Here is a 224,176-nt window from a genome sequence, read left to right as displayed (position 1 = left end):
TGCTGCCGCTGCCCTACACCGAAGAAAGCCTGCAGCATGTGGCTGCCCGTGTGCGCCAGGTGCAGGATGTGCTGGAGCGGCCGCTGGTGTTGGAAAATGTCTCCAGTTACGTGCGCACCGCGAATTCGGATTTCAGTGAATGGCAGTTCCTCGCGGCCCTCAGCGAACTGAGCGGCTGCGAGCTGTTGCTGGACGTCAACAATGTCTACGTCAGTGCGCGCAACCACGGCTTCGAGCCCTGGGACTTCATCAGCGCGTTGCCGGTCGCACGGATTCGCCAGTTGCATCTGGCCGGGCACAGCGATTACGGCAGTTACCTGATCGACACCCACGATCAGCCGGTCAGCGATCCGGTCTGGGAGCTTTACCAGCGCACCTTGCGGCACCTCGGCCCGGTCGCCACGCTGCTGGAGCGCGACGATAACTTCCCACCCCTGGGCGTACTGCTCGATGAACTGAACCAGGCTCGCGCTTATGCGGCTGTGGCACTCGGCACGGAGGCCGCATGCGCCTGAACGACTGGCAACTGGAGGTCGAAGCTTACCTGTTGGGCGCGCAACCGCTACCCGGCGCGGCATTGCGCGAAAGCCTGCTGGGCAGTCCGACGCTGCCTGTCGAGCAAGGCCTGGCGATCTATCACAATGCCTACCGCGCACGCCTGCAGGAGGCCTTGCGTGGCGATTATCCCGCCGTGCACCACTGGCTGGGCGACGACGAGTTCGCGGCGTTGATGAATGCCTATGTGCAGGCTCATCCGTCGCGGCACTACAGCCTGCGCTGGCTGGGCGCGCGCTTGGCGGATTTTATCGAAGGCTACCTGGTCGCCGCGCAAAGCGCGCCGCTGGCGGAGTTGGCGCGCCTGGAGTGGGCGTTCACCCTGGCTTTCGATGCGCCCGATGCACCACTGCTGACGCTGCAAGACATGGCCGCGCTGCCGGCCGAAGACTGGCCCGGTTTGCAGGTGCGGCTGCTGCCCAACGTGCAATGGCAGGCCTGCCGCTACAACAGCCTGGCGCTCTGGCAGGCGGTGAAGGCGAGCGCCGAGTTTCCGGCCAGTGCTGTGCTGGCGCAGCCCGAGGTCTGCCTGATCTGGCGCCAGGGCCTGGTCAGCCGCTATCGCAGCCTGGGTACTGCCGAGGCCTCGGCGTTGGCCGGCATGAGTCAGCACGGCTGGAGTTTCGCCGAGCTATGCGGCGAGCTCAGCGCGCAGGGCGACGCCGCACCGGTGCAGGCGGCAACCTGGCTCAAGCAGTGGCTGAGCGACGGGCTGCTGCAACGGCAGTGCTCATAGACAAAATCTGTTGTGCCTATAGCCAGGTTGTTGAACCGGCCGCTGGGCCTGGGAGTCATTTGAACTACGCTTGCACTAATGAGTGTAAACGGGGGGCTTCCTATGCTGGCGCAACTTCCGCCGAGCCTGCGCGAACTTCAATTGCCCTTGCGGCTGCGCTTGTGGAACGGCCATGAGCTCGACCTCGGCCCTGCGCCGAGTGTCACCATGGTGCTCAGGGACCCGAGCCTGATCGCACAATTCAACCATCCCAGCCTGGATGCACTGGGCGGTGCTTACGTCGAGGGGCGGCTGGGCCTGGAGGGGCCTATCAGCGAAGTCATTCGCATCGGCGATGTGCTCAGCCAGGCACTGATCGGCGAGGATGACCCCAGCTTGCCGGCGCGCACCGAGCACGACAAGGCCACCGATGCCGCCGCGATTTCCTACCATTACGACCTTTCCAACGCGTTCTACGCGCTCTGGCTGGATCGCGAGATGGTTTATTCCTGCGCCTACTTCGAGACCGGCACGGAAGGTCTCGAGCAGGCCCAGCAGGCCAAACTGCGGCATCTGTGTCGCAAGCTGCGGCTGCAGCCGGGCGAGCGTCTGCTCGATGTCGGCTGTGGTTGGGGCGGCCTGGCACGTTTCGCTGCCCGTGAGTTCGGCGTGCAGGTGCTTGGCATCACCCTCAGCGAGGCCCAGTTGGAGCTGGCTCGCGAACGGGTTACGGCCGAAGGCCTGGACGCCAAGGTGCAACTGGAGCTGCTGGATTACCGCGACCTGCCGCAGGACGGCCGTTTCGACAAAGTCGTCAGCGTCGGCATGTTCGAGCATGTCGGCCACGCCAACCTGCCGATTTACTGCCAACGTCTGTTTGGCGCGGTGCGGGCCGGTGGTTTGGTGTTGAACCACGGCATCACCGCCAAGTGCACCGATGGTCGGCCGGTTGGGCGTGGCGCCGGTGAGTTCATCCACCGTTACGTGTTCCCTCACGGAGAACTGCCGCATTTGGCGAGCATGACGGCGCACCTCAGCGAGGCGGGCCTCGAAGTGGTGGACGTGGAAAGCCTGCGCCTGCATTACGCGCGCACCCTGGAGTTCTGGAGCGCCAATCTGGAAAGCACGCTGGCGCAAGCCGCCACCCTGGTGCCCGAGCAGGTGTTGCGGATCTGGCGTCTGTATCTGGCCGGTTGCGCCTATGGCTTTGCCCACGGCTGGATGAACCTGCATCAGATCCTGGCGGTCAAGCCGTCAAGCGATGGTTCCCACGGGCTGCCCTGGAGTCGGGCGGATCTGTATTGCTGAGATCGCGTGTGTTGCCCAATCTGGCGCCGATCTCGCCGCTACGGAGCTGGGACCGCTGGCTCGGCGTGTGTCGGCATCAGTAGCGGCCGGTTACATACGGAATAGAAAAGCCCCCCTCGGCGTTGCCGTTGGGGGTTTTGTTCGTTTAGCCTCGGCACACTCGCGAGCCGCCGTATGGGTCGTGAACCCATACGGTTATTGCTGGATGCGCCGAACATGACTGCTTGCTCTTACACCACCTACTACCTGGAAATGTGCAGCCCTGAGCACATTCGCGGCAAGCCGATGAGCGAGGATTTGCTGATCGTCGAGTGCCAGATCAAGCAGTTCCAGCTCAATCGCTTTCTCTACCAACTGATCGGCGAACCCTGGGCCTGGACCGACAAACTGTCCTGGTCCGATGCGCAATGGCGGGCACTGGTCAACCAGGCCCAGCACCGTACTTGGGTGGCCTATCACCAGGGCGCGATCGCCGGTTACTACGAGCTGCTCAGAAGCGATGACGGCGCTGTGGAGATTCTCTATTTTGGCTTGGCCGAAGCGTTTTTCGGCCGCGGCTTTGGTGGCCCGCTGCTCACCCATGCGCTGCAATCGGCCTGGGCGTGGCCAGGTACCCGCCGTGTCTGGGTACACACCTGCACCCTGGATCACCCCAGCGCCCTGGCCAACTATCAGGCACGCGGCCTGCAGCTTTACCACGAAGAGCTCACCGTCGAATCGGCTGATTGAGTCGGCGGGACTCAACCGTCGTCCTCGCGAATGCGGGGCTCGGGAAAGGCGGCAGACAAGGCGCCCCGACCGCTACAGAATCGGTGAAATCAGCCGCGCCACGCGCATGCCGAGCTGGCGCAGGCGATGGATATGCTGGTCGTCGCCCGCCGCCAGTTCGAGCGATTGGGCGAAATCGTTTTCCAGCATCCGCTCGACTTCCTGAGCGAAGCCGCGGTCGACGGTCAGCAGCATGATCTCGAAATTCAGGCGGAACGAGCGGTTGTCCAGGTTGGCGCTGCCGATGGCGGCGGCGCTCTGGTCGATCAGCACGACTTTCTGGTGCAGGAAGCCCGGCTGATAGCGGAACACGCGCACGCCGGCATGCAGCGCCTCGAAGGCGTACAGGCTGGAGGCGGCATATACCGCACGGTGATCGGGTCGCGCCGGCAGCATAATGCGCACGTCGACATTGCGCAGTACCGCCAGGCGCAAGGCCGCGAACACTGCTTCGTCGGGGATGAAATACGGGCTGGTGATCCACAGCCGTTCGCGTGCCGCATGGATCGCTTCGACGAAGAACAGCGAGCAGGTTTCCTGGGCATCCGCCGGGCCGCTGGCCAATACCTGGCAGAGCATGCCGCCGCTGGGGTAGGTGTCCGGCAGGATCAGTGGTGGCAGCTGTCGGGTGGCCCAGAACCAATCCTCGGCGAACGATTCCTGCAGGCAAGCCAGTACCGGCCCGCGCAGTTCGATATGGGTATCGCGCCAGGGTGCCAGCGGCGGCTGCAGGCCGAGGTATTCGTCGCCGACATTGTGCCCGCCGATAAAACCACATTCGCCGTCCACCACCACGATCTTGCGGTGGTTGCGAAAGTTGAGCTGAAAGCGATTGAGCATTCCGCTGCGGGTAGCGAAGGCTTTGACTTGTACGCCGCCGCTGCGCAGGCGCTCGGCATAGCTGCGCGGCAAGGCATGGCTGCCGATGCTGTCGTAGAGCAGATAGACCGCGACGCCGGCTGCGGCACGCTCCAGCAGCAAGGCTTGCAGGCGGCGACCCAGGGCATCGTCGTGGATGATGAAAAACTGGATGAGGATCACCTGCCGCGCGGCGCCGATGGCGGCGAAGATGGCGGAAAAGGTGGCTTCGCCATCGATCAGCAGACGCACTTGATTGTTCGTCAGGCATGGCATCCGACTCAGGCGCGGCATGGCCCGCAGATTGCCGTAAGCTTCGGATTCAAGTGCCGCCAGGGCTTTTTCCGCCCAGGGCCGCCAGTTCAAATGGGCCATTGCGCTGTGCATTTCACGGTCGGCGTGGCGGCGGGCGCGGATGTACGCATCGAAGGTGCTGCGGCCGAACACCAGGTATGGAAGCAGGGTCAGGTAGGGCATGAACAGCAAGGAGATGGCCCAGGCGATCGCACCTTGCGCGGTGCGCACGGTGAGCACGGCATGAACCGCAGCGGCGAGCCCGAGCAGATGCACCAGCGCAAGCAAGTAGCCGAGTAGCGGGGCGATGCTGTAATCCATCTGCGCGTACATTCCTTAAGTGGCGGGCACTAGGCCGGGCTGGGCGGATTTATCCGGCGCTGTCCGGTGGGCTGTTCACTCGCCGATCCGCTGCGTGCATGGCCTGTGCTGTCAGCCTACACGTATCGCCCAGGCCAGCGAATCGGCGCCGCCGCCCGCTGGTCTTAATCACGAGGGTGCCGCAATTGTGCTGCAACTGTCACCCCTCGCTGGCGTCTACTGCAGGGTGGCCCGTGACGGCAGGCCATTCGGTAGGCCACGCGGGCCGCATCAGCAACCTCAGCAAGGAATTCAGCGCATGAACATCCGCTTGCTCATCCTGGCTACGGCGATCGGCCTGCTGCCGCAACTGGCCCAGGCGCAAACGCTGCAACCCGGGCTCTGGGAAATGAGTTCCGACACGATGCAACTCAATGGCCAGGCGCTGCCGGACCTGGATCAATTGCTTGGCAATCTGCCGGCGGAGCAACGGCAAATGGCCGAGCAGGCGATGGCGAAGCAGGGCGTCGCCGTCGCCGGGCAGGGGGTGCGCGTTTGCCTGAGCCCTGAACAGATCAAGACCGACGATATTCCCCTGCAGGGCGCACAGGCCGGTTGTACCCAGCAGATTACCGAACGCAGCCCGCAACTCTTGAAGTTCCGCTTCAGCTGCCCGCAAGGTAAAGGCGAAGGGCAGACGCGGTTTGTCAGCGATCGTGAGTTCGTGACCACCCTCAACGGCGCCTTCAGCGCAGGTGGCCTGCCGCAGAGCGGCAGTCTGGAGTCCACGGGTCGCTGGCTGGCGGCCGACTGCGGCACGTTGCAGCCGCGGCAACCGTAGTTCGGCCGAGCGAGCCATTGCCAGGCGCGCGAGTGGATCACCCGAGCGCCCAGTTCCAGCGGCTCTCGGCCACGGCGTCATGGGCGTGCAGGCTTTCGGCATGCACCACCCGCAAGTGCAAGCCCTGCACTTCGGCGTGCTCGCGCAAGGCCAGGTGCAGGCGCCGCGCCGCGTCTTCGCAGAACATCAAGTTTTGCCCATTGGCGAGGGCGAAGGCCTGCTCGTCGGCGCGCTTCACGGCGGTGCCCGGTGCGGCTTCCGCGCGGTCGATCAGCGCTTGCAGCGGTAAGTCGCTGGCCGTCGGATCCAGGCGGATCTGCAGGTGAGCACTGCTGCGCTGGCTATGGGGCGTGGCGACAATCCCTTCCGACGATCCCAGCCAGGCGTGCACGGCAGCATTATCCAGGGGTGCGCCGCTGAAATCCTGGCTAAAGCGCTGCTGGATCAGTTGGCGCGCCAGTGCCGCCGAGCACGGGCAGGTCGATGAGTAGCTCAGCGTAAGGCTAAGTTCCACGTGAAACCCCCTTGGATCCTGGCGTGCAGCGATGCTGGCCGGATATGACTTCCATCCGGACAGGGGGCTGACCAGGGCTGGGCGTTGCAACAGAAGCGCGGTCTGCAGCCGTAATGAGGCGCTGGCAGCTAGCCCCTGGTGGCTGTCGAGAAAGCCTTGCAGCACCCGCCGCAGCAGCGCTGGCGAAAGCGGCTCATGCTCCAGGGTGGCCAGGGCGAGGTAGAGCCGCGACATGTGAATACCGCGGGCCGTACCGTCATCCAGGCTGACACCTGCGTCGGCCTGGGCATTCAGCCGTTGCCCAGCCAACCACACGGGCAGCGCGATGCCGCACATGCCGACCCAGTCCAGCGGCAGTGCGTGCCGGGATGCCTGTGCGGCGATGTCCGGCAGAGTTGAAGCATTCATTGTGAGCATCCGTCGTTGAAATTGATTGGCATGTTATATTGTACCAATTACCTCGATGACAGATTTCCCTGGAGAACGACCGATGCCAAACCGGCTCCCCGTAACCGTGCTGTCCGGCTTTCTCGGTGCCGGCAAAAGCACCTTGCTCAATCATGTGCTGAGGAACCGCGCCAACCTGCGGGTGGCGGTGATCGTCAACGATATGAGCGAGATCAATATCGATGGCAGCGAAGTCCAGCGCGATGTCAGCCTCAATCGTGGGCAAGAGAAGCTCGTCGAGATGAGCAACGGCTGCATCTGCTGCACCCTGCGCGAAGACCTGCTGGAAGAAGTCAGCCGCCTGGCCCGGGACGGTCGCTTCGACTACCTGTTGATCGAGTCCACTGGGATTTCCGAGCCGCTGCCGGTGGCGGAAACCTTCACCTTCCGTGGTGAAGACGGCCAAAGCCTGGCCGACCTGGCGCGCCTGGACACCATGGTCACGGTGGTCGATGGCTTGAACTTCCTGCGCGACTACCAGGCCGCGCAGAGTCTGGCCAGCCACGGCGAGGTACTGGGTGACGACGACGAACGCTCGATCAGCGACCTGCTGATCGAGCAGGTCGAGTTCGCCGACGTGTTGCTGCTGAGCAAGATCGACCTGATCTCCAGCCGCGAGCGCGAAGAGCTGATGGCGATCCTCGGTCGCCTGAACGCCACGGCGCAGATCATCCCGATGGTCATGGGCCAGGTGCCGTTGGCGAAGATCCTCGCCACCGGTCGCTTCGACTTCGAGCGCGCGGCCCGGGCGCCGGGCTGGCTCACGGAGTTGCGTGGCGAGCATGTGCCGGAAACCGCAGAGTACGGCATCGCTTCGAGCGCTTACCGCGCGCGGCGGCCCTTCCATCCGCAACGCTTTTTCGACTTCATCAACCGGGAGTGGAGCAATGGCCGCCTGCTGCGCTCCAAAGGCTTTTTCTGGCTCGCCAGCAAGCACCGGGACGCCGGCAGTTGGTCGCAGGCCGGGGGTATGCTGCGCCATGGTTTCGCCGGGCGCTGGTGGCGTTTCGTGGCCAAGAGCGAATGGCCGCAGGACGATGAAGACGTGCAGGCAATCCTGCGCAACTGGAGCGTGGAGGCCGGCGATTGCCGTCAGGAGCTGGTGTTTATCGGGCAGAACATCGACTTCGCCTTGCTGCATGACGAGTTGGATGCCTGCCAGTTGAGCGACAGCGAAATGGCCCAGGGCATGGCAGCCTGGCAACAGTTGCCGGACCCGTTCGGCCCCTGGCCGGCGGAGGTCGCCTGATGCTCGCCGAGCAATTCTTTGCCCGGCCGATAACGGCGCAAAGGTTAACACCGGTCGTGCGCCAGGTTACCGGCGATAACCCGCAGGTGCTGAGCGAGGCGCTGGAGGAGGGCGTCAACCTGGCGATCTGGCAGCGGCAATTGTCGGCGCCGCTCATGGCGTTCGTGCGCAGCCTGCTGGCGGCCGGTATGCCGCTGGCGGAGTCCATCGCCCTGGAGTTGCCTGGAGCGGCTGTGCAGCCGGACCTAGAGCGCTTGGCCGCCAGTTTCTCGGCCCTGGAGGGGTACGCCGAATTTGTTGCCGATGTCGCCTGGCTGCTGCAGGCCTACGCCTGCCTACTCGATGCCAGGCGGGTTGGTTTGCGCCTGCGCGTACTGGATAAGGCCATGTGCCCACGTTTTCACGTCGATCATGTGCCGCTGCGGTTGATCACCACCTATGCCGGGGCCGGCAGTCAGTGGTTGCGCGAGGGGGCGATCACGCGGGCGCGGCTTGGCGACCCGGCGGCCGAACCGCAGGATCCGGCACGGATTCAGCAGATGGCCAGTGGCGAGGTGGCGTTGTTCAAGGGTGAGAAGTGGCTGGGTAATGAAGGCTATGGAATTGTCCATCGCTCGCCGCAAGCGGCAGCGGGTGAGCGACGGCTGATCCTCACCCTGGATTGGCTGAGCTGAGCTGAGCGGCATGAGGCATTCAGCGACTGATCCATACGCCTTGGTTGTGTTTCTCGCAGGCCGGCTTGAGGTAGGCCGCGTCGCTGGCCACGCCGTAGTAATGGATGTCCTGCTGGTAGGGTGTGCCGGCGACGCGGGCCGCGCGGCAGACGCCGAAGGCGCCGATTGGGCACTGTTCGACGAATTCGACGGCGACCTTTTGCCCTTGCAGTTGTGGCTGGCAAAAGCCGCTGCGAAACAGGTTCGGCGGGATGCTGCGGTTCTGCTGGCAGACTTTGATGTCCAGCCGTGCGGCCTGGCTATGCACCACACAGGCTTCGGCCATGGCTTGAGCGGGCAGCAGAAGCAGCAAGGGCAACAACAATACGCGCATCGTCTCTCTCCATTCCGCGCAAAAACTGCCGGCGACTCTAGCATGCGGATTACCGTGCGCGGCTCTTGCGGGAGCGACTTCGAGGGCCGTGGCGACAAAAACTTCCTCCCCAGCCGGACAAGCCTCACCATGAGCCCATGCTGAAAAATATTCCCACCCATTTGATCGCCGGCCCCCTGGGCGCGGGCAAGACCAGCCTGATCCGCCACTTGCTGGCGCAGCGTCCGGCCGATGAGCGCTGGGCGGTGCTGATCAATGAGTTCGGCCAGATCGGCCTGGACGCCGCGCTGCTGGCCAGCAGCGACGACGGTATCGCCCTGGCTGAAGTGGCAGGCGGTTGCCTGTGCTGCGTCAACGGCGCGCCGTTCCAGATCGGCCTGGCGCGTTTGCTGCGCAAGGCCAAGCCGCAGCGTTTGCTGATCGAACCGTCCGGTCTTGGCCACCCGACGGAGCTCTTGCGTCAGTTGCGGGAAGCGCCATGGGCCGGCGTATTGGCCGTGCAGCCGAGCGTGCTGGTGTTGGATGCGCCGGCCTTGGCCGCTGGACAGGTGCTGCCGGAAATGCAGCAGGCGGCGCTCGCCGATGCCGGTTTGCTGGTGCTGAACAAGGCGGAAACCCTCGATGCTGCGCAACGGGCGCAGCTGTTGGCCGAGCTGCCGCCACGGCCGTCGTGCTGGACCATCCAGGGCGCTCTGCCGCTGGATCTATTACCCGGCGTGCGGGCCCTGGCTGAAGCGGCCCAGGCTGAGTTGGCGCTGCCCGCGAGCCCGGCGCCGAGCCTTGCCAGTGTCTGGCTCGATCCGCGCCAGCCGATCTGCCAAAGCCAGGGGCAGGCCGAAGGCTGGAGCATTGGTTGGCGCTGGCATCCGAGCCAGCGCTTCGAGCTGCTGCACGTGCAGCTGTGGCTGGCGAGCCTGCCCTGGCGGCGCGCCAAGCTGGTGCTGCGGACCAACGCCGGCTGGCTCTCCGGCAATGCCTTGAACGGCGAGCCGATCCATTGGCAGAACAGCGAGTGGCGCAAGGATTCACGCCTGGAGCTGATCTTCGCCGAAGCCCAGGACGAGAGCGCACTCAACGCCGGGTTGGCAGCCTGTCAGCTGGATTAGCGCGGCAGTCGACAGCTAAACTGCCGCGCTCACCTCGTCGCACAGTTATCCCATGACGTTACAACCTTGGTCACATGCCACATCCGCCGGTTTCACCCTGCGTGGCTGGCACAGCCCGCCCTCGGGCAAGCCGTTGCTGCATTTCCTGCATGGCAACGGCTTCTGCGGCCGCGCCTACGAGCCGATGCTCAAGCGCTTGGCGGCGGACTTCGACCTCTGGCTGTGCGATGCCCAGGGTCATGGCGACAGCGACCACGGCGGGCGTTTTCATGGCTGGAACCGCAGTGCCGAGCTGGCGCTGGAAGCCTTCGAGCAGGGCCGTGGGCGGTTCGGCGAGGTGCCGTGCTTTGCCGCCGGGCACAGCTTTGGCGGCGTGCTCAGCAGCCTGATCCTGGCCAAGCAGCCGCAGTTGTTCCAGCGCGCAGTGTTGCTCGACCCGGTGCTGTTTCCGCCGGCGCTGATCGGCGTGATGGCGCTGTCCGAGGTGCTCGGCCTGCACCGGCGCAGCACCCTGGCGCGCAAGTCGGCCAGCCGCCGGCGGCAGTGGCCGGACCGTGCCGCGGCCTATGCCGGCCTGTATGGCCGCGGGATCTTCAAGGGCTGGGACGATGCGGCGCTGTGGGCCTATGTCGAGCATGGGCTGAAGGTCGGGGACGGCGCTGTCGAACTTAAATGCCGGCCGAGCCGCGAAGTGGAAATCTTCAGCTCCTATCCGCGCCGACTCTGGTCGTCGCTGGGCAAAATCGTCACGCCGACGCAGATTTTGCATGGTCAGCAGAGCTACCCCTTTGTCGCCAAGGCGGTGGCGCGGGTGACGGCACTGAATGCCCACGTCAGCGCCCAGGTGGTGGCCGGTGGGCACTGCTTCATGCAGGAGCATCCAGAGGACAGTGCCGAACGCGTGAGCGGTTTTCTCTTGCAACACAATTGAGCCGGGCCAGGCTGGGACCGCTCGAACTAGACGCTAGTGGATTAGTAGATTAGTAGGGTGGAATCCCCGGAGGGGCTTCCACCGCTTGCCGCGAACCAGCTGGCCGTTAGGGCTTCGGATCGCTCGAGCGCCTCGCCTTGTGCTTGGCGTTGATTGTTTGCCCGCTTTGGTGGATTACGCCGCTGCGCGGCTAATCCACCCTACCTGCTGCTGTAGGTACCCTATTGCCATATAAGGGCGGGGAGCCCGCCCTACGCTGTCAGTGGTGCCACTTGTCGTGGGTGCGCCGCCACTCGCTGAGCTGAACCACTTCGGCGCCACGCTTGGCGGGCTCCGGGGTTATCTCGGCGATGGGGTCGGGAACGATGTCCGGCTGGGCCGGAGCGCTGCCGGGTTTTTCCACGAACGGGTGGGGCGCCAGCTCGATATGGCCGACATGCTGGCCGAACAGGGTGATGCTGCCGGTATGCCGCTGTTCGCCGGTGACGGTGAACTCGAAACCATAGACCCGCGCCAGGCGCTTGCGCCCGCGGGCGTCGGGCAGCAGGGCGATTTTGCGCAGGGCGACGTTTTCGTCGAGCAGTATCACTTCCATCTGCAGGCAATGCTGTTTGACCTGCGCCAGGGCGCGCTCGCGCAGGCCATGGGCATGCCACAGCCAGGCGCCGCCAGCGGCCAGCAGCATAAGCACGAACAGATTACCCAGGGTCAGCATGGTGGTTGCGCTCCGACAAGAGCACCCAGCTTAACCGTCGCAAGCCGGGCACTCCAGCTTGACTCGTCGCGACCTTGCGGCACTCGCTGCGGCCGCTGCCGATCAGCCCGACGCGCGGCTCTCGATGCCCAGGCGGGTGAACATCACTCGGGCGATTTCCCGCTCGCCCATCACCACCAGATCGGCGCCGTGGGCTTGCAGGTAGTCGACTTCAGCGTCGAAATGCGCGCGGGCGATGATGTCCAGATCGGCATTCGCCGCCCGTGCGTGGATGGCGATCTGCCCGGCTTCCAGGCCATTCGGTATGGCGATCAGCAGCCAGCGCGCGGCGGCCACGTTGGCCAGCTCCAGCGCCAGGCTGCTGGCGGCGTTGCCGTGCACCACGCTGAGACCCTCTTCGCGCAGTTCCTGGGCTCGGGTGCGATTGCCTTCGATGATCACCAGCGGAATGCCCTCGGCGCGCAGGCGTTGGCTGATCCGCCCGCCGACCCGACCATGGCCGATGAGGATGGCGTGGCCGGTTTCGGTGATCGGCAGGAACTCGTCCTCGTCCGGTGCCGGGCTGGTGATGCCGGCCGGCGCAGTGTTTTCGCGGCGGTCGAGCCAGGGTTGCAGGCGGTCGATCAGCTGGAACAGCAGCGGGTTGAGCACGATCGACAGGATCGCCCCGGCGAGGATCAGGTCGCGCCCGGCCTCGGGCATCAGGCCCAGGCCGATGCCCAGGCCGGCGAGGATGAAGGAGAACTCGCCGATCTGCGCCAGGCTGGCGGAGATGGTCAGTGCGGTGCTCAGCGGTTTGCCGAACGCCAGCACGATCAGCAGTGCGGCGAGCGACTTGCCGAGCACGATCACCAGCAGAGTGGCGAGCACCAGCAGCGGCTCGTTGAGCAGGATCGCCGGGTTGAACAGCATGCCGACCGCCACGAAGAACAGCACGGCGAAGGCATCGCGCAGCGGCAGCGAATCCTCGGCGGCCTTGTGGCTGTATTCCGACTCGTTGAGGATCATCCCGGCGAAGAACGCGCCGAGGGCGAAGGACACGCCGAACAGCTCCGCCGAGCCGTAGGCGATGCCCATGGCGATGGCCAGTACGGCGAGGGTGAACAACTCGCGCGAGCCGGTGCCGGCGCTGCGTTCCAGCAGCCAGGGGATCACCCGGCCGCCGACCACGATCATCAGGGTGACGAAGGCGCCGACCTTGGCCAGGGTGATGCCCAGTTGCAGCAGCACGCTGCCGTCGGGCGTCGTGCCCGGCGGCGTACTGCCGAGGACCCCGGCCAGGGCCGGGATCAGCACCAGGGCCATGACCATCACCAGGTCTTCGACGATCAGCCAGCCGACCGCGATCTTGCCTCGTCGGCTGTCGATCAACTGCCGCTCTTCCAGCGCCCGCAGCAGCACCACGGTGCTGGCCACCGAGAGCGCCAGGCCAAAGATCAGGCCGGCGCCCCAGGGCCAGTCCATCCACCAGGCCAGGCCCATGCCGAGCAGGGTAGCGACGCTGATCTGCACCAGGGCGCCGGGAATCGCGATGTTTTTCACCGACATCAGGTCTTTCAGGGAAAAGTGCAGGCCGACGCCGAACATCAGCAGGATGACGCCGATCTCGGACAGTTCGTGGGAGAGGTCCTTGTCGGCGACGAAGCCCGGCGTGAAGGGGCCGACCAGTACGCCGGCGAGCAGGTAGCCGATCAGGGGCGAGAGGCGCAGGCGGTTGGCCAGCGTGCCGAGGATAAAGGCCAGCACGAAGCCAGTGGCGATCGCGGCGATCAGTGGGGTGTGGTGCAACATGGCATCTCCCGAGTACAGCGAATAAGGGCTGGGCGCGCTCCCGCCAGGGGCCGGGAGTGATCATCGATCGTGTCTCAGTCAGGGCCGACAGCGGTGCTGCACTTGCGCTGGAGGGGAGGCAGCGCAAGGTGGCGGTGAGCGACCACCGCCGCAGGCCTGAACCAGGCCGTACGCGTCGGGGCGCCAGTTTAACGCAGTGACTGTGCCAGCTCTGGTACGGCGGGCTGCGCATAGTTAAACAAGATGTGTAGGTGGCACAGCAGGGCACGCCGGGCTACGGCGCCTCATCCGCCCATCACGCGTCTTCGCGGATTTCCTTGTAGCGGCGCTCCAGTTCCTGGCGCAGTTGGCGACGCTGCTGGGCTTGCTTGAAGCGCCGCAATGCATCGCCGCTTTGCGGCTGCAGGGCGGGTACGGCGGTGGGCTTGCCGGCATCGTCGACGGCGACCATGGTGAAGAAGCAGCTGTTGGTATGCCGCACCGATTTTTCGCGAATGTTCTCGGTAACCACTTTGACGCCGATTTCCATCGAACTGGTGCCGCTGTAGTTGACCGAGGCGAGAAAGGTCACCAGTTCGCCGACATGGATCGGCTCGCGAAAGATCACCTGGTCCACCGACAGAGTCACCACATAGCGCCCGGCGTAACGGCTGGCGCAGGCATAGGCGACTTCGTCGAGGTACTTCAACAAGGTGCCGCCATGCACGTTGCCGGAGAAATTGGCCATGTCCGGGGTCATCAACACGGTCATCGTCAGTTGGGCGTTTCCGGGTTCCATAGTGCGCTCTGAGCAAGGTTATCGGGCAACCTTAGCCGCTGCTGCAGGCCGTTGCCCGTGGGTTGTATCTATTTCGGCGATTGCGCAGCGAATCTGGCGTCTTCAAGGAGACTGTGCCGGGGCTGGCGCAGTCACGTCATCGACTGCCGCGCGTGGTTAAGATGGCGACTTTCCCCTACAAGGATGTTGCGATGACCGAGTATTTTCTGCGCCATGGCCTTCTGGCTCTGCTGCCACTCGGCGCTGCCTGCAACGCCACTGAGCCCGGCTGCGACAGCCCCACGGCCGCCTACCAGGGCGGCCGCTACAGCGATGCGACCGAGGCCTTCGAGCGCCAGTTGCGGCGTGTCGAGCAGAGCGATTCGGTGGGCCGTGAGCTGGCGTTGAACAACCTGATGCTGGCCAATCTGCGCACCGGGCATGCCGGTATGGCCCGCGCCTGGCTGGCACGGGCGCTGGAGGAGAGGATGAGCAGCCCAGCCACACCCGTCACACTGAGACGGCAGGCCGCGGGGCGCTTGGCGCTCAGGCCTGGGTCAGGTACCAGCGCCAATCCTGCTCGCCGACCTCGCCCATGAACTGGCGGTATTCCTCGTGCTTGATCGCCAGGTAGACCTTGAGAAACTCCGCACCGAAGACTTCCTTGGCCCAGCTGGAGGCTTCCAGCGCACGCAGGGCGGTGAGCCAGTCGGTCGGCAGGAACTCCGTGGCCTGGGCATAGCCGTTGCCGACGATCGGCGCGCCGGGGTCGAGCTGTTGGCGGATGCCATGGTGAATGCCGGCGAGAATGGCTGCCGCCGCCAGATACGGGTTGGCGTCGGCGCCGCAGATGCGGTGCTCGATATGCCGGCTCTTGGCCGGGCCACCCGGTACGCGCAGCGACACGGTGCGGTTGTTGATGCCCCAGGTCAGCGCCAGCGGTGCGTAGCTGTTGGCCTGGAAGCGGCGGAAGGAGTTGGCGTTGGGGCAGAACAGTGCCAGGGAGTCCAGCAGGGTGGCCATCATGCCGCCGATGGAGTGGCGTAGCAGCGGCGTACCGGCGGGGTCTTCGCTGGCGTAGAGGTTAGTGCCCTGTTCATCGGCCAGGCTGACGTGCATGTGCATGCCGGTGCCGGCCAGATCACCAAAGGGTTTGGCCATGAAGCAGGCTTGCAGCCCGTGCTTGTTCGCCACGCCTTTGACCAGGCGCTTGTAGCGGACGCCTTCGTCGATGGCTTGTAGCGCGTCGTAGCGGTGTTCGAGGGTGATCTCCACCTGCCCCGGGGCGTATTCGGAAATCGCCGTGCGTGCCGGCAGGCCCTGGGCGTCGCAAGCGTCGTAGAGGTCATTGAGGAACGACTGCAACTGCTCCAGTTCGTATACGCCATACACCTGGGTGGCGTGTGGGCGCGCGCCGTTGGCCTGGCGTGCCGGCAGCGGTCGACCGTTTTCGCCGCGTTCGCGGTCGAGCAGGTAGAACTCCAGCTCGACCGCCATCACCGGGTGATAGCCCTCGGCTTTCAGGTCGTCGATCACCTTGACCAGCACATGCCGCGGGTCGGCCACGGCGGCGGGTTGGCCCTGCTGCGGGTGCATGCTCACCTGCAGCTGGCCGGTCGGCTGCTGCCGCCAGGGTTGCAGGGTCAGGCTGCCGGGCAGCGGGTAGGTCCAGCAGTCGGCATCGCCGACCTCCCAGACCAGGCCGGTGTCCTCGACATCCTCGCCGTTGATGGTCAGGGCAAGAATGGTGCTCGGCAATGGCCGGCCGTTTTCATAGATCGCCAGCAGCTCTTCCCGGTGCAGCAACTTGCCGCGCGGCACGCCGTTGCTGTCGATGATGAACAGCTCGATGCTGCGCACCTCGGGATGGGCGGCGAGAAAGTCCTGGGCTTCTTTGATGTCGGCGAATTGCATGGGGGTGTCCTGTTGTCTGGTTTTCTCCCCTCCCACTGGCGGGAGAGGGGCTTATTGCCGAGCGCCGGGGATGGCCAGCAGCTCGCTCAGTGCCTCATCCAGCGTAGCCAACAGGCGATCGACATCGCTGACGCTGGTGTCGGGGCAGCACAGGGTCATGTTGTGGAACGGCGTGATCAGGATGCCGCGGTTGATCAGGTACAGGTGCAAGGTCATCTGCAGGCTGTCGTGGAAGGCCGCTTCGGCCTCGGCGCCGGTTTTCGGCGACTGCGGGCAGAACTGGAATTCGCTGCGGGCGCCGAGTTCGGTCACCGACCAGGCGAGGCCGTGCTTGTCGATCAGTTGGCGATAGCCGTCCGCCAGGCGCGCGGCCAGCGGCAGCATGTGCGCATAGGCGGCCTCGGTCATGACCTCGCTGAGGTTGGTGCGCATGCAGTGCATGGCCAGGGCGTTGGCCGACAGCGTGGTGCCCATGCCGCTGTGACCGTGGCCTTCGCCGTGCGCGCTGGCGTGGCTGCGGGCCTGTTGCATGGCCGTGGCCATCTCCGCGCTGCAACCGTAGACCGAGCAGGGCACGCCACCGGCGATCGGTTTGCCGAGGGTGATGAAGTCCGGCTCCAGGCTCCAGGCGCGGGTGCAGCCGCCGGGGCCGGTGGAGATGGTGTGGGTTTCGTCGATAATTAACAGGCTGCCGTACTGCCGAGTCAGTTCGCGCAACTTGGCGTGGTAACCGGGGTCGGGCAGGACCATGCCGATATTGGTCATCGCCGGCTCGCACAGCACCGCCGCCACGTCACCCTGGGCCAATGCCGCTTCGAGGGCGGCGAGGTCGTTGAAGGGTACGGCGCGGCTGTATTGGGTCAGGTCATAGGCCTGGCCGAGCAGGCCGGGGCGGTGCACGGTGCTGCCGTTCTGGTGGCGCACCATGACGTCGTCGACGGTGCCGTGGTAGCAGCCGTCGAACACCAGCAAGGTGTTGCGCCCGGTGATTGCACGCGCCCAGCGCAGGACGAAGCGGTTGGCGTCGGTGGCGGTGGTCGCGACTTGCCAATAGGGCAGGCCGAAGCGCTCGGCGAGCAGCTCGCCGGCGACGACCGCATCTTCGCCGGGGAGCATGGTGGTCAGGCCGTTGCCGCCTTGTTCGGCGAGGGCGCGGGCGATCGGTGCCGGCGAGTGGCCGAACATGCTGCCGGTGTCGCCGAGGCAGAAATCGACGTACTCGTGGCCATCGACGTCATAGAAGCGCGCGCCTTGGGCACGGCTGACAAACAGCGGCGAAGGCGTCGACCAGTCGCTCATCCAGTGCATCGGCACGCCACCGAACAGCGAGTGGCGGGCGCGCTCGGCGAGGGCGATGGACTTGGGGTTGTGTGCGAGGAAGCGAGCGCGCTCACGGGCGGCTAAGGTTTCCACGGCGCTTTCGCTGATACCGCTGGCGGTCATTTTGAACACCTCGTTCGAATTTTCGCACATGATGGTTTTGTGATCACAGAACTGTCAATAGCTGCCATTAAAAAGCCGATAAGCTACAATCTGCAAAATTTGTGATCACAAAGAGAATTTTATGTCGATCGGCTCATGGCAAGGACAGGTCGCATTGGTCAGCGGTGCCGGCAGCGCCGAGGGCATTGGTTTTGCCATCGCCCGGCGGCTGGCGCGTGAAGGCGTGCGCCTGCTGCTGACGGCCAGCAGCGAGCGCGTGCAGCAACGCGCGGCCGAATTGGCGGCGCAAGGTATCGAGGTGCGCGCGGCCAGTGCCGACCTCACCGACGAAGCGCAGGTGGCCGAGCTGGTGGCCTGGGCCGAGGCGCAATGGGGGCGGGTGGACATCCTGGTGAACAACGCCGGCATGGCGCAACTGGGCAGTGCCGAACCTTTCGCCGAGGTCGTCAGTATGGACCTGGCCACCTGGAACCTGTCGCTGACGCGCAACCTGACCAGCACCTTCCTGCTCACCCGCGCCCTGCTGCCGGGCATGCAGGCGCGTGGTTACGGGCGCATCGTCAATATCAGCTCGACCACCGGCACCCGCGGCAGCAACCTCGGCGAGGCGGCCTACAGCGCGGCGAAGGCCGGCATGGTCGGTCTGAGCATGGGCTTGGCGCTGGAAGTGGCGAAGCGGGGCATCACGGTCAACAGCATCGCGCCCGGCTGGATCGCCACCGCTTCCAGCCGTGAAGAAGAACAACGCGCCGCGCGCTACACGCCACTGGGGCGTGCCGGCCGTCCCGAGGAAGTCGCCGCCGCCGTGGCCTTTCTCGCCTCCCCTGAAGCCAGCTACATCACCGGCGAGTTGCTGGTGGTGGATGGCGGCAACTGTCTGATCGAAAACAAGGTACCCTGAAGATGACGCACGACTGCAGCCTGACCCTGAGCCAACTGCCGGCACCGCCGGCCTCTGCACGGTGACGCGCGGATGGCCGACAACCTGCAGGAACAGCTGTACCGACGTATTCGCGAGCGCTTGCTGGCCGGGCAGTTCCAACCCGGCGAGCGCCTGAAAATCCGCGATCTGGCCGCCGCCTGGGGCACCAGCCCGATGCCGGTGCGCGCCGCCTTGCAGCGCTTGGTGGCCGAGGGCGCGCTGGAGGCCGAGCCGCAGCGCTCGGTACGTGTTCCACCGATGACCCGCGAACGCTTTCAGCAGGTGTTCCAGGTGCGCCTGGCGCTCGAAGGCCTGGCGGTGGAAGCCGCCACGCCGCGCCTGACGGCCAGCGACCTGGCGAGCCTGCAAGGCTGTGTCGAGCGGATGGAAAGCGCGCTGGAACGCCGCGATGTACAGGGCTACCTGAACGACAACAGCCTGTTCCATCTGACGCTCTACCAGGCCTGCGCCAACCCAGTGCTGCTGCGCATGATTGAAACGCTGTGGTTGCAGGTCGGGCCGTTCTTCAACCGGCTGTTCACCGAGGCCGATTTGTCGCTGCGTCTCAATGACTTCCACGACGACACCTTCAAGGCGCTGCAGGCCGGCGATGGCAAAGCGGCGCGGGCGGCGATGGAGCAGGACCTGACCTATTTCGGCCAGTTCCTCCTCAACCTGCTGGAACTGGAAAACACCCAGGCCAAGAACGGCGGCTGAGATGAGCATCTCTGGATCCCCGCCCGCGCGGGCGGGAACCCAGTAAAGGCTCGACGCCAATAACTGTTTCAATCTATTGCGCTTGGCCGCCGCCAGGCTGCCTGGTGATAACCTGCCAACACGTCCCAGGCGCCCGCCGGGCCTCTGGGACGCCCCCATTTCCTACATGGGCTCCAACGGAGCCAAGCGAGAAACCTGAGCGCGGGCAGCTGCTTTGCGTGCTGAAAAGGAGCGAGTGGTCATGCATGCCATCAGTTTTATCCAGGATCTGGCTGTGATCATGCTGGTCGCCGGGATGGTGACCATCCTCTTTCATCGCTTCAAGCAGCCGGTAGTGCTCGGCTACATAGTCGCCGGCTTCATCATCGGCCCGCACACCCCGCCGTTCGCCCTGATCCACGATGAGCAGACGATCAAGACCCTCGCTGAGCTGGGGGTGATCTTCCTGATGTTCTGCCTCGGGCTCGAGTTCAGCCTGCGCAAACTGTTCAAGGTCGGCGCCACCGCCTTTATCGCGGCCTTTCTGGAAATCGTGCTGATGATCTGGATCGGTTACGGGATCGGCAGCTATTTCGGCTGGAACACCATGGATTCGCTGTTCCTCGGCGCCATTCTGGCGATTTCCTCGACCACCATCATCGTCAAGGCGCTGGGCGACCTGAAGATGAAGAACGAGCGCTTCGCCCAGCTGATTTTCGGCGTGCTGATCGTCGAAGACATCCTCGGCATCGGCATCATCGCCCTGCTTTCCGGGATCGCCCTGAGCGGCACGGTGGAAGCCGGGCAAGTGTTCGCCACGGTCGGCAAGCTCAGTTTGTTCATGATCGTCGCGCTGGTCATCGGCATCCTGCTGGTGCCGCGCCTGCTGGCTTACGTGGCGCAGTTCGAAAGCAACGAGGTGCTTTTGGTCACCGTGCTCGGCCTGTGTTTCGGCTTCTGCCTGCTGGTGGTCAAGCTGGAGTACAGCATGGTCCTCGGCGCCTTCCTGATCGGTGCGATCATGGCCGAGTCGCGCCAGTTGGTGCAGATCGAGCGCTTGATCGAGCCGGTACGCGACCTGTTCAGCGCAATCTTTTTCGTCGCCATCGGCCTGCTGATCGACCCCGCCGTGCTGATCGAATACGTCTGGCCGATCCTGGTGATTACCTTCGCGGTGGTGGTCGGCAAAGTGTTGTCCTGCAGCATCGGTGCCTTTATCGCCGGCAATGACGGGCGCACCTCGCTGCGGGTCGGTATGGGCCTGTCGCAGATCGGCGAGTTCTCGTTCATCATCGCCGCGCTCGGCATCAGCCTGCAGGTCACCAGCGACTTTCTCTACCCGGTGGCGGTGGCGGTTTCGGCCCTCACTACTCTGCTGACGCCGTACCTGATCCGCGCCGCCGACCCGCTGTCGCTCAAATTGGCCAGTCTCATGCCGCAACCGGTGGCGCGGGTATTCGGCATGTACGGCGAGTGGCTGCGCAGTATCCAGCCGCAGGGGCAGGGCGCGGTGCTGGCCGGGATGATTCGCAAGATCCTGCTGCAGGTCGGGGTGAACATCGCCCTGGTGGTGGCGATCTTCTTCAGCGGCGCTTATTTCGCCGGCACCCTGGCGACCTACCTGAGTGGCTGGGTGCAGCCGGAAAACCTGCAGAAAGGCCTGATCTGGGGCGCCGCGCTGCTGCTTTCACTGCCGTTCTTGATCGCCGCCTACCGCAAGCTCAAGGCGCTTTCCATGCTGCTGGCGGAAATGGGCGTGACGGCGGAGATGGCGGGGCGGCACACCGTGCGAGTGCGCAAGGTGATTGCCGAGCTGATCCCGCTGCTCTCGCTGGCAGTCATCATGTTGCTGCTGATGGCGCTATCAGCGAGCATCCTGCCGACCCTGGAGCTGCTGGTGGTGATCGCTCTGCTGGCCGCGGGCGTCAGCGCCTTGCTCTGGCGCTGGCTGATCCGCGTGCATACACGCATGCAGGTCGCCCTGCTGGAAACCCTGGAGCAGGGCGGGGACGACCCGCACCGCTGACGCGGATTTCGGCGCGCGGGCTGCTGCGCGGCGAGGCTGCTCTGGGGGAGTGCCGCCCGAAACCATGCACCCGATCGATCAGCTTTCCAGCCAGACCTCACGGGCCCACTTCCACACCGAGTCCCAGCTTTCGTCGGTGAGGTCTTCTTCGTCGCCGTCCCACAGCAGCACGGTGCCGTCCAGCTCGACGCAGTAGTAGTTGCCGTGGTCTTCGCAGAGCGGAATCAGCTCGCGCGGCACGCCGAGCGACCAGGCCACCGAGGCCACTTCCGGCAGGTAGGTGTGCGACTGCGGGTCGGTGACGGTCACCGGCTCCAGGCGGCCGTAAACCACATCGCTGACCTTGAGCAGAAATTCGCGGAACTCGAAGGGGATGTTGATCAACAACTGTTCTTCGATTTCCACCAGCAATTCTTCTTCCGGCAGCTCCAGGGGCACCGGGACTTTCTCGTTCAGTTCACGCAGCTCGTCGATCACTTCTTCCATGGCATAGAACCTCTCACGTGGGATGGCGCGTTTTATACAGTAGCTCGGCGCAAGCGCAATGCCTGCGATTCACTGAATAGAAAAACCCCAGCGTTGGCTGGGGTTCTTGTGCAGCGCAGAGGCCAGTCAGACTCAGCTGTTCTGACGAATACCCGCCACCAACCACGGCGAGTTGTCGCCGTTGACGCGTTCCATCCGCCAGCTTTCGCTGAAGGCTTCGCCCTGGTCGAAACGCGAGCTTTTTTCGATGCCGCGGAAGGTCAGGGTGGCAACAGTCTTGTCGGCCAGCTCATCGATGCCATCGAGCTGCGCCTGCAGGTCATCGACATAAGTGGACTGGAAGCCGTCACCGAGGCTGGCGCGTTCTTCCTTGAGGAAGCTGAGCATCTGCGGGGTGACGAATTCGGCGATCTTGTCCAGCTCGGCTGCGTCCCAGTGTTGTTGCAGGGACATGAAGTGCTCACGACCGGCTTCGATGAAGCGCTGCTCGTTGAACCAGCTCGGTGCATTGATCACTGGCGCGGCTGCGGCGCTGCTGCCACCGAAGATCGAGGGCGTTTGCGCTTGATCGGCACCCGGCATCTGCCGCTGCATCGGGGCATAGCCGGCAGTGGCCGGTTGACCTTGTGCCTGCTGGCGACGGCGAGCGGAGATGAAACGGAACGCCAGGAAGGCGATCAGGCCGATGATCAGGAAGTCGAAGATCTGCATGCCCTGGAAGCCATCGCCCATGAACATCGAGGCGAGCAGGCCACCGGCGGCGAGGCCGGCCAGCGGGCCGAGCCAGCGCGAGGCACCGCTGGCGGCGGCAGGGGCTGCACGGCCTGGGGCAGCGGCTTGGCTGGCCGGCGGCGTGGCTTGGCGAGTTTGATGAGTCGGCGCCGAGCCGAAGGATTTACCGCCGCCCATGCGTCTGGCATTGGCATCCAGGCTGAGCGTCAGGGCGACGCACAGCACCATGGCAAGGCTGAGGAAACGCTTCATTGTTGGAGCTCTCTCTTAATTGATTCAACGCGCGCCATGTTGCACAGGCTGGGTGCCTATGGCCAGCGCCAGAGTGTTTCGGGCTTTTGCCTAACTTCGCAGCAGCACGAGCAAGGGCGCGCAGCGCAGCTGGCGGCGCATGAAGGCGCGCAGATCGGCTTCTTCTTCCCATGGGCTGCGCAGCCAGTGGAGAAAGGTACACAGGTAGGCGCTGCTCAGCAGGCTTTCTTCGATTATTCGGCTGAGGGCGTATTTGTCACGGCGGGCCGCTTCACGCCACCACTGCACCGTGCGGCTGATGCGCAGCAGGCCCAGTACCTGCAGATGCAGGTGGCCAGGTTCGAATTTGTACAGCAGCATCTGCGCGGTGACCGTACGGTGCGCGGCCAGGCTCTGCAGCCAGGCGATCAGCAGTTCTTCCAGGCGCTTGCCGGGCTGCAGGGCCGCTAAGTCAGGCGCCTGGGCGCGGGCCAGCATGGCGCTGTCCGCCCGATCGAACCAGGCCTCGACGAGGTCGTCTTTCTGCCGGTAATGGCGGGCGATGGCATCCAGGCCGACTTCCAGGCGCTCGGCGACCGCGAACAGCTGCAGGCGCTCCCAGCCACAGGCATCGGCCAGTTCCAGGGCGCAGTCGAGGATTTGCTTGGCGGTGGGCGATCGATTCATCGGGCGTACCTCGCCTGCAAGTATGAATCCTCAGCCTGGGGTTGCTGCCGAAAACGACCAACGGAGTCTGCAGGCCCTGCCAGCCGGCGCGGTCGTCAGGGTTTGAGTGCCAGCAGGATCACGCCGGCAGTGACCAGGCTGATGCCGCACCACTGGCGCAGGTCTAGCTTCTCGCCCAGCAGGGTGACCCCGAGCAGCGCCACCAGCACCACGCTGAGCTTGTCGACCGGTGCGACCAGCGCAGCCTGGCCAAGCTTGAGTGCACGGAAATAGCAGATCCACGAAGCGCCGGTGGCCAGCCCGGAAAGCGTCAGGAACAGGTAGCTTTTGGCCGAGATCGAACCGAGCGGCTGGTATTGGCCGGTGGCATACAGGATCAGCGCCAGGCTGAAGAGGATCACCACGGTGCGCAACAGGGTGGCGAAATCGGAATTGACCTGCTCGATGCCGATTTTGGCGAAGATCGCCGTCAGCGCCGCGAACAAGGCCGAGAGCAGGGCCCAGAAGGTCCAGGAAGACAGCAGACCGTTGCCCATCGAGGGTGCTCCTCGCCAGGGTGCATTCCCCGGCCTGTCTTCACCAACGCATTGGAATAACACTACACCCGTGGGAGCGGGCCATGCCCGCACAAGCATCGCGGGCATGGCCCGCTCCTACGAAATGTTGTGTGCAACCCCGCCCGTAGCGGTCAGATTACGCCGGCTCCAGCTTGGCATAACCGAGCATCAGCCATTTGCTGCCTTCGTCGGCGAAATTCACCTGCACCCGCGCCTGGGCGCCGGCGCCTTCGAAGTTGAGGATCACCCCTTCGCCGAACAGCGCGTGTTTCACCGCCTGGCCGAGGCGGAACTCGGTTTCCGGCACCTCGGCATTGGCGAACATGCTGCTGGTGTTGGCGCCGCGGTTGCTGTTGCCATAGGGCCGGCTGACGCTGTTGGACAGCCGCACTTCCTGAATCAGCGCCGGCGGAATCTCACGCACGAAGCGCGAGACCTTGTTGTAGGTCTCGCTGCCATACAGCCGGCGGGTCTCGGCGTAGGTCATCACCAGTTGCTGCATGGCGCGGGTGATGCCGACATAGGCCAGACGGCGTTCTTCCTCGAGGCGGCCGGGCTCTTCCAGGCTCATCTTGTGCGGGAACAGGCCTTCTTCCATGCCGACCAGGAACACCTGCGGGAACTCCAGGCCCTTGGCGCTGTGCAGGGTCATCAGTTGTACGCTGTCTTCGTGCTCGTCGGCCTGGGTGTCGCCGGATTCCAGCGAGGCGTGGCCGAGGAAGGCCGCCAGCGGGGTCTGCTCGTCGTCCTCGTTGTTCTCGAAGTTGCGCGCCGCGCTGACCAGTTCCTCGAGGTTTTCCACCCGCGCCTGGCCTTTCTCGCCCTTTTCTTCCTTGTGGTAGGTGATCAGCCCGGATTGCTCGATGACGGTCTGGGTCATCAGGTGCAACGGCATCTGCAGGACTTTGGCGGCAAGGTTCTCGATCAGCTCGACAAAGGCGCCCAAGGCACCGGCGGCGCGCCCGGTCAGGCCCTTGTTGGCGATCAGCTGGCGCATCGCCTCCCACATCGACAGGTCGGCATGCCGGGCGTGATCGCGGATCGCTTCGACGGTCTTTTCGCCGATGCCACGCGCCGGCACGTTGATCACCCGCTCCAGCGCCGCATCGTTGCCGCGGCCGTCGAGCAGGCGCAGGTAGGCCATGGCGTTCTTGATTTCGGCGCGTTCGAAGAAGCGCTGGCCGCCGTAGATGCGATAGGGAATCTTCTCCCGCAGCAGCGCCTCTTCCAACACCCGCGACTGGGCGTTGGAGCGATAGAGAATGGCGATATCGCTGCGCGCCAGGCCGGTTTTCAGCGCACTTTCGATGCTTTCCACCACGTAACGCGCTTCATCGTGTTCGTTGAAGGCGGCGTACAGGTTGATCGGTTCGCCTTCGCCGCCATCGGTCCACAGCTCTTTGCCGAGGCGCCCGCTGTTGTTGACGATCAGCGCGTTGGCGGCCTTGAGGATGCCCGCCGTGGAGCGGTAGTTCTGCTCCAGGCGAATGGTTTCGGCGTCGGGGAAGTCGCTGGAGTACTGATGAATGTTCTCGATCTTCGCCCCACGCCAGCCGTAGATCGACTGATCGTCGTCGCCCACCACCATCAGGCTGTCGCCGCCCTTGCCGAGCAGCCGCAGCCAGGCGTACTGCACGGCGTTGGTATCCTGGAATTCGTCGACCAGGATGTGCCGGAAGCGCCGCTGGTAATGTTCGAGCAGGCCCGGATGGTCGCGCCACAGGTCCAGCGCGCGCAGCAGCAGCTCGGAGAAGTCGATCACCCCGGCGCGCAGGCAGGCCGCCTCATAGGCTTCGTAGATCTTGCGCATGGTGGCGAGGAACAGATCGCCGCTGGCCTGGATGTGTTGCGGGCGCAGGCCTTCGTCCTTTTGCCCGTTGATGAACCACTGGGCCTGGCGTACCGGCCAGCGCTGCTCGTCCAGGCCGAGGTCGCGGATCACCCGTTTGACCAGTCGCTGCTGGTCGTCGCTGTCGAGAATCTGGAAGCTCTGGCTCAGGCCGGCTTCCTGCCAGTGCGCGCGCAGCAGGCGGTGCGCCAGGCCGTGGAAGGTGCCGACCCACATGCCAGCGGGGTTGACGCCCATCAGCTGTTCGATGCGCTGGCGCATCTCGGCCGCGGCCTTGTTGGTGAAGGTCACCGACAGGATCGAGTGTGACGAGGCGTGCTCGACCTGGATCAGCCAGGCGATGCGATGCACCAGCACACGGGTTTTGCCGGAACCTGCGCCGGCCAGAACCAACTGACGTCCCACCGGGGCTGCTACAGCCTGGCGTTGGGCATCGTTGAGGGAATTCAGCAAAAGGGAGAGATCGTCGCGCATCGCGGCATTCTAGGGGGCTGGGATAGCCAGGGCAAACGCCAAGCGGCGGATGACCGCCTGGTCAGCCCGACGGGCGGGTACCGGCTATCGAAAGTACAGGCTGACGGGAGGGAAAATGCCGCACTTGAGCCTTGGGTGATGCGTCTGGCTCGGGTATGCTCCGGCGACGTTTAGGCACACCATTATAAGAAAATAGCCTATGACCGCTGACCCAAGGACTCCCCCGGTGTCGTCGTCTGTGGACGCCGACCGGGATATTCGCCAGCTCTTCGCCACCGACATGGCGGTTGAGCGCACCCGTCTGCTCTATGAGGGCTCACGGATTCCCACGCTGTTCATGCTGCTCAGCGGCCTGGCCTGCGCGTACCTGTTGTGGGCCCCGCAGGGCGGCCTGCTGCTTTCCTGCTGGTTGGTCGGGCTGGTGCTGTTGGCGGTACTGCAGCTGATCCAGGTGGCGGCCTTCAATGCCGCGCTGCCCTCGCGCCAGGCCAAGCCACACTGGCGGCGGATGTTCCAGCTCGGCGCTGCGGCCTCCGGGATGACCCTGGCCATCGGCGCGATCACCCTGGTGCCGCCGGATGCCTTTCACCAGCAGGTGCTGATGTTCGGCCTGATCGCCGCGGCGATCCTCTCCGCCAGTATCGCCTATGCGGTCAGCCTCCCGGCTTTCCTGGTCTTCGCCTTGCCGTGCCTGCTGCCGGCGGTGGGCTATCTGCTGCTCAGCAACCACCCATTGCAGCAAGGCTGGGGCCTGCTCGGGCTGATTCTGTTCGCCGCGCTGCTGGTGGTGGCCTGGCAGGTCAATCGCCTGGTGCAACGCAGTTTGCTCCAGCGTTTTCACAATCAAGCGCTGATCAGCCGCCTGGAATACGCCAAGGCCCAGGCCGAGGGGCTCAATGGCGAGTTGGCGCGTGAGGTGGAACAACGCCGGCGCGCCGAACGCGAATTGCGCCAGGCCCACAGCGAGTTGGAAATGCGCGTTGCCCAGCGCACCCTGGAACTGGACGAGGCCAGCCACGCCCTGAGCAAGAGCGAGGAGCGTCTGGCGCTGGCGCTGGAGGCCAGCGAGCTGGGCATGTGGGACTGGAACCTGGTGAGCGACGAGGTGCACCACTCGCACCTCAAGGAGATTTTCGGGGTCGAGCCGGATGAGGTGAAGGCCATGCTGCGCGACCTCAAGCCACGGCTGCACCCGGAAGACCTGCCCTTGCTGCGGCGTACCCTGGTCGAGCACATGAAGGGGCTGAGCGACGGCTACCAGATCGAATACCGCGTGCGCCACACCAATGGTCAGTGGGTGTGGATCGAGGATCGCGGCCGCGCGGTGGAGCGCGATACCCAGGGTCGGGTCACCCGCATGCTCGGCACCCGCCGCGATATCAGTGGCTGGAAGAGCCGCGAAGAAGAGCAACGCCTGGCCGCCACCGTGTTCGAGGCGGCGAGCGAGGGCATCATCATTCTTGACCCCGACTACCTGGTACTGGCGGTCAATCAGGCCTACAGCAAGGTCACCGGTTACACCCGCGACGAAGTGCATGGGCGCAGCGTCGCCCGCTTGATCGGCAGCCGGGCCACGCGCCGCCAGTACGAGCTGATCCGCCAGGAGCTGGAGCTGAGCGGCAAATGGCAGGGCGAGCTGATCGAAACCCGCAAGAATGGCGAACTTTACCCGCAATGGCTGCAACTCAATGTGGTGCACGACGCGCGGGGGCGGGTCAGCCATATCGTCGGCTTCTTCGCCGACCTGTCGTCGCGCCGCGATGCGGAGGAGCGCCTGCGTTACCTCTCGCACTACGACGAACTGACCGGGCTGGCCAACCGCACGCTGTTCAAGGCGCGCCTGCATGAGGCCAGCCAGCGTGCGCGGCAGAACGGCCGCAGCCTGGCCCTGCTGCATATCGACCTGGATCGTTTCAAAATGCTCAACGACAGCCTCGGCCACGAAGTCGCCGACCAACTGTTGCGGCAGATGAGCCGTCGCCTGACCCAGGCGGTACCGGAGGCCGACACCTTGGCGCGGCTCTCCGGCGATGAGTTCGCCGTGCTACTGGACTCCTACGGCAGCCTGTCGAGCCTGGCGCGGATGGCCAGCCGCCTGCTCACCAAGCTGCGCATGCCGATGACCGTCGGCGGCCAGGAACTGGTGGTCAGTGCTTCCGTTGGCATCAGCCTGCTGCCGGACAACGCGCGGGAAATCTCCGCCCTGATCAGCCAGGCCAACATGGCCATGCAGCACGCCAAGCACCTGGGCGGCAACACTTTCCAGTTCTTCACCGACAACCTGCAGGCCTGCACCCTCGAGCGCCTGCAGTTGGAAAACCAGCTGCGCAAAGGCATCGAGCTCGGCCAGTTGGAGGTCTTCTACCAGCCCAAGCTGTGCCTGGCCGACGACAGCATGAACGCTGCCGAAGCGCTGGTGCGCTGGCGCCATCCCGAGCTGGGCCTGGTGCCGCCGGGGGATTTCATCGGCCTGGCCGAGGAAACCGGGCTGATCGCCGCCATCGGCGAATTCGTCTTGCGCCAAGCCTGCTGGCAGGCGCGCGAATGGCAGCGCGAGGGCCTGGCGGATATCCGCGTTTCGGTGAACCTCTCGGTGCACCAGTTGCGCCAGGGCAACCTGACCAGCCTGGTGCGCCAGGTGCTCGACGAAACCGGCCTGGCGCCACGGTTCCTGGAGCTGGAGCTGACCGAAAGCCAGCTGCTCGACAATGTCGAGAATGTCATCGCCACCTTCCAGCAGCTGCGCGACATGGGCGTGAAACTGGCGATCGACGACTTCGGCACCGGCTACTCCTCGCTCAGTTACCTCAAGCGCTTCCCGGTGGACTACGTGAAGATCGACCAGACCTTCATCCGTGACCTTTCCGCCAACGGCGAAGACGCCGCCATCACCCGCGCCATCATCGCCATGGCCCACAGCCTGGAGCTGAAGGTGGTCGCCGAAGGCGTGGAAACCCAGGCGCAGATGGACTTCCTCAAGGCCCAGCACTGCGACGAGATCCAGGGCTTCCTGATCAGCCGGCCGGTTGAGGCGCTGGTGTTTGCGCAGCTGCTGCGCGAGCAAAGCCTGGCATCGTAGCGGGCGCGGGTGGGCGGCTTGCCCGGCGTTTGGCTGGTCGCAGGCATCGAGCGTCGATTGACGACTAGAGAGCTACTACTCCAGCCACTTGCGCCCTTGCAGTTCGAGCAGGCTCTGCGCCTGTTCGGGACCGTTGGAGCCGGCTGGGTAGGGGCGCGGGTTCTGGTAGTACTCGAGCCAGCCTTTGAGGATCGGGTCGACCCAGCTCCAGGCGGCTTCCACCTCGTCGCGGCGCATGAACAGGGTCGAGTCGCCTTCGATCACGTCCAGCAGCAGCCGCTCGTACGCATCCCAGCGGCGTTTCTGGCGGAAGGCCTGGGCCAGGTTGAGGTCCAGCTCCACCGGTGCCAGGCGCATGCCTTTGCCAGGGGTCTTGCCCATCAGTTGCAGGCTGATGCGTTCCTCCGGCTGCAGGCGGATCAGTAGGCGGTTGGGTTGGCTGCCGTCGAACAGGCGATGGGGCACCGGCTTGAACTGGATGACGATCTCCGACGCCTTCTTCGCCATGCGCTTGCCGGTGCGCAGGTAAAACGGTACGCCGGCCCAGCGCCAGTTGTCGATTTCAACCTGGAGGGCGACAAAGGTCTCGGTATCGCTGTCGTTGTCGACATTTTTCTCGAAGTAGTACGCCGGCACTTCCTGCCCGCCGATCTTCCCGGCGGCGTATTGGCCGCGCACGGTCTGGTCCTGCACATCAAGGCCGCTGATCGGTTTCAGTGCTTCGAGGATCTTCAGCTTTTCGTTGCGCACGGCTTCAGCGTCGAAGCGCACCGGTGCTTCCATGGCCACCAGGCAGAGCAGCTGCAGCAGATGGTTCTGGATCATGTCGCGCATGGCGCCGGAACGGTCGTAGTAGGCGCCGCGGTTTTCCACGCCGAGGGTTTCGCAGACGCTGATCTGCACATGGTCGATATGCCCAGCGCGCCACACCGGCTCGAACAGGGCATTGGCAAAGCGCAGGGCCATCAGGTTCTGGACTGTCTCTTTGCCCAGGTAGTGGTCGATGCGAAACACCCGCGACTCATCGAATACTGCGCCGATCGCGGCGTTGATGGCTTTGGCCGATTCCAGCGAATGGCCGATCGGTTTTTCCAGCACGATGCGCGCGTGGGGCCCGGCGAGGCCGGCGATGGCCAGGTGCGCGGCGATGTCTTCGAACAGGTCCGGCGCGGTGGCCAGGTAGTAGACCCGCACCCGTTGCTCGGCATGCCCGAGGTGCTTGGCCAAGCGGCCGAAATCGGCGCTTTGCGAGGCATCCATGGCGAAGTAGTCGAGGCGGGCGGCGAAGCTGCTCCAGGTCGCCGCATCGAAGTCGGCGCGGGCGATCTGGGCCCGGCAACGCCGTTCGGCCAGCGCCTGATACGCCTCGCGTGCCAATGCGCTGCGGGCCAGGGCGAGGATGCGCATGTCGGCATGCAGGCGGCCGTCGCGGTGCAGGTGATAGAGCGCCGGCAGCAGTTTGTGCAGCGCCAGATCACCGGTGCCGCCAAATACCAGCATGTCGCAAGGGATGGTTAACAAGGGGGCTCCAAGCGCGGTTTACCTGGGCGGGAGGCGGGTCATGTAGTATAACTACACGCACGCTACAACCCGGCGTAGAACCGCTCAATGCCTGCTGCGCTCGCGACGACATTGGAGCGATTCTCGCCGATCATAACCCATCAACAGAGCCAAACCCCTTGAACCTCTTGCAACACATCGCCCAGTCGCGTCACCTGTTACGAAAGTCGGAACTCAAGGTCGCCGATCACGTGCTGCTCGACCCCGCGGCGGTGATGCACAGTTCCATGGCTGACTTGGCCCATAGCGTTGGCATCAGCGAGCCGACCATCGTGCGTTTCTGTCGCGCCATCGGCTGCACCGGGTTCCAGGATCTGAAGCTGAAACTGGCCCAGAGCCTGGCGGCTGGCGCGAGTTTCGGCCAGTTCGCGATCCATGAAGACGATTCGGTCGCCGACTTCAGCCTGAAGATTTTCGACACCACCCTGCACACCCTCATCGAGGTGCGCGAAAAGCTCGACCCGAAGGCCCTGCAGCGCGCCATCGCCGCCTGCTCCCAGGCCCAGCGCGTGGAGTTCTATGGCTTCGGCGCCTCCGGTGCGGTGGCGGCGGATGCCCAGCACAAGTTCTTCCGCTTGCTGCTGACGGCGGCGGCCTATTCCGACCCGCACATGCAGGCGATGTCGGCGGTGACGTTGAAGCCGACCGATGTGGCCATCTGCATCTCGCAATCGGGGCGCTCCAAGGACTTGCTGATCACCGCCAATCTGGTGCGTGAGGCGGGCGCGACCTTGATCACCCTGTGCCCGAGCCAGACGCCGTTGGCCGAGTTGTCGACGGTCAACCTGGCCATCGACGTGCAGGAAGATACCGAGATCTACACCCCGCTGACCTCGCGCATCGCCCATCTGGTGGTGATTGATGTGTTGGCCATGGGCGTGGCCATGGCCCGCGGGCCAACCCTGGTCAATCACCTGAAAAGCGTCAAGCGCAGCTTGCGCAGCCTGCGTCTGTCGCCGAAGACGATCAAGGCCAGCGAAGACTGAAACCGCACGGTCACCGCAGTTTCATTGCGCTGCCGCTAAAACGTAATGCCTGTCGCCCATGCTGGTGCTCCCCGCACCTGTTCATGGGAGATCTGATATGGCTCGTTACCTGGACGACTCGCAACAGCACCTCGGCTCGGCGGCCAAAACCCGCCGTCAGCAGGAAGATCAGCGCCGTATGGCCTACCGCCGTGCCATCGAGGACTTCACCGAGCAGCGTCGGCTGCAGCAGGAGTTGGCGGACTTTCCCGAGCTGGTCGCCGCTAACTACCTGAATGCGGTGCGCTCGGCGTCCCGGCGAAGCGCGCCGCCAGCGCGCTGATCTGCGCGCGCTCGGCGCGGATAAAGGCGAAGAAGGTCTGCGCCACCGGCGACAGGTATTTGCCGCGTGGATGCACCAGGCACCAGCTGCGCATCAACGGTAATTCGCTGACCGGCAGTTCGTGCAACAGGCCGCCGTCCAGTTCGCGGCGCACCGCGTGGCGCGACAGCAGCGCCAGGCCGAGCCCGGCGATCACGCCTTCGCGCTGCGACTCCATCGAGCCCAGTTCGATGGTCTGGACGAAGTGCGCGCGTTTCTGGTGGCAGTAATCCTCGATGGCCTTGCGCGTGCCGGAGCCCTGCTCGCGCACCAGCAACGGCCAGTCGCAGAGGTCCTGCAGGCCGAGATTGCCGCGTTGGCATAACGGGTGCTCGGGCGGCGCCACGGCGATGATCGGGTTGTCGAGGAAGGGCAGGAACTCCAGTGACATATCCTGCGGTACCTGCGACATGATCAGCAGGTCGTCGCGGTTGGCGCTGAGCCGCCTGATCGTCTGCGCGTGATTGACCACCACCAGTTCCAGGTTGACCTCGGGATACTGGTGCTTGAAGGCGGCGAATAGGTGCGGCACGAAGTATTTGGCGCTGGACTCCACCGCCAGCTTGAGCTGGCCTTGTAGCGAGCCCTGCAAGTCCGAGAGCTGCATGTCGAGGCTTTCCAGGCGCCCGAAAATATCGCCACTGGCGCGTTGCAGTGCCTCGGCGGCGTCGGTCAGGTAGAGTTTTTTGCCGACATACTCGAACAATGGCTGGCCGACCAGCTCTTCCAGCTGGCGAATTTGCAGGCTGACCGCCGGTTGGGTCAGGGCCATTTCTTCGGCGGCGCGGCTGTAGGAAAGGCTTTCGCACACCGCCCGGAACACCTGCAGCTGACGTAACGTCATACGTAACAATGACTTACGCACGGGGCCCACCTGTCTATCAATGTCTGGTCGAGCAACTATAAGTCTTTGCTTATGGCTAACCCAATTATTATTGATTTTGGTTAATCGGCGCAGGGGGCTAGGGTGAATACGCGACAGGGCCTTGAATCCGCTTCAGGTGCTCGCGCATGGATCGACCGCGCATAAACGGTCGCCAGTTCACCAGGCCGAGGGAAACCTTCCGTGATCAAGAAAATCCTGATCGCTAACCGTGGCGAGATTGCCGTCCGTATCGTGCGCGCTTGCGCCGAGATGGGCATCCGCTCGGTGGCGATTTACGCCGATGCCGACCGCATGGCGCTGCATGTAAAGCGCGCCGACGAGGCCCACAGCATCGGTGCCGAGCCACTGGCCGGCTACTTGAACCCGCGCAAGCTGGTCAACCTGGCGGTCGAGACCGGGTGCGATGCGCTGCACCCCGGTTACGGCTTTCTCTCCGAGAACGCCGAACTGGCGGATATCTGCGCCGAGCGCGGAATCAAGTTCATTGGCCCGTCGGCCGAGGTGATCCGCCGCATGGGCGACAAGACCGAAGCCCGGCGCAGCATGATCAAGGCCGGCGTGCCGGTCACCCCAGGCACCGAAGGCAACGTCGCGGATATCCATGAAGCGCTGATCGAGGGCGACCGCATCGGTTACCCGGTCATGCTCAAGGCCACGTCCGGTGGCGGCGGCCGCGGCATTCGTCGTTGCAACAGCCGTGAAGAGCTGGAGCAAGCCTTCCCACGGGTGATCTCCGAAGCGACCAAGGCCTTTGGTTCGGCGGAAGTGTTCCTGGAAAAATGCATCGTCAATCCCAAGCACATCGAGGCGCAGATCCTCGGTGACAGCTTCGGCAACGTGGTGCACCTGTTCGAGCGCGACTGCTCGATCCAGCGCCGCAACCAGAAGCTGATCGAGATCGCCCCCAGCCCGCAACTGACCCCCGAGCAGCGCGCCTACATCGGCGACCTGGCGGTGCGAGCGGCGCAGGCGGTGGGTTACGAAAACGCCGGCACCGTGGAGTTCCTGCTCGCCGAGGGCGAGGTGTACTTCATGGAGATGAACACCCGGGTGCAGGTGGAACACACCATCACCGAGGAAATCACCGGCATCGACATCGTTCGCGAGCAGATCCGCATCGCCAGCGGCTTGCCGCTGTCGGTCAAGCAGGAAGACATCCAGTACCGCGGCTTCGCCCTGCAGTTCCGGATCAACGCCGAAGACCCGAAGAACAACTTCTTGCCCTCGTTCGGCAAGATCACCCGCTACTACGCGCCCGGCGGCCCCGGCGTGCGCACCGACACGGCGATCTACACCGGCTACACCATTCCGCCCTACTACGACTCCATGTGCCTGAAGCTGGTGGTCTGGGCCCTGACCTGGGAAGAGGCGATGGACCGTGGCCTGCGCGCGCTGGACGACATGCGCCTGCAAGGGGTGAAGACCACCGCCGCCTATTACCAGGAAATCCTGCGCAATCCGGAATTCCGCAGCGGTCAGTTCAACACCAGCTTCGTTGAGAGCCACCCGGAACTGACCAACTACTCGATCAAGCGCAAACCCGAAGAGCTGGCCCTGGCCATCGCCGCCGCCATCGCCGCCCACGCAGGCCTGTGAGGAATAGAACATGTCCAAGAAAATTTATGTAACCGACACCATCCTGCGTGACGCCCACCAGTCGCTGCTGGCGACCCGCATGCGCACCGAAGACATGCTGCCGATCTGCGACAAGCTCGACAAAGTCGGCTACTGGTCGCTGGAAGTCTGGGGCGGCGCGACCTTCGACGCCTGTGTGCGCTTCCTCAAGGAAGACCCGTGGGAGCGTCTGCGCCAACTGCGCGCGGCGTTGCCCAACACGCGCCTGCAAATGCTCCTGCGCGGGCAGAACCTGCTCGGCTACCGCCACTACAGCGATGACGTGGTGCGGGCGTTCGTCGCCAAGGCGGCGGTCAACGGTATCGACGTGTTCCGCATCTTCGACGCCATGAACGACGTGCGTAACCTGCGCGTGGCCGTCGAAGCGGTGAAAGCAGCCGGCAAGCACGCTCAAGGCACCATTGCCTATACCACCAGCCCGGTGCACACCATCGAAGCCTTCGTCGCCCAGGCCAAGCAGATGGAAGCCATGGGTTGCGACTCGGTCGCGATCAAGGACATGGCCGGCCTGCTGACCCCGTACGCCACCGGCGAACTGGTCAAGGCGCTGAAGGCCGAGCAATCGCTGCCGGTGTTCATTCACTCCCACGACACCGCCGGCCTGGCCGCCATGTGCCAGCTGAAGGCGATCGAAAACGGTGCCGACCATATCGACACCGCGATCTCCAGCTTCGCCTGGGGCACCAGCCATCCGGGTACCGAGTCGATGGTCGCCGCGCTCAAAGGCAGCGAGTTCGATACCGGCCTGAATCTGGAGCTGCTGCAGGAAATCGGCCTGTACTTCTACGCCGTGCGTAAGAAGTACCACCAGTTCGAAAGCGAATTCACCGCCGTCGACACCCGTGTGCAAGTCAATCAGGTGCCGGGCGGGATGATTTCCAACCTGGCCAACCAGCTCAAAGAGCAAGGCGCGCTGAGCCGCATGGGCGAAGTGCTGGCCGAGATCCCGCGGGTGCGCAAAGACCTTGGCTACCCGCCGCTGGTAACGCCGACCTCGCAGATCGTCGGCACCCAGGCGTTCTTCAACGTGCTGGCCGGCGAGCGCTACAAAACCATCACCAACGAAGTGAAGCTCTACCTGCAAGGCGGCTACGGCAAAGCGCCGGGCACTGTCGACGAGAAACTGCGGCGTCAGGCCATCGGCAGCGAGGACGTGATCGACGTGCGCCCGGCCGACCTGCTCAAGCCGGAGATGGACAAGCTGCGCGCCGAGGTCGGCGCCCTGGCCCAATCCGCCGAAGACGTGCTGACCTATGCGATGTTCCCGGACATCGGGCGCAAATTCCTCGAAGAGCGTGCGGCCGGCACCTTGGCCCCGGAAGTGCTGCTGCCGATTCCGGAAGCCGGCGGCGTGTCCGCTGCCGGCGGTGAAGGCGTGCCGACCGAGTTCGTCATCGACGTGCACGGCGAAAGCTACCGCGTCGACATCACCGGCGTTGGCGTGAAGACCGACGGCAAACGGCACTTCTACCTGTCGATCGACGGCATGCCGGAAGAGGTGGTGTTCGAGCCGCTCAACGAATTCGTCGGTGGCGGCGCCAGCGGCAAGCGCAAGCACGCCAGCGAGCCGGGCCACGTCAGCACCACCATGCCGGGCAATATCGTCGATGTGTTGGTCAAGGAAGGCGACACGGTGAAAGCCGGTCAGGCCGTGCTGATCAGCGAGGCGATGAAGATGGAAACCGAAGTCCAGGCGCCGATCGCCGGCAAGGTCACGGCCATCCATGTGGCCAAAGGCGACCGCGTCAATCCGGGCGAAGTGCTGGTCGAGATCGAGGCCTGATCGGTTAACGAACAAGTCCCTTTGGGGGAGCCGCGAGGCTCCCCTTTTTTATTCTCCGGCCTGTCAGGGCCTGCTGGGAGCGGCTTCAGTCGCGATTGGCTCGTGCAGGACATCGCGGCTAAAGCCTTCCCCGCAAACCGTAACCGGCGTTACTCCACGCGCTCGCCGCACAAATCCAACACAAACCACTGTTCCACTTCGGCCTGACCCAAGCCCGCGCCGAGCAGGCTGAACAGCTTGCCCAGCGCCGCTTCGCGGGTCATGCCGCCTGCCGAAATCAACCCGGTGCTGAGCAACTGGCTGCCAGCGGCATATACGCCGAACTCGACATGCCCTTGCGGACATTGACTGATCGCCGCCAACACCACGCCGCGGGCATGGGCGGCGCTCAACGCGGCCAGCAACTCGGCATTGTCGGAGGGGCCGGTGCCAACGCCATAGCACTCCAGCAGCAACGCCTGCACGCCGGTGTCGAGCAGGGCCTGCACATGGCAGGCCTGGATGCCGGGAAACAGCGGCAGCACGGCGAGGTTCACCGGCTGGCGCGGCTGGCGGAAATCGAGCGCGGCGGGCAGGGCATCCGCGCGCTCGCCAAGCCGTTGCCTGGGCAGCACGGTGAAGGCGTCGAAGGCATCGCTACGCAGTTTGCTCACCCGTGCGCCGTGCATCAGCTCGCCGTTGAAGTACAGCTGCACGCCCGGCGCAACGCCCGCTGCCAGCGTCTGCATGGCGCCGCACAGGTTGGGCCAGGCATCGCTGCCTTCGGCGCCGGCCGGCAGCATGGCGCCGGTCAGCACGACCGGCACACCGAGGCCGAGCAGCAGAAAGCTCAAGGCGGCGGCGCTGTAGGCCAGGGTGTCGGTGCCGTGCAGCAGCAGCACGGCATCGTGCCCGCCGTTTTCCACTGCATCGACGATGACGTCGCGCATGGCCAGCCAATTGGCCTGGCTCATGTTGGCGCTGTCGAGCAGGGGTAGCAGTTCATGGAACCGCCAACTGATTGCCGGCGCTGACGCCAGGCTGTTCAGGTGCTCGCGCATGCGCGCTTCGAAGCCGCCGCCGGGAGCCAGGCCCTGGGGCGTCTGCAGCATGCCGATGGTGCCGCCGGTATAGAGCACGAAAAGGTTTTTGACTGCGCTCATGCCATGGTCCTTGGGAAAGCGTGAAGGTAAAACGGGTGGGTCAGCATACAGCGGATTCCTGCCGCGCAAGCGCTCAGGGCCAGGGCGGATTGTTGCCTGATACGACGGTGCCGCTCCCCGCGCCAGGCGGAGAAGCGGCACCTTGTGCAGCGCGCTGGTGGGACTAGCGGTGGCTGCTCACCAGGCGTGTGGTCAACGCTGCGCTGGGCACTTCGCTGCGCGGCGCGGTCGGCCAGGCGTCGCGGTCGAGGTCCAGGTCGGCGAACTTCGAAGCGTCGAACACCGGTGTCTGGATGCCGGCACGGCGTTGCTCATCGTAGTCGCGCATCACCCGCAGGCCGACCTTGATCAGCATGGCCAGGGCGATCAGGTTGACGAAGGCCAGGCAGGTCATGGTGATGTCGGCGAAGGCGAACACGGTGGAGAGGTTCTGCATCGAGCCCCAGCAGATCAGCGCCAGCACCAGGCCGCGGTAGGTCAGCAGCGCCGCGCGGCTCTTGCCCAGCAGGAACTGCAGGGCGTTTTCGCCGAGGTAGTAGTTGTAGAGGATGCAGGTGAACACGAACAGGCTCAGCGCCACGCTGACGAAGATCCGGCCCCAGTCGCCCACCACCGCCGCCAGGGAGTTCTGGGTCAGGACAATGCCGTCGCCTTCGAAGCCCGGGGTGTAGAAACCCGACAGCAGGATCAGCAGCGCGGTGCAGGTGCAGATCACGAAGGTGTCGAGGAACACGCTGAACGCCTGCACCACACCCTGGGCGACCGGGTGCTCGACGCTGGCCACGGCGGCGACGTTGGGCGCGCTGCCGAGGCCGGCCTCGTTGGCGAACACGCCGCGCTTCACACCCATGACGATGGCGCTGCCCAGCAGGCCGGCGAAGGCCGGCTCCAGGCCGAAGGCGCTCTTGACGATGGTCACCAGCATGCCCGGCACCAGATCGATCTGGGTGAAGATCACGTACAGGGTCACGCCGATGTAGGCCAGGGTCTTGACCGGCACCAGCAGGTCGGAGACCGAGGCGATGCGCTTGATCCCGCCGATGAACACCAGGCCCAGCAACACGGCCAGGCCGATACCGGTGTACTGCACCGGGAAGCCGAAGGCGTTTTCCAGCGAGTGGGTCACGGTAAACGATTGCAGGCCGTTGAAGGCGAAGCCGTAGGTCACCAGCAGCAGCGTGGCGAAGACCATGGCCATCCAGCGCAGGCCGAGGCCGTGCTGGATGTAGTAGGCCGGGCCGCCACGGTACAGGCCGTCACCGTCGCTGCGTTTGTACAGCTGGGCCAGGGAGCATTCGAAGAAGCTGCTGGACATGCCGACCAGCGCGGTCACCCACATCCAGAACACCGCACCCGGGCCGCCCAGGGTCACGGCGATGCCGACCCCGGCGATATTGCCCGCGCCAACGCGGCCGGCGAGGCTGAGCATCAGTGCCTGGAACGAGCTGAGCTGGCCGCCGCTGCTGCGCAACGACTGCTTGAACACGCTGAACATATGGGTGAAGTGGCGGAATTGGACGAACCGCGAGCGCAGGGTGAAGTAGCTGCCCAAACCGACGATCAGCACGATCAGCAGTTTTCCGGACAGGAAGTCGTTAAGCACTTCGAGCATGGGGATTCCTCGATTCTTATTGTTCGAACGATGGATGGCACGACAGCAGGTCGTGAGCATGCCGCGCATGGTTGGCCAAGGGCGCCGATCAGGCAATTTCGCGGGTGTATTCTATGTGGTGCGAGTTGATGCTATATTCGCGCCGTTCGCATCAATGGAGGGTCGACGCATGTCGAACAATCTGGGCGTCAACCTCAGGCTGCTCTGCAGCCATTACCGCTCGATCGCCGAGGTTTGCCGCAAACTCGCGATCAATCGCGCGCAGTTCAATAAGTACCTCAGTGGTCAGAGCCAGCCGACCGCCTACAACCGCAAACGCATCGGCGATTTCTTCGGCGTCGAGGACTACGAACTGGGCCTGCCGGCCGAGCAGTTCGCCCGCCTGATCGGTGCGCGCAACGCCGACCCGGCGGCAGCGGCCTCCAGCGATCCGCTGTACAGCCTGTTGCAGCCATTGCGCGAGCACGCCACCAGCCTGACGCGCTACTGCGGCTACTACTTCGAATACTCCAATTGCATGTCGGTGCCCGGCAGCATCCTGCTGTCGCTGGTGCACCTGCGCGAGGAGCGCGGCACCTTCCTGTTCGAGCGCCAGGAACGCCAGGAGCGCTCCAGCAGCACCGACGTGCAGGCCGAGGACTGGGTGCGTTGCCGCTACCTCGGCGCCGCCTTCCATTTGCAGGACCGACTGTTCCTGCTCGACTACGAATCGCTGACCCTCAATGAGATGAGCCAGACCATCCTCATCCCCAGCTTCAAGAGCCGCATCACCCGCTTGAATGGCTTGAAGACCGGCGTTTCCAGCGGCGACCGGCGCACCCCGGCCTGCACCCGCGTGGTCTGGGAATACCTGGGGGCGGAGATCAACCGGGTCAGCGCCTACCGCCAGGTGATGCTCTATCGCCCGGACGATCCACGCATCGACGGAGACATCCGCCAGCGCCTGGCCGCCGCACCCGTGCGCAACGGCCTGTTCGATACCGATTAGGTTCGAGTAGGTCGGGCCAGCCGAGCGCTCCTAGAAGAAATCGATACACCTGTTCTTACGTTGTTACCCAGATCACCGTTAGCCGAGGGCGATACAGCGGGCGAGCGGCAACGGCGGGCAGTGCATGACGGCAACCTTGTCGGACGTGTTGGGGTTGGTCGTCGTTTATAGCGATGAAGTTTTAGCGTTTCATAAGGCTGGCGTCACAGGTACTAAGTAGTTCAGTCGTGCAGGGTCTCCAGACGCTGCCGCTGCTGGCCCTGGGCATCGAAGTTGTCCGCTGCCAGCCAGCGTTCGAATCGTGCGCCGATGGCCGGCCATTCCTGGTCGAGCATGGCGTACCAGGCGGTGTCGCGGTTGCGGCCTTTGATCACCATGTGCTGGCGGAACAGCCCTTCGTAGCTGAAGCCGAAGCGCTCGGCGGCGCGTTTGGAGCGGGCGTTCTGCGCGTTGCACTTCCATTCCAGGCGGCGATAACCCAGGCGGAAGGCGTAGTCGGCGAGCAGGTAGATCACCTCGGTGGCCTGCACACTGCGTTGCATCACGCGGCCATAGCAGATGTGCCCGATCTCGATGCTGCCATGCGCCGGGTGGATATTCAGGTAGCTGAGTAGACCTTGTACCTGGCCGCTGGCCGGCTCGATCACAGCGTAAAACAGCGGGTCTTTGCTCGCCGCGTTGGCACTGAGCCAGGCGTCGAAGGCGCTGCGTTCCGGGAACGGGCCATAGGGCAAATAGTCCCACAGCAATGGGTCGGAATCCGGGCCTTGCAAGGCCAGCCAAAGGTCGTCGCCATGGCGCGCCGGGTCGAGTCCTTCGAGGCGCACAGTGCGGCCTTGCAGGACTTCGCGAGTGGGCGTGCCAGCGGCTTGCCAGTTGAGTGGGGGGGCTTCGTTCATGAGTGAATTCCTGCTCAGAGCAATTTGCGGTATTGGAGGAAACCGGAGCGCTCGGCGATGCGCTCATACAGCTGCATGGCGTCGAGGTTGGTCTCGTGGGTCAGCCAGTGCACCCGCGAGGCGCCGGCGCTTTTCGCTTCACGGTAAACGTGTTCGATCAACTGCCGACCGACACCAGCGCCACGCAGGTTTTCGGCGACGAACAGGTCCTGCAGATAACAGTAATCGCCAACCGTCCAGCACGAGCGGTGGTAGATGAAATGCACCATGCCGATGGCCTTGCCGCCACGCCAGGCCAGCGCGGCATGCAGCGGCTCGGTCGGGTCGAGAAAGCGCTGCCAGGTGAGGGCGCTGGTCTGCTCGGGAAGTTCCGCTTTGTAGAAGCGCAGGTAGCCCTGCCAGAGCGGTAGCCAGGCGGCGTGGTCGTCCTGATTGATGGGGCGGATGGTCAGTGTGTGCATGGGGCTGTTCTCTCACAAAGGCTCAGGTTAATTGCGGTCTTCGTGCGTGCATTCGGCCATGCGGGCTGCCAGTTCAACCTCGCTGGGCAAGGCACTGCCGGCCAGTTGTTCACGCACGCCGGTGCGGTCGGCTTGGTCGCGGTTCTGGCTGAGCTTCCATTTACCCTCCAGGCGCTCGATGGGCAGGGAAAAGCCGACGATGGCGCGCAGCATGCTGTCGATGTAGGCCGCCGGGGCATCGTCAATGGCCCAGGGTTGCGGGCGCCCTTGTTCGTGCTGCTCGGTAAGCTGCCTCAGCAGTTTGCGCAGGCGCTGCGGATCGTCAAAGGTTTCGGCCTGGCCATGGGCGTGTATGGCGATGTAGTTCCAGGTCGGCACCGCTTTGCCGTGCTCGGCTTTGCTCGGGTAATAGCTGGGGCTGACATAGGCCTGCGCACCGGGGAAAATCACCATGACTTCGGCGCCAGCCGCAAGGCTTTGCCAGTGCGAATTGGCCCGCGCGAAGTGGCCTTTGAGGGTGCCGAAGCGACCCTCGCCAGGCGCCAGCAGCAAGGGCAGATGGCTGGCCTGCATGCCGTTGCGGTCATGGCTGACGAGAATCGCCAAGGGCGTTTGCCGCATCTGCGCATGCAGGGTGGGCAGGTCTTCTTCGCGAAATGCGGGCGGTAGGTACATGACGGTTCTCCAGCGGGATAGGACGATCCTAGGACAGCTATTGGTCCGTTGTAAGAGCCATTCATGGCAATTTTCATGGAGCCAATTTAGGCTGTGGCGACCCCTCCATGGTTGAGCGCCCATGTCCCGCAGCAACCCACCACCACCTTTGCCCTTCGACCCCTCGGGTATTCAGCTGGATCGACGCCAGGGCCTGGCGCGCCAGCTTTACCAGGCGCTGCGCGAGCGCATTCTCGGCGGGCAGTTGAGCCGTGTGCGCCTGCCGGCCAGCCGCGATCTGGCGGCGGCGTTGGGCGTTTCGCGCAATACCGTGGTGCGTGCTTACGACCAGTTGTATGCCGAGGGCTACCTCGAAGGGCGGATTGGCGATGGTACTTATGTCGTCGATCTGGCCGTTGCGGCAGCGGCGGGCAGCAAGCTGCAGAGCAAACCACTGGCCGCGCCACTGGATGCGCCGCAAAGCAGCCTGTTGCAGCGCTTGCGCGAGCACCATTTGCCGCCGCCGCGGCCTGGCGCGCCACGTGCGTTCCGGGTCGGCATCGCCGCGTTCGACTTGTTCCCCTTTGAAATCTGGGCGCGTCTGCAGGCCAACTTCTGGCGCCATCCGCCGTTGGAGAGCCTGGGTTATGCCGATGCGGCAGGCGACCCGCGCTTGCGCGAGTTGATTGCCGCTTACCTGCGCAATAGTCGCGGCCTGGTTTGCGATCCGGCGCAGGTGATCATCACCAGCGGCGCGCAGCAGGCCATCAGTCTGTGCGCCCAGGTCCTGCTCGAAGTGGGCGATGGCGTGGCGCTGGAAAACCCCGGCTATCGCGCCGCCGGCAACGCGTTTGCTGTCGCGGGTGCGCGCCTGCATGGCATCGCGGTCGATCAGGACGGCCTCGATACCGCGCAGCTGGCGGCGCTCAAGGATTGCCGCCTGGCCTATGTCACGCCGTCGCACCAATACCCGACCGGTGTGACCTTGTCCCTGCCGCGGCGCCTGGAGTTGCTGGAGTGGGCGGCGCGCGCGCAGGCCTGGATAGTCGAGGACGATTACGACGGCGAATACCGTTATCGCGGTACGCCGCTGTCGCCCTTGGCGGCGCTCGATCGGCATGGCCGTGTGCTGTATGTCGGCACCTTCTCGAAAATCGCTTTTCCCGGCCTGCGTCTGGGTTACTTGGTGGTGCCGCCGACGTTGGCCGAGGCATTTGCGCAACTGCGTGCGCTGGGTGTGCGCCATTCGGAAATCGGCACTCAGGCGGTGATGGCCGAATTCATTGCCGCCGGCCACTTCCAGCGGCATATCCGCCGTATGCGCCGGGCTGCGCAGGCGCGGCGGGATGCCGTGTTGCGCGGCTGGCCAACCACGCTTGCCGGTTGTCAGCCGCTGCCGCAGGTGGATGCCGGCCTGCACCTGAGCGTGCGGGTGGCGAGCCGCGCACGCGAGACCGAGCTGATCGAAAAAGCCGCGGCGGTCGGCGTTGAACTGAACGCCCTGAGCGATTACTGGCTGACGGACTCGCCCGGCACCGAGGATGGGCGCGCCGGTCTGGTGCTGGGCTTTGCCGGGGTCGATGAAGCGCGGATTGCCGAAGCGTTGCAGGCGTTGACGAAGGCCTGGCGGTGAGGGCTGTGCTCTGAGCCGGGTGCCCAGCGTCTAGCAACGGTAGCCCCGGTGCCGACCGGGGAGTGACTGCGAGCCTGAGCATGCAAGCGCTGTTGAACGAAATTCTCGACGAAGTTCGCCCCTTGATCGGTCAGGGCAAAGTAGCCGATTACATCCCGGCGCTGGCCGATGTGCCGGCCCGGCAATTGGGCATCGCCGTGTACGCCAATGACGGCGAGCTGTTCTGTGCCGGCGACGCGCAGACGCCGTTCTCGGTGCAGAGCATTTCCAAGGTGTTCAGCCTGGTGCAGGCCATCGAGCACTCCGGCGAAGCGATCTGGCAGCGCCTCGGCCATGAGCCTTCCGGGCAGCCGTTCAACTCGCTGGTGCAGCTGGAGTTCGAGCGTGGCCGGCCGCGCAACCCGTTCATCAATGCCGGCGCCCTGGTAATCTGCGACATCAACCAGTCGCGCTTCGCCGCGCCGGCGCTGTCGATGCGTGATTTCGTCCGGCGTCTTTGCGGCAATCAGGAAGTGCTGGTCGACCAGCGCGTCGCCGAGTCGGAATACCAGCACCGCGCGCGCAACGCGGCCATGGCCTATCTGATGCAGTCGTTCGGCAACTTCCACAACGATGTCGAGGCGGTGCTGCGCAGTTACTTCAGCCATTGTGCGCTGCGCATGAGCTGCGTCGACCTGGCGCGGGCCTTCTGTTTTCTGGCCAACGATGGGTTCTGCAAGCACAGCGGCGCGCAGATCCTCACAACGCGGCAGACCCAGCAGGTCAACTCGATCATGGCCACCAGCGGCTTGTATGACGAAGCTGGCAATTTTGCCTATCGCGTTGGTTTGCCGGGCAAGAGCGGCGTCGGCGGTGGGATTGTCGCGGTGGTGCCGGGGCGTTTCACCGTGTGCGTCTGGTCGCCCGAGCTGAACGCCGCCGGCAACTCGCTGGTTGGCATGGCCGCGCTGGAGCTGCTCAGTCAGCGCATTGGCTGGTCGGTTTTCTAGCGCATAAAAAAAGGAGATGAGGTGTTGACCTCATCTCCTGAAAGGCGAGGGAAGAGTGGCCCCTCAGCCTGGTGAGCGTATGCGTTGACTCAAGCCTTCAGCGGCACCAGTCGCGGTGCGATCATGTTTTCCGGGCGCAGGATGTCGGCCAGCATCAGCTCGTCGAGCAGGCCTTCTTCACGCACCAACTCCAGCACGCCGCGGCCGCTTTCCAGGGCGATGCGAGCGATGCGGGTGGCGTTCTCGTAGCCGATGTAAGGGTTCAGCGCGGTGATCAGGCCGATCGAGCTTTCCACCAGTTCGCGGCAGCGCGCTTCGTTGGCGGTGATGCCGACGATGCAATGCTCGCGCAGCATGTCCATGGCGCGCTGCAGCAGGCGGATCGAGTCGAAGATCTTGTAGGCGATCAGCGGTTCCATCACGTTCAGTTGCAGCTGGCCGCCTTCGGCCGCCATGGTCAGCGCCAGGTCGTTGCCGATCACTTCGAAGGCCACCTGGTTGACCGCCTCCGGGATCACCGGGTTGACCTTGCCGGGCATGATCGAGCTGCCTGGCTGGCGCGGCGGCAGGTTGATCTCGTTGATCCCGGTGCGCGGGCCGCTGGAGAGCAGGCGCAGGTCGTTGCAGATCTTCGACAGCTTCACCGCGGTGCGCTTGAGCATGCCGGAAAACAGCACGAAGGCGCCCATGTCCGAGGTCGCCTCGATCAGGTCGGCGGCCGGTACCAGTGGCTGGCCGCTGATCAGCGCCAGACGTTCTACCGCCAGGTGCTGGTAGCCGGGGTCGGCGTTGATGCCGGTGCCGATGGCGGTGCCGCCGAGGTTCACTTCGGTGAGCAACTCGGGCGCCAGGCTTTTCAGGCGTGCCAGGTCTTCGCCGAGGGTGGTGGCGAAGGCGCGGAATTCCTGGCCGAGGGTCATCGGCACGGCGTCTTGCAACTGGGTGCGGCCCATCTTCAGCACGTGGCTGAATTCGACGCCTTTGGCGGCGAAGGCCTGGATCAGGCTGTCGAGGCTGGCCAGCAGGGCGTCGTGGCCGAGCAGCAGACCGAGACGGATGGCGGTCGGGTAGGCGTCGTTGGTCGACTGCGCCATGTTCACGTCGTTGTTCGGGTGCAGGTACTGGTACTCGCCCTTGGCGTGGCCCATGGCCTCCAGTGCCAGGTTGGCGATCACCTCGTTGGCGTTCATGTTGGTCGAGGTGCCGGCGCCGCCCTGGATCATGTCGACCACGAACTGCTCGTGGAACTCACCGCGGATCAGCCGTGCGCAGGCTGCGCTGATCGCTGCATGCTTGGCGGTGTCGAGGTGGCCGAGTTCGTGGTTGGCGTCGGCGGCGGCCTGTTTCACCATCGCCAGGGCGACCACCAGTTTCGGGTAGTGCGACAGCGTCACGCCGGACAGGCGGAAGTTATGCACGGCACGCAGGGTCTGAATGCCGTAATAGGCTTCAGCCGGAACTTCGAGGCTGCCAAGCAGATCTTTTTCGACGCGGAAGGATGCAGCAGGGGACATGATGTGAGTCATCTCAGGGTAGGCACGGACTGAGCCGCGATGCCGATTAGACTAGGCCTGGGCGGGCCGGTCGGCCAATGCTGTTAAACACTGGGGTATGCACAATCGGCATAATGTTGCTGTGACTGCCGCCGACTGGCGAGCGTAGGGCGGACTCAGGCGGGCAGCGAACAGTCCGCCGCTCATCACGGCGTATAGCGATGCAACCAGGATAGGTGTGAGGTCGTATGAATCTGGAAAGCAAATGGCTGGATGACTTTGTCACCCTGGCGGCCACCCGTAGCTTCTCCCAGGCGGCGCAGAAGCGCTTCGTCACGCAGCCAGCCTTCAGCCGGCGGATTCGCAGCCTGGAGCAAGCCTTGGGGCTGACCCTGGTTAACCGTGCCCGCACGCCGGTGGAACTGACCGAGGCCGGGCAGTTGTTCCTGGTCACCGCGCGCAGCGTGATCGAGCAGCTCGGCGATGTGGTGCGCCATCTGCATCATCTGGAGGGCCAGCAGGGCGAGGTGTTGCAGTTCGCCGCCGCGCATTCGCTGGCGCTGGGGTTTTTCCCGCCGTGGATCGCGCGCTTGCGCAACGAGGGCCTGAATATCGCCAGCCGCCTGGTGGCGACCAACGTCGGCGAGGCGGTGCACGCCCTGCGCGAAGGCGCCTGCGACCTGATTCTGGCTTTCTATGACCCGGACGCGGCCTTGCAGATGGACCCGGAAATCTTCCCCTCGATGCACCTGGGGCGCACCGAGATGTTGCCGGTATGCGCCGCCGGGGCCGATGGTCGGGCCTTGTTCGATCTGGAGAGTGGCCTGAGCGTGCCGTTGCTGGCCTACAGCGCGGGCGCGTTCCTCGGTCGCTCGGTGAACCTGTTGCTGCGCCAGCGCGGTTTGCGTTCGACCACGGTGTACGAAACGGCGATGGCCGACAGCCTCAAAAGCATGGCGCTGCAGGGCTTGGGCGTGGCCTGGGTGCCGCGCCTGAGCATCACCGCCGAACTGGCGCGCGGTGAATTGCTGGAGTGCGGCGGGCCCCAGTGGCATGTGCCGCTGGAGATCCGCCTGTACCGCTGCGCGCTGGTGCGCAAGGCTTCGGTGCGTCTGCTCTGGCGCAAGCTGGAGGCGGGGGTTGGCGCGGTGGAGTAAGGCTCCCATGGGTCGGGTTGAGCCTACGAAGCTCAAGCTACCCTTGGCATGCGCTTAAACCGCCAGGTTTTCGCTGCATGCCAAGGTGCTGGACGGACGGTCATTGTGGGTACTCGCGGGCTCGGGCTTTGCGGTATACTGCGCGGCCTTTGGCCGGCCCCGCACCGGCCCTGGTCTTTCACACAGAAGCATTCGCACACAAGCCACGCCTGGTCTCCAGCGTGGCTTGTTAGTTTTTGCCGCGCCCATGGGCGCCAATGAAAATGAAGAAGAGGCACGACGATGAGCGCACTGGTTGGCGTGATCATGGGCTCCAAGTCCGATTGGTCCACCCTTAGCCACACCGCCGACATGCTGGACAAGCTGGGCATCCCCTACGAGGTCAAGGTGGTGTCCGCCCACCGCACCCCGGATTTGCTGTTCCAGTACGCTGAACAGGCCGAAGAACGTGGCATCCAGGTGATCATCGCCGGTGCCGGTGGCGCGGCCCATTTACCCGGTATGTGTGCGGCCAAGACGCACCTGCCGGTGCTCGGCGTGCCGGTGCAGTCGTCGATGCTCTCGGGGGTCGATTCACTGCTGTCGATCGTGCAGATGCCCGCCGGTATTCCGGTCGCCACCTTGGCCATCGGCAAGGCCGGCGCGGTCAACGCCGCCCTGCTGGCGGCGAGCATCCTCGGCCACCAGCACCCGCACTTCCATGCCGCGCTGAAACAGTTCCGCACTGAGCAGACGGACAGCGTGCTGGACAATCCAGACCCGCGTGAGGCCTGAGAGCCCCTTCCATCAGGGCTGCGACGCGGCGCAGTTGAGCGCCGTCCGCTGCTCGGAATGCTCATTTACTCGCGTGTAAACGCCGCTTTCTGCGCTGCGTGCGTCGCTTAACTGCTTGGTCTCGCCACCTACTGAAAGGGGCTCTACAAATGAAAATTGGTGTAATAGGTGGCGGCCAGCTGGGTCGCATGTTGGCGCTGGCGGGTACTCCGCTGGGAATGAATTTCGCCTTTCTCGACCCGGCGCCGGATGCCTGCGCGGCTGCCCTCGGCGAGCATATCCGCGCCGATTACAGCGACCAGGATCACCTGCGGCAGCTGGCCGACGAAGTCGACCTGGTGACCTTCGAATTCGAGAGCGTGCCGGCGGAAACCGTGGCCTTCCTTTCGCAGTTCGTGCCGGTCTACCCGAGCGCCGAAGCGCTGCGCATCGCCCGCGACCGCTGGTTCGAGAAGTCGATGTTCAAGGAGCTCGGCATTCCCACGCCGGCGTTCGCCGACATCCAGTCGCAAGCGGATCTGGACGCTGCGGCGGCCAGCATCGGCCTGCCGGCGGTACTGAAGACCCGTACCCTCGGCTACGACGGCAAAGGCCAGAAAGTTTTGCGCAAGGCCGCCGATGTGGCGGGCGCTTTCGCCGAGCTGGGCAGCGTGGCGTGCCTGCTCGAAGGTTTCGTGCCGTTCAGCGGTGAAGTCTCGCTGGTCGCCGTGCGCGCCCGCGATGGTGAAACGCGCTTCTACCCGCTGGTGCACAACACCCACGAGAGCGGCATCCTCTGCCTGTCCATCGCCAGCAGCGCGCATCCGTTGCAGAAATTGGCCGAAGACTATGTCGGCCGGGTGCTGAGCAAGCTCGACTATGTCGGCGTGCTGGCGTTCGAGTTCTTCGAAGTCGACGGCGGCCTCAAGGCCAACGAAATTGCCCCGCGGGTACACAACTCCGGGCACTGGACCATCGAAGGCGCCGAGTGCAGCCAGTTCGAGAATCATTTGCGCGCCGTCGCCGGCCTGCCGTTGGGCTCGACTGAGAAGATCGGCGAAAGCGCCATGCTCAATTTCATTGGCGAAGTACCGCCGGTGGACAAGGTGATCGCCATCGAGGATTGCCACCTGCATCACTACGGCAAGGCCTTCAAAATTGGCCGCAAAGTCGGTCACGCCACCCTGCGCTGCCCGGACCGGGCCACGCTGGACCGGCAGATCACCGCCGTCGAGACGCTGATCGGCAAAGCCTGAGCCCACGGACGCCCGCTTTCGCCCGCGAAATCCGGGTGTGGTGGGAACCTGTGCACGGTAAATCCGTCTCATTGCAGGGTATCTGGGTTGTGACTAGGCTCAGGCCCTATGACCTGTTGCGACGGCGCACGGCCACGTGCAGCCGCGAGTGAACAGGTTATTAGCCAATCTCACGGAGGGAATGTTTTATGGGCATCATTGGAACCATCTTCATCGGTCTGCTGGCCGGCCTGGTCGCACGCTTCCTGAAGCCGGGCGACGACAGCATGGGCTGGATCATGACCATCCTGCTCGGCATCGGCGGCTCGCTGGCAGCCACCTACGGCGGCCAGGCACTGGGTCTTTACCAGGCCGGCCAGGGGGCCGGGTTTATCGGTGCGGTAGTCGGCGCCGTGGTCCTGCTGGTGATCTACAGCCTGGTGAAAAAGAGCTGAGTTTGACTGGCTCGCCCCTCTCCCGCGAGGGGGAGGGTGCCGGCAGCGCTTCCCCCGTTTTCTCCTCGAGTCTTGTCATGCGCCGTTCGATCCTGATCCCGTTGTTGTTGCTCGGCAGCCTTGCCCATGCCGAACTGCCGGAAATCGACTGGCTCGAACTGATGCCAAAATCCGACCAGAAGGCCCTCGAGGCCATGCCGGAGATCAGCCACGACACACCCGAAGCGAATCGTACCTTCGATGGCAAGGGCGGGCTGAAGCAGGAAAAGGGTTTGCCGGCCGTCATGTACTCGGCCAAGACCGTGCCCGCCATGAACGGCAAACAGATCCGCCTCGGCGGCTACCCGGTGCCGTTGGAAACCGATGGCGAAGGCCGCAGCACGCTGTTCTTCCTCGTCCCGTACCCCGGCGCCTGCATCCACGTGCCGCCACCGCCGCCCAACCAGCTGGTGCTGGTGCGCTACCCCGAAGGCTTGCCGCTGGACGATATATATACCCCACTCTGGGTCAGCGGCACGCTCAAGGTCGAGCCGGTCAGCAACGAGTTGGCCGATGCCGCCTACGCGTTGGATGCGAGCAAGGTGCGGGTCGTGGTGGACGCCGATCTATAGCCCGCTCCGACAGCAAAGCTCGCGCTGTGCCTGATCGCTGGCACGGCACGCAGCCATAGATTTTTTCTAATATCTTAGTCAAATCAATAGCGCTTAGTCTTGAAGCCGGGAATTCAGCCGACCACTCGGTGACTCTATGCCAAGCACACAGACTCAATTCAGCTCGATGCGCAGCGCCTGGTTCGCCCAGGCGCAGGCCAACCCGTACACCGCGCTCGGCCTGGCAGTCGCCTGTCTGGCGATCACCTGGTTGCTGGCCGCCAGCACCATCACGGCCTTCCAGGGTGAGAGCCCGAGTAACCTGCGTTACGCGATGTTTGGTGGCCTGGCCGGCTTCGGCGCCAGCGCATTCGGCGCCCTGCTCGCCATAGGGCTGCGCGACATCAGCGCGCGTACCCAGGACACCATGCTCGGCTTCGCCGCCGGCATGATGCTCGCGGCCAGTTCGTTCTCCCTGATCCTGCCCGGCCTCAGCGCCGCCAAGGAGATCACCGGCAGCGGCCCACTGGCGGCCCTTACGGTGGTGATCGGCCTCGGGCTGGGCGTGTTATTGATGCTTGGGCTCGACCGCTTTACCCCGCACGAGCATGAGAGCAGCGGCCCCTGCGGCCCGGATTGCGAGCGTATCAACCGCGTCTGGCTATTCGTTCTGGCGATTACCCTGCATAACATCCCGGAAGGCATGGCCATCGGCGTGAGCTTCTCGAACGGCGACCTGAGCGTCGGCCTGCCGCTGACGACGGCGATCTCGATCCAGGACATTCCCGAAGGCCTGGCCGTGGCCCTGGCCCTGCGCGCCACGGGCCTGTCGGCGCTACGAGCGGCCCTGGTCGCCGTGGCCACTGGCCTGATGGAGCCGATCGGCGCACTGATCGGCGTGGGCATCTCCAGCGGTTTCGCGATTGCTTACCCGGTCAGTCTCGGCCTGGCTGCCGGCGCCATGATCTTCGTGGTCTCCCATGAAGTCATCCCGGAAACCCACCGCAACGGCCACCAGACGCCCGCCACCCTCGGCCTTATGGCGGGTTTTGCGGTGATGATGTTTCTGGATACGGCCCTGGGTTGAGGGCCTGTATTGCCTGCGGACGGATGGTTCTACTCGTCAACGCGCAGCCTGCGCTTGAAGAAGCTCTCAAGCACGGACCATGAAAGGATAAAGCCGACCAGGGCGATCACGCCGGCAACGATGGCGACCACCCGGCTTGAAACGCCCCAGAAGGTTTTGACCGAAATCGGCAGTGGGTAATAGCCTTTGTCAGTCGCCAGGCTTTGCTGGCCGTTGAGGGTCGCCGCCGTGACGGTCGTTGCGTGGAATGCAGCAAGCCCGCCCTTGAGTGGCTCCTCGGCAAGGCGAAAAAGCAGCGTTCGATTACCCGCTCCGACCGGGGTAATTGTCCAGGCTGCATGGATCGGCAAGCTGGAATCGGCGCCTTTTTCAATCGTCTCCGACGGCTCTATAGCGAAACCGGAAGACTTGAGCTCGAAGGTGACCTTCCTGTCGAGGCGGTCATGTGTCCAGTCGGTGGGTAATGAGTCTGATAAAGGGCTGCCGCTGGTGTCTCTTTTGTCGAACAGTGGCCCCGCATAGACAGCGTGCGTCGATACCGCGTAGCTGATCTCCAGCAGCTGGGTTTCGTTCTCCAACATGCTGGCTGGAAAGCTGATCTGCAGATTGGCGTTACGAAACAGGTAGGGGCCGGCAGTCGGCTTTTGGACCGATGTCGCGAGGGCGAGGGTGTTGGTCTGCGGCGCCATGGGCCGACTCAGAACCCTTGCTGCCTGCAGCGGAAAGTAAGCGCTCCAGGCCGCGAGTGCAGAACCCGCGATCAACACTCCCGCCAGACCGAGCTTGATGAGTGGATGCATCGGCTTCGCCACCCCGTGTTGTGCCTGACTCTAAGTAAACGACATTTCTGCCGTACAGCAATCCGTGGTGCGCCGTTGTGCCCTCTCGGTTCCGCTCTGGCGTGGAGGCGCTCGCCGTAGGTGCGCTGCCGGTCAGTCGCTCAACGACTCGGCCCACAACGTCACTGCCATGCTCTGCTGTTCGCCGGGAGCCAGTAGCAGCACATCGTCCAGCACGTTCGCGGTTTCGATGCAGAGCATGCGCTGCCAGGCGTCATCGGCGAATTGGCTGAGGCGATGGGCTTTGTCGGTCCATGGGTTCCACAGCACGGCCGAGCGTGAGCCGCTGGTGCGCAACTGGATCCGTCGCTGCCAGCCAGGATCGAGGATGCTGAGTTGGGGCGGGGTATTCAGGTAGATGCGATCCGTCTCGCCGCGAAAGTGCAGGGCGCCGCTCTGCTGGCACGGCGTCCAGCTTTCGAGTGTTTCGATGTAGTGGGTGCCGGTCAAGCCTTCGACGCTGGCCTGGCGGATGTCGCTGACGGCGAAGTAGGTGTGCAGCGCCTGACACAGGGCTGCCGGAGTGTCACCCAGGTTGTGGCTGGTCAAGCTCAGGCTCAGGCGGTCGTCGAGGTGGATGCTCAGTCGCAGTTCGACCGCATGCGACCAGCCCGGCAGGTTGTTATGCGTAGGACTGAAGGTGAACTCCAGGCGCACGGTTGAATCTTCGGTGTCGATGCCGAGCAATTGCCAGTCCAGCCCGCGTACCAAACCGTGGGCCGGTACGCCGACTCTACCGCCCTGGTGCATCGCCTGGACGCTGTGCGGGTTGCGCGACAGGTCGCCAAACCAGGGCCAGCACACCGGCACTCCGCCGCGCACCGATTGACCCTTCTTGTAGGCCGCTTGTTCGCTGAGCCAGATCAGCGGCGGTTGGCCATGCTCTTGGTAGCTCAATACCTGCGCGCCTTGCTGTGCCACCAGCAGCTCCGCCTTCGCGGTGCGTACCCGCCAGCAGACCAGTTCGTCCAGCTCCACGCGCTCGACTTGTGGGGTGGTTTGTTCACTGTTCATGGCTGGGCTCCGCGCAATGGCTAGGGGCAAAGCGTGACACAGTTTGCGGGAATATTTCGATGCCGTAGCGCTTCCGCGGCCAGGAATTTTGTTGCGCTGGCAACCGTTCGCAGAAGCACTTGCGACAGAAAGTAAATCTCATTCGTCATTAATCTGACGCTCGTCAGAAAGTAGTCAGATAAATGGCGTTTGCGTTGTTCTTTTGCCCCGCTGACCTAGGCTCAAGCCGTGTGGGGAGGAGATTCGGCACATGCGCAAATTGTTGATTGGCTCGTCGATACTGGCTTGTCTGGTGCTGTTGGGCGGCTGGCTGACTCGTCCTCAACCGCTGCCCGTCAGGCTGCTTGAGGTTGCGCGTGGGCCGGTGGAAACGCTGGTCGCCAATACCCGCGCGGGTACGCTGAAATCCTGTCGACGCTCGCATCTGTCGTTCAATGTCGGCGGCCAGGTTGCCGAGTTGCTGATCGGCGAGGGCCAGCGGGTTCAGCCGGGTCAGGTGCTCATGCGCCTGCGGCAAGACGAGCAGCAGGCGCGGTTGCAGGAGGCCGAGGCGCGCCTGGAGGCCCAAGGCAACGCCCGCGAACAGCGCTGCCAGCAGGCGCGTCTGGATCAGCGCGACCTCGATCGCCTGCGCCACCTGGCTGACCGCAAGCTGGTTGCCGCCGATCGCCTCGATCAGGCCGAAACCAAGGCCCAACTGGCAAAGTTGATCTGCAGTGCCAGCGCGGTGCTCATCCGCGAGGCCGACGCCAGCCTGCAGTTGCAGCGTTCGCTGCTGGATCAGGCGACCCTGCGGGCACCTTTCGCCGGCATAGTCGCAGAGATCAACGGCGAACTCGGTGAGTTCGTCACCCCTTCGCCGCCGGGTATTCCCACGCCGCCAGCGGTCGATCTGATCGATGACAGCTGTCTGTATGTAGAGGCACCGATCGATGAGGTGGACGCTGCCCGGGTTCGCCCTGGAACCGCCGTACGGATCAGCCTGGATGCCTTCCGTGGCCAGCATTTTGCCGGTCGCGTCAGCCGTATCGCGCCCTATGTGCGTGACTTGGAGAAGCAGGCGCGCACCGTCGATGTCGAGGTGCGCTTCGACCAGCCGCCGGCTGACCTGGCCTTGCTCACCGGCTATAGCGCCGATGTCGAGATCCTCTTGGAGCAGCGCGCCAATGCCGTGCGCATTCCCACCGAGACGCTGCTCGAGGGTCAGCACGTGTTGCGCTATGACCCGAGCGCCCGGGTGTTGCGCCAGGTGGCGGTGCAAACCGGGCTGAGCAACTGGCGCTGGACCGAGGTGCTCGCAGGGTTGGATGAGGACTCGCGTATCGTTGCCAGCCTCGATCAGGAAGGACTCAAGGATGCCGTGGCGGTGATCCCGGAGGATGCTGCGGAGCCTGAGCAATGATCCGCCTGCGCGGTGGGAGCCGCAGCTTCCAGTTGGGCGAGCAGCAGGTGATGGGGCTGGATGGCTTGGACCTGGATGTCGCCGCCGGTGACTATATGGCGGTGATGGGGCCGTCGGGTTCGGGTAAGTCGACCTTGCTGAATATCCTCGGTTTGCTCGATGCGCCGAGCGCCGGCGAGTACTGGCTGCAGGACGAAGCCACGGCGACGTTGAGTGAGGTTCGACGTGCCCAGTTGCGCAGCCAGCTGATCGGCTTCGTGTTCCAGTCCTACCACCTGATCGCGCGGCTGACGGTGCTGGAAAATATCGAGCTGCCGATGGTTCTCGCCGGCATCGACGCGGCACAACGGCGCACGCGCAGCAACGAACTGGTGGCGCGTCTGGGGTTGGGCGACCGCACGGCCCACCGCCCGGCCGAGTTGTCCGGTGGCCAGCGCCAGCGTGTCGCCATCGCCCGGGCAATGGTCATGCGCCCGGCGCTGCTGCTGGCCGACGAGCCCACCGGCAATCTCGACAGCCATGCCGGCGCCGAGGTCTTCAGCCTGCTCGAAGAGCTCAATGCCGAAGGGCTGACCCTGATCGTGGTGACCCACGACGACAGCCTGGGCGCCCGTGCGCAGCGGCAGGTGCACATGCGCGATGGGCAGATCGTCAGTGCTTCGCCGCCGCGGGCGTCGGCCTGATGCGCGCTGCCGATACCCTGGGCTTCTGGCTCGGCGCCTTGCGTGGGCACCGCTCGCGCAGCCTGATGCTGCTCCTGGCCGTCGCTATCGGGGTGGTGGCGGTCAACCTGCTTACCGGTCTTGGCGCAGGGGCGCGAGCCTTCGTCCTCAATGAGTTCTCGTTGCTCGGGCGCGACATCCTGATCGTGTTCCCGGGACGCAAGGAAACCACCGGGCGCATGCCGCCGCTCACCGGCCTGACGCCGCACGAGTTGACCCTGCAGGACGTGCAGGCCATCGCCCGGCTGCCGGGCATCCGCCGGGTCGCGCCGCTGCAGGCCGGGCAGATGGAGGTGATCGTCGGCAACCGCAACCGTGAGGTGCTGACCCTGGGCACCAGCCGGGAGTTCTTCGCCATTCGCCAGCTGACGGTCGCTCAGGGCCAACCCCTGCCGGTGCTGGACCCGGAGCAGGTCGAGGCCGTCTGCGTGATCGGCGGCAAACTCAAGCGTGAGCTGTTCGGTGCGCGGCCGGCCCTGGGCGAATGGCTGCGCGCGGGCGACCGGCGCTTCCGGGTGGTCGGCATCCTCAGCGAGCGCGGCGAATCCCTGGGGATGGATTTCGCTGAAATGTTGATCATCCCGGTGGCCAGTGCCCAGGCCTTGTTCAACCGTGAGGGGTTGTTGCGGGTGTTTGTCGAGGTTCATGGGCCGAGCTTTCTGGACCGCAGCAAGCGGCTGATACTCGCCACGCTCAAGGAGCGCCACGAGGGTAAGGAGGACATCACCCTGATCAGCCAGGACAGCGTGCTCAGCGCCTTCGACGAGATCCTCGCGGTGCTGACCCTGGCGGTGGCCGGAATTGCCGCGATCAGCCTGCTGGTGGCGGGCATCCTGATCATGAACGTGACCTGGATCGCAGTGAGCCAGCGTACCGCCGAGATTGGCGTGCTGAAAGCCATCGGCGTGACGGCGGCGCAGCTGCGCCTGCTGTTTCTCGGCGAGGCGGCGTTGCTCGCCCTGGCGGGGGCACTGGCAGGGCTACTGCTGGCCGAAACCTTGCTTTGGCTCGGGCGTCTGGCGTTCGATCTGCCGCTTTACGCACCCTGGTGGGCGCGGGCGAGCGCGGTGTTGCTGGCGCTCGGCACGGCGCTGCTGTTCGCCTGGCTGCCGGCCGGCCAGGCCGCGGCGCTGGAGCCGGTGGCGGCGCTGCGCCCGCCGGGAGCCCATTGATGCGTTGGCAAGATGGCTTGCGGCTGACCAGTACGGCGCTGACCAGCCGACCTTTGCGCAGCCTGTTGACCCTGCTCGGGGTGGCGATCGGGATTGCCGCCGTGGCGTTGCTCACGGCCATCGGCGAAGGGGTGCGCGGCTATGTGCTGGAGAATTTCTCGCAGTTCGGTACGCGGATCATTACCGTGCGCCCGGGCAAGACGCAGACCAGCGGCCTCGGCGGCCTGCTCGGCAGTGTGCGGCCGCTGACCATCAGTGATGCCGACGCACTGCGGCGCTTGCCGCATGTCGAGGCGGCGGTGCCGATCATTCAGGGCAGCGGGGATGTCCAGTTCGGTCAGCTGAGCCGGCGCAGCGATATTGTCGGTGGCGGCCACCAAATGGCAGCGGCCTGGCGCATGCGGCTGAGCCTGGGGGAGTTCCTGCCCGCGGCCCGTGACGGTCGTTCGCCGCCCTATGTGGTGCTCGGCCATCAGCTGCGCGTCGAGCTGTTCGGTGCCCGCAATCCGCTGGGCGAACTGATCCGTGTCGGCGGCGTCCGTTTCCGGGTGATCGGGGTAATGGAGAAGAAGGGCCAGTTGCTCGGCTTCAACCTCGACGATATCGCCTACATCCCGGTGGATTCGGCCGAAAGCCTGTTCAACCGAACCGGGGTGGTCAAAATCCATATGGTATTCAGCGCCGGCACCACTTCGCGGGTGCTGGGCAGGCAGATTCGCCAGGTGCTAAGCGAACGGCACGGCGAGGAGGACTTCAGCCTGACCACCCAGGACGACATGCTCCGCAGTTTCAACCGCGTCCTCGGCACCCTGACCTTGGCCATCGGGGCCTTGGGGGGGATTTCCCTGCTGGTCGGCGCCGTCGGCATTCTCACGATCATGACCACCACGGTGGGCGAGCGCACGGCGGAAATCGGTCTCTTGCGGGCGATTGGCGCCAGCCCGCGGCAGGTGCTCGGGCTGTTTCTCGCCGAGGCGACGTTGTTATCCCTGGCCGGCGGTCTGCTGGGTTTGCTGTTGGTGGGTCTGCTGCTCGGGCTGCTGCACCTGGCCGTGCCGGGCCTGCCCTTGTCGTTGCAGCCGCTGTTTTTGCTGCTGGCGCTGCTACTGGCGGCGCTGATCGGCATTCTCGCCGGCTTGGCTCCGGCACGACGGGCGGCCCGCTTGCATCCGGTGGTGGCGCTGCGCAGTGAGTAGCGCCCCGGGGCCGAGGGACTCGTTGCAGTGCGCGCAGATACTTGTCGTGCCGGGCTTCAGCGGCGCGGTGGAACCGGGCGGGTGCGGCCGCTGCCGTCGATGGCGACGAAGACGAACACCGCTTCGGTGACCTTGCGCCATTCGCTGGACAACGGGTCGTCGCTCCACACTTCGACCAGCATCTGGATCGAGCTGCGGCCGATCTCCAGGGTCTGGCTGTAGAAGGACAACTGCGCGCCTACGGCGACGGGCACCAGAAAGGCCATGCGGTCGATGGCAACCGTGGACACGCGACCGCCGGCGACCTTGCTGGCCATGGCCGTGCCGGCGAGATCCATCTGCGAGACCAGCCAGCCGCCATAAATGTCGCCAAAGCCATTGGTTTCGCGCGGTAACGCGGTGATTTGCAGGGCCAGGTCGCCCTGTGGGGTTGGGTCTTCTTGTTCGAGTTCGATCATGCCTGGTGCCTCTGACCTGTCATTCTTATTGAGTGGGCGTGGTGGTCGGGCAACTCCGCAATCCGACTGCATCAGCCGCGACCTGTGCGCAGAAGCTTCGGCCGCTCCAGCCGGGCTGGTGGCCTGGCGAGCGGTTAACAACGCGCAGTATATCGGGCGTTGCGTCGGGCGACGACTGCCCGGTTCCAGAATTGACTCGTCAGGTGACAGAACTGTGTCGGTTCGCGGCAATTTGTTATCGTGCGGCACCTGTCGGCGGGTCTGAGGCATCGCCGGCTGTCGTCTGCCCCACGAGAAGCCCAACGCCATGTCATCCGTGTCCACCCGTGCTGTGCTGCCGTCACGTTCGTTGACCCGCAGCGACTATAAAACCCTGTCGTTGTCCGCCCTGGGCGGCGCGTTGGAGTTCTACGACTTCATCATCTTCGTGTTCTTCGCCGCCGTGGTCGGCAAGCTGTTCTTCCCGGCTGAAATGCCCGAGTGGCTGCGGCAGCTGCAGACCTTCGGGATTTTCGCCGCTGGTTACCTGGCGCGCCCGCTCGGCGGCATCGTCATGGCGCATTTCGGCGATCTGCTGGGGCGCAAGAAAATGTTCACCTTGAGCATTTTCATGATGGCGGTGCCGACGCTGCTGATGGGCTTGCTGCCGACCTATGCGCAGATCGGCCTCTGGGCGCCGATCATTTTGCTCGTGCTGCGGCTGATCCAGGGTGCGGCGATTGGCGGTGAAGTGCCTGGCGCCTGGGTCTTCGTCGCCGAGCACGTGCCCGCCCGGCATGTTGGTTACGCCTGCGGCACCCTGACCTCGGGGCTGACCGCCGGTATCCTGCTCGGCTCGTTGGTGGCGACGTTGATCAACAGCATCTATAGCGCGGAAGAAGTGCTGGCCTATGGCTGGCGGATTCCGTTCCTGCTCGGCGGCGTGTTCGGGCTGTTCTCCGTCTACCTGCGCCGCTGGCTGCACGAGACGCCGGTGTTCGCCGAGTTGCAGCAACGCAAGGCGCTGGCCGCGGAGGTGCCGCTGAAGGCGGTGATGCGCGACCATCGTGCTGCGATCCTGTTGTCGATGCTGCTGACCTGGGTACTGTCAGCCGGGATTATCGTGGTGATCCTGATGACCCCGACTCTGCTGCAGACCCTGTATGGCTTCGATGCCGCCACCGCGTTGCAGGCCAATAGCCTGGCCATCGTCTTCCTCAGTGTTGGCTGTGTCGCGGCAGGCGCGCTGGCCGACCGTTTTGGCGCCGGGCGGGTGTTCGTGGTGGGCAGCCTGTTGCTGCTGGCGAGCTCCTGGACTTTCTATACCCGCCTTGGCGCGCACCCGGACTGGTTGTTCCCGCTGTATGCCCTGACCGGTTTGTGTGTCGGGGTGATCGGCGCGGTGCCCTATGTGATGGTCAGCGCCTTCCCGGCCGTGGTGCGGTTTTCCGGGTTGTCGTTTTCCTACAACCTGGCCTACGCCATCTTCGGTGGGCTGACGCCGATGGTGGTGACGTTGCTGCTCAAGGCCGACCCGCTGGGCCCGGCCTATTACGTTGCCGCCCTGTGCGGGCTGGGCCTGCTGATCGGTCTGTATCTGCTGCGCAAAGGGCGCGGGGCCTGGTAGCGCGGGCTTAAGGGTTACTCGCCCGGAATATCCTTGCGCAGTTTCACCGGCTCGCTTTGCTTCTGCTTCTTCGCCCGCGCTTCGCGCATGCGGATGTTGACGGCTTCGACCGCCAGCGAGAAGGCCATGGCGAAGTACACGTAGCCTTTGGGTATATGCATATCGAAGGCTTCGGCGATCAGCACGGTGCCGACCATGATCAGGAACGACAGCGCGAGCATCTTCAGCGACGGGTGCTTGTCGATAAAGGCGCTGATGGTGCCGGAGGCCAGCATCATCACCAATATGGCGACGACGATCGCGGCGATCATCACCGGCACGTGCGAGACCATGCCGACCGCGGTGATCACCGAGTCCAGCGAGAAGACGATGTCGATGATGGCGATCTGGATGATGGTGCCGATAAAGCCGCCGCCCATGCTTTTGGGTTCATCGAGGGTGTCGTCTTCGCCTTCCAGGCCGTGGTACATCTCGCTGCTGCTCTTCCACAGCAGAAACAGGCCGCCGAAGAACAGGATCAGATCGCGCCCGGAAATTCCCTGCCCGAATACCGTGAACAGATCGGTGGTCAGGCGCATGACCCAGGTGATCGACAGCAACAGCAGGATCCGCGTGATCATCGCCAGCGCCAGGCCGAAGATGCGGGTTTTCGGCTGCATGGCCTTGGGCATGCGGCTGACCAGGATCGAGATCATGATGATGTTGTCGATGCCGAGGACGATCTCCAGGGCGGTCAGGGTGAAAAACGCGATCCAGATTTCCGGGCTGGTCAGCCATTCCATGTAAAACCTTCCTCTTGGCGCAGGCGATTAAGTCAGTGGCTGCCGAACAGCGGGAATATCCCCATCAGCAGCGCGGCAAACAGGATACACAGACACACCAGCACTGCCCATTTCAGGGTGAAGCGCTGGTGGTCGCCAAACTCGATGCCGGCCAGGCCGACCAGCAGATACGTCGAGGGTACCAGCGGGCTGAGCAGATGTACCGGCTGGCCGACGATCGAGGCGCGGGCCATTTCCACCGCGCTGATCCCGTAATGGCTGGCGGCCTCGGCGAGCACCGGTAGCACGCCATAGTAAAAGGCGTCGTTGGACATGAAAAAGGTGAACGGCATGCTGACCACGGCGGTGATCACCGCCAGGTACGGGCCCATGGCGTCGGGGATCACCGCCAGCAGGCTTTTCGACATGGCCTCGACCATACCGGTTCCCGAGAGAATGCCGGTGAAAATACCCGCGGCGAAGATCAGCCCGACCACCGCCAGCACGTTGCCGGCATGGGCGGCGACGCGCTCCTTCTGCTGCTGCAGGCAGGGGTAGTTGACGATCATGGCGATGGCGAAGGCGAGCATGAACAGCACCGGCAGCGGCAGCAGGCCGCCAATCAGCGCTGCCATCAGGGCCGCGGTGAGGGCACCGTTGAACCAGATCAGCCCTGGGCGGCGGGCGTCCGGGTATTGCGAGACGCTGATCTCGCCGTGCTCGATGTGCTCGCCCGGCAGGTGCAGTTCGCCGAGGCGCGCGCGTTCGCGCTTGCCATACAGGTAGGCAATCACCAGGATCGCCACCACGCCGGCGAGCATGGCCGGAATCATCGGTACGAAGATGTCCGACGGGTCGACATGCAGGGCGCTGGCGGCGCGCGCCGTCGGCCCGCCCCAGGGCGTCATGTTCATCACCCCGCCGGCGAGGATGATCAGCCCGGCCATGATCCGCGGGCTCATGCCCAGGCGGCTGTAGAGCGGCAGCATGGCGGCCACGCAGATCATGTAGGTGGTCGCGCCGTCACCGTCCAGGGACACCACCAGCGCCAGCACCGCGGTGCCGACCGAGACTTTCAGCGGGTCGCCCTTGACCAGTTTGAGGATCTTGCGCACCGCCGGGTCGAATAGCCCGGAGTCGATCATCAGGGCGAAATAGAGGATGGCGAACATCAGCATCACGCCGGTTGGCGCGAGCTTGCTGATGCCTTCCAGCATCATCGGGCCGATCCCGGCGGCAAAGCCACCGAGCAGGGCGAACGCGATAGGGATGACGATCAGGGCGATCAGCGCCGAGAGGCGCTTGCTCATGATCAGGTACATAAAGGTGACGACCATGGCGAAGCCGAGGAGGGTCAGCATGGGGTTACTCCAGGCGAGTGATGGGTGTGCGGGTCAGCGGGCGCTGCAGAACGACAGCGGTCGGGGCGGACGGCCTGGAGGGGGGCTGGCTTTTACGCAGGACGGGGGACGAGCGCAGCGCAGCAGGACAGGGCAGAAGCTCAACATGACAAACCACCGATTATTTTTTTGTGGGTGCCCGCGTCTGGTGGCGGGATGCTGGATGCTAAGCGGCGAAGCTTTCAGCAGGCTTTCGTTGGCGCAGGGGTGTGCCTGGATGCAGGGCTTCCGACGGACGGGCTGGTTGGGGTTGTTTGCGCGCCGTCATTCCCGCGCAGTTGGGTAGGGCGGGAAAACCCGCGAAGCGGTTTTCCACCAGGGGAGTCCGGGTTGCCTCGTTGGTGGATAAGAAGAGCGTTATCCACCCTACGTCTGGATCCCCGTGAATGCGGGAATCCAGTCAGCTCTTCAACAATCCGCCATCGACGGGGATCAGCGCTCCGGTTACATAACTTGCCAGCGGGCTGGCGAGGAAGGCCGCGACTGCGCCGAACTCCTCGGTAGTGCCATAGCGTCCGAGGGGGATCGCCGCCTGCTCCTGGGCCAACAGTGCGGCTACCGGCGTTGTCGATTGCTCGGCGGCGCGGTTGATCAGGTGCTCGCTGCGTTCCGTCCAGAACATGCCCGGCATCAAGGTGTTGACGGTGACGCCCTCGGCCGCTACCTCGGCCGCGAGGGTCTTGCCCCAGTTCGCCAGGGCCGCACGCAAGGCACTGGAGAGCACCAAACCAGGTATGGGTTCGGTCACGCTGGTCGAGGAAATCATCAGAATGCGACCGAAGCGGCGCTGGCGCATGGCTGGTAGAAATGCGTGGGTCAGGCTCATGGCGCCGAGCAGTGTGGCGTCGAGTTGTTCGTGCCAGAGCTGCGGGTTGTAGTCCGTCGCATCGGCGGGGGGTGGGCCGGCATTGTTGGTGACGAGAATGTCGGGATCACCGATGGCCGCCCGCACCTGTTGGATCGCCGCATCGAGGGCGGCGATGTCGTTCAGGTCAGCGACTATGGCGTGGGCATCGCCGCCGGCTTGTCTGATGCGCTCGACGGCGAGTGCGAGCTTGGTCGGGTTGCGCGCCAGCAGACAGACCCGTACCCCCTCCTTTGCCAAGGCCAGCGCCACGCCGAAGCCCAGCCCGGAGCTGCCGCCGCAGACCAGCGCGGTGTGGTTTTCGAGTGAAAGGTGCATGGGTTCTCCATTGCCGTGGGTGCCAAGAACGCGGATTTGCAGACAGCCGCCGGCCCTCTGCAAACCCGCTGTTGCTCAGGCAGTCAGTACCCGGCAAGCATGCGCCGGGAAGGTCACCGACACCGGGTTGCCGATGGCCAGGCCGATACCCTGGCAGGGTGTGCTCAGCGCGGTCAGCGATACGCCGGAGCAATCGATGGTGGTTTCGATGGTCGCGCCGATGTCGCGCACGAAGGTCACCGTGCCCTGCAGGCGGTTGTCTGCGCTGGCCTGCGGTCGCGACAGCTCCAGGTCTTCCGGGCGTACCAGCATCTTGATGCGGGCGCCGGCCTGGATGCTCTTGCAGATCGGCACCTGGAGCGCCGCACCGCCCGGCAGGCCGACCCGACCATCGCCCAGCGCGGTGGCTGGGAAGATATTGCCGCTGCCGATGAAGTCGGCCACGAACTCGTTGGCCGGGTTGCGGTAGATATCGATCGGTGTGCCGACCTGCTGCACCCGATGCTCGCCGAGCACGACCACGATATCGGCCATGGTCATGGCTTCACGCTGGTCGTGGGTGACCATGATGGTGGTGATATTCAGCCGTTGCTGCAGTTGGCGGATCTCGACCTGCATGGATTCGCGCAGCTTGGCATCGAGTGCCGACAGGGGTTCGTCCAACAGCAGCAGCTTGGGGTGCGAGGCGATCGCGCGGGCAATCGCCACCCGCTGGCGTTGCCCGCCGGAGAGCTTGGCTACCGGGCGGTCGACCATCTCCTGCAACTGGATCAGTTGCAGCAGCTCGGTCACCCGCGCCTGCTGGTCGGCCTTGCTCACCCCGCGCAGGCGCAGCGGATAGGCGATGTTTTCACCGACGGTCATGTGCGGGAACAGTGCCAGCGATTGGAACACCATGCCGAAGTTGCGCTGGTGCGCCGGGGTGTGGCCGATGTCCTGGCCGTCCAGGCGGATTTCCCCGCCGCTGAGGGTTTCCAGGCCGGCGATCATGCGCAGCAGGGTGGTCTTGCCGCAACCCGAGGGGCCGAGGAAACACACCAGTTTGCCCTCTGGCAGGTGCAGGTTGACGCCCTTCACGGCGCAGGCCGAGCCGTAGTGCTTCTCGACGTTTTCCAGAATCAGTCCAGTCATGTTTCACCTCAAAATTAGAAGGCTATGTGCCCAACTGGGCGTAGGCGCGGGCCATGCCTGCGAATGCCCTTCAAGCAAAAGCATCGCAGGCATGGCCCGCGCTTACAGGGGTTGGTCGGTATAGCCAGTTAGAACGACACGCCACCTTCACCCACCAGCTTCTCCAGCGCCCAGATCAGGGCGAAGTCGATCAGCACGATCAGCACGGCGAAGGAGAAAACGGTCGGGTCGAGGGAAGACACGGTGCGGCTGTACATCCAGATCGGCACGGTCATCACATCGATGTTGTAAAGGAAATAGGTAACGGTGAACTCGTTGAACGAGACGATGAAGGCCAGCAGCATCCCCGCCAGAATGCCCGAACGCATCAGCGGTACGACCACGTCGACGATGGCGCGCGAGGGTGAAGCCCCCAACATCTGCGCGGCCTCCTCGACTTCGCTGCCGATGGACAGCATCGCCGCGGTGCAGTTCTTCACCACGAAAGGCAGCGCGAGGATGACGTGGGCGATGACCAGGCGCGGGGTGTTCATCTGAAACGGCAGGCTGTCGAACACCAGCAACAGTGCCAGGCCCAGCACCACCATCGGGAACACCAGCGGCAACGACATCAATTGCAGCGCCACTGCCTTGCCGCGGAATTCGCAGCGCACCAGTGCATAGGCCGCCGGCACCGCGATCAGCGTGGCGAGGATCATCGTCAGACAGGCCACCAGCAGGCTGGTGGTCATCGCTTGGCCGAGGCTCAGTACATCGCTGGAGTCTGGCGAGACGAAGGTGTTCCAGGCGGCCTTGTACCACTGCAGGCTATAACTGGCCGGTGGGAAGTCGAGGTTCGAGGCGCCGCTGAACGACATCACGATCATGGTCAGGATCGGCAGTACGGCCAGCAACAGGATGAACCCGGACAGGCCCATGGCGAAACGCCCGCTGTCACCCGGCAAGGTTGGGTTGCTACGAAATAGACGACTCATTGTGAAGCCTCCAGCATGCGTCGGCGCCGGCCGGTAACGTATTCGGAGAGGGTCATGATCGCCAGCGTGGTCACGATCAGTACGACCCCGGCAGCGGAGGCCGCGGGCCAGTTCATCAGCGGGGCGATCTGGTCATGCACCATCACCGCCAGCATCGGGACCCGGCGGCCGCCGAGCAGCAAGGGCACCACAAAGCTACTGGCGTTGTAGGCGAAGACCAGCGTGGCGCCGGTGATGATGCCCGGCAGGCTCATCGGCAGCACAACCTGGCGGAATACCTGCAAGCGGCTGGCGCCCAATGTCGCAGCGGCCTCCTCGTAGCTGCGCGAAACGCCGCGCATGGCGCTGGCGATGGGCAGAACGGCCAATGGAAAGGCGGTCTGCACCAGGCCCATTAGTACGCCGGTCTGGTTGTAGAGCATCATCACCGGTCGATTGATGAGGCCCAGGCCCATCAGTGCCTGGTTGAGCATCCCGCCTGGGCCGAGGATCACCAGCCAGCCGTAGCTTTGCAGCAGCAGGTTGACCAGCAACGGCAGGAGCACCGCGGCGAGGAACACCCGGCGCAGGAACGGCGACTGCAAGCGCGACATGCTGTAGCCGACCGGGATCGCCAGCAGCACCGCGATCAATGCGCTGACGAGGGCCAGGCGCAAGGTCAGCAGCAACGATTTCAGGTAATAGGGTTCGGCCAGTTGCGCATAGCTGGCGAGGCTGAAACCAGTCCATTCCGCGCCCTTGGTGCCGACACTCATGCGCAGCACCAGCAGGCTGGCGGCAATCAGTACGGCGAGAAACAGCATCGACGGCGTGAGGAAAAGCCAGGCCCGCGCCGTCGGGGAAATCGCCTTGGGCGGGCGCAGGGGCGCCGCGCCGACCGGGCGGGTCAGAGTTGATTGTTCCATTTCGGTTATCTCATCAGAGCAGAAGATTGCCGCGCATCGCGCAGGCGGTCAGGGGCCGTCTGCGCGGTGCCTTACATCAGGAAGAGAAGATTTCCGTGTAGCGGCGAATCCACTGGTCGTGAACGGTGGCGAGGAAGGCGTTGTCGTGCATGATCGCCTTCTCGGCGATCTGTTCCGGTGTGAGGATGTACGGGCTCTTGCGCGCTTCTGCCGAGATGATCGCCTTGGCGTTGACCGGCCCGTTGTAGATATCCTCGGCCATCTTGCCCTGCACCAGCGGGTCGAGCGAATGGTCGATGAAGGCATAGGCCAGATCGGTATCGCCGGGACGGTTCTTTGGCATCACCGAGAGCATCAGGTCGGTGTAGAAACCTTCCTTCATGCCGAAGGTGGCGCCCAGGCCGTAAGCGGGGTCGCGAATCTGCTTGGGGAAGAACGCCGGCGCATAGAGGCCGCCCAAATCCAGCGAACCGGTGCGGAACAGCTCGGCGATCTGGTTGGGGTTCTCACCCAGGGTAATGACCCGATCCTTGAGCTCTGCGAGCTTTTTGAAACCCGGCTCGATGTTGTGCTCGTCACCACCGGCCAGCTTGGCGGCGATGATGATCAGGTCCATGGCCTCGGTCCAGTTCGGTGGCGGCAGGAAAATGTTCGGCGCCATGTCCTTGTCCCACAGGGCGGCGTAGCTGTCCGGCGCTTCTTTCACGGTGCGCGTGCTGTAGACCAGGCTGTTGCACCACAGCAGGTAGCCGATGCCATGGCCGTTGGCGCCGGTCTGGTATTGCGCCGGCACATCCTTGAGGTTGGGGATGCGGTTGAGGTCGGGCTTTTCCAGCAGGCCGGCGCTGGCCAGGCCTTCTGCGCCCACACCGGCGAGGGTGATGATGTCGTACTGCGGACGGTCACCGCCGGCCTTGAGTTTGGCGACCATTTCCGAGGTGCTGCCGGTGCGGTCGGCGATGACCTTGGCGCCGGTTTTGGCTTCGAAGGTGGCGGCGATATTGCGCAGTGCGGCCAGGCCCGTGTCGTCGGACCAGGTGAGCAGACGCAGGGTCTTGCCATGAAACTTCATGTCGCTGCCGCTGGCCCGGATAAAGGGCATGGACAGGGCGGCGGCGGCCACCGAGGCGACGCCCACCGATTTGATGAATTTTCTTCTGTTCAGATCATATTCGCCCATCTCTGACTCCTTTTGTTCTTGTAAGTCGTTGGGTGGTCGCGCCTTTACCTCAGGCTGAATGCGCTCCCGGCAATCGATCCATCAACCAGCCGTAGCAGCCAAAATCGGGAGGGCGCGGCTTGGTCGACGCGGTCATCCTGCGACGCGGCCTAATGCGCAACAATCGAAAATTAGTCATTGAAGCCATGTGTGAAACGCATGCCTCGAAAGGAGGCATGCATGAACCGCGATAGGGTGTTGACGGGGGTTGATGCGTAGGTTGGCGCTGCACGCAGCGATGCCCAACATGGAGTCGCCCGCGACTCCCGCGTCCAGGCTGGCACATACACGCCGGGCCTTGCAGGCCGGGTTTTGGGCATCGCCTACGGCTCAGCACCAACCAACAGCTCTACTGGGTTCAGCGTCGGTTGAGTGCTCAGCGTTGCGCCATCCCGCTCATCCAGGTCTGCTGATCGATCTCGATCAGGGTCGGGCGCTGGCTGTCACGGGCTTTGCGCAGTGCCTCACGCAGGGGTTCGACGCCCTCGACCCGCTCGGCCGCACAGCCGAGCGCCTTGGCCACGCCGATGAAGTCGGGGGTATAGATGTCCACACCCACCGGCTCGATGGCGCGGTTCAGCATGTACTTCTTGATCTCTTCATAGCCCTGGTTATTCCACAGCAGGACGATGATCGGGGTATGCGCCTCCACCGCACTGGCCAGTTCCGAGAGGGTGAATTGCAGGCCTCCGTCGCCGATCAGGCACACCACCGGCCGCCGCGCCGATGGTTCGCGGTTGTCGCCCAGCAAGGCGCCAATCGCTGCCGGCAAGGCGTAACCCAGGGTCCCGTAACCCGTCGAGGAGTTGAACCAGCGGCGTGGCTGCTCCAGGTTCAGGGTCAGGTTACCGGTGTAGACCGGCTGGGTTGAATCGCCGACCAGAACCGCTTCTGGCAGTACCTCCAGCACGGTGTGCAGGAAACATGTCTGGGCCCGGGTCGGTTCATCCCAGGTGCTTTCCAGCTCAGCGCGCAACGCCGCGGCACGCACATGGCCCCAATCAGGGCGACGTACTACCAGTTTTTGCTCGATAAGGCTGGCCAGCAACGCCTGGGCGGCAGTTTCCGAATCGGACACCAGCGCGACCTGTGGCGGATAGTTGCGCACGGTCTGGTCCGGGTCGATGTCGATACGCAGCAGCGCACCGGGAATTTCGAAGCCGCCGGCGAAGGTCACGTCATAGTCGGTCTCGGCCAGTTCAGTGCCGATCGCCAGCACCACGTCGGCTTCACTCACCAGCTGGCGGGCAGCCACGGTGGACTGGGTCGAACCGATCAACAGTGGGTGGCGTGAAGGCAGCATGCCCTTGGCATTGATGGTCAGGGCCACCGGCGCGTCCAGCAGCTCGGCCAGTTGGGTCAGCGCCGGCGCTGCGTCGATAGCGCCACCGCCCGCCAGGATCAACGGCCGCTTGGCCGCTGCCAGCCAACGGCTCATCTCAGCGATTGCGCCTGGAGCGGCACCCGCCTTGAAGACGCTGACCGGCTCGCTGCTGAGCAAGTCGTCGGCCTCTTCTACCAATACGTCGAGAGGGATTTCGATATGCACAGGTCGCGGGCGACCGGCCCGGAACAGCGCAAAAGCACGGGCCAATACCGCGGGCAACTCGGCCGCCGACATCAGCGTGTGGGAGAAGGCGGAGAAATTGGCCACCAGGTTGCCTTGCGATGGCAGCTCATGCAGCTTGCCGCGCCCGCCACCCAACTGGCTGCGCGATTGCACGCTGGAGATCACCAGCATCGGGATCGAGTCGGCATAGGCCTGGGCCATGGCGGTGGCGATATTGGTCATGCCGGGGCCGGTGATGATGAAGCACACCCCCGGTTTGCCGCTGGTGCGCGCGTAACCGTCAGCCATGAAGCCGGCACCCTGCTCGTGACGCGGGGTGACATGCTTGATGCTCGATCGGGCAAGCCCGCGATACAGCTCGACTGTGTGTACGCCCGGTATGCCGAAAACCTGCTCAACACCATAGCGCTCAAGTAGTTGCACCAATACTTCGCCGCATGTCGCCATCTTGGTATGTCCTGTACGTGTCGTGAGGTTGTGCTCCACCCCGAGTTTCCGCAGGCTGCTATCCGAGACCGTTAGGCCACGGGCAGGCGCGGGAGAGGTGCGCAGAAGGGTCAATTGGAACCGTCGGCGAGCCGCTGTGACAACGCAAAATTTGTCATACTAGGCATGTCCTCACCTCATGCCTGAGCGCCCATGAAACGGCTACCCCCTCTGCCTGCTCTGCATACCTTCCTGGTCACGGCCCAGTGCTGCAACTTCACGCGGGCCGCCGATCTGTTGCACATCACCCAGGGTGCGGTGAGCCGGCAGATTGCGGGTCTCGAGAGCCATCTGGGGTATCCGCTGTTCCAGCGTCAGGCGCGTGGGCTGAGTCTGACCAGCCAAGGACGGGAGCTGTTTCCACGTATCCAGCAGGTGTTCGCCCTGATCGACGAGGCGGTCGAGCAGGTGGGTGCGAAACGCGAAGCGCTGCAACTCAAGGCCCCGACCTGTGTCATGCGTTGGCTGCTGCCGCGTCTGTTGCAATGGCAGGCGGTGCGCCCGGACGTGCCGGTCGAACTGACCACTACCGTGCAACATGCGGTCGATTTTCGCCGTGAGGAGTTCGACGCCGCCGTGGTTTATGGTGCGCGTCCGGTCAACTCGGTGGTTGTCCATCACCTGTTTGACGAGCAACTGACACCGGTCTGTGCCCAGCAATTGATTGCCGGCCCGGTTCCGCTCAAGACCTTGGCCGATCTGGAGCAGCACATGCTGTTGCACCCGACCCGCGATCAACGTGACTGGGAAACCTGGCTGAATGTTGCCGGCACCAAGGTCAGCAATATCGCCAAGGGCCAGCATTTCGACACGCTGGACCTGGCCATGACGGTCGCCTCGCAGGGGACTGGCGTCGCGATTGGCGACTGGGCGTTGATCGGCGAGGATCTCAGCGCCGGGCGGCTGGTCACGCCCTTCGACCTCAAGGTTCGTACGGGCGCCGCTTATTACCTGGTTTATCCAGAGCGCCCTGATCCTTCACCGCAGTTGCGCGAGTTGATCGACTGGCTGCTCGGGCAGGCGGCCGAACGCCCGGATCGGCCCGCCAGTTGAGTCCCGCAGGGCGTCGGGGTTAACCCGCGCTGCCCAGCACGTGCAGCACCAGCAACAGGCTACCGGCCGCCAGCAGCGTCTGCAGGGTGATGAGGCCGGCCATCAGGTGGCTGTCGCCGCCGAGCTGGCGCGTCAGCACATAGGCGGTGGGCGCCGTGGGCAGGGCGAAGAACAGCACCAGCACGGCGCTTTCCATGGCCGGCAGGCCGACCACGCGGGCGACCGCGAAGGCCAGCAGCGGCATCGCCAGCAGCCGCAGCGCACAGTTCCAGGCCAGCGTCGGTACTGCGCCGCTGAGTTCCTGCGGGCGCAGCGCGGCGCCGACGCAAAGCAAGCCGAGCGGCAAGCTGGCGGCGGCGAGCAGGCCGAGCAGGCGATCCGTGCCCCCGGGCAGGCCGAGGCCACTGAGGTTGAGCAGTGCCCCGGCGACGCAAGCGACGATCAGCGGGTTCTTCAGCACTGGCAGAAGTAACGCCCGCAGGCTGAGCCCGCGTTCGGCGGTCAAGGCCCAGACCGACAGCACATTCACCGTTGGCACCATCAACGCCAGCATCAAGGCGGCGAGGGTCAGCCCCTCCTGGCCGAACAGGCTGGCGACTGCCGCTAGGCCGAGGTAGGTGTTGAAGCGCAGGATGCCTTGGCTGATGGCGCCGAAGCGCGCGGCTGACCAGCCCCACAGACGCTTGCCGAGCAACAGCGCCAGCCAGGCCAGGCCCAGGCCGAGCATCACGGCCAAGGCCAGGCGCGGCAGTGCCGGGTTATCCAGCGGTGCGCTGGCCAGGCTGCTGAACAGCAAGGCGGGAAACAGAATGAAGTAATTGAGGCGTTCGGCCGCCGGCCAGAACGCCTCACCGGGAAAATCCCAGCGGCGCAGGGCGTAACCGCCGACTATCAAGGCAAACAATGGCCACAAGGCCAGCAACAGATCGATCACGCACACCCCCGCTGACAGGCGCCCATCTTGGTCAGCCACCTGCGGCGACGCAAGGGCGAGGTGCACCGTGATGCACGTCTGGAGTAGGCTGATGCGCGGCATGACGGAGGTGAATCATGAGCGACCTGCACAGCGGCGGCTGCCATTGCGGCGCCTTGCGTTACCAGTTCCGCGCACCATTGGCCGATATCGCCCACTGCCATTGCTCGATCTGCCGGCGAACCACTGGCGGCATCGTCACCACCTGGATCACCGTGCCGCTGTCGGCCTTCCAATGGATCGCCGGCACGCCCGCCGAATACGCCTCGTCGGCAACCTGCACGCGGCACTTCTGTGGCCATTGCGGCGCCCATCTGACGTTGTTCACTGCGCTGAGCGCGCAGACCCTGGACATCACCATCGCCACCCTCGATCACCCGGAACAGGCACCAGCGGACCGGCATATCTGGACCAACAGCCGCCTGCCCTGGCTGCATCTGGATGAGCAGTTGCCGGCGGAGGATGAGGAACGGATTCCGTAGGGCGTAGGTTGGGTAGAGCCGCTTTTAACCCAGCGGTGAGAAACGGCTAAACGCCGGCGGACATAATGGGTTATGTGGTCGTTACATGTTGAAAAGCGCGGCGGCTGTTTGTAGGCGCGGGCCATGCCCGCGAAAGCCTCCTAAGCAAAAGCCTCGCGGGCATGGCTCGCTCCTAGGGTTTTTGCGCTTCTCCAGTGCTTATGGTAACTCCAGCCCGCCACTGGCCTTGTGCAGGGCGCGCAGGTGCTCGCCGAGTTGTTTCAGGTTGGCTTCGCCGGCCTCCAGCTCGGCCAGGCGCTCGGGCTCCAGCAGGCTGCGCACTTCCTGGTCGAGGTCATCGCTGAGTTGCCGCAGCTGCTGCTGGCGGCTGTTGCTTTCCTGCTCCAGGTGCTGCCATTCGGCGGCTTGCGGCAACCCGTAACCGCCCTCCAGCAACTCGGCCGGGCGACTGAGGAAGCCGCTGTTGGCGAGAATTTTCTCCAGGGTGCCGCCGGCCTTGTCGACGCTGCCATCCTTCAACTCGCGGCCGCTCAGGTAGCGGCGCTTGAGTTCATCCTGGGCCAGCAGCAACTGGCGCCGCTGGGCCGCCTGCTCGAGCAGGAGCAGGGCGGCGCTGGTGCGCAGGTCGGCTTGGGCGAACCACGGCCGGCGCTCGCTGGTGTCCAGGGTCAGCCAGTCGTCGACGGTGTCCTGGGGGATGGGCAGGAGCTCTTTGAGCACCAGGAACATGGCCTGATAGCGGTCGCGGAAGGAGTCGAAACGGTAGCCCAGGCGCAGCGCTTCCTTGGGGTCGTCAAGTACGCTGCGGTCGGCCAGGCCGCGACCTTCGAGCACGTCCAGCAAGCCGTTGGGCATGATGCTGTCGAGGCTGTTCAACTCCGCGCGCGCGCTGCCACTGCGCAGCAGTTTGAGGGTTTCCACGGCGCAGTTATTGGAGACGAAATAGTAGTTGCCGTCGTAGCTCCAGTGCTGCTCGGCGGCATGCTCGACCAGCGCCTCCAGCTCCGCTCGCGTGAGTTTCAGCGGCACCGAGGCAAGGCCGCGCAGCTCGACTTTGGTGTACTCGTCGATGACCTGGCCGAGTGGCAGGACGAACAGCCGCGATGGATAGGCGCCGGTCAGCCCATCCCAACTGGACAGTTGCACGTCGCCGACGAACGCGCGGTAGGACAGCACCAGGTGCTGATCCAGGTCCAGCCGACAGTCCGGCCCACGCGGGCGGCCGGGCGCGCAGATGACCAGGCGCAACATGCTGTGACCCCAGCGACTGGCCCACTGCTGATTGGCCTCGGCGAGCAGGTAGTCGACGGCATAGACCCGCTCCGGGTCGAGCTTGCCGAGCGGTTGGCGGGCGAAATCACGTCCGGCGTTCAGGTAGGCCAAGCCGGGTGCGCAGGGCTGTGTCGTGCCCGGCGCCCAACCGAAATGCGCGCGGAAATAGCGGTACAGCGCCGGCCGCCGACAGGCGTAGGCGGGGTCGAGAAGGAAGTACTCCATGTTCACCGCGACGAACTCGCGCGGGTTGCTCAACTCGTAGCTGTCCGGGCTGCGTGCGACCTGGCGATTGCTCTGTTCGCGTTCGCCACGGCGGCCTACGTATTGCGCCCAGCCAGCCAGGTCGAGCAGGCGCGGGTCATCGCTGACGGTGAAGCGGCGTGCGGTCTGCCCGCGACAGTCATCCGCCAGGCCGACTTTGCCCTGGCTCGCCGCTTGTTGCTGGCAGCGGCGCAGCAGGGTTTTTTCCGCTGCCGGCCACAGCCGCGCACGGTCGTAGAGGTGAGTCAGCTCATGCAGGACGGTGGCCAGCAGCTCACGCCGCAGGGTGCCGTGGGGGCGACGGGTGGCTGCGCTGGCGGCGGAGCCATCGGCCAGGGCCGGCAGCAGCCTGGCATTCAGCACCAATGCATCGGGGCGGGTGGCGCGGCCAAAGGCGTTGGCCGGTAAGTCGTGGCTCCAACGGACGTCGACGCGCCGATCCAGTTGCGCGCTAACAACTGGCGGCAAGGCGCCGAGGGCTTCATCGAGCAGGGCTTGGCTGGCGTGCTGTTGTTTGGCGTCAAGCCCGGCGCGGTCCAGCACCAGGCGCAGTTCAGCTTGGGTGCTGGTACCTGTGAGCAGTAGTGCGGCAACCAGCAGCCCGGCGCTGACTGGCCTCACAGCGCGAGAATGGCTTCGGCCAGAACTTGATCGCTGGCGTCGCGGGCTTCGGGTACACGGCTGCGCAGGGTGCTGAACGCTGCTTCCAGTTGCACGCCACGGATGGCGCCCTGGCTGGCGACAAAGCTGGCGGCATCGTCGCGGGCTTCGAGGACTAGTTTGGAGTCGCGAATCGAGGTGGTGGTGTCCGAGGTGAAGTCGAAGGTGCGAGCAACGGCATTGATGATGACGTTGCTGGATGCGACCAAGGTCTGCGCCTGAGCGCTGCCGGCGGCGATAAGCAGGGCGAAGGCTGCGACGGTGAGCGGGCTACGCATGGGGTGATCTCCGGTTTGTAACTGTGCTGGTGATGATTGGACGAGTATGGCCGGCGCCAGTTCCACCCTGCGCGGGTTAATTCGGCGTGGCCGGGGCTGGTGCCGTGGCCGGCTTGGGGCGCCGAGACTCATGCAAGGTTGGCGGTTCAGTCGGAGAGGCGCTGCGCTGTCGAACGGGCAACGAAGGCCTGCGCCCGGCTACCGGCGATGGCTGAGCCGGATACAGGGCGCTGAGATGGGCGCGGTCGAGCCTGAGGCCGCCAGGCTTAGAGCGTGAGAATCGTCTGGGCCAGTTGCATGTCGCTGCTGGCTCGCAGTTGCGGGGCGTGTTGGCGGATATGGCGCAGAGCTGCCTCCAATTGCGCGCCGCGAATCTGGCCTTGGCTGGCGACGAAGCTGGCGGCGTCATCGCGGGCGGCGCGGACGATCTTGTCGTCGTTCAATGAAGATGAGATGTCGGAGGTCGCATCCGAGGTGGCCCCGATGGCCCCGACCACGGCGTCGGTGGTGACGACAAAACTGGTGGCCGAGGCGCTGGTGGCAACAGCCAGGAGGGCAGCGGCGCTAAGCAGGCGCAAACGGTACATGGCGGAACTCCTCTGAATAGCAAAAACGAGGCCGTTGGGCCTCTTGGGCATTGCTATTAGCCTAGCTCAGCCTGAGCCGCCCGCGCCAGATGGGTTCAGCGCCAGAACGGCTTGCTCAGTTCGGCCATCCGTTCGGATTGGGTAATGCCGGCATCGGCCAATTGCCGATCATCCAGTTGGGCGAGCTGCCGGCGGGTACGGGTGTGTTGGGCCCAACGACTCAAGCAGGCAAGCAGCCGCAGCGGCCAGGCGCTGCGTGGGCTCGCTGTGAGCGTGGGTGTGGCGAGGCGTGCTGTGCGTTCCATGGCACTGTCCTTCCCGCATCGGCGGCGGGGTTGGGGTATGGGGAACCATGGTCCCGTTTACCGAGCCAATCCGGCAGTCACAGTGCAGGAGAATTGTGCTGGAGCAATTTTTGTGTTTATGGAATTGTACTGGTAGCTTGCGGCTTGAGCTGTGCTGCTCGCCCAATGCGCCCGGGCCATAACGACAAAGCCCGCCAGCAGTGACCTGTGGCGGGCTTTGTTGTGTACTGTTCGGGTGGCTGATGCTGTGTCGCTAGCCCAGCCAGGTGCAGCTTAACGCCAGAACGGCTTGCTCAACTCGGCGTAGCGTTGTGCTTCGCTGATACCGGCATCGGCCAGCAGGCGTGAATCCAGGCGGGCCAACTGGTGGCGGCTGGAAATTCGACGCTGCCACAGCAGCAGGTTGGAGAGCGCGCGGAACGGCAGAGCGGCTTGAGCTTTGGACGAAGTGTTGCTGAAGAACATGTCGGAACTTAGGGTGCGTTCCATGGTGTACATCCTTCCGCTTGTGGCGGGATTGGTTATTTAACTGGTGCCCATGATCCTCCTGTAACACCTGACCCTGTAGTCACAGTTGTTTTAAATTGTGCTGGTCGGCATGCCCTTTTTTGGGGACTGTTTTGTTACTTATCGAAGCAACTGTACTGCTGTGCACCAAAAAGATGCATTTCTATCGATAAAAAGCTGACTAATTGCCCAGATTCGTAACCAATAGGAACGTCTGACCAGTACAGTTTTGCAAAGTTGAAAGGTGTTTTACCTGAAGAGTCCTGACAGCAGCAGAGTTTTTGCCGCAAAGCCTCGTCTGTACGGGTCAGATCATCGGCCTGACGCTGCTTCGACCGTCGCTCAATGCACCATGCTAGAGCCTCTGCGAACAGATGAGGGGGTGCGCGGTCCGGATGCCGTGCATGCCGACGTGCGTGCAGTTCTAGCCAGAGCGGCAACCTGATGCGCATTCTGTATCGGTCGGCCGGGGCCGTTGCGGCGAACAGTTGGCTGCGGCACATCGGTCTGCGCGATGTGCCCCAGGGTTGCGCCGGGCGGAAAAGAAAAAACCCCGGCACTGGGCCGGGGTTATGTCATGCGGGTTAGCGGTCTTAATCGACTGCTTTGACCATATCTTCGATGACTTTCTTGGCGTCGCCGAAGACCATCATGGTCTTGTCCAGGTAGAACAGTTCGTTATCCAGACCGGCATAGCCGCTGGCCATCGAGCGCTTGTTGACGATGATGGTCTTGGCTTTGTAAGCCTCGAGAATCGGCATACCGGCAATCGGCGAGGTGGGATCGGTCTTCGCCGCCGGGTTGACCACGTCGTTGGCGCCGAGCACCAGCACTACGTCGGTCTGACCGAATTCGGAGTTGATGTCTTCCATCTCGAACACCTGCTCGTAAGGCACTTCGGCCTCGGCCAGCAGGACGTTCATGTGCCCCGGCATCCGCCCGGCAACCGGGTGAATGGCGAACTTCACGGTGACGCCACGGTGCGTCAGCTTCTCCGCCAGTTCCATCAATGAGTGTTGGGCGCGTGCCACCGCCAGGCCGTAGCCCGGTACGATGATCACGGTGTCGGCGTTGGTCAGCAGGAACGCGGCGTCGTCGGACGAGCCGGACTTCACCGGGCGCGCTTCTTTGTCGCCAGCTGGGCCGGCTGCGTCAGTTGCACCGCCGAAACCACCAAGGATCACGTTGAAGAACGAGCGGTTCATCGCCTTGCACATGATGTACGAGAGGATCGCACCCGAGGAGCCGACCAGGGAGCCGGCGATGATCAGCATCGAGTTGTTCAGCGAGAAGCCGATACCGGCCGCTGCCCAACCCGAGTAGCTGTTGAGCATCGACACCACCACCGGCATGTCCGCGCCGCCGATCGGGATGATGATCAGCACGCCCATCACGAAGGCCAGCGCCAGCATCACCGCGAACGCCGTGAGGTTGCCGGTGAACATGAACACCAGGCCCAGGCCCAGCGTGGTCAGGCCGAGCACCAGGTTCAGCTTGTGCTGACCGGCGAACTGTACCGGTGCGCCCTGGAACAGGCGGAACTTGTACTTGCCCGACAGCTTGCCGAAGGCGATCACCGAACCGGAGAAGGTGATGGCGCCGATGGCCGCACCGAGGAACAGTTCCAGGCGGTTACCGGCTGGGATGGCGTCACCCAGTTGCTTGACGATACCCAGCGACTGCGGTTCAACCACGGCAGCGATGGCAATGAACACCGCAGCGAGGCCGATCATGCTGTGCATGAAGGCGACCAGCTCAGGCATCTTGGTCATTTCGACGCGTTTGGCCATGATCGAACCGGCGGTGCCGCCGACCAGCAGGCCGACGATCACATAGCCGATGCCTTGGGTGGCAATGTCCGCGCCGAGCTTGAACACCAGGCCGACAGTGGTGATGACGGCGAGCGCCATCCCGAGCATGCCGAACAGATTGCCGCGCCGCGAGGTAGTCGGGTGCGACAGGCCCTTGAGCGCCTGGATAAAGCAGATCGAGGCGATCAGATACAGGGTAGTTACCAGATTCATGCTCATTACTTGTCACCCTCCGCTTTCGCCTTGGGCGCTTTTTTCTTGAACATTTCCAGCATCCGGCGGGTCACCAGGAAGCCGCCGAATACGTTAACCGCGGCCAGCGCCACGGCCAGGGTGCCCATGGTCTTGCCCAGAGGGGTTACGGTCAGTGCCGCAGCCAGCATGGCGCCGACGATGACGATCGCGGAAATCGCGTTGGTCACCGCCATCAGCGGGGTGTGCAGTGCGGGGGTAACGTTCCAGACCACGTGGTAGCCGACATAAATGGCCAACACGAAGATGATCAGGTTGTAGATACCGGGGGAGATCAACTCTTCCATCGTCCTATCCCTTCTTATGCGTTCTTACGGATGACTTGGCCATCGCGGCACATCAGGCACGCGGCGACGATGTCGTCTTCGAGGTTGACGTGGAACTTGCCTTCGCCGTCGATCACCAGCTTGAGGAAGTCCAGCAGGTTGCGTGCGTACAGGGCCGAAGCGTCTGCGGCGACCATGGAGGCCAGGTTGGTGTGCCCGACGATGGTCACGCCATGCTTGATCACCACTTGGTCGGCCTCGGTCAGCGGGCAGTTGCCGCCTTGCGCTGCCGCCAGGTCGATGACTACCGAGCCTGGTTTCATCTGCGCCACGGTTTCGGCGCTGAGCAGTACTGGCGCCTTGCGGCCCGGAATCAGTGCGGTAGTGATGACGATGTCAGCCTGCTTGGCGCGCTCGTGCACGGCAACCGCCTGACGCTGCATCCACGAGGCCGGCATCGGCCGGGCATAACCGCCCACGCCTTCCGCGCACTCGCGTTCTTCGTCGGTTTCATAAGGCACATCGACGAACTTGGCGCCGAGCGACTCGATCTGCTCCTTCACCGCCGGACGTACGTCCGAGGCTTCGATCACCGCGCCCAGGCGCTTGGCCGTGGCGATGGCCTGCAGACCGGCTACACCGGCGCCGAGAATCAGCACGCGGGCGGCCTTCACGGTGCCGGCGGCGGTCATCAGCATCGGCATGAAGCGCGGATAGTGATGGGCCGCGAGCAACACGGCCTTGTAGCCGGCGATGTTGGCTTGCGAGGACAGCACGTCGAGGCTCTGCGCACGGGACGTCCGCGGCGCGGCTTCGAGGGCGAAAGCGGTGACGCCGCGTTCAGCCATCTGCGCGATGTTTTCGCTGTTGAAGGGGTTGAGCATACCGACCAGCACGGCGCCGGGCTTGAGCTGGGCCAGCTCGGCGGCGTTCGGGGCGACCACCTTGAGTACCAGATCGGCACCCAGGGCTGCGGCGGCATCGCCGATGGTCGCGCCAACGGCTTCATAGGCACTGTCCGGAACGCTGGCATTGATGCCGGCGCCGCTTTGGACGGTGACCTGATGGCCTTGGCCGATCAGTTTTTTCAGCGTTTCGGGCGTTGCGGCAACCCGCGTCTCGCCAGTAAAGGTCTCGAGAGGAACACCAATGTGCACTTAAAATCTCCTGCGTGATCGTTTTTAAAAAAACCAGAGCACTACGGATGGCGCACTGGGGGTGGCGGATCATCACAAACCCGCACGGACTGCCATGCAACCGGCGGGGCGCGGCATTTTGCAGGCGAACCGCGAGGCCTTCAAGAAGTTCTGAAGGTTGACCTACAGATAACTACAAGTCATTGGGTGACTATCGGTTTCTGTCGAGGGGCGGCAAGCGGCGTAATTGCAGGGCTACAGCCTAATACCGGGGCTGTGCGCGGGGAAATGACATCCCTGACGTGAATAACCGTTCATCAGGTCAAGGCTGCGTCCATTGGGCGCGGTAAATGTCCAGTATTATCTAGCTAAGTCTTTGTTAATAAATGACTTTAGTGACAAAAATCAGCCTCGGGCGGTGTGCCGGGCTGTAGCAGGCTATATTACTGACTACGGGGTCAGGTATGTTTTTTTGCAGCCATCCACGGGGGCACTCAGGCCAGCAGCCCCAAGCTCTTGGCGCGCATCAGCGCTTGCGTGCGACGCTTTACGCCGAGCTTGCTGTTGATCTTTTTCGTATGGGTTTTCACCGTATTGACCGAAATGAACAGGTAAGTGCCGATTTCCTGGTTGGAAAAGCCTTCGGCGAGGAGTTGCAAGACGGCCCGTTCGCGTTGGCTGAGCAGGGCGTTGCCCTCCGCTGGCGCATGGCTGGCGGGTTCGTCGGTTTTCAGCGCGCTGACGCCGATGGCGCTGGCTGTGCAGTTCGGCCAGTCTTGCAGCATGCCGTGCAGGCCGAGGTCATGGGCCTGCTGCCACGCGCTGTATTCCATGCCCGGCGCATCGGTGCGACCGAGGCGCTGCCCGGTTTCCGCCAGCGCCAGCTGAACCTCGCAGGCCATGGGTTTGAATTGCAGTGCCTCGCATTGCTCGAGCAGCGCCTGCAGCAGCCCTTCGGCCTGCGCCGAATGCCCGGCGACGTGCAGCGCACGGGCTTGCAGCAAGCGATTGCGCAGCGGCAGGGTGGGGTAGTCGAGTGGTGCCATCCACGTCGGTTCAGCGTTGAAGAAGTGCTGAATCCTTTCAGCGATCGCCGCGATACGCTCCCAGCGCCCCTGGCGGCTGAGTACGCGCATGCTTTGCAGCAGCTGCACGCCGCGGTAACACAGGCGCCAGACCTGGCCGCATTGCATCTGCCGTTCGGCTTCGCGCAAGTACAGGAAAGCCTGATCGAATAGACCCTGGCGCGAACTCAGCTCGGCCAGCCCGAGATAGCCGTGCAGTACGAAGGGGTCGGCGCACTCTTGCGCCTGGGCCACGCCAATCTGCAAGGACTGCTCGGCCTGGCTGTGCTCGCCGTGCAGCAGATGCAGCTCGGCCTGCAGCAGATGCAGGCGGCCGAGCAACAGGCTGTCGACGGTTTTGCGCGAACCGATCAGGGCAAAGCTCTGTTCGATCAGGCTCTGCGCCCGTGGCAACTCGCCACGCAGCAGCAGCAGGCGAACCCGGTCGAGGTTGATCAGCACTTCGAACAGCAGGCTGCCCCGCCGGCGTGCCAGTTCCAGCGCCGAGCGCAGGTAGTCGGGAGCGGCCTGTGGATTGTGGGTGGCCATGGCTACGCGCGCCAAGGTCGAATAACACAGCAGCTTGGGCATCCAGTCGGCTTCCGGCAGGTGCTCCAGGGCCTGCAGGCAATGGCGTTCGGCCTCCGCGGCGCCGATGTTGCAGCGCAAGGCGGCCAGCGCACCGCGCAAGGCTTGCCAGTTGGCGGTCAGGCGCTGCCCACGGCGCGCGCTGGGCTGTGGCTGGAAGCGCGCGAGCTGGTCGATACAGGCTTCGGCTTGCTCCAGGCGCCAGCTCAACAGCAGAGCCCAGGCGCTGAGCGTCAGCAGCCGCGGCGTGCTCTCCAGCAGTACGGCCGGCAGCCGCTCGCGCCAGGCCAGCAGGTGGGCCAGGTGTTGTTCGCCGGTCAGCCATTCCTGGCCGAGGCGTTCCAGGTAATTGGCGGCGACTTCCGGCTGGCCGGCACAGAGTGCTTGTTCGATGGCATCCTCGACCTGCCCGGCGGCAATGAACATGCGGCAAGCGCGCAGGTGCAGCTGTGTCGCAGCGGCTGGGCTGAGGCGGTTGCGCAGCACGCGGGCGACCACGGGCAGCACGCGATACCAGATACCGTCCTCATCCAGCGGCATGAAGAACGCCTGGCGTTGCAGCAGCCGTTGAAACAGCTGGGCGCCGTCGCTGTCTTCCCACAGGTGCTGGCAGAGTTCGGCGGAAATCTTCGGCAGGTGCACCAGGGCCAGCAGGCAGCGGGTTTCTTCCGCATCGAGGCGGTTGAGCAGTTCGTGGTCGAGGTATTCCTTCAGCCAGCAGTGGTGGAGGGTTTGGCCACTGGTACCGGCCGAACCACCCGGCTGCTGGGCTTTGCTCGACAGTTGCAGGCGCGTGCCGGCGCACCAGCCTTCGGTTTCCTGCCACAGTTCGCGGCGCATGGCCTGGCCGCTTTGGGGCGCGAGCAGGTCGATCAGTTGTTCCTGTTCGCTGCGGCTGAAGGCCAGTTGATCGGCCTCCAGTTCCAGCAATTCACCACCCAGCAACAGGCGTGGGAGGTTCCAGTCCGGTCGTTGCCGGGCACTGACCAGCAGGTAGAGGTTGGGTTGCGGCCGCGCCAGCAGTTGATCGATGCAGGCGTCCAGCTCGGCCGCCGGGTTGCTCGGGTAGTCGTCCAATACCAGCCACACCGGCTGGTTCTGGGGGCCGAGCAAGTGCAGCAGGTTGGGCATGCTGGCGGGCGTGGCGCGGTCGTCGAGGGCGCCGGCGATCTGGCTGAGCAGGTGCTCGGCACTCAGCGGCTGGCCGGCCAGGCTGAGCCAGATGACGCGACTGTGTGTCGGCAGCTGGCGCAGGTATTCATTGAACAGCACGCTTTTACCGAAGCCGGCGGGGGCCACCAGCAAGCGCAGGCGGACGTCCTCGGCGTGCAGCAGGTGCACCAGGCGCGGGCGTGGCAGGTGCGCGGGCGGCAGGCGCGGCACATTGGCAACAGACGCACCGGGTAGGGCGATACCGGAGCATGGGCGCGGCATGGGCGGTTCTCGCGGATTGTAGTTATGGATGAACCGAGGTTTTGCACCCTAGCCCGATCATCCTTTAGGGGGAAGCAGGATGATTACGGCTGATACTGCGCCATAAAGCTATACGTATTTAGGTGGATACGACAACGCCCCGCATGCGGGGCGTTGTCAGTGCTGGAACGCGGCGCCAGGCCGCGTGGGGGGGTAGGTTAGCGCACGCCGGCATTACGCAGCGCGGCTGGGGTGTAGTCAGCGCCGCTGGCCTTGAAGCCGAACTCGATGCCGTGCTTTTCCTCGTTTTTCATGCCCAGGGCGATGTAGCGCCCGGCGATGATGTCGTACAGCGCTTCCAGGGTGAAGGTCGCCACCTGCTGTTTGTAGTGGTAGCTGGCATGCCCCTCGCCAATGCGCCAGAGTTGGCCGCGGCCGTCGTAATGGTCGGCCAGGGCGACTTGCCAGCTGTCCTCGTCGACGAACAGGTGGCGTTTGGCATAGATATGTCGCTCGCCTGGCTTGACCGTGGCTTCCACTTCCCAGACCCGGTGCAGCTCGTAACGGGTCAGGTCCTGGTTGATATGCCCGGCCTTGAGCACGTCGTCGTATTTCAGGCTGGGCGAGTCGAGCTTGTAGCTGTTGTAGGGGATGTACATCTCCTTCTTGCCGATCAGTTTCCAGTCATAGCGGTCTGGGGCGCCGGAGAACATGTCGAAGTTGTCCGAGGTGCGCAGGCCGTCGGCGGCGGTGCCCGGGCCATCGTAGGCAACCTGCGGGGCGCGGCGTACGCGGCGCTGGCCGGCGTTGTAGATCCAGGCCAGGCGCGGTTCCTTGACCTGGTCGATGGTCTCGTGGACCAGCAGCACGTTCCCGGCCAGACGCGCGGGCGCTGTAACCCGTTGTTTGAAGTACAGCAGCACGTTGTCGGCTTTCTGCAGGTCGACATCCTTCATCTCGGTGGGGAAAGCCACTTCGTCTTCAAAGTGCACCATGCTGAAGGAGCCGCTGGTTTGCGGGGTGGCCTGGGTGACCAGACGCCGGGCATTGCCGCCGCGGTAGCGGGTGATGTGGTTCCACACCACTTCCACGCCGGTCTTCGGAATCGGGAAGGCGTAGTAGCGGCTGTCGCTGAAGTTGGACAGACCGTTACCGCCGTCCACCGGCTGAGTATTGACCGCGCTCTTCTTCGCCGCGTCGTAAATCGCCTGAGGGACGGCAGCCGTGCGGTGGGTCGCGTAGACCGGGATTTTGTATGTGGCGGCATAGCGCTTGAACATCGCCAGCTGGCCGGGCGACAGCTTGTCCTTGTACTGCTCGACGTTGGCCGCGGTGATGGTGAACAGCGGCTTCTCGTTGGCGAAGGGGTCGGCGAGGAAGCCGTTGGCGTCCATCGCGGCGGCGTTGGCCGGCAGGCCGCCGGTCCACTCCGGGATGCTGCCGTCGGCGTTTGCGGCTTTCTCCGCGCCCAGCGGCGTCAGGGTCGTGCCGAGCTTGGCCGCTTCCTCGGGGGAAACCGCGGCCATCACGCTGCTGGCCAGGAAGGAGAGGGCCATGGCGGCGCCAAATTGCATGAATCGTTTTGTTTTCATGGTTCGAATCCTTGTGCGAGGCGCGCTTAGAAGTTCACGCCGAAGCTGAGGGCAACGAAATCGCGGTCGGTGATCACGCTGTAGTCGCCACCGAAGAAATCGGTGTAACTCAGGCTGGCGGTGTAGAGGTTCTGGTATTCGGCGTTCAGGCCGAGGCTGATGGCTTTGGAACCTTCGATGAAGTTCGGCCCATAGCCATCGACGTCATGCGACCAGGCCACGCTCGGCGTCAGGTTGATCCCGGCGATCACGTTGCTGTAATCCAGGCTGGCGCGTGCGCGGTAGCCCCAGGAGCCGCTGGTGTAGAAGCCCTTGTCGTTGCATTCCTGCGGGTTGGCGGCGTTGAAGGCGCGGCAGGTGGGTTGCGAGGACAGCTCGCCCGGGCCAAAGATCGGGTCGCGGCCGAAGCGCAGCTCGCCGACATCGTCACTGATGCCGTTGATGTGGTTGTAACCCACCTCGCCCACCAAGGTCAGGCGGCTGGCGCCCAGCACCCGGTCAACGAATTGTGTCGCGGTGACCTGCGCCTGGGTGACCGCGCGGCGATCGTAGCCGTGCAGATCGCTGCCGGCGGTGTTCTGTGAATGACCGGATTGGAAGATCGGCGAGAGTGACAGGCCAAGAGCGCCGAAGGACAGGTCGGTGGAGTTGATCTGCAGCGGCATGTTCGGCCGGTAGCTGACCTCACCAGACAGTGCGGTGCCTTCGATGTTGGTCTGGAAGCTCAGGCCATAGAGGCGGATATCCTCGGGGTATTCGATAAAGTAGCGAGCGTTCGGTGCACCCGGAATGAAGGCCGCCGAGGGGGTGGTGGTCCGAATGGTGCTGAACACCGGGCCACGGCTGTGGTAGTTCATCGCGTAGGCGCCGAACTCGGTGTCGTTCAGCTCTTCGGCGAACCAGCGCAGGGCCAGGCCGAACTGGCCGCTGTCCCGCGCATCGCGGTCACCGGCGCGCGGGATATAGAGGTTGCCGCCCTGCGCTACGCCCGCGAGGGTGTTGTTGGAAACCCCTGGCGGCAGGTCCGGGCCGGCGACCACCAGGCGATCGGTGCAGCCATCGGCGACCACATCGGAGGTGGAGAAGAACGTGCCGCAGTTATCCACCACGGTCTGGTCCCACTCCAACTGATAGAAGGCCTCCATGCTCACGGTGTCGGTCAGGCTCTGGGACAGGTAGAGCATATTGACCGGGATCAGGCCTTCCTTGATTTCCGCGCCTGGACGGCGGAAGGCGGCCACATCGACCGGGTTGATCGAGTTGATGCTGTTACCGATGAAAGTGCTCTCGCCCCAGCTGACCACCTGCTTGCCGGCCCGCACGCTGCCGGGCAGATTGCCGATGGTGTAGTTGTGATAAACGAAGGCGTCGAGCAACTGCGAGCCGGCAGACTTCGCACCTTCCTTACGGTTGTGATCGTCGATGTCGTAAAACTCGCGGTGCTCGTCCTTCAGCTCGAAGTCGTACCAGTACTTGCCGCGCAGAAACACCCCGGTATCGCCGTATTTCAGCTCCAGGTCGTGGATGCCCTTGAAGATCTTCGAGAAGGTTTTGCCGTTCTCGAAGTTCAGCCGGCCGTCGTCGGAGGTCCGCGAAGAAGCCTTGCCCCCGCTGACTGGCGCGATGAAATCCGGGTCGGCGCTGCGAGTCGACCAGCTGGCGCCCACCGACAACTGCGAATCGAACTGCGCTTCGATCTCCCCGATATTGAAATTGATGGCGTGAGCCTGGGCGCTACAGCCCAGGGCAACGGCGGCGGCCAGCAGCTGCGGCCGGAAGATTCCGCGCATTGTTCTTGTTGTCATGCGGCTCTCCTGAGGAGGATTAAGTGAGCCGTCATCCTAATCAGCCGAAAGACTGGCCATAACTGCCTAAAGGGGCGATTTCATCTATCACCCAGGTGGGTGATAGCCGCTTGAAAATGCGCCTTTCACGGGTTTTGGCCAGCGTCCGGGTGCGGCGCTTTGGTCTGGGTGCGGGCTTTATGTTTCAAGGCTGATACCGAGGGTTACAGCCGGGTCGCCTGGGCGCGGGCAGAGCATCGGCCCGTGTTCAGGCGTGATTGGCGCCACCGGCTATGGTGGCCTGAGGTGGCCTGCGCAGGGGGGCATGGCAATGCCGACAGACAATTCCAATAGCCAAAGGCGCAGCGTATGCCCGAGTTTTTCTACACCGCGGCCAGCAATACCGGGCGGCTGACTGTCAGCATCTGCAGGTGATTCCGGCCGCCGGTTCGCTCGACGCGGATCTCACCGGCGCCCAGTCTCGCTGCGGTAGCGCCGTGCCTCTTCCACCAGCCAGTCGCGGAAGGCGCGCAGGGCCGCTGACTCGACTTTGCGCTCGGGGATGATCAGGTAATAGGCCTTGTCGCTCATGCAGGCGTGCTCCAGCGCCACTACCAGCCGCCCCTCGGCCAGCTCGCGCTGGATCAGGAAGGGCGGAATCAGCGCGACGCCCATCTCGTGCATGGCCGCCTGGGCCAGCATGGAAAACAGCTCGTAGCGCGGCCCGGTCATGTCACGCGGTACGCTCAGGCCCAGGGAGTTGAACCACTGGCGCCAGGCATAGGGGCGGGTGCTCTGTTGCAGCAGCGGCAAGGCGGCGATGGCCTCGCCGCTCAACCGCCCGCCTGCTGGGAGCAGCTGCGGGCTGCAGACCGGCAGCGGGTTTTCCGGCATCAGGAAATGCGATTCGGTACCCGACCAGTCGGCATCGCCAAAATACACCGCGGCATCGAACTCGGTGTCGGCGAACAGAAAGGGCCGGGTGCGGTTGGTCAGGTTGACCGTAACTTCCGGGTGTAGCGCCTGGAAGCCTTTGAGCCGGGGCAGCAGCCACTGCGTGCCGAAGGTTGGCACTATGGCCAGCTCCAGGTTGTTGGCGCCGTGCTGGCCCATCACCGACAGGGTGTCGCGCTCCACCGCATCCAGCTGTGCGGCCACCCGGCGGCTGTAGGAAAGTCCGGCCTCAGTCAGTTGTACCCCACGGCGCGAGCGGCGGAACAGGGCGATGCCGAGAAATTCCTCAAGGCCGGCGATTTGCCGACAGATGGCGCTCTGGGTTAGCGACAGTTCGTCGGCCGCCTTGGTGAAACTCTGATGCCGGGCGGCGGCCTCGAAGCTGATCAGGGCGCTGGTGCTGGGGATCTTGCGGCGCATCTATGCGATAGCCTCACTTAAAAGCGGAGTAAATGCCCCTTAAAGCTATCTCGAAGTGACTAAAGCGCACAACCGCTTGCGAAATCCTCGTTTGCCCAGCCCGCTATCAACGCCTAGGATCAATGCACGCATGCAGGTCGGGCCTGGCACCGTTCAGCCCCCACTCCTTCCTTTCATTTTCGAGGTTTTCGCGATGGCTAAGGCAAGCTTCAACTGGATCGACCCCCTGTTGCTCGATCAGCAACTGACCGCAGAGGAACGCATGGTGCGCGATAGCGCCCAGCAATTCGCCCAGGACAAGTTGGCTCCGCGCGTGCTCGAGGCTTTCCGTCACGAAAAAACCGACCCGGCGATTTTCCGCGAAATGGGCGAAATCGGCTTGCTCGGCGCGACCATTCCGGAAGCCTACGGCGGCAGCGGCCTGAACTATGTCAGCTACGGTCTGATCGCCCGCGAAGTGGAGCGGGTCGATTCCGGCTACCGCTCGATGATGAGCGTGCAGTCTTCCCTGGTGATGGTGCCGATCAACGAATTCGGCTCCGAGGCGACCAAGCAGAAATACCTGCCGAAACTGGCCAGCGGCGAGTGGATTGGTTGTTTCGGCCTGACCGAACCGGACCACGGCTCCGACCCGGGCTCGATGATCACCCGGGCCAAGAAAGTCGAAGGCGGCTATCGCATCAGCGGCGCCAAGATGTGGATCACCAACAGCCCGATCGCCGACGTGTTCGTGGTCTGGGGCAAGGACGACGAAGGCGACATCCGCGGCTTCGTCCTGGAAAAAGGCTGGGAAGGCCTGAGCGCCCCGGTGATCCACGGCAAGGTCGGCCTGCGCGCTTCGATCACCGGTGAGATCGTGATGGACAACGTGTTCGTCCCGGAAGAGAACATCTTCCCCGACGTGCGCGGCCTGAAAGGCCCTTTCACCTGCCTCAACTCCGCCCGTTATGGCATTTCCTGGGGCGCGCTGGGCGCTGCCGAGTTCTGCTGGCACACCGCGCGCCAGTATACCCTCGACCGCAAGCAGTTCGGCCGGCCGCTGGCGGCCAACCAGTTGATCCAGAAGAAGCTGGCGGACATGCAGACCGAAATCACCCTGGCCCTGCAAGGTTGCCTGCGCCTCGGCCGGATGAAGGACGAAGGTACCGCAGCGGTGGAAATCACCTCGATCATGAAGCGCAACTCCTGCGGCAAGTCCCTGGATATTGCCCGCATGGCCCGCGACATGCTCGGCGGTAACGGCATCTCCGACGAGTTCGGTGTGGCCCGTCACCTGGTCAACCTGGAAGTGGTCAACACCTACGAAGGCACCCATGACGTGCACGCGCTGATCCTCGGTCGCGCGCAGACCGGCATCCAGGCGTTTTTCTGATTTGCAGGTAGGTTGGGCCGCAAAGCCCAGCCTACGTCCAACGTAGGCGCCTGAATTTTCGCGGCTGAAGCCGCTCCCACACTGATCTCCCCATCAGAGGTTTTCATGCCCGGTGCTCTGTCCCACCTCCGCGTTCTCGACCTGTCCCGCGTGCTTGCCGGTCCCTGGGCTGGGCAGATCCTGGCCGACCTCGGTGCCGAGGTGATCAAGATCGAGCGCCCCGGCAATGGCGACGACACCCGTGCCTGGGGCCCGCCCTTCCTCAAGGATGCCGCCGGCGAAAACACCAGCGAGGCCGCCTACTACCTGTCGGCCAACCGCAACAAGCAGTCGGTCACCGTCGACTTCACCCAGCCGGAAGGCCAGCGCATCGTCCGTGAATTGGCGCTGCAGTCGGACATTCTGCTGGAGAACTTCAAGGTCGGCGGGCTGGCCGCTTATGGCCTCGACTATGCGTCGTTGAAAGCCATCAACCCGCGACTGATCTACTGCTCGATCACCGGCTTCGGTCAGTACGGGCCCTATGCCAAGCGGGCCGGCTACGACTTCATGATTCAGGGCCTCGGTGGCCTGATGAGCCTGACCGGGCGGCCGGACGATGAAGTCGGCGGCGGGCCGGTCAAAGTTGGTGTGGCGCTGACCGATATTCTTACCGGGCTCTACTCGACCGTCGCCGTGCTCGCCGCCCTGGCGCACCGCGAGCAAGGCGGCAGCGGTCAGCATATCGACATGGCGCTGCTCGACGTGCAGGTCGCCTGCCTGGCCAACCAGGCGATGAATTACCTGACCACCGGTGTGGCGCCCAAGCGCCTGGGTAACGCGCACCCGAATATCGTGCCGTACCAGGACTTCCCGACCGCGGATGGCGATTTCATTCTCACCGTGGGTAACGACGGGCAATTCCGCAAATTCTGCGAAGTCGCCGCGCACCCGGAGTGGGCGGACGATCCGCGTTTTGCCACCAACAAGCAGCGGGTGGCGAACCGCACGCTGCTGATCCCGCTGATCCGCCAGGCCACGGTGTTCAAAACCACCGGCGAATGGGTGACGGCGTTGGAGCAGGCGGGTGTGCCGTGCGGGCCGATCAACGACCTGGCGCAGATGTTCGCCGACCCGCAAGTGCTGGCCCGTGGCCTGCGCGTCGAGTTGCCCCACGCTTTAGGCGGCACGGTGCCACAGGTGGCCAGCCCGATCCGCCTGTCCGAGACCCCGGTGGAGTACCGCAACGCTCCGCCGTTGCTGGGCGAGCACACCCTCGACGTGCTGCAGCGGCTACTGGGGCTCGACGTCGCACAGGTCGAGGCGTTGCGCCAGGCGGGCGTGGTTTAGTCCGTACTGGACTTCCGTTTTGCCACCGGGACGGGTGCAGCGAGAGGCCAAAGCTGCAAGCCTCCAGGAGGCCTTCGCCGCACGCCCGTCGCGCGCCAGTCCGAGGAAGCGGTCGTCGTCCTCGCGCACGCGGGGCCCCAGAAACACCTGACGAGTATGAGGCCATGCCCGATCCTGGATTTTCGCCTTCGCGGAAAAGACGGTGCTGAAGGCGATTAATCCCGGCGGTTTTTCGCCTCGATCCATTGCGCCATGTACTTGGTACTTTTGTGCTGGTGGTGGCGCAGCATGGCGCCGGTGAAGTTCTGTTGACGATGTTCGGCCAGGTTCGCCCGGCATTCGGCGATGCGCGCCAGCAAGGCCGTGGCGAAGCGTTTGCGCTCATAGCGGGCGGCCAGCAGCGCCCAGCCGTTGGCTTGCGCCTGCTGCCAGCGGGCCTGGTCCTCGTGCAGCTGCACGGCGGCCCCGGCGAGGTCGCGGGCGTTGCTGGCCACGCTGCCGGCCCAGGGCAGGTCACCGGCCATGCCTTCCTGGCCAATCGGGGTGGTCACGTTGGGGGTGCCACAGAGCATGGCATCGGCGATCTTGCCCTTGATCCCGGCACCGAAGCGCAGCGGCGCCAGGCACACGCGGGCGGCGGCCATCACCTGCAAGGCGTCTGGCGCCCAGTTCATGATATGGAAGCCTTGCGCGGCGTTGTGCAGCGCGGTGGCTTTGGGCGGTGTGTAAGCGCCGTAGACATGCAACTGGGCGTGCGGCAATTGTTGACGGATCAGCGGCCAGATCCTCTGCTTCAGCCACAGCACGGCATCCCAGTTCGGTGCGTGACGGAAGTTGCCGATGCTGATGAAGTGCGCGCGCTCGGCAAAGCCGGGCACCGGCAGCGGGCTGCTGTCGAGCAGCAGCGGGCAGTGCAGCAGCAGCGCCGGCGGTAAGTGGAATTGCCCACAGAGCAGTTCGATCTCCGCCTCGGAAATCATCAGGCTCAGATCCGAGCGGTAGATCGCCGCGATCTCCCGTTGCGCACTGTCGGTATCGGCCATGCGCTGGAACAGTTGCCGCGGGTTCAAGGCGAACAACTCGGCAAAGTCATCGCCATCATCGGCGGCCAGGCGTTCCTTCAGCAACTGCTGGCGGGCATCGCGCAGGCTTTGCAGGTCGCAGGTTTCCAGCACGCGCAGGGCCTGCGGGCATTGCTGCTCGACCCGCCAGCCGAACTGTTCTTCCATCATGAAACGGTCGAACAGCACCACGTCCGGGTTCAGATCGCGGACGAAGCTGTCGAAGCTGCTGTTGTTCAGCTCAATGGCCTGTTCGCGAATGCCCAACGCGCCCAGGTCGGCCTTATGCTCGCCCTCGCTGGCGGGGCTGCTGAAGGTGATTTGCCAGCCCTGTTCGAGAAAGCATTCGAGCAGTTGCAGCATGTGCCCGCCCGCCGCCGAAGAACGCGGTTCGGGCCAGACGTAACCGATCACAAGCAGGGTGTTTGCCGTTGGCGGCAGGGGCGGGTTCACAAGCGGAATTCCTTGAGCGGACGAATATTCGATGGCGGCGGGCGGACGTGTGCCGGGCGTAATTATGCGCGATGCGCGGGCTGTCGGAACCGTTCGCGTTGCGTCAGTTGGCGCGGCGCGAGCACGGCTATGAGCCGTTACGACGCGCTGGTGGACGCCTGCCACAAGCGCGCCCGGCCGATTCTGATGACCACCACCGCCTTTGGCCTGGGCGCTGAACCCCGTTTCCACCAGCCGATGGCGGTGGTGGTGATCGACGCGCTGATTACCTCAACGGCGCTCAGTAGGAAGAAGTAACCGACGCTACGCTAACCGCTGGCTATGCGCTTGCTGACCTTGATGCGCCTGTTAATCCCTTCCACGGCCTGGGTCTCAAGGCGGCAACCGGTGAGCGGCTGAGGGGAGCTGAAATAAAAAAATCCAAGCCTGTCGGGTACAGGCCTGGATTCCTCAAGGCTGAGGTAAAGTCGTAGTGGGTAATGCCTTCGTCAGTCGCGGTCGTGGGCAATCAGCCGATAGACCAGCGCGCCGATCACCGCGCCGAGAATTGGCGCGACCCAGAACAACCAGAGTTGAGCAATCGCCCAGTCGCCCACATAGAGCGCCACAGCTGTACTGCGTGCCGGATTGACCGAGGTATTGGTCACCGGAATGCTGATCAGGTGGATCAGGGTCAGGGTTAAACCGATGGCGATCGGTGCAAAACCCTGCGCCGCCCGGATCGAGGTGGCACCGAGAATGATCAGCACAAATACCGCGGTCAGAACCATTTCACTTAAAAGCGCCGCACTGATCGAGTAGCCGCTTGGCGAGTGTTCGCCGTAGCCGTTAGCGGCAAAACCGCTGGAGGGATCGAACCCTGTTTTACCGCTGGCAATCAGGTAGAGCAAGCCGCCGGCCAGAATGCCGCCAACGACCTGCGCTGCGATGTAAGGCAGCAACTTGCGTGTAGGGAAGCGCCCACCGACCCATAAGCCGACGGATACGGCAGGGTTGAGGTGAGCCCCGGAAATCGGGCCCAAGGCATAGGCTATGGTCAGCACGCTTAACCCGAATGCCAGTGACACTCCAAGATAGCCAATCCCCAGATCCGGTATTGCTGCGGCTAAAACCGCACTGCCACAGCCGCCCAGTACCAACCAGAATGTTCCGAGTAATTCCGCCCCATATTGCTTCATGGTTATCCCCCGATATAAATAAACGTAGCGCCGTTGGTTCAACTACCAAACGTCGATCTGTTGTGCATGGTTGTTAATGTGTAGTGCCTAGCCCCATTCGACTTATAAATAATCAAAAGGGATTGAGTTCCTGGACTTAGGGGGGCGCAGGGCGCTCTTCTCAAGTTGCTTCCTAAGTAGTGAAAACTTATCAGTGACAGAGGGTCACTGAATTATTTGTCAGATTTGTTCAGGTTTTCCGTGACGCAACTGCGGCAGTTTCAGATTAAAAGCAGCTCCATGAGTACATCTGTTTGGCGTGTTTCCACGCCTGAGCCTGAGACACCTGCATGGGAATCTGAATAATTGTGGTGGGGCGCTCGATACATTGGGTTCTGTTGTTAGATTTACTGTGCCTCAGTCTCAACTTTAGTTAAGTGTCTGAGGCTATGGCGTACGGTGAAGCGCGTGGTCAAAGGGGCGGTTGAAATGGTCGAGATTGAGGACGATATCGGCCTTGAACAAAAGGCAATCGGCTTGAGACGAGGTGTGGGTTCGGGCATGCCTCGTGGCTACTTCGACGCTGGCGGATATGTGCTATTCGGCGTTGAAGTGGTGTCAGGACTTGTCGCGTTGTTATCCGTGTTATCGCTAGTCAAACTGTCTGTATGCCTCTATCAAAATGACCGGGTTTTACCGCTTGATGCGCTTTATAGAAGCAAGTGGGCAGTGGAGAGCGTGGAGCGCAATACGGCTCTGCTCGATATGCGCCGGCAGGTGGGGGAGGTGATGGTGGGTTCTGAGCTCAACCCGCAAGGCGGTACTCAGTATCATTTGCAGTCTTTTGGCGCGCGCTGGGCCTTCTGAATGGACTCAGGTGTTCGAGGGGCTTTCTTAATACTTTGCAGTCGTCCTAGGCGTGTTGGGCGAACCGCTCAATCAGGAAGCCCAGCAGGCTGCATATGTTTGCCGTTGGCTATAAACGGCATGCACGCTCAGCTCCCGCGGCTTGTTTTCGGAAGTAGCGCAAGTAGTTGCCCCGATTTGATCATAGGGTTGGCCATCGAGGTCGATAGCAGTGCTATGCCCGTTCAGCGCGGGCAGTGGACCCGAGCAAGGTTACGGCCTGGAGCTGGCCTTTGTTGGCAGTGTTATTGGTCGTCATGCTGACGCAGCGAATGCGTCTGCAAGGTCGGCGCGGGTATGGGCTTTAGTCTCTGTTTCGAGCTCGCGGCCATGCATTAGCGCAGGCGCCCTCCCTGGGCTGCACGACGGCTACGTCGAGGTGTGTTGGCTTTATGGGGTGTCCTGGGCAAGCCTGGTCATGCAGACTCCGGCGCTAAATCGACAGATGATCAGCGTCAGTCCAGGAATGCATACGCCGTAAGGCCCCGCGCTTAAAGGGCCGAGTCAGGTTTGCTCGGCCCAAGTGCGGCATTCAGCCGTGCCATCGAACGAGCGACTGACCTCCAACAGAATCGGCGCCGACGGCAGTTCGGTGAATCGCTCGATGATCTGCCGGTAGGTGTGCGCGGGATTGAGTTGCTGGAACTGACCTGGGTGGAGAATCCCGGCCAGGTATTCCAGGCCAACGATATTGAACACACTCTTGTAAAACTGGTGGTACAGCGCATGTACGCACGCTTGTGGCCGGGCTGCCGTTGCGCGCATGCCATGCCGTTGCATGAGGCTGACCAAGGCCTTTTGCGCCTCGGCGTCGGACGTCTGGTAGCCCAGCGGAATACTGCTGGAGCCGCTGCGCTGGCGCTGGCTTCCGGTCATCAGGTACGCATCCGGCTTGAGTCTTATCAGGGTTTCCAAGGCAATGTCGCCGCTGTTGCCGGTCAGGTAATCGGCGGCGAGGTTACGTCCACCGACCGCTTCGATCAGCAAACCCCAGCCGACACGGCCTTGCGCAAAGCAACAGTGATCGAGCCCCGACTGACCTGCGCGAATTTCCATGAAGACCCTCGGCGCTGGTTTTTTCGCGACCTGGGCGGTCAGCGGCGCCAGGTGTTCCCGGTAGAAACGGCTATAAGCCTCGGCACGTTCTTCGCGGTCGAGTAGCTGGCCGAGCAACTCGACGCTCCGCAGGGTGTTGTGCAGCGGGTCGGTCTCCAGGTCGACATACACCAGCGGGATATCCAGGCGCTGGAGAATCTCCGCCAGCGCTGTGCTCTCGATCCCGGCACGCGCCGAGAGTTGCGCGATGAGCAGATCCGGGCGCGTACGCAGCAAGGCTTCCTGATCCACCGAGCCGTTGTCGTCGAAGGCGATATCAGGTACCTGCGCGGCCAGGGGCCAGCGTTGCTTGAGCAACGCCCAGATACTGGGGTCGGACGAACCGAGCACATTGTTCCAGCCCGCCAGGCGCGCAAAGGGATTTTCACGGTCGAGCAGGGCGAGGGTCAGCAGGTCATTGCCGTCCTGCAGGAAAATCCGTTCCGGCGGCTTGTGCAAGGTCACCGTGCGACCGGCAACATCGATTACCTCGAGCGGATAGTTCTGCGCCGACAGTGCCGGCGGCAAAAGGCAGAACAACAGGCCCAAGGCCCAGCGGGAGATGAGCTTGATCATCGGCCGGCGCCTTGTTCGAGCGGCCCGTCCACCGCGATGTGCAAATGCCCGCGCGAGCACTGCTCGACCCGCGCGGCAACCTGGTAGACCTCGGCCAGCATCTGTGCGGTCAGGGCTTGATGGGCGGTGCCGGCGCAGTGCAGCCGGCCCTTGTTCAGTACCATCACGTCATCGGCCCAGCGTGCCGCAAGGCTGAGGTCATGCAGCACCGCGATGACGATGCGGCCGTCCTCGGCCAGTTCGCGGACCGTGCCCATGACCTGCGCCTGATGGCGCAAGTCGAGGGCGCTGGTGGGTTCGTCGAGCAGCAGCACGTCGGGTTGGCGAATGACCGCCTGGGCAAGGCTGACCATTTGCCGTTGCCCGCCGGAAAGCCGCTGCAACGGCAGCAGGGCTAAATGCTCGATGCCCAGACGAGTGAGCAAGGCATGGGCGCGCAGTTGCAAGTCGCGAGTGCTGTCCAATGCCGCGCCGGTAGTGCTGACCCGCAGCGCGCCCAGCATGGTTTCCAGCACACTCAGGGCGATGCCGTGGGGTAAGGCCTGTGGCATGAAACCGATTTTCTCGGCGCGTTGCGCCAGATGCATGCCCAGCAGCTCCTGCTCGCCCAGCTGGATGGAACCCTCGGTGGGCAGCAGGCCGGCAATTGCGCGCAGCAAGGTGGACTTGCCCGCAGCGTTGGGGCCAATCAAGGCGACCACGCGTCCGCGGCGCAATTCCGGCAGGGTCAGCCGTTCGATCACCCGTGCGCCGCCATAACCTACGTTCAAACCTTGCACGCGTAATCCCGCGCGGCCGTTTGCCAGGCTCATGCGCGCTCCCCGCGTTTGAACACCAAGGACAGAAAGATCGGTACACCGACCAGCGCGGTGACGATGCCCACCGGCAGAATCACCCCGGGTACCAGGGTTTTGCTGGCAATCGACGCCAGCGACATGACCAGGCCGCCGACCAGCACGCTGGCGGGCAGGAAGAAACGGTGGTCATCGCCGATCAGCAGCCGGGCAATGTGCGGGCCGACCAGCCCGATGAAGCCAATGGTGCCGACAAAGGCGACCGCCGTGGCGGCCAGCAGGCTGATGCGCAGCAGGGCGGCGAAACGCAGGCGCGCGATATCGATACCGAAGCTGTGGGCGCGCTCTTCGCCCAGGCGCAGCACCGTCATCGGCCAGGCGGCGCGCAAGGAAAACGGCAGCACGCAGAGCACCACCGCCAGCAGCACGTAGAGCTTTGGCCAACTCGCCCGGGCCAGGCTGCCCATGCTCCAGAACACCAGTTGTTGCAGGGCGCCGGGCGCCGCGATGTATTGCAGCAAGGCGACGGCGGCATTGAAGCTGAAGACCAGGGCGATGCCGAACAGCACCAGGGTTTCCATGCCGGCACCGCGCACCCGCGATACCGCTTGCAGGAGTAGCACCGAGGCGAAGGCGAAGACAAATGCGTTGGCGGACACCAGCCAGCTCGACGGCAGGCCGGGAATCCCCCAGTCGAGGATGAATGCCAGCGCCGCGCCGAACGAGGCCGCGGAAGACACGCCAAGGGTGAACGGGCTGGCCAGTGGGTTGTTGAGGATGGTCTGCATCTCCGCCCCGGCCAGCGACAATGCCATGCCGACCAGTACCGCCAGCAACGCGTAGGGTAGGCGCAACTCCCAGACGATCACCGCGACATCCGCTTCGCCACCTTGTGGGTCAAGCAGGGCGCCGAGGATTTGCGTCAGGGTGAAAGGCGTCGAGCCTGTGGTGATGTCGAAGGCCATGGCCGACAACAGGGCGCACACCAGCAGGGCGCAGAGTGCCAGGCGTTTATGCGTCAGCCGTTTGTAGCCGGCAATCATGTTCTGGGCAGCGCTATCGCTCAAAAAGGAAACTCGCTTATCAACAGGGACAAGTCGGCAGCACAGGGCTGCCGGTTTGTTCGGGGGAGGGTTGTCGCGAACCGGACGGACTAGAACTTGGCCGTCAGCGACGCCACGACCTGCGCGGGAGCTCCGGCGTAGATTTCAGTCGCCTCGGCTACGGTCTCGATGTACTTGCGATCCGTCAGGTTACGGCCGTTGAACGCGACCCGCAGGTTGTCGTCGATGTCATAGAACAGGCTGGCATCGAAGCGGGTGTAGCCAGAGACATCGAAATCGTTCGCCAGGTTGCCTTCGCGCTGCCCCACGCCGATGACCCCGGCACCGAAGCCCAGACCTTTGAGGTCGCCGTCTTGAATCTGGTAGGTGGACCACAGGGCACCGCTCAGGCGCGGTACGCCGGTGAGACGATTGCCTTCGACGATCGTCGTGTCCTCGGTAACTTCGGACTTCAAGCCACTCAGGTTGCCGATGATTCGCCAGCCCGGCATGGGTTGACCGCTGACGTCCAACTCGATGCCGCGCACCCGCTGCTCGCCGGTCTGCACGGTAAAGTCGGAGTCGTTCGGGTCGGTGGCCGCGACGTTTTGCCGGGTGATTTCGAACACGGCCAGGGTCGCTGACAACTGGCCGGGAATCAGCTCGAACTTGGCACCGGCTTCGTATTGTTCACCGGTCTCGGGGTCGAGAACTTTGCCATCCTGGCTGATGCTGGTTTGCGGGCGGAATGAGGTGCTGTAACTGGTGTACAGCGACAGCCAGTCGTTGGGTTGATAGACCACGCCGATTCGCGGGGTGACTTCGGATGCATCGATGTCGTTGCGCGTACGCGCCAGGTCCGCTTCCAACGTCTCGTTTGTCTGTTGCGTCTGGTCATAGCGCGCGCCAACCAGCAGCTTCCATTGCTCGTCGAGGGCAATCTGGTCTTGCAAGTAGAGGCTGTAAACGTCGACCCGGTTATCGACTTTCTGATTGAAGGCGAATGTACCTGGCTGGGCGCCATAGACCGGATCGTAGATGTCGATATCAGCGATGCTGGCACGATCCGCCGTGAGGTCGAGGCGGCCATGGACGTATTCGAAACCGGCGAGGGCGGTGTGCTCAAGGTCGCCTGTTGCAAACTTGGCGATGGCTTCGAACTGGCTGTCGAGGGTTTTCACCTCTTCCTCGGAGTCGGTCACGCGGCGGCGCAGCGTGCGTCCATCACTGCGTATGTCGCGTGGGTCGACACTGAAACGGTCATTGCGGCCGGAGTCCATGCGCGTCACCTGGCGCAGGGTCAACCAGTCGTTGAGGTCATGCTCGATGCGCAGGGTCACGGCGGTCTTTTTGGCTTCCTGGCGCGACCAGGATTCGCCGAGAAAGCGATCAGCCGGCAGGTCGACCTTGCCATTCACGGCCACCAGGCCACGGTCGAACTGACCGGACTGCTCGGTGTATTCGAGGTCGAGGTTGACCCGCGTGTCCTCACCCGCCTGCCAAAACAGCGAGGGGGCAATGAAGGTGCGCTCGTTGTCTCGGTACGTGTCGCGGAAACCACGGTCGGTCTGGCTGGCCAGGGTCAGTCGCCCGGCCAGGTTCTGTTGCGGGTCGAGGGTCCCTGTGAGGTCAGCTTCCAAGCGGTAGAAGTCCCGGGTGCCGGCCTGCACCTGAACCCGCCCTTCCGGCTCGAAGGCCGGCCGGCGCGTGACCATATTGATCAGCCCACCGGGGTCGCCGCGGCCATACAGCACTGAGGCCGGGCCCTTGAGCACTTCGACCCGCTCGACGTTGGCGAGGTCGCGCAGCACTTCCGGGCGCTCGGCAATCGGGCTGCTCATGACCCCGTCGGTGGCATAGGACACCGCGCGAAAACCGCGCACCACAAAGGTGTCGGCGGTGCCCGCGCGGGTGCTGCTCGGCTGCACGCTGCTGACATTGCTCAGGGCATCGCTCAAGCGCGTTACCTGCTGGTCCTGCAACACTTCGCGCGGAACCACCTGGATCGATTGCGGGATGTCGCGCAATGCGGTGTCGGTCTTGGTGCCGGTGGCGCTGCGGCTGGCACGATAGCCGTCGACCGGGCCATTGGCGGTTTCCTGCGGGCTTGTCGACTGAATGCTGATAGGCCCCAGGTCGAGGCTGGCGCCATTCTGTTTACGGGTCAACACCAGCGTGCGGTCAGCAGCCATCGACCAGTTGATCGGTTGGCCGGCGAGTAAACGCTGCAGACCTTGCTCGACGCTGTAGTGCCCCACCAGTGCTGAGGCTTGCTTGCCGGTGGTCAGCCCGGCTTCGAGGCTGATCTGCATATCGGCCTGGCGGCCAAAGGCATTCAGAGCATTGGCAAGCGGCTGGGCGGGAATATTGAAGTCGTAGCTCAGGTTTGCCGGAGTTTGTTCCGTTGTCGGAGTCTGTGCGGGTCGCACCTCGATAGTCCGTGCCAAGGCGCCGCTGCTGACAGCCATCGCCAGCAGCGTCAGCGCGGTGGCCAAGGCTGGGCTTGCGCACTGGGTAAGGCGGTATTGCAACGTTGATCGATTGCTCATCGGGTGCCCTTGCTGGTCTTAATCGCGACTCATTCGCAATTTAAAAAACAGAAAGACGAAGCCCGGCGGATTTTTTTCCACGAAAAGCGAAATATTTTTCTGCGCTACTTGAGCACCATCAGCAATGGCGAGAGCGTCAACACTTCAGCCTCGAAGGGCGAGGCCAGCGCTTGCAGGGCCCGTTGCGTATCGTGCAGGTCATAGAGGCCGGTGACCCGCTGCTCGGCCAGTTGCGGATTGGCGATGACGATCCAGCCCTGGTGAAAGCGGCGTAACTCCTCAATCACCTCGGCCACGCTGGCATTGTCGAAGAACACTTTGCCGCTCTGCCAGGCCGCGACCTCGGTCGGCGCGATCTGCGAATGAGCGAGTGCGCCGCTTTGCCGATCAATCTGCAGTTGCTGGCCAACTGTCAGCCGCTGATCCAGCGTCTGTCCCGGTGTCGCGCTACTGACGCCGACGGTGCCTTCGCGCACGGCAACGCTGAGTCGCGAAGGCTCCAGGCGCACACTGAACTGGGTGCCGAGAACACGCACGTCGATGCCTGCAGCTGCGATCACGAAGGGCCGGCTGGCGTCGTGGGCGACCTGGAAGAATCCTTCTCCGCTCAACAGCTTGATCTGTCTTCTGCCAGCCTTGAAGTCAATGTCCACGGCGCTGTTCGGCGCCAGGGTCAGCAGGCTGCCGTCATCCAGTTGCAGTTGGCGAACTTCACCGCTGCCGGTGCTCAGGTCCGCCAGCAGCCGTTGCGGCAGCGATGATTGCACCAGCACCGCCACGCCGAAGATACAGGCCGCGGCCGCCAGGCGAGGCGCCCAGCGGCGTCGACCTATCACCGGTGGTTTTGCGGGCGCGCTGATTGGCGTTACGTCGGCGCTCGGCGCCTGCTCGGGCTGGATCGTTGCAAGCCCGCCCAGGCAACTCCAGGCTTGGCTGACCTGAGCCCAGGCCTGAGCGTGTTCGTTGGAGGCCAGCAACCAGGCTTCAAACTGCCCCATACACTCGGGCTCGGCCTCCAGGCGCAGCAGCCAGTCGGCCGCCTGTTCGCGGCAGCGCTCTTGCGAGGAGGCGTCGTTGGTCAACCGTTGCACGGGGTGCGATCCTTGTTCTCTGGTGTCCTGCCAGGCTCGTCTGCGGCCAGTCTCGCCGCGAGATGAACGACAGAGTCTCTGACCAAGCGATGGGCAGTGGTCAGCGATACGTTCAAGTGCTCAGCAATCTGCTGCAAAGTATAACCACCGATGCGGTGCATCTTTACCGCCCTCTGCGCTTGTTCCGGCAGCTCGGCCAATGCCGCTGCGACCTGGCGCATTTGGTCGGTCTGCAGCAAGTGCTGTTCTGGAGAGTGCGTGGCGCCAGGTTGCATCCACTCTGGTGGAGTTTCCTGCTGGCGGCGTTCGGCGGCGTGACGCCGTGTTACATCCAGAGCCAGGTTGCGCACGATTCGATAGAGATAAGCCAGAGGCTGTTCGATCGGCTTTTCATTGAGGGCGACAAAGCGCAGAAAGGCATCCTGCACGATATCTTCGGCCATCATCCGCTCTCCCACGACCGATTGGGCATAATTGATCAGGTTGATCCGGTGCGCCTGGTAGAGCCCAAGTTTCGCAGCGTCGTGAGTCACGGTTTCAATCTCGAAATCACAAAGTCCAGTGATGCTTACGCATGTGAGTTCGGGGGCTGAGGGAGAGGCAGACGATAGACTAAATGCGATTTATTATCAATTGTGCCGAATGGCTCAGAGGCAGACAGGCCGGTTGTTGTACCTAGCTATCTAACTGCCGAAGTTGTCGTTCGGTTGGCGTCTTCAGCCATGGCCTCTACGCCAGGGCACAGGCTGTCTCTCCCGACAAGACCAAGAAGCCGACCTCTGATCGAAGCCAGGCGCGAAATCCCGCGGCTCCGAGCCAGATGCGCCACCTCGCAGAGGTGCGCAGAAACAACAAAGCCCGCACAGGGCGGGCTTCGTGGGGTGTTTCGTAGACTGTCAGAGACAGGTTGAAACAGCTATTTGGTGCACCAGGCGGGATTCGAACCCACGACCCCTGCCTTCGGAGGGCAGTACTCTATCCAGCTGAGCTACTGGTGCGTTGCGGGCGCCATGATACGCATCTCGTTGGCGGGCGTCCATGCCAGGGTAACTTGTTCGTGATATTGAACGAAAGTAGTAGATTGCTCAGCCAATGATCAGAAAAGCGTCACTTTTGTGGACTTTTCGTTAATTTTTTCGAACGGACTATTGCCCTTTGACCGTCACGACCCTAGGATTCGTTTGAGATTTCAAACGCCTTTGGCGCGAACACAGACATACCGTACTCAGCGGCCTGCTCCTTGTTCCAATTGCCGCCGTTGAGCCAAATCGGTACGACGGTCATCCACTCTTTCTGACTGCAGCTGTCTAAGCTGGGTCGAGTCATATTAATTCTGCCCGGTACCTGTGTGTCGGGGTAAAGGAGACGGCTATGCAACTCAAAGACGCCCAACTGTTCCGCCAGCAAGCCTATATCGATGGCGCCTGGGTCGACGCTGACAACGGCCAGACCATCAAGGTCAACAACCCGGCCACCGGCGAGATCCTCGGTACTGTACCGAAAATGGGCGCCGTCGAAACCCGTCGCGCCATCGAAGCGGCTGACAAGGCCCTGCCGGCCTGGCGCGCACTGACCGCCAAGGATCGCGCCAACAAGCTGCGCCGCTGGTTCGAACTGTTGATCGAAAACCAGGACGACCTCGGCCGCCTGATGACCCTGGAGCAGGGCAAGCCGCTGACCGAAGCCAAGGGCGAGATCGTCTACGCCGCCTCCTTTATCGAGTGGTTCGCCGAAGAAGCCAAGCGCGTCTATGGCGACGTCATTCCTGGCCACCAGCCCGACAAGCGGCTGATTGTGATCAAGCAACCGATCGGCGTGACCGCGGCCATTACTCCGTGGAACTTCCCGGCAGCGATGATCACCCGGAAAGCCGGCCCGGCCCTGGCCGCCGGCTGCACCATGGTGATCAAACCGGCCAGCCAGACGCCGTTCTCGGCCCTGGCGCTGGTCGAGCTGGCGCACCGTGCCGGTATTCCCCAAGGCGTGCTCAGTGTGGTCACCGGCAGCGCCGGCGACATCGGCGGCGAGCTGACCAGTAACCCGATCGTGCGCAAACTGTCCTTCACCGGCTCTACCGAAATCGGTCGCCAACTGATGGCCGAGTGCGCGAAAGACATCAAGAAAGTCTCGCTGGAGCTGGGTGGCAATGCGCCGTTCATCGTCTTCGACGACGCCGATCTGGATGCCGCCGTCGAAGGCGCGCTGATCTCCAAATACCGCAACAATGGCCAGACCTGCGTCTGCGCCAACCGCCTGTACATTCAGGACGGCGTGTATGACGCGTTTGCCGAGAAGTTGAAAGTCGCGGTGGCCAAGCTGAACATCGGCAATGGCCTGGAAGCCGGCATCACTACGGGCCCGCTGATCGACGACAAGGCCGTGGCCAAGGTCCAGGAGCATATCGCCGATGCGCTGAGCAAGGGCGCCAAGCTGGTGGCGGGCGGCAAACCGCACAGCCTGGGCGGCAGTTTCTTCGAGCCGACCATTCTGATCGACGTGCCGAAGAACGCGGCCGTGGCCAAGGAAGAAACCTTCGGCCCACTGGCGCCGCTGTTCCGCTTCAAAGATGAAGCCGACGTGATTGCCCAGGCCAATGACACCGAGTTCGGTCTGGCGTCTTACTTCTATGCCCGCGACCTCGGCCGTGTGTTCCGCGTGGCGGAAGCGCTGGAGTACGGCATGGTTGGCATTAACACTGGGCTGATTTCCAACGAAGTGGCACCATTCGGCGGTATCAAGGCGTCGGGCCTGGGCCGTGAAGGCTCCAAGTACGGCATCGAGGATTACCTCGAAATCAAATATCTCTGCCTGGGTGGGATCTAAGCTCCGCTCGGAGGGTTGTGGTCAGCGATAACCGTGCTGGGTGTTGCCAAAGAGCCGGCCTTACCCAGCCCATGAACTGACAAAGCAGCACCGCAACAAAGAACCCTGAGCAGTCGGCAGGGCCGTGGCAGTCGATCATCGTATGCTGCCCGCGCCTTTCCCCGGCTGCGTTAATCCTTGAGCCACGCCGCCCGATGAGCGGCGAATGAGGACTTTATGAGCAAGACCAACGAATCCCTGATGCAACGCCGCCAGGCGGCCGTACCGCGCGGCGTCGGCCAGATCCACCCGATCTTCGCCGAGTCGGCGAAGAACGCCAGCGTGATCGACGTCGAAGGGCGTGAATACATCGACTTCGCCGGCGGTATCGCGGTGCTCAATACCGGCCACCTGCACCCGAAAATCATTGCCGCGGTGCAGCAGCAGCTGACCAAGCTGACCCACACCTGCTTCCAGGTACTGGCCTATGAGCCCTACGTGGAAGTCTGTGAAAAGGTCAACGCCAAGGTGCCGGGCGATTTCGCCAAGAAAACCCTGCTGGTCACCACCGGTTCTGAAGCGGTGGAAAACGCCGTGAAGATCGCCCGTGCCGCCACCGGTCGTGCCGGCGTCATCGCCTTCACCGGTGGCTACCACGGCCGCACCATGATGACCCTCGGTCTGACCGGCAAGGTCGTTCCGTACTCGGCCGGCATGGGCCTGATGCCCGGCGGTATCTTCCGTGCGCAGTACCCGTGCGAACTGCATGGCGTCAGCAGCGATGACGCGATCGCCAGCATCGAGCGGATCTTCAAGAACGACGCCGAGCCGAAAGACATCGCCGCGATCATCATCGAGCCGGTACAGGGCGAGGGTGGTTTCTACGTCGCGCCGAAAGACTTCATGAAGCGCCTGCGCGCGCTCTGCGATCAGCACGGCATCCTGCTGATCGCCGACGAAGTACAGACTGGCGCGGGCCGTACCGGCACCTTCTTCGCCATGGAACAGATGGGCGTGACTGCCGACCTGACCACCTTCGCCAAATCCATCGCTGGCGGCTTCCCGCTGGCCGGCGTGTGCGGTAAGGCGGAGTACATGGACGCCATCGCCCCGGGCGGCCTGGGCGGCACCTATGCCGGCAACCCGCTGGCGTGCGTGGCTGCGTTGGCAGTGATGGATGTGTTCGAGGAAGAGCACCTGCTGGATCGCTGCAAAGCGGTCGGCGAGCGCCTGGTGACCGGCCTCAAGGCCATTCAGGTCAAGCACAAGAGCATCGGTGATGTGCGCGCCCTCGGCGCCATGATCGCCGTCGAGTTGTTCGAAGACGGCGACCACCACAAGCCGGCGGCCGCACTGGTCAATGCCGTGGTGGCCAAGGCTCGCGACAAGGGTCTGATCCTGCTGTCCTGCGGTACCTATGGCAACGTCCTGCGCGTGCTGGTGCCGATCACCGCCGAAGACGCACTGCTGGACAAAGGCTTGGCGATTATCGCCGAGTGCTTCGACGAACTCGCCTAGGGCTCACCAGCCAGGCAGTCCTGAGACCCGCTTCGGCGGGTCTTTTTTTGCCCGGAGCGCTGCGGGTGCACAGCGTTGCGCTCAGGCGACCTGGGTCTGCTGCTGTGCAGGCTCGGTCCGGGCGGCGCGCGTCCAGCGGTTGGCGCGGGCGAAGGTGCCGAAGTCGTTGAAGCGCACACCGGCTTCACGCATCACCTGGTGGGCGAAGGGCACCGTCAGCTGGCGGATGTAGAAGGGTTCCTTGACCACGAAGTGGTGGATCGCATGGCTGCTGCCGAAGTTGAAGCAGAACGCCTGCAACGGCCACAGCCACCACGGGTTGAGCACTTGGCATTGCTGCAGCACGTTGCCGGCTTCGATATCGCCGTAATAGTGCATGTTCGAGCTGACGAAGTGCAGGCAGAAGGTGCGCAGCACGTTGGGAGCGACCAGCACCACCACGGCGATATTGACCGCGTCCATCAGCGCCAGGGTGTTTGCCGACCACTCGATCGGCGCGCTCAGCAGGCTGGCGATGCCATTGGCGGCGTGAAAGCCGAGAAACACATACCAGGTGCCCCAGTTCAGCAGGCCCAGCGGCGCGTAGCCCTTGACGGTGCGGGTGATGATCGACCATTTGTGCTGGAGAGTATTGGCCCGCAAAAAGCGGATAAAGGACGACATCATGTTGTCGCCGACCATCAGCAGGCGGGCGATACCCCAGGGCTCGCCGTTGGTGATGGCGCGCTCTTCCAGGTCGGTCTCGCTGCCGGAAACCTTGTGATGATTGAGGTGCAGATGGCGCCGAACCCAGGGGCTGATGGTGCTCGGTCGCGCCAGCCAGACCAGGCCCATCATCAGGTTGTGCGGCACCCGCTGCTTGCGGAAATACATCGAGTGGATCAGGTCGTGTTCCAGTTCGTGGGTCAGCGAGGCGAAGAACGCATTCAGCAGCAGGCAGGCCCACCAGGCCATGTAGCCGCCGACATAGAGCGCGGCGCTGCCGAGCATGCCGGCCAAGGCGAGGGCCAGGATGCCGGCGCCGAGGGCATCCTGGTGCTTGAGAATCGGGAAGCGCTGGCGCAATTCGACGCCATGGGCCATCACCACTTCGCGGATATGCGCAGCGCGTTGTTGCGCATTCTGGTTCACGGGGCTTGCAGGAGACGGGGACATGCTTACATCCTCTAATTAACGTGAGCCTACTGTGCCGTGCTGCGGCCGATGCGGCCCGACCACGAACGCCAACCTGTTGACCGGATGCGCCAATCTGCATGACTGCCGAACCCACTTCCCTCGCCAGTTGGACCCGCGCCCTGCGCAAGCAACTCGACGCCCTGGGCCTCGACAGCGCCGCCCTGTGCCGCGAAGCGGGGCTCGACCCGGCGTTGATGGAGCACCCGAACGCGCGCTACCCGCTGTCGGCGACCACCCGTTTGTGGCAGTTGGCGGTGGCCGCCAGCGGTGATCCGGCACTGGGTTTGAAGACTTCGCAGTTCGTCAGCCCGACCAGTTTCCACGCCCTCGGTTATGCCCTGGTGGCCAGCACCAGCCTGCGCGAGGTGTTCGAGCGCATCGTGCGTTATCACCAGGTGGTCAGCGATGCCTTGAGCCTGGAGCTGACGCGGGTGGGTGAGCGTTACGAGTTCCGCCTGCGCGTGCCGGCGGGCAGCCCGGCGCCGGCGGACGAGGCCGTGGATGCCTTCGTCGCCATCTACGTGCGTACCTGCCGCAACCGCCTCGGCCGCGACTTCGCGCCGTTGGCGGTGTATCTGCGCCGTTCCGCGCCGACGGATCCGCAGCCATGGCATGACGTGCTGCGCGCGCCGGTGTTCTTCGGCGCCGGGGAGAACCTGCTGCAGTTCGCCGGCGCGGCCTTCGACAGCTTGCTCGAAGATGGCAACCCGGAGCTCGCCGAGCACAACGAGGCAGTGCTCAAACGCACCCTCGAACACCTGCAGCCGCTGACCTGGGAGCGCCGCGTGCGCGCCTGCCTGGAGGCGCAATTACCCAATGGCGAACCATCCGCCGAGCGCATCGCCCAGACCTTGCACCTGAGTTTGCGCAGCCTGCAACGGCACCTCGCCGATGAGGGCTGCAGCTATGAACAGCTGCTCAGCGACACTCGCCAAAGCCTGGCCCTGCAGCATATGCGCGACCCGCATTGCTCGATCGGCGAGGTTGCCTACCTGCTCGGTTTTGCCGATAGCAGCAGTTTCAGCCGCGCCTTCAAGCGCTGGACCGGGCAGTCGCCGAGCCAATACCGCGAAGGCCTGGTGCGTGGCTGACGGGTTGGGAGTGCCATGCGTTATGGGTCGTGTGTCGAGCGCTCAAGCCTGCGCAGCTTGGCGCAGGCGCGGCAGGTCGAGGATTTCGATTTCGCCGTAGGTCAGGCGCAGGATGCCCTGGGCCTGCAGCTCCTTGAGGATCTGGTTGGTGGTCTGGCGCGAGATCGCCAGCATCAGCGCCAGTTGTTCCTGGGCCAGGTGAATCACCCGCCGTGGCCCGCCCTCGCCGTAATTTTCCGCGATCATCAGCAGGCGCCGGGCCAGGCGCGGTGCGGCGGGCAGCAGGCTGATCTCCTCCAGGGTGATAAAGGCCAAGCGCAGCTTCTGGCTCATCAGCAGGGCGAAGTCGCGCCAGTAGTGCGGTTCGCGCTGGAGCAGGTCGAGCAGCACCGTTTGCGGTACCTGCAGCAGGGTTGCCGGCCCTTCGGCGAAGGCGTCGTGGGTGCGCGGCTGGTTGTCGAACAGGGAAATCTCGCCGAACCAGTAAGGCGGCTCCACCAGGGTCAGCAAGGCTTCCTTGCCACTCGCGCTGACCGCGCCAACACGAATCGCACCTTCCACCACCGCATACACACCGCAGGGTTGGTCGCCGCGCCTGAACAGCCGCTGCCCGGCTTCCAGGCGGCGAACCCGGGCGTTACCCAGCAACGCCTCCTGCAGCCCGCTGGGCACGGCGCTGAACCAGTGGCCGGTGAGCAGGAGCGGGCGATAGTGCAGGGCATCGGGCATGGATTTTCCAAGGGTTTGTCGGCTAGCTGACAGAGCTGGAGCGTGGTTAGGGGGCATTATCGGCTGAGCAAACCCCGAGGAATAACAAAAATGAAAACCCTGATTGATCACCTTGGCCAATACGCGACCTATCACCGTGACCGGCGCAATATTTTCACTCACTTCATCGGTGTACCGCTGATCGTCTTTGCCGTCACCGCGTTGCTGTCCCGGCCCGGATTGTCCGCGTTGGGTCTGTGGTGGTCGCCGGCGCTGCTCGCCGCCTTGGCCTCGGCAGTGTTCTACCTGCGCCTGGATCTGCGTTTCGGCCTGCTGATGACGGCGCTGCTCGGCCTCAGCCTGTGGGGTGGCCAGGTGCTGGCGGTGCAATCGACCCTGATCTGGTTGAGTGCCAGCGTCGGGTTGTTCGTGCTCGGCTGGATCATCCAGTTCATCGGTCATTACTACGAGGGCCGCAAGCCGGCTTTCGTCGATGACGTGATGGGGCTGATGATCGGCCCGCTGTTCGTGGTCGCCGAGTTGGCGTTCCTGCTCGGCCTGCGAGATGAAGTCCGCCTGGCGGTCGAAGAGCGCGCCGGCCCCACCTGCATCCGCGCTCCCAAAGCCCTGGTCTGAAGCGTTTGGGCACGCAGGTCGGCGCTGAGCGCCAACCTGCGTGCTGGCTCAGTTCAAGCTCATCAACTGCTCGGTCAGAGTGCGCGCGTGGCGATCCACGGTGGTGGGGGCGAATGGCCGGCCAGAGCTGCTGGTCAGGGCGCTGACACCGCTGTTCATGTCGTTCAGGGCGACCTTCAGGTAGCTCCAGCGGGTTTTGATTTTGCCGATCGCCGGGCCGTCCTTGTCGTTCATGCTCATGAATTGGTTGTCGATATCCGGAACCAGCACCCGTTCATCCTGGCCGAGGTACTGCTCGCCGTGTTCGCGGGCGAGCTCGAAGCTGCCGATGTAGGAGCGGAACAGGTACTGCACCGAGAGGTATTCGACCTTGACCGGCAATTCGGCCTGCGCGGTTTCGGCGCTCAGACCATGGGCGCTCAGCAGAAAGTCGCGCAGCGCCTTGCTCAGCTCTTTCTGGTAAGCCCAGGGCACATCCTCCTCATTGGGGCCGAAGGAAACACCACGGCGAATCTGGGTAACAAGTTCCTGGTGGGTTTGGCGTAACCCGTCACTCATCTGCGAGCTGCTTTGCAGCGCTGCGGCGAGGGCGGCGAGGTCGCTGTCCACGCGCTGGGCATAGTCGGTCTGGAAGCCCTCACCGCGATACAGCAGCAAACTGCTGGTGGCGCGGCAGGCATAGACCTGCATCTGTTCCTGGGGCGTCTGGGCTTGAGCCATAGTCGGCAGCCAGAGGCTCGCCACTAGCCCAAGAGTGCAGATGAGTATGTTGCGAACCAAAGGCTTACAACGCATGCCAAGGTGCTCCTTATTATTGTTGTTGTGAGCAGTCGGGCCGGGGCAACGCCCGCCTGACCACGGTACAAGCCTACTCTGCCTGTGGCTGACGCAAATAACCCGAAAGGTTGATTTACACAGTGAATGAGCGGCGCTCAGGGCGTTGGCTTGACGTTAAAACGCTTGCGTCTCGCTGTGCGGGGTGACGACTTGCAGGCGCATGGCCCGGCGCCACTCCTGCAGTTCGCCGCTGGCCTTGAGCTGCTGGTAGGCGGCCTCCAGGCGTTGGCGCAGCAGTTCGCTGCGCTTGGGTTGGCGCGAAAAGATCAACCCCAGCGGCAGGCTGTGCAACGTCAGCGCCGGCAGCGGCGGGCGCTGGCTTTGCTGCAGGGCGTCTTCGACCGGCATCTGGTAGTCGAGGAGGTAGTCGGCGCGGCCCTTGTCGAGCAGTTCGATGGCCACCAGGTGGCTGTGGATGGTTTGCAGCGCCAGCCCGAGGCTCTGGTCCTCCAGCAGTTTGCGGGCTTCCGGAGCCCAGTAGGTGAAGCCGTGGATCAGCAGCAGGCGTTTGCCGAGCAGGTCCTGCGGCAGCCGCGGCGGCGGTTGGCCAGCGGGGTAGTAAAGGTTGAGGTCGAGCGAGCCGATCACTTCGCTGCCGTTCAGTGTGTGTTCGCGCAGCAGGGGGTTGCCCAGGGCGCCGAGCGTCACTTCGGTCGAGCCATCCAGCAGGTTCTTGTACAGCCGCGCAGGCGGATAGGGCGTCATCTCGACCGGCAGCCCGGCCAGTTCGAACAGGCGTTCGGCAAAATCGATCATCGAGCCGGCGGGTTTGCCGAGGGGGTCCAGGTAAGAGTAGGGCGGGAACTCCAGAAAGCCGACGCGCACGGGAGGGGTGAGCCGATCTTCTGCCTGACCCTGGGTGATGACCAGCAACAGAGCCAGCAGGCTGCGGCGCAAAAGGCTCATGTCAGTGAACTTCCTTGCTCAAGGAGGGCTGCCGCGGCCACGGCTGGCCGTGTGTGTAGCGCTAGGAGCTGAGTGTAGTGAGTCGTGGCCGGCGTTCAAGGCCGGCCACGCGGGCTCAGAGACCGGTCAGCGGTTGCCAGACCTTGGGTTTGAAGTACAACGTTTCACCGCGTGCCAGGCCCGCCAGGCTGTCATGGTCCTTGACCACTTCCGCTTCGATCGGCTCATCCTGCCCGGCGACCTTGAGGGTCACGCGGGTGATCGCACCCAGCGGGCGGATATCGCGGACTTCGGCCGGCTGATGGCCTTCCACGGCGTTGCGCGACAGCGAAACCTCATGGGGGCGGAACAGCAGGTGGTGATCGTCGCCCATATGCAGGCGATTGGAGTCACCCAGGAAGTGGTAGACGAAGTCGCTGGCCGGGTTCTCGTAGACCTCGCCCGGCGAGCCGATCTGCTCGATCACGCCTTTGTTCATCACCACGATGCGGTCGGCGACTTCCATCGCTTCTTCCTGGTCGTGGGTGACGAATACCGAAGTCAGGTTGATGTCTTCGTGCAAGCGCGCCAGCCAGCGGCGCAGCTCTTTACGCACCTTGGCATCCAGCGCGCCGAAGGGTTCGTCGAGCAGCAGCACTTTCGGCTCCACCGCCAGGGCACGGGCCAGGGCGATACGCTGGCGCTGGCCGCCGGAGAGCTGTTCCGGGTAGCGGTCGGCGAGCCAGTCGAGCTGGACCATGTTCAGCAGTTCGTGAACCTTCACGGCGATCTGGCTTTCAGTCGGCCGCTCGTGCTTGGGCTTCATGCGCAGGCCGAAGGCGACGTTGTCGAACACTGTCATGTGGCGGAACAGCGCGTAGTGCTGAAACACGAAACCGACGTTGCGATCGCGCACGTCATGCCCGGACACATCCTCGCCGTGGAACACGATGCTGCCCTTATCGGGCGTTTCCAGGCCGGCGATGATCCGCAGCAGAGTGGTTTTGCCGCAACCGGACGGGCCGAGCAGGGCCACCAGTTCGCCGCTCTGGATATCCAGGTTGATGTCGTTCAGGGCCTTGAAGGCGTTGAAGTTCTTGCTGACGTTACGGACTTCGATACTCATGAATTATTCCTCCGCGTCGCTGTGACGTAGGCGGGCTAAACGGGCTTCGCTCCACTGCTTGAGCAGCAGGATGAACAGCGCCAGGATCAGCAGCAGGCTGGCGACGCTGAAGGCGGCGACGTGGTTGTATTCGTTGTAGAGAATCTCGACGTGCAGCGGCAGGGTGTTGGTGACGCCGCGGATATGCCCGGAGACCACCGACACCGCGCCGAACTCGCCCATGGCCCGCGCCGTGCAAAGCACCACGCCGTAGATCAGGCCCCATTTGATGTTCGGCACGGTCACATGCCAGAACATCTGCCAGCCGTTGGCACCGAGCAGGCGCGCGGCTTCTTCTTCCTGGGTACCCTGTTCCTGCATCAGCGGGATCAGCTCGCGGGCCACGAACGGCACAGTGACGAAAATGGTCGCCAGTACGATGCCCGGCACGGCGAACACGATCTGGATATCGCGGTCCTGCAGCCAGGGGCCGAAAAAGCCCTGGGCGCCGAACAGCAGCACGTAGATCAGGCCGGCGATCACCGGCGACACCGAGAACGGCAGGTCGATCAGGGTCACCAGGATGCTCTTGCCGCGGAACTCGTATTTGCTCACGCACCAGGCGGCACAGACGCCGAACACCACATTGAGCGGCAGCGAGATCGCCACGGCGATCAACGTCAGCTTGAGGGCGGACAGCGCGTCCGGCTCGAAGATCGCGCTGAAGAAAGGCCCAATGCCCAGCTTCAAACCTTCCGACACCACCACATACAGCGGCAGCAGCAGAAACAGGCCGAACACCAGCCAGGCCAGGGTGATCAGCACCCGCCGGGCGATGGCACTGCCGCGCCGGGCGGCGTTGGCCGAGGAGGCGGCGGTTAGCGTTGCAGTAGACATGTCGCGCTCCTTTTCATGGGGTTTCGATGCGCCGCTGCAGCAGGTTGATCAGCAGCAGCAGGATGAAGGACACCACCAGCATCAGCACGCCGATGGAGGTGGCGCCGGTGTAGTCGTACTGGTCGAGCTTGACCATGATCAGCAGCGGCAGGATCTCGGTTTTCATCGGCATGTTGCCGGCGATGAAAATCACCGAACCGTACTCGCCGACGCCGCGGGCAAAGGCCAGCGCGAAGCCGGTCAGCCAGGCCGGCAGCAAGGCCGGCACCAGCACGTGGCGGAACACCTGCAAGGGTTTGGCGCCGAGGCAGGCGGCGGCTTCTTCGACCTCGCGCGGAATATCGGCCAGCACCGGCTGCACCGTACGCACCACGAACGGCAGGGTGACGAAGGTCAGCGCCAGGGTAATGCCCAGCGGGGTGAAGGCGATCTTGAAACCGAGGTCGGTGGCGAACTGGCCGATCAGCCCGGACGGGGCGTACAGCGCGGTCAGCGCGATACCGGCCACGGCCGTCGGCAGGGCGAACGGCAGGTCGATCATCGCGTCGATGATTTTGCGTCCGCGGAACTCGTAGCGCACCAACACCCAGGCCAGCAGGGTGCCGATAACGCCGTTGAGGATGGCGGCGGCCAGCGCGGTACCGAAGCTGAGCTTCAGGGCGGCGAGTACCCGTGGGGCGGAAATGATGGCCCAGAACTGCTCCCAGGTGAGCTGGGCAGCGTGGACGAACATGGCACCCAGGGGAATCAGCACCAACAGACTGAGGTACACCAGGGTGTAACCCAGCGTCAGCCCGAAGCCGGGTATGACGGGGGAGATACGGCGAGACATAGCAATCCTTGTTAACGGGTGCAGCCGGATGCCAATCCGCGGCTACTGATGTGTCTGGGGCCCTGAGCCCGGCCAGCATTTCCGTTTACACGATGATGCTGGCGGGGTGGTTTCAGTGCTCGTTACAGCACAGGGCCCCGGCTCTTATGCGCAAGAACCGGGGCCTGTGATGTGGCGCTTACTGCGCCTGGTAAATCTTGTCGAAAATGCCGCCGTCGTTGAAGAATTTCGGCTGCGCGGTTTTCCAACCATTGAAATCTTTGTCGATAGTGACCAGCTTCAGGGTCGGGAACTGCTTGGCGAACTCGGCCGCGACCTTCTCATCCCGTGGGCGGTAGAAGTTCTTCGCGGCGATGCGCTGGCCTTCAGGGCTGTAAAGGTGCTTGAGATACGCTTCCGCCACTTCACGGGTGCCTTTCTTGTCGACGTTCTTGTCGACCACGGCTACCGGCGGCTCGGCCAGGATCGACAGCGATGGCGCAACGATTTCGAAGTTCTCGCCGCCCTGTTCTTTCAGCGCCAGGAAGGCCTCGTTTTCCCAAGCCAGCAGCACGTCGCCAATGTTGTTGTTGACGAAGGTGATGGTCGAGCCACGGGCACCGGTGTCGAGTACCGGCACGTTCTTATAGAGCTTCTGCACATAGTCCTGGGCTTTCTCTTCGCTGCCGTATTTCTGCAGGCCGTAGGCCCAGGCGGCGAGGAAGTTCCAGCGGGCGCCGCCGGAGGTTTTCGGGTTCGGGGTGATGACTTCGACGCCGGCTTTGGTCAGGTCATCCCAGTCCTTGATGCCTTTCGGGTTGCCCTTGCGCACCAGGAACACGATGGTCGAGGTGTACGGGGTGCTGGCGTTCGGTAGACGACTTTGCCAATCGGCTGGGATCAGTTTGCCAAGCTTGTTCAACTCGTCGATATCACCGGCCAGCGCCAGGGTCACGACGTCGGCGCGCAGGCCGTCGATCACCGCTCGCGCCTGTTTGCCCGAGCCACCGTGGGACTGTTGCACTTTGACAGCTTCGTGGCCCTGGGTTTGCCAGTATTTGTTGAATTCAGCGTTGTACTCTTGGTACAGCTCGCGTGTCGGGTCGTAGGACACGTTGAGGATTTCGGTGGCCGCAACGGCTGGGCCGGCGATCAGGGCGCTGGCCAGGGCGGCGAGGGCAAAACGGCGAATGGACATGGTGCAGCTCCTAAATATTCGAATACGGGTGTTGGCTTGTTATTGATTAGGGCGTTCGTGCGGTCGGCTCCGCATTCGCGGGCGACAGCTGCAATACCGGTGCGTGTTCATGGCGATGTGCTTCTCATGGTCACGCCCTCCGGTGGTCCGGTCGGGCTTGCTTGGGTGTGTCTGGTTCAGGCGTTCTTGCCGCTCGGCGGTTGCAGGCGGAATTTTTCTTTGCGCTCGATCTGCACGACCTGACCGTTATGCACGGTGATCTCCACCGAGCCAAACCGCAGGGCCTGCAGGGCGCTCTGGATCTCGCGCAGGATGCCGGCTTCGTCCTGGCCTTCAATGGTTCGAAGGGGTGCGCTCATCAATCTGCTCCTTGTAAAAGCGCCCCTGACGAGGCGTGGTCAGTAGGCGTGGAGCGGATAGTAGGGCGAAGCTGAATATTCTTAAAAATACTATTTAAGAATTTTTATATAACTAAATATAAGGTTTGATCGGCGCCACATTCAACTCACCGTCTTCTCGCGCCCAGGTTGTGTGGCGAAGTGCCGGATGGCTGTGGTGGTCGACGCTCCGCGGCAGTGGCACAGATGGGCGGTGCGTACCGGCAAAGCGGTTGCGGGGTCTTAGGTGGGAGTGACTGTTGAACGGTGACGGGAAGGCTCGGCTGCGGCATCAGAATCGACACGCATATTCATTTATAGAATAAATAAATAATTTCTTATTCCTTATGTTGCATGCGAGCCGTCCCTATACTGAGCGCCGAAACAGCCATTTTGCAGGAGGCGCACCCCATGCGCAGCGAGTCGATCCGCTATCTGATTGTGCCGGGCTGGCAAGGCTCGGCCGACGAGCATTGGCAGAGTCATTGGCAGCGCAGCCTGCCGAACAGCCAGCGTGTGGAGCAGGCCGATTGGTGGGTTCCGCAGCGCGAGGAGTGGGTGGCTGAACTGCAACGTGCCGTCGCTGCCGACAGTACGCCGGTGATCCTGATCGCTCATAGCTTGGGTTGCGTGACGGTCGCGCACTGGGCGACCCGTGCTCCGGTGGAGCTGTTGCGGCGGGTGCGCGGGGCGCTGCTGGTGGCGCCGGCGGATGTCGAGCGCCCGGGTTGCCCCGATGCATTGCAAGACTTTGCGCCGATTCCGCGTGATCTGCTGCCGTTTCCCAGTCAGTTGGTCGGTTCTGATAACGACTCGGCGGCGAGTGCCGCCCGGGCCATCGAGCTGGCGCGGCACTGGGGCGCTGACGCGGCGATCCTGAGTGGCGCCGGGCACATCAATGTGAAGTCCGGGCATCGGCGTTGGGAGCAAGGTTTTGCTTACCTGTTCCGCCTGCAGAGCCAGGTCGAACAGCACGCCCGGCGCCGTGCCTGAAAAGGTTGCTGAGCTTCGTCAAACCCGTAGGAGCGGGCCATGCCCGCGATGTTTTTGCTTGAGGGCTTTTGCGGGCATGGCCCGCTCTTACGAAAAACATTCGCCTCAATTCACCCCGCAGGAGCGCCGCCCATCACGCCCTGCATCGAGAGTCCTTTTGCACGCCTGAGTCGCTGAGCGGTCAGCTCGGCTCAGGTGGGAGCCTGCCATGAGTCGTATTGAAACCCCAGGTCTGCCGTTGCTGACCTTTCCGGAGGCGGATAAGAGCCCGCTGAGCATTCGCGCCAAAGCACTGGTGTTTGTCGATGCGCGTTCGCGGCAATTGCGTGAAGACGTCGCGCAAATCGCCCCCAGTCATCTACCGGTGCTGATCCACGGCGAAATGGGCACCGGCAAGGAGTTGCTGGCCCGGCATATCCACCGCGAGAGCGATCGGCCCGGGCTGTTTGTCGCGCTGAGCTGCAGCAGCCTCAGCCCGACTTATGCCGAGGCGGAACTGTTCGGCTATGTCGCCGGCGCGCACAGCGGTTCGGCCAGTAGCCGCGCCGGCTGGTTCGGCTCGGCCAATGGCGGCACCCTGTACCTGGACGAAATCGGCGACCTGCCGTTGACGCTGCAGGCCAAGCTGTTGGCGGCCCTGGAGACCCGCGAGGTGACCCGCGTCGGCGCCGCGCAACCGAGCCCGGTGGACGTGCGTCTGGTCGCGGCAACCAGCATCGACCTGGCCCAAGCCGTGGCTGCCGGCAAGTTCCATGAACGGCTTTACCTCTACCTCAACGAAGGGCGTCTGCTGCTGCCGGCGTTGCGCGAGCGGGTCGGCGACATCCTGCCCCTGGCGGAGTACTTCCTCGGTATCTACACCCAGCGCCTGGGTTTGCCGGTGCCGCTGATCAGCCATGCGGCGCAGCAGGTGCTGGAGTGGCACAGCTGGCCGGGTAATACCCGCGAGCTGGAAAACGTCATCCACTTCGCCCTGCTGGTCAGTAGCGGCGAGCAGATTCTGCCCGAGCACCTCAATCTGCCGGGGGCGCTGGAGCCCTTGACGGTGATCGAGCAGCAGTTCGAGCGGCTATTCACACAGCCCGGCGAGCTGGCCTTGGCGCAGCTGGATGCGTTGTTGCGGCGTGTCACCCAGTGGCGGCAACACTCGGGCTGAGGCCTTTTGGATGGCGCTGTTGACTGCATTGGGCATGGCAGGCGGTTAGCGCGTTGTTGCTCGGTCGGGTTCCCGATTGCGCGGTGACGATGAGGGCGGTATTGGAGTTGCGCAATTGACCTGCTCGGGAATCACGCTGCGGGGAGGGTCGGCCCACGCCACCCTGGCCTCAGCCTCCCCCGCACGTTATGGTCATCGGCCATTCAGCGGTCAACGGCGTGACGGCTCATGTTCAGCACCCTCGCACGTGTCTTCGGTTATGCACAATTTCGCCTCGGCCAGGAGGCGGCGATCAGCGCCGTGCTGGCTGGCCGTTCGGCGGCGGCGATCTTTCCCACCGGTTCGGGCAAATCGCTGTGCTATCAACTACCGGCGCTGCACCTGCCGCACCTGACCCTGGTGGTTTCGCCACTGTTGGCGTTGATGCAGGATCAACTGACGTTCCTGCACAAGCACGGCATCAGTGCGGCCAGCATCGACTCGGCGCAAAGCCGCGAAGAAACCAGCGCGGTGATGGCCCGCGCCCGCGCCGGCGAGCTGAAGATCCTGATGATCTCGGTCGAGCGCTTGAAGAACGAGCGGTTCCGCAGCTTTATCCAGCAGGTGCCGATTTCCCTGCTGGTGGTGGATGAGGCCCACTGCATTTCCGAGTGGGGCCACAACTTTCGCCCGGACTACCTCAAGCTGCCTGACTATCAGCGCCAGTTCGGCATTCCCCAGGTGCTGCTGCTCACTGCCACGGCAACGCCGCCGGTGATCGCCGACATGCAGGCCAAGTTCGCCATCGCCCCGGCGGACGTGATCACCACCGGCTTCTACCGGGCCAACCTTAACCTGTTGGTGGAGCCGGTGAGCGGCGGCGACAAACAACGCCGGCTGGTCGACTGGCTGAGCAGCCGTGCCGGGCAGCCGAGCATCGTCTACGTCACTCAGCAGCGAACCGCCGAGCAGGTTGCCCAGCACCTGAGCCAACGCGGCATTCCCGCCAGCGCCTACCATGCCGGCATGGTTCATGAGCAGCGCGAGGCGATCCAGCGTCAGTTCATGGCAGGCAAATTGAACTGCATCGTCGCCACCATCGCCTTCGGCATGGGCATCGACAAGAGCGACATCCGCAACGTGGTGCACTTCGACCTGCCGAAATCCATCGAAAATTACAGCCAGGAGATCGGCCGCGCCGGGCGTGACGGCTTGTCGTCCGACTGCCTGGTGCTGGCCAACCGCGACAGCCTCAATGTGCTGGAGAACTTCGTCTATGGCGATACGCCGGAGCGTGAGGGCATCCGCTACGTGCTCGACGAACTGCGCGGTGGCAGCGCGGGTGGGCAGTGGGAACTGATGCTCAACGCCCTGTCCGAGCAGAGCAACATTCGCCAGCTGCCATTGAAAACCCTGCTGGTGCAGTTGGAGTTACGCGGCATCATCGCCCCGCGCTATGCCTACTTCGCCGAATACCGCTTCAAATACCTGCTGGAGCCCGAGGCGCTGCAGGCCAAGTTCGACGGCGAGCGGCGGCAGTTCGTCGAGGCCCTGGTGCAGACCTCCAGCCGTGCCCGTACCTGGTGCACCGTGGATTTCGACGCGCTCTACCTGCAGCACCAGGCCGAGCGCAGCCGGGTGGTGAAGGCACTGGATTACTTCCAGGAGAAAGGCTGGGTCGAGCTGGAAAGCAAGCAGATGACCGATGTCTATGGGCTGCTCGACGCCGGCTTCGACCCCGAGGCCCTCAGTACCGAACTGCACGGTTACTTCAAGCAACAGGAACGCAGCGAAATCGCCCGTATCCAGGCCATGCTTGCACTGTTCGCCACCGAGCACTGCCTGAGCCAACGCCTCGCCGCCTACTTCGGCGACCAGCAAGCGCCCATGCATTGCGGGCATTGCTCGGTCTGCCACGGCCAGGTCGCCCACCTGCCGGAACCGCCAGCGCTGCAGCCGCTGGCCGAACACAACCTGCACGGCCTCTGTGGCGCCTTTATCCAGCGCCATCAGGAATTGAAAGGCACCTCACCCAGTGCCGAGTGTCTGACTCGCTTTCTCTGTGGCATCAGCGTGCCGCTGTTGAGCAAGCTCAAGGCGCGCAACCTACCGGGCTTCGCCGCGCTGGAAGCCTATCCCTACGCCGAGGTGCGCGGTTGGGCCCAACAGCGAAGCACATGAGCGGGTGCTGCCCTGGTGGTTCGAGGGCTCTTACGCCGACCGTAGGCACGCTCACCGACCAAAAGTGCCGAGCCTTGTGGGAGCGGCTTCAGCCGCGAAGAACACTAGGCAACGAAGCCAATGCAGCGTGGCTAAAGCCACTCCCACACGTTCGAGACTCGAGTGTTCCCACGCTCCGCGTCCGCTGCAGTGAGTGGTGTCCGGCGCGACAAGATCCAGATTGCGACGCCCGTGCATCACCCATGAAAAAGCCGCCTCGTCGGCGGCTTTTGTGGATCACGCATGAGTAAAGGGCGCCTTATTGGAAGGCATCAAGCCCGCTGCGTTAGTGGTTCAAGGCACGCTGGCTGCTGGTTCTCACCATGAGCCGTCACTGTCTTGACCGGTTGGCGCAGAGTAACGGGCGCCTGATCAAGCTGATTGGCCGCCTGGTTCATTTCCAAGGTGCGGCGCAGGCTCGCCTCGCTGTGCAGTTCGAACGGGTCTTCGTCAGCGCGGTGGCTGTCCTGACTCAGGGCCAGGTGGGTGTTCAACTGGTTTTGCTGAGTGCGATATACCTAAACGCTGCTGCGGCGTTACGCGCCTTCTGCGCGCTATGCTGTCTTGCTGCAAATAGTTGGCCGGCACCGATGGCCTGAAAGATCTGCTCCAGATTTGCACGTTCATCCCAAGCTTTGACAGTTTCGCCAACTCGCAGGATGTCGCGGGTGCTGAGTGGGAGGTTAACGGTGCTACTGATCGTCATAGGATGGAATCCCCCTCGCAACTAGCCATGCCCAGAGTGTAGCTCTTCTAGGCGCGGGGCTTTAGCGGAATTGGCGATAAAACGGCAACCCTTTGGATTCGGCTCGAATAATGGCCCGTTTTTACTGCCAGTCACTGTTAGCCAAGCGCTGAAAACACGGGCAATTGGAGGCAGTAAGATAGCTGTAAACAAACGGACAAACGGGGCGCGGTTTGGGCTAAGCTCGGCAAAAGACTGGGCGATGTCGACGCTGCATTGCCACGCAGCGGTAGCCGAGTCGAGGAGCGTCTTCAATCCGCCGGAACCTTGGCGGCTTGTATCTCCTCGAAGTAACAAGTAGTCAAAGCGAGGTAGCTCTATGCAAGTGCACGTGAACACCAACCAGATCGAAGGCAGCGCTCGGCTTCAGGAGTGGGTAGGTTCGGCAGTGATGGACAAGCTTGAGCACTTTGATGAGCTGCTCACCCGGGTCGAAGTCCATCTCAGCGATGAAAGCGCGCACAAGTCCGGCCCCGACGAAAAGCGCTGCCAGATCGAAGCCCGTCCCAAAGGCCATCAATCCATTTCCGTCACTCACAAGGCCCAAGAGTTGGGTCTGGCCGTGGACGGCGCCACGGAAAAAATGCGCCACGCCCTCGAACACCTGGTGGGCAGGCTCGATGCCAAAGTGGTGTCGACCGGGCGTCTCGAAGAACTGAGCGAAGAACCCACCGACGCCCTCCTGCAAGAGGATTTCCTGGCCAAGCAGGAAGCCCTGGGTAGGGACTGAGCATCCGATAGCGCCGTCCCCGCGCAGGCGGGGAGCCAAAAAACCAGCTTGCAATGAAGCCGCCTGAATAGGCGGCTTTTTTGTGGCTGTCCCGCTTGTGGTCAGGTCTTTCGCCGCGTGTGAGCAGTGGGCTCGCTCCTGCGGGGCTTGCGCTGTTCGCTTCAGGATTGGCCGATGACCATGATCTGCTCGATCAGCCACTGCAAGGCCGGGTCGCGCTGACGCTGGGCCAGGCTGACGACCTCCAAATGGAAGGGGCCGAGGTGGAAGGGCAGGTCGAAGAGTTGCAGCGGCAGCAAGGCGGCGAAGTGGCGAGCCAGTTGGCTGGGCAGTACGGCGGCCAGTTCGCTGCTGGCGACAATATGCGCGGCCTGCAGGTAGTTCGGTGTGGTGTAGAGGATCTCGCGGCTGAGGCCCTGTTCGCCGAGCCACTGGTCGACCATGCCGCGGGTTTGGCCGCCGTGGACCCAGAGGTGACGCAGTTGCAGAAACACGTCCAGGTTCATGCCGTTTTGTGCCAGTGGGTGGTCGCGGCGTAGCGCCAGTTGCAGGGTCTCGCTCATCCAGTGGCGGTGGGCGAAGCGTGCGGGCACTTCCTCGAAGCGCCCGAGCACCAGGTCCAGCTCGCCTTTATCCAGGGCTTCGCCCGGCAGGCGCGGGCTCAGGTGGCGGATGTCGATGCGGATGCGCGGCGCCAGTTGGCTGAGCTGCTGCAGCAGACGCGGCATGCAGATCAGTTCGACATAATCGGTGACCGCGATGCTGAAGTGCTGGCGGCTGCGGGCCGGCTCGAATACCTCGCCGGCACTGAGGCTTTGCTCGATCTGTTGCAGCGCCGCGCGGATCGGTGCCTCCAATGCCAGCGCCCGCGGGGTGGGTTGCATCACCCGGCCAACCCGGACCAGCAGCGGATCGTCGAGCAGGATGCGCAAGCGATTGAGGGCATTGCTGACCGCCGGCTGGCTCAGCGCCAGGCGCTCGGCGGCGCGGGAAACGTTGCATTCGCGCAGCAGCGCATCGAGCACGCGCAGCAGGTTCAGATCGAAGTTGGAGATATTCATTGTGTGAATGCCAAATATCACAAGACTAAATTTCAAAAATAGTACCGGGTTCCTTATGGTGTTGGGCGTTTTTGCGTTTGCCGCGCAGCGCCCAGCCTTCCACAGGAGCACCCGATGAGTCAGACCGTTTTCGATATTCAGCGAGCCGCCGTGATCGGCGCCGGCACCATGGGCCGCGGCATCGTCATGAGCCTGGCCAACGCCGGCATTCAGGTGCTGTGGCTGGACAACAACGCGCAGATGCTCGAACAGGCGATGAGCGTGGTCGCCGACACCAATGCGCATAACCTCAAGCTCGGGCGCATCACTGCCGAGCAGTCCGCCGCACGGCTGGCCTGTGTGACGCCGCTGAGCGATTACGCGGCGCTGGCGGATGCCGACCTGGTGATCGAGGCGGTGTACGAAAACCTCGAACTCAAGCAGCAGATCTTCCGCACCCTGGACGCCACCTTGAAGCAGGGCGCGATTCTCGCCAGCAACACCTCGGCACTGGATATCGACGCCATCGCCGCCGTCACCAAGCGGCCCGAGCATGTGCTGGGCCTGCACTTTTTCAGCCCGGCGCACATCATGAAGTTGCTGGAAATCGTTCGTGGCGCGAAGACGGGTAAAGCCGTGCTGGATGCCGCCCTGGACCTGGGCACGCGCATCGGCAAGGTCAGTGTTGTGGCAGGCAACTGCGACGGTTTTATCGGTAACCGCATGCTGCACACCTATGTGCGTGAAGCGCGCATGCTGTTGCTCGAAGGCGCGTATCCGCATCAGGTCGACGCTGCGCTGCAAGGTTTCGGTTTCGCCATGGGCCCGTTTCGCATGTATGACGTGGTCGGCATCGACCTCGAATGGCGCGCCCGTGAACTGGCCGGCAAAGGCCAGGACGACCCGGCCGTGCAGGTCGACAATCGCCTCTGCGGCCTCGGTCGTTTCGGTCAGAAGTCGCGCATGGGTTACTACCGTTACGCCGAAGGTAGCCGCCAGGCCGAGCACGACCCGGAAGTCGATGCGCTGGTGCTGCAGGTTTCAGAGCAGCTGGGTTTTCAGCGTCGCGCTATCGGCCCGGAGGAAATCCTCGAGCGCTGCCTGCTGGCGCTGGTCAACGAGGGCGCAAAAATCCTCGAAGAAAACATCGCCGCCAACAGCCATGACGTCGACCTGGTGTACCTCAACGGCTACGGCTTCCCCGCCGACAAAGGCGGGCCGATGAGCTGGGCGGACAGCCAGGGCGCCAGCGAAATTCTCGCGCGGTTGCGTGGCCTGCAAAACCACTTCGGCAACCAGTGGCAGCCGGCCGCACTGATCGAAAAACTGGCGGCCAGCGGCAAGCGCTTCGCCGACATCCAGGAGGGCCAGCTATGAGCTACCAAGCACCCCTGCGCGATATGCGCTTCGTGCTGCACGAACTGTTCGATGTCAGCGCCCACTGTGAGCAGCTCGGCAACGGCCTGGACCGCGAGCTGATCGATGGCGTGTTGGAAGAAGCCGCGCGCTACACCGGCGAAGTGGTGGCGCCGCTCAATCGCAACAGCGATGAAGAAGGCGTGACCCTGGAGAATGGCCAGGTCACTACCCCTGCGGGTTTCCGCGAGGCTTATCAGCAGTACGTCGACAACGGCTGGGCGAGCATGACCGGGCCGACGGAGTATGGTGGTCAGGGCTTCCCGCAAATGGTCGCGGCCAGCTTCCATGAAATGTTGATGGCGGCCAGCCTGTCGTTCCGCGTGTATTCCGGGCTGACCGAAGGCGCGGTATTGGCGCTGTACAAGCACGGCAGCGAAGAACTGAAAAACGCCTACCTGGAGAAGATGGTCAGCGGCACCTGGACTGGCACCATGTGCCTGACCGAGCCGCAGGCCGGCACCGACCTCGCGCTGTTGCGCACCAAGGCCGAGCCGCAGGCGGATGGCAGTTACGCCGTCACCGGCAGCAAGATTTTCATCAGCGGCGGCGAGCAGGACATGTCCGAGAACATCGTCCACCTGGTGCTCGCCCGCCTGCCGGATGCGCCGGCCGGGGTCAAAGGCATCAGCCTGCTGCTGGTGCCCAAGTTCATCGCCACTGCCGATGGCACGCCGGGGGCGAGAAACAGCCTGAGTTGTGGCGCCATCGAACACAAGATGGGCATCAAGGGCGCGGCCACCTGCGTGATGAATTTCGACGGCGCCACCGGCTGGCTGATCGGCTCCGCCAACCAGGGCCTGGCCTGCATGTTCACCATGATGAACGATGCACGCTTCCAGGTCGGTTTGCAGGGTTTGGGGATTGCCGAGCGCTCGTTCCAGGGGGCGTTGAGTTATGCCCGTGAGCGTTTGCAGTCGCGTGCGCTGAGCGGCCCGGCCGCGCCGGAAAAGGCCGCCGACCCGATCATCGTCCACCCGGATGTGCGGCGCATGCTGCTGACCCAGAAAACCCTGGTGGAAGGCAGCCGCATGCTTTCGGCCTACACCGCCCGCCAGCTCGACCTCGAGCACGGTCACCCGGATGCCGATGCACGCAAGGCGGCGAGCAAGCGTGTGGCGTTGCTGATCCCGATCGTTAAATCCTTCTTCACCGACATGGGTCAGGAGGTCGCCAGCCTCGGCGTGCAGGTGTACGGCGGCCACGGGTTTATTCGCGAGTGGGGCATGGAGCAACTGATGCGCGACAGCCGCATCACGCAGATCTACGAAGGCACTAACGGCATTCAGGCGCTGGATTTCATCCGCCGCAAACTGCTCGGTGATGGTGGTGCGGAGCTGAACAACCTGCAGGCTGAGTTGAGCGAGCTGTGCCGCGCTCAAGCTGAGCGCAGTGAGTTGCGCGAGCTGGTGGCACCGTTGCAGGTGCGCCTGCAGGAATGGCGTGCGCTGACCGCCGAAGTGCTGGCGGCGAGCAATCGCGACCCGCAGGAAATCGGTGCCTGCTCGGTGGATTTCCTCCAGTACTCCTCCTACGTGCTGCTCGCCGGGCTCTGGCTGCAAGCCGCCGCCCGCGCGCAGGATGCCTTGGGTGCCGGTACTGGCGAGGCGGCGTTCTACCAGGCCAAGCTGCACAGTGCGTTGTTCTACACTCGGCGGATTCTGCCGCGCGCCAGCAGCCACCGCGAAGCCCTGCAAGGCGGCGCGGATTGCCTGATGGCGATGCCGGAGGCGAGTTTCGCGTTCTGATCTTGCCCTTTCCCCAGCCCTCTCCCACAGCTGAGAGGAGGGTCAACACAAACACCGCAATTGAAGGAGCCGCCATGCACCCGTTCAGTTTCGCCACCACCGCGCAGATCATCTGTGAAACCGGCTCGGCTCGTCGCTTGGCCAACCTGTGCAGTGAGCGCGCCAAGTCGGTGCTGATCGTCACCGACCCCGGTATCCCCCGTTTCGGTCTGCTCGACGAGGTACTGCCCGGCTTCGTGATTGAAGGCGTGGCGGTCGCGGTGTTCGATCAAGTGGTGGCCGACCCACCGGAAGCGATTGTGCTCAGCGCGGTGCAACAGGCCCGCGAGATGCGGGCCGAGCTGATCGTCGGCTTCGGTGGCGGTAGTTCGATGGATGTGGCCAAGCTGGTCGCCCTGTTGGCTCATCCGAACTGCAAGCAGGCGCTGAGCGACATCTATGGCGTCGGCAATGCCAAGGGCCAGCGCCTGCCACTGATCCAGGTCCCGACCACGGCTGGCACCGGTTCGGAAGTCACCCAGATCGCCATTATCACCACCGGCGCAACCACTAAAATGGGTGTGGTCTCGCCGCTGCTGTTGCCCGACCTGGCGCTGCTGGATGCCGACCTGACGCTGGGTCTGCCGCCGGCGGTTACCGCCGCCACTGGCATCGATGCCATGGTGCACGCCATCGAGTCCTACACCAGCGCCTTGAAGAAGAACCCGCTGTCCGACCTGCTGGCCCGCGAGGCCTTGCGCCTGCTCGCGGCGAACCTGCAGGAGGCGGTGCACAACGGCCAGAACCGCGCGGCGCGCCAAGCCATGCTGCTCGGCGCCTGCCTCGCCGGCCAGGCCTTCGCCAACGCCCCGGTGGCGGCGGTGCATGCGCTGGCCTATCCGCTGGGTGGGCACTTTCATATTCCCCATGGGTTGAGCAACGCTCTGGTACTGCCCCATGTGCTGCGCTTCAACGCCCCGGCCGCCGGTGCGCTGTACGCCGAGCTGGCGCCGTTGTTGCTGGGCGAGCAACTCAAGGTGGGCAATGCGCAGAGCCTGACCGAGCAGTTCATCGCCGAACTGGCGGCGCTCAATGCCCGTCATGGCCTGCCGAGCCGCCTGCGCGATGCCGGCGTGCCCGAGGCGATGCTGCCCCAACTGGCGAGTGAGGCCATGCAGCAACAGCGCCTGCTGGTGAATAACCCGCGCGAAGTCAAAGAGGCCGATGCACTGGCGATCTACCAGGCGGCGTATTGATCGGCGCCGTCATTCCCGTGCAGGCTGGAATCCAGAATCGGCCCAGGTAACGCCGATTACCGCCTGCCGGGTCCCCGCTTGCGCGAGGACGACGGAGGCTGGCTGGGTAAGGCGGGCTGCAGCACCATCGTCATTCCCGCGCAGGCGGGAATCCAGAGAATCACTGACAACACGGACCTCCCATGAGCGACCATCAACACCAACGTGCCGACTACCGCCACTTCCAGCCGCTCAGTACCCGCTGGCACGACAACGACATCTACGGTCACGTCAACAACGTCACCTATTACAGCTTTTTCGACAGCGCGGTGAATACCTACCTGATCGAGGTGGGCGGCCTGGATATTCACGCCGGAGCTGTGGTCGGTTTCGTGGTCAGTTCGTCCTGCGACTACTTCGCCTCCATCGCTTTTCCCGAACGCATCGAAATCGGTTTACGGGTCGGCAAGCTGGGTAACAGCTCGGTGCAGTATGAGTTGGCAGTGTTCAAGCAGGGTGAAGGCGAAGCCTGTGCGGCAGGGCGTTTCGTGCATGTATTCGTCGACCGCGAGAGCAACCGGCCGGTGAGTATTCCGGACGGTTTGCGGGCGGCGTTGGCGGGCTTGCTGCCGCCTGCAACCTAGGTTGTGGCCGGGCTGCGCGAAGCTCAATCGTCGAAACAATAAAGCCCGCGCTAGGCGTAATGCTGTTCACTTAAGCATTTGAACGCCAGCCGGGCTTCCCCGAGAATCCGATGCCAGTCTTCCTGGTATCGGATTTTTTATGTCTTTCCAACAGCATCTGCTCGATCTGGGCGAGCTATTCAACTTCTCCGACCTGAGCACCTTCACCCAGAACATCCCAATCGAGTGGGTGGCGTCCGCGCTTGATCTTTCCTCTCAGGCCACCATCCGCCGTCGTCGGCTACCTGCCGATCAGGTGCTCTGGCTGGTGCTAGGCATGGCGCTCTTCCGCGATGAGCCTGTCCATGAGGTGGCCAGGCGTCTAAACATTTGTGCCCAGGGACTGGCTTCGGATTGCTTGCTGGCCAAAAGTGGTGTCACTGAGGCTCGCAAGCGGCTTGGCGCCGAGCCGGTCGAGTGGCTGTTCCGCAAAACTGGCAGCCAATGGGGAGGCGAACGCTATAGCGATGACACCTGGCGGGGGCTGCAGGTTTTTGCCGTGGACGGGGCACTCATGCGCACGCCCGATACGCCTGAACTACGGGACCATTTCGGGTCTGGCAATACCTCCACCGAGCGCCAGACGCCCTTCCCCATGATGCGTCTTGTAGCCTTGATGAATGTGCGCTCCCATTTGATTCTGAATGCCCAGCTGAGCCCCTATCGGCGCAGTGAAATGCGCCTGGCCGATGAGTTTTTGCAACAGATCCCCAACCATTCGGTCACGTTGTTCGATAAAGGCTTCTGGAGTGCTGATTTGCTGCTGAAAGTGGCCACGGCCGGTGACAACCGACACTGGTTGATCCCCGCTCGTCAGGGCCTGATCAGCGAGGAGGTGATCCGTTACGGCAAGCAGGATCGCCTGCTGCGTATGAAGGTTTCACCGCAGGCGAGAAAGCGTAACCCAGACCTACCAACCTACTGGGACGTGCGTGAAGTCAGCTATGCAGTGCAGGGCAAAGTGAAAACCGTCCTGACCTCGCTACCGGCCGACGCCTACAGCGCCGAAGCCGTTGCAGAGCTGTACCAGGAGCGCTGGGAAATTGAACTGGGCTTCAGGGATATCAAAAGCTCCATGCAGCAGAATGCCGCAACCCTGCGCAGCAAGAAGATTGACCTGATCTACCAGGAAGTTTGGGGATTGCTGCTGGCCTACAACATCATTCGTCGGGAGGCGAGTCAGGCGGCGGTAGCGTTTGGACGCACCCCGTCCGATATACGCTTCAAGCCGGCTTGCCAGTACATCGCCGTGCAGCTGATCGTGATGGCCGCTGCCAATCCACTGTCGGCAACAGGTAGACGCTTGTCGGCTTTGCGGGCGGGCATCGGAGGGTTGTTTCTGGATCACCGTCCAAGGCCATCACGACCAAGGACGGTGAAAATTTCCAAGACCCGTTACCCAGTTAACCGCAATGCTGCTCCGCTTAAGTGAACAGCATTACGCTCTAGGCGGGCTTTATTGTTCGGTTAGCGGAGCACTCAGTCGTGTTTGTGCTTCTTGTGTTTCTTGCCGTGACCTTTCTGGTGGCCATCATTGTCATCGGCCATGTCGTTGCCGAGGGCGCCGCCAGCAGCACCGCCCAGGCCGGCGCCGATGGTGGAGCCGGTGGTGCCGCCCAACTTGCCGCCGATCACCGAGCCGCCGGCTGCGCCGAGGCCGCCGCCGAGTGCGGCTTCGGTTTTGTTGCCGTTTTTGGCGCTGATCGCGCCGCCAGCCGCACCACCGAGACCGGCGCCGACCGCGGCACCGGTGCTGCCGCCGATTTGCTGGCCGATCACGTTACCGAGCGCACCGCCGACACCGCCACCGATCGCGGCCTTGGTGTTGTCGCCAGCCAGCACCGGCTGGGCCGCGAGCAGGCTGAATGTGAGCAGCAGAAGTGACTTACGCATGTGGATTACCTCAGGCTAAAACGTGATGAAGGGTGGTCACGCCATGCGTAGAGGAGAGCATGGTTGTCCGTCACTGTTAGGGTTTTGATCCGCTTTCAAGTGCAAAGGTTCTGCTGCAGATCAGTCGTCGTGACGGTGTCTGCGGTGTTTGTGGTGTTTTTTGCCATGACCGCGGTGGTAACCGTTGTCATGGCGATAATCGTCGCGGTAGCCGCGGCGACCGCCGCGATAGTCATCATCGTCGTCGCGGTTGGCGTCGCCGTAGTTGTTACCGAGCGCACCGCCTGCACCGCCGCCGAGGGCTGCACCGATCAGGCCGCCGGTGGTACCCCCCATTTTGGTGCCGATCACGTTGCCGCCGGCCGCGCCCAGGCCACCGCCGATGGCGGCCTCGGTCTTGTTGCCGCGACGTGCGCCGACCGCACCGCCGGCCGCGCCGCCGACACCAGCACCGATGGCCGCGCCGGTGCTACCGCCAACCTGTTGGCCAACCACAGAACCCAGCACGCCGCCCAGTGCGCCACCCACGCCGGCTTCGGTATTACCGCCGGCGAGGGCGGCACCGCCGACCAGGCTAAGGGACAGCAAGAGCATCGAGGAGTACTTCATGTCCAGACGAACCTATAGAGGGATGACGGCGCGATCCTGTCCTGCCGACAGCCCTCTGGCAAGCGCTTGCCGACGAGTAGCACGGGTTATTTCACGGTTCGTAAATATTTGTTTTTAGGGGAGAACTTGCAGTTTTTTGGGCGGTCTGAGGCTTCTTGTAAAACCTAATTGCCGGCATTTCGTGAGGCCGGTTTGGGGAGTTCTACGGGGCTGAAAAGTTCCGCAATCCTCTCGCGCTGTCCCCGCCTTTTCGAATTCAATCCATGCCTCTTCAATTCCATGCCTCGGCGCGCCGCATCTCAACGCTGCGGTGCTGCTGCCGGGTCGTCAGGGGGCGTGTCGCCAGGCGCAATAAGGCCCCCCTGGATTGCGCCTGACAACACGGCACAGTTGGGCTTTTAGGCAATCCGCCGGTTATCGCTCGCCGCCTCGAAGCGGATGGCGACGAACTTCGAGGTCGGCGTATAGCTGCCATCCCCCACGCTTTCCAATGGTACCAAGGGGTTGGTCTCCGGGTAGTAGGCAGCGGCCTGCCCGGCCGGGATATCGAAGGCCAGCAGGGTGAAACCGCTGACCCGACGTTCGCGCCCATCGCCCCATAACGACAGTACATCGACCTTCTGCCCCGGCTTGTAGCCCAGGCGGATGATATCGGCTTCGTTGGCGAACACCACATTGCGCTGGCCCTTGACCCCGCGGTAGCGGTCGTCGAGGCCATAGATGGTGGTGTTGTACTGATCGTGGGAGCGCAGGGTCTGCAGGATCAGATCCGGCACTTCGCCACGGGCGCGGATGCCTTCGTGGACGAGATCGTTCGGCAGGCTGTTGGCTTTGAAGTTGGCCCGCCCGGACGGGGTGTTCCAGCGCCGTTGCGCCACGGCGCTACCGAGGTAGAACCCACCGGGTTCGCGCACCCGTTGGTTGAAGCCGTTGAAGCCGGGAATGGTATCGGCGATCAGCTCACGGATACGGTCGTAATCCTCTATCAGCCACCGCCAGTCCACCGGCCTTTTGCCCAGGGTGGCGGCGGCGATGCCGGCGACTATCGCCGGCTCCGAGCGCATTTGCGGGCTCAGCGGCTGCAACTGGCCATTAGAGGCATGCACCATGCTGAAGGAGTCTTCCACGGTGACCGCTTGCGGACCGTTGGCTTGTTGGTCGATGTCGGTACGGCCGAGGCACGGCAGAATCAGCGCCTGCTTGCCGAGGGTCAGGTGGCTGCGGTTGAGCTTGGTGCTGATCTGTACGGTCAGCGCACAGTTGCGCAGGGCTTGCGCGGTGCGGGTGGTGTCGGGCGTGGCCATGGCGAAGTTGCCGCCGAGGCCGATAAACACCTTGGCGCGGCCGTCGAGCATGGCGTGGATGGCTTCAACGGTGTTGTGCCCGTCGGTGCGCGGCACGTGGAACTTGAAGCGCCGCTCCAGGGCATCGAGAAAGAACGCCGGTGGCCGGTCGTTGATGCCCATGGTCCGATCGCCTTGCACATTGCTATGGCCGCGCACCGGGCACAGGCCGGCGCCCGGCTTGCCGAGGTTGCCGCGCAGCAGCATCAGGTTGGCGATTTCCTGGATGGTCAGCACCGAATGGCGATGCTGGGTGATGCCCATGGCCCAGCACATGATCACCCGTTCGGCGTTGCGGTAGAGGTGGGCGAGCTGTTCGATCTCGGCTTTCGCCAGGCCCGATTGCGCGACGATCTGCTCCCATTCCGTGGCGTCCACCACGGCCAGGTAGGCCTCGACCTCGGCGGTGTGCTGCGCGATAAAGGCGTGGTCGAAGACCGTGGAGTGGTCTTTGGCCGCTGCCTCGCGGTCCCATTTCAGCAGGAACTTGGCCATACCGCGCAGTACCGCCATGTCGCCACCCAGGGCCGGGCGGAAGTAGGCGGTATTGGTCGGCTTGTCACTGTTGCTGAGCATTTCCAGCGGATTTTGTGGGTGTTGGAAACGCTCCAGGCCACGTTCCTTCAGTGGGTTGATGCACACCACCTGGGCGCCGCGTTTGACCGCTTCACGCAGCGGTTCGAGCATGCGCGGGTGGTTGGTGCCGGGATTCTGGCCGAGGACGAAAATCGCATCGGCGTGCTCGAAGTCCTCGAAGGTCACGCTGCCTTTGCCGACCCCGACGCTCTGGCCGAGCGCCACGCCGCTGGCCTCGTGGCACATGTTCGAACAGTCGGGAAAGTTGTTGGTGCCGTAGGCGCGTACGAACAGCTGATAGAGGTAGGCGGCTTCGTTGCTGGCGCGGCCGGAGGTGTAGAACTCGGCCTGGTCCGGGCTTTCCAGGTTGTGCAGGTGCTTGGCGATCAGCGCGAAGGCGGCGTCCCAGCTGATCGGCAGGTAGTGGTCGGTTTCCGGGTCGTAGCACAGCGGTTCGGTCAACCGGCCCTGGTATTCGAGCCAGTAATCGCTCTGCTCACGCAAGGTGCTGACGCTGTGCTTGGCGAAGAAGGCGGCATCCACCCGGCGTTTGGTGGCTTCCCAGTTGACGGCCTTGGCGCCGTTCTCGCAGAACTTGACCATGCCGCTTTCCGCCGACTCGCCCCAGGCGCAGCCGGGGCAATCGAAGCCACCGTGCTGGTTGGTCTTGAGCAGGGTGCGGATGTTTTTCAGCGCGTTGTCACTTTCCAGCCAGAAGTGCGTCACGCTGCGCAGCGCACCCCAGCCGCCAGCCGCGCCCTTGTAGGGTTTGTAGCGTTTACTCGGGTTGAGGTCGGCATGGTGGCTCATAGGCTTAACTCCGGGCTGTAAACCCGCGGCGCACTCTGGTGCGGCAGGTGGATCAGGTTGAGGTTGTGGCGCCGCGCCCATTGCACGGCGAGACCGGTGGGGGCGGAGAGGCTGACCAGGGTCTGAATGCCGGCGCGCAGGACTTTCTGGATCAGCTCCAGGCTGCAGCGGCTGGTGACGATGGCCAGGCCGCCGGTCAGCGGCAGTTGCTGGCGGGTGAGGGCGCCGATCAGCTTGTCCAGGGCGTTGTGTCGGCCGATGTCCTCGCGGCCCAGGCGCAGTTCGCCGTTGCCATCCATGAACAAGGCGGCATGCACGGCGCCGCAGTGCTGGCCGAGGGGTTGGTAGTTGCCGATGCGCTGGCGCAGGCCGTCGAGCCAGGCGAGCGGCGGCAGTGGCGCGCCAGCGAGTACGTCGAGTTCGGGCAGGGCCTGTTCCACCGCTTCCACGCCGCACAGACCGCAACCGCTGCTACCGGCCAGTTGTCGGCGTTGTTGCTTGAGGTTCCAGAACGCGCGGCTGCTGATCTGCACCTCGGCCTGGCGAGCGGCGCCGGTGCCGCTCAGTTGTACGTCATAGATCTCATCGATGGACTCGACAATGCCACTGCCCAGGCTGAAGCCAACCACGAAATCGTCCAGATCGGCGGGCGAAACCAGCATCACCGCCTGGCTGATGCCGTTGAAGGCGATGGCCAGCGCGACTTCTTCGGCCAGTCCGGCGCTGGCCGGCTGGGCTTGATCGAGGGCGCAATAGCTGTAGGTCTGGCTGGCAGCGGCAAGGGGCGTGGTCAGGGTTGCTGAGAGCGGTCTAGCAGCACTGGCTGCCGGGGCGCGGGGTTGGCGCAGGGCACTCATCGGGATTCACCGGCTGGTTGTTATTTAACCAGCCTAGGCCGCTTGTCGGGCGCCGTCTAATCGCTAGTGCTGATGTATTGATAGATGCGCTCGATGATCGTCGAGAAAGGGCTCATGTCGGTCGGGTTGGCGGCGTAAGCGAAGAGTGTGCCGCGCCCTCGCTCCACCGTGCCGCGTAACCCAAGATTGCGGTAGTGCGGATACCGGCGTATCGGCGGGTTATGGCGCGTTGGATGTGACGCATGAGGCTGGGACGTGGCGCGCCTAACCCACCCTACGGTCGTGGCTTCTGCAACAACCCCTGGGCTTCGACGAAGCAGGCTTCGGCCAGTGCCGAGCGCGGTGCCGCCCGGCGCATGATCAACCCCAGTGGCGCCAGGGTGTGGGCTTCTTCGATCGGTTGCAGGCGCAGGTGCTCGGTCAAGGCGTCAAGGCCACCGGTTAGCGGCATGATTGCGCAGCACAGCCCGCCGTGCACGGCTTGCAGGAGTTGATGCACGACATCGGTTTCCAGCAACGGCAGCGGCGTCAGGCCGCGACTGCGGAAGCCGTGGTTGATCGACTGGCGAAAGTGCATGCCGCTGGAGAGCAGGGCCAACGGCAGCTCGATCAAGGCCTCCCAGCTCAGCGCCGCCGCGCCGAAGCTGAAATGGCGCTGGTCGTAGAGCAGGCCCATGTGGGTTTCGGCCAGTGGCAGGCTGTCGAAGTGTTCGGCATTCAAGCGGTCGAGGTAAGACACGCCGAGGTCCAGGCGGTTGCTCGCCAGCTGTTCGAGAATCTGCTCGGAGCTGAGCGCCGAGAGTTCGAAGCGCAGGCTCGGGTGTTGCTGATGCAGGCGGTGCAGCAGCGGCACCGGGTCGAAGCTGGACAGCGGCACCACACCCAGGCGCAGGGTGCCGGTCAAACTGCCGCGGCAGGCGGCGGCTTCGGCCAGCAGCCCGTCGTAGGCGCTGAGTACGCTGCGCGCCCAGGCCAGCACCCGCTCGCCCGGTTCGGTGAAACCCTCGAAGCGTTGAGCACGTTTGACCAGCGGCAGTTCGAGTTCTTCTTCCAGGCTGCGCAGGCGCATCGACAGGGTCGGCTGGGTCACATGGCAGCGCGCCGCCGCCTGGCCGAAGTGGCGGGTTTCGTCGAGGGCGATCAGGAATTTCAGCTGTTTGATGTCCATCATCGCTCCGAGGCGCAGGCTGTCGGCTCGATTCTAACGTGCGCCAGCATTGCCGGTGTGCCGAGATGTGCCGAGGTTTGGGGTGGCTTGGGGCGTTGCTGCCAGTCAGTTGATGGAACTTGTCTGCCGCTGGTTAGTCTGGATAGATTGCAAGCGTTGGGACGACTAACTCTACCTACATGGAGCAACACTTATGAGTATCTTCAGCTTTGTCAAAGAAGCAGGCGCCAAGCTTTGGGGGTCGCTGGTCGGCCAGGAGGCACAAGCGGCCGAGTCGTTGAAGGAGCACGTAGCCAAGGTTGGCCTGGGTAACCCGAATATCCAGGTCACGGTGGAAGGCGAAAAGGTGATCGCCGTAGGCGAGGTCGCCACCCAGGAAGAGAAGGAAAAAATCCTCCTGGCGCTGGGTAACGTGGCCGGGGTCGCCGAGGTCGAGGATCGCATCACGGTGGCTACGCCGGCTGCTGCGGCGCGCTTCGTCACGGTCAAGAAGGGCGACACGCTGAGTGCGATCGCCAAGGCCGAGTACGGCAACGCCAATCTTTATCCGAAAATTTTCGAAGCGAACAAACCCATGCTCAGCCATCCGGACAAGATCTACCCGGGGCAGGTGCTACGGATTCCCGCGTGATTTTCCAGTGTTTGCGCCCTTCCTAGCTGAAGAGGCGCGTCGGTAACGGCGCGGGTCTGGCTGCTCAGGCCCGCGCCAAGCCCTTGATAAGTTGGCGATAATCCTCGACTGCGGCGAATTCCTCGGTGTCCTTCGGGCCTTTGCGGCTGTCCGGTTCGCGCACAGCCAGCAGGTGGGCGACGCCGAATTGCCTGGCGCTGCGCAGAATGGGCAGGCTGTCGTCGATAAACAGGCTGCGCGCCGGCTCGAAGCCAAAGTCCTGTTGCAGGGCGAACCAGAACTGCTGCGCTTCCTTGGCAAAGCCATAGTCGTGAGAGCTGATCAGTCGGTCGAAATAGGGCGCCAGCTCGATTCTTTCCAGCTTCAGCGACAGTGAGTCAGGGTGCGCGTTGGTGATCAGCGCCACGCGTTTGCCGGCGCTGCGCAGGGCGGCGAGGCAGGTGTCGGCGTCCGGGCGCAGGGCGATCAGGTCGGCGACTTCGCGCTTGAGTTCACGGATCGGCAGCTTCAACTCGCGGCTCCAGAAATCCGTGCAGTACCAGTTCAATTGCCCGGCGTGCTCGCGAAACAGCGGCAGCAGTTCGGCATCGGCCTGGCTGCGGGCGATGCCGTGGTGCTCGGCATAGCGCTGCGGCAGGTGTTCCAGCCAGAAATGATTGTCGAAGTGCAGGTCGAGCAGGGTGCCGTCCATATCGAGGAGGACGGTGTCGATGTCGGCCCAAGGCAGTTGCGGCATGATGGCCTCTTGTCAGGTTCGGAGGGCGGATGACGCGATTGAGCCGGCAACAGTCGCCTGGGCGAAATCTGTCACGGCGATAATCCCTAGGGTCGCGGTATGATAACCCGCCAGGTCACGCCAAGGAGCCGTCTCATGCGTCAGAAACCCACCGTACTCGCCCGCGAGATCGTCGCGAGCAGTCGTCTGTTTCGGGTCGAGGAGTTGCAGCTGCGCTTCGCCAATGGCGTCGAGCGCACCTACGAACGCCTGGTGGGCAAGGGCGCGGGCTACGGCGCGGTGATGATCGTGGCGCTGGCGGATGCCGAGCACGTATTGCTGGTGGAAGAATACTGCGCCGGCACCGACGACTATCAATTGTCCTTGCCCAAAGGCTTGATCGAACCGGGCGAGGATGTGCTGGAGGCGGCCAATCGCGAGCTCAAGGAGGAGGCCGGGTTTGGCGCGCGGCAGCTGGAGCTGCTGACCGAGCTGTCGCTGTCGCCGGGTTACATGAGCCAGAAGATTCAAGTGGTGCTGGCCCGCGACCTGTACCCGGAAAGCCTGCCGGGCGATGAGCCGGAACCGCTCGGTGTGGAACGCGTCAGCCTGCATGAAATCTCCAGCCTGGTGCAGCACCCGCAGTTCAGCGAAGGGCGGGCGCTGGCCGCGTTGTACCTGGCGCGCGACCTGTTGACCCAGCGTGGCGAATTCCTGCCGGGAGAGCGCTCATGAGTGCCGCAAACCTGGGCCACCCATATCTGGTGCCGGTCATCGAACTGGCCCGGCGGGCGGGTGAAGCCATCCTGCCGCATTGGCGCTCGGGCGTGGCGGTCACGGCGAAGGCCGATGCGTCGCCGGTCACCGCCGCCGATCTGGCCGCCCATGATGTGCTGGTCGCCGGGCTGACGGCGCTTGATCCGAGCATTCCGGTGTTGTCCGAAGAGGCGGCGGACATTGCCTTGAGCGAACGCGGGAATTGGACGCGCTGGTGGCTGGTCGACCCGCTGGATGGCACCAAGGAATTCATTTCCGGCAGTGAGGAGTTCACCGTCAATGTGGCGCTGATCGAGCAGGGCCGGGTGCTGTTCGGCGTGGTCGGCATGCCTACCAGCGGCCGCTATTATTACGGCGGCGCGGGGCTTGGAGCCTGGCGCGCGGAAGCGGATGGCGAGGTGGCTGCGGTGGCGGTGCGGGTTGCGCCGAGCGAGGCCTTTACCGTGGTGGCCAGCCGTCGCCACTCCAGCCCGGCGCAAGAGCGCCTGCTGGCCGGCTTGACCCAGCGTTTCGGCGACTTGCAACTGGCCAGCGTCGGCAGCTCGTTGAAGTTCTGCCTGCTCGCCGAAGGCGCGGCGGATTGCTATCCGCGCCTGGCGCCCACCTCGCAGTGGGACACAGCGGCGGCGCAGGGTGTGCTCGAAGGCGCCGGTGGCGAAGTGCTGGATATCCAGGGCGCGCCCCTGACCTACGAGGCGCGGGAATCCTTCCTCAATCCATCCTTCCTGGCCCTGCCGGCGGCGGCCGAATGGCGCGCCGAGTTGCTGCAACTGGCCCGGGCGCTGGACTAGCCGCTCAGGCTTCAGGCATTCCGCAGGAGTGGGCCATGTGCGCAAAGCTTGGGCGTTGCAGCCTTTCGCGGGCATGGCCCGCTCCTACAGTCCAGTTGAGCGTGCCCATCTTGATCGTTCCCACGCTTCGTGTGGGAATGCAGCCCCTGACGCTCCGCGTCGTCCGGCGCGGACGTAGAGCATGGAAACCATCGGTCTCTCTCGTACGCGCACCGTTTCAGTCGAGCATGTCCGCGAAACGCTGGTCCTTCTTGAAGATCAGCGGCTGGGCGAAGCCGGGCACGGTGATCTGCTCGGGCGTGATCTCGATGCCCTTGTCGTCGATCTGATCCTGGCCAAAGTTGTAAATGATGTCGAGTTGCCCCTTCAACGCTAGCTGGTCATAGCCCTGCGCGGCTGCGCGGGTGTGTGCGCGGCGTTCGCAGTAGGCGTTGAACGCGGCCTGGCCATAACGCCTGCGCAGCATGGCGTTGACCACATGTGGCGCGAGTACGACGCCGCTGGCATTGTTGCCGCCAAAGCCTTTGGAGTTGATGAAGCACACATCGAGGCGCTCCTCGCCCACGTGCCGATCTTCGGTGGCGATCTGCAGGTGCTGCTGGTGCACGTCATGGGCCACGGCATCGATGGTCTTGATGCCGGGAATGATGCCGTACTTGAACGAGCCCAGCGCGGAGATCAGCTGGTCGCCACTGGCGGTGGCCAGCGAGTGGCCGACAAAAGCCTTAACCGCGGTGACGGGCCACTGTTCGATGCCGAACGAGGCGGCGATGCGGTCCAGCAATTCCGATTCGGTCACCCGGTTGGCCGGTGTGCTGGAGCCATGGGCGTGAATGAAACTGCGCTGGCGAACCCCGTCCAGCCCGACCAGTTGCACGGCGCTGGCGACCGCCTTGGCGACCGTCAGGTAGTTGCCCGGGCCGGGGGCGGAAATGGATTTCTTGAAACCGTCGGCGTTGATGAACACATCCGGCACGGCGCCATGGATGTCGGCACCGAGCTCGAGCGCCAGGGCATCGTCCATCAGCACCACGAACTGGCTGGACTCGGCCAGGGTGAAGCCGCAGTTCTCGCCGAACGGCCGGCTGGCGCGGCGGAAGTCCACATGCTCGCGGCCTTCGATATGACGCAGGCCGTCTTCGGTCGCCAGGGCGCCCATGGCGCCGTAGCCATCGATGCATTCCTGGTTGATCGGTGCCTCGCTGTTGCCGACGATGGCCACCCGCGCGCGTCCCGAGCCGATCAGATCGACGGCCTTTTGCAGGTTGTAGAGGAAGGTCGCGCAGGCGCCGGTCACGCTGCCGGTGGTGCCGACACTGCCCAGTACGTAGGCGTTGATGAAGTCGGCGGGCATGCTGTTGAGGCCCAGGGCCAGCTGTTTGGCCGTGACCCGGCCGCCTTTGAGGCGCGATTGCATCAGGCCGCCGAAGCCGTTTTCATCCAGTTGGCTCATGATGCTGCCGGCGAATACGGCGATTTCATCCGGTTCGACCCGGTCGACGATGGTTTTCCACGGCAGGCCGACGGAGCGCAGGGCATCGGTCACGCCGACGATGGTCATCTGCAGGCCGCGCGGGTGAAAGCGCGCGTTGTACAGTTCGCCCGGCTCGAACCCGGTCGGCAGTTGCCCGGCGGACTTCACCGGCAAGGCGCGATAGCTGTCGACCTTGAAATCGCAGCTGTCGAGCAGGGTCACGCGCACATCGATGGCGTCGATCGGCTCGACCGACCAATTGGCCGGAATCGGTTCGGGCAGCTGCTTGCGCTGGGTGGTGAAGGTCAGTTGGTTGCCGGCCGAACCGGTGACGCTGATGGTCTTCTGCCAATGGGCGGCATCCACGTCGAGGTGCTGTTTTTCAATGCGCCGTACCAGGGTCGAGGCGAGAATCTGTTCGGCGAACTGCGCCTCGATATCCGCCAGGGTCAGCGGCATGCCTTCGAGCGTGAGGTAGTCGCCATCGACGACCTCTACCAGCTTCATCATCACCGCCAGCCCGGCCAGGGTTTCCTGGCGGGCCTCGACGCCCATGGATTCGATCACGGTGCGCCGGAAGCCATGGTGAAAGGAGCTGCGACCGGCTGAGTTATAACCACCAAAACCAACAATCACGGGTAAGCGAGACATAACTCGGGAAACTCCTTCAAATAGAAATCTATAACAAGCTCAGATGGGGCTGTAGACGCTTGTCGATAGTCGGCCGGACAACCTGAATAGCCACGGCCCGGTTCGGCGGATCGCCGGACCGAATGATCGAGATGACTATGCTGACGAGATCAGTGACTTATGAGTCACTGTCGGCTTGAGCGAGGGGCCGGTCAAGGTTGCCGGTCTGGTGGAAGGCGATGCACTGGCAGGGAGCGCCCGAGCGCGCAGGCCACCGCCCGCGATGGCGGGCTGCTGCGCGCGTACGGCTAAGGTCTGTTCGTGGGGGCGGATTTGTTCGCGCTGGCTTTCGCGGTGGACGACTAGGCGTGCGTGCCCTTCAGGCGGTTTTCTGGACTTGCAGTTGGTACTGTTCGTCACCATCGTCCCAGCCGGCTTCCCAGGCCGCCGCGAGGACCTCCGCGCGATGCGGTTGCTGGCTGGGCGGGTGGCCGGTGAGGCCGGCCATGTAGCCTTGTTGGTAGGCCTTGTTCAGGCTTTCCAGGCTCCAGTGTCGATCTTCGTCGGGGAGGGCCTCGGGGGGCGCCATGGGCAAACTCACATTAAGCAAACTGTGCTTATGCTAGCCCCCTTGGCCGGCGGCGACTGAGCCGCCGATCCCGGCTTTTGCCCCGCTGGCGGCTTTTGTGACGCAGTCGACTAAATCGCGAGGGCGAGGATGCTCGCCTGGTAGGCGGCGACGAAGGTGTCGAAATCACCCTCCTGGCTGCGCTCCAGCTCCGCTTGATCGGCCTGCGACTGACGAACCGAGTCCTCGAACGCGTTTTGCTCGGCAGTGCTCAGCGGTTGGCTGCGGAAGTACTCGGCATGCGCCTGGCTCTGACGCAGGGCGAATGCGCTGAAGGTCTCGCCGTGCTCTTGCAGGCTGGCCAACACCTGTGCCGAAGGCGTCAGTGCCGGGTCGTCGACCTTGGCTCGCTGTGCGGCCAGCGCCTGGCTGTGGCTGTCAGTGCCGTGGCTGTGGTCGAGCAGGGTAGCGAGCTGCTGGATGCTGTCGAGCAGCTCATGGGCCCAGGCTTGCAGTTCCACCGGTTGGCCATGGCGTTGCAGGTGCAGGCCCGGGCGGCGGCCTTCTTTCACTACTTTGAGGAAGTTGTCGGTGCAGCCGTGGCATTCCGCGCTCGCCAGCTCCGGGCTGTCCTGCAGGGTGCAGAACAGCAGGAAGGCATCGAGGAAGCGCGCTTCCGTGAGGTCGATACCCAGTGGCAGGAACGGGTTGATGTCCAGGCAGCGCACTTCGACGTACTGCACGCCACGCGCCATCAGCGCCTGGATCGGTCGCTCGCCGCTGTAGGTCACGCGTTTCGGGCGGATGTTCGAGTAGTACTCGTTTTCGATCTGCAGGATGTTGGTGTTGAGCTGCAGCCACTCGCCATTTTGCTGCGTGCCGATTTCCGCATAGGCCGGGTAAGGCGTGGAAACCGCCTGGCGCAGGCTGTCGGTGTAGCTGGCCAGGTCGTTGTAGCAGGGCGTCAGGCCGGCCTGGGCGCTGCTTTGGTAGCCCAGGTCGCTCATCCGCAGGCTGGTGGCATAGGGCAGGTACAGGGTCTGCTCATCGAGCTGCTTGAGCTGGTGCGAGCGGCCCCGCAGGAAGCCGGCGTCCAGCGCCGGCGAGGCGCCGAACAGGTACATCAGCAGCCAGCTGTAGCGCCGGAAGTTGCGGATCAGGGCGATATAGCGCGCCGACTGGTAATCGCGCGGGCTCTGGGTATTGCCTTCGAGCTGCTGCAGCAGCGGCCAGAGCGCTTCCGGCAGGGAGAAGTTGTAGTGAATGCCGGCGATGCATTGCATGGTTTTGCCGTAACGCAGGGCCAGCCCCTTGCGGTAGACATATTTCAGCTGGCCGATGTGCGAGCTGCCGTAACGGGCGATCGGAATCTGCGCCTCTTCCGGCAGCGGGCAGGGCATCGACGGGCTCCACAGGTACTCGCCGTCGAGCTTGCTGTAGGCAAAGCGATGGATCTGCTCGAGCTCCGCCAGCGTCATCGCCGGGTCCGGTTCGGCCGGGGTGATGAACTCCAGCAGCGATTCGGAGTAGTCGGTGGTGATCTGCGGATGCGTCAGTGCCGAGCCCAGTGCCTCCGGGTGCGGCGTCAGCGCAAGCAGGCCGTTGGCATCGACGCGCAGGCATTCGCGTTCGATCCCATGCAGGCATTGGCTGAGTAGGGCGAGGTTGGCGCGCTCGCCGAGCAGAGCCAGGCGGCGGGAGAGAAGATCGCTCAAGATAGTAGGCTCTGTTGACGTCGGTCGCCCCAATATGGGGGTGGACTGAGCGGTCTACAAGGGGCAAGAAAGTAACCGGCGTTGTCGCCTGGTTGCACGTTAGTGGCCTGTCGCAGGGTGCTCGACAGGACCTCAGGGCGCGCATCGCGCACCCCGGGGCTGAAATTAGCGCAGAAAACTACCCGTGAGTTATACGCAAGCGAAGGTGCCTTGTGCCTTGGCGACCAGTTTGTCGCCCTGTTGCACCTCGGCTTCCACCACCAGGGTACGGCGCCCGGCGTGCAAGACCTTGGCGCGGCACAGTACCTCACCGTCGGCCACCGCGCGGATGTAGTTGATCTTGCACTCCAGGGTTACGCTGGTCTGCTCGAAGCCGTGCCGGCTGGAGCAGGCCAGGCCCATGGCGATGTCCACCAGGGTGAACAGCGCGCCGCCGTGCATCATGCCGCCACGGTTACACAGCTCGCTGCGCATCGGCAGGCGCACGTCGGCCTCGCCGTTCTCCAGGCGGATCAGCTCGGTGCCGAGCAACGTGCTGAAGTCGCTGCTCTTGAAGCCCTCGGGCAACTCCACGTCTAGCGCTTCTTGATCTGCTTGGCGTTGGCGAACAGCGCGGCCATGGCCGCATTGCTGGCCGGCTGTGGCTCGCTGCGTGGCGCGCTCTGCTGGCGCGGCTGGCTACCGGAGCGGCTGCCGCGCTGGCCTTCGATCTTCTCGCCGGGGGTATCGCCCATGCGCATCGACAGGGCGATACGGTTGCGCGGGATGTCCACCTCCATGACCTTGACCTTGACCACGTCGCCGGCCTTGACCGCTTCGCGCGGGTCCTTGATGAATTTTTCCGAGAGCGCCGAGATATGCACCAGACCGTCCTGGTGCACGCCGATATCGACGAACGCGCCGAAGTTGGTGACGTTGGTCACCACGCCTTCGAGCACCATGCCCAGTTGCAGGTCCTTGAGGGTTTCGACGCCGTCCTGGAACTCGGCGGTCTTGAACTCCGGGCGCGGGTCGCGGCCGGGTTTTTCCAGCTCCTGGAGGATGTCGGTGACGGTGACCAGGCCGAAAGCTTGGTCGGTGAACTTTTTCGGGTCGAGGCGTTTGAGGAAGCTCGAATCGCCCACCAGGGAGCGCACATCACGGCCGGTGTCGGCGGCGATGCGTTGTACCAGCGGGTAGGTTTCCGGGTGTACGGCGGAGGCGTCCAGCGGGTTGTCGCCGTTCATCACGCGCAAAAAGCCCGCGGCCTGTTCGTAGGTCTTCTCGCCGAGGCGGCTGACTTTTTTCAGCGCATCGCGGGTCTTGAAGGCGCCGTTGGCGTCGCGGTGGGCGACGATGTTCTGCGCCAGGGTCGCATTGAGACCGGAGATGCGCGCCAGCAGCGCCACCGAGGCGGTGTTGACGTCGACGCCGACGGCGTTCACGCAGTCTTCCACCACCGCATCCAGGCTACGCGCCAGTTTCAGCTGGGAGACGTCGTGCTGGTACTGGCCGACGCCGATGGATTTCGGATCGATTTTCACCAGCTCGGCCAGCGGATCTTGCAGGCGCCGGGCGATCGACACCGCGCCACGGATCGACACGTCGAGGTCGGGGAATTCCTTGGCGGCCAGTTCCGAAGCCGAGTACACCGAAGCGCCGGCTTCGCTGACCATGATCTTGGTCATCTTCAGTTCAGGCAGTTTCTTGATCAGCTCGGCGGCCAGCTTGTCGCTTTCGCGGCTGGCGGTGCCGTTGCCAATGGAGATCAGGTCGACCTTGTGCTTGATGCACAGCGCGCCGAGCACGGCCAGGGTCTGGTCCCACTGGTTCTTCGGCACATGCGGGTAAACGGTGGCGTATTCCAGCAGCTTGCCGGTGGCGTCCACCACCGCGACCTTGCAGCCGGTGCGCAGGCCCGGGTCAAGGCCCAGGGTCGCGCGCGGGCCGGCCGGTGCGGCCAGCAGCAGGTCGTGCAGGTTGTGGGCGAAGACGCTGATCGCTTCGTTTTCCGCGCTTTCGCGCAGCTCGCTGAACAGGTCGGTTTCCAGGTGGGTGTAGAGCTTGACCTTCCAGGTCCAGCGCACCACCTCGGCCAGCCATTTGTCGGCGGCCCTGCCTTGCTCCTTGAGGCCAAAGCGCTCGGCGATCATCAGTTCGCAGGGGTGCAGGGTGCCCGGTGCGTCGTCACCGGCTTTCAGCGCGGCGCTGAGGATACCTTCGTTGCGGCCGCGAAAAATCGCCAGGGCGCGGTGCGAGGGCACGCTTTTCAGCGGTTCGTCGTGTTCGAAATAGTCGCGGAACTTGGCGCCTTCCTCTTCCTTGCCGGCAACCACGCGAGCACTGAGGGTGGCGTCGTGCTTGAGGTAGCTGCGCAGTCTGTCGAGCAGGCTGGCGTCTTCGGCGAAGCGCTCCATGAGGATGTATTTGGCGCCTTCCAGCGCGGCTTTTACATCGGCGACGCCTTTTTCCGCGTCGACGAAGCGTGCGGCTTCGGCTTCCGGGCTCAGGGTCGGGTCGTTGAACAGCCCGTCGGCCAGTTCGCCGAGGCCGGCTTCCAGGGCGATCTGGCCCTTGGTGCGGCGTTTCTGTTTGTACGGCAGGTACAGGTCTTCGAGGCGGGTCTTGGTTTCGGCGAGGTTGATTTCGCGGCTCAACTCGGGGGTCAGCTTGCCTTGCTCTTCGATGCTGGCGAGGATGCTGGCGCGGCGCTCGTCGAGTTCGCGCAGGTAGCGCAGGCGCTCTTCGAGGTTGCGCAACTGGGTATCGTCGAGGCTGCCGGTAACCTCTTTGCGATAACGTGCGATAAATGGCACGGTGGAACCTTCATCGAGCAGGGCCACGGCGGCTGCGACCTGTTGCGGGCGAACACCGAGTTCCTCGGCGATACGGTTGTTGATGCTGTCCATGAAAACCACCTGACAGAGAAATGAAGGCAAGCCGCGCCTGCCGCAAAAAGGTCGACATTATACCCAGCCCTCTGCGCGAGCGGACCGGGAAAGATCTGCTAACGAATGCAGCGCACGCGGCGCACGGCGTCTGCGCCATAATGCGTACCGAGCTGAAAGGAGCCTGTATGAGCAGCACTGCCCCCGTTGAAGGCGAAAAAATTCTCATCGTCGATGACGATCCCGGTCTACGGCGCTTGCTGGAGCGGTTTCTCGACGAGCAAGGCTACCGTGTGCGCACAGTGGAAAACGTCGAGCAGATGGACCGTCTGTTGGCCCGCGAGCTGTTCCAGCTGGTGGTGCTGGACCTGATGCTGCCGGGCGAAGACGGGCTGTCCGCCTGCAAGCGCCTGCGTGAGTCGAACAATCAGGTGCCGATCATCATGCTCACCGCCAAGGGCGACGAAGGCAGCCGGATTCTGGGGCTGGAGCAGGGCGCCGACGATTACCTGGCCAAACCCTTCAACCCGCGCGAGCTGCTGGCACGGATCAAGGCGGTGTTGCGCCGGCAGACCGTGCCGGTGCCAGGCGCGCCGGGCAGCGAGGACGAAACGGTCAGTTTTGGCGACTATGTGTTGTACCTCGCGACCCGTGAACTCAAGCGTGGCGACGAGCTGCACATGCTCACCACCGGGGAGTTCGCCGTGCTCAAGGCGTTGGTGGAGCACGCCCGCGAGCCGCTGACCCGCGACAAGCTGATGAACCTGGCGCGCGGCCGCGAGTGGGATGCGCTGGAGCGTTCCATCGACGTGCAGATCTCGCGCCTGCGCCGGCTGATCGAGCCGGACCCGTCGAAGCCGCGTTATATCCAGACGGTCTGGGGCGTGGGCTACGTTTTCGTGCCGGACGGCAACAAGTGAACCCGCGGGCATGACCGGCCGTAGCGGCCGACCATGCTCGGGATCTGTACACCGCAACCAGCTTTCGCGGGCATGGCCCGCTCCGGCAACTCCGTGTAAGCGCCTATGAAAACCCCGTTGTGGTTCCCGCAAAGCTTTTTCGCCCGCACGCTCTGGCTGGTGCTGGTGGTGGTGCTGTTCTCCAAGGCGCTGACCCTGGTTTATCTGATGATGAACGAGGACGTGCTGGTCGACCGCCAATACAGCCATGGCGCGGCGCTGACCCTGCGCGCCTACTGGGCCACCGACGTCGACTCGCGCCCGCTGGTGGCCAAGGCCGCCGGCCTGCGCTGGACACCGGACGCAGCGGCGCCGCCGGGCGAGCAGCACTGGCCCTACACCGGGATTTTCCAACGCCAGATGCGCATGGAGCTGGGGCCGGATACCGAAGTGCGGCTGCGCGTGCATCAACCATCCGCGCTCTGGGTGCGGGCGCCGAGCATCGGCGACGGCTGGGTCGAGGTGCCGCTATACCCGCACCCGTTGCGTGGGCAGAAGATCTGGGGCGTGCTCGGCTGGTTCCTGGCCATTGGCCTGTTGTCGACGGCGGCGGCCTGGATTTTCGTGCGTCAGCTCAATCAGCCGCTCAAGCAGTTGGTGTCGGCAGCCCGCCAACTCGGCCAGGGGCGCAGCGTGCGCTTGCCGATCAGCGACACGCCGAGCGAGATGACCGAGGTCTATCGGGCCTTCAACCAGATGGCCGAGGGTGTCGAGCAGGCCGCCCGCGAGCGTGAGTTGATGCTCGCCGGGGTTTCCCATGACTTGCGTACGCCGCTGACCCGCCTGCGCTTGTCGCTGGAACTGCTGAACAGCGATGCCGAACTGATCGACGACATGGTGCGCGACATCGAGAACATGGATGCGATCCTCGATCAGTTCCTCGCCTTTATCCGCGACGGCCGCGATGAGCGGGTGGAAGAGGTGGCGCTCGCCGACCTGGTGCATGAGGTCGTCGCGCCGTTCAATCATGACCAGGAACGGGTGCGCCTGTGCCTGGAAGCAGTGCCGCCGTTCCCGCTGCGGCGGGTGTCGATCAAGCGCCTACTGAACAACCTGATCGAAAACGCCTTGCATCATGGCGGCAACTCCGTGGAAGTCGCCGCCTATGTGTCTGGCGATCAGAGCGCGCCTTATGTGGTGCTCAGTGTGCTCGACCGTGGCCACGGGATTGAGCCGACGGAGCTGGCCGACATCTTCAACCCCTTCATCCGCGGCGACCGTGCGCGCGGCGGCAAGGGCACCGGCTTGGGCCTGGCGATCGTCAAGCGCATCGCCGCCCAGCACGGCGGTAGTGTCGAGTTGCGCAACCGTTCGGGTGGCGGGCTGGAGGCGCGGGTGTGCTTGCCGCTGGGGTTGTTGTTACCGCGCGACGCGGCGTGATGGTCCGGAAAGCGCGGCCAAGGTGCGCCAGACTTGCGGGCGCGGCACTTCTGACACGCCGGTGAACGCGCAAGCGCGGGCTCTGGGTTGCCGACTGCGCTTGAATCTTGGTTACGGTCGTCGCTGTGCTGATCTATGCTAGATCAGCGTATTGGCACGAGGTCAGCATGCTCGCCGTATTAGAACGCCTGCCCAAATGGACTTGGTGGCTGCCGCTGCCGCTGCTCCATCTTGCTACTTGGTTGTCGCTTGCCACCCAGTTCAATGACGGGATGGCGATCTGGTATCTGCCGTTCGCTCTGGGGCTTGTGTTCACGTTCTGGTGGGGGCCGCGGGTACTGCCGGCCATCTACCTGAATGCCTGCCTGAGCGCGCCGCTGTGGGGGCTGGATTGGCGCTGGGGGCCGCTCTACGCGCTGCCGGAAACCCTTTGCATCGGCCTGGCGTGGCTGTTGCTGCGGCGCCGTGATTTTGATTTCACCCTGCCGGATACCAGCCATCTGTTGCGCTTCATGCTGCTTGGCGTTCTGGTGCCGGCGACTCTCCTGGCCATCACCCTGCAAGGTGTTTTGCTACTTACCGGCCATGCGACGGCCGCTAATTGGGCGGCCGCCAGCCTGGATATGTGGTTGAAAGACTGTTTGAGCACGCTGGTGATCGCCACGCCGATGCTGAGCTATGCCACCCAGTTGCTGCGCCGGCGCGGCTGGCTGCCGCCGTTGTCCGGCAGCGGTGCGCAAGCATCCGCCGAAGCGCTGCCCTGTTTACCGCCCTGGCCGCTGTTGATCGTGCTGCTGGTGGGTTTGCCGTGGTTGCTGGTGGCCTTGCCGTCGGCCTTTACCCTGCCGTTGCTGGGCCTGGCCATGCTCAGTCTGGCGATGCTCTGGGGCTTTCCGGGTGCGCTCTGCGGCGCGGCGCTGAGCAGCTTGATGGTTCTTACGTTGCCGCTGGTGGCCGGTTATGTCCGGGTGGCTGGCTCGTCTGACCCGCAAGTCAGTGAGTTGCACCTCAGTGCGTTGCTGTTGATGTTTGCCACCTTGCTGGTTGGCCGCAGCCTCAGCGACTTGCGCCTGGCACTCGGTCGCAGCGCGCAGATGCAGCAGCAACTGGCGCTGACCAACCTGGCGCTGCAGGCCAGCCCGCTCGGCATCAGCATCGCCGATGCGCGGCAGGCGGATATGCCGCTGATCTACTGCAATCCGATGTTCGAGCGCATCACCGGCTATGGCCGCGACGAGATTCTCGGGCGTAATTGCCGTTTTCTGCAGCAGGATGACCATAACCAGGTCGAGTTGCAGCGCATGCGTGTGGCGTTGCAGCACGGCGAGCCGTGCCAGATGGTGTTGCGCAATTACCGCAAGAATGGCAGCCAGTTCTGGAACGAAGTCACCCTGGCGCCGATGCGCGACGATCAAGGCATCAGCCATTACGTCGCGCTGCAAAACGATGTGACGGCCCGCGAGCGGCTGAGTCAGGAACTGGCGAGGCGCCGCGAGGAGTTGCTGCGTCAGACGCATTTACTCTCGCAAACCGAGGCCATCGCCGATATCGGTGGCTGGGTGTTGGAAGTGCCAAGCCTGACCATGTTCTGGAGCGAGGGTTGTTTTCGCCTCTATGAGCTCGACCCGTCGGGGTCGACGCCGACGTTCGGGCAGGCCATCGGCTATTTCGATGAAGAGGGCATGGCCCTGACGCAGCGGACCTTGGCCGAGGTGCTGCAGTCCGCCGAGCCGTTCGACTTCGAGGTGCGCTTGCTCACCGCGCGAGGCAACAGCCGCTGGCTGCGGATCAAGGGCCTGGCCGAGCGCGATGGCGGGCAGGTCATTCGCATCTATGGCGCGCTGCAGGATCTCACCGCCCGCAAGCGTGCCGAGCAGCAGTTGCGCGAGCGCGGTGAGTGGTTGCGGCTGTTCTTTGAAGCGCCGCTGATCGGCATGGCCATGATCAGCCCGCAACGCATGTGGCTGGAAGTCAACGCCAAGCTCTGCGAGGTGCTCGGTCGCAGTCGCGAGGCGCTGCGAGCCGGTTCCTGGATGGCCATTACCCACCCGGACGATGTGGCGTTGGAGGCGTCGCTGTTCGAATCGGTGGCGGCCGGGGCGCGCGATGAGTACGAACTGGATAAGCGTTTTCTGCGTGAAGACGGCAGCGTGATCTACACCCGCCTGAGCCTGCGCGCGGTGCGTGATCCGCAGGGGCGATTGGAGGCCTGCCTGGCGCTGATCGAGGACATTACGGCGCGCCATGAGGCGGAGGCGCGTTATCGCACACTGGTCGAGCACGCGCCGGAAGCCATCGTGTTGTTCACCGCCAATGGCGGCATGCTCGATGCCAATGAAAATGCCGCGCGGCTGTTCAAGCTCAGTCGAGCCGAGTTGATCGGCAAAACACCGGTCGAGCTCAGCCCGCTGCGGCAGGCCGATGGCCGCACTTCGGCGCAGGCGGGGAATACCTACACGGTGGCGGCGCTGGACGGAGCCGCTCCAGTCTTCGAATGGCTGCACCGCGACAGTGCAGGGCGCCAGTTGCCTTGCGAAGTGCGGCTGGTTCGCTTGCCGGGCGAGCAGCAGTTGATTCGCGCCAGCATCACCGATATTTCCGAGCGCCAGCGCTACCAGCGCGAGATCGAGCGGCTGGCCTACAGCGACGAACTGACGGGGTTGCCCAATCGCCGGCTGCTGCTCGACCGGCTGCAGCACGCGATGACCCGCGAGGTGCGCGAAGGCCGTTTCGGCGCGCTGTTGTTCATCGACTTGGATCACTTCAAAACCGTTAACGACAGCCTGGGTCATCCGGTTGGCGATGCCCTGCTGTGCCAGGTCACGACGCGCCTGGCCGGTTGCCTGCGGGCGGAAGATACCCTGGCCAGACTCGGCGGCGATGAGTTCGTGGTGCTCCTCGAAGCCCTCGACGATAGCCCGGAAGCCGCTGGCGAGCATGCCGCGGAGGTCGGCGAGAAGCTGCTGCAAAGCTTGCAGGGCTGTTACCGGATCGACGGCCACGAGCTGTCGGTCAGCGCCAGTATCGGTATCGCCTTGCACCCCTTCGGTTCACAGGGCGCCGCAGACGTGCTCAAGCAGGCGGATACGGCGATGTACCGGGCCAAGCAGGGCGGCCGCAATGCCCTGCATTTTTTTGCCCCCGCCATGCAGGCGGCGATCGACCAGCGCCTGCAATTGCAAAGCGAATTGCGCCAGGCCATTGCCCGCGGCCAGTTGCACCTGGTGTTTCAGCCACAGTTGGCGCTGGTCAACGGTCGGGTGGCCGGCGCTGAGGTATTGCTGCGTTGGACGCACCCGGAGCGTGGCGAGATCCCGCCCGCGCAGTTCATTCCGCTGGCGGAAGAAACCGGCCTGATTCAGGAAGTCGGCGCCTGGGTGCTGGAGCAGTCCTGTGCGACGTTGGCGCGCTGGCATCAGCGTTTCCCCGGGTTGGTGCTGGCGGTCAATCTCAGCCCTCACGAGCTGCGTCAGCCCGGCTTGGTGCAACGGGTCAGCGACTGTCTGCAACGTCATGGGCTGCCGGCCAGCGTGCTGGAGCTGGAGATCACCGAGGGGGTGTTGCTGGAGGAGGTCGATCAATGCATCGCCGCCATGCAGGCCTTGAAGCAGTTGGGGGTGCGTTTCGCGATCGACGATTTCGGTACCGGTTACTCCTCGTTGACCTACCTCAAGCAGTTGCCGCTGGATCGGTTGAAGATCGACCGCAGCTTTATCAACGATCTGCAAGGCGATGCCAGTGGCCTGATGCTGGTCGAAACCATCCTGGTGATTGCCCGCAACCTTGGCTTGGAATGTATCGCCGAAGGAATCGAAACCCAAGCGCAGCTCGACATACTGCGCGCCCATGGCTGTTCCTTGGGCCAGGGTTACTACTTCAGCCCGCCGCTCGGCGAAGCGGCGTTTCTCGCCTGGTTGACGGAGCGCTGAGGCGTTCCGCGCTTCCCGGGGTTTAGCCCTTGCCCTTGGTCCGGGTCAGGTGCGGGCCGCTGTTCTTCTCCAGGTACTGGATGATGATGCTGGCCACGTCCTTGCAGGTGGTCACCTCGATGCCTTCGAGCCCCGGTGAGGAGTTCACCTCCATCACCAGCGGGCCGTGATTGGAGCGCAGGATGTCGACGCCGGCCACGCTCAGCCCCATGACCTTGGCCGCGCGGATGGCGGTCATGCGTTCTTCCGGGGTGATCTTGATCAGGCTGGCGGTACCGCCACGGTGCAGGTTGGAGCGGAATTCGCCGGCCTTGGCCTGACGTTTCATGGCGGCGATCACCTTGTCGCCGACTACGAAGCAACGGATATCCGCGCCGCCGGCTTCCTTGATGTACTCCTGCACCATGATGTTCTGTTTCAGGCCCATGAACGCCTCGATCACCGACTCGGCCGCCGTCGCGGTTTCGCACAGCACCACGCCGATGCCCTGGGTGCCTTCCAGTACCTTGATCACCAGGGGGGCGCCGTTGACCATCTGGATCAGGTCGGCGATATCGTCCGGCGAGTGGGCGAAGCCGGTCACCGGCAGGCCGATGCCGCGCCGCGACAGCAGTTGCAGCGAGCGCAGTTTGTCCCGCGAGCGGGCGATGGCCACGGACTCGTTGAGCGGGAACACCCCCATCATTTCGAACTGGCGCAGCACCGCACAACCATAGAACGTCACCGAGGCGCCGATCCGCGGGATCACCGCATCGAAGCCTTCCAGCGGTTTGCCCCGGTAGTGGATCTGCGGCTTGTGGCTGGCGATGTTCATATAGGCGCGCAGGGTGTCGATCACCACCATTTCATGGCCGCGCTGCTCGCCCGCTTCGACCAGGCGACGGGTGGAATACAGACGCGGGTTACGCGACAGCACAGCGATCTTCATGCAGCACCTGTGACGGAAGAGGAAAAGGCCGGGAACGCCGGCTTGTCTTGGATATAGGAAAGCGCCGGGTTGACCACCAGTTGGCCGTCGATCAAGGCGTTGGAACCAAGCAGCAAGCGGTAACGCATGGCTTTGCGGCAGGCCAGGGTGAATTCCACCGACCAGACCCGGTCGCCCAGTGCCAGGCTGGTGCGGATCACGTAGCGGCTCTGGGTCTGGCCGTTGGAACTTTTGATGGTTTTCACCGCCACCAGGGGCGCTTCGCAACGGCGGTGGCGCAGTTGCACCAGGGTGCCGAGGTGGGCGGTGAAGCGAACCCAGCTTTCGCCATCGCGCTCGAATGGCACGATCTCGGTGGCATGCAGGCTCGACGTGCTGGCGCCGGTGTCGATTTTCGCCCGCAAGCCCGCGACGCCGAGATCCGGCAGGGCGATCCATTCCCGCAGGCCAATTACGCTGAGTTGGTCAAAAGTCTTCAAATAGGGTTTTCCGCTGGGCTTGTCGCCATTCTAGTCGGGCTGTATGACAACCGCATCCGCCGATGATTCGTTACAGTGAGCCACTGGCGCGCCGGCCGAGCACGCCGCTCAAGGGAACCCATAGAACATTGATGAACGAAAAAGACGACGACAAGGTTCGCCTGGACAAGTGGCTCTGGGCTGCGCGCTTCTACAAGACCCGGGCCTTGGCCAAGGCGGCCATCGAGGGTGGCAAGGTGCATTGCCGTGGCGAGCGCTGCAAGCCGAGCAAAGAGCCGCACATCGGTGACGAGCTACTGATTCGCAGCGGTTTCGACGAGCGCACGGTGGTTGTGCAGGCGCTGTCGGCGGTGCGCCGTGGCGCGCCCGAGGCGCAGGCGCTGTATGCGGAAACGGCCGACAGCATCATTCGCCGCGAACAGGCGGCCCTGCAGCGCAAGGCCGGCGCCCTGGGCGTGGAAACCGATGGTCGGCCGAGCAAAAAGCAACGCCGCCAGCTCTTCCAGTTCCGCGACAATCGCGAGTGATAGAGCCGGCTGGCCAGGCCGATAGATAAGAGGCGCTTGGTCGGCCGTGGGTTTGCGCCTAAAATCGCCAGCCCTGGCCGAACTCTGCGAATCTGGCATGCCTGACTTTTCCCAACGATTTCTCTTTGACGACAGCGACGTGCGCGGTGAGCTGGTCGCCCTTGGCGAAAGCTACGCCCATGTGCTGGCCAAACACCCCTACCCGGAGCCGGTCGCGCAGTTGCTCGGTGAGCTGCTGGCGGCGGCGGCGCTGCTGGTCGGCACCTTGAAGTTCGATGGCTTGCTGATCCTGCAGGCGCGTTCTTCCGGCGCGGTGCCGTTACTGATGGTGGAGTGCTCCAGCGAGCGCGAACTGCGCGGCATCGCCCGCTACCACGCCGAACAGGTGGCGGCCGACGCCGGTTTGCGCGAACTGATGCCAGAAGGCATGCTGACCCTGACCGTCGACCCCCGCAACGGGCAGCGTTACCAGGGCATCGTCGGGCTCGATGGAATCAATCTGTCCGCGTGCTTGTCCGACTACTTTGCGACTTCGGAGCAGTTGCCGACGCGCTTCTGGCTGAATGCCGATGGTCGGCGCGCCCGTGGCCTGTTGTTGCAGCAGTTGCCGGCCGAACAGATCAAGGACCCGGAGGCACGGGCCGCCAGTTGGCAGCATGTGACGGTGCTGGCCGACACCCTGAGCGCGGAAGAGCAGCTCGGGCTGGACAACGAAACCTTGCTGCATCGCCTGTATCACGAAGAACCGCTACGCTTGTTCGACCCGCAGGCGCTGCAGTTTCGTTGCAGTTGCTCGCGCGATCGCTCGGCCAATGCCCTGGTCAGTCTCGGCCGGCAGGATGCCGAGCAACTGCTGAACGAGCACGCGGGCGCCGTGGTGATCGACTGCCAGTTCTGCAATCAGCGCTATTCGTTCGATGCTGCCGACGTTGCGCAGTTGTTCGCCGGTGGTGGCGTGCAGACGCCATCCGATACCCGGCACTGAGGGTGGGTGGGCGCTGACCGCCCAGTGATCTGATCAGAGGCTGCACCCGGCTTGTGCTTTTCTGGCATAATCCGGCGCACTTTTTTCGATGTAGTAGTGCTTTCGCTTTTACTACAAAACGTTTGGAGGCTCGGCCCTAGGCCGACGGGGACCCACATGACGCAAGCCAATACCGCCGTGTACACCGACATCAGCGCCGCACAATTGGTCGAAGAGGCCATACGTCGTGGCGAAGGCGAACTTGCCGCCAACGGCTCGCTGGTGGTTCGCACCGGTCACCGTACCGGCCGCTCGCCAGTCGACCGTTTCATCGTCGACGAGCCGGGCACCTCGGCCGCCATCGCCTGGGGCCCGATCAACCGCAAGTTCCCGGCCGACAAGTTCGATGCCCTGTGGAACCGCGTTGAAGCCTTCAGCGCCGAGCACGATCGCTTCGTTTCCCACGTTCATGTAGGCGCCGATCCGGCTCACTACCTGCCGGTCAAGATGACCACTGGCACCGCCTGGCACAACCTGTTCGGCCGCTGCCTGTTCATCGAGCCCGAGCAGTACAACCCGAGCGCCAAGCAGGAATGGCAAGTGCTGAACATGCCGGAGTTCGTCTGCGAGCCCGAGCGTGACGGCACCAACTCCGACGGTTGCGTGATCCTCAACTTCGCCGCCAAGAAAGTGCTGATCGCCGGCATGCGCTACGCCGGTGAAATGAAGAAAGCCATGTTCTCGGTGCAGAACTTCCTGCTGCCGGCCGTCGATGTGTTGCCGATGCACTGCGCCGCCAACATCGGCGAAGAAGGCGACGTGACCCTGTTCTTCGGCCTGTCCGGCACCGGTAAAACCACCCTGTCGGCCGACGAAAGCCGTTACCTGATCGGCGACGACGAGCACGGCTGGGGCGTTGGCAGCGTGTTCAACATCGAAGGCGGCTGCTACGCCAAGTGCATCGACCTGTCGCAGAAAAACGAGCCGGTGATCTGGAAAGCCATCCAGTTCGGTGCCGTGCTGGAAAACGTCGTGCTCGATCCGCTCACCCGCCTGCCTGACTACGCCGACGACAGCCTGACCCAGAACAGCCGTGCCGCCTACCCGATCGAACTGGTCGACAAGCGCTCCGAGAAAAACCTCGGCGGCGAGCCGAACGCGGTGATCTTCCTGACTTGCGACCTGACTGGCGTGCTGCCACCGGTGTCGATCCTCAACGAAGAGCAAGCGGCCTACCACTTCCTCTCCGGTTACACCGCGCTGGTCGGTTCCACTGAAATGGGTTCGGGCGGCGGCATCAAGTCGACCTTCTCCACCTGCTTCGGCGCGCCGTTCTTCCCGCGTCCGGCTGGCGAATACGCGGAACTGCTGATCAAGCGCATCCGTGGCTTCGGCTCCAAGGTCTACCTGGTCAACACCGGCTGGACCGGCGGTGGCTATGGCGTCGGCAAGCGTTTCAACATCCCGACCACCCGTGGCGTGATTGCCGCGATCCAGAGCGGCGCGTTGATCGGTACTGAAACCGAGCACCTGCCGATCATCAACCTGAACGTGCCGAAGTCGGTACCGGGCGTCGATACCAGCCTGCTCAACCCGCGCACCACCTGGGCTGACCAGAACGCCTACGACGAGTCGGCGAAAGCCCTGGCGCAGCAGTTCATCGAGAACTTCAAGAAGTTCGACGTGTCCGACGCCATCAAGAACGCCGGCCCGCAGCTCTAAGCCGCACCGCGTTGTTCAAAAAAGCCGCCTCCGGGCGGCTTTTTCATGCCTGCCGGAATCTGATCGCTGCAGACCTTCGCGGGCATGGCCCGCTCCTACAAAAAAGCGCTGAGTCAGGGATCGCGGGCAGCCTTGGCTGCGAAGGTAACGTCGTGGGCGCGGCTTCAACCGCGAAACCGCACCGCTGTGGGTCAGGCTCGCGCCGCTGTCCGGGCACGGTGCGCTGCTTGGGGCAGTCCAGTCCAACCGTGTCGGGTATCGACGTCAGGCCTTGCGCCACACGCTGGCCAGCCATGGCTGTTGCTCGCGCGGCAAACCCGCTGGCCGGTAATAGTGTTCCAGTTCCTCGAAGCCCGCGGCCGTCAGGTTGCGCCGCCAGCTCGGCAGGTCGTGGTAGGTGCCGTAGCGCTCGCCATTCCAGCCTTCCTGATTATCGCCACGCGGGTTGGAGCTGAACAGCACGCCGCCCGGTTTCAGCGTGGCATGCAGCTGCCGCAGCACCCGCGGCAGTTCCTGGCTCGGCACATGGAACAGCACGGCATTGGCGAATACGCCGTCGAAGCGTGCAGCCGGCAGATCGAGCGCCAGGAAGTCCTGCTGCCAAACCTCGCAGCCGCTGTCGGCGCGTGCCATTTCGACGAAACGCGCCGAGCCATCCAGCCCGACAGCCGCATGGCCAAGACCGGTGAACACCTTGAGGTCGCGCCCCGGCCCACAGCCAAAGTCGAGCAGGGTAAACGGCGGCTCGCCCTCGATATGCCGCAGCAACGCGGCGATGTTCTGGCTTACGTCGTGATCGCGGGTGCCCGCGCGAAAGTCCTCGGCGCATTCGTTGTAGTGCTCGAGGGTGAGGGCGGTGATGTGGGCGAGGTCGTCGGCAGAGAGTTTCATCGGGATAGGGGCTTGGCGTTCAGGGGCGTGGAGTTGGAAACGTCATCCTACCCTCATCCCGTGCGGTATTCGCAGCCGGCTCGTAGTTGCCTCCCGGCGCCGAGTGCTTGCCGTCATTCAGCATCCTGCGGCCCGTAGATACTCACGCCGCGCTCGGCGATGACTCCGCGCAGCCAGCGGTGGCCGTCGCCGGTTCGAACGGAGCCTGGTTCAGCGACTGGCGGATCAGGCCTGAGTGAGGTTGTCGGGGGCATGGCCGCTCTCGTCTGATCGCAGGTCGTTTCAGGCATGAAGGCTTCGCTGTGCGGGTGTGTGCGGTCGGGTTTTAATATTCCTAAAAAGAATTAAAAACTAACAAACAATTCTTTTTAGGATTATGTATTTTTCATTACTGTTCGCCTCGTCGACAGCGGACAGCCGCACTGACCCGCACCAAGGAAGTATAAACGTCGACCAACGTCAGCTTGCCGCCGCACCAGCGCGCCCTCCCTTGCAGTGTCGGAAACAATCCAAAAAAGAACTGCATCTGGAGTAAGAGCATGAACACATCCCCCCTGGCACTGGCCATCGCGTTCGGCATCCTGGCCCAACAGGCCAGCGCGGCCGGTTTTATCGAAGACAGCAAGGCCAGCCTCGGCCTGCGCAACTTCTACATCAACACCGACAACCGTAACGTCGCCCGCGACAACAAGCCCGCGACCACGCCGAACAAGCAGGAAGAGTGGGGCCAGGGTTTCATCTTCACCTACAACTCGGGCTACACCCAAGGCACCGTCGGCGTCGGTGTCGATGCCCTGGGCTTGCTCGGGGTCAAGCTGGATTCCGGCAAGGGCACGCATTACAACCCGACCAGCAGCGCTTACAGCGGCACGGTGTTCCCGACCCAGAGTAATGGCGAGGCGGTGGACAACTTCAGCCACCTCGGCCTGACCGGCAAAGTGAAAATCTCCAAGACCGAAGCGCGTCTCGGCACACTGCAGCCAAAGCTGCCGGTGGTGACCTTCAATGATGGCCGCCTGTTGCCGCAGACCTTCGAAGGCAGCCAGGTCACCTCCAACGAGATCGACAACCTGACCCTGATCGGCGGCCAGCTGGAGCATGCCAAAGGCCGTAGCTCGAGCAACAGCGACAGCCTCTCGATCGGCGGCGCGAACAACGCCAGAACCGGTCAATTCAGCAACGCCTTCTACTACGCCGGGGCCGACTACACACTCAGCAAGGACCTGCTGGCGCAGTACTACTACGGCAACCTGGACGACTTCTACCGGCAGCATTTCCTCGGCCTGACCCACATCCTGGCCCTGCCGGTGGGCAGCCTGAAGTCCGACCTGCGCTACTTCAACAGCAGCGCCGATGGCAAGAACAGCAGCCAGGCCGGCCGGGCCGAGGGCTACAAAAGCAGTGGTTTCTGGAAGACCGGCGACAGCCACAGCGGCGAAGTCGACAACAACACCTGGAGCGGCTTGTTCACCTACAGCCTGGGCAGCCACGCGCTCAGCGCCGGCTACCAGCAAGTCTCCGGCGACAGCAACTTCCCCTACCTCGACCAGGGCGACGGCGCCACGGCGTACCTGATTACCGACCGGCAGATCGGCAAGTTCGCCCGCGCGGGCGAGCGAACCTGGCTGACCGAGTACGGCTATGACTTCAGCAAGGCCGGTGCTCCGGGCCTGAAAGCCATCATCACCTACCTCAAGGGCGACAACATCGACTCGAAGACCGGCGACCAGTCCGAGTGGGAGCGCGACTTCCGCCTGGATTACGCCGTGCAGGGCGGGGCTTTCAAAGGCGTGGGCTTCTCCTGGCGCAATGCCGCGCTGCGCAGCAGTGTCGCCACCCAGAACGACCAGGACGAAAACCGCCTGATCGTCAGCTACACCTTGCCGCTACTTTAAGTTTTCTTGAGTCGAGTTTCCCGCCGGGCCCATGGGCCCGGTTTTTTGTGCCTGCGGTTTGTTGGTTTTGAGGCGGTTATCGCGCGGGCAGTCCCGGTGTAGGTTGGTGCTGAGCCCTAGACGATGCCCAACAAGGAGTCGCTTAGCGGCTCCCGCTACTCGGTTCTGAACGTGAAAGCCGGGTCTTCTTAGCCGATGACTCCGATTACTCACTGGATTCCCGCCTGCGCGGGAGTGACGGGTATAGAGCGTCGTCATCCCTGCGTAGGCGGGAATCCAATCGAGTTCGAGACCGGACCGAGCACCGGGGGTCGCGGGGCGACTCCATGTTGGGCATCACTGCGTTCAGCACCAACCTACATTTGCACCAACCTGCGGTAGGCACAACCCAACAAAAAGCCCGGAGCAAGGCCGGGCTTTTGTATTGCGGGTGGGCTGTTACTGCCCGCTGTAGACCTGGTCGAACACACCGCCATCGTTGAAGTGGGTCTTCTGGATGAGCGGCCATTCGCCGAAGGTTTTCACCACCGGCAGAAACTCGACTTTCGGGAAACGGTCGGCGAACTCGGCGAGGATCATCGGGTTGCGCGGGCGCAGGTAGTTGTTGCCGGCGATGCGCTGACCTTCGTCGGACCAGAGGTATTTCAAGTAAGCCTCGGCTTCTTTGCGCGTGCCTTTTTTATCGACCACTTTGTCGACCACGGTCACCGGCGGCTCGGCTTCGGCGGAGACGCTGGGGTAGACCACTTCGAAGCCGCCACGGCCAAACTCGCGGGCGATCATTTCCGCTTCGTTCTCGAAGGTCACCAGCACGTCGCCGATCTGGTTCTGGATAAAGGTGGTGGTCGCCGCACGGCCGCCGGTGTCCAGCACCGGCGCTTGCTTGAACAGTTTGCCAACGAACTCGCGGGCGGCGTGCTCATCGCCGCCCTGCTTGAGCACATAGCCCCAGGCGGAGAGGTAGGTATAACGGCCGTTACCAGAGGTCTTCGGGTTCGGCACCACCACCTCGACACCGCTTTTCAGCAGGTCCGGCCAGTCGTGCAGGTTCTTCGGGTTGCCTTTGCGCACGATGAACACGGTGGCCGAGGTGAACGGCGCGCTGTTGTCCGGCAGGCGCGTGGCCCAGTTCTCCGGGACCAACTTGCCGTTGTCATGCAGGGCGTTGATGTCGGTGGCCATGTTCATGGTGATCACGTCGGCTTGCAGGCCATCGATCACCGCACGGGCCTGTTTGCTTGAACCGCCATGGGACATCTGGATGCTCAGGTCTTTGCCGCCTTCGGCTTGCCAATGCTTCTGGAAGGCCGCGTTGTAGTCCTTGTAGAAGTCGCGCATCACGTCATAGGAAACGTTCAGCAAGGTGGCCGCCTGCACGCTGGAGGCCAGTGCCAGGCTGGCCGCCAGCAGTGAGGTGGTGAGTAGTCGCTTCATCGAAAAGTCCTTGTCCTGAGTCCTGGGTTCGGGAGTAAACGGGCGAACTATAAAAGCCTTTTGTTATTCGTATAAAGAATAATTGATTACTTGCTTATATCTTTTTATTGGATGCCGGGTGCCAGCGGTAGAGGTTCCCAGCGCCGGGGTTGTACCGCTTAATATTCTTTAAAAGCATAAATAAATTGTTATTTATTCTTTTTAATTTGTTCTGCATCTCAGCATAGTGAGCCCACGCAACGACTCACCTCAGGAGCAGAACCATGGGCCTCAGACTCGGCGACATCGCCCCCGACTTCGAACAAGACTCTAGTGAAGGCCGCATTCGTTTTCACGAGTGGCTGGGCAATAGCTGGGGCGTGCTGTTTTCCCATCCAGCGGATTTTACCCCGGTGTGCACCACCGAACTGGGCTTCACCGCCAAGTTGAAAGGGCAGTTCGCCGAGCGTGGGGTCAAGGTCATCGCACTGTCGGTCGACCCGGTTGACTCGCACCTGAAGTGGATCGAGGACATCAATGAAACCCAGAACACCACGGTCAACTTCCCGATCATCGCCGACGCCGACCGCAAGGTCTCCGGCCTCTATGACCTGATCCATCCGAACGCCAACGACACCCTGACCGTACGTTCGCTGTTCGTCATCGACCCGAACAAAAAGGTGCGCTTGACCATTACTTATCCGGCCAGCACCGGGCGCAATTTCAACGAGATCCTGCGGGTGATCGACTCCCTGCAATTGACCGAAAACTACAAGGTTGCCACCCCGGCCAACTGGCAGGACGGTGATGAGGTGGTGATCGTGCCTTCGCTCAAGGACGAAGACGAAATCAAGCAGCGCTTCCCGCAAGGCTATCGCGTGGTCAAACCCTACTTGCGCCTCACCCCGCAGCCGAATCGTTGATCGCCGAGAAGTCGCCCGAGCCCGCTTGAGCCTGGGCGCCGTGAGTGGCGTCCAGCAACAGGTCGGGAAGCAAAGGAGTAAGTCATGTTGGTGGTTTCATTGGGCGGTAGCCCCAGCCAGAGATCCCGCAGCGGAATCTTGTTGGAGCGCTCGCGGCGCTGGTTGCAGACGCGCGGAGTCGAAGTGGTGGCGTACACGGTTCGTGATTTTGCCGCCGAAGACGTGTTGCACGCGCGTTTCGACAGCCCGCAGATCGTTGCGCTGATCGAGCATATCGCCGTTGCCGACGGGGTGTTGATCGCCACGCCAGTGTACAAGGCCTCCTTTTCCGGGGTGCTGAAGGTGCTGCTCGATCTGCTGCCGGAGCGGGCGCTGAGCCACAAGGTGGTGCTGCCTTTTTCCACCGGTGGCAGCAAGGCACACATGCTGGCGGTGGATTACGCATTGCGGCCGGTGCTGACCGCGTTGAAAGCGCAGGAAGTGCTGCATGGTGTGTTCGTCGACGACAGCCAGATCGCCTACGGCGAAGGTGAGGCGGCGCAATTGGCCGCCAGCCTGGAACAACGTCTGGACGAGTCGCTGGAGCAGTTTGTCAGCGCCATGGCGCGGCGGCCTCGGCCGATTGGCCCGAATGTATTGAATGACCGTTTGCTCGCGGCCAACTGGAGTATTTGAAACACCGAATACGACTTTTTGTAGGGGCGGTCCATGGCCGCGAAAACGCCAACGGCAAAAGCATCGCCGCCATGGGCAGCTCCTACGCAAAACCGCTTTACCCCGTACTCAACCCAGCCTTACTCGCCCGCCAACGGGCCAGCAGGCGCACCACTACTTAGAGCAAAGGAGAGCGCCATGCGCACTGTCACTTTGCGTCGAAGCCTGGTCGCCCTGTTTGTCGCGGCCATCTCTTTCGGCGCCATTACCCAAGCACAAGCCGAAACCCTGCGGATCGGTTATCAGAAATACGGCACTTTGGTGCTGCTCAAGGCCAAGGGCTCGTTGGAAAAGCGTCTGGCCGAGCAGGGCGTCGAGGTGAAGTGGACCGAGTTCCCCGGCGGCCCACAGTTGCTCGAAGGCCTCAACGTCGGCTCGATCGACTTTGGTGTGACGGGCGAAACCCCGCCGGTGTTCGCCCAAGCCGCTGGCGCCGATCTGCTGTACGTGGCCTACGAACCGCCAGCGCCGCACAGCGAAGCGATCCTGGTGCCCAAGGGTTCGCCGATCACCTCGGTACAGAACCTCAAAGGCAAGAAAGTCGCGTTGAACAAAGGTTCCAACGTGCACTACCTGCTGGTGCGTGCGCTGGAAGATGCCGGCTTGAAATACAGCGATATCCAACCGATATTCCTGCCCCCGGCCGATGCCCGCGCCGCCTTCGAGCGTGGCAGCGTCGATGCCTGGGTCATCTGGGACCCCTTCCAGGCCGCCGCCGAGCAGCAACTGCAGGCACGCACCCTGCGCGATGGCCAGGGCCTGGTCGACAACCACCAGTTCTACCTGGCGACCAAACCCTATGCGCAGAAAAACCCCAAGGTCATCAGCGCGCTGATCGAGGAAGTTCGCGCCGTTGGCGTGGACTCGAAAGCCGACCCTGAAGCCGTCACCGAGCAGGTTGCGCCGCTGCTGGGCCTGTCCAAAGAAATCACCCTGACCGCGGTGAAACGCCAGGGCTATGGCGCGCAACTCCTCACCCCGGCAGTCGTGCAGGCACAGCAGAAAATCGCCGACAGCTTTTACCAGCTCAAGCTGATTCCCAAACCGTTGAGCATCAAGGACGTGATCTGGACGCCGCCTTTGAAGCTGGCCAGCCAAGCCCAGTAAACGCATGTGCTGAACCCTCTCCCGCTGGGAGGGGGTCACGAATACCAAGGAGACAACTCCCATGAGCCTGAATATGTTCTGGTTTCTGCCCACCCACGGCGACGGCCACTACCTGGGCACCGCCGAGGGCGCCCGCGCGGTCGATCACGGCTACCTGCAACAGATCGCCCAGGCGGCTGACCGTCTCGGTTTCGGTGGCGTGCTGATCCCGACGGGCCGGTCCTGCGAAGACTCCTGGCTGGTTGCAGCGTCGCTGATTGCGGTGACGCAGAATCTGAAATTCCTCGTCGCCCTGCGCCCCGGCATCATCTCGCCGACCGTCGCGGCACGGCAGGCGGCGACTCTGGATCGGCTCTCCAATGGCCGCGCGTTGTTCAACCTGGTGACCGGTGGCGACCCGGATGAACTGGCCGGCGATGGCCTGTTTCTCAGCCATGAAGAGCGCTACGAGGCCGCGGTCGAGTTCACCCGTATCTGGCGTCGGGTGCTGGAAGGCGAGACCGTCGATTACACCGGCAAGCACATCAGCGTGCAGGGCGCCAAGTTGCTCTACCCGCCGATTCAGCAACCGCGTCCGTCGTTGTATTTCGGTGGTTCCTCGGATGCCGCGCAGGATCTGGCCGCCGAGCAGGTCGAGCTGTGCCTGACCTGGGGCGAACCGCCCGCCGCCGTCACCGAAAAGATCGCTCAAGTCCGCGAGAAGGCCGCCAGGCACGGGCGTACCGTGCGCTTCGGGATTCGTCTGCATGTGATCGTGCGTGAGACCAATGAAGAGGCCTGGCAGGCTGCCGAGCGGCTGATCTCGCACGTCGATGACGAGACCATTGCCCGCGCCCAAGCTTCCCTGGCGCGCTTCGACTCGGTCGGCCAGCAGCGCATGGCCGCCCTGCACGGCGGCAGCCGCGACAACCTGGAAGTCAGCCCCAACCTCTGGGCCGGTGTCGGCCTGGTGCGCGGTGGCGCGGGTACGGCGCTGGTCGGCGATGGCCCGACGGTGGCGGCGCGGGTCAAGGAGTACGCGGCGCTGGGTATCGACACCTTCATCTTCTCTGGCTATCCGCACCTGGAAGAATCCTATCGGGTCGCCGAGCTGTTGTTTCCGCATCTGGATGTGGCACGTCCGCAAGTACCGGAGGCCCGTGGTTACGTCAGCCCGTTCGGCGAGATGGTGGCCAACGCTGCTCCACCGGAAAGAAAGCTGCCCAAAGCAGCGTCGCAGAGCTGATATGAACCCTGTAGGCGCGGGCCTGAGCCCCACATGGATGTGGGAAATGCGGCAAGCCGTAGGGAACGGCTGCTGCCCCGCGAAAGACAAACATATCGCGGGCATGGCCCGCTCCTACGCGAGATTTGGCAGGACTGGAAATGACGAAAACCTACGTGAATAGTTTGGCCCTGCGTCTCGCGCCCTGGGCCCTGCCGCTGGCCTTGCTCAGCCTCTGGCAGTTGGCGGTGGTCGCCGGCTGGCTGTCGACGCGCATCCTGCCGGCGCCGAGTGCGGTGATCGAGGCCGGGGTGGCGCTGCTGCGCAGTGGCGAGATCTGGCAGCACCTGGCGATCAGCGGCTGGCGCGCCGCGATCGGTTTCAGCATCGGCGGCGGCATCGGGCTGATCCTGGGCTTTGTCACCGGCCTGTCGACGTGGGGCGAGCGCTTGCTCGACAGCTCGGTGCAGATGATCCGCAACGTGCCGCACCTGGCGCTGATCCCGCTGGTGATCCTGTGGTTCGGCATCGACGAGTCGGCGAAGATTTTTCTGGTTGCCCTCGGCACGGTGTTCCCGATTTACCTGAATACCTACCACGGCATCCGCAACGTCGACCCGGCTCTGGTGGAAATGGCCCGTAGCTACGGCCTGTCCGGCTTCGCGCTGTTCCGCCAGGTGATCCTGCCCGGCGCCTTGCCGTCGATCCTGGTCGGCGTGCGCTTCGCCCTCGGGTTCATGTGGCTGACGCTGATCGTCGCGGAGACCATTTCCGCCAGCGCCGGCATCGGTTACCTGGCGATGAATGCCCGCGAGTTCCTACAGACCGACGTGGTGGTGCTGGCGATTCTGCTCTACGCGGTGCTCGGCAAGTTGGCCGATCTCGCCGCACGCGGTCTGGAGCGGGTCTGGTTGCGCTGGCACCCGGCCTATCAAGTGGTCAAAGGCGGTGCGGCATGACGGCGTTCAATCCACCGCAACAGTTGAAGCGCGGTATTCCCCTGGCGGTGCGTGGTTTGCACAAGCGTTTTGGTCGCCGCGAGGTGCTGCAGAACATCGACCTGCTGTTTCCGGCCGGTCAGTTCGTCGCCGTGGTGGGCCGTAGTGGCTGCGGCAAGAGCACATTGCTGCGTCTGTTGGCGGGGCTCGACTCACCCAGCGGTGGCGCGCTGCTGGCCGGTTCTGCGCCGCTCAGCGATTCCCGCGAAGACACCCGGCTGATGTTCCAGGACGCGCGCCTGCTGCCCTGGAAGCGGGTTATCGACAACGTCGGCCTCGGCCTGCGCGGCGACTGGCGTGAGCGGGCACTGGCGGCGCTGCAAGCGGTCGGCCTGGCCGAGCGCGCCTACGAGTGGCCAGCGGCGCTGTCCGGCGGGCAGAAGCAGCGGGTGGCGCTGGCCCGCGCCCTGATTCACCAGCCGCGCCTGTTGCTGCTGGATGAGCCGCTCGGCGCGCTGGATGCCTTGACCCGCATCGAGATGCAGCAACTGATCGAAGGCCTCTGGCAACAGCATGGCTTCACCGTTTTGCTGGTCACCCATGACGTCAGCGAGGCGGTGGCGATTGCCGATCGGGTGATCCTGATCGAAGACGGCCAGGTCGGCCTCGATCTGCCGGTCAGCTTGCCGCGCCCTCGGGCCCGTGGCTCGGCGCGCCTGGCCGCACTGGAAGCCGAAGTGCTCAGCCGCGTGCTCGCGCAAGCGCCGACGCCGCAGCCGCCCGAACCTGTTTCACCGCTGCCCACGCAATTGCGTTGGGCGCTTTAGAACGCTGTTTCAACATTCCCGGAATGCATCCGGATTACCGACCCAGGAGAAACACCATGACCATCAAAGCCATCAACGTTCGTAACCAGTTCAAGGGCACCATCAAGGAAATCGTGCTGGGCGACGTGCTGTCGGAGATCGACGTCCAGACCGCTTCCGGCATCGTCACCTCGGTGATCACCACCCGCTCGGTGAAAGAGTTGGAGCTGGGCGTCGGCAGTGAAGTGATCGCCTTCGTCAAATCCACCGAGGTATCGATCGCCAAGCTCTGAGAGACGGCTGGGCTCAGTCCGGCAGGGTGATGAGCCCGGCCGGTTGCGGGCGGCCGAACAGGTAGCCTTGAGCCAGGTCGCAGCCCAGCTCCCGGAGGAGCTCGGCCTGCGCCGGTTGCTCGATGCCTTCTGCCAGCACTTTCAGCCCCAAGCTTTGGCCCAGGGAAACGACGGAGCGGGCAATCGCCACATCGTCCTGATCGGTGGGCAAGCCGCGAACAAAACTCTGATCCAGCTTGAGTTTGTGCACCGGCATGCGCTTGAGCCGCGCCAGTGAGGAATAGCCGGTACCGAAGTCGTCGATGGCCAGGCGCACGCCGAGTGCGCACAAGCGCTGCATCAGCTCCAGGGCCGCATCCGGATTATCCATTACCGCGCTTTCGGTAATTTCCAGCTCCAGGTAGCCGGGTTCCAGGCCGGTCTCCGCCAGTACGCGCATGACCTGCGTATCCAGTTGGCCGCGGCTGAACAGGCGGCTGGAGACGTTCACCGCGATAAACTCCAGGTGCAACCCCTGTTGCTGCCAGAGGCGCATTTGTCGGCAGGCCTGCAGCAGTACCCAGGCGTCGATGGCGCCGATCAGGCCGCTTTCTTCGGCAATCGGGATGAACTCGCCCGGTGGCACCAGCCCGCGCTGCGGGTGCTGCCAGCGCACCAACGACTCGACCCCGACCAACCGACCGTCGTTCAGGTTGTAGATCGGCTGGTAATAAACCCGCAGCTGTTCCTGCTCCAGAGCCTGGTGCAACTGTGCGCTGAGCTCGACGCGTTGCCGGGCCAGGGTGGTCAGTTCCTGGCTGTAGAAGGCGTAGGTTTCGCGGCCGCTGTTCTTCGCTTTGAACAGCGCCGAGTCGGCATTGCGCAGTACCTGCTCGACAGTCTGGGCGTCGCCGGGGAACAGGCTGAGGCCGATGCTGGCGGCGATGAACAGTTCCTGACCCTCGATGTTGAACGGTTGACGCAGCACCGCCAGTTGTCGCTCGGCGATGGCGGCGGCGTGTGCTGGCTGCTGGCAGTCCTCGCACAACAGGCCGAACTCATCGCCACCCAGGCGCGCCAGGGTCATGCCCGCTTGTAGCTGTGTCTGCAAGCGTTCGCCGGCCTGCTTCAAGAGCTGGTCGCCGGCGCTATGGCCGAGGCTTTCGTTGATGTGCTTGAAGTGGTCGAGGTCGATCAGCAGCACGGCGCCACCCTGTTTGTCGCGCCGCCCTTGTTCCAGTGCGCGGGTGATGCGCTCGCTGAACAGCAGACGGTTGGGCAGGTTGCTCAGCGGGTCATGGTGAGCCAGGTGATCCAGTTCATGCTGCGAGCGCTTGAGCGCGCTGATGTCGGAAAAGACCGCGACATAGTGGCTGATGCGAGCTTGTTCATCGTGAATCACGCGGATGCACTGCCACTGCGGATAAACCTCGCCATCCTTGCGCCGGTTCCACACCTCGCCGCTCCAACTCCCGTGGTTCAGCAGGCTCTGCCACATCTGTCGATAGAAGGTCTGGTCATGGCGTCCGGATTTGAGCAGTCGCGGCGTGTCGCCGAGGATCTCGCTTTGTTGATAGCCGGTGATGCGGGAAAACGCCGGATTGACATGGCTGATGCGCATCTGTGCATCGGTCACCAACACGCCTTCCTGGGTGGATTCGAAAACCGCCGCCGCCTGACGCAGACGCTGCATATTGTTCCGCATGGCGGACAATGCCCGGTCTTGCTGACGATCATGGTTGCGTAGGATCAGGTGCAGGAGTAGTCCGCTGAACAGCACGAAACCCAGCCCCTTGGCCAGTTGCAGGCGTTCCAGTTGGGTGATGCCAAGGCCCATTTCGCTCAGCAGGTAGTCGCTGACGAGTATCCAGAGGCTGGCGCAGACCAGGTAGATGAAGGTGAGCAGCAGGGCGCGGCGGTAAATAGTCATGCAAGAGAGGGCTTTGAATTCGTCACGGACAGTATGGATGCGCGGCAGTGGAACATATTTTGATCTAAAAGACGGACTGGTTTTCTCGGTGCGCTCGGTGATAATGCGCCGTGGCTTGTCAGACAAGCCGTGAGTTCATTACCCCGAGGTAGCGTTTTCTATGTGGTACAACGGTTTTCTCGACCTGTCGGCCTGGCAAGTGCTGGTGGTCACCCTGCTGATGACGCACGTGACCATCGTCGCCGTCACCGTCTACCTGCACCGCTACTCGGCGCACCGCGCGCTGGAGCTGCACCCGGCACTCAAGCATTTCTTCCGTTTCTGGCTGTGGCTGACTACTGGCCAGAACACCCGCGAGTGGACGGCGATCCACCGCAAGCACCACGCCAAATGCGAGACCGTCGATGACCCGCACAGCCCGGTGATCAAAGGCCTGTCCACCGTGTTGCGCACCGGCGCCGAGCTGTATCGCGCGGAAGCGGAAAACCCCGAGACCCTGCGTATCTACGGCAAGAACTGCCCCGAAGACTGGATCGAACGTAACCTTTATTCGCGCTTCCCAATGGGTGGCGTTGCGTTGATGGCCATCATTGACCTGGCCTTGTTCGGTGCACTCGGCATCACCGTCTGGGCGGTGCAGATGATGTGGATTCCGGTGTGGGCCGCCGGTGTGATCAACGGTCTGGGCCATGCGGTCGGCTATCGCAATTTCGAATGCCGCGACGCCGCCACCAACCTGCTGCCGTGGGGCATCCTCATCGGCGGCGAAGAGCTGCACAACAACCATCACACCTACCCGAACTCGGCCAAGTTGTCGGTCAAGAAGTGGGAGTTCGATATGGGCTGGGCTTGGATTCAGCTGTTCAGCTTCCTGCGCCTGGCCAAGGTGCAGCGGGTCGCGCCGATTGCCCACCGGGTTGCCGGCAAGGGCAGCCTGGACATGGACACCGCCATGGCGATCCTCAACAACCGCTTTCAGATCATGGCGCAGTACCGCAAATTGGTGATCGCGCCGCTGGTCAAACAGGAGCTGGCAAAAGCCGACGCTTCGGTTCGCCATCAGTTCCACCGCGCCAAACGCCTGCTCTCGCGCGAGACCAGCCTGCTGGATGACAAGCACCATGCGCGCATCCAGGTCATGCTCGAGCAAAGCCAGGCGCTCAAGGTGATTTACGAGAAGCGCCTGGCGCTGCAGCACATCTGGGCGAAAACCAGTGCCAATGGCCACGATATGCTCGAAGCGATCAAAGTCTGGGTACACGAGGCCGAGGCCAGCGGCATCCAGTCGCTGCGAGATTTCGCCGAGCAATTGAAAACCTATTCGCTGCGCCCGGCGACCCTGGCTTAAGCTTTCAGCTCACGCTCAAAAGCCCGCCGTTCGGCGGGCTTTTTTTTGCGCATGTATTGGGCGCAGTATGCTGCAGTCGTCGCCGATGTATTCAGACAGAAAGGACATCTAATGGACGAGCAGACTCCTCTATCGCCAGAGCTGGAGGCTCTGACCTTGGCTTTGCTGCATAGCCGCAGCGAGGTCGAGCGCCTGGGCGAGCGCGAGCAGCTGTTCAGTTCCCTGCTCGACAGCGTCAACGCGGTGCTTTGGGCTTTCGATTGGCAGGCGCAGCGGATCATCTATGTCAGCCCGGCTTACGAGCGAGTCTTTGGCCGCTCCGCCGGATTACTGCTGGCCGACTACGGCGAGTGGCTCAACAGCATCTATCCCGACGATGTCGAACACGCTGCCGCGAGCTTCGCCGAAGTGCTGATCAAGGGCGCGGTCGAAGTCCGCGAATACCGGATTTTTCGCGCAGACGGGCAACTGCGCTGGCTCAGCGATAAATGCTTCATCAGCCGCCAGGCCGAAGCCGGAAAGCCCTTGATCGTGGTCGGCATTGCCGAAGACATCACTGAAAAGAAGCAGCTGGAGGGGGAGTTGCAACGGCTGGCGACCACCGATGTGCTGACGCAAAGCAGCAACCGCCGGTATTTCTTCGAGTGCGCCCAATCAGAGTTCGAGCAGGCCAGCAAGGCGGCGGGGCCGTTGGCCTTCCTGCTGCTGGATGTCGACAACTTCAAGCAGATCAACGACACCTACGGCCACCAGATGGGCGACGTGGTGCTGCAGCGAATTGCCCACTGCAGTACCGCTGCGCTCAGGCGCGGCGACCTGTTCGGGCGCATTGGCGGCGAGGAGTTCGCCGCCCTGTTCCCTTGCTGTGCACCGGAGTTGGCGCTGCAGATTGCCGAGCGTCTGCAGCGGGAAATCCAGCGGCTGACGTTCAGCTACGATGGTGCCGTGTTCGGCGTCACCGTCAGCCAGGGGCTGACCAGCCTGCAGCGCAATGACGCCACCCTCGATGCGCTGTTCGCCCGGGCCGATGCGGCTATGTACCAGGCCAAACGGCAAGGCAAGAATCAGATAGTCGCAGGCTGACGCTGGTGGGGTCGGTCAGGTTCCCGATTTGATCTTGGTCCAGGCCCGGGTCCGGGCGCGTTCGGCTGCACGTGGCAAGGGTTCCAGAATATAGAGGCGAGTCCGTGCCTCGGCGGTCGGGTAGAGGTTGGGGTTGTTGCGGATCGCTGCCGTGACCAGCCCGGTGGCGTCCTTGTTCGGATTCGGATAGCCGACGAGGTCACTGATCGGTGCGATCACCTCGGGTTTTAACAGGTAATTGATGAAGGCGTGGGCGTCCTCGGGGTTCTTCGCGCCTTTGGGAATGGCCAGCATGTCAAACCAGATCGGCGCGCCTTCCTTGGGCTGGCGCATGTCCACCACCACGCCGTTGCCTGCCTCCTTGGCGCGGTTGGCGAACTGGTAGAAGCTGCCGGAGTAGCCGACGGCCACGCAGATGTCGCCGTTGGCGATGTCGGTCATGTACTTCGAGGAGTGGAAGTAGGTGATGTATGGACGGATCTTCAGCATCAGCGCTTCGGCTTTCTCGTAGTCCTTCGGCTCTTTGCTGTTCGGCGGCAGGCCCAGGTAGTGCAGGGCCAGCGGCATGATCTCCGACGGCGAGTCGAGCAGGGCCACGCCGCATTTCTTCAGTTTGCTGATGTTCTCTTCCTTGAAGATCAGGTCCCAGCTGTCCACCGGCGCGTTGTCGCCGAGCACGGCCTTGACCTTGGCCGGGTTGAAACCGATCAGCACGGTGCCGTACATGTAGGGAACCGCGTGCTTGTTGCCGGGGTCGGTGGCTTCCAGCAGCTTCATCAGTTCCGGGTCGAGGTGTTGCCAGTTGGGCAGCTTGCTGCGGTCCAGTTCCTGGAAGACGTCGGCCTGGATCTGTTTGGCGAGGAACATATTGAACGGCACCACCACGTCGTAGCCGGAGTTGCCGGTGAGCAGCTTGGCCTCCAGCGCTTCGTTGGTGTCGAAGATGTCGTAGATCAGCTGGGTCTGGGTGTCCTGCTTGAAGTTCTTCAGGGTTTCCGGGGTGATGTAGTCCGACCAGTTGTAGACGCGCAAGGTGCGTTCTTCGGCCTGGGCGGCCGTGGCGATGAGGGTAGAACCCAGGGCGGTGTATCCGATCAATCGTATGAGCGCATTCATTTTAGTGTCCTTATTGAGTGATGGCGGAACGCTTGAAAGTCTTTAGAGATGTTCTGAGACAGTCGCCCTGACTTTTCAGAACACGCCGGGTCCGCGACAAGCGCGAGCTCGGTTAACGCGAAGCAAAGGTTTGTGTCTTTGCTTCGCGGGTGACGCCTCCCTGTGCCGCGGCAAGCGCTGGCTTCTTCAGCGCTTGCCGGGCTCGACATCGGTAGTCAGCGCTGTTGCGGTGCCGGCTGCTGCTGGGTGATGCAGTGGATATTGCCGCCGCCGAGGAGGATTTCTCGGCCCGGCACCAGCACCACTTCATGGGTGGGAAACAGGCGCTGCAGGATGGCCTTGGCCTCGGCATCTTTCGGGTCGTCGAAGCTCGGCGCGATGATGCCGCCGTTGACGATCAGGAAGTTGACGTAGGAACCGGCCAGGCGCACCGATGGATCGCGCTCCTGGGTACCGGCCACCAGGTCGACGCCCGCGCACTCCTCATCGGTGGCATACAGCGGCCCGGGAATCGGCATTTTGTGCACGATCAGGCTGCGGCCCTTGGCATCCTTGGCGCTTTCCAGCACACGCATGGCGGCCTGGCAGCGGGAGTAGTTGGGGTTCTGCTCGTCGTCGGTCCAGGCCAGCAGCACTTCGCCCGGGCGCACATAGCAGCAGAAGTTGTCGACGTGACCGTCGGTTTCGTCGTTGAACAGGCCATCGGGCAGCCAGATCACCGTGTCGATCGCCAGATGCTCGCGCAACACCGTTTCGATCTCTTCGCGGCCCAGGTGCGGGTTGCGGTTGCGGTTGAGCAGGCATTCCTCGGTGGTGATCAGCGTGCCTTCGCCATCCACGTGGATGGAGCCGCCTTCCAGCACGAAGCCTTCGGTGCGATAGCGCGGGCTGCCTTCGATCTCGAGGATCTTGCGCGCCACCTGATCGTCGCGCTGCCACGGCGCATACAGGCCGCCGTCGAAGCCACCCCAGGCGTTGAAGGCCCAGTCCACGCCGCGTACTTCGCCTTGCCCGTTGGTCACGAAGGTCGGCCCGGTGTCGCGGACCCAGGCGTCGTCGGTGGTGATTTCGACCAGGCGGATAGTGCTGTCATCGAGTCGGGCGCGGGCATTTTCGTATTGCCCGGCGCTGACGCAGACCGTCACCGGTTCGAAGCGGGCGATGGCCTTGGCCACGGCGCTGAAGGCGGCTTGCGCCGGCTTGCCGCCGAGGCGCCAGTTGTCCGGCCGCTCGGGCCAGACCATCCAGGTCTGGCTGTGTGCTTCCCATTCGGCCGGCATGCGGAAGCCGTCGGCGCGTGGGGTGGTGTTCAGGGTCGTCATTGCAAATACCTTAGGTGGACACCCGTGGGAGGGGCTTTGGCCGTAATAACGCTATCACGGCTAAAGCCCCTCCCACAGAGACAGTTGTTTCCACAAAAAACCAGTCGACTTCATCCCTTCTTGTCTAGCCGAAGATCGGAAGATCGCCATCAGGCTCAGGACTCCAGCGCGCCATCCAGGGTCTTGATCGGCCCGTAGAGGTTCGGCCGGCGATCGCGGAAGCTGCCCCAGGCGCTGCGGATATGCTCCAGCTGGTCGAGGTCGAACTTGTGTACCAGCACGCCTTCTTCGGTTTCGTTCAGTTCTTCGACTTTCTCGCCGAACTGGTTGGCGATAAACGACGAGCCGTAGAAGGTGATGTCGTAGCCATCCTGCGCTTCGTTGCCGATGCGATTGGAGGCGATCAGCGGCATCAGGTTGGCGCCGGCGTGGCCTTGCTGCACGCGCTGCCAGTGGTCGCGCGAGCTGATGCTCTTGTCATGCGGCTCGCTGCCGATGGCGGTCGGGTAGAAGAGGATTTCCGCACCGAGCAGCGCCATGCTGCGCGCGCACTCGGGGAACCACTGGTCCCAGCAGATGCCGACGCCGATCTTGGCGTAGCGGGTCTGCCAGACCTTGAAGCCGGTGTCGCCCGGGTTGAAGTAGTACTTCTCGTGGTAGCCGGGGCCGTCCGGGATATGGCTCTTGCGGTAGATGCCGAGGTTGCTGCCGTCGGCGTCGATGATCGCGATGCTGTTGAAGCGCGCGCGCCCGGCCAGCTCGAAGAAGCTGATCGGCAGCACCACTTGCAGTTCCTTGGCGACTTTCTGGAAGTGCGCAATGGCTTCGTTGGCGTCCTGGCGGGTGGCCAGTTGCAGGTAGTCCGGATTCGGTTTCTGGCAGAAATACGGGGTTTCGAACAGTTCCTGGATCAGGATGATCTGCGCGCCCTTGGCGGCGGCTTGACGCACCAGTTTCTCGGCGTTGGCGATGTTCGCCGCGCGATCCCAGGAACAAGCCATCTGCGTGGCGGCGACGGTGACGATACGGGACATGGAGCACCTCGTAGGAGTGATGACAGCTTGGGTCTGTGCACGGGGCATCTGACGCTAGCAGAGCGCTGTGGCAATGCCGTGTCGGCAGACGAGCGTCAGCCGTGCGGTTGCTGACTTTATAGTCGATAAAAATCCGCTTTTGAAGCTTATTTTTTCTATCGAAAGATATTTTCCGATATAAATACCGATAAATATCTGCTTATTGCGTCTGCAACTTGCGCATGGGCAGGCACGGCGGCAGGTACAGGCTGAGATAGACATCGAACACGCGCATGCCTTCCTCGGCGAGGCGGGGGGTGATCTCGCCGTGCAGTTGCACCGAGCGCGCATAGACCCGGTCACTGAGCTCCAGCGCCAGGGCGAATACGTCGATTTCCGCCGGCAGCAGCGGCAGCGGGAAGTGCCGGTCGAACAGTGCGTGCAGCAGGTGGCCGAGCTCGATGTCGTGCTGGCGGTCGGCCTGGGTGACTTCGCTCAGGCCGTGTTGCGCGAGGATCAGCTGGCGGGCGGCGGCGTCGCTGGCATAGATCGCCAGCATGCGTTGTTCGACCAGCCGCGAGAGGTCGCGCCAGTCGCGCAGCGTGCTGTGCTCGATTGGCTGCTGCAGGCAGGCGCGAAAGGCCGCGTGCACGTCGGCGGTGAGGGCTTCGAGGATTGCCGGCACGCTGGCGAAAAAGTGATAGACCGAGGACGGTGGCATCTGCGCACGCTCGGCGACGCTGTAGATCGACAGGCCGGCGACCCCGTCTTCGGCCAGCAAGGCGCGGGCGGCGGCGAGTATCCCGGCGATCCGGGCTTGGCTGCTGGCGCGTGGTTTGCGGGCGGTGGCGGGGCGCTGCATGGGGCTCTCCTCGGCATGGGAGGCGCTATTGGACGCCAGCCGGTAGGCCGCTAGCAAGTCGGCCTGCGCGCGGCTGATTCAGCTGCCGTTGCGAAAGCGTTCCCACACCTGGTCGCGCACCGGGACGAGCTTGTCCGGCAGAGACTCCAGCGCCGCCAGGCGGCGCTTGGTGGCGCGATCCGGGTAGAGTCCGGGCTGGTCGCGCAGCGCCGGGTCGAGAAACTCCTTGGCGTCGGCGTTGCCACTGGGGAAGAGGGTTTCGGTGGTGATCAGCGCGGCTACCTTGGGCTGCATCAGGTAGTCGATGAAGCGGTGCGCGAGGTCGGCCCGGCGCGCGCTGCTGGGGATCACCAGGTTATCGATAAACAGCACCGAACCTTCCTCCGGCACGATAAAACGCACGGGTTGGCCGGCCGCGGCGGCGCCCAGTGCATCGCCGACCCAGGCCAGCACCACGCAGAGCCGACCCTGCTTCAAATCTTCGATATAGCGTTCGCTGTCGACATATTTGAGGTGCGGGCGCAGTTCATCGAGAACGCTGCCGGCCCGTTTGACCTGCTTCGGCGCGCTATGGGCCAGGCTGCGGCCCTGATAAGTCATGAGCACGGAGAGCACTTCATCCGGGGCATCCAGCACGCTCATGCCGCAACTGGCCAGGCGCGCGCTTTGTGCCGGGTCGAACAACAGGCTCCAGCTTTCGGGCAGTGGGCCACCGAAAGCCTGTTCCGCCAGCTGGGTATTCACCGCCAGGCCGACGGCGCCCCACAGGTAGGGGACCGCATAGCGGTTGCGCGGGTCGACTGCCGCGAGCTTGCTCAACAGTTGCTTGTCCAGGTGCTGACGATTGGGTAGCCGGCTCATATCCAGCGGCTGCAGGCGCCCGGCTTTGATCAGCGCGGGCAGGTTGTCATGGGATGGCACGGCAATATCGATGGACTCGCCGCTGGCCAGGGCTTCATCCAGTTCTTCGGCGGTGCTGTAGGTGCGGTAGTCGACATGGATACCGGTTTCTTGCTCGAAATCGACCAACACCTGCGGCGCAATGTAGTCGTTCCAGTTGTAGACGACGATCTCCTCGGCAGAGGTTGCCAGTGGGCAGATCAGCAGAGGGGCCAAGGCGAATAGCAGCGGGGCGAGAAAACGGGGCATGACGACCGTCCTTAAGTGTCGGTTCACAGCATGTGCAGCACCCTCCGGCACTGCGGATGAGTTCCATCTATCCAAGCTGAGCGGCACTTTGCGGGCCTGATGCTTGTTCATCGTGCCGAGGTGTCCGGCGTTTGACGCGCGACCGCACAAAGCGGTGCTCGGCCGCTAAAGGCGGAGCGAAGAATCCTTTGCGTCTTGCAGATAAAACGACGCCGGCTCAAGGCCGGCGTCGGGTGCTACTTACACGGTGTGCAGATACCAGTTGTACTCGAGGTCGGAGATCGAGTTCTCGAACTCGGCCAGCTCGCTTTCCTTGCAGGCGACGAAGACATCGATGTATTTCGGGTCGATGTAGCGCGCCAGGATCTCGCTGTCGTCCAGCTCGCGCAGGGCATCGCGCAGGTTGTTCGGCAGGCTCTGCTCATTCTGCTCGTAGGAGTTGCCTTCTACCGGTGCATTGGGCTCGATCTTGTTGGTCAGGCCGTGGTGCACGCCGGCCAGTACCGAAGCCAGCAGCAGATAGGGGTTGGCGTCGGCGCCGGCGACCCGGTGTTCGATCCGCACGGCATCCGCCGTATCGTTCGGCACGCGCAGGGCGACGGTGCGGTTGTCGATGCCCCAGCACGGCGAGTTCGGCACATAGAACTGTGCGCCGAAACGGCGGTAGGAATTGACGTTGGGGCACAGGAAGGCCATCGATGCCGCCATGGTCTCCAGCACACCACCGATGGCATGGCGCAAGGGGGCGTTCTGCTCGGGATCTTCGCAGGCGAAGATATTCTTGCCGTCCTTGTCCAGAATCGAAATGTGCACGTGCAGACCGTTACCCGCTTGATTCGGGTACGGCTTGGCCATGAAGGTCGTGTCCATCTCGTGGTCGTAGGCGATGTTCTTCACCAGACGCTTGAGCAGCAAGGCGTAGTCGCAGGCCTTGATCGGGTCAGCCACGTGGTGCAGGTTGACTTCGAATTGTGCCGGGGCGCTTTCCTTGACGATGGCGTCGGCTGGAATGCCTTGCTCCTTGGCGCCTTCGAGGATGTCCTGCAGGCATTCGGCGTATTCGTCCAGATCGTCGATCAAATACACCTGGGTGGAGTGCGGACGTTTGCCCGACAAGGGCGAGAGTGGCGGCTGTGGTCGGCCGTTCACGTTCGCTTGGTCGATCAGGTAAAACTCGAGTTCAAACGCGGCACAGATAGTAAGGCCCAGTTCGTCGAACTTCGCGACCACCTGCCGCAACACTTCCCGTGGATCGGCAAAGAACGGCTCGCCTTCCAGTTCGTGCATGGTCATCAACAGCTGCGCGGTTGGGCGCTTCTGCCAAGGTTCATTGCACAGGGTGTTGGGGATGGGGTAGCAGATACGGTCGGCATCGCCGATATCCAGACCCAGACCGGTGCTTTCCACTGTCGAGCCGTTGATATCCAAGGCGAATAAAGAAGCCGGGAGATTGATGCCACGTTCGTAAACCTTATGCAGGCTCGCACGCTCGATGCGCTTGCCGCGCACCACTCCATTCATATCTGCAATGAGAAGGTCGACGAACAGGACCTCAGGATGTTCCTTAAGGAACGCGTTCGCTTCGTTAAGCTGAACGGCACGCGGGGGTACCGACATGATGCAACACCTTTATTGTTAAAAATATCAATCATTCGACTGATGGGGTGTGAGTCAATCTTAAACGCCTCACACTGTCAATAGTGCCACATTTTGCCCTGAAAAAGGGCGTGATGGCCGTTTTTAGGGCGTTGCAGGGCACTGTAAACCCAGTCGCGGCCTTGGCCGGCGCGGTGCCCAGCGCCGCGTGTTAAATTATTTACATCACTATTGTGTAAAAAAATGAACAAGGCTAAGCTCGTTTCAAACCCATAACAGCAATAAAACGGGTGTCCCATGTCGCGCCTGCCGTTAATCGGCGTTACCGCCTGCTCCAAGCAGATCGGCCTCCACCTCCACCATATGGCGGGTGACAAATACGTTCGGGCAGTGGCTGTCGGAGCCGGTGGCCTGCCGCTGATCATTCCGTCGCTGGCTGAGTTGATTGACCAGCCCTCTCTACTAGAAAGTCTAGACGGCTTGCTGTTCACCGGCTCGCCATCTAACGTCGAACCTCATCATTACCAAGGCCCGGCCAGTGCGCCAGGTACGCAACACGACCCCGAGCGTGACCGCACCACCTTGCCGCTGATCCGTGCGGCAGTGGCCGCCGGTGTGCCGCTGCTCGGTATCTGCCGTGGCTTCCAGGAAATAAACGTAGCCTTTGGCGGCAGCCTGCACCAGAACGTGCATGAGGTCGGCCCCTTCATGGACCACCGCGAGCCGCAGAACGAGCCGCTGGAAGTTCAATACGCACCAAGCCATCCGCTGCTGGTGCAGCCGGGTGGTGTGCTCGCCGGCCTCGGCTTGCCGGACGAGATTCATGTCAATTCGATTCATGGCCAGGGCGTTGAACGTCTGGCGCCGGGCCTGCGTGTTGAGGCTTTGGCTCCTGACGGACTGATCGAGTCCTTCTCGGTCGAGGGAGCCAAGAGCTTTGCCCTCGGGGTGCAATGGCACCCGGAGTGGCAAGTACGCTCGAATCCCGATTACCTCGTCATCTTCCAGGCATTTGGTGATGCCTGCCGCAAGCGGGCGAGTCAACGCTGAGCTTAGCTATAACAGTTGAGCTCTCAACCCCCCCCTGAGGTCTTTATGAGTCCCAAACTCGACCAACTCACTAGTTGGCTGAAAGAGCGCAAGATCACTGAAGTTGAATGTTTCATCAGTGACTTGAGCGGAATTTCCCGTGGCAAGATCTCGCCGACCAACAAGTTCATCGACGAGAAGGGCATGCGCTTACCTGAAAGCGTATTGCTGCAGACGGTCACCGGCGACTACGTGGAAGACGACATTTATTACGACCTGCTCGACCCGGCCGATATCGATATGGTCTGCCGGCCGGACGAAAATGCCGTGTTCCTCGTGCCCTGGGCCATCGAGCCCACCGCCCAAGTGATCCATGACACCTACGACAAGCAGGGCAACCCGATCGAGTTGTCGCCGCGCAACATCCTCAAGAAAGTGCTCAAGCTCTACACCGATAAAGGTTGGCAGCCCATCGTGGCGCCGGAGATGGAGTTCTACCTGACCAAGCGCAGTGATGACCCGGACTACCCGCTGCAAGCACCGATCGGTCGTTCCGGTCGCCCGGAAACCGGCCGTCAGTCGTTCTCCATCGACGCTGCGAACGAATTCGATCCACTGTTCGAAGATGTTTATGACTGGTGCGAAGCCCAGGAACTGGATCTCGATACGCTGATCCACGAGGACGGCACCGCGCAGATGGAAATCAACTTCCGTCACGGCGAAGCCTTGCACCTGGCCGACCAGATCATCATCTTCAAGCGCACCATGCGTGAAGCGGCGCTGAAACATAACGTCGCCGCCACCTTCATGGCCAAGCCCATGACCGGTGAGCCGGGCAGCGCCATGCACCTGCATCAGAGCATCATCGATATCGAGACCGGCAAGAACATCTTCTCCAACGAAGATGGTTCGATGAGCGAACTGTTCCTCCACCACATCGGTGGCCTGCAGAAGTTCATTCCCGAGCTGTTGCCGCTGTTCGCGCCGAACGTCAACTCGTTCCGCCGCTTCCTGCCGGACACCTCGGCACCGGTGAACGTCGAGTGGGGCGAAGAGAACCGCACGGTCGGTCTGCGCGTGCCGGATGCCAGCCCGCAGAACCGCCGGGTGGAAAACCGCCTGCCGGGCGCCGACGCCAACCCGTATATCGCCATCGCGGCCAGCCTGTTGTGCGGCTACATCGGCATGGTCGAGCAGATCACCCCCAGCGCCCAGGTCAAGGGCCGTGGCTATGAGCGTCGCAACTTGCGCCTGCCGCTGACCATCGAGGACGCCCTGGAGCGGATGGAACACTCCCAGACGATCGAGAAGTACCTGGGCAGCAAGTTCATCACCGGCTATGTCGCGGTGAAGCGTGCCGAGCACGAGAACTTCAAGCGCGTGATCAGTTCCTGGGAGCGTGAGTTCCTGCTGCTTTCGGTGTAATCGAACGGGCCTGAGGGCGATTGATTCGCCCTCAGGCCCGATACCAGGCTCGGGCAGCGCCCGCGCCTGTTTTCAAAGAGGTATGAATTATGAGCAGCCAAGTGACTAACCCGCAGACTCTCGAGTGGCAGGCGCTTAGCAACGACCATCACCTGGCCCCCTTCAGCGACTTCAAGCAGCTGAAAGAGAAGGGCCCGCGGATCATTACCAAGGCCGACGGGGTGTACATCTGGGACAGCGAGGGCAACAAGATCCTCGACGCCATGGCCGGGCTCTGGTGCGTGGCGATCGGTTATGGCCGCGACGAGCTGGCCGAAGCCGCCAGCCAGCAGATGAAAGCGCTGCCCTTCTACAACCTGTTCTTCCAGACCGCGCACCCGCCGGTGCTCGAACTGGCCAAGGCGCTTGCCGAGATCGCCCCGCCGGGCATGAACCACGTGTTCTTCACCGGCTCGGGTTCCGAAGGCAACGACACCATGCTGCGCATGGTGCGCCACTACTGGGCGATCAAAGGCCAGCCGCAGAAGAAGGTCATCATCAGCCGCCTCAACGGCTACCACGGCTCCACCGTGGCCGGCGCCAGCCTGGGTGGCATGACCTACATGCACGAGCAGGGCGACCTGCCGATCCCGGGCATCGTGCACATTGCGCAGCCGTACTGGTTCGGTGAAGGCGGCGACATGAGCCCGGACGAGTTCGGCATCTGGGCCGCCGAACAGCTGGAAAAGAAAATCCTCGAAGTCGGCGAAGCGAACGTTGCGGCCTTTATCGCCGAGCCGATCCAGGGCGCCGGCGGGGTGATCATTCCGCCAGACAGCTACTGGCCGAAGATCCGCGAGATCCTCGCCAAGTACGACATCCTGTTCGTCGCCGACGAAGTGATCTGTGGTTTCGGCCGCACCGGCGAATGGTTCGGCAGCGACTACTACGGCAACAGCCCGGACTTGATGACCATCGCCAAGGGCCTGACCTCGGGCTACATCCCCATGGGTGGCCTGATCGTCAGCGACAAGGTCGTCGAGGTGCTCAACGAGGGCGGCGACTTCAACCACGGCTTCACCTACTCCGGGCACCCGGTGGCGGCGGCGGTGGCGCTGGAAAACCTCCGCATCCTGCGCGAAGAACGGATTCTCGAGCGCGTGCGCGAAGAAACGGCACCGTATTTGCAAAAGCGTTTGCGTGAGCTGGCGGATCACCCGCTGGTGGGTGAAGTGCGCGGTGTGGGCATGCTCGGCGCGATCGAGCTGGTGAAGAACAAACAGACCCGCGCGCGTTTCGAAGGCAAGGGTGTGGGCATGATTTGCCGCGGTCACTGCTTTAATAACGGTCTGATCATGCGCGCGGTGGGCGACACCATGATCATTTCGCCGCCGCTGGTGATCAGCAAAGCAGAAATCGACGAGCTGGTGGCCAAGGCGCGTCTATGCCTGGACCTGACGCTTGCCGATCTGCAAGCCTGAGTTACGCCATAGGGCGGGTTGATAAATTGTTAGCCGGTTATGCCTGACAGTTGTAAACCCGCGCTAGACCTTGCCAGACTGCACGCGTGCGTTGGCCGGGCTCACCGAAGGGTGATGGCTAAAGGGGAAGCATGGTTTCGAGCTTTCCGGGCAGACGTTACCGTTTGGATACCTAAACAACAAATAGGAGCTGTACGCATGAAAACATTCGGCAAGTCCTTACTCGCGTTGTCCTTATTGGGAGTCATGGCCGGCGCTGTTCAGGCCGATGACAAAGTGCTGCACGTTTACAACTGGTCGGATTACATCGCGCCGAACACTGTCGAGAAGTTCACCAAGGAGACCGGCATCAAGGTGGTCTACGACGTTTTCGACAGCAACGAAACCCTCGAAGCCAAGCTGCTGGCTGGCAAGTCGGGCTATGACATCGTCGTACCGTCCAACAACTTCCTCGCCAAGCAGATCAAGGCCAAGGTCTATCAGCCACTGGACAAGTCCAAGCTGCCGAACTGGAAGAACCTGAACCCCGACCTGCTCAAGACCGTGGAAGTCAGCGACCCGGGCAACCAATACGCCTTCCCCTACATGTGGGGCTCGATCGGCATTGGTTACAACGTCGACAAGGTCAAGGCCGCACTCGGCGAGAACGCCCCAGTGAACTCCTGGGACTTGGTGTTCAAGCCGGAAAACATGGCCAAGTTGAAAGACTGTGGCGTCAGCTTCCTCGATTCGCCGACCGAGATGCTGCCAGCGGCCTTGCACTACCTGGGATTCAAGACCGACAGCCAGGATCCGAAAGAGCTGAAAGCAGCCGAAGCGCTGTTCCTCAGCGTTCGTCCATCGACCGGCTACTTCCACTCGTCCAAGTACATCTCCGATCTGGCTAACGGCAACATCTGCGTGGCCATCGGTTACTCAGGCGATATCTACCAGGCCAAGTCGCGCGCCGATGAATCCAAAGCCGGCGTGAAGGTGCTCTACAACATTCCGAAGGAAGGTGCCGGTACCTTCTTCGACATGGTGGCGATCCCTGCCGATGCCGCTAACGTCGAAGCTGCACATGCCTTCATCAACTTCCTGCTGAAGCCGGAAATCATGGCTGAGATCACCAACGAGGTGCAGTTCCCCAACGGTAACGCCGCTGCCACTGCGCTGGTGGATGAAGCGATCCGTAACGACCCGGGCATCTACCCGACCCCGGATACGATGAAGAAGCTCTACGCGTTCTCGGATCTGCCTGCCAACGTGCAACGTGCGATGACTCGCAGCTGGACCAAGATCAAGTCCGGCAAATAAGCCCACGACACCTCCGGCGGGTGCTCCCGCTGGAGGCCTGTCAGGAGCGTGTTGGATGTTGCTCAATCACGATTTTACGGGCTTTGCCTATAGTGGAAGTGCTGGCTCCAAGCAGTTGGCGTTTGCAGTTTGCTGCGCCCTGGATATGACGTTTGCCAGCCTGTGGCTGCGCAAATTGGTAAAAACTGGCCGCAATCAATGGCCGTACCGACCTAACAATAACGAGGACTGACATGTGCGAATTCCCTTCCGCAAAACCCTGATCGGCACGCTGGCCCTGTTGAGCCTGAGCGCGATTGCCCAGGCTGAGTCGACCGTGCATGTCTACAACTGGTCCGACTACATCGGTGAAACCACCCTGGCCGATTTCGAGAAAGAAACCGGTACCAAAGTGGTTTACGACGTTTTCGACTCCAACGAAACCCTCGAAGGCAAGCTTCTCGCCGGCCGTTCCGGGTATGACGTGGTGGTACCGTCCAACCACTTCCTCGGCAAGCAGATCAAGGCGGGCGCTTTCCAGAAGCTCGACCGCAGCAAGCTGCCGAACATGGTCAACCTCGACCCGGCGCTGCTCAAGCAGCTCGAGGTCAATGACCCCGGCAACCTCTACGCCATCCCCTACCTGTGGGGCACCAATGGCATCGGTTTCAACGCAGAAAAAGTCAAAGCCGTGCTTGGCGTCGACCAGATCGACTCCTGGGCCACCGTATTCGAGCCCGAGAACATGAAGAAGCTCAGCCAGTGCGGCGTCTCCTTCCTCGATTCGGCGGACGAGATGGTGCCGCTGATGCTCAACTACATGGGCCTCGATCCCAACAGCCAGAACCCGGAAGACTACAAGAAGGCCGAAGCCAGGCTGTTGGCCGTGCGCCCCTATGTGACCTACTTCCACTCGTCCAAATACATTTCCGATCTGGCCAACGGCAACATCTGCGTGGCGGTCGGGTTCTCCGGCGACATCTTCCAGGCCACCAGCCGTGCCGAAGAAGCCGGCAAGGGCGTGAAGATCGATTACGTGATCCCGAAAGAAGGCGGCAACCTCTGGTTCGACATGATGGCCGTGCCGGCCGATGCCGCGAACGCCGAGCAGGCACATGCCTTCATCAATTACCTGTTGCGCCCGGACGTGATCACCCAAGTCAGTGATTACGTCGGCTACGCCAACCCGAACACCAAGTCGCTGGAGCTTATGGACGAATCCGTACGCACCAATCCGGCTGTCTATCCGTCCAAGGAAGTGCTGGCCAAGCTGTTCGTCTCCGCGGAGTTACCGCCGAAGATCCAACGCTTGGCGACCCGCAGCTGGACCAAGATCAAGTCGGGTAAATAAGTTCAAAAGGCCAGACCGCAGGGGCCTGGCCCTCTAAATAAGTTGGGAGTTTTGTAATGGCAGTTGCCTCCGGCGCCTACAAGAAAGCCCTCGAGGGCAACCAGCAACCTAAACAGGTGCTGGTTAAAATCGACCGGGTGACCAAGAAGTTCGACGAGACGATAGCCGTGGACGATGTGTCCTTGACTATCAACAAGGGCGAGATTTTCGCCCTGCTCGGCGGCTCTGGTTCAGGTAAATCCACCTTGCTGCGGATGCTGGCAGGTTTCGAACGTCCAACCGAGGGGCGGATCTTCCTCGATGGCGAGGACATCACCGATATGCCGCCCTACGAGCGGCCGATCAACATGATGTTCCAGTCCTACGCGCTGTTCCCGCACATGACCGTGGCGCAAAATATCGCCTTTGGCCTCAAGCAGGACAAAATGTCTGCCGCTGACATCGATGCGCGAGTAGCCGAGATGCTCAAGCTGGTACAGATGAGCCAATACGCCAAGCGCAAGCCGCATCAGCTCTCCGGTGGTCAGCGTCAGCGTGTGGCGCTGGCCCGTTCGCTGGCCAAGAGCCCGAAATTGCTGCTGCTCGATGAGCCGATGGGCGCGTTGGACAAAAAGCTGCGCTCGCAGATGCAGCTGGAGCTGGTGGAAATCATCGAGCGGGTCGGTGTGACCTGCGTGATGGTGACCCACGACCAGGAAGAGGCCATGACCATGGCCGAGCGCATCGCCATCATGCACCTGGGCTGGATCGCCCAGATCGGTAGCCCGATCGACATCTATGAAACGCCGACCAGCCGCATGGTCTGCGAATTCATCGGCAACGTGAACCTGTTCGAAGGCCAGGTGGTGGATGACGCCGAGGGCCACGCGGTGATCGACAGCCCGGCGCTGGAGCGCAACATCTACGTCGGCCATGGCGTCAGCACCTCGGTGCAGGACAAGAACATCACTTACGCCATCCGCCCCGAGAAGTTGTTGGTCACCACCGAAATGCCGACTTGCGAATACAACTGGTCGCGCGGCAGGGTGCATGACATCGCCTACCTGGGTGGCCACTCGGTGTTCTACGTCGAGCTGCCGAGCGGCAAGGTCGTCCAGTCCTTCGCGGCCAACGCCGAGCGCCGCGGCACCCGACCGACCTGGAACGACGAAGTGTTCGTCTGGTGGGAAGACGACAGCGGGGTTGCATTGCGCTCATGAACACTCGAAAACTCAAGCGGCTCCTGCCCCGGGGTCGTCACGTCGTCATCGGCGTGCCGTTCATATGGCTGTTCCTGTTCTTCATGCTGCCGTTCTTCATCGTCCTGAAGATCAGCTTTGCCGAAGCCGACGTCGCCATTCCGCCCTATACCGAGATCTACAGCTTCGTCGAACAGAAGTTGCAGGTGCTCCTCAACCTCGGCAACTACCTGCTGCTCGGCGAGGACGAGCTGTATCTCTCGGCTTATCTGGGCTCGCTGAAGATGGCCTTCTTCAGCACCGTGCTCTGCCTGCTGATCGGTTTTCCGATGGCCTATGGCATCGCCCGCGCCAGCAAGGATATGCAGACGGTGTTGCTGTTGCTGATCATGATGCCGACCTGGACGGCGATCCTGATCCGCGTGTACGCCTGGATGGGGATCCTCAGCAACAACGGTCTGCTCAATGCCTTCCTGCTCTGGCTGGGAGTGATCAGCGAACCGCTGCAGATCCTCAACACCAACCTGGCGGTCTATATCGGCGTGGTGTACTCCTACCTGCCGTTTATGATCCTGCCGCTCTACGCCAACCTGGTCAAACACGACCTGTCGCTGCTGGAAGCCGCCGCCGATCTCGGTTCGAGCAACTTCAACAGCTTCTGGAAGATCACCGTGCCGCTGTCCAAGAACGGTGTCATCGCCGGCTGCATGCTGGTGTTTATCCCGGTGGTCGGCGAGTTCGTGATTCCGGAACTGCTCGGCGGGCCGGAGACATTGATGATCGGCAAGGTGCTCTGGCAAGAGTTCTTCAATAACCGTGACTGGCCGGTAGCTTCGGCTCTGGCGGTGGTGATGCTGGCGATCCTGATCGTGCCAATCATCCTGTTCAACCGTAGTCAGGCGAAGGAAATGGAGGGTCGGGCATGAAGCGCTTCAGTTTCTCGAATCTGATGCTGGTACTGGGTCTGCTGTTCATCTACCTGCCGATGCTGATCCTGGTGATCTACTCGTTCAACGCCTCCAAACTGGTAACGGTCTGGGGCGGCTGGTCGGTGAAATGGTATGTCGGTCTGCTCGACAACAGCCAACTGATGAACTCCGTGGTGCGCTCGCTGGAAATCGCCTGCTACACGGCGATTGCCGCGGTCGCGTTGGGCACCCTGGCGGCCTTCGTGCTGACCCGGGTCACCCGCTTCAAGGGGCGCACGCTGTTCGGTGGCCTGGTCACCGCGCCGCTGGTGATGCCGGAAGTGATCACCGGTCTGTCGCTGTTGCTGTTGTTCGTGGCCATGGCTCAGTTGATCGGCTGGCCGGCCGAGCGTGGCATCCTCACCATCTGGATCGCCCACACTACCTTCTGCGCCGCCTATGTGGCGGTGGTGGTGTCGGCGCGCTTGCGTGAGCTGGATCTGTCGATCGAGGAAGCGGCGATGGACCTCGGCGCCAAGCCGTGGAAAGTATTCTTCCTGATCACCATCCCGATGATCGCGCCCTCCCTGGCGGCGGGCGGCATGATGTCCTTCGCCCTGTCGCTGGATGACCTGGTGCTGGCCAGCTTCGTTTCCGGGCCGGGTTCCACCACCTTGCCGATGGAAGTGTTCTCCGCCGTGCGCCTGGGGGTGAAACCAGAGATCAACGCCGTCGCCAGCTTGATCCTGCTGGTGGTGTCGATCTTCACCTTCCTGGTCTGGTACTTCAGCCGTCAGGCCGAAGAGCGGCGCAAACGCGCCATCCAGCAAGCCATGGATGAAACCACCGGAGCGGCCTTGCTCAAGGGGCCGGACAGCCGTCGCGATCCGTCGCAACAGCAAGTCGCCGCCTAAGCGCTCTGGTAGTCAGCACAGCAAAGGGTCACTTCGGTGACCCTTTTTTATGGCTCCTACCTACCCACCGTCGTCCTGCGAAGGCGGGAACCCACATTGGTCAGCCGCCCTCAATTATCCACTGGCGGCGAATTGCTTTTCTTTTTCCGCATATGCTCGATATAGAAATTCACCACGCCAAATAAAATGATGGTGGACGTCATCAGCATTCCAACGTGTGTGCTGCTCATGATTGCTTCAGCCGCCTTTTGTTATTGCCGAGTCAGGTGAAGATTTTTACAACTAACAGTGCGCTGACTTTTCAGTTGAACAGGTTCAATACGCAGTAACGCCCGATCATTCATGAAGCTCCGCCATTCAATTGGCTTGGCTCAAACTTGATGCGCTCGGCGCCAGGCGCTTGAGGACGAGCACCACTGAACCGCCGGTAACGCACATCGCCGCAAGAAACAGCGGATACGCCAGCCACCAGGGTACGCCGCTGGTCATCATGCTGAACTCGGACATACCGCCAATGCTGGCGATCAGATTGAGCGGCAGAAACACCACGTTGATCAGCGTCAATTTGCGCAGCAGGGAGTTCATGCTGTTGTTCATCAGGTTGCCGCGCATCGGTCAAGCCGGAAAACACCGTCGAGTAGATTTCCGCCTGCCCTCTCCCGTAAACGGGAGAGGGCGCCATGCGTGCACGCCTTCAGTGAACGACATTTCCACCCGTGCGGGGCTTTTTAGCCGGCGCGCCGGCTTACTTGGCCGGCAGCAGTTCCAGGGTGCCTTTGGTATTGGCCGCCACTTCCGCTTCCTCGAAGTGCTGTGGCAGGTAGCCGCCCTGCATATAGGTTTGCGCCTGGTCGGCGTAGTGCTTATCGAACAGCACACCGCTTTGCCCGACCGGGTTGATGCCAAGGCTATGGGCCGGGTCGGCGAAGTCGATCAGGCGGCGGGTCGAGGGGCCGTAGACCACCGACCAAGGTGCCGGGCCGACCTTGTGCGACAGGTTGTTCGGCGTCTCATGGCCACCCGGTGCGGCGAACGGGCCGACGTTGAACAGCCGGTCCAGCGGCTTCTGTTGGCCCAGTGGGTGGCCGTGGGTAAGGCTGTGCGCGCTGCCCCATTGCCAGCTGGCGGGGTCGGCACCGAGGGTTTTTTGCAGGTGGGCGAAGCTCGCCTGCCAAGCGGCCTTGACGATATCGGCGCGACTTTCCACGGCGTCACTGTTGCGATCGTTCCACCAGGGCGACGCCGCATCGGCGGTCAGGCGCGGCAGGGCGACGTCGAGCACGCGGGTGAACAGCAGGTTGTCGAAGAAGGCGTCGCCCAGCTCATCGTGCATGGCCAGTTCGGTCAACTGGTAGAGCAACTGGTTGAACAGCGTGGCGGCGATCGAGTCGAGTGGGTGGTCGCCATTCCAGCTGGCCAGTTGCTCGACCAGCGCGCGTTGCTGCGCGTCGGTTGCGGCCGCGCGCAACTCGTCGAGGATTGGCGCCAACAGGCGCGGCGCATAGCCCGTTCCGGGGTCGAGTTGCAGTGCCTGGCTGTTGTTCAGGTCCCACTTCAGCGAGCTGTCGGCCAGGCGCTGGTTCAAGCGCTCACCGCGATCAGGCAAGTTGTAGTAGCCGGGAATTTCGATGCCGGTCGGCGACACCGGTTGATAGTTGGCCGAAACGATATAGCCGCGCGCCGGGTTCTCTTCCTGCGGGTTGTCGCTGAAGGGATAGAAGCCGTCCTTGTCCGCCTCGGCAGTGCTGCCGTCGAGGATGAAGTTCGGGTTCACCCCGGTCGGGCGTTTCGGCAGTTGTGCGGCGGCCCACCAGCCGATATCGCCCTTGGCGTTGGCCCACACCAGGTTGAGGCCCGGCGCCTGGATCTTGTCCGCGGCGCTGCGCATCTTCGCCAGGCTGTCGGCGCGGTTGAGCTGGTAGAAACCGTCGAGCACCGGGTTCTCGGTTTCGAGGAAGGCCCACCACATGGCGATCGGCGTTTTGCCGGCGCTGGCGCCGAGGGCGTCGTTGATGATCGGGCCGTGGGGGGATTGGCGCAGGTTCAGCTTCACCGGTGCCTCGCCCTTGACGCGGATTTCCTGCTCGCGGGTGGTCATCTCGGCCCACTGGCCGTTGGACCAGACCTGATTGGCGTTGGCCGGGTTGACCTTCTCGGCGATCAGGTCGAGGTCATCGTTCTGGAACATGGTCAGGCTCCAGCCGAAATCCAGGTTATGACCGAGCGAGGCGAAGGGGTTGAGCGCCTGGTGGTAGCCGTACAGCTCGAAGCCCGGCGCCGACAGTTGCGCCTCGTACCACACCGCCGGTACGGCGAAACGGATGTGCGGATCGCCGGCCAGCAGCGGTTTGCCGCTTTGCGTGCGGCTGCCGGAAATGGTCCAGGCGTTGCTGCCTTCGAATTGCGGCAGGCCGGCTTCGACCAGCGCCTGCTGGCTGATCCGGGCGATGGCGTTGAGGTCTTGCCAGTCGCTGGCGGCCAGGCTCGGCTGGCCGACCACGCCTTGCGGGTGCCAGTCGAGGTCGAACGCCTTCAGGTAGTTGGCGCCCAGTTCATCGCGTACATAGGTCAGCACCGGCTCGGTGCGAAAGGCCGCGGCAAAGCTGTAGGCCATGTAGCCGGCGACGCTGACGGTGTCTTCGGCGGTGAAGGGGCGGGGCGAGATCCCCAGCAGGTCGAACTCGATAGGCTTGGCGTGGCTGGCCTGGTATTGGTTGATGCCGTCCAGGTAGGCCTCCAGCGCCTGCCAGGAGGGCGACTGCTTGTCGAGTCTGGTCACGTACTGGTCGGCATGTTCGCGGATGCGCAGGGTGCGGAACAGGCGGTCGGTGTCGAGCAGTTTGGCGCCGAGCACCTCCGCCAGTTCGCCACGTGCCAGGCGACGGAGCATTTCCATCTGGAACAGACGGTCCTGGGCATGCACGTAGCCCAGCGCGCGGTACATGTCCGCCTCGCTCTGGGCCTTGATATGCGGCACGCCGCGTTCGTCGTAACGCACGCTGACCGCCGCCTGCAGATGGGCGATCGACACCTGGCCGTCGCGCACCGGCTGTTTGCTGTGGACATACCAAGTGGCGCCGGCGGCTACGGCGGCAATCACCACCGCGAGGGCGGTCAGGGTGCGTTTCATCGAGTTCTCCTTATTTTTATCGGGTGTCGGCAGGCACAGTCACCGCCGTGCGCACTGCATTCTGCGCAGCTGGAAGCATTGCGGCATTGACCATTGACTCGCAGGCTGGAAGTCTTCGGTCAATGAAAGGGAAAACCATGACCTCAGAACAGCCCCAAAACGCCGCCACGGCCCTGACCCATTCGGCGACCCTGCGCCGTCTGCTTTACGAAGCGCTGGCCAGTCTGGGCCTCGACCCCACCGACACCTACCGGCGCGCCTATCAGGGCGTACCGCTGGCGCCACCGTTGATGAGCGGGCGCGAGGAGCATGACAACGCGCCGCTGTTCTGGCAGGCCCTGGCCGGGTTGACCGGCGACCCCGACATCGGCCTGCACCTGGGCGAAGTGATGAAGCCGCGGCCGCTGGATGTGGTGAGTTACCTGCTGCTGGCCAGCCGCGACTTGCGCGAAGCGATACAGAGCTTTGTGCGTTATCAGCACATTTTGTCCGGCGGCTTTGCCGCACGAATGGAGGAAGAGGGTGACAGCGTGCGGCTGGTGCTGGACTTGAACTATCGCGGCTTTGGCTCGCTGCGCCAGCAGATGGAATGCCTGGCGCTGTTGTTGATCAAGATGCTCGGCAGCGTCAGCGATGGCGAGTTCAGGGTGCAGGGCATCGACTTTCGCCATCCGGCGCCGCGTCGGCTCAGCGAGCACCGGCGCCTGTTCGGCCTGACCCCGCGCTTTGCCCAGGCGCATGACACGCTGATCTTCCCGCGCGCGCTGCTGGCGCGGCCGTCGCGCAGCGCCAATCCGCGCTTGTTCGCCCTGCTCAGCCAGCAGGCGGAACTGGAGCTGGCGGAGTTGGCGGAGAACCAGTTGCTCAACCGTGTGCGTTATTGGCTGGCGCGCAACCTTGGCCAGCGCCCGTGCCTGTTGCTCGACTGCGCTGCCGCTCTGGGCCTCAGTGGCGGATCTCTGCAGCGCCGCCTGACGCAGCAGGGCAGCAGCTTTCGCGCCTTACATGAAGAAGTGCGGCGCTTGCGTGCGCTGGAGTTGCTGGATGCCGGCCAACCGATTCGCGAGGTGGCGCGGGCCTGTGGCTTCGCCGAACTGTCACCCTTCTACCGCGCGTTCCGCCGTTGGCTGGGCGGCACGCCGGAGGGCTATCGCCAGCAGGTATCAGCGCTTGCCCCTGAAGCGCGGGCTCAGGCTGGCCAAGCGCCCAACCGGTAGCGCAGGCGCTGTTCAAGTACTGAGCATCAGTTATTCGGCGGCTGTGGCTGCCCACTGACAGAAACAGCCGACCGCCAGGGTGTTGCTCGCGCTGACCGCTCGGCCTTGGGCCAGCGCTTCGAGAATCGGTTCGATAAAACTGTTGCTGGAGGTACAGCTCGCACCTTCGCTGTACGGGCCGAAGTAGGCCAGGCGGCCGTCTTTATCCCAGATGCCGATGGCGGGACTGGCGGGCAACTGCTCGGCGCCGGGTAAGCGACTCAGTGGCTGTAACGCGCTCAAGGTGTCCGGTAATTGTCCATGGCTGCCGGGCTTTTGCAGCGCATAGAAGGCAACGCCTTGCGGCACGAAGCGTTCCAGGAGTTCCGCCAGATGCTGCTGGTTGCCGACATTGCATGGGCAGGCCGGGTCCCAGAAGTGCACCACGCGGATCGGCCCCGCCCCGGCCAGCTCGTCCGGCAGGCGCAGGGCATCGCCGGAGAACAACGCGGTCTGTTCGCCGAAGGGGCGGATATAGCGGGCCTCGAACCACCAGAAGGCGACGAGCATGGCACCCAGCCAAATCACGGCGAGGAGGCTGGCGAGCAGGGTTTTACGGCGAGGCGGGCGCATGGCGGATCAATCGACTAGGGGGGCGTAGCTTGCCATGTCGGGCGCGGCAGCTGAATATCGGCAGCCGCCGGCGGGCGGATAAACCCCAGCGGAGTGTCCGCCGCTACTCTCAGTTGTCCGTGGAAAGCCTTATGCCAGAGCGTTTTCAGCCCGAAACCTTGCGCCCGCTGCTGCGACCCTTAGTCGCAGCGGTGGCCGATTTGCCACAGGTGCAGGCCTATCGGCGCTTCTATGGTCTCGACCTGGCTGAGCGCTATCCGCGCCTGCAGACGCGCCTCGGCTGTTTTCAGGCCGGCGGTTACGAGATAGTCGCCCAGCTCTGGTTGCCCGAGCAGCCACTGGCGACGCTGTTTTTGCAGCATGGCTACTACGACCACATGGGCTTGTACCGTCATGTGATCGACTGGGCGCTGGGGATGGGCTTTGCCGTGCTGGCCTGCGACCTGCCAGGGCATGGCTTGTCCAGCGGCGCGCGCGCCAACATCGGTGACTTCGCCGCGTATCAGGCGGTGCTCCAGGGGCTGTTTGCCGAAGCCGCCGCACTCGATCTGCCAGCGCCCTGGCACTTGTGCGGGCAGAGCACGGGCGGGGCGGTTCTGATCGACTTCCTGCTGAATCAGGAGCCGAGCACGGCCGGCGGGCGTCCTGAGTTTGGCGAAACCATCCTGCTCGCGCCGTTGGTGCGACCGCGCGCCTGGGGCTGGTCGAAACTCAGTTATCGCCTGCTCAAGCCCTTCGTCGGCCAGATTGCGCGGCGCTTCAATGCCAACTCCAACGATCCCGAGTTTCTCGCCTTCATCCAGCGCGATCCCTTGCAGCCGCTGAGCCTGCCTACCGCCTGGGTAGGCGCGCTGGCGCGTTGGGTGCCCTATATCGAAGCGGCGCCACGCAGCCTGCGCAGCCCGCTGATCGTGCAGGGCGATGCCGATATGACGGTGGATTGGCGGCATAACCTGGCGGTGCTGCAGGACAAATTCGCCGACCCGAGCGTGTTGATGCTGCCTGAGGCGCGCCACCATCTGGCCAATGAGTCCGCCGAGTTGCGTGCGCGCTACTTCGCCTTTCTCACTGACCGCCTGCGGTAGCTTGGCGCTGAGCTTGCGCAGCCCAACCTATCGGTCCTTGCGTTGGGCTTCACTGCGTTCAGCGCCAGCCTACGAAGGGTGCACTGTGCTGCGACGTCAAATGCCCGGCTGCGCTGGCGCCAGGTTGGCGCTGCTCTGGCCCACCGCCAAACCGGCGCGTATGGCTGCCAGGGCGGCCTGGTAGTAGGCCTTGCCTGCTGCGGATTCGGCGAAGGTGGCGAACTCTTCCAGCTCCGGGTCGGACAGATCGCGGTAGACGTAGAGCAGGGTGTTATCCAGGTCGGCGCCGATCTGTTCCATCAACCGTTGCCGCTGGCTCTCGACCAGGCCCTGTGCCTGCTCGGCGCCTAGCAGGCCTGGAATCATCTGGCTCAGGCTGTCCGCCGCGACCCCGGCCAATGCCAGGCTGACCTCGGCGCCGGCTTCTTTGGCCGGCAAGGCTTGCGCCAGATGGCGGATCAGCAGGCGGCGAGTGGCGCTGGCTTCGATCTTGGGGAGGCCGTCGGCATGTTGCGCGAGTTGCTCGCGATGGGTCGCGGTGACCTCGGCTGCGGTGATCTTCAAGCCCAGCGGCGATTGAAAAAACGCCAGCGCCGGCGCCGGGTCGGGCAGATTCTGCCGCAGCCCGGCCTGGGCCCGTTGATCCATGGCCTCAGGGGCGAAGCGCTGATTGCTGTTATTGACCAGCGTTTGATAGACCGCTGGCGGCAGGCTGCTGCGGTAGCGCTGCTGAGCCGCGCTGAGGGCATCGCTGAAATGCGCGCGTTGCTGTGGCCAGCCGGCCACCTGATAGAGCCGGGCGTGGTCGTCGGCGAGAATCGGCAGACTGCAAAGCAACAACACAAAAGCAAAAAGGGCGCGCATAAGGACTCCTGTCTAGCAGGCGGCTATTTTCAGCGGCTAAGCCCAGGCTTGTCGAGGCGCGTGAGCGGCGCTGTTAGAATTGTCGGCATGTCTACTCCAGCCGATCACTCCCCGCTCTCAACCATCGTCGACGACCTGGCCGCATCCGGCTGGTCGCGGCTGACGCATTTCCTCGACCGAAATCTGACCCACGAACTGGCCGCAGAATGCCAGAAGCGTGCCGCGCAGGGTGCTTTGAGCCCGGCCGGCATCGGCCGTGGCGCGACACAGGCGGTGCGCGAAGGCATCCGTGGCGACCGCATCCAGTGGCTGGAGCGGGACCAGTCGCGAGCTTGCGATCGTTACTTGGATGCCATGGAAGGCTTGCGTCAGGCGCTGAACCAGGGGCTCTACCTGGGGCTGGAGGATTACGAAAGCCACTTCGCCCTGTATCCGCCCGGGGCTTACTACCAGAGGCATCTGGACCGCTTTCGCGACGATGACCGGCGGGCGGTCTCGGTGCTGCTCTACCTCAATCAGGATTGGCGGCCGGAGCACGGCGGCGCCCTGCGCCTGTATCTCCCCGATGAGCAGGGGCGCGAACGCTCGCAGGACATCGCCCCGCTGGGTGGCAGCTTGCTGGTGTTCATGTCGGCCGAGCTGCCCCACGAGGTGTTGCCGGCGATGCGCGAACGCCTGTCGCTGGCCGGCTGGTTTCGGCGCCGTGGCGGGAGCCCTTTGTAGTCAGGGGGCTACGACTCAGCGCCGGCTCTCAGTGGCCCCAGACTTTAATGCTGCCGTGCAGGTCGGTGATGTCGCGGACTTCCAGGCTGCCGAGACGGTTGTTGCCGACATACATGTCGCTCGACACCCGCAGGCGAATGCGCTGGGCGGGCAGGCCGCTGGCGATCAGTTGCTGGTTGATGGTGGTCAGGTCCGGCAAGGTGAATTGCAACTGTTCCTGGCCGCTGGCGCTTTTCACCACGTAGACCATCAGCGTCGGCTGGTTGACGCCGAAGATCGGCAGTGTCAGGCCCAGTTGCGCGGGGCCGAGGGCGAAGCTGCCGCCGGCGCCATTCGGGCAATCACCGGTGTTGACGCAGCCGTTGTCGATCTTGATGTTACGCAGCGAGACGTGGCCGCCGGTGTCGCTCCAGCGTGCTTCATTGATTCGCGCCATCAGATCCAGGCGGATGCTAATGCCGGCCTGACCGCTGACTTCGCTCAGGGACTGGTTGTCCAGCGCCAGCAAGGCGGCCTGGCTGGGTAGGGCCAGGAGTGCCGAGAGCAGGCTGGAGCAGCAGAGCAAGAGCAGGTGGTGCTTTTGGTTCGATGGGCGGCTGAACATGCGAGCGCTTCCTGTGCGGGGTGCTTGGACAGTCTGGAGGGCGCGGCTTGGGCTGACCATCGGCACTGGCCGCTTCCCGCCTAAGGATGGGCCTGAGTCGCCGGATCGACAGGGTTTGCAGTCGCTTTCAGGGTGACCGAATTGGCATTTTGCGGGCCTGGCCGCACCTTCGATCAGGTCGTCGCCCTGAGTGCCGGCGGGCGATGTTACCGGCGGTGACCTGGCGCACTCGGCGGGGTAGGCTGGTGTTCGAATCTGGAGGCAAGCATGCAGAAAATCCTCGTCAGTCGTTGCCTGCTCGGGCATCGGGTGCGCTATGACGGCGGCGCCCACGGTCCGTTTGAGCAACTGGCGCTTTGGCAGGCACAAGGCCGCGTGGTGGCGCTGTGCCCGGAAGTCGCGGGCGGTTTACCGACGCCACGGCCGCCGGCGGAAATTCCCGGTGGCCAGGGTGCCAGGGTGCTCGATGGCCAGCGCGCGGTGCTGACGGTGGACGGCGAGGATGTCAGCGCGGCTTTTCTTGCCGGTGCGCAGCAGGCGCTGGCCTTGGTGCAGGCTCAGGGCATTCGTCTGGCGGTGCTCAAGGCGCGCAGTCCGTCGTGCGGCAATCGCGAGAACTACGATGGCAGCTTCAGTGGCGTGAAGGTGACGGGCGAGGGTGTCACCGCCGCGCTGCTGCGCCGCGCCGGGGTGCAGGTCTTCAGCGAGGAGGAGCTGCCAGCGGCGGCAGCGGCTTTGCAGGCCTTGGAGGGCGAAGCGGGCGCTTGAACGTGTCCTGCGTAGGGTGGATGAGGCTCTTTTCATCCACCCATCAGGCGGCATACAAAAAATCATCAGAGCGCGCACAAAAAAGGGAGGCCGAAGCCTCCCTTTTTCATTGGCGATGTCCCAGTTACCTGTTGCGACACACTGCTCTTGGCCGGGTCACTCGCCTGCACTGCTCACCGTGCACGGTGGGCCCCCGCGTTCGCGAGGATGACGGCGCAAGGCAAACCTTTGCGCCAACCTCGTCATTCCCGCGAAGGTGGGAGTCCAGGGAGCGCATCGAGCGCTTAGCCTCAACAGCCAGCAATATTTAACTACGACATAGCCTTTTTATTGCCGTAACGCTTAGAACAGCACGCGACTGCGGATGGTGCCGTGGACGTGCTGCAGCTTCTCCAACGCCAGGTCGGAGTAGTCGGCGTCGACGTCGATCACCACGTAGCCGACCTTGTCGTTGGTCTGCAGGTACTGGCCGGAGATGTTGATGCCGTTGTCGGCGAACACCTTGTTGATCTCGCTCATCACGCCCGGCACGTTCTCGTGGATGTGCAACAGGCGGTGCTTGCCGGGGTGGGCGGGCAACGCCACTTCCGGGAAGTTGACCGAGGACACCGAGGTACCGTTGTCGCTGTACTTGACCAGCTTCTCGGCGACTTCCAGGCCGATGTTGGCCTGCGCTTCGGCCGTCGAACCGCCGATGTGCGGGGTCAGGATCACATTGTCCAGGCCGCGCAGCGGGCTTTCGAACTCTTCGTCGTTGGAGCGCGGTTCGACCGGGAATACGTCGATGGCGGCGCCGATCAGGTGCTTGTCCTTGATCGCATCGGCCAGGTGATCGAGCTCGACCACAGTGCCGCGAGCGGCGTTGATCAGGATGCCGCCCTTCTTCATTGCGCGGATTTCCTGCTCGCCGATCATCCACTGGGTGGACGGTAATTCCGGCACGTGCAAGGACACGATATCGGCCATGCCCAGCAGGTCATGCAGCTTGGCGACCTGGGTGGCATTGCCCAGCGGCAGCTTGGTCACGGTGTCGTAGAAGAACACCTGCATGCCAAGGGCTTCGGCCAGCACGGAAAGCTGGGTGCCGATCGAACCGTAGCCGACGATGCCGAGCTTTTTGCCACGGATCTCGAAGGAATTGGCCGCACTCTTGATCCAGCCGCCACGGTGGCAGGAAGCGTTCTTTTCCGGGATGCCGCGCAGCAGCAGGATCGCCTCGGCCAGTACCAGTTCTGCGACCGAGCGGGTGTTCGAGTAGGGCGCGTTGAACACCGCGATACCGCGCTCGCGGGCGGCGTTCAGGTCGACCTGGTTGGTGCCGATGCAGAAGCAACCGACCGCGACCAGCTTCTTCGCGCAATCGAAAATTTCTTCGGTCAACTGGGTGCGCGAGCGAATGCCGATGAAGTGGGCGTCGGCGATCTTTTCCTTGAGCTGATCTTCCGGCAGCGAGCCGGTCAGGTACTCAATGTTGGTGTAGCCGGCTGCCTTGATGGTGTCCACGGCGGATTGGTGGACGCCTTCCAGGAGAAGGAACTTGATCTTGCTCTTGTCGAGAGAGGTCTTGCTCATCTGAGTACCTGTTGTCCCGGTGAAAATGTCAGGGAAAGCGGACAGCGCGGGCTGGCCGAGCCAGCGTATAGCCGCTGCCGCAAACCGAGCGCAGAGCACGATTCGCGGGGTGCGTATGCTAGCATGTTCTCCTTTTTACTTGCTCGGTTACGACCTGAAACGTTCTCAGGCCGACCATGAATATTGCGAGAGTTCCGTAGATGACCGACGTTGCCCTGATTGAACAGCTGAAGACCCTGGTTGAGCCTGGCAAGGTGCTGACCGACGCCGATTCGCTGAATACCTACGGGAAGGATTGGACCAAGCATTTCGCCCCGGCGCCGCTGGCCATTGTCTTCCCCAAGAGCATCGAACAGGTGCAGGCTATCGTCCGTTGGGCCAATGAGCAGCAGGTCGCACTGGTGCCGTCGGGCGGCCGCACCGGGCTCTCGGCCGCCGCTGTCGCGGCCAATGGCGAAGTGGTGGTGGCGTTCGATTACATGAACCAGGTACTCGGTTTCAGCGAATCCGACCGCACCGTGGTCTGCCAGCCGGGTGTGGTGACCAAGCAACTGCAACTGTTTGCCGAAGACAAAGGCCTGTATTACCCGGTGGACTTCGCTTCGGCGGGTTCCAGCCAGATTGGCGGCAATATCGGCACCAATGCCGGCGGTATCAAGGTCATTCGCTACGGCATGACCCGTAACTGGGTGGCCGGCCTGAAAGTCGTCACCGGCAAGGGCGATCTGCTGGAACTGAACAAGGACCTGATCAAGAACGCCACCGGTTACGACCTGCGTCAGCTGTTCATCGGCGCTGAAGGCACTCTGGGTTTCGTGGTCGAAGCCACCATGCGCCTCGACCGCGCGCCGCAGAATCTCACTGCGATGGTGCTAGGCGCAGCCGATTTCGACTCGATCATGCCGGTGCTGCACGCCTTCCAGAACAAGCTCGACCTGACCGCCTTCGAGTTCTTCTCCGATAAAGCGCTGGCCAAGGTGCTCGGCCGCGGCGATGTGCCGGCGCCGTTCGAAACCGAATGCCCGTTCTATGCCCTGCTGGAGTTCGAGGCGACCACCGAGGAAGTCGCCGAAGCGGCGTTGGCCACTTTCGAGCATTGCGTCGAGCAGGGCTGGGTGCTCGATGGCGTGATGAGTCAGAGCGAGCAGCAGTTGCAGAACCTGTGGAAGCTGCGCGAATTCATCTCTGAGACGATTTCGCACTGGACCCCGTACAAGAACGATATTTCGGTGACCGTGGCCAAGGTGCCGGCCTTTCTGCACGACATCGACGCCATCGTCGGCGAACACTATCCGGACTTCGAGATCGTCTGGTTCGGCCATATCGGCGACGGCAACCTGCACCTGAACATCCTCAAGCCGGACAACCTGAGCAAGGACGAGTTCTTCGCCAAGTGCGCCACGGTGAACAAGTGGGTGTTCGAGATCGTGCAGAAGTACAACGGCTCGATCTCCGCCGAGCATGGGGTCGGCATGACCAAGCGCGATTACCTGACGTACAGCCGTTCGGAAGCGGAGATTGCCTACATGAAAGCGATCAAGGCCGTCTTCGACCCCAATGGCATCATGAACCCGGGCAAGATCTTCGCCTGAGGCTTTGGCTGTAGGAGCGAACCATGCCCGCGATGCTTTTCGTCGCCGATTCGCAGGCATGGCCCGCTCCTACCCTACGTTCAACTGCATTTGCTCTACAGCACAGGAAAGCAGCGATGAGCTACCAGCATCAATACATCGATGGCACCCGCATTCACTTCCCGTTGGGCAAGGTGGTTTGTATCGGCCGCAACTACGCCGAGCATGCGAAGGAGCTGGATAACCCGGTGCCGAGCGAGCCGCTGTTGTTCATCAAGCCGGGCAGTTGCGTGGTGCCGCTGGAGGGCGGCTTCAACATCCCGACCGATCGCGGTGCGGTGCATTACGAGGCGGAAATCGCCGTGCTGATCGGCAAGCCCCTGTCGCGTACGCCGAACCGGGAAGAGGTACTGGACGCCATCTCCGGTTTCGCGCCGGCCCTCGACCTGACCCTGCGCGACGTGCAGGCGCGGCTCAAGGAAAAGAGCTATCCCTGGGAAATCGCCAAGTCCTTCGATGGTGCCTGCGTGCTCGCGCCATTCGTGCCGGCCAGCGCAATCGAAGAGCTGACCGACATCGGCATTCGCCTGAGCATCAATGGCGAAGTGCGTCAGGACGGGCACAGCCGCGACATGCTCAACCCGATCTTGCCGATGATCCAGCACATCTGCGGCCACTTCAGCTTGCAGCCGGGCGATGTGCTGCTGACCGGTACGCCGGCCGGCGTCGGCCCGCTGAGCCGTGGCGATGAGCTGCTACTGGAGCTGGTCGGCCACTCGCGTTTCGCCAGCCAGGTGTTGTAAGGTCGGTGGCCTCTGCATTGCAGGGGTCGGGGTTCTGTCAGGGATGGCGCAAGGGAACTGTCATGCAGTGACGGCTAGTTTGCCCGTCTTTGTCTTGTCGAGCCGGTGCATATGCCTAACCTGTTGTCTCGTCTGTGGCGTCCGCGCCGGCTCCTGCTGGCTGTCGTCGTCGTGGCCGTTGTGGTTGTCGGCTATACCCAGCATTGGCTCGGACAAGTGCTGTACTGGCTCGATGAGCACGAGGTCAGCCAGACCGAGCGCGATGCCAGCATCTGGTTGCCGGGTTACCGCGCGGTGATCCAGGCCAAGCCCTTGGCCGATCTGGATGACGACGAACCCTCGGACCTGACCTACAACCCGGGCAGCAAGACGCTGTTCACCGTCACCGGCATGAACCCTCAGTTGATCGAGTTGAGCCTGGATGGCGAGGTGTTGCGGCGTATCGACCTGATCGGCTTCTCCAACCCGGAAGGGGTGGCGATGCTGAGCAATGGCACTATGGCGATCACCGATGAGCGGCGGCGTACGCTGTCGATCTTCACGCTCGGCCCGCTGACCATCGAGTTGCGCGCCATCGATACCCAGGAGTTTGACCTGGGCTTTGCCGATTCGGGCAACAAGGGCTTCGAGGGCATCGCCTGGGACCCGGCCCAGCAGCGTTTGCTGCTGGGTAAAGAGCGCTCGCCCACGGCGCTGTTCAGCTGGAGCAGCGATGGCACGTCGGGGCTCGAGGGCAAGATGGTGCCGCTGCCCAGCGATCAGCTGTACATGCGTAACCTCTCGGCGCTGAGCGTCGACCCGCGCACCGGTCATTCCCTGGTGCTGTCGGCGCAGTCCAAGCTGCTGCTGGAGCTGGATGAGCAGGGTCAGCCGATCAGCTTCATCAGTCTGTACGGCGGCATGAACGGCCTGCACAAAAGCATCCCGCGTGCCGAGGGCGTGGCCATCGACGAGCGGGGCACCATCTACATGGTCAGCGAGCCGAACCTGTTCTATGTGTTTCGCAAGGAGCGCAAGCCTGAGCCCGCAGCGGCCAAGGTGTCGGCGCCTTAAGCTTGGCTTAAGGTGTAATTAAGCCTCAGTTCAGCCAGGCCCTTTAGTCTGACCCCATCAACCACTGTGATGGGAACCTCGCTATGAAAGCTCACGTACTCGCTCTGCTGTTTGTCCCACTGTTGTCCGGCGCGGCCCTGGCGGCCGGTGGTTACACCGGTCCGGGCGCCAATGCGCAGATCACCACGGTCGCCGCGGCCCTGGAGGCCGCCGACGATACGCCGGTGGTGCTGCAAGGGCAGATCGTCAAACGCCTGAAGGGCGATACCTACGAGTTCAAGGATGCCACCGGCACCCTCGAGGTCGAGATCGATGATGAGGATTGGCCGCCGCAAGCCGTGTCCGAGCAAGCCAAGGTCAAGCTCAGCGGTGAAGTCGAGCGTCACCTGAGCGGTCGCGAAATCGACGTCGACATCGTCGAAGTGCTGCACTAAGCCGCTGTTGCACTGAGCCACGGCCCACGGCGCGGATAGGCGCAACGTGGGCCTTGGTTTTTTCACTGCAGGTCTGGATCCCCGCCTTCGCGGGGATGACGGGTTACTTCAAGCGACGCTGTCGAAGCCCTGCAGCACGTTCACGGCATTGATGCCGATCTCCTCCACGGCATAGCCGCCTTCCATGACGAACAGGGTCTGCAGCCCGAGTTTGCCGATCGCTTCGCCCATCCGCAGGTAGTCCGGGCTGTCCAGCTTGAACTGCGAGATCGGGTCGGCCTTGAAGGTGTCCACGCCGAGCGACACCACCAACGCATCCGGCGCGTATGCGCTGATCTGCCGGCAGGCATCCGCCAGCGCCAGGCTCCAGGTCGACCAGTCGCTGCCGGCGGCCAATGGGTAGTTCAAGTTGAAACCTGTGCCGACGCCCGCCCCTTTCTCGTCGGCAAAGCCGAGGAAGTAGGGGTACTCGAAACGCGGATCGCCGTGGATCGAGGTGAACAGCACATCGGCGCGGTCGTAGAAAATATCCTGGGTGCCGTTGCCGTGGTGGTAGTCCACATCCAGCACCGCCACGCGTTTGGCCCCCAGGTCGAGCAGCGCCTGCACGGCGATGGCGGCGTTGTTCAGGTAGCAGTAGCCGCCCATGTAGTCGGCTGCAGCGTGGTGGCCGGGCGGGCGGCACAGCGAGAACACCCCGCGCGCGCCCTTGCTCAGTTCGGCCTGGCCGGTGAGGGCGACGTTGGCCGAGCTGAGAATGGCCTGCCAGGTGCCGGCGGTGATCGGCGCGCCGGCGTCGAACGAGTAGTAGCCGAGGCGGCCGTCGATGTCGCTCGGTTCCACTTGCCGCAGGCGCCGGGTCGGCCAGGCGATCGGCAGCATGTCGTGGCTGCGGCCGATGGCTTGCCAGTCGCTCCAGGCATTTTGCAGAAAGCGCAGGAAGCCCTCGCCATGCACCCGGCGGATCGGCGCCAGGCCGAAGTCCAGCGGGCTATGCACGGCGCCGAGGGCGACGGCTTTGGCTCGGTCGAGCACCATGTCGGCGCGGCTGGGCATTTCGAAGCAGGGCTTGAACTGGCCGCCGATCAGTTCGTGCTTGCCGTGGTGCAGGTGATGGTCGTCGCTATAAATGGTCAGCATGGGGGTGCTCCTCAGGCGCAGTCATGCCCGCCTGGGCCGGAATAACACGATTATCTGCCAGTTGCTTCTCGTAGGAGCGGGCCATGCCCGCGAAGGCTGTTGAAAAAACGCTTCGCGGGCATGGCCCGCTCCTACAAGTTCTGCACTCAGCCCGTTGGGGGGGTTATTTTTTCAACTTAGTCCAGACCTTGCTGCGCAGGGCCAGGGCTTTCGGCGAGCAGAGCTTGAACGGCTTCAGGCGGTCGAGTTTGTCGGCCGGAGTGTTGATCGCCGGGTCATCGAACAGCGCCTTGTCCATGAATTTGTCCGAGCCTTCGATAGCGTTGTTGTACTTGGCGAAGTTGGAGGCGGCGGCGATGTTCTCCGGCTGCATCATCCAGTTGATAAAGGCATGGGCCTCGGCGACGTTGGTGGCGTCTTTGGGGATCACCAGGTTGTCGATGAAGACGTTGATGCCTTCCTTCGGATAGACATAGGTGAGGGTCGAGCGCTGCGCGTGGGCGCGGTGGAAGGCGCCGTTCCACTGTTCGTGCATCGCCACTTCGCCGGCGGCCATCCGTTCGATGGTGCCGTCGCTGTTGTACATGGCCAGCATGGGCTTCTGCTTGAGCAGCACTTCCTGGATCTGCAGCGCGACCTTGGGGTCTTCGGTGCACGGGTCTACACCCAGATAGAAGGCCGCCGGGATGTACACCTCTTCGATGGAGTTGAGGGCCACCACCTTGCCTTTGAGCTCGACCGGTGGCTCGAAGAAGGGTTTCCAGCTCTCTTCCAGTTTGCCGCCCGGCACCTGGGCGCTGTCGTAGCTATAGCCGGTGGTGCCCCACAGGTACGGCACGCTGTAGTCGTGGCCGGGGTCGAAGCGCAGGGTCTGGAAGGTCGGCTTGAGGTTCTTCAGGTTCGGCAGCTTGCTCTTGTCGAACTTCTGCAGCAGATCCTCTTTGACCATGATTTCGATAAAGCTGTCGGACGGAACCACTACGTCGTAACTGCCGCCGCCGGCTTTCAGCTTGGCCAGCAGGGTCTCGTTGGAGTCGTAGGCGTCCAGTGTGGCCTTGATTCCAGTGTCGGCCTCGAACTTCTTCAGCAACTCCGGCGGGTAGTAGTCCGACCAGTTGGCGAAGTGCAGCGTGCCCGCCGCCTGCGCCGAACTGGCGAGGCTGAGACCGCAGAGGATGGACAGCGCGAGCGAGGTACGGCGTAGGTGCATGGCAAAGCTCCTTACAGGTCGTGGTGAGGTCAGCGTTTGCGCTGACCGACGTAGTAGGACAACGCAACAAAAGCTATGGAAATCACAAGAATGATCGAGGAAATCGCATTGATCTTCGGCGAAATACCCATGCGAATAGAGCTGAAGATGTACACCGGCAGGGTAGTGGCGCCGGCGCCGGCGACGAAGTAGGTGATGACGAAATCGTCCATGGAAATGATGAATGCCAGCATCGCCCCCGAGACGATCCCCGGCATCAGCAGCGGAAAGGTCACCTTCCAGAACGCGCGCCAGGGCGAGGCGTAGAGATCGGCGGCCGCTTCCAGCAGTTGCGGGTTCATGCCCTCCAGGCGGGCGCGGATCGGCAGGTAGGCGAAGGGAATGCAGAACACCACATGGGCGATCAGGATGGTGAACAGCGACAGCTTCAAACCGATAAAGGCGAAGAACATCAGCGTCGACACCGCGGTGACGATTTCCGGCACCAGCAGCGGCAGGCCGAGCACGCCGCTCATCAAGGTCTGCCCGCGGAAGGCCCGGCCGCGCATGCCCAGTGCGGCCAGGGTCGCCAGGCTGGTGGCGATCAAGGTGGCGAAGGTGGCGACGATCAGTGAGTTCTTTGCCGCCCTGACGATGTCCGGGTCGTTGGCCACCACCGAGTACCATTTCAGGCTGAAACCTTCCCAGAGCGTCGCCGATTGCCCGCCGTTGAAACTCAGCACCACCAGCACGATGATCGGCAGGTAGAGGAAAATGAAGAAGAACCACGCCGCCGGGCGCATGCCGGCGAAACGCCAGAGGGGATTCTGCGTGTTCATGGGTGGCCCCCGGCGGTGCCCGGTTTGAAGCGCAGGCTGTAGACCAGCATAGCCAGCAGTACGAAAGTCAGCAGGGCGAAGGACAGCGCGGCGCCCAGCGGCCAGTTGTGCGAGCTGCCGAACTGCAGCTGGATCAGATTGCCGATCATCAGCGTCTTACCTCCGCCCAGCAGCTCCGGAATGATGTAGTTGCCCAGCGAGGGGATGAACACCAGGATGCTGCCGGCGACGATGCCGGGCATGGCCAGCGGCACGATGATCCGCTTCAGCGCTTGGAAGCGGTTGGCGCCCAGGTCGAAGGCCGCCTCCACCAGGCGCCAGTCGAGCTTTTCCAGGCTGGTGTAGATCGGCAGCACCATGAACGGCAGGTAGGTGTAGAGCAGGCCGATGATCACCGCGTTGTCGGTGTAGAGCAGGCCGAGGCCCTGTTCGGTCAGCTCCAGGCCTTGCAGGCCTTCGTCGACCAGGCCGCCGTTGCGCAGCAGCAGCATCCAGGCGTAGGCGCGCACCAGCAGGTTGGTCCAGAACGGCACGGTGACCAGGAACAGCAGCAGGTTGCGTTTGCGCTCGGTCTGCAAGGCCAGGTACAGCGCAGTGGGAAAACCGATCAGCAGGCAGCCGGCGGTGGTCAGGATCGACAGCCAGAATGAGCGCTGGAAGATCTGCAGGTAGTCGGTGTTGAACACCAGGCTGTCGTCCAGATCGCGCTCGTAGAAGAAGTTGCGGTAGGCCTCCAGCGAATACTGGCCCCACTTCACGCCGCCGTAGTCGCCCGATTGCAGAATCGAGACGACGAACATGATCCCCAGCGGCAGCAGCATGAACACCAGCAGGGTCAGCATGGCCGGTGCGCTCAGCAGCAGGCGGCGGTTGAGCTGGCGGCGGGCGGCGAGCAGGCGCGGGTTGTTCATTCGTGCAGAACCTTGATCGCCGTGGCCGCGACCCGCACGCGCACCCGTTCGCCGGGGCCATAGGCGCAAAGCGCGCCGTCGCGGTTCTGCTGGCGCACGCGAAAACCGCTCTGCCCGGCGACTTGCAGGTGGTAGACGGTGTCGGTGCCGACATACACGACGTTTTCCACCAGCGCGTCCAGTTGCCCATCCTCTGCCAAGCTGACCCGCTCGGGACGGATGGCCAGGGTCACCGGGCCGCGTTTGCTGCTGAAGGCGCTGAGCAGTTGGCCGTCGGCCAGGCGCACACCGGTTTCCAGCGCCTCGGCGGCGAGGAAGTTGGTTTCGCCGATGAAGTCCGCCACCGTGCGGTTGACCGGCGCTTCGTAGATCTCGGTCGGGGTGCCGACTTGCAGCACCTGGCCCTTGTTGATCACGGCGATGCGGTCGGACATGGTCAGGGCTTCTTCCTGGTCATGGGTGACGAAGATGAAGGTGATGCCGGTTTCGTGTTGCAGGCGTTTCAACTCGATCTGCATGTCTTTGCGCAGCTTCTGGTCGAGGGCCGAGAGTGATTCGTCGAGCAGCAGCACCTTGGGCCGGTTGGCCAGTGCGCGGGCCAGGGCGATGCGCTGTTGCTGGCCACCGGACAGCTGGTCGGCGCGGCGTTTGCCGACTTCCGGCAGTTTGACCAGTTCGAGCATGGCGCCGACCGTCTGGTCGATTTCGTTTTTCGACAAGCCACGCATCTCCAGGCCGAAGCCGATGTTCTGCGCCACCGTCATGTGCGGGAACAGCGCGTAGCTCTGGAAGACGGTGTTCACCGGCCGGCGGAACGGCGGCTGGTCCTGCATCGGCTCGCCGTACAGGCGGATGGTGCCGGAGCTGGGTTGCTCGAAGCCGGCGATCAGCCGCAGGAGGGTAGTCTTGCCGCAGCCGGAGGGGCCGAGCAGGGTGAAGAATTCGTTGGCGTGGATTTCCAGCGAGACGTTGTCGAGGGCTTTGACGCCCTGGCCCGGATCGCCAAACTCCATGCACAGATGTTCGATGCTGATCGCGCTGGACATGTCGGTATCTGACTCTAACGTGTTGTTATAGTTGGCTTTTATCTTGGTAGAAGCGAGCATGTCGCGCTTTGCTTCGATTCTGGCAGTGCGCCGCGCGGCTAAGAACGATAGATCAGGACAAAAGGGGATAATCGTGGCCAAGTTGCGTGGCGTGGCGGCCATTCAGGCCTCGATCTTTGCCGCCGTCATCCCCGCGAAGGCGGGGACCCAATAAACAAGAGCGCGCCTAGCGCCGATACAGGCTTGGCGTCTGCCCGCTCCAGCGCTGGAAGGCGTGGCGAAAACTGGCGGTCTCGCTGTAACCGAGCTGTTCGGCGATCAGGTAGATCGGCAGGTCGGTCTGCATCAGCAACTGGCGCGCCTTGTCATAGCGCACTTCGTCCAGCAGGCGTTGGTAGCTGGTGTTCATCCGCTGCAAGTGGCGGCGCAGGGTTCGCGCACTGCGATGCAGTTGGCCGGCGACCCGTTCCAGGCTGCTGGCCTCGCGCAGATGGCTGGCCAGGTGCTGGCGGATCTGTTCGAGCACGTCGTGGCCGCTGTTGAGCTGGGCGTCCAGCTTCAGGCATTGCTGTATGCCGTAGTGACAGGTCACCGGATCGGCCAGCGGCAGCTTGCGGTCGAGCAGCGCGGCGTTGAAGCACAGCGCGCTCGTGGAGGCGCCGAAATCTACCGGGCAGCCGAACTTTTCCGTGTAGGCCTGGGCGTGCAGCGGTTGGCGGAAAGGCAGTTGCACCCGGCGCGGGCGCACCGCTTCGCCGAGCAGGTCCTGGATCACCGTGAGCAGTGAGGTCAGGCACAGTTCGGTGTTGAACACCGTCAACTCCGGGGCGTAGCGGTAGCCGCTGGCCACCAGGCGAGCCTCGTCGCCGTCCTGTTGCAGGCTCAGCTTGAAGTAGGTGCCGAGCAGAGCCGGATGGGCCAGCGCCAGGCTCAACGCATCGCGCAGGGTCGGGCTGGCGAGCATGCTGTAGCCGAGGATGCCATAGGCCGAAACGTGCATGCGCAGGCCCAGCGACAGGCCGAGCGCCGGGTCGCGGGTGCAGTGGATGGCATTGGCGAAGACCCGCAGCTCCTGGGCGTGGCTGATCAGTTTGTCCGGAGCTTCCAGGTCGGCGCTGCTCAGGCCGCTGTCTTGCAGCAAACGCTGGCGCGGCACGCCGCTGATGCTGAGCTGGCCGACCGCCAGGGCGATGGTGTGCAAGGTGTTCAGGGCACGCTCTTCGGGTAGCAATGACACAACCATTCTCAGTCCCTTATGTGCTTGTTCTTGTAACGCTTGAATCTAGTCGGCTTCCACGACATTGGGGGCGTTAAGCTTCAATTCAGCGTGGCTGTGTTATTTCTAGCCGATCCTGTCCGAGTGAGCCCAACCCGATGCGTCACCTGCTGACCCTGAAATACCTGCTGGGTGCCCTGCTGCTGGGCCTGTTGTTGCTGTTGGCGCTGGTTGCCCAGGAGTTTCGCCTGTTCGAGCGGGCCTGGTTCCCGGTGCAAGAATGGCGCCACAGCAACGAGTGGCGAAACGTGTCGATCTGGCTGCCGGACTACCACGTGGCGCTGGAGGCGCAGGTGATTGTCGGGCTGGATGATGATGTGTCCGCGCTGACCTACGACCCGGATCGCAAGACGCTGTTCACCGTGACCAACCAGAATCAACAGCTCATCGAACTGTCGCTGGATGGCCGGGTTTTGCGGCGCATCCCCTTGCTGGGGTTCGGCGATCCGGAGGCGATCGAGTACATCAGCCGGGGGCTTTATGTGATCACCGACGAGCGTGAGCAACGGCTGATCAAGGTGCGTCTGGATGAGGGCTCGACACCGATCAATGCGGCCGGTGCCCAGCAGCTGACGCTGGGCATCGGCCTTAGCGGCAACAAAGGTTTCGAGGGCTTGGCCTATGACCCGACTGGCAAGCGCCTGTTCGTCGCCAAGGAGCGCGACCCGGTGCGTATCTATGAGGTGCACGGCTTCCCGCATACCAATTCGGAACGCCCCTTCGCCGTGCATGTGGTCGACGACCCCGAGCGCGATGCCGGCCTGTTCGTTCGCGACCTTTCCAGCCTCGATTTCGACATCCGCACCGGCCATCTGCTGGCCTTGTCCGATGAGTCGCGCTTGGTACTGGAGCTGAATGCCGACGGCCGGCCGATCAGCAGTTTGTCGCTGCTGCGCGGCCAGCACGGGCTGAAGAAAAGCGTGCCGCAAGCCGAAGGTATTGCCAGCGACGATGCCGGCAATATCTATCTGGTCAGCGAGCCGAACCTCTTCTATGTGTTCAGGAAGCGGAGCGACTAGGTGCGGCGCGGTTTTTAGCTGTCGTCCTGCAGGGTGGCGGAGGGGGCGTTGCTGGTCACCGACTGCATGCCCTGTACGCAATTGGCAGGCGTGCTGTACATCTGGCTTTGCCCGATGACCTGGCCATTGCTGGCCTTGAGCACGAAGTGGTGCTTGCCACTGCTGCTGGCTTTGACTTCGAAAGCGCCTTCGCGGTCGACATTCTTGCGCACCGATTCGATGCCGTTCAGGGCCGAGTCTTTGGCCTTGTACAGTTCGCTGGTGAGGATGATTTCGCCATTGCCGGCGAGCAGGTTGAAGTGGAACTGGCCGTCACTGGCTTTCTTCAGGTGGAATTTGCTAGCCATAATTGACCTCCTGGTCGTTGGGGGAGCCCGATTCAGGCTAGTCCCCCATTGGCGTATCGGCTAGCGCGGTCGATCAGCGGCGCAGGGTTTTCACCCCGTCGCCGGTGCCGAGCAGCAGCAGGTCGGCGGGTCGCGCGGCGAACAGGCCGTTGCAGACCACGCCGACGATGGCGTTGATCCGGCTCTCCAGCTCTAGCGGGTCGAGGATCTGCAGGTTGAACACGTCGATGATGATATTGCCGTTGTCGGTGGTCACCCCGTCGCGGTACACCGGGTCGCCACCGAGCTTGACCAGCTCGCGGGCGACATGGCTGCGGGCCATGGGGATCACTTCCACCGGCAGCGGGAAGCTTCCGAGCACCGGCACCAGCTTGCTGCCGTCGGCGATGCAGACGAAAGTCTTGGCCACGGCGGCGACGATTTTCTCGCGGGTCAAGGCCGCCCCGCCGCCCTTGATCAGCTCCAGGCGTTCGTTGCTCTCATCGCAGCCATCGACATAGAACTCCAGTCCGCTGACGGTATTGAGCTCATACACCGCAATGCCGTGGCCTTTCAGGCGCTGCGCGGTGGCTTCCGAGCTGGCCACGGCGCCGTCGAAGGCACCTTTGTGCCGGGCCAGTGCATCGATGAAGCAATTGGCGGTGGAGCCGGTGCCAACCCCGACGATGCTCTTGTCATCCAATTGCGGGAGGATGAAATCGACAGCGGCCTGCGCCACCGCCTGTTTGAGTTGATCCTGAGTCATGCGGGCTCCACGGCGAACGGAAAATCTGAAGGCGCCGATTATAGCCTTATGGCGCGGTAAAACCCCCTGATTCGTATGGTCGTTTGGCTGAGCCGTGGGGTAGACTCCTTGATCCCCGCAAGCCTGCCAGCGATGCCTTCCGATGCTTGAACAGTACGTTAAGAAGATCCTCACCTCGCGCGTTTACGACGTTGCCGTGGAAACGCCGCTGCAAGCGGCCCGTCAGCTCTCCGAGCGGCTCGGCAATCAGATTCTGCTCAAACGCGAAGACTTGCAGCCGGTGTACTCCTTCAAAATTCGCGGCGCCTACAACAAGCTGGCGCAGTTGAGCGAGGCCGAAGCCGCCCTGGGCGTGGTCACCGCCTCGGCCGGCAACCACGCCCAGGGGTTGGCGCTGGCGGCCAAGGTGCTGGGGATCAAGGCGACCATCGTGATGCCCAAGACGACCCCGGAGATCAAGGTCGAAGGCGTGCGTTCGCGTGGCGGCCGGGTCGTGCTGCACGGCGACTCCTTTCCCGAGGCGCTGGCCTATTCGTTGAAGCTGGTCGAGGAAAAAGGCTACGTCTATATCCACCCCTACGATGACCCGCACACCATCGCCGGCCAAGGCACGGTGGCGATGGAGATCCTCCGTCAGCACCCCGGCCGGTTGGACGCGATCTTCGTGCCGGTCGGTGGCGGCGGCCTGATCGCCGGCATCGCCGCCTACGTCAAATACCTGCGCCCGGAAATCAAGGTGATCGGCGTCGAGCCGGATGACTCCAACTGCCTGCAGGCGGCGATGGCCGCCGGCGAGCGCGTGGTGTTGAGCCAGGTCGGGATGTTCGCCGATGGCGTGGCGGTGGCGCAGATCGGCGCGCACGGCTTCGAGATCTGCAAAGACCATGTCGACGAGGTGATCACCGTCAGCACCGACGAGATCTGTGCGGCGATCAAGGACATCTACGACGACACCCGCTCGATCACCGAGCCGGCCGGCGCCTTGGGCGTGGCCGGGATCAAGAAGTATGTCGAGCGTGAAGGGTGCAGCGGCCAGGTGCTGGTGGCCATCGATTCCGGCGCCAACGTCAACTTCGACCGTTTGCGCCATGTCGCCGAGCGCGCCGAGTTGGGCGAGGGCCGCGAGGCGATCATCGCCGTGACCATTCCGGAGCAGCCGGGCAGTTTCAAGGCGTTCTGCGAGGCCATCGGCAAGCGGCAGATCACCGAGTTCAATTACCGCTACCACACCGACAAGGAAGCGCACATCTTCGTCGGCGTGCAGACCCACCCGGAAACCGACCCGCGCGAGGCGTTGGTGAAAAGCCTGCAGGCGCAGGGCTTCCCAGTGCTCGACCTGACCGACAACGAGCTGGCCAAGCTGCATATCCGTCATATGGTCGGTGGCCATGCGGTGCGGGTCAGCGATGAGGTGGTGTATCGCTTCGAGTTCCCGGAACGCCCGGGTGCGCTGTTCAACTTCCTCAACAAGCTGGGCGGGCGCTGGAACATCTCCATGTTCCACTACCGCAACCACGGCGCGGCCGATGGGCGGGTGGTGGTCGGCTTGCAAGTGCCGACGGAGCAGCGCCATCTGGTGTCGGAGGCGCTGGAGGAGATCGGCTATCCGTACTGGGATGAGAGCGACAATCCGGCCTACCAACTGTTTCTCGGCTGAGAATCGGTATCTAGGCTCAACACCATTACTGACAGGGATGCACCCATGGATCACTACCTGCTGCTGAAGATTCTCCACAGCCTGCCCGCCATCCTGCTGCCGCTCGGGGTGATTGCCCATATCCTGCTGCTGTGGAAGGCCCAGCGGCGCGGCGAGCCCGCGCTACTGGCGCGCAAGCTGCGCCGTACCCGCCTGCTCAGCCTGCCGATTCTGGGTGTACTGGCCCTGACGCTGCCCGTCAGCGGCTGGCAGCTGGTGCACATGGTCGGCTGGCCGCTGGGCCAGTTCTGGCTGCTGGGCAGCGCCGTGCTGTTTGCCCTGCTGGCGCTGTTCGGTCTGCTGCTGGCCGGCCGCCTCGCCGCCTGGGAAGCGCTGGGCGATACCCCGGCACCGCAGCGGCTGCTGCGCTTCAGCGCCGCCTATGCCGGGCTGATCCTGGTGCTGCTGGTGGCGATTCTTGGCTTGATGGGCGCCAAGCCGGCATGACTTATTGATGAGTGTCGCCGCGCCCCACCCATGCTAAGGGCCGGCTTCCCGGGGACGACGGTGCAAGGGTTGCGGGCGGTGTCGGCTTCGAACCCGGCCTAGCGCAGGGAAATCACCGGCCAGCCGCGTTGCATGGCCTCGGCCCGCAGCTTCGGGTCGGGGTCGACGGCGAAGGGGTGGCTGACTTGTTCCAATAGCGGCAGGTCGTTCATCGAGTCGCTGTAGAAGGTACTGTTTTCCAGGGTCATACCGGTTTGCGTCAGCCAGCGGTTGAGGCGGGTGACCTTGCCTTCCTTGAAGCACGGCACGTCGGTCGTGCGCCCGGTATAGCGCCCACCCGCCAGCTCGCACTCGGTCGCCAGCAGGGTGTCGACGCCCAGGCGTGCGGCGATCGGCGCGGTGACGAAGCGGTTGGTGGCGGTGATGATCAGCAGTTTGTCGCCGGCCGCGCGATGTTCGGCCAGCAGCGCTTCGCCCTTGGCCAGGATGATCGGCTCGATGCAGTCGCGCATGAATTCGCGGTGCCATTGCTCGAGTTGCGCCATGTCGCTGCGGCCCAGAATCTCCAGGCTGAAATTCAGGTAGTCGGTGATATTCAGGTGGCCGGCCAGGTAGTCCTGATAGAAGGCATCATTGCGCGCCTTGTACGCCACGCCGTCGAGAATCCCGCGTTCGCACAGGTAATCACCCCAGGCGTGGTCGCTGTCGCCGGCCAATAAGGTGTTATCAAGATCGAATAAAGCCAGGCGCATGTTAGTTTCTCGCTGCTCTTGTTGAACTCAGGGGCTGGAAAAAAGGCTGACAGAATACGAGCTTTCGCCCAGCCTGCCCATAAGGCGGGCTGCCGCGTTGCTGCTGTCACGACCTTTGTGAAAGAATGCCGAAACAAGCGTTTGCGAGGTTGTGTGCCGTGATCGATTCTGATGGTTTTCGCCCGAATGTCGGCATCATTCTGACCAATGATGTCGGCCAAGTGCTGTGGGCGCGTCGTATAAATCAGGATGCCTGGCAGTTTCCGCAAGGCGGGATCAATGATCGCGAGTCGCCGGAAGAGGCCCTGTATCGCGAATTGAACGAAGAAGTCGGCCTGGAACAGCAGGATGTGCAGATTCTTGCCTGTACCCGTGGCTGGTTGCGCTATCGTCTGCCGCAACGTTTGGTGCGGACCCATAGCCAGCCGCTGTGCATCGGCCAGAAACAAAAGTGGTTTCTGCTGCGCCTGAAGTCTGCGGAAGAGCGGGTGCGCATGGACCTGACCAGCAAACCCGAGTTCGATGGCTGGAAATGGGTCAGCTACTGGTATCCGTTGGGCCAAGTGGTGACATTCAAGCGCGAGGTATACCGCCGCGCGCTCAAGGAACTAGCACCGCGCCTGTTGGCGCGCGACTGACTAAGACGCACTACTGACTAAGGAGCCGACCCCGAGCCATGCTCAACACGCTGCGCAAGATCGTCCAGGAAGTGAACTCCGCCAAAGATCTCAAGGCGGCGCTGACGATTATTGTGCAGCGGGTCAAAGAGGCGATGGGCAGCCAGGTCTGCTCGGTGTACCTGCTCGACCCGGAAACCAATCGCTTCGTGCTAATGGCCACCGAGGGCTTGAACAAGCGCTCGATCGGCAAGGTCAGCATGTCGCCGAGCGAAGGCCTGGTCGGCCTGGTCGGTACCCGCGAAGAGCCGTTGAACCTGGAAAACGCGGCCGATCACCCGCGCTACCGCTACTTCGCCGAAACCGGTGAAGAACGCTACGCCTCCTTCCTCGGCGCGCCGATCATCCACCACCGGCGGGTGATGGGCGTGTTGGTGATCCAGCAAAAGGAGCGCCGCCAGTTCGACGAGGGCGAAGAGGCCTTCCTGGTCACCATGAGCGCGCAGCTTGCCGGGGTGATCGCCCACGCCGAGGCCACCGGCTCGATCCGTGGCCTGGGCAAGCAGGGCAAGGGCATCCAGGAAGCCAAGTTCCTCGGCGTGCCGGGTTCGCCGGGTGCGGCCGTGGGGACCGCGGTGGTCATGTTGCCGCCCGCCGATCTGGAAGTGGTGCCGGACAAGACCGTCGATGATATCGCCGCCGAGCTGCTGCTGTTCAACCAGGCGTTGGAGCGGGTGCGCGCGGACATGCGGGCGCTGTCGGCCAAGCTGGCGACGCAACTGCGCCCGGAAGAGCGCGCGCTGTTCGACGTGTACCTGATGATGCTCGACGACGCCGCCCTGGGTAGCGAAGTGACCACGGTGATCAAGACCGGCCAGTGGGCGCAGGGCGCCCTGCGCCAAGTGGTCGGCGAGCACGTCAATCGCTTTGAATTGATGGACGATGCTTACTTGCGCGAGCGCGCCTCGGACGTCAAGGACCTCGGCCGCCGTTTGTTGGCCTACCTGCAGCAGGCGCGGCAGAACAACCTGGTCTACCCGGACAACACCATTCTGGTCAGCGAGGAGCTGTCGCCGGCGATGCTCGGCGAAGTACCGGAAGGCAAGCTGGTCGGCCTGGTTTCGGTGCTCGGTTCGGGCAACTCGCATGTGGCGATTTTCGCCCGCGCCATGGGTATTCCCACGGTCATGGGCGCGGTCGACCTGCCGTATTCGAAGATCGACGGCATTCAGCTGATCGTCGATGGTTACCACGGCGAAGTCTTCACCAACCCCAGTGAGGTGTTGCGCAAGCAATACGCCGAGGTGGTCGAGGAAGAGCGCCAACTGACCCAGGGCCTGAGCGCGCTGCGCGAACTACCGTGCGAGACCCTGGATGGCCACCGCATGCCGCTGTGGGTCAATACCGGCCTGCTCGCCGACGTGGTGCGCGCCCAGGAGCGCGGTGCCGAAGGCGTGGGCCTGTATCGCACCGAAGTGCCGTTCATGATCAAGGACCGCTTCCCCAGCGAAAAAGAACAGATGCTGATCTATCGCGAGCAGCTGGCGGCTTTCCACCCGCTGCCGGTGACCATGCGCAGCCTGGATATCGGTGGTGACAAGGCACTGTCGTATTTCCCGATCAAGGAAGACAACCCGTTCCTCGGCTGGCGCGGCATTCGCGTCACCCTCGACCACCCGGAAATCTTCCTGGTGCAGACCCGCGCCATGCTCAAGGCCAGCGAAGGGTTGGACAACCTGCGCATCCTGCTGCCGATGATCTCCGGCACCCATGAGCTGGAAGAGGCGCTGCACCTGATCCACCGCGCCTGGGGCGAGGTGCGCGACGAAGGCACCGACGTGCCGCTGCCGCCGGTCGGGGTGATGATCGAAGTGCCTGCCGCGGTCTATCAGGTGCGCGAACTGGCGCGCCAGGTGGACTTCCTCTCGGTCGGCTCGAATGACCTGACGCAATACCTGTTGGCGGTGGACCGCAATAACCCGCGGGTCGCCGACCTCTATGACTTCCTCCATCCGGCGGTGCTGCAGGCGTTGCGGCTGGTGGTCGACGGCGCCCACGCCGAAGGCAAGCCGGTGAGCATCTGCGGCGAGATGGCTGGCGACCCCTCGGCGGCGGTGCTGCTGATGGCCATGGGCTTCGACGGCCTGTCGATGAACGCTACCAACCTGCCGAAGGTGAAATGGCTGCTGCGCCAGATCAGCCTGAGCAAGGCCAAGGAGCTGCTGGCGCAACTGATGACCATCGACAATCCGCAGGTCATCCACAGCAGCCTGCACTTGGCCCTGCGCAACCTTGGCCTCAGTCGGGTACTCAATCCCGCCGCGACGATTCAGGCCTAGAGCGGCCTGCGCGTGCCGCTTTCAGCCAAGCCCCTGTCCATGCACCTGCTGGCCAGCCTACGTCTGTCGGCTGCCAGCGGGCTGGTCTGTCAGGGACAGAGCCTGTGGCTGGTGGCCGACGACGGCTTGACCCTGCAGCATTACAGCCTGGACGGTGAGTGGCGGGCCGAGCTGGCGCTGCTGCCCGGCGAGTTGCCCGCAGACGCCAAGCAACGGAAAAAACTCAAAGCCGATTTCGAGGCCTTGCTGCTGCTGCCCGACGGTGCCTTGCTGGCGCTGGGCTCGGGTTCGACCAAGCGCCGCCGACGCGGTTGTCTGGTTCAGGCCGGGGTGGTGCGGGTCATCGACCTCGGCCCGCTGTATCTGAAGTTGGCCGAGCATTTCCAGGAGCTGAACCTGGAGGGCGCGGTGATTCATGGCGGCCAGTTGCTGCTGGCGCAGCGCGGCAATGGCGCGGGCGGGGAAAACGCCCTGGTGTTTCTCGATCTGCAACGAGCCTTGGCCGACCTCGATAACGATCAGTTGAGCCCGGGCGCTCTGCTGCGCACCCTGCCGGTGCCGCTGGGAGCACTGGACGGCGTACCGCTGGGCCTGACCGACCTCGGCGTGGACCCAGCCGGGCGCCTGTATTTCAGTGCCGCAGCCGAAGCCAGCGACTCCAGCTACCTGGACGGCGCCTGCGTCGGCAGCGTGCTCGGCCGCTTCGCGGCGGATTTCAGCATCGAACAGCTGATGCGCCTGCAGCCAACGGCGAAGATCGAAGGGCTGGCCTTTCAGGCCGACGGTCGCCTGCTGCTGGTGGCCGATGCCGACGACCCGACGGTGGCGGCGCCGCTGTTTGCCTTGGACGGCCTGCTCTAGTGGCCTGTTTGGTTAGTTCGATTAGTCAATTCCGGCGCCTGAGACCCCGATACGGCGTTGCGGCTCCTCACCCTAGCTGAGCGATGACTCGTCACAGCGCCTTGTCTCGGAACCTCCGTCATCCGGACTTGAGTTAACCCACTCACCGCACTGGCCACTAGCGGCCTGCCGTGGGTTCAATGCCGCCATGTCCAGCGGCTGGGTTCGGCGCCTCGCCGTACAGGCCGCTAGTCCTCCAGGCGGACCTCACCCAAGTGCGCGCCGTAAGGGCCATAACTGCGTTCGAGCAACTGTCGCCGGCCATCGGCCTGGACGATCAACACGCTGCTGGCGCGCGTGCCGTAGGTGCGGCTGGAGATGAAAATGCTCGACAGCAGCTGTTCGGTGGCCAAACCGAGGCCGGTATCCGGCAGTTCGGCTTCCGGCGCTTGTTGCGGATCGGCGAGAAGCTCCAGCAGGGTGGGTGCTTGCGGTGCGGCGAGGCAGTCGGCGAGCGCCGCCTTGGCCCGCAGCAACTTCGGCCAGGGCGTATCCAGGCTGGCATTGGACAGCCCATAGATGCCACTGCCCAGGCGCTGAGGCGTGCCTTCCCGGGAGTTGAAATACCAGAACTCGGTGCTGTTGCCGATCAGCAGGCTGAACCCGGCATAGTCGCTCGCCCGCAGCGCGATTTCGGCCAGGTAGGACTCCGGCGACTGTTGGCCACGCAGAAACTGCGCAACCAGCTCGCCGCGCGAGCGCCCGCCCTGTACTTGGCGTGGATTGCGGATATTGGTCAGCGCGGCGAAGCGGCCTTGGGCACCGATGCCCAGCCAGGCGCCGCCGGCCTCCAGGTCGCGCCCGGCGATCACCCCCGGGGCATCCGCCCAGGCGCCGAGCGGCTGGCTCGGGCGGGCATAGAACTCGTCACGGTTGGCGGCGAGCACCAGGGGGATGGCATGTCCCGGGCGCCAGGCGAATACGATCAAGCACATGCTAGGGTCCTCACGTTGCGAGTTTTTCGTGTACGCCAGCGGCATCCAGCTCGGCACCCACATGCACGCGAACCTTGCGCGCCCCGCTACCCCGGCCGAGCCCCTGCAGAACGCGCTCCTCGACCTGAGACAAGCCGCCTTCGAAGCGCTCCAGCGGCTGGGTCAGCAGCTTCGGCGGCAGGCTCAGGCGCAGGAAGCGCTTGGGCAGCAGTTCGCTCACTGCTTGCTTGAGTAGCCTATCGGCGATGCTGAATTCCGCCACCAGCAGCCGCAGGTTGCTGAAGGGCGGCGAGGCGAGCAGCCCCACGCTGCGCCCGCTTTCCAGGTGGCTCAGGCGCAAGCGGTTGCAGGCCAGCTTGAGGTAGAAGGTGTTATGCACGGCGCGAGGCCCTACGTGAGTGTCATTGCCACTGTACGCAAAGCCGTCGGTGGCATCCATCGCCGCAGGTGGAGGGGGGCAGGCGCATCCGTTACCATGCCGCATCGTTTTCCGGGGTTGCCCATGGAATTTCTACTCTACTTGCTGCTGGGCGCCGGCGCCGGTGTGCTCGCTGGGCTGTTCGGCGTCGGTGGCGGCATTATCATCGTGCCGGTGCTGGTGTTCAGTTTCACCGCCCAGGGCTTCGATGCGTCGATCCTCACCCACCTGGCGGTCGGTACATCGCTGGCGACCATCATCTTCACCTCGATCAACGCGGTGCTGGAGCATCAGCGCAAGGGCGCGGTGCGCTGGCCGATCTTTGCCTGGATGACCCTCGGGATTCTGCTCGGTGCCGGTTTCGGCGCGCTGACGGCGACGGCGATCAATGGCCCGCTGCTGCAGAAAATCATCGGCGTGTTCGCCATCATCATTGCGCTGCAGATGGCCCTGGAGCTGAAACCTAAGGCCAGTCGCGGCGTCCCGGGCAAGTTCGGATTGAGTGCGGCCGGCGTGGTGATCGGTTGGGCTTCGGCGATTTTCGGCATCGGCGGCGGTTCCTTGACCGTGCCGTTCCTGAGCTGGCGCAGCGTGCCGATGCAGCAGGCGGTGGCCACCTCGTCCGCCTGCGGCTTGCCGATCGCCGCGGCCAGCGCCCTGAGCTTCATGCTGCTGGGCTGGCACGATCCGCTGCTGCCGGCCTGGAGCCTGGGTTTCGTCTACCTGCCGGCGATGGCGGGAATCGCCATCACCAGTATGTTTTTCGCCCGCTTTGGCGCGCGCCTGGCGCACAAGTTGTCGCCGCGCCTGCTCAAGCGTCTGTTCGCCTTGCTGCTGCTCTGTGTGGGCACCAGTTTCTTGATTTAAAAAGCTGTTTTGAAAATGCCTACGCTCGGTGATGCGGCGTTGAAAACAGGCTCGGACTGCTCATTTACTCGATGTAAACTGCGTGCCCTCGCCTGTTTTCGCCTTGCCTGACCTTCGCTCGGCTATTTTGAAAACACCTTTTAAGGAGTCTACATGCTGGCTTTCCCGAACATCGACCCCGTGGCCTTGGCCATCGGCCCGCTGAAGATCCACTGGTACGGCCTGATGTACCTGATCGGCATCGGCGGCGCCTGGCTGCTGGCGTCGTACCGCCTGCAGCGGTTCGACGCCACCTGGAGCAAGGAGAAACTTTCCGACCTGGTGTTCTGGGTCGCCATGGGCGTGATTCTCGGTGGGCGCCTGGGCTACGTGCTGTTCTATGACCTTCAGGCCTATATCGCCAATCCGCTGCTGATCTTCGAAGTGTGGAAGGGCGGTATGTCGTTCCACGGCGGCTTTATCGGCGTGATGCTGGCGATGCTCTGGTTCGGCAAGCGCAACGGCAAGAGCTTCTTCGAGCTGATGGACTTTATCGCCCCGCTGGTGCCGATCGGCCTGGGCGCCGGGCGCATCGGCAACTTCATCAATGCCGAGCTGTGGGGCAAGGCCACCGACGTGCCATGGGCGATGATCTTCCCGACCGACCCGGCGCAACTGCCGCGTCATCCGTCGCAGCTCTACCAGTTCGCTCTCGAAGGTGTGGCGCTGTTCCTGGTGCTCTGGGCCTTCTCGCGCAAGCCGCGGCCGACCATGGCGGTCTCCGGTGTGTTCGCGCTGTTCTACGGGTTGTTCCGCTTTATCGTCGAGTTCGTCCGCGTGCCGGATGCCCAGCTCGGCTACCTGGCCTTCGGCTGGCTGACCATGGGTCAGGTGCTCTGCGTGCCGATGATCCTCGGTGGTATCGGTTTGATTGTCTGGGCTTATCGCCGTCCCACCACTGCACCACCCATTACCCGGGGAGCCGCGCAATGAAACAGTACCTCGAGCTGATGCGCCTGGTGCGCGAGACTGGCACCTTCAAGTCCGATCGCACCGGCACCGGCACCTACAGCCTGTTCGCCCACCAGATGCGCTTCAACCTGGCCGATGGCTTCCCGCTGGTGACCACCAAGAAGTGCCACCTGAAATCCATCATCCATGAGCTGCTGTGGTTCCTCCAGGGCGACACCAACATCAAGTACCTGCAGGACAACGGCGTGCGTATCTGGGACGAGTGGGCCGACGAAAACGGCGACCTCGGCCCGGTGTACGGTTACCAATGGCGCAACTGGCCGGCGCCGAACGGCGGCTCGATCGATCAGATCAGCAAGCTGGTCGAGATGATCAAAAAGAATCCGGACTCGCGCCGGCTGATCGTCTCTGCCTGGAACCCGGCGCTGGTCGACGAGATGGCCCTGCCGCCGTGCCATGCGCTGTTCCAGTTCTACGTCGCCGACGGCAAGCTCAGCTGCCAGCTGTACCAGCGCTCGGCGGATATCTTCCTCGGCGTGCCGTTCAACATCGCCAGCTACGCCTTGCTGACGCTGATGGTGGCGCAGGTCTGCGACCTGCAGCCGGGCGAGTTCATCTGGACCGGCGGCGACTGCCACCTGTATGCCAACCATATCGAGCAGACCGATCTGCAACTGACGCGCGAGCCGCTGCCGTTGCCGACCATGAAGCTCAACCCGGCAGTGAAAGACCTGTTCGCCTTCACGTTCGAGGACTTCGAGCTGGTCGGTTACCAGGCGCACCCGCATATCAGCGCGCCGGTGGCGGTTTAATCCATAGCGGTCGGCTGTGGGAGCGACTTCAGCCGCGATTCATTCGGCGCCTGAAACAGCTCTTCGCGGCTGAAGCCGCTCCCACGGTTGTGCCGGTTTGCGTGGGAGGGGCTTTAGCCGCGACTATTCCGGGCGATCAAGGTCGTGCCGAGGTGTTCGATCTGCTCCTGGCGCTCCATCTGTTCCAGGCGGGCGTTGGGGTTCAACGACGACCATTCGGGATGGGCGCGGGCCTTGTGCAACGTGTCCGGCAGTTTGCCTTCGCGCCAGCTGCTGTCCTGTGGCGCGGCCAGGTTGATGGCGTCCATCGCGGCGTGGCCGCGTGCTTCCAACGCTTGCAGCAGCAAGTGCTGACGCAGCGCCAGCAGGCGCAGCACGGCGTCGTCCACGGTCAGTTCGCGTTGCCCTTTGAGTTTGTCTTTCAGGCGTGAGCCATAGCTGCGCAGGGTTTGTGCGCCGCCACCGAGCAGCGCGCCCAGGGCCGCTGCCGCGCCCAGTGTCAGGCCACCGACCAGCAAGTCGATGCCGGCACCCGCCGCGGCGCCAGCGGCTATTCCGCTGCCGACCCGCACGCCGAGCTGTTTGAGGGTTTCCGGGTTGAACAGGTCGTCGCTCCAGCGCCCGTCGAGCAGCGGCAGGTCCGTCGCGGCGGCGTCTTCCGGGCGGAAGGCGTACAGGCGCAGCAGGGCTTCCACGCAGCGTTGCTCACGCTGGCGGATGGCTTCGCGCAGTTCGCGGATAGCGTCCTGCTCCAGCGTCGGTTGGGCGGCCACGCTGCGGCGGCAGGCGGCGCTGTCGAGCAGCAACTCGGCGATCAGCCGGGCGGCGCTGTGTTGGCGGGCGCGGGCCTGGGCTTCATGGTCGAGGATCAGGCGTTCCAGCGGCGGGCGGGACTTTTCCAACAGCAAGGCCAGGCTTTCATACAGGCGCCGTTCGCCATCCAGCGGCGGCGCCACCGTATCGAAGCGCACCAGCGCATGCAGGCCGAGGCGCGCCAGGGCTTCGCGCCAATCGCCTTCACGTTGCTGCGCGCTGGTGACGAAGTTCAGCACCGGCAGCAGCGGTTTGCCGCAACTGGCCAGCACCGCCAGCTCGTCGCGGTATTTGGCCAGCACCGGCTCGCGGGCGTCGATCACGTACAGGCCGGCATCCGAAGCGAGTAATTGGCGCAGCACCTTGGCTTCCTGCTCGAAGCGCTGGCGCGCCTCGCTGCCGTCGAGAAAACGCGTCAACCGCGCCGGGCCGTCGAGGCGCTCGCCGGGGCGATCAAGCCGTTCGAGGTAGTCGAGCAGGGCGATGGCATCTTCCAGCCCTGGCGTGTCGTACAACTCCAGCAGCGCTTCGCCATTCACCGACAGCCGCGCGCCCTCGACATGCCGGGTGGTGCTCGGCCGATGCGAGACTTCGCCGAAACCAACATCGCGGGTTAGGGTGCGCAGCAGCGAGGTCTTGCCGACGTTGGTGTGGCCGACCACGGCGAGCTTGAGGGGTTTGCTCATGGGCGGCCCTCTCCCCAACCCTCTGCCATAAATGGGCGAAGGGGCTGTCCGTGCCAGACCGTGGTATCGACCTGAGCATCACTCTCCCCCCTCCCGCTTACGGGAGAGGGGCCGGGGGCGAGGGCGGATGGGTGAAAAGTTTCAATCATGCCCGCTCTCCAGCCAGTTCAGCGGTGCGCTGTTGCTGTGGCTCAGGCCCAGTTTGGCCAGCGCGTGCTGCCAGTCGCCCAGTCGCTCGCTGTCGAGCATTTCGCCGGGTTGCGCTTGCAGCAGCCAGATGCGGGTGGCGCCGGCGCAGCGCGCCAGTTCACCGAGCAAGGTCAGGGTGCCGCGATCCGGCGAGCGCCGTGGATCGCAGGCGATGGCCAGGCGCGCCGGTGGAAACCGGCTGAGCTGATCGAGCAGATGCTGGCGCTGCTCGCGGCTATCGATCACCCCGGCATCGGCCACGCCGTGGGGCAGTGCGGGCGGCCAAGGGCGGCGCTGATCCAGCTCGATCGCGACCAACAGCGCGCCTTCGCTGCTGCTCGCCACCAGGCCGGATGTTGCTTCGGGCAACTGCGCGGGTGCGGGATCGGATACGCCCAAGCGTTCGCTGCTCGGCAGCAGGCGTTCGCGCAGCAGGCTGTAGCCGGGCAGGTTGAGATCCAGCGTCAGGGCGGTGCGCCCCCGACGCCAGCGCCACAGGCAGAACAGCGCCAGTAGGGCGCGTGGAAGTACGCCGTAAGCCAGCAATACCCCGACCAGCCAGGCGGCCCAGGTCTGCCGGGCGTTTTCGGCGAGCAGTGCGCTGTCACCACTGGCGCGGATCAGCTCGGCATCTGGCGTGCTGAAGCCGAGCACACTTGGCAGCGCGCCGAGCGCCTGGGTCAGCGCGACAAAAGTCTCGCCACTGAGGATGGTGGTTTCCCAGACAAAGCCGTAGCGGCGAGTGGCCAGGAGCGCTAGCAGGCTGAACAGTGCAACCAGCAGCGCCACCAGCCAGAGGCCATGCACCAGCAGGCCCAGGGCCCAGCGACTGAGACGCTGGCGTTGCAGCAACAGCAGCAGGGCCGGGGCCAGTTGCGCGGCCTGGGCGTCACGCGCGAGCTTTTCACTCAGCCACAGCCAGAGCCGCCCCAGCGTGCCAGCACTGTCGCCGGCAAAGGCCAGCCCGAGGGCCCAGCCGAGCAGCATCAGCAGGTGTAGGCCGAGCAGGCTGCCCAGCGCCCAGAACACATTGACCGGCCGTTGTCCGTCACCGAGCGCGGCGAGCGCCAGGCCGGCGCCGCTCAATAGCGCCAGAGCGAGCAGCAGAATCAACGCCAGTTGTGCGCCCTGGCGCCAATGCAGCAAGGCGCCGAGCAAGCCGTCGCGCTGCGCCAGCCACAGCGCGCGGTTCTCGATGCGGTGGGCCAGGTCGCCGCCCTCGGTCTGGGCCTGGCGGTTGGCTTCGCGATCCTCCAGCGGGCCGGCGTGTTCTTCGCGCAGGCGCACGGCTTCCGTCAGCCAGAGGCGTTGCAGGGGGGGGAGGGCGTGGGCGGGGCGATTCGGCTCGGTCACGCGGCGACTCGTTCTAAGGTTGTGTCCAGAGGATAACCGCTCAGGCTCGGCCCATCATCCGTTTGCTTTATTTCCAGGCCCCGGAGCCGGTATCCTCGCGCCCATGAAAAAGACCCTGCCCCTATGCATCATCGCCGCCCTCGCCGACAACCGTGTGATCGGGCGCGACAACCAACTGCCCTGGCATTTGCCGGCGGATCTCAAGCACTTCAAGGCCATGACCCTCGGCAAGCCGATCATCATGGGTCGCAAGACCTGGGATTCCCTCGGGCGGCCGCTGCCGGGCCGGCTGAATCTGGTGGTCAGCCGTCAGGCCGGCCTGCAACTGCACGGCGCCGAAGTCTTCCCTTCGCTGGCTGCCGCTATTGTCCGCGCGGATGAGTGGGCGCGCGCTGAAGACGCTGACGAGCTGATGCTGATCGGCGGTGCGCAACTCTACGAGCAAGGTCTGGAGCAGGCCGAGCGCCTGTATCTGACACGCGTGGCGCTGAGCCCGGAGGGCGATGCCTGGTTCCCGCCAGTGGACGCCGCCGCGTGGCGCCTGGCATCGAGCATCGAGCATGAGGCGACGGCGGAGAGTCCGGCCTATAGCTTTGAGGTCTGGGACAAACGCTGAGCGTCTCGCTAGGCTCCAAGCGCTGGTCGACGTTTCGCGCTTTTCCCTTATGCGCGCCGGCTCGCTTCGCCGGGCGGTGCGCTCTGTTTTGCCCGTGTCGAAGGCAATGAGGTTTTACCGCATGAAGGACAACACACCGGACGCCGTGGAGGCGGAAACCGTCGCCGAGTTATTCGTGCGTCATCCACTCTGGGAGGACGCGCTGGCGCTGCTGTTCGGCACCGCGATGGTGGCCCTGGGCATCACCTTCTACAGCCACGCCGGCTTGCTCACCGGTGGCATGGTCGGCTTGGCCTTTCTGCTCAAGTACCTGGCCGGTTGGCCGTTCGGCCTGGTGTTCTTCGTGCTCAACCTGCCGTTCTATCTGCTGGGGATATGGCGCATGGGGTGGAGCTTCACCCTGCGCACAGGCTGCGCCGTGGCCCTGGTTTCGCTGCTCGCCGAGCTGACCCCGCACTGGGTCTCCTTCACCCGGTTGAACCCGCTCTATGCCGCCCTGTTCGGCGGTTTCGCCATGGGTCTGGGTCTGCTCATGCTGTTTCGCCACCGGGCCAGCCTGGGTGGGGTGAACATCCTCGCCCTGTACCTGCAGGAGCGCTTCGGTCTGCGCGCCGGCGCGGTGCAGATGGGCATCGACGCGATTATCGTGCTGGCTTCTTTGT

203 protein-coding genes, 1 tRNA gene and 2 pseudogenes (2 of these 206 only partly in view) are annotated in these 224,176 nt (G+C 63.5%); 99 read left to right on the top strand and 107 right to left on the bottom strand.

Annotated features, from left to right (window positions below; translation table 11 throughout):
• The 4 genes from bufB to AC3IYG_RS22255 all read left to right on the top strand — a co-directional run.
• On the top strand, positions 1–515 hold the 3' portion of the coding sequence (gene bufB / locus AC3IYG_RS22270; RefSeq protein ID WP_489311638.1) for an MNIO family bufferin maturase. It extends 331 nt beyond the left edge of the window; the window shows 515 of its 846 coding nt (coding positions 332–846); its start codon lies off the left edge, out of view; it ends in the stop codon at positions 513–515.
• A complete protein-coding gene (locus tag AC3IYG_RS22265; protein ID WP_489311637.1) occupies positions 506–1,291 on the top strand; it encodes an HvfC/BufC family peptide modification chaperone in 786 nt (261 codons plus the stop codon). The genes bufB and AC3IYG_RS22265 overlap by 10 nt, the downstream gene beginning before the upstream one ends.
• Positions 1,292–1,393: 102 nt before the next feature.
• The gene (gene cfaB, locus AC3IYG_RS22260; RefSeq protein ID WP_489311636.1) at positions 1,394–2,578 is read left to right on the top strand and encodes a C17 cyclopropane fatty acid synthase CfaB; all 1,185 of its coding nucleotides are present in this window, start codon (positions 1,394–1,396) and stop codon (positions 2,576–2,578) included.
• A 216-nt stretch (positions 2,579–2,794) separates the two neighbouring features.
• Positions 2,795–3,307 (top strand): GNAT family N-acetyltransferase, encoded by a 513-nt coding sequence (locus AC3IYG_RS22255; RefSeq protein WP_489311635.1) that lies wholly within the window; start codon positions 2,795–2,797, stop codon positions 3,305–3,307.
• Positions 3,308–3,379: 72 nt separating this feature from the next.
• Here the strand turns inward: AC3IYG_RS22255 and cls are convergent, their stop codons facing one another.
• Positions 3,380–4,819, bottom strand: coding sequence for a cardiolipin synthase (gene cls / locus AC3IYG_RS22250; protein WP_489311634.1), 1,440 nt, complete (start codon positions 4,817–4,819; stop codon positions 3,380–3,382).
• A 298-nt stretch (positions 4,820–5,117) separates the two neighbouring features.
• Here cls and AC3IYG_RS22245 point away from each other — a divergent pair, with 298 nt between their 5' ends.
• On the top strand, positions 5,118–5,639 hold the full coding sequence (locus tag AC3IYG_RS22245) for a DUF3617 domain-containing protein (RefSeq protein ID WP_489311633.1): 522 nt from the start codon (positions 5,118–5,120) through the stop codon (positions 5,637–5,639).
• Between the two features lie 37 nt (positions 5,640–5,676).
• Here the strand turns inward: AC3IYG_RS22245 and folE2 are convergent, their stop codons facing one another.
• Positions 5,677–6,561 carry a GTP cyclohydrolase FolE2 gene (gene folE2 / locus AC3IYG_RS22240; RefSeq protein ID WP_489311632.1) on the bottom strand — a complete coding sequence of 295 codons (885 nt, stop codon included), beginning with the start codon at positions 6,559–6,561 and terminating at the stop codon, positions 5,677–5,679.
• Between the two features lie 82 nt (positions 6,562–6,643).
• Between folE2 and zigA the strand changes: the two genes are divergently transcribed.
• Both zigA and AC3IYG_RS22230 read left to right on the top strand, forming a co-directional pair.
• Complete coding sequence (gene zigA, locus AC3IYG_RS22235) at positions 6,644–7,849, top strand: zinc metallochaperone GTPase ZigA (RefSeq protein ID WP_489311631.1); 1,206 nt, start codon at positions 6,644–6,646, stop codon at positions 7,847–7,849.
• Complete coding sequence (locus AC3IYG_RS22230) at positions 7,849–8,523, top strand: DUF1826 domain-containing protein (protein ID WP_489311630.1); 675 nt, start codon at positions 7,849–7,851, stop codon at positions 8,521–8,523. The genes zigA and AC3IYG_RS22230 overlap by 1 nt, the downstream gene beginning before the upstream one ends.
• A gap of 19 nt (positions 8,524–8,542) precedes the next feature.
• On the opposite strand, the gene AC3IYG_RS22225 is transcribed toward AC3IYG_RS22230, so the two are convergent.
• Positions 8,543–8,896 carry an NADH:ubiquinone oxidoreductase gene (locus AC3IYG_RS22225; RefSeq protein WP_489311629.1) on the bottom strand — a complete coding sequence of 118 codons (354 nt, stop codon included), beginning with the start codon at positions 8,894–8,896 and terminating at the stop codon, positions 8,543–8,545.
• 137 nt (positions 8,897–9,033) lie between these two features.
• Here AC3IYG_RS22225 and AC3IYG_RS22220 point away from each other — a divergent pair, with 137 nt between their 5' ends.
• Positions 9,034–10,002, top strand: coding sequence for a CobW family GTP-binding protein (locus AC3IYG_RS22220; protein ID WP_489311628.1), 969 nt, complete (start codon positions 9,034–9,036; stop codon positions 10,000–10,002).
• A gap of 52 nt (positions 10,003–10,054) precedes the next feature.
• Positions 10,055–10,933, top strand: coding sequence for an alpha/beta fold hydrolase (locus tag AC3IYG_RS22215; RefSeq protein WP_489311627.1), 879 nt, complete (start codon positions 10,055–10,057; stop codon positions 10,931–10,933).
• 259 nt (positions 10,934–11,192) lie between these two features.
• Here the strand turns inward: AC3IYG_RS22215 and AC3IYG_RS22210 are convergent, their stop codons facing one another.
• The 3 genes from AC3IYG_RS22210 to AC3IYG_RS22200 all read right to left on the bottom strand — a co-directional run bounded on the left by AC3IYG_RS22210 (position 11,193) and on the right by AC3IYG_RS22200 (position 14,217).
• Positions 11,193–11,648 carry a DUF3301 domain-containing protein gene (locus tag AC3IYG_RS22210; protein ID WP_489311626.1) on the bottom strand — a complete coding sequence of 152 codons (456 nt, stop codon included), beginning with the start codon at positions 11,646–11,648 and terminating at the stop codon, positions 11,193–11,195.
• Positions 11,649–11,750: 102 nt separating this feature from the next.
• Positions 11,751–13,436 (bottom strand): YbaL family putative K(+) efflux transporter, encoded by a 1,686-nt coding sequence (gene ybaL / locus AC3IYG_RS22205; RefSeq protein ID WP_489313987.1) that lies wholly within the window; start codon positions 13,434–13,436, stop codon positions 11,751–11,753.
• 298 nt (positions 13,437–13,734) lie between these two features.
• Positions 13,735–14,217 (bottom strand): acyl-CoA thioesterase, encoded by a 483-nt coding sequence (locus AC3IYG_RS22200; protein WP_489311625.1) that lies wholly within the window; start codon positions 14,215–14,217, stop codon positions 13,735–13,737.
• A 191-nt stretch (positions 14,218–14,408) separates the two neighbouring features.
• Between AC3IYG_RS22200 and AC3IYG_RS22195 the strand changes: the two genes are divergently transcribed.
• Positions 14,409–14,795 (top strand): hypothetical protein, encoded by a 387-nt coding sequence (locus tag AC3IYG_RS22195; RefSeq protein WP_489311624.1) that lies wholly within the window; start codon positions 14,409–14,411, stop codon positions 14,793–14,795.
• Here AC3IYG_RS22195 and AC3IYG_RS22190 read toward each other — a convergent pair.
• Entirely contained in the window at positions 14,743–16,110 is a 1,368-nt protein-coding gene (locus AC3IYG_RS22190) for a glutamine synthetase family protein (protein WP_489311623.1), read from the bottom strand. The two genes, AC3IYG_RS22195 and AC3IYG_RS22190, sit on opposite strands and share 53 nt — an antisense overlap.
• 51 nt (positions 16,111–16,161) lie before the next feature.
• Positions 16,162–17,553, bottom strand: coding sequence for an aspartate aminotransferase family protein (locus AC3IYG_RS22185; protein WP_489311622.1), 1,392 nt, complete (start codon positions 17,551–17,553; stop codon positions 16,162–16,164).
• Between the two features lie 121 nt (positions 17,554–17,674).
• On the opposite strand from AC3IYG_RS22185, the gene AC3IYG_RS22180 reads away from it, so the two are divergent.
• The 3 genes from AC3IYG_RS22180 to AC3IYG_RS22170 all read left to right on the top strand — a co-directional run bounded on the left by AC3IYG_RS22180 (position 17,675) and on the right by AC3IYG_RS22170 (position 21,197).
• On the top strand, positions 17,675–18,454 hold the full coding sequence (locus tag AC3IYG_RS22180; protein ID WP_489311621.1) for an SDR family NAD(P)-dependent oxidoreductase: 780 nt from the start codon (positions 17,675–17,677) through the stop codon (positions 18,452–18,454).
• A gap of 72 nt (positions 18,455–18,526) precedes the next feature.
• The gene (locus AC3IYG_RS22175) at positions 18,527–19,192 is read left to right on the top strand and encodes a GntR family transcriptional regulator (RefSeq protein WP_489311620.1); all 666 of its coding nucleotides are present in this window, start codon (positions 18,527–18,529) and stop codon (positions 19,190–19,192) included.
• Positions 19,193–19,433: 241 nt separating this feature from the next.
• A complete protein-coding gene (locus AC3IYG_RS22170; protein ID WP_489311619.1) occupies positions 19,434–21,197 on the top strand; it encodes a cation:proton antiporter in 1,764 nt (587 codons plus the stop codon).
• Between the two features lie 78 nt (positions 21,198–21,275).
• On the opposite strand, the gene AC3IYG_RS22165 is transcribed toward AC3IYG_RS22170, so the two are convergent.
• The 5 genes from AC3IYG_RS22165 to uvrD form a co-directional block, all read right to left on the bottom strand.
• A complete protein-coding gene (locus AC3IYG_RS22165; RefSeq protein WP_489311618.1) occupies positions 21,276–21,683 on the bottom strand; it encodes an SMI1/KNR4 family protein in 408 nt (135 codons plus the stop codon).
• Positions 21,684–21,815: 132 nt separating this feature from the next.
• Entirely contained in the window at positions 21,816–22,667 is an 852-nt protein-coding gene (locus tag AC3IYG_RS22160; protein ID WP_489311617.1) for a Tim44 domain-containing protein, read from the bottom strand.
• Positions 22,668–22,757: 90 nt separating this feature from the next.
• Positions 22,758–23,333: a TetR/AcrR family transcriptional regulator gene (locus AC3IYG_RS22155; protein ID WP_489311616.1), complete on the bottom strand. Its 576-nt coding sequence runs from the start codon at positions 23,331–23,333 to the stop codon at positions 22,758–22,760.
• A gap of 95 nt (positions 23,334–23,428) precedes the next feature.
• The gene (locus AC3IYG_RS22150) at positions 23,429–23,869 is read right to left on the bottom strand and encodes an EamA family transporter (RefSeq protein WP_489311615.1); all 441 of its coding nucleotides are present in this window, start codon (positions 23,867–23,869) and stop codon (positions 23,429–23,431) included.
• Positions 23,870–24,026: 157 nt separating this feature from the next.
• Positions 24,027–26,213 carry a DNA helicase II gene (gene uvrD, locus AC3IYG_RS22145; RefSeq protein ID WP_489311614.1) on the bottom strand — a complete coding sequence of 729 codons (2,187 nt, stop codon included), beginning with the start codon at positions 26,211–26,213 and terminating at the stop codon, positions 24,027–24,029.
• A 280-nt stretch (positions 26,214–26,493) separates the two neighbouring features.
• Between uvrD and AC3IYG_RS22140 the strand changes: the two genes are divergently transcribed.
• Entirely contained in the window at positions 26,494–29,292 is a 2,799-nt protein-coding gene (locus tag AC3IYG_RS22140; RefSeq protein WP_489313986.1) for a putative bifunctional diguanylate cyclase/phosphodiesterase, read from the top strand.
• A 75-nt stretch (positions 29,293–29,367) separates the two neighbouring features.
• Here AC3IYG_RS22140 and zwf read toward each other — a convergent pair whose 3' ends face one another.
• Positions 29,368–30,792, bottom strand: a complete 1,425-nt coding sequence (gene zwf, locus AC3IYG_RS22135) for a glucose-6-phosphate dehydrogenase (RefSeq protein ID WP_489313985.1) — start codon at positions 30,790–30,792, stop codon at positions 29,368–29,370.
• Between the two features lie 179 nt (positions 30,793–30,971).
• Here zwf and hexR point away from each other — a divergent pair, with 179 nt between their 5' ends.
• Together hexR and AC3IYG_RS22125 are read left to right on the top strand one after the other, a co-directional pair.
• On the top strand, positions 30,972–31,838 hold the full coding sequence (gene hexR, locus AC3IYG_RS22130) for a transcriptional regulator HexR (protein ID WP_489311613.1): 867 nt from the start codon (positions 30,972–30,974) through the stop codon (positions 31,836–31,838).
• A 97-nt stretch (positions 31,839–31,935) separates the two neighbouring features.
• Positions 31,936–32,160, top strand: coding sequence for a PA3496 family putative envelope integrity protein (locus AC3IYG_RS22125; RefSeq protein WP_489311612.1), 225 nt, complete (start codon positions 31,936–31,938; stop codon positions 32,158–32,160).
• Here the strand turns inward: AC3IYG_RS22125 and AC3IYG_RS22120 are convergent.
• On the bottom strand, positions 32,102–33,043 hold the full coding sequence (locus AC3IYG_RS22120) for a LysR family transcriptional regulator (RefSeq protein WP_489313984.1): 942 nt from the start codon (positions 33,041–33,043) through the stop codon (positions 32,102–32,104). The two genes, AC3IYG_RS22125 and AC3IYG_RS22120, sit on opposite strands and share 59 nt — an antisense overlap.
• 222 nt (positions 33,044–33,265) lie before the next feature.
• On the opposite strand from AC3IYG_RS22120, the gene AC3IYG_RS22115 reads away from it, so the two are divergent.
• The gene (locus tag AC3IYG_RS22115; RefSeq protein WP_489311611.1) at positions 33,266–34,681 is read left to right on the top strand and encodes an acetyl-CoA carboxylase biotin carboxylase subunit; all 1,416 of its coding nucleotides are present in this window, start codon (positions 33,266–33,268) and stop codon (positions 34,679–34,681) included.
• Between the two features lie 10 nt (positions 34,682–34,691).
• On the top strand, positions 34,692–36,503 hold the full coding sequence (gene oadA / locus AC3IYG_RS22110; protein WP_489311610.1) for a sodium-extruding oxaloacetate decarboxylase subunit alpha: 1,812 nt from the start codon (positions 34,692–34,694) through the stop codon (positions 36,501–36,503).
• Positions 36,504–36,652: 149 nt separating this feature from the next.
• Here the strand turns inward: oadA and AC3IYG_RS22105 are convergent, their stop codons facing one another.
• Both AC3IYG_RS22105 and AC3IYG_RS22100 read right to left on the bottom strand, forming a co-directional pair.
• Positions 36,653–37,645 carry an asparaginase gene (locus AC3IYG_RS22105; protein WP_489311609.1) on the bottom strand — a complete coding sequence of 331 codons (993 nt, stop codon included), beginning with the start codon at positions 37,643–37,645 and terminating at the stop codon, positions 36,653–36,655.
• A 163-nt stretch (positions 37,646–37,808) separates the two neighbouring features.
• Positions 37,809–39,257: an alanine/glycine:cation symporter family protein gene (locus AC3IYG_RS22100; RefSeq protein WP_489311608.1), complete on the bottom strand. Its 1,449-nt coding sequence runs from the start codon at positions 39,255–39,257 to the stop codon at positions 37,809–37,811.
• 169 nt (positions 39,258–39,426) lie between these two features.
• Here AC3IYG_RS22100 and AC3IYG_RS22095 point away from each other — a divergent pair, with 169 nt between their 5' ends.
• On the top strand, positions 39,427–40,245 hold the full coding sequence (locus AC3IYG_RS22095) for an XRE family transcriptional regulator (protein ID WP_489311607.1): 819 nt from the start codon (positions 39,427–39,429) through the stop codon (positions 40,243–40,245).
• A gap of 221 nt (positions 40,246–40,466) precedes the next feature.
• Here the strand turns inward: AC3IYG_RS22095 and AC3IYG_RS22090 are convergent, their stop codons facing one another.
• From AC3IYG_RS22090 to AC3IYG_RS22080, 3 genes are read right to left on the bottom strand one after another with little or no spacing between them, the layout of a single operon-like run.
• Positions 40,467–41,144 carry a GNAT family N-acetyltransferase gene (locus AC3IYG_RS22090; protein WP_489311606.1) on the bottom strand — a complete coding sequence of 226 codons (678 nt, stop codon included), beginning with the start codon at positions 41,142–41,144 and terminating at the stop codon, positions 40,467–40,469.
• Positions 41,145–41,158: 14 nt separating this feature from the next.
• On the bottom strand, positions 41,159–41,605 hold the full coding sequence (locus tag AC3IYG_RS22085; RefSeq protein WP_489311605.1) for a GNAT family N-acetyltransferase: 447 nt from the start codon (positions 41,603–41,605) through the stop codon (positions 41,159–41,161).
• Positions 41,606–41,632: 27 nt separating this feature from the next.
• Complete coding sequence (locus tag AC3IYG_RS22080; RefSeq protein ID WP_489311604.1) at positions 41,633–42,280, bottom strand: FMN-binding negative transcriptional regulator; 648 nt, start codon at positions 42,278–42,280, stop codon at positions 41,633–41,635.
• Positions 42,281–42,401: 121 nt separating this feature from the next.
• Here AC3IYG_RS22080 and pdxR point away from each other — a divergent pair, with 121 nt between their 5' ends.
• Both pdxR and glsB read left to right on the top strand, forming a co-directional pair.
• Complete coding sequence (gene pdxR / locus AC3IYG_RS22075) at positions 42,402–43,892, top strand: MocR-like pyridoxine biosynthesis transcription factor PdxR (RefSeq protein ID WP_489311603.1); 1,491 nt, start codon at positions 42,402–42,404, stop codon at positions 43,890–43,892.
• A gap of 80 nt (positions 43,893–43,972) precedes the next feature.
• Complete coding sequence (gene glsB / locus AC3IYG_RS22070; protein WP_489311602.1) at positions 43,973–44,881, top strand: glutaminase B; 909 nt, start codon at positions 43,973–43,975, stop codon at positions 44,879–44,881.
• An 89-nt stretch (positions 44,882–44,970) separates the two neighbouring features.
• Here the strand turns inward: glsB and aspA are convergent, their stop codons facing one another.
• Positions 44,971–46,395 carry an aspartate ammonia-lyase gene (aspA, locus tag AC3IYG_RS22065; RefSeq protein ID WP_489311601.1) on the bottom strand — a complete coding sequence of 475 codons (1,425 nt, stop codon included), beginning with the start codon at positions 46,393–46,395 and terminating at the stop codon, positions 44,971–44,973.
• Between the two features lie 227 nt (positions 46,396–46,622).
• On the opposite strand from aspA, the gene AC3IYG_RS22060 reads away from it, so the two are divergent.
• The 6 genes from AC3IYG_RS22060 to AC3IYG_RS22035 all read left to right on the top strand — a co-directional run bounded on the left by AC3IYG_RS22060 (position 46,623) and on the right by AC3IYG_RS22035 (position 51,651).
• Positions 46,623–47,531 (top strand): LysR substrate-binding domain-containing protein, encoded by a 909-nt coding sequence (locus AC3IYG_RS22060; protein ID WP_489311600.1) that lies wholly within the window; start codon positions 46,623–46,625, stop codon positions 47,529–47,531.
• A 282-nt stretch (positions 47,532–47,813) separates the two neighbouring features.
• On the top strand, positions 47,814–48,305 hold the full coding sequence (gene purE / locus AC3IYG_RS22055; protein WP_489311599.1) for a 5-(carboxyamino)imidazole ribonucleotide mutase: 492 nt from the start codon (positions 47,814–47,816) through the stop codon (positions 48,303–48,305).
• Between the two features lie 149 nt (positions 48,306–48,454).
• Positions 48,455–49,540, top strand: coding sequence for a 5-(carboxyamino)imidazole ribonucleotide synthase (locus tag AC3IYG_RS22050; RefSeq protein WP_489311598.1), 1,086 nt, complete (start codon positions 48,455–48,457; stop codon positions 49,538–49,540).
• Between the two features lie 188 nt (positions 49,541–49,728).
• Positions 49,729–49,974 carry a GlsB/YeaQ/YmgE family stress response membrane protein gene (locus AC3IYG_RS22045; RefSeq protein WP_489311597.1) on the top strand — a complete coding sequence of 82 codons (246 nt, stop codon included), beginning with the start codon at positions 49,729–49,731 and terminating at the stop codon, positions 49,972–49,974.
• Positions 49,975–50,051: 77 nt separating this feature from the next.
• Complete coding sequence (locus AC3IYG_RS22040; protein ID WP_489311596.1) at positions 50,052–50,585, top strand: DUF3299 domain-containing protein; 534 nt, start codon at positions 50,052–50,054, stop codon at positions 50,583–50,585.
• A 136-nt stretch (positions 50,586–50,721) separates the two neighbouring features.
• Positions 50,722–51,651 carry a ZIP family metal transporter gene (locus AC3IYG_RS22035; protein WP_489311595.1) on the top strand — a complete coding sequence of 310 codons (930 nt, stop codon included), beginning with the start codon at positions 50,722–50,724 and terminating at the stop codon, positions 51,649–51,651.
• Between the two features lie 29 nt (positions 51,652–51,680).
• On the opposite strand, the gene AC3IYG_RS22030 is transcribed toward AC3IYG_RS22035, so the two are convergent.
• Positions 51,681–52,451 carry a hypothetical protein gene (locus AC3IYG_RS22030; RefSeq protein WP_489311594.1) on the bottom strand — a complete coding sequence of 257 codons (771 nt, stop codon included), beginning with the start codon at positions 52,449–52,451 and terminating at the stop codon, positions 51,681–51,683.
• A 132-nt stretch (positions 52,452–52,583) separates the two neighbouring features.
• The gene (locus tag AC3IYG_RS22025) at positions 52,584–53,504 is read right to left on the bottom strand and encodes a D-hexose-6-phosphate mutarotase (RefSeq protein ID WP_489311593.1); all 921 of its coding nucleotides are present in this window, start codon (positions 53,502–53,504) and stop codon (positions 52,584–52,586) included.
• Positions 53,505–53,754: 250 nt separating this feature from the next.
• On the opposite strand from AC3IYG_RS22025, the gene AC3IYG_RS22020 reads away from it, so the two are divergent.
• The 4 genes from AC3IYG_RS22020 to AC3IYG_RS22005 are packed head-to-tail and all read left to right on the top strand — an operon-like array spanning position 53,755 to position 57,996.
• On the top strand, positions 53,755–54,906 hold the full coding sequence (locus AC3IYG_RS22020) for an efflux RND transporter periplasmic adaptor subunit (RefSeq protein ID WP_489311592.1): 1,152 nt from the start codon (positions 53,755–53,757) through the stop codon (positions 54,904–54,906).
• The gene (locus tag AC3IYG_RS22015) at positions 54,903–55,589 is read left to right on the top strand and encodes an ABC transporter ATP-binding protein (protein WP_489311591.1); all 687 of its coding nucleotides are present in this window, start codon (positions 54,903–54,905) and stop codon (positions 55,587–55,589) included. The genes AC3IYG_RS22020 and AC3IYG_RS22015 overlap by 4 nt, the downstream gene beginning before the upstream one ends.
• Entirely contained in the window at positions 55,589–56,800 is a 1,212-nt protein-coding gene (locus AC3IYG_RS22010; protein WP_489311590.1) for an ABC transporter permease, read from the top strand. The genes AC3IYG_RS22015 and AC3IYG_RS22010 overlap by 1 nt, the downstream gene beginning before the upstream one ends.
• A complete protein-coding gene (locus tag AC3IYG_RS22005) occupies positions 56,800–57,996 on the top strand; it encodes an ABC transporter permease (protein ID WP_489311589.1) in 1,197 nt (398 codons plus the stop codon). The genes AC3IYG_RS22010 and AC3IYG_RS22005 overlap by 1 nt, the downstream gene beginning before the upstream one ends.
• A gap of 56 nt (positions 57,997–58,052) precedes the next feature.
• On the opposite strand, the gene AC3IYG_RS22000 is transcribed toward AC3IYG_RS22005, so the two are convergent.
• Complete coding sequence (locus AC3IYG_RS22000; protein WP_119953150.1) at positions 58,053–58,454, bottom strand: acyl-CoA thioesterase; 402 nt, start codon at positions 58,452–58,454, stop codon at positions 58,053–58,055.
• A 307-nt stretch (positions 58,455–58,761) separates the two neighbouring features.
• Here AC3IYG_RS22000 and AC3IYG_RS21995 point away from each other — a divergent pair, with 307 nt between their 5' ends.
• A complete protein-coding gene (locus AC3IYG_RS21995) occupies positions 58,762–60,060 on the top strand; it encodes an MFS transporter (protein WP_489311588.1) in 1,299 nt (432 codons plus the stop codon).
• Between the two features lie 14 nt (positions 60,061–60,074).
• Here the strand turns inward: AC3IYG_RS21995 and AC3IYG_RS21990 are convergent, their stop codons facing one another.
• The 8 genes from AC3IYG_RS21990 to AC3IYG_RS21955 all read right to left on the bottom strand — a co-directional run bounded on the left by AC3IYG_RS21990 (position 60,075) and on the right by AC3IYG_RS21955 (position 69,650).
• Complete coding sequence (locus AC3IYG_RS21990; protein WP_489311587.1) at positions 60,075–60,842, bottom strand: TerC family protein; 768 nt, start codon at positions 60,840–60,842, stop codon at positions 60,075–60,077.
• 32 nt (positions 60,843–60,874) lie between these two features.
• The gene (locus AC3IYG_RS21985; protein ID WP_489311586.1) at positions 60,875–62,182 is read right to left on the bottom strand and encodes a CitMHS family transporter; all 1,308 of its coding nucleotides are present in this window, start codon (positions 62,180–62,182) and stop codon (positions 60,875–60,877) included.
• A gap of 439 nt (positions 62,183–62,621) precedes the next feature.
• Positions 62,622–63,404 (bottom strand): SDR family oxidoreductase, encoded by a 783-nt coding sequence (locus tag AC3IYG_RS21980; protein ID WP_489311585.1) that lies wholly within the window; start codon positions 63,402–63,404, stop codon positions 62,622–62,624.
• A 75-nt stretch (positions 63,405–63,479) separates the two neighbouring features.
• Positions 63,480–64,535, bottom strand: coding sequence for an ABC transporter ATP-binding protein (locus AC3IYG_RS21975; protein ID WP_489311584.1), 1,056 nt, complete (start codon positions 64,533–64,535; stop codon positions 63,480–63,482).
• 128 nt (positions 64,536–64,663) lie between these two features.
• A complete protein-coding gene (locus AC3IYG_RS21970) occupies positions 64,664–65,509 on the bottom strand; it encodes an ABC transporter permease (RefSeq protein WP_489311583.1) in 846 nt (281 codons plus the stop codon).
• On the bottom strand, positions 65,506–66,414 hold the full coding sequence (locus AC3IYG_RS21965) for an ABC transporter permease (protein WP_489311582.1): 909 nt from the start codon (positions 66,412–66,414) through the stop codon (positions 65,506–65,508). Before AC3IYG_RS21965 ends, AC3IYG_RS21970 begins: the two co-directional genes overlap by 4 nt.
• A 76-nt stretch (positions 66,415–66,490) precedes the next feature.
• Positions 66,491–67,594: an ABC transporter substrate-binding protein gene (locus AC3IYG_RS21960; RefSeq protein WP_489311581.1), complete on the bottom strand. Its 1,104-nt coding sequence runs from the start codon at positions 67,592–67,594 to the stop codon at positions 66,491–66,493.
• Between the two features lie 415 nt (positions 67,595–68,009).
• The gene (locus tag AC3IYG_RS21955; RefSeq protein ID WP_489311580.1) at positions 68,010–69,650 is read right to left on the bottom strand and encodes a 5-guanidino-2-oxopentanoate decarboxylase; all 1,641 of its coding nucleotides are present in this window, start codon (positions 69,648–69,650) and stop codon (positions 68,010–68,012) included.
• A gap of 192 nt (positions 69,651–69,842) precedes the next feature.
• On the opposite strand from AC3IYG_RS21955, the gene AC3IYG_RS21950 reads away from it, so the two are divergent.
• Positions 69,843–70,742, top strand: coding sequence for a LysR substrate-binding domain-containing protein (locus tag AC3IYG_RS21950; RefSeq protein ID WP_489311579.1), 900 nt, complete (start codon positions 69,843–69,845; stop codon positions 70,740–70,742).
• A 19-nt stretch (positions 70,743–70,761) separates the two neighbouring features.
• Here AC3IYG_RS21950 and AC3IYG_RS21945 read toward each other — a convergent pair whose 3' ends face one another.
• Entirely contained in the window at positions 70,762–71,676 is a 915-nt protein-coding gene (locus AC3IYG_RS21945) for an AEC family transporter (RefSeq protein WP_489313983.1), read from the bottom strand.
• Between the two features lie 116 nt (positions 71,677–71,792).
• On the opposite strand from AC3IYG_RS21945, the gene AC3IYG_RS21940 reads away from it, so the two are divergent.
• Positions 71,793–72,197 carry a GFA family protein gene (locus AC3IYG_RS21940; protein WP_489311578.1) on the top strand — a complete coding sequence of 135 codons (405 nt, stop codon included), beginning with the start codon at positions 71,793–71,795 and terminating at the stop codon, positions 72,195–72,197.
• Between the two features lie 198 nt (positions 72,198–72,395).
• Here AC3IYG_RS21940 and AC3IYG_RS21935 read toward each other — a convergent pair whose 3' ends face one another.
• The 12 genes from AC3IYG_RS21935 to AC3IYG_RS21880 all read right to left on the bottom strand — a co-directional run bounded on the left by AC3IYG_RS21935 (position 72,396) and on the right by AC3IYG_RS21880 (position 87,350).
• Positions 72,396–74,354, bottom strand: a complete 1,959-nt coding sequence (locus tag AC3IYG_RS21935; protein ID WP_489311577.1) for a DUF7844 domain-containing protein — start codon at positions 74,352–74,354, stop codon at positions 72,396–72,398.
• Positions 74,351–74,671: a DUF2388 domain-containing protein gene (locus AC3IYG_RS21930; RefSeq protein ID WP_489311576.1), complete on the bottom strand. Its 321-nt coding sequence runs from the start codon at positions 74,669–74,671 to the stop codon at positions 74,351–74,353. Before AC3IYG_RS21930 ends, AC3IYG_RS21935 begins: the two co-directional genes overlap by 4 nt.
• Positions 74,672–74,937: 266 nt before the next feature.
• Positions 74,938–75,258 (bottom strand): DUF2388 domain-containing protein, encoded by a 321-nt coding sequence (locus tag AC3IYG_RS21925; RefSeq protein WP_489311575.1) that lies wholly within the window; start codon positions 75,256–75,258, stop codon positions 74,938–74,940.
• Positions 75,259–75,353: 95 nt separating this feature from the next.
• The gene (locus AC3IYG_RS21920; RefSeq protein ID WP_489311574.1) at positions 75,354–75,563 is read right to left on the bottom strand and encodes a DUF1127 domain-containing protein; all 210 of its coding nucleotides are present in this window, start codon (positions 75,561–75,563) and stop codon (positions 75,354–75,356) included.
• Between the two features lie 273 nt (positions 75,564–75,836).
• On the bottom strand, positions 75,837–76,052 hold the full coding sequence (locus AC3IYG_RS21915; RefSeq protein ID WP_489311573.1) for a DUF1127 domain-containing protein: 216 nt from the start codon (positions 76,050–76,052) through the stop codon (positions 75,837–75,839).
• 611 nt (positions 76,053–76,663) lie between these two features.
• Positions 76,664–78,100, bottom strand: a complete 1,437-nt coding sequence (locus AC3IYG_RS21910; RefSeq protein ID WP_489311572.1) for an NAD(P)(+) transhydrogenase (Re/Si-specific) subunit beta — start codon at positions 78,098–78,100, stop codon at positions 76,664–76,666.
• Positions 78,100–78,420, bottom strand: a complete 321-nt coding sequence (locus AC3IYG_RS21905; RefSeq protein WP_108099125.1) for an NAD(P) transhydrogenase subunit alpha part 2 — start codon at positions 78,418–78,420, stop codon at positions 78,100–78,102. Before AC3IYG_RS21905 ends, AC3IYG_RS21910 begins: the two co-directional genes overlap by 1 nt.
• A 14-nt stretch (positions 78,421–78,434) precedes the next feature.
• Positions 78,435–79,556 carry a Re/Si-specific NAD(P)(+) transhydrogenase subunit alpha gene (locus AC3IYG_RS21900; RefSeq protein WP_489311571.1) on the bottom strand — a complete coding sequence of 374 codons (1,122 nt, stop codon included), beginning with the start codon at positions 79,554–79,556 and terminating at the stop codon, positions 78,435–78,437.
• 473 nt (positions 79,557–80,029) lie between these two features.
• The gene (locus tag AC3IYG_RS21895) at positions 80,030–82,621 is read right to left on the bottom strand and encodes a helix-turn-helix transcriptional regulator (RefSeq protein ID WP_489311570.1); all 2,592 of its coding nucleotides are present in this window, start codon (positions 82,619–82,621) and stop codon (positions 80,030–80,032) included.
• A 197-nt stretch (positions 82,622–82,818) separates the two neighbouring features.
• Positions 82,819–84,192 carry a DUF1329 domain-containing protein gene (locus AC3IYG_RS21890; RefSeq protein ID WP_489311569.1) on the bottom strand — a complete coding sequence of 458 codons (1,374 nt, stop codon included), beginning with the start codon at positions 84,190–84,192 and terminating at the stop codon, positions 82,819–82,821.
• Positions 84,193–84,218: 26 nt separating this feature from the next.
• On the bottom strand, positions 84,219–85,997 hold the full coding sequence (locus AC3IYG_RS21885) for a DUF1302 domain-containing protein (protein WP_489311568.1): 1,779 nt from the start codon (positions 85,995–85,997) through the stop codon (positions 84,219–84,221).
• A 444-nt stretch (positions 85,998–86,441) separates the two neighbouring features.
• Entirely contained in the window at positions 86,442–87,350 is a 909-nt protein-coding gene (locus tag AC3IYG_RS21880) for a LysR family transcriptional regulator (protein WP_489311567.1), read from the bottom strand.
• Between the two features lie 193 nt (positions 87,351–87,543).
• Between AC3IYG_RS21880 and AC3IYG_RS21875 the strand changes: the two genes are divergently transcribed.
• Both AC3IYG_RS21875 and AC3IYG_RS21870 read left to right on the top strand, forming a co-directional pair.
• Positions 87,544–88,722: an acyl-CoA dehydrogenase gene (locus AC3IYG_RS21875; protein WP_489311566.1), complete on the top strand. Its 1,179-nt coding sequence runs from the start codon at positions 87,544–87,546 to the stop codon at positions 88,720–88,722.
• Between the two features lie 105 nt (positions 88,723–88,827).
• On the top strand, positions 88,828–90,051 hold the full coding sequence (locus AC3IYG_RS21870) for a CaiB/BaiF CoA transferase family protein (RefSeq protein ID WP_489311565.1): 1,224 nt from the start codon (positions 88,828–88,830) through the stop codon (positions 90,049–90,051).
• Between the two features lie 215 nt (positions 90,052–90,266).
• Here the strand turns inward: AC3IYG_RS21870 and AC3IYG_RS21865 are convergent, their stop codons facing one another.
• The gene (locus tag AC3IYG_RS21865) at positions 90,267–91,553 is read right to left on the bottom strand and encodes a glycosyltransferase (protein WP_489313982.1); all 1,287 of its coding nucleotides are present in this window, start codon (positions 91,551–91,553) and stop codon (positions 90,267–90,269) included.
• 141 nt (positions 91,554–91,694) lie between these two features.
• On the opposite strand from AC3IYG_RS21865, the pseudogene AC3IYG_RS21860 reads away from it, so the two are divergent.
• Positions 91,695–91,850 (top strand): annotated as a pseudogene (locus AC3IYG_RS21860) (efflux RND transporter permease subunit); the annotation flags it as partial.
• Positions 91,851–92,053: 203 nt separating this feature from the next.
• Here AC3IYG_RS21860 and aqpZ read toward each other — a convergent pair.
• Positions 92,054–92,743 carry an aquaporin Z gene (gene aqpZ / locus AC3IYG_RS21855; protein ID WP_489313981.1) on the bottom strand — a complete coding sequence of 230 codons (690 nt, stop codon included), beginning with the start codon at positions 92,741–92,743 and terminating at the stop codon, positions 92,054–92,056.
• 468 nt (positions 92,744–93,211) lie between these two features.
• On the opposite strand from aqpZ, the gene AC3IYG_RS21850 reads away from it, so the two are divergent.
• Positions 93,212–93,589, top strand: coding sequence for a hypothetical protein (locus AC3IYG_RS21850; RefSeq protein WP_489311564.1), 378 nt, complete (start codon positions 93,212–93,214; stop codon positions 93,587–93,589).
• Positions 93,590–94,132: 543 nt separating this feature from the next.
• Here AC3IYG_RS21850 and AC3IYG_RS21845 read toward each other — a convergent pair.
• From AC3IYG_RS21845 to AC3IYG_RS21815, 7 genes are all read right to left on the bottom strand, one after another.
• A complete protein-coding gene (locus tag AC3IYG_RS21845; protein ID WP_489311563.1) occupies positions 94,133–95,299 on the bottom strand; it encodes an ABC transporter substrate-binding protein in 1,167 nt (388 codons plus the stop codon).
• Positions 95,296–96,111 (bottom strand): ABC transporter ATP-binding protein, encoded by an 816-nt coding sequence (locus AC3IYG_RS21840; protein ID WP_489311562.1) that lies wholly within the window; start codon positions 96,109–96,111, stop codon positions 95,296–95,298. The genes AC3IYG_RS21845 and AC3IYG_RS21840 overlap by 4 nt, the downstream gene beginning before the upstream one ends.
• Positions 96,108–97,136: a FecCD family ABC transporter permease gene (locus AC3IYG_RS21835; protein ID WP_489313980.1), complete on the bottom strand. Its 1,029-nt coding sequence runs from the start codon at positions 97,134–97,136 to the stop codon at positions 96,108–96,110. Before AC3IYG_RS21835 ends, AC3IYG_RS21840 begins: the two co-directional genes overlap by 4 nt.
• A 110-nt stretch (positions 97,137–97,246) precedes the next feature.
• On the bottom strand, positions 97,247–99,685 hold the full coding sequence (locus AC3IYG_RS21830; protein ID WP_489311561.1) for a TonB-dependent siderophore receptor: 2,439 nt from the start codon (positions 99,683–99,685) through the stop codon (positions 97,247–97,249).
• Between the two features lie 104 nt (positions 99,686–99,789).
• Positions 99,790–100,776: a FecR family protein gene (locus tag AC3IYG_RS21825; RefSeq protein WP_489311560.1), complete on the bottom strand. Its 987-nt coding sequence runs from the start codon at positions 100,774–100,776 to the stop codon at positions 99,790–99,792.
• A complete protein-coding gene (locus tag AC3IYG_RS21820; RefSeq protein ID WP_489311559.1) occupies positions 100,764–101,309 on the bottom strand; it encodes a sigma-70 family RNA polymerase sigma factor in 546 nt (181 codons plus the stop codon). Before AC3IYG_RS21820 ends, AC3IYG_RS21825 begins: the two co-directional genes overlap by 13 nt.
• A 388-nt stretch (positions 101,310–101,697) precedes the next feature.
• Positions 101,698–101,774 (bottom strand) — tRNA-Arg (locus AC3IYG_RS21815).
• A 373-nt stretch (positions 101,775–102,147) separates the two neighbouring features.
• Between AC3IYG_RS21815 and gabD the strand changes: the two genes are divergently transcribed.
• Complete coding sequence (gene gabD / locus AC3IYG_RS21810) at positions 102,148–103,599, top strand: NADP-dependent succinate-semialdehyde dehydrogenase (protein ID WP_489311558.1); 1,452 nt, start codon at positions 102,148–102,150, stop codon at positions 103,597–103,599.
• Between the two features lie 216 nt (positions 103,600–103,815).
• Entirely contained in the window at positions 103,816–105,096 is a 1,281-nt protein-coding gene (gene gabT, locus AC3IYG_RS21805) for a 4-aminobutyrate--2-oxoglutarate transaminase (RefSeq protein WP_489311557.1), read from the top strand.
• A gap of 81 nt (positions 105,097–105,177) precedes the next feature.
• On the opposite strand, the gene AC3IYG_RS21800 is transcribed toward gabT, so the two are convergent.
• Positions 105,178–106,251: a fatty acid desaturase gene (locus AC3IYG_RS21800; protein ID WP_489311556.1), complete on the bottom strand. Its 1,074-nt coding sequence runs from the start codon at positions 106,249–106,251 to the stop codon at positions 105,178–105,180.
• A 98-nt stretch (positions 106,252–106,349) separates the two neighbouring features.
• On the opposite strand from AC3IYG_RS21800, the gene AC3IYG_RS21795 reads away from it, so the two are divergent.
• Positions 106,350–107,363 carry an AraC family transcriptional regulator gene (locus tag AC3IYG_RS21795; protein WP_489311555.1) on the top strand — a complete coding sequence of 338 codons (1,014 nt, stop codon included), beginning with the start codon at positions 106,350–106,352 and terminating at the stop codon, positions 107,361–107,363.
• Positions 107,364–107,405: 42 nt separating this feature from the next.
• Here the strand turns inward: AC3IYG_RS21795 and AC3IYG_RS21790 are convergent, their stop codons facing one another.
• Positions 107,406–108,092: a Crp/Fnr family transcriptional regulator gene (locus tag AC3IYG_RS21790; protein ID WP_489311554.1), complete on the bottom strand. Its 687-nt coding sequence runs from the start codon at positions 108,090–108,092 to the stop codon at positions 107,406–107,408.
• Positions 108,093–108,182: 90 nt separating this feature from the next.
• Here AC3IYG_RS21790 and AC3IYG_RS21785 point away from each other — a divergent pair, with 90 nt between their 5' ends.
• Complete coding sequence (locus AC3IYG_RS21785) at positions 108,183–108,707, top strand: Mpo1 family 2-hydroxy fatty acid dioxygenase (RefSeq protein WP_489311553.1); 525 nt, start codon at positions 108,183–108,185, stop codon at positions 108,705–108,707.
• A gap of 48 nt (positions 108,708–108,755) precedes the next feature.
• Here the strand turns inward: AC3IYG_RS21785 and AC3IYG_RS21780 are convergent, their stop codons facing one another.
• The 7 genes from AC3IYG_RS21780 to oscA all read right to left on the bottom strand — a co-directional run bounded on the left by AC3IYG_RS21780 (position 108,756) and on the right by oscA (position 114,799).
• Entirely contained in the window at positions 108,756–109,502 is a 747-nt protein-coding gene (locus tag AC3IYG_RS21780) for a hypothetical protein (protein WP_489311552.1), read from the bottom strand.
• A gap of 156 nt (positions 109,503–109,658) precedes the next feature.
• Positions 109,659–110,450 (bottom strand): substrate-binding periplasmic protein, encoded by a 792-nt coding sequence (locus AC3IYG_RS21775; protein WP_489311551.1) that lies wholly within the window; start codon positions 110,448–110,450, stop codon positions 109,659–109,661.
• A 115-nt stretch (positions 110,451–110,565) separates the two neighbouring features.
• Positions 110,566–111,555, bottom strand: coding sequence for a sulfate/molybdate ABC transporter ATP-binding protein (locus tag AC3IYG_RS21770; RefSeq protein WP_489311550.1), 990 nt, complete (start codon positions 111,553–111,555; stop codon positions 110,566–110,568).
• A gap of 3 nt (positions 111,556–111,558) precedes the next feature.
• The gene (gene cysW, locus AC3IYG_RS21765; RefSeq protein WP_489311549.1) at positions 111,559–112,431 is read right to left on the bottom strand and encodes a sulfate ABC transporter permease subunit CysW; all 873 of its coding nucleotides are present in this window, start codon (positions 112,429–112,431) and stop codon (positions 111,559–111,561) included.
• Positions 112,432–112,444: 13 nt separating this feature from the next.
• Positions 112,445–113,263 carry a sulfate ABC transporter permease subunit CysT gene (cysT, locus tag AC3IYG_RS21760; protein ID WP_489311548.1) on the bottom strand — a complete coding sequence of 273 codons (819 nt, stop codon included), beginning with the start codon at positions 113,261–113,263 and terminating at the stop codon, positions 112,445–112,447.
• Positions 113,264–113,441: 178 nt separating this feature from the next.
• Positions 113,442–114,440, bottom strand: a complete 999-nt coding sequence (locus AC3IYG_RS21755; RefSeq protein WP_489311547.1) for a sulfate ABC transporter substrate-binding protein — start codon at positions 114,438–114,440, stop codon at positions 113,442–113,444.
• A 176-nt stretch (positions 114,441–114,616) separates the two neighbouring features.
• Positions 114,617–114,799, bottom strand: coding sequence for a sulfur starvation response protein OscA (gene oscA, locus AC3IYG_RS21750; protein WP_489311546.1), 183 nt, complete (start codon positions 114,797–114,799; stop codon positions 114,617–114,619).
• A 429-nt stretch (positions 114,800–115,228) separates the two neighbouring features.
• Between oscA and AC3IYG_RS21745 the strand changes: the two genes are divergently transcribed.
• The 3 genes from AC3IYG_RS21745 to AC3IYG_RS21735 all read left to right on the top strand — a co-directional run bounded on the left by AC3IYG_RS21745 (position 115,229) and on the right by AC3IYG_RS21735 (position 119,126).
• The gene (locus tag AC3IYG_RS21745; RefSeq protein WP_489311545.1) at positions 115,229–115,810 is read left to right on the top strand and encodes an alpha/beta hydrolase; all 582 of its coding nucleotides are present in this window, start codon (positions 115,229–115,231) and stop codon (positions 115,808–115,810) included.
• A 208-nt stretch (positions 115,811–116,018) separates the two neighbouring features.
• Positions 116,019–116,966 carry a sigma 54-interacting transcriptional regulator gene (locus AC3IYG_RS21740; protein ID WP_489311544.1) on the top strand — a complete coding sequence of 316 codons (948 nt, stop codon included), beginning with the start codon at positions 116,019–116,021 and terminating at the stop codon, positions 116,964–116,966.
• A 228-nt stretch (positions 116,967–117,194) separates the two neighbouring features.
• Positions 117,195–119,126 (top strand): RecQ family ATP-dependent DNA helicase, encoded by a 1,932-nt coding sequence (locus tag AC3IYG_RS21735; RefSeq protein WP_489311543.1) that lies wholly within the window; start codon positions 117,195–117,197, stop codon positions 119,124–119,126.
• Positions 119,127–119,437: 311 nt separating this feature from the next.
• Here AC3IYG_RS21735 and AC3IYG_RS21730 read toward each other — a convergent pair whose 3' ends face one another.
• Both AC3IYG_RS21730 and AC3IYG_RS21725 read right to left on the bottom strand, forming a co-directional pair.
• Positions 119,438–119,659 carry a hypothetical protein gene (locus AC3IYG_RS21730; protein WP_489311542.1) on the bottom strand — a complete coding sequence of 74 codons (222 nt, stop codon included), beginning with the start codon at positions 119,657–119,659 and terminating at the stop codon, positions 119,438–119,440.
• Positions 119,656–119,871: a hypothetical protein gene (locus AC3IYG_RS21725; RefSeq protein ID WP_489311541.1), complete on the bottom strand. Its 216-nt coding sequence runs from the start codon at positions 119,869–119,871 to the stop codon at positions 119,656–119,658. Before AC3IYG_RS21725 ends, AC3IYG_RS21730 begins: the two co-directional genes overlap by 4 nt.
• A 358-nt stretch (positions 119,872–120,229) precedes the next feature.
• Between AC3IYG_RS21725 and AC3IYG_RS21720 the strand changes: the two genes are divergently transcribed.
• On the top strand, positions 120,230–120,640 hold the full coding sequence (locus tag AC3IYG_RS21720) for an HPF/RaiA family ribosome-associated protein (RefSeq protein ID WP_489311540.1): 411 nt from the start codon (positions 120,230–120,232) through the stop codon (positions 120,638–120,640).
• Positions 120,641–120,801: 161 nt separating this feature from the next.
• On the opposite strand, the gene AC3IYG_RS21715 is transcribed toward AC3IYG_RS21720, so the two are convergent.
• Positions 120,802–121,701, bottom strand: a complete 900-nt coding sequence (locus AC3IYG_RS21715; protein WP_489311539.1) for a LysR family transcriptional regulator — start codon at positions 121,699–121,701, stop codon at positions 120,802–120,804.
• A gap of 114 nt (positions 121,702–121,815) precedes the next feature.
• Between AC3IYG_RS21715 and AC3IYG_RS21710 the strand changes: the two genes are divergently transcribed.
• From AC3IYG_RS21710 to AC3IYG_RS21690, 5 genes are all read left to right on the top strand, one after another.
• Positions 121,816–123,057: a 3-hydroxyacyl-CoA dehydrogenase gene (locus AC3IYG_RS21710; RefSeq protein WP_489311538.1), complete on the top strand. Its 1,242-nt coding sequence runs from the start codon at positions 121,816–121,818 to the stop codon at positions 123,055–123,057.
• Entirely contained in the window at positions 123,054–124,844 is a 1,791-nt protein-coding gene (locus tag AC3IYG_RS21705; protein ID WP_489311537.1) for an acyl-CoA dehydrogenase C-terminal domain-containing protein, read from the top strand. The genes AC3IYG_RS21710 and AC3IYG_RS21705 overlap by 4 nt, the downstream gene beginning before the upstream one ends.
• 74 nt (positions 124,845–124,918) lie before the next feature.
• Positions 124,919–126,079, top strand: coding sequence for an iron-containing alcohol dehydrogenase (locus AC3IYG_RS21700; protein WP_489311536.1), 1,161 nt, complete (start codon positions 124,919–124,921; stop codon positions 126,077–126,079).
• 182 nt (positions 126,080–126,261) lie between these two features.
• Positions 126,262–126,702 carry an acyl-CoA thioesterase gene (locus AC3IYG_RS21695; RefSeq protein WP_489311535.1) on the top strand — a complete coding sequence of 147 codons (441 nt, stop codon included), beginning with the start codon at positions 126,262–126,264 and terminating at the stop codon, positions 126,700–126,702.
• Between the two features lie 139 nt (positions 126,703–126,841).
• The gene (locus tag AC3IYG_RS21690) at positions 126,842–128,173 is read left to right on the top strand and encodes an IS4 family transposase (RefSeq protein ID WP_489309617.1); all 1,332 of its coding nucleotides are present in this window, start codon (positions 126,842–126,844) and stop codon (positions 128,171–128,173) included.
• 47 nt (positions 128,174–128,220) lie between these two features.
• On the opposite strand, the gene AC3IYG_RS21685 is transcribed toward AC3IYG_RS21690, so the two are convergent.
• From AC3IYG_RS21685 to AC3IYG_RS21665, 5 genes are all read right to left on the bottom strand, one after another.
• Positions 128,221–128,634 (bottom strand): glycine zipper domain-containing protein, encoded by a 414-nt coding sequence (locus AC3IYG_RS21685; RefSeq protein ID WP_489311534.1) that lies wholly within the window; start codon positions 128,632–128,634, stop codon positions 128,221–128,223.
• 120 nt (positions 128,635–128,754) lie between these two features.
• Positions 128,755–129,243: a glycine zipper domain-containing protein gene (locus tag AC3IYG_RS21680; protein ID WP_489311533.1), complete on the bottom strand. Its 489-nt coding sequence runs from the start codon at positions 129,241–129,243 to the stop codon at positions 128,755–128,757.
• Positions 129,244–129,641: 398 nt separating this feature from the next.
• Complete coding sequence (locus AC3IYG_RS21675) at positions 129,642–131,972, bottom strand: FdhF/YdeP family oxidoreductase (protein WP_489311532.1); 2,331 nt, start codon at positions 131,970–131,972, stop codon at positions 129,642–129,644.
• Positions 131,969–132,829, bottom strand: a complete 861-nt coding sequence (gene fdhD / locus AC3IYG_RS21670; RefSeq protein ID WP_489311531.1) for a formate dehydrogenase accessory sulfurtransferase FdhD — start codon at positions 132,827–132,829, stop codon at positions 131,969–131,971. The genes AC3IYG_RS21675 and fdhD overlap by 4 nt, the downstream gene beginning before the upstream one ends.
• A 274-nt stretch (positions 132,830–133,103) precedes the next feature.
• Positions 133,104–133,997, bottom strand: coding sequence for a LysR family transcriptional regulator (locus AC3IYG_RS21665; protein ID WP_489311530.1), 894 nt, complete (start codon positions 133,995–133,997; stop codon positions 133,104–133,106).
• A gap of 193 nt (positions 133,998–134,190) precedes the next feature.
• Between AC3IYG_RS21665 and lysM the strand changes: the two genes are divergently transcribed.
• A complete protein-coding gene (lysM, locus tag AC3IYG_RS21660; RefSeq protein ID WP_489311529.1) occupies positions 134,191–134,628 on the top strand; it encodes a peptidoglycan-binding protein LysM in 438 nt (145 codons plus the stop codon).
• Positions 134,629–134,692: 64 nt separating this feature from the next.
• On the opposite strand, the gene yrfG is transcribed toward lysM, so the two are convergent.
• Entirely contained in the window at positions 134,693–135,364 is a 672-nt protein-coding gene (gene yrfG, locus AC3IYG_RS21655; protein ID WP_489311528.1) for a GMP/IMP nucleotidase, read from the bottom strand.
• Between the two features lie 135 nt (positions 135,365–135,499).
• Here yrfG and nudE point away from each other — a divergent pair, with 135 nt between their 5' ends.
• Together nudE and cysQ are read left to right on the top strand one after the other, a co-directional pair.
• Positions 135,500–136,078, top strand: a complete 579-nt coding sequence (gene nudE / locus AC3IYG_RS21650) for an ADP compounds hydrolase NudE (protein WP_489311527.1) — start codon at positions 135,500–135,502, stop codon at positions 136,076–136,078.
• On the top strand, positions 136,075–136,911 hold the full coding sequence (gene cysQ / locus AC3IYG_RS21645) for a 3'(2'),5'-bisphosphate nucleotidase CysQ (RefSeq protein ID WP_489311526.1): 837 nt from the start codon (positions 136,075–136,077) through the stop codon (positions 136,909–136,911). Before nudE ends, cysQ begins: the two co-directional genes overlap by 4 nt.
• A 217-nt stretch (positions 136,912–137,128) precedes the next feature.
• Here cysQ and AC3IYG_RS21640 read toward each other — a convergent pair whose 3' ends face one another.
• The 5 genes from AC3IYG_RS21640 to AC3IYG_RS21620 all read right to left on the bottom strand — a co-directional run bounded on the left by AC3IYG_RS21640 (position 137,129) and on the right by AC3IYG_RS21620 (position 144,186).
• Complete coding sequence (locus AC3IYG_RS21640) at positions 137,129–139,036, bottom strand: beta-ketoacyl synthase (protein ID WP_489311525.1); 1,908 nt, start codon at positions 139,034–139,036, stop codon at positions 137,129–137,131.
• Positions 139,037–139,394: 358 nt separating this feature from the next.
• On the bottom strand, positions 139,395–139,604 hold the full coding sequence (gene rmf, locus AC3IYG_RS21635) for a ribosome modulation factor (protein ID WP_489311524.1): 210 nt from the start codon (positions 139,602–139,604) through the stop codon (positions 139,395–139,397).
• 110 nt (positions 139,605–139,714) lie between these two features.
• Entirely contained in the window at positions 139,715–141,298 is a 1,584-nt protein-coding gene (gshA, locus tag AC3IYG_RS21630) for a glutamate--cysteine ligase (RefSeq protein ID WP_489311523.1), read from the bottom strand.
• Positions 141,299–141,487: 189 nt separating this feature from the next.
• On the bottom strand, positions 141,488–141,871 hold the full coding sequence (locus AC3IYG_RS21625; RefSeq protein ID WP_489311522.1) for a PaaI family thioesterase: 384 nt from the start codon (positions 141,869–141,871) through the stop codon (positions 141,488–141,490).
• A 2-nt stretch (positions 141,872–141,873) separates the two neighbouring features.
• A complete protein-coding gene (locus AC3IYG_RS21620; RefSeq protein WP_489311521.1) occupies positions 141,874–144,186 on the bottom strand; it encodes a Tex family protein in 2,313 nt (770 codons plus the stop codon).
• A 167-nt stretch (positions 144,187–144,353) separates the two neighbouring features.
• On the opposite strand from AC3IYG_RS21620, the gene ompR reads away from it, so the two are divergent.
• The 3 genes from ompR to AC3IYG_RS21605 all read left to right on the top strand — a co-directional run bounded on the left by ompR (position 144,354) and on the right by AC3IYG_RS21605 (position 150,433).
• A complete protein-coding gene (ompR, locus tag AC3IYG_RS21615; RefSeq protein ID WP_489311520.1) occupies positions 144,354–145,085 on the top strand; it encodes an osmolarity response regulator transcription factor OmpR in 732 nt (243 codons plus the stop codon).
• Positions 145,086–145,190: 105 nt separating this feature from the next.
• Positions 145,191–146,504, top strand: a complete 1,314-nt coding sequence (locus AC3IYG_RS21610; RefSeq protein WP_489311519.1) for an ATP-binding protein — start codon at positions 145,191–145,193, stop codon at positions 146,502–146,504.
• A gap of 167 nt (positions 146,505–146,671) precedes the next feature.
• A complete protein-coding gene (locus AC3IYG_RS21605; RefSeq protein WP_489311518.1) occupies positions 146,672–150,433 on the top strand; it encodes a bifunctional diguanylate cyclase/phosphodiesterase in 3,762 nt (1,253 codons plus the stop codon).
• A gap of 22 nt (positions 150,434–150,455) precedes the next feature.
• On the opposite strand, the gene rimK is transcribed toward AC3IYG_RS21605, so the two are convergent.
• Together rimK and rimB are read right to left on the bottom strand one after the other, a co-directional pair.
• On the bottom strand, positions 150,456–151,361 hold the full coding sequence (gene rimK, locus AC3IYG_RS21600; RefSeq protein ID WP_489311517.1) for a 30S ribosomal protein S6--L-glutamate ligase: 906 nt from the start codon (positions 151,359–151,361) through the stop codon (positions 150,456–150,458).
• Positions 151,358–151,840 carry a retropepsin-like aspartic endopeptidase RimB gene (gene rimB, locus AC3IYG_RS21595; protein WP_489311516.1) on the bottom strand — a complete coding sequence of 161 codons (483 nt, stop codon included), beginning with the start codon at positions 151,838–151,840 and terminating at the stop codon, positions 151,358–151,360. The genes rimK and rimB overlap by 4 nt, the downstream gene beginning before the upstream one ends.
• A gap of 131 nt (positions 151,841–151,971) precedes the next feature.
• On the opposite strand from rimB, the gene AC3IYG_RS21590 reads away from it, so the two are divergent.
• The 3 genes from AC3IYG_RS21590 (at position 151,972) to AC3IYG_RS21580 (ending at position 155,053) form a co-directional block, all read left to right on the top strand.
• Positions 151,972–152,367, top strand: a complete 396-nt coding sequence (locus AC3IYG_RS21590; RefSeq protein ID WP_489311515.1) for an RNA-binding S4 domain-containing protein — start codon at positions 151,972–151,974, stop codon at positions 152,365–152,367.
• A gap of 97 nt (positions 152,368–152,464) precedes the next feature.
• Positions 152,465–153,352 (top strand): Hsp33 family molecular chaperone HslO, encoded by an 888-nt coding sequence (hslO, locus tag AC3IYG_RS21585; RefSeq protein ID WP_489311514.1) that lies wholly within the window; start codon positions 152,465–152,467, stop codon positions 153,350–153,352.
• Positions 153,353–153,508: 156 nt separating this feature from the next.
• A complete protein-coding gene (locus AC3IYG_RS21580) occupies positions 153,509–155,053 on the top strand; it encodes a phosphoenolpyruvate carboxykinase (RefSeq protein WP_489311513.1) in 1,545 nt (514 codons plus the stop codon).
• Between the two features lie 264 nt (positions 155,054–155,317).
• On the opposite strand, the gene AC3IYG_RS21575 is transcribed toward AC3IYG_RS21580, so the two are convergent.
• Entirely contained in the window at positions 155,318–155,944 is a 627-nt protein-coding gene (locus tag AC3IYG_RS21575; RefSeq protein ID WP_489311512.1) for a class I SAM-dependent methyltransferase, read from the bottom strand.
• Between the two features lie 539 nt (positions 155,945–156,483).
• Between AC3IYG_RS21575 and AC3IYG_RS21570 the strand changes: the two genes are divergently transcribed.
• Positions 156,484–157,839 carry an OprD family porin gene (locus tag AC3IYG_RS21570; protein WP_489311511.1) on the top strand — a complete coding sequence of 452 codons (1,356 nt, stop codon included), beginning with the start codon at positions 156,484–156,486 and terminating at the stop codon, positions 157,837–157,839.
• 438 nt (positions 157,840–158,277) lie between these two features.
• Here the strand turns inward: AC3IYG_RS21570 and AC3IYG_RS21565 are convergent, their stop codons facing one another.
• Positions 158,278–159,273, bottom strand: coding sequence for a sulfate ABC transporter substrate-binding protein (locus AC3IYG_RS21565; protein WP_489311510.1), 996 nt, complete (start codon positions 159,271–159,273; stop codon positions 158,278–158,280).
• Positions 159,274–159,536: 263 nt separating this feature from the next.
• Here AC3IYG_RS21565 and AC3IYG_RS21560 point away from each other — a divergent pair, with 263 nt between their 5' ends.
• The 7 genes from AC3IYG_RS21560 to AC3IYG_RS21530 all read left to right on the top strand — a co-directional run bounded on the left by AC3IYG_RS21560 (position 159,537) and on the right by AC3IYG_RS21530 (position 165,237).
• Positions 159,537–160,175 carry a peroxiredoxin gene (locus AC3IYG_RS21560; protein WP_489311509.1) on the top strand — a complete coding sequence of 213 codons (639 nt, stop codon included), beginning with the start codon at positions 159,537–159,539 and terminating at the stop codon, positions 160,173–160,175.
• 84 nt (positions 160,176–160,259) lie between these two features.
• Positions 160,260–160,850: an NADPH-dependent FMN reductase gene (ssuE, locus tag AC3IYG_RS21555; RefSeq protein ID WP_489311508.1), complete on the top strand. Its 591-nt coding sequence runs from the start codon at positions 160,260–160,262 to the stop codon at positions 160,848–160,850.
• A 177-nt stretch (positions 160,851–161,027) separates the two neighbouring features.
• On the top strand, positions 161,028–161,996 hold the full coding sequence (locus AC3IYG_RS21550) for a sulfonate ABC transporter substrate-binding protein (RefSeq protein WP_489311507.1): 969 nt from the start codon (positions 161,028–161,030) through the stop codon (positions 161,994–161,996).
• Between the two features lie 61 nt (positions 161,997–162,057).
• Positions 162,058–163,221 carry an FMNH2-dependent alkanesulfonate monooxygenase gene (ssuD, locus tag AC3IYG_RS21545; RefSeq protein WP_489311506.1) on the top strand — a complete coding sequence of 388 codons (1,164 nt, stop codon included), beginning with the start codon at positions 162,058–162,060 and terminating at the stop codon, positions 163,219–163,221.
• Positions 163,222–163,361: 140 nt separating this feature from the next.
• Entirely contained in the window at positions 163,362–164,159 is a 798-nt protein-coding gene (gene ssuC, locus AC3IYG_RS21540; protein ID WP_489311505.1) for an aliphatic sulfonate ABC transporter permease SsuC, read from the top strand.
• Positions 164,156–164,965 (top strand): aliphatic sulfonates ABC transporter ATP-binding protein, encoded by an 810-nt coding sequence (ssuB, locus tag AC3IYG_RS21535; RefSeq protein WP_489311504.1) that lies wholly within the window; start codon positions 164,156–164,158, stop codon positions 164,963–164,965. Before ssuC ends, ssuB begins: the two co-directional genes overlap by 4 nt.
• Before the next feature lie 56 nt (positions 164,966–165,021).
• Positions 165,022–165,237 (top strand): TOBE domain-containing protein, encoded by a 216-nt coding sequence (locus AC3IYG_RS21530; protein ID WP_056842174.1) that lies wholly within the window; start codon positions 165,022–165,024, stop codon positions 165,235–165,237.
• Between the two features lie 13 nt (positions 165,238–165,250).
• Here AC3IYG_RS21530 and dibA read toward each other — a convergent pair whose 3' ends face one another.
• On the bottom strand, positions 165,251–167,146 hold the full coding sequence (gene dibA / locus AC3IYG_RS21525) for a phosphodiesterase DibA (RefSeq protein WP_489311503.1): 1,896 nt from the start codon (positions 167,144–167,146) through the stop codon (positions 165,251–165,253).
• Positions 167,147–167,306: 160 nt separating this feature from the next.
• Here dibA and desA point away from each other — a divergent pair, with 160 nt between their 5' ends.
• Positions 167,307–168,494, top strand: coding sequence for a delta-9 fatty acid desaturase DesA (gene desA, locus AC3IYG_RS21520; protein ID WP_489311502.1), 1,188 nt, complete (start codon positions 167,307–167,309; stop codon positions 168,492–168,494).
• Between the two features lie 111 nt (positions 168,495–168,605).
• Positions 168,606–169,577, top strand: coding sequence for a GGDEF domain-containing protein (locus AC3IYG_RS21515; protein ID WP_489311501.1), 972 nt, complete (start codon positions 168,606–168,608; stop codon positions 169,575–169,577).
• Positions 169,578–169,592: 15 nt separating this feature from the next.
• On the opposite strand, the gene AC3IYG_RS21510 is transcribed toward AC3IYG_RS21515, so the two are convergent.
• The 6 genes from AC3IYG_RS21510 to AC3IYG_RS21485 all read right to left on the bottom strand — a co-directional run bounded on the left by AC3IYG_RS21510 (position 169,593) and on the right by AC3IYG_RS21485 (position 176,656).
• Positions 169,593–170,693 carry a polyamine ABC transporter substrate-binding protein gene (locus tag AC3IYG_RS21510; RefSeq protein WP_489311500.1) on the bottom strand — a complete coding sequence of 367 codons (1,101 nt, stop codon included), beginning with the start codon at positions 170,691–170,693 and terminating at the stop codon, positions 169,593–169,595.
• A 215-nt stretch (positions 170,694–170,908) separates the two neighbouring features.
• Positions 170,909–172,015, bottom strand: a complete 1,107-nt coding sequence (gene aguA, locus AC3IYG_RS21505; protein ID WP_489311499.1) for an agmatine deiminase — start codon at positions 172,013–172,015, stop codon at positions 170,909–170,911.
• A gap of 155 nt (positions 172,016–172,170) precedes the next feature.
• Positions 172,171–173,049, bottom strand: a complete 879-nt coding sequence (gene aguB / locus AC3IYG_RS21500) for an N-carbamoylputrescine amidase (protein WP_489311498.1) — start codon at positions 173,047–173,049, stop codon at positions 172,171–172,173.
• Positions 173,050–173,248: 199 nt separating this feature from the next.
• Positions 173,249–173,890 carry a TetR/AcrR family transcriptional regulator gene (locus tag AC3IYG_RS21495; protein ID WP_489311497.1) on the bottom strand — a complete coding sequence of 214 codons (642 nt, stop codon included), beginning with the start codon at positions 173,888–173,890 and terminating at the stop codon, positions 173,249–173,251.
• 78 nt (positions 173,891–173,968) lie between these two features.
• The gene (locus AC3IYG_RS21490) at positions 173,969–175,039 is read right to left on the bottom strand and encodes an extracellular solute-binding protein (RefSeq protein ID WP_489311496.1); all 1,071 of its coding nucleotides are present in this window, start codon (positions 175,037–175,039) and stop codon (positions 173,969–173,971) included.
• A 240-nt stretch (positions 175,040–175,279) separates the two neighbouring features.
• Positions 175,280–176,656: a glutamine synthetase family protein gene (locus AC3IYG_RS21485; RefSeq protein WP_489311495.1), complete on the bottom strand. Its 1,377-nt coding sequence runs from the start codon at positions 176,654–176,656 to the stop codon at positions 175,280–175,282.
• A gap of 276 nt (positions 176,657–176,932) precedes the next feature.
• On the opposite strand from AC3IYG_RS21485, the gene AC3IYG_RS21480 reads away from it, so the two are divergent.
• The 9 genes from AC3IYG_RS21480 (at position 176,933) to AC3IYG_RS21440 (ending at position 186,175) form a co-directional block, all read left to right on the top strand.
• A complete protein-coding gene (locus AC3IYG_RS21480; RefSeq protein WP_489311494.1) occupies positions 176,933–177,685 on the top strand; it encodes a gamma-glutamyl-gamma-aminobutyrate hydrolase family protein in 753 nt (250 codons plus the stop codon).
• Between the two features lie 45 nt (positions 177,686–177,730).
• A complete protein-coding gene (locus AC3IYG_RS21475) occupies positions 177,731–179,089 on the top strand; it encodes a glutamine synthetase family protein (protein ID WP_489311493.1) in 1,359 nt (452 codons plus the stop codon).
• An 89-nt stretch (positions 179,090–179,178) separates the two neighbouring features.
• A complete protein-coding gene (locus AC3IYG_RS21470; RefSeq protein WP_489311492.1) occupies positions 179,179–180,549 on the top strand; it encodes an aspartate aminotransferase family protein in 1,371 nt (456 codons plus the stop codon).
• A gap of 198 nt (positions 180,550–180,747) precedes the next feature.
• Positions 180,748–181,845, top strand: a complete 1,098-nt coding sequence (locus AC3IYG_RS21465; protein ID WP_489311491.1) for a polyamine ABC transporter substrate-binding protein — start codon at positions 180,748–180,750, stop codon at positions 181,843–181,845.
• 55 nt (positions 181,846–181,900) lie between these two features.
• The gene (locus AC3IYG_RS21460; RefSeq protein ID WP_489311490.1) at positions 181,901–182,077 is read left to right on the top strand and encodes a hypothetical protein; all 177 of its coding nucleotides are present in this window, start codon (positions 181,901–181,903) and stop codon (positions 182,075–182,077) included.
• Between the two features lie 27 nt (positions 182,078–182,104).
• Positions 182,105–183,175 carry a polyamine ABC transporter substrate-binding protein gene (locus AC3IYG_RS21455; protein ID WP_489313979.1) on the top strand — a complete coding sequence of 357 codons (1,071 nt, stop codon included), beginning with the start codon at positions 182,105–182,107 and terminating at the stop codon, positions 183,173–183,175.
• A 56-nt stretch (positions 183,176–183,231) separates the two neighbouring features.
• Positions 183,232–184,374, top strand: a complete 1,143-nt coding sequence (locus AC3IYG_RS21450) for an ABC transporter ATP-binding protein (RefSeq protein ID WP_489311489.1) — start codon at positions 183,232–183,234, stop codon at positions 184,372–184,374.
• Positions 184,375–184,397: 23 nt separating this feature from the next.
• A complete protein-coding gene (locus tag AC3IYG_RS21445; protein ID WP_489313978.1) occupies positions 184,398–185,279 on the top strand; it encodes an ABC transporter permease subunit in 882 nt (293 codons plus the stop codon).
• On the top strand, positions 185,276–186,175 hold the full coding sequence (locus tag AC3IYG_RS21440) for an ABC transporter permease subunit (RefSeq protein ID WP_489311488.1): 900 nt from the start codon (positions 185,276–185,278) through the stop codon (positions 186,173–186,175). The genes AC3IYG_RS21445 and AC3IYG_RS21440 overlap by 4 nt, the downstream gene beginning before the upstream one ends.
• A gap of 357 nt (positions 186,176–186,532) precedes the next feature.
• Here the strand turns inward: AC3IYG_RS21440 and AC3IYG_RS21435 are convergent.
• A pseudogene (locus AC3IYG_RS21435) lies at positions 186,533–186,827 on the bottom strand (CorA family divalent cation transporter); the annotation flags it as partial.
• A 93-nt stretch (positions 186,828–186,920) separates the two neighbouring features.
• Complete coding sequence (locus tag AC3IYG_RS21430; protein WP_489311487.1) at positions 186,921–189,305, bottom strand: penicillin acylase family protein; 2,385 nt, start codon at positions 189,303–189,305, stop codon at positions 186,921–186,923.
• 137 nt (positions 189,306–189,442) lie between these two features.
• Between AC3IYG_RS21430 and AC3IYG_RS21425 the strand changes: the two genes are divergently transcribed.
• The gene (locus AC3IYG_RS21425; RefSeq protein ID WP_489311486.1) at positions 189,443–190,522 is read left to right on the top strand and encodes an AraC family transcriptional regulator; all 1,080 of its coding nucleotides are present in this window, start codon (positions 189,443–189,445) and stop codon (positions 190,520–190,522) included.
• Between the two features lie 30 nt (positions 190,523–190,552).
• On the opposite strand, the gene AC3IYG_RS21420 is transcribed toward AC3IYG_RS21425, so the two are convergent.
• The gene (locus AC3IYG_RS21420; RefSeq protein WP_489311485.1) at positions 190,553–191,134 is read right to left on the bottom strand and encodes a DUF6436 domain-containing protein; all 582 of its coding nucleotides are present in this window, start codon (positions 191,132–191,134) and stop codon (positions 190,553–190,555) included.
• Positions 191,135–191,265: 131 nt separating this feature from the next.
• Here AC3IYG_RS21420 and bipL point away from each other — a divergent pair, with 131 nt between their 5' ends.
• Entirely contained in the window at positions 191,266–192,219 is a 954-nt protein-coding gene (bipL, locus tag AC3IYG_RS21415) for a phospholipase BipL (protein WP_489311484.1), read from the top strand.
• 96 nt (positions 192,220–192,315) lie between these two features.
• On the opposite strand, the gene AC3IYG_RS21410 is transcribed toward bipL, so the two are convergent.
• Positions 192,316–193,083, bottom strand: a complete 768-nt coding sequence (locus tag AC3IYG_RS21410) for a hypothetical protein (RefSeq protein ID WP_489311483.1) — start codon at positions 193,081–193,083, stop codon at positions 192,316–192,318.
• Between the two features lie 87 nt (positions 193,084–193,170).
• On the opposite strand from AC3IYG_RS21410, the gene AC3IYG_RS21405 reads away from it, so the two are divergent.
• Positions 193,171–193,806 carry a 2OG-Fe(II) oxygenase gene (locus AC3IYG_RS21405; RefSeq protein ID WP_489311482.1) on the top strand — a complete coding sequence of 212 codons (636 nt, stop codon included), beginning with the start codon at positions 193,171–193,173 and terminating at the stop codon, positions 193,804–193,806.
• 28 nt (positions 193,807–193,834) lie between these two features.
• Here AC3IYG_RS21405 and AC3IYG_RS21400 read toward each other — a convergent pair whose 3' ends face one another.
• Complete coding sequence (locus tag AC3IYG_RS21400; RefSeq protein WP_489311481.1) at positions 193,835–194,410, bottom strand: DUF6160 family protein; 576 nt, start codon at positions 194,408–194,410, stop codon at positions 193,835–193,837.
• A gap of 267 nt (positions 194,411–194,677) precedes the next feature.
• Between AC3IYG_RS21400 and AC3IYG_RS21395 the strand changes: the two genes are divergently transcribed.
• Positions 194,678–195,178 (top strand): 2-thiouracil desulfurase family protein, encoded by a 501-nt coding sequence (locus AC3IYG_RS21395; RefSeq protein WP_489311480.1) that lies wholly within the window; start codon positions 194,678–194,680, stop codon positions 195,176–195,178.
• A gap of 342 nt (positions 195,179–195,520) precedes the next feature.
• Here the strand turns inward: AC3IYG_RS21395 and serA are convergent, their stop codons facing one another.
• Entirely contained in the window at positions 195,521–196,750 is a 1,230-nt protein-coding gene (serA, locus tag AC3IYG_RS21390) for a phosphoglycerate dehydrogenase (RefSeq protein WP_489311479.1), read from the bottom strand.
• Between the two features lie 200 nt (positions 196,751–196,950).
• On the opposite strand from serA, the gene AC3IYG_RS21385 reads away from it, so the two are divergent.
• The 4 genes from AC3IYG_RS21385 to AC3IYG_RS21370 all read left to right on the top strand — a co-directional run bounded on the left by AC3IYG_RS21385 (position 196,951) and on the right by AC3IYG_RS21370 (position 200,611).
• A complete protein-coding gene (locus AC3IYG_RS21385; RefSeq protein WP_489311478.1) occupies positions 196,951–198,342 on the top strand; it encodes an FAD-binding oxidoreductase in 1,392 nt (463 codons plus the stop codon).
• Positions 198,343–198,458: 116 nt separating this feature from the next.
• On the top strand, positions 198,459–199,124 hold the full coding sequence (locus AC3IYG_RS21380; RefSeq protein WP_489311477.1) for a fumarylacetoacetate hydrolase family protein: 666 nt from the start codon (positions 198,459–198,461) through the stop codon (positions 199,122–199,124).
• Between the two features lie 111 nt (positions 199,125–199,235).
• Complete coding sequence (locus AC3IYG_RS21375; protein WP_489311476.1) at positions 199,236–200,177, top strand: SdiA-regulated domain-containing protein; 942 nt, start codon at positions 199,236–199,238, stop codon at positions 200,175–200,177.
• A gap of 83 nt (positions 200,178–200,260) precedes the next feature.
• Complete coding sequence (locus AC3IYG_RS21370) at positions 200,261–200,611, top strand: NirD/YgiW/YdeI family stress tolerance protein (RefSeq protein WP_489311475.1); 351 nt, start codon at positions 200,261–200,263, stop codon at positions 200,609–200,611.
• A 108-nt stretch (positions 200,612–200,719) separates the two neighbouring features.
• On the opposite strand, the gene AC3IYG_RS21365 is transcribed toward AC3IYG_RS21370, so the two are convergent.
• The 5 genes from AC3IYG_RS21365 to AC3IYG_RS21345 all read right to left on the bottom strand — a co-directional run bounded on the left by AC3IYG_RS21365 (position 200,720) and on the right by AC3IYG_RS21345 (position 205,736).
• Complete coding sequence (locus tag AC3IYG_RS21365) at positions 200,720–201,751, bottom strand: histone deacetylase family protein (protein ID WP_489311474.1); 1,032 nt, start codon at positions 201,749–201,751, stop codon at positions 200,720–200,722.
• 163 nt (positions 201,752–201,914) lie between these two features.
• Positions 201,915–202,961 carry an ABC transporter substrate-binding protein gene (locus tag AC3IYG_RS21360; protein WP_489311473.1) on the bottom strand — a complete coding sequence of 349 codons (1,047 nt, stop codon included), beginning with the start codon at positions 202,959–202,961 and terminating at the stop codon, positions 201,915–201,917.
• Positions 202,962–202,990: 29 nt separating this feature from the next.
• Positions 202,991–203,779 carry an ABC transporter permease gene (locus AC3IYG_RS21355; protein ID WP_489311472.1) on the bottom strand — a complete coding sequence of 263 codons (789 nt, stop codon included), beginning with the start codon at positions 203,777–203,779 and terminating at the stop codon, positions 202,991–202,993.
• Entirely contained in the window at positions 203,776–204,690 is a 915-nt protein-coding gene (locus AC3IYG_RS21350) for an ABC transporter permease (protein ID WP_489311471.1), read from the bottom strand. The genes AC3IYG_RS21355 and AC3IYG_RS21350 overlap by 4 nt, the downstream gene beginning before the upstream one ends.
• A complete protein-coding gene (locus AC3IYG_RS21345; protein ID WP_489311470.1) occupies positions 204,687–205,736 on the bottom strand; it encodes an ABC transporter ATP-binding protein in 1,050 nt (349 codons plus the stop codon). The genes AC3IYG_RS21350 and AC3IYG_RS21345 overlap by 4 nt, the downstream gene beginning before the upstream one ends.
• 58 nt (positions 205,737–205,794) lie before the next feature.
• On the opposite strand from AC3IYG_RS21345, the gene AC3IYG_RS21340 reads away from it, so the two are divergent.
• Complete coding sequence (locus AC3IYG_RS21340) at positions 205,795–205,950, top strand: hypothetical protein (protein WP_489311469.1); 156 nt, start codon at positions 205,795–205,797, stop codon at positions 205,948–205,950.
• A 12-nt stretch (positions 205,951–205,962) separates the two neighbouring features.
• On the opposite strand, the gene AC3IYG_RS21335 is transcribed toward AC3IYG_RS21340, so the two are convergent.
• Complete coding sequence (locus AC3IYG_RS21335; RefSeq protein ID WP_489311468.1) at positions 205,963–206,979, bottom strand: AraC family transcriptional regulator; 1,017 nt, start codon at positions 206,977–206,979, stop codon at positions 205,963–205,965.
• Positions 206,980–207,110: 131 nt separating this feature from the next.
• On the opposite strand from AC3IYG_RS21335, the gene AC3IYG_RS21330 reads away from it, so the two are divergent.
• Entirely contained in the window at positions 207,111–208,031 is a 921-nt protein-coding gene (locus tag AC3IYG_RS21330) for an SdiA-regulated domain-containing protein (RefSeq protein WP_489311467.1), read from the top strand.
• A 14-nt stretch (positions 208,032–208,045) separates the two neighbouring features.
• On the opposite strand, the gene AC3IYG_RS21325 is transcribed toward AC3IYG_RS21330, so the two are convergent.
• Together AC3IYG_RS21325 and rpiA are read right to left on the bottom strand one after the other, a co-directional pair.
• Positions 208,046–208,378 (bottom strand): YegP family protein, encoded by a 333-nt coding sequence (locus AC3IYG_RS21325; protein ID WP_489311466.1) that lies wholly within the window; start codon positions 208,376–208,378, stop codon positions 208,046–208,048.
• A gap of 73 nt (positions 208,379–208,451) precedes the next feature.
• Positions 208,452–209,123, bottom strand: a complete 672-nt coding sequence (rpiA, locus tag AC3IYG_RS21320; RefSeq protein WP_489311465.1) for a ribose-5-phosphate isomerase RpiA — start codon at positions 209,121–209,123, stop codon at positions 208,452–208,454.
• Between the two features lie 142 nt (positions 209,124–209,265).
• Between rpiA and ilvA the strand changes: the two genes are divergently transcribed.
• On the top strand, positions 209,266–210,780 hold the full coding sequence (ilvA, locus tag AC3IYG_RS21315) for a threonine ammonia-lyase, biosynthetic (protein WP_489311464.1): 1,515 nt from the start codon (positions 209,266–209,268) through the stop codon (positions 210,778–210,780).
• Between the two features lie 45 nt (positions 210,781–210,825).
• A complete protein-coding gene (locus tag AC3IYG_RS21310) occupies positions 210,826–211,266 on the top strand; it encodes a DUF2269 family protein (RefSeq protein WP_489311463.1) in 441 nt (146 codons plus the stop codon).
• A gap of 98 nt (positions 211,267–211,364) precedes the next feature.
• Here the strand turns inward: AC3IYG_RS21310 and AC3IYG_RS21305 are convergent, their stop codons facing one another.
• Positions 211,365–212,018 carry a histidinol-phosphatase gene (locus AC3IYG_RS21305; protein ID WP_489311462.1) on the bottom strand — a complete coding sequence of 218 codons (654 nt, stop codon included), beginning with the start codon at positions 212,016–212,018 and terminating at the stop codon, positions 211,365–211,367.
• Between the two features lie 158 nt (positions 212,019–212,176).
• On the opposite strand from AC3IYG_RS21305, the gene AC3IYG_RS21300 reads away from it, so the two are divergent.
• The 3 genes from AC3IYG_RS21300 to AC3IYG_RS21290 are packed head-to-tail and all read left to right on the top strand — an operon-like array spanning position 212,177 to position 215,835.
• Complete coding sequence (locus AC3IYG_RS21300; protein WP_489311461.1) at positions 212,177–212,656, top strand: RNA pyrophosphohydrolase; 480 nt, start codon at positions 212,177–212,179, stop codon at positions 212,654–212,656.
• A gap of 38 nt (positions 212,657–212,694) precedes the next feature.
• Positions 212,695–214,974 (top strand): phosphoenolpyruvate--protein phosphotransferase, encoded by a 2,280-nt coding sequence (gene ptsP, locus AC3IYG_RS21295; RefSeq protein ID WP_489311460.1) that lies wholly within the window; start codon positions 212,695–212,697, stop codon positions 214,972–214,974.
• 12 nt (positions 214,975–214,986) lie between these two features.
• Complete coding sequence (locus AC3IYG_RS21290; RefSeq protein ID WP_489311459.1) at positions 214,987–215,835, top strand: DUF6929 family protein; 849 nt, start codon at positions 214,987–214,989, stop codon at positions 215,833–215,835.
• 227 nt (positions 215,836–216,062) lie between these two features.
• Here the strand turns inward: AC3IYG_RS21290 and AC3IYG_RS21285 are convergent, their stop codons facing one another.
• A complete protein-coding gene (locus AC3IYG_RS21285) occupies positions 216,063–216,809 on the bottom strand; it encodes an NRDE family protein (protein ID WP_489311458.1) in 747 nt (248 codons plus the stop codon).
• A 10-nt stretch (positions 216,810–216,819) separates the two neighbouring features.
• The gene (locus AC3IYG_RS21280) at positions 216,820–217,188 is read right to left on the bottom strand and encodes a hypothetical protein (RefSeq protein WP_489311457.1); all 369 of its coding nucleotides are present in this window, start codon (positions 217,186–217,188) and stop codon (positions 216,820–216,822) included.
• Between the two features lie 123 nt (positions 217,189–217,311).
• Here AC3IYG_RS21280 and AC3IYG_RS21275 point away from each other — a divergent pair, with 123 nt between their 5' ends.
• From AC3IYG_RS21275 to AC3IYG_RS21265, 3 genes are all read left to right on the top strand, one after another.
• Positions 217,312–218,094: a sulfite exporter TauE/SafE family protein gene (locus AC3IYG_RS21275; protein ID WP_489311456.1), complete on the top strand. Its 783-nt coding sequence runs from the start codon at positions 217,312–217,314 to the stop codon at positions 218,092–218,094.
• 153 nt (positions 218,095–218,247) lie between these two features.
• Positions 218,248–219,066, top strand: coding sequence for a prolipoprotein diacylglyceryl transferase (gene lgt / locus AC3IYG_RS21270; protein ID WP_489311455.1), 819 nt, complete (start codon positions 218,248–218,250; stop codon positions 219,064–219,066).
• Entirely contained in the window at positions 219,063–219,857 is a 795-nt protein-coding gene (locus tag AC3IYG_RS21265; protein WP_489311454.1) for a thymidylate synthase, read from the top strand. Before lgt ends, AC3IYG_RS21265 begins: the two co-directional genes overlap by 4 nt.
• A gap of 113 nt (positions 219,858–219,970) precedes the next feature.
• On the opposite strand, the gene AC3IYG_RS21260 is transcribed toward AC3IYG_RS21265, so the two are convergent.
• Together AC3IYG_RS21260 and AC3IYG_RS21255 are read right to left on the bottom strand one after the other, a co-directional pair.
• A complete protein-coding gene (locus tag AC3IYG_RS21260; protein WP_489311453.1) occupies positions 219,971–221,356 on the bottom strand; it encodes a GTPase/DUF3482 domain-containing protein in 1,386 nt (461 codons plus the stop codon).
• Between the two features lie 141 nt (positions 221,357–221,497).
• Positions 221,498–222,898, bottom strand: coding sequence for a DUF2868 domain-containing protein (locus tag AC3IYG_RS21255; RefSeq protein ID WP_489311452.1), 1,401 nt, complete (start codon positions 222,896–222,898; stop codon positions 221,498–221,500).
• 103 nt (positions 222,899–223,001) lie between these two features.
• Between AC3IYG_RS21255 and AC3IYG_RS21250 the strand changes: the two genes are divergently transcribed.
• Positions 223,002–223,514 carry a dihydrofolate reductase gene (locus AC3IYG_RS21250; RefSeq protein WP_489311451.1) on the top strand — a complete coding sequence of 171 codons (513 nt, stop codon included), beginning with the start codon at positions 223,002–223,004 and terminating at the stop codon, positions 223,512–223,514.
• 121 nt (positions 223,515–223,635) lie between these two features.
• On the top strand, positions 223,636–224,176 hold the 5' portion of the coding sequence (locus AC3IYG_RS21245; protein ID WP_489311450.1) for a YitT family protein. Its footprint extends 107 nt past the window's final position; only the first 541 of its 648 coding nucleotides appear in the window; it begins with the start codon at positions 223,636–223,638; the stop codon falls past the right edge of the window.

The sequence above is a fragment of the Pseudomonas sp. KH_027 genome, assembly GCF_057838565.1.
Note: the sequence above shows the minus strand (reverse complement) of the source record. Positions and strands in the feature narration are given on the sequence as shown.

Excerpts from the sequence above, each read along its gene's own strand:
- bipL (WP_489311484.1), top strand. The coding sequence starts at position 191,266 with ATGCCAGAGCGTTTTCAGCCCGAAACCTTGCGCCCGCTGCTGCGACCC.
- AC3IYG_RS21845 (WP_489311563.1), bottom strand. The coding sequence starts at position 95,299 with ATGATCAAGCTCATCTCCCGCTGGGCCTTGGGCCTGTTGTTCTGCCTT.
- AC3IYG_RS21970 (WP_489311583.1), bottom strand. The coding sequence starts at position 65,509 with ATGAGTCGTCTATTTCGTAGCAACCCAACCTTGCCGGGTGACAGCGGG.
- gabT (WP_489311557.1), top strand. The coding sequence starts at position 103,816 with ATGAGCAAGACCAACGAATCCCTGATGCAACGCCGCCAGGCGGCCGTA.
- AC3IYG_RS22120 (WP_489313984.1), bottom strand. The coding sequence starts at position 33,043 with ATGACGTTACGTCAGCTGCAGGTGTTCCGGGCGGTGTGCGAAAGCCTT.
- AC3IYG_RS21870 (WP_489311565.1), top strand. The coding sequence starts at position 88,828 with ATGCCCGGTGCTCTGTCCCACCTCCGCGTTCTCGACCTGTCCCGCGTG.
- AC3IYG_RS22020 (WP_489311592.1), top strand. The coding sequence starts at position 53,755 with ATGCGCAAATTGTTGATTGGCTCGTCGATACTGGCTTGTCTGGTGCTG.
- AC3IYG_RS21310 (WP_489311463.1), top strand. The coding sequence starts at position 210,826 with ATGGATCACTACCTGCTGCTGAAGATTCTCCACAGCCTGCCCGCCATC.
- AC3IYG_RS22190 (WP_489311623.1), bottom strand. The coding sequence starts at position 16,110 with ATGCAATTCGCCGACATCAAAGAAGCCCAGGACTTTCTCGCCGCCCAT.
- AC3IYG_RS21340 (WP_489311469.1), top strand. The coding sequence starts at position 205,795 with ATGTCGCGCTTTGCTTCGATTCTGGCAGTGCGCCGCGCGGCTAAGAAC.
- gabD (WP_489311558.1), top strand. The coding sequence starts at position 102,148 with ATGCAACTCAAAGACGCCCAACTGTTCCGCCAGCAAGCCTATATCGAT.
- AC3IYG_RS21840 (WP_489311562.1), bottom strand. The coding sequence starts at position 96,111 with ATGAGCCTGGCAAACGGCCGCGCGGGATTACGCGTGCAAGGTTTGAAC.
- zigA (WP_489311631.1), top strand. The coding sequence starts at position 6,644 with ATGCCAAACCGGCTCCCCGTAACCGTGCTGTCCGGCTTTCTCGGTGCC.
- AC3IYG_RS22015 (WP_489311591.1), top strand. The coding sequence starts at position 54,903 with ATGATCCGCCTGCGCGGTGGGAGCCGCAGCTTCCAGTTGGGCGAGCAG.
- purE (WP_489311599.1), top strand. The coding sequence starts at position 47,814 with ATGAGCGCACTGGTTGGCGTGATCATGGGCTCCAAGTCCGATTGGTCC.
- AC3IYG_RS21590 (WP_489311515.1), top strand. The coding sequence starts at position 151,972 with ATGAACGAAAAAGACGACGACAAGGTTCGCCTGGACAAGTGGCTCTGG.
- AC3IYG_RS21325 (WP_489311466.1), bottom strand. The coding sequence starts at position 208,378 with ATGGCTAGCAAATTCCACCTGAAGAAAGCCAGTGACGGCCAGTTCCAC.
- ilvA (WP_489311464.1), top strand. The coding sequence starts at position 209,266 with ATGCTTGAACAGTACGTTAAGAAGATCCTCACCTCGCGCGTTTACGAC.
- AC3IYG_RS21480 (WP_489311494.1), top strand. The coding sequence starts at position 176,933 with ATGTCGCGCCTGCCGTTAATCGGCGTTACCGCCTGCTCCAAGCAGATC.
- AC3IYG_RS21915 (WP_489311573.1), bottom strand. The coding sequence starts at position 76,052 with ATGGAACGCACCCTAAGTTCCGACATGTTCTTCAGCAACACTTCGTCC.
- AC3IYG_RS21980 (WP_489311585.1), bottom strand. The coding sequence starts at position 63,404 with ATGCACCTTTCACTCGAAAACCACACCGCGCTGGTCTGCGGCGGCAGC.
- AC3IYG_RS22140 (WP_489313986.1), top strand. The coding sequence starts at position 26,494 with ATGGCGGTTGAGCGCACCCGTCTGCTCTATGAGGGCTCACGGATTCCC.
- AC3IYG_RS21895 (WP_489311570.1), bottom strand. The coding sequence starts at position 82,621 with ATGCCGCGCCCATGCTCCGGTATCGCCCTACCCGGTGCGTCTGTTGCC.
- AC3IYG_RS21425 (WP_489311486.1), top strand. The coding sequence starts at position 189,443 with ATGACCTCAGAACAGCCCCAAAACGCCGCCACGGCCCTGACCCATTCG.
- AC3IYG_RS21375 (WP_489311476.1), top strand. The coding sequence starts at position 199,236 with ATGCCTAACCTGTTGTCTCGTCTGTGGCGTCCGCGCCGGCTCCTGCTG.
- AC3IYG_RS21530 (WP_056842174.1), top strand. The coding sequence starts at position 165,022 with ATGACCATCAAAGCCATCAACGTTCGTAACCAGTTCAAGGGCACCATC.
- AC3IYG_RS22215 (WP_489311627.1), top strand. The coding sequence starts at position 10,055 with ATGACGTTACAACCTTGGTCACATGCCACATCCGCCGGTTTCACCCTG.
- AC3IYG_RS22155 (WP_489311616.1), bottom strand. The coding sequence starts at position 23,333 with ATGAATCGATCGCCCACCGCCAAGCAAATCCTCGACTGCGCCCTGGAA.
- AC3IYG_RS22175 (WP_489311620.1), top strand. The coding sequence starts at position 18,527 with ATGGCCGACAACCTGCAGGAACAGCTGTACCGACGTATTCGCGAGCGC.
- AC3IYG_RS21285 (WP_489311458.1), bottom strand. The coding sequence starts at position 216,809 with ATGTGCTTGATCGTATTCGCCTGGCGCCCGGGACATGCCATCCCCCTG.
- AC3IYG_RS21475 (WP_489311493.1), top strand. The coding sequence starts at position 177,731 with ATGAGTCCCAAACTCGACCAACTCACTAGTTGGCTGAAAGAGCGCAAG.
- AC3IYG_RS21975 (WP_489311584.1), bottom strand. The coding sequence starts at position 64,535 with ATGACTGGACTGATTCTGGAAAACGTCGAGAAGCACTACGGCTCGGCC.
- folE2 (WP_489311632.1), bottom strand. The coding sequence starts at position 6,561 with ATGAATGCTTCAACTCTGCCGGACATCGCCGCACAGGCATCCCGGCAC.
- AC3IYG_RS21570 (WP_489311511.1), top strand. The coding sequence starts at position 156,484 with ATGAACACATCCCCCCTGGCACTGGCCATCGCGTTCGGCATCCTGGCC.
- AC3IYG_RS21685 (WP_489311534.1), bottom strand. The coding sequence starts at position 128,634 with ATGCGTAAGTCACTTCTGCTGCTCACATTCAGCCTGCTCGCGGCCCAG.
- AC3IYG_RS21790 (WP_489311554.1), bottom strand. The coding sequence starts at position 108,092 with ATGCCCGATGCCCTGCACTATCGCCCGCTCCTGCTCACCGGCCACTGG.
- AC3IYG_RS21275 (WP_489311456.1), top strand. The coding sequence starts at position 217,312 with ATGGAATTTCTACTCTACTTGCTGCTGGGCGCCGGCGCCGGTGTGCTC.
- AC3IYG_RS21740 (WP_489311544.1), top strand. The coding sequence starts at position 116,019 with ATGAGTCGTATTGAAACCCCAGGTCTGCCGTTGCTGACCTTTCCGGAG.
- AC3IYG_RS21965 (WP_489311582.1), bottom strand. The coding sequence starts at position 66,414 with ATGGAACAATCAACTCTGACCCGCCCGGTCGGCGCGGCGCCCCTGCGC.
- cfaB (WP_489311636.1), top strand. The coding sequence starts at position 1,394 with ATGCTGGCGCAACTTCCGCCGAGCCTGCGCGAACTTCAATTGCCCTTG.
- AC3IYG_RS21880 (WP_489311567.1), bottom strand. The coding sequence starts at position 87,350 with ATGCGCCGCAAGATCCCCAGCACCAGCGCCCTGATCAGCTTCGAGGCC.
- AC3IYG_RS21710 (WP_489311538.1), top strand. The coding sequence starts at position 121,816 with ATGAGTCAGACCGTTTTCGATATTCAGCGAGCCGCCGTGATCGGCGCC.
- AC3IYG_RS22040 (WP_489311596.1), top strand. The coding sequence starts at position 50,052 with ATGCGCCGTTCGATCCTGATCCCGTTGTTGTTGCTCGGCAGCCTTGCC.
- AC3IYG_RS21770 (WP_489311550.1), bottom strand. The coding sequence starts at position 111,555 with ATGAGTATCGAAGTCCGTAACGTCAGCAAGAACTTCAACGCCTTCAAG.
- AC3IYG_RS21460 (WP_489311490.1), top strand. The coding sequence starts at position 181,901 with ATGTTGCTCAATCACGATTTTACGGGCTTTGCCTATAGTGGAAGTGCT.
- aguA (WP_489311499.1), bottom strand. The coding sequence starts at position 172,015 with ATGACGACCCTGAACACCACCCCACGCGCCGACGGCTTCCGCATGCCG.
- AC3IYG_RS21785 (WP_489311553.1), top strand. The coding sequence starts at position 108,183 with ATGAAAACCCTGATTGATCACCTTGGCCAATACGCGACCTATCACCGT.
- cysW (WP_489311549.1), bottom strand. The coding sequence starts at position 112,431 with ATGTCTACTGCAACGCTAACCGCCGCCTCCTCGGCCAACGCCGCCCGG.
- AC3IYG_RS21560 (WP_489311509.1), top strand. The coding sequence starts at position 159,537 with ATGGGCCTCAGACTCGGCGACATCGCCCCCGACTTCGAACAAGACTCT.
- AC3IYG_RS21930 (WP_489311576.1), bottom strand. The coding sequence starts at position 74,671 with ATGCGTAGCCCGCTCACCGTCGCAGCCTTCGCCCTGCTTATCGCCGCC.
- AC3IYG_RS21960 (WP_489311581.1), bottom strand. The coding sequence starts at position 67,594 with ATGGGCGAATATGATCTGAACAGAAGAAAATTCATCAAATCGGTGGGC.
- AC3IYG_RS21385 (WP_489311478.1), top strand. The coding sequence starts at position 196,951 with ATGACCGACGTTGCCCTGATTGAACAGCTGAAGACCCTGGTTGAGCCT.
- AC3IYG_RS21955 (WP_489311580.1), bottom strand. The coding sequence starts at position 69,650 with ATGGCGACATGCGGCGAAGTATTGGTGCAACTACTTGAGCGCTATGGT.
- AC3IYG_RS21410 (WP_489311483.1), bottom strand. The coding sequence starts at position 193,083 with ATGCGCGCCCTTTTTGCTTTTGTGTTGTTGCTTTGCAGTCTGCCGATT.
- AC3IYG_RS21565 (WP_489311510.1), bottom strand. The coding sequence starts at position 159,273 with ATGAAGCGACTACTCACCACCTCACTGCTGGCGGCCAGCCTGGCACTG.
- AC3IYG_RS21490 (WP_489311496.1), bottom strand. The coding sequence starts at position 175,039 with ATGCCCCGTTTTCTCGCCCCGCTGCTATTCGCCTTGGCCCCTCTGCTG.
- glsB (WP_489311602.1), top strand. The coding sequence starts at position 43,973 with ATGCAAGCGCTGTTGAACGAAATTCTCGACGAAGTTCGCCCCTTGATC.
- AC3IYG_RS21360 (WP_489311473.1), bottom strand. The coding sequence starts at position 202,961 with ATGCACCTACGCCGTACCTCGCTCGCGCTGTCCATCCTCTGCGGTCTC.
- AC3IYG_RS21330 (WP_489311467.1), top strand. The coding sequence starts at position 207,111 with ATGCGTCACCTGCTGACCCTGAAATACCTGCTGGGTGCCCTGCTGCTG.
- AC3IYG_RS22245 (WP_489311633.1), top strand. The coding sequence starts at position 5,118 with ATGAACATCCGCTTGCTCATCCTGGCTACGGCGATCGGCCTGCTGCCG.
- AC3IYG_RS22010 (WP_489311590.1), top strand. The coding sequence starts at position 55,589 with ATGCGCGCTGCCGATACCCTGGGCTTCTGGCTCGGCGCCTTGCGTGGG.
- AC3IYG_RS21420 (WP_489311485.1), bottom strand. The coding sequence starts at position 191,134 with ATGCGCCCGCCTCGCCGTAAAACCCTGCTCGCCAGCCTCCTCGCCGTG.
- AC3IYG_RS22160 (WP_489311617.1), bottom strand. The coding sequence starts at position 22,667 with ATGAAGCGTTTCCTCAGCCTTGCCATGGTGCTGTGCGTCGCCCTGACG.
- AC3IYG_RS22105 (WP_489311609.1), bottom strand. The coding sequence starts at position 37,645 with ATGAGCGCAGTCAAAAACCTTTTCGTGCTCTATACCGGCGGCACCATC.
- AC3IYG_RS21380 (WP_489311477.1), top strand. The coding sequence starts at position 198,459 with ATGAGCTACCAGCATCAATACATCGATGGCACCCGCATTCACTTCCCG.
- AC3IYG_RS21305 (WP_489311462.1), bottom strand. The coding sequence starts at position 212,018 with ATGCGCCTGGCTTTATTCGATCTTGATAACACCTTATTGGCCGGCGAC.
- AC3IYG_RS22180 (WP_489311621.1), top strand. The coding sequence starts at position 17,675 with ATGTCGATCGGCTCATGGCAAGGACAGGTCGCATTGGTCAGCGGTGCC.
- AC3IYG_RS21260 (WP_489311453.1), bottom strand. The coding sequence starts at position 221,356 with ATGAGCAAACCCCTCAAGCTCGCCGTGGTCGGCCACACCAACGTCGGC.
- AC3IYG_RS21365 (WP_489311474.1), bottom strand. The coding sequence starts at position 201,751 with ATGCTGACCATTTATAGCGACGACCATCACCTGCACCACGGCAAGCAC.
- AC3IYG_RS21665 (WP_489311530.1), bottom strand. The coding sequence starts at position 133,997 with ATGGACATCAAACAGCTGAAATTCCTGATCGCCCTCGACGAAACCCGC.
- AC3IYG_RS21850 (WP_489311564.1), top strand. The coding sequence starts at position 93,212 with ATGGTCGAGATTGAGGACGATATCGGCCTTGAACAAAAGGCAATCGGC.
- AC3IYG_RS21995 (WP_489311588.1), top strand. The coding sequence starts at position 58,762 with ATGTCATCCGTGTCCACCCGTGCTGTGCTGCCGTCACGTTCGTTGACC.
- AC3IYG_RS21450 (WP_489311489.1), top strand. The coding sequence starts at position 183,232 with ATGGCAGTTGCCTCCGGCGCCTACAAGAAAGCCCTCGAGGGCAACCAG.
- AC3IYG_RS22185 (WP_489311622.1), bottom strand. The coding sequence starts at position 17,553 with ATGACCGCCAGCGGTATCAGCGAAAGCGCCGTGGAAACCTTAGCCGCC.
- AC3IYG_RS22195 (WP_489311624.1), top strand. The coding sequence starts at position 14,409 with ATGACCGAGTATTTTCTGCGCCATGGCCTTCTGGCTCTGCTGCCACTC.
- AC3IYG_RS21250 (WP_489311451.1), top strand. The coding sequence starts at position 223,002 with ATGAAAAAGACCCTGCCCCTATGCATCATCGCCGCCCTCGCCGACAAC.
- AC3IYG_RS22210 (WP_489311626.1), bottom strand. The coding sequence starts at position 11,648 with ATGCTGACCCTGGGTAATCTGTTCGTGCTTATGCTGCTGGCCGCTGGC.
- AC3IYG_RS22200 (WP_489311625.1), bottom strand. The coding sequence starts at position 14,217 with ATGGAACCCGGAAACGCCCAACTGACGATGACCGTGTTGATGACCCCG.
- AC3IYG_RS21610 (WP_489311519.1), top strand. The coding sequence starts at position 145,191 with ATGAAAACCCCGTTGTGGTTCCCGCAAAGCTTTTTCGCCCGCACGCTC.
- AC3IYG_RS21875 (WP_489311566.1), top strand. The coding sequence starts at position 87,544 with ATGGCTAAGGCAAGCTTCAACTGGATCGACCCCCTGTTGCTCGATCAG.
- dibA (WP_489311503.1), bottom strand. The coding sequence starts at position 167,146 with ATGACTATTTACCGCCGCGCCCTGCTGCTCACCTTCATCTACCTGGTC.
- AC3IYG_RS21350 (WP_489311471.1), bottom strand. The coding sequence starts at position 204,690 with ATGAACAACCCGCGCCTGCTCGCCGCCCGCCGCCAGCTCAACCGCCGC.
- AC3IYG_RS21605 (WP_489311518.1), top strand. The coding sequence starts at position 146,672 with ATGCTCGCCGTATTAGAACGCCTGCCCAAATGGACTTGGTGGCTGCCG.
- AC3IYG_RS21910 (WP_489311572.1), bottom strand. The coding sequence starts at position 78,100 with ATGAGCATGAATCTGGTAACTACCCTGTATCTGATCGCCTCGATCTGC.
- zwf (WP_489313985.1), bottom strand. The coding sequence starts at position 30,792 with ATGCTGGTATTTGGCGGCACCGGTGATCTGGCGCTGCACAAACTGCTG.
- AC3IYG_RS21440 (WP_489311488.1), top strand. The coding sequence starts at position 185,276 with ATGAAGCGCTTCAGTTTCTCGAATCTGATGCTGGTACTGGGTCTGCTG.
- AC3IYG_RS21800 (WP_489311556.1), bottom strand. The coding sequence starts at position 106,251 with ATGTCCCCGTCTCCTGCAAGCCCCGTGAACCAGAATGCGCAACAACGC.
- AC3IYG_RS21835 (WP_489313980.1), bottom strand. The coding sequence starts at position 97,136 with ATGATTGCCGGCTACAAACGGCTGACGCATAAACGCCTGGCACTCTGC.
- AC3IYG_RS22095 (WP_489311607.1), top strand. The coding sequence starts at position 39,427 with ATGTCGAACAATCTGGGCGTCAACCTCAGGCTGCTCTGCAGCCATTAC.
- AC3IYG_RS21680 (WP_489311533.1), bottom strand. The coding sequence starts at position 129,243 with ATGAAGTACTCCTCGATGCTCTTGCTGTCCCTTAGCCTGGTCGGCGGT.
- AC3IYG_RS22025 (WP_489311593.1), bottom strand. The coding sequence starts at position 53,504 with ATGAACAGTGAACAAACCACCCCACAAGTCGAGCGCGTGGAGCTGGAC.
- AC3IYG_RS21885 (WP_489311568.1), bottom strand. The coding sequence starts at position 85,997 with ATGACAACAAGAACAATGCGCGGAATCTTCCGGCCGCAGCTGCTGGCC.
- ompR (WP_489311520.1), top strand. The coding sequence starts at position 144,354 with ATGAGCAGCACTGCCCCCGTTGAAGGCGAAAAAATTCTCATCGTCGAT.
- AC3IYG_RS21725 (WP_489311541.1), bottom strand. The coding sequence starts at position 119,871 with ATGACGATCAGTAGCACCGTTAACCTCCCACTCAGCACCCGCGACATC.
- AC3IYG_RS21830 (WP_489311561.1), bottom strand. The coding sequence starts at position 99,685 with ATGAGCAATCGATCAACGTTGCAATACCGCCTTACCCAGTGCGCAAGC.
- AC3IYG_RS22000 (WP_119953150.1), bottom strand. The coding sequence starts at position 58,454 with ATGATCGAACTCGAACAAGAAGACCCAACCCCACAGGGCGACCTGGCC.
- AC3IYG_RS21510 (WP_489311500.1), bottom strand. The coding sequence starts at position 170,693 with ATGAATGCGCTCATACGATTGATCGGATACACCGCCCTGGGTTCTACC.
- aguB (WP_489311498.1), bottom strand. The coding sequence starts at position 173,049 with ATGTCCCGTATCGTCACCGTCGCCGCCACGCAGATGGCTTGTTCCTGG.
- ssuE (WP_489311508.1), top strand. The coding sequence starts at position 160,260 with ATGTTGGTGGTTTCATTGGGCGGTAGCCCCAGCCAGAGATCCCGCAGC.
- fdhD (WP_489311531.1), bottom strand. The coding sequence starts at position 132,829 with ATGAGTGCCCTGCGCCAACCCCGCGCCCCGGCAGCCAGTGCTGCTAGA.
- AC3IYG_RS21690 (WP_489309617.1), top strand. The coding sequence starts at position 126,842 with ATGTCTTTCCAACAGCATCTGCTCGATCTGGGCGAGCTATTCAACTTC.
- oadA (WP_489311610.1), top strand. The coding sequence starts at position 34,692 with ATGTCCAAGAAAATTTATGTAACCGACACCATCCTGCGTGACGCCCAC.
- AC3IYG_RS21495 (WP_489311497.1), bottom strand. The coding sequence starts at position 173,890 with ATGCAGCGCCCCGCCACCGCCCGCAAACCACGCGCCAGCAGCCAAGCC.
- AC3IYG_RS22090 (WP_489311606.1), bottom strand. The coding sequence starts at position 41,144 with ATGAACGAAGCCCCCCCACTCAACTGGCAAGCCGCTGGCACGCCCACT.
- cysT (WP_489311548.1), bottom strand. The coding sequence starts at position 113,263 with ATGTCTCGCCGTATCTCCCCCGTCATACCCGGCTTCGGGCTGACGCTG.
- ssuC (WP_489311505.1), top strand. The coding sequence starts at position 163,362 with ATGACGAAAACCTACGTGAATAGTTTGGCCCTGCGTCTCGCGCCCTGG.
- AC3IYG_RS21575 (WP_489311512.1), bottom strand. The coding sequence starts at position 155,944 with ATGAAACTCTCTGCCGACGACCTCGCCCACATCACCGCCCTCACCCTC.
- AC3IYG_RS21335 (WP_489311468.1), bottom strand. The coding sequence starts at position 206,979 with ATGGTTGTGTCATTGCTACCCGAAGAGCGTGCCCTGAACACCTTGCAC.
- rpiA (WP_489311465.1), bottom strand. The coding sequence starts at position 209,123 with ATGACTCAGGATCAACTCAAACAGGCGGTGGCGCAGGCCGCTGTCGAT.
- AC3IYG_RS22100 (WP_489311608.1), bottom strand. The coding sequence starts at position 39,257 with ATGCTCGAAGTGCTTAACGACTTCCTGTCCGGAAAACTGCTGATCGTG.
- uvrD (WP_489311614.1), bottom strand. The coding sequence starts at position 26,213 with ATGCGCGACGATCTCTCCCTTTTGCTGAATTCCCTCAACGATGCCCAA.
- hslO (WP_489311514.1), top strand. The coding sequence starts at position 152,465 with ATGCCTGACTTTTCCCAACGATTTCTCTTTGACGACAGCGACGTGCGC.
- AC3IYG_RS22060 (WP_489311600.1), top strand. The coding sequence starts at position 46,623 with ATGAATCTGGAAAGCAAATGGCTGGATGACTTTGTCACCCTGGCGGCC.
- AC3IYG_RS21890 (WP_489311569.1), bottom strand. The coding sequence starts at position 84,192 with ATGAAAACAAAACGATTCATGCAATTTGGCGCCGCCATGGCCCTCTCC.
- AC3IYG_RS22220 (WP_489311628.1), top strand. The coding sequence starts at position 9,034 with ATGCTGAAAAATATTCCCACCCATTTGATCGCCGGCCCCCTGGGCGCG.
- AC3IYG_RS21990 (WP_489311587.1), bottom strand. The coding sequence starts at position 60,842 with ATGGAATGGCTGACCAGCCCGGAAATCTGGATCGCGTTTTTCACCCTG.
- pdxR (WP_489311603.1), top strand. The coding sequence starts at position 42,402 with ATGTCCCGCAGCAACCCACCACCACCTTTGCCCTTCGACCCCTCGGGT.
- AC3IYG_RS21950 (WP_489311579.1), top strand. The coding sequence starts at position 69,843 with ATGAAACGGCTACCCCCTCTGCCTGCTCTGCATACCTTCCTGGTCACG.
- AC3IYG_RS21780 (WP_489311552.1), bottom strand. The coding sequence starts at position 109,502 with ATGCGTTGTAAGCCTTTGGTTCGCAACATACTCATCTGCACTCTTGGG.
- ssuB (WP_489311504.1), top strand. The coding sequence starts at position 164,156 with ATGACGGCGTTCAATCCACCGCAACAGTTGAAGCGCGGTATTCCCCTG.
- AC3IYG_RS21620 (WP_489311521.1), bottom strand. The coding sequence starts at position 144,186 with ATGGACAGCATCAACAACCGTATCGCCGAGGAACTCGGTGTTCGCCCG.
- AC3IYG_RS21265 (WP_489311454.1), top strand. The coding sequence starts at position 219,063 with ATGAAACAGTACCTCGAGCTGATGCGCCTGGTGCGCGAGACTGGCACC.
- AC3IYG_RS21395 (WP_489311480.1), top strand. The coding sequence starts at position 194,678 with ATGCAGAAAATCCTCGTCAGTCGTTGCCTGCTCGGGCATCGGGTGCGC.
- AC3IYG_RS21925 (WP_489311575.1), bottom strand. The coding sequence starts at position 75,258 with ATGTACCGTTTGCGCCTGCTTAGCGCCGCTGCCCTCCTGGCTGTTGCC.
- AC3IYG_RS22265 (WP_489311637.1), top strand. The coding sequence starts at position 506 with ATGCGCCTGAACGACTGGCAACTGGAGGTCGAAGCTTACCTGTTGGGC.
- AC3IYG_RS21985 (WP_489311586.1), bottom strand. The coding sequence starts at position 62,182 with ATGCTGACCCTCCTCGGCTTCGCCATGGTCGTCACCTTTATGTACCTG.
- AC3IYG_RS21735 (WP_489311543.1), top strand. The coding sequence starts at position 117,195 with ATGTTCAGCACCCTCGCACGTGTCTTCGGTTATGCACAATTTCGCCTC.
- AC3IYG_RS21400 (WP_489311481.1), bottom strand. The coding sequence starts at position 194,410 with ATGTTCAGCCGCCCATCGAACCAAAAGCACCACCTGCTCTTGCTCTGC.
- AC3IYG_RS21920 (WP_489311574.1), bottom strand. The coding sequence starts at position 75,563 with ATGGAACGCACAGCACGCCTCGCCACACCCACGCTCACAGCGAGCCCA.
- rmf (WP_489311524.1), bottom strand. The coding sequence starts at position 139,604 with ATGGCGCCCCCCGAGGCCCTCCCCGACGAAGATCGACACTGGAGCCTG.
- AC3IYG_RS21705 (WP_489311537.1), top strand. The coding sequence starts at position 123,054 with ATGAGCTACCAAGCACCCCTGCGCGATATGCGCTTCGTGCTGCACGAA.
- serA (WP_489311479.1), bottom strand. The coding sequence starts at position 196,750 with ATGAGCAAGACCTCTCTCGACAAGAGCAAGATCAAGTTCCTTCTCCTG.
- aspA (WP_489311601.1), bottom strand. The coding sequence starts at position 46,395 with ATGTCCCCTGCTGCATCCTTCCGCGTCGAAAAAGATCTGCTTGGCAGC.
- nudE (WP_489311527.1), top strand. The coding sequence starts at position 135,500 with ATGCGTCAGAAACCCACCGTACTCGCCCGCGAGATCGTCGCGAGCAGT.
- AC3IYG_RS21720 (WP_489311540.1), top strand. The coding sequence starts at position 120,230 with ATGCAAGTGCACGTGAACACCAACCAGATCGAAGGCAGCGCTCGGCTT.
- cysQ (WP_489311526.1), top strand. The coding sequence starts at position 136,075 with ATGAGTGCCGCAAACCTGGGCCACCCATATCTGGTGCCGGTCATCGAA.
- AC3IYG_RS21695 (WP_489311535.1), top strand. The coding sequence starts at position 126,262 with ATGAGCGACCATCAACACCAACGTGCCGACTACCGCCACTTCCAGCCG.
- AC3IYG_RS22080 (WP_489311604.1), bottom strand. The coding sequence starts at position 42,280 with ATGTACCTACCGCCCGCATTTCGCGAAGAAGACCTGCCCACCCTGCAT.
- AC3IYG_RS21370 (WP_489311475.1), top strand. The coding sequence starts at position 200,261 with ATGAAAGCTCACGTACTCGCTCTGCTGTTTGTCCCACTGTTGTCCGGC.
- cls (WP_489311634.1), bottom strand. The coding sequence starts at position 4,819 with ATGGATTACAGCATCGCCCCGCTACTCGGCTACTTGCTTGCGCTGGTG.
- AC3IYG_RS21580 (WP_489311513.1), top strand. The coding sequence starts at position 153,509 with ATGACGCAAGCCAATACCGCCGTGTACACCGACATCAGCGCCGCACAA.
- AC3IYG_RS21515 (WP_489311501.1), top strand. The coding sequence starts at position 168,606 with ATGGACGAGCAGACTCCTCTATCGCCAGAGCTGGAGGCTCTGACCTTG.
- AC3IYG_RS21675 (WP_489311532.1), bottom strand. The coding sequence starts at position 131,972 with ATGAGCCACCATGCCGACCTCAACCCGAGTAAACGCTACAAACCCTAC.
- AC3IYG_RS21465 (WP_489311491.1), top strand. The coding sequence starts at position 180,748 with ATGAAAACATTCGGCAAGTCCTTACTCGCGTTGTCCTTATTGGGAGTC.
- oscA (WP_489311546.1), bottom strand. The coding sequence starts at position 114,799 with ATGAGCGCACCCCTTCGAACCATTGAAGGCCAGGACGAAGCCGGCATC.
- AC3IYG_RS21715 (WP_489311539.1), bottom strand. The coding sequence starts at position 121,701 with ATGAATATCTCCAACTTCGATCTGAACCTGCTGCGCGTGCTCGATGCG.
- AC3IYG_RS22165 (WP_489311618.1), bottom strand. The coding sequence starts at position 21,683 with ATGGAAGAAGTGATCGACGAGCTGCGTGAACTGAACGAGAAAGTCCCG.
- AC3IYG_RS22125 (WP_489311612.1), top strand. The coding sequence starts at position 31,936 with ATGGCTCGTTACCTGGACGACTCGCAACAGCACCTCGGCTCGGCGGCC.
- aqpZ (WP_489313981.1), bottom strand. The coding sequence starts at position 92,743 with ATGAAGCAATATGGGGCGGAATTACTCGGAACATTCTGGTTGGTACTG.
- AC3IYG_RS21345 (WP_489311470.1), bottom strand. The coding sequence starts at position 205,736 with ATGTCCAGCGCGATCAGCATCGAACATCTGTGCATGGAGTTTGGCGAT.
- AC3IYG_RS21355 (WP_489311472.1), bottom strand. The coding sequence starts at position 203,779 with ATGAACACGCAGAATCCCCTCTGGCGTTTCGCCGGCATGCGCCCGGCG.
- AC3IYG_RS22150 (WP_489311615.1), bottom strand. The coding sequence starts at position 23,869 with ATGGGCAACGGTCTGCTGTCTTCCTGGACCTTCTGGGCCCTGCTCTCG.
- AC3IYG_RS22230 (WP_489311630.1), top strand. The coding sequence starts at position 7,849 with ATGCTCGCCGAGCAATTCTTTGCCCGGCCGATAACGGCGCAAAGGTTA.
- ptsP (WP_489311460.1), top strand. The coding sequence starts at position 212,695 with ATGCTCAACACGCTGCGCAAGATCGTCCAGGAAGTGAACTCCGCCAAA.
- ssuD (WP_489311506.1), top strand. The coding sequence starts at position 162,058 with ATGAGCCTGAATATGTTCTGGTTTCTGCCCACCCACGGCGACGGCCAC.
- AC3IYG_RS22045 (WP_489311597.1), top strand. The coding sequence starts at position 49,729 with ATGGGCATCATTGGAACCATCTTCATCGGTCTGCTGGCCGGCCTGGTC.
- AC3IYG_RS21940 (WP_489311578.1), top strand. The coding sequence starts at position 71,793 with ATGAGCGACCTGCACAGCGGCGGCTGCCATTGCGGCGCCTTGCGTTAC.
- AC3IYG_RS21745 (WP_489311545.1), top strand. The coding sequence starts at position 115,229 with ATGCGCAGCGAGTCGATCCGCTATCTGATTGTGCCGGGCTGGCAAGGC.
- AC3IYG_RS21905 (WP_108099125.1), bottom strand. The coding sequence starts at position 78,420 with ATGGAAGAGTTGATCTCCCCCGGTATCTACAACCTGATCATCTTCGTG.
- AC3IYG_RS21755 (WP_489311547.1), bottom strand. The coding sequence starts at position 114,440 with ATGTCCATTCGCCGTTTTGCCCTCGCCGCCCTGGCCAGCGCCCTGATC.
- AC3IYG_RS22255 (WP_489311635.1), top strand. The coding sequence starts at position 2,795 with ATGACTGCTTGCTCTTACACCACCTACTACCTGGAAATGTGCAGCCCT.
- AC3IYG_RS21430 (WP_489311487.1), bottom strand. The coding sequence starts at position 189,305 with ATGAAACGCACCCTGACCGCCCTCGCGGTGGTGATTGCCGCCGTAGCC.
- AC3IYG_RS21550 (WP_489311507.1), top strand. The coding sequence starts at position 161,028 with ATGCGCACTGTCACTTTGCGTCGAAGCCTGGTCGCCCTGTTTGTCGCG.
- AC3IYG_RS21485 (WP_489311495.1), bottom strand. The coding sequence starts at position 176,656 with ATGTCGGTACCCCCGCGTGCCGTTCAGCTTAACGAAGCGAACGCGTTC.
- desA (WP_489311502.1), top strand. The coding sequence starts at position 167,307 with ATGTGGTACAACGGTTTTCTCGACCTGTCGGCCTGGCAAGTGCTGGTG.
- AC3IYG_RS22225 (WP_489311629.1), bottom strand. The coding sequence starts at position 8,896 with ATGCGCGTATTGTTGTTGCCCTTGCTGCTTCTGCTGCCCGCTCAAGCC.
- AC3IYG_RS21470 (WP_489311492.1), top strand. The coding sequence starts at position 179,179 with ATGAGCAGCCAAGTGACTAACCCGCAGACTCTCGAGTGGCAGGCGCTT.
- yrfG (WP_489311528.1), bottom strand. The coding sequence starts at position 135,364 with ATGCCGCAACTGCCTTGGGCCGACATCGACACCGTCCTCCTCGATATG.
- AC3IYG_RS22085 (WP_489311605.1), bottom strand. The coding sequence starts at position 41,605 with ATGCACACACTGACCATCCGCCCCATCAATCAGGACGACCACGCCGCC.
- AC3IYG_RS22035 (WP_489311595.1), top strand. The coding sequence starts at position 50,722 with ATGCCAAGCACACAGACTCAATTCAGCTCGATGCGCAGCGCCTGGTTC.
- AC3IYG_RS22005 (WP_489311589.1), top strand. The coding sequence starts at position 56,800 with ATGCGTTGGCAAGATGGCTTGCGGCTGACCAGTACGGCGCTGACCAGC.
- rimK (WP_489311517.1), bottom strand. The coding sequence starts at position 151,361 with ATGAAGATCGCTGTGCTGTCGCGTAACCCGCGTCTGTATTCCACCCGT.
- AC3IYG_RS21795 (WP_489311555.1), top strand. The coding sequence starts at position 106,350 with ATGACTGCCGAACCCACTTCCCTCGCCAGTTGGACCCGCGCCCTGCGC.
- lysM (WP_489311529.1), top strand. The coding sequence starts at position 134,191 with ATGAGTATCTTCAGCTTTGTCAAAGAAGCAGGCGCCAAGCTTTGGGGG.
- AC3IYG_RS22030 (WP_489311594.1), bottom strand. The coding sequence starts at position 52,451 with ATGCATCCACTCATCAAGCTCGGTCTGGCGGGAGTGTTGATCGCGGGT.
- AC3IYG_RS21775 (WP_489311551.1), bottom strand. The coding sequence starts at position 110,450 with ATGAGCCTTTTGCGCCGCAGCCTGCTGGCTCTGTTGCTGGTCATCACC.
- AC3IYG_RS21640 (WP_489311525.1), bottom strand. The coding sequence starts at position 139,036 with ATGTCTCGCTTACCCGTGATTGTTGGTTTTGGTGGTTATAACTCAGCC.
- lgt (WP_489311455.1), top strand. The coding sequence starts at position 218,248 with ATGCTGGCTTTCCCGAACATCGACCCCGTGGCCTTGGCCATCGGCCCG.
- AC3IYG_RS21700 (WP_489311536.1), top strand. The coding sequence starts at position 124,919 with ATGCACCCGTTCAGTTTCGCCACCACCGCGCAGATCATCTGTGAAACC.
- AC3IYG_RS21405 (WP_489311482.1), top strand. The coding sequence starts at position 193,171 with ATGTCTACTCCAGCCGATCACTCCCCGCTCTCAACCATCGTCGACGAC.
- AC3IYG_RS22050 (WP_489311598.1), top strand. The coding sequence starts at position 48,455 with ATGAAAATTGGTGTAATAGGTGGCGGCCAGCTGGGTCGCATGTTGGCG.
- AC3IYG_RS22170 (WP_489311619.1), top strand. The coding sequence starts at position 19,434 with ATGCATGCCATCAGTTTTATCCAGGATCTGGCTGTGATCATGCTGGTC.